This is a genomic window from Streptomyces sp. NPDC058464 (genome assembly GCF_042721035.1).
Taxonomy (GTDB): domain Bacteria; phylum Actinomycetota; class Actinomycetes; order Streptomycetales; family Streptomycetaceae; genus Streptomyces.
Genome location: NZ_JBHXMA010000028.1, coordinates 1 through 174,478 on the forward strand (window position 1 = coordinate 1; position 174,478 = coordinate 174,478).

The 174,478-nt window shown below is 71.2% G+C and carries 143 protein-coding genes and 5 pseudogenes; 72 read left to right on the top strand and 76 right to left on the bottom strand.

What is annotated here, in order from left to right:
* The 5 genes and pseudogenes from ACFWPQ_RS32210 to ACFWPQ_RS32230 all read left to right on the top strand — a co-directional run.
* Positions 1–119, top strand: a pseudogene (locus ACFWPQ_RS32210) (DNA-binding response regulator); the annotation flags it as partial.
* A 179-nt stretch (positions 120–298) separates the two neighbouring features.
* Complete coding sequence (locus tag ACFWPQ_RS32215) at positions 299–2,986, top strand: glucosidase (RefSeq protein ID WP_384042480.1); 2,688 nt, start codon at positions 299–301, stop codon at positions 2,984–2,986.
* Positions 2,983–4,434: an alpha-amylase gene (locus ACFWPQ_RS32220; protein WP_384042483.1), complete on the top strand. Its 1,452-nt coding sequence runs from the start codon at positions 2,983–2,985 to the stop codon at positions 4,432–4,434. The genes ACFWPQ_RS32215 and ACFWPQ_RS32220 overlap by 4 nt, the downstream gene beginning before the upstream one ends.
* Positions 4,435–4,636: 202 nt before the next feature.
* Positions 4,637–5,011, top strand: coding sequence for a hypothetical protein (locus ACFWPQ_RS32225; RefSeq protein ID WP_361304363.1), 375 nt, complete (start codon positions 4,637–4,639; stop codon positions 5,009–5,011).
* A 207-nt stretch (positions 5,012–5,218) separates the two neighbouring features.
* On the top strand, positions 5,219–5,602 hold the full coding sequence (locus ACFWPQ_RS32230) for a metalloregulator ArsR/SmtB family transcription factor (RefSeq protein ID WP_361304366.1): 384 nt from the start codon (positions 5,219–5,221) through the stop codon (positions 5,600–5,602).
* Here ACFWPQ_RS32230 and ACFWPQ_RS32235 read toward each other — a convergent pair.
* From ACFWPQ_RS32235 to ACFWPQ_RS32255, 5 genes are all read right to left on the bottom strand, one after another.
* Complete coding sequence (locus ACFWPQ_RS32235; protein ID WP_384042487.1) at positions 5,585–6,463, bottom strand: MarR family transcriptional regulator; 879 nt, start codon at positions 6,461–6,463, stop codon at positions 5,585–5,587. The genes ACFWPQ_RS32230 and ACFWPQ_RS32235 overlap by 18 nt on opposite strands.
* Before the next feature lie 118 nt (positions 6,464–6,581).
* Positions 6,582–7,367 (bottom strand): cupin, encoded by a 786-nt coding sequence (locus ACFWPQ_RS32240; protein WP_384042792.1) that lies wholly within the window; start codon positions 7,365–7,367, stop codon positions 6,582–6,584.
* On the bottom strand, positions 7,364–8,290 hold the full coding sequence (locus tag ACFWPQ_RS32245; RefSeq protein ID WP_384042491.1) for a PmoA family protein: 927 nt from the start codon (positions 8,288–8,290) through the stop codon (positions 7,364–7,366). Before ACFWPQ_RS32245 ends, ACFWPQ_RS32240 begins: the two co-directional genes overlap by 4 nt.
* Positions 8,287–9,414 (bottom strand): Gfo/Idh/MocA family protein, encoded by a 1,128-nt coding sequence (locus ACFWPQ_RS32250; RefSeq protein ID WP_384042494.1) that lies wholly within the window; start codon positions 9,412–9,414, stop codon positions 8,287–8,289. Before ACFWPQ_RS32250 ends, ACFWPQ_RS32245 begins: the two co-directional genes overlap by 4 nt.
* A gap of 223 nt (positions 9,415–9,637) precedes the next feature.
* The gene (locus ACFWPQ_RS32255) at positions 9,638–11,629 is read right to left on the bottom strand and encodes a hypothetical protein (protein WP_384042496.1); all 1,992 of its coding nucleotides are present in this window, start codon (positions 11,627–11,629) and stop codon (positions 9,638–9,640) included.
* A 285-nt stretch (positions 11,630–11,914) separates the two neighbouring features.
* Between ACFWPQ_RS32255 and ACFWPQ_RS32260 the strand changes: the two genes are divergently transcribed.
* Together ACFWPQ_RS32260 and ACFWPQ_RS32265 are read left to right on the top strand one after the other, a co-directional pair.
* The gene (locus ACFWPQ_RS32260) at positions 11,915–12,913 is read left to right on the top strand and encodes a LacI family DNA-binding transcriptional regulator (RefSeq protein ID WP_384042499.1); all 999 of its coding nucleotides are present in this window, start codon (positions 11,915–11,917) and stop codon (positions 12,911–12,913) included.
* 157 nt (positions 12,914–13,070) lie between these two features.
* On the top strand, positions 13,071–14,927 hold the full coding sequence (locus ACFWPQ_RS32265; protein WP_384042502.1) for a right-handed parallel beta-helix repeat-containing protein: 1,857 nt from the start codon (positions 13,071–13,073) through the stop codon (positions 14,925–14,927).
* On the opposite strand, the gene ACFWPQ_RS32270 is transcribed toward ACFWPQ_RS32265, so the two are convergent.
* The 3 genes and pseudogenes from ACFWPQ_RS32270 to ACFWPQ_RS32280 form a co-directional block, all read right to left on the bottom strand.
* Positions 14,917–17,463, bottom strand: coding sequence for a SpoIIE family protein phosphatase (locus tag ACFWPQ_RS32270; protein ID WP_384042795.1), 2,547 nt, complete (start codon positions 17,461–17,463; stop codon positions 14,917–14,919). The two genes, ACFWPQ_RS32265 and ACFWPQ_RS32270, sit on opposite strands and share 11 nt — an antisense overlap.
* A 267-nt stretch (positions 17,464–17,730) precedes the next feature.
* Positions 17,731–17,964, bottom strand: a pseudogene (locus ACFWPQ_RS32275) (nitroreductase family protein); the annotation flags it as partial.
* Between the two features lie 62 nt (positions 17,965–18,026).
* A complete protein-coding gene (locus ACFWPQ_RS32280; protein ID WP_384042505.1) occupies positions 18,027–18,386 on the bottom strand; it encodes an antibiotic biosynthesis monooxygenase family protein in 360 nt (119 codons plus the stop codon).
* A 125-nt stretch (positions 18,387–18,511) separates the two neighbouring features.
* On the opposite strand from ACFWPQ_RS32280, the gene ACFWPQ_RS32285 reads away from it, so the two are divergent.
* On the top strand, positions 18,512–19,243 hold the full coding sequence (locus ACFWPQ_RS32285) for an SDR family oxidoreductase (RefSeq protein WP_384042507.1): 732 nt from the start codon (positions 18,512–18,514) through the stop codon (positions 19,241–19,243).
* A 239-nt stretch (positions 19,244–19,482) separates the two neighbouring features.
* Here the strand turns inward: ACFWPQ_RS32285 and cynS are convergent.
* Together cynS and ACFWPQ_RS32295 are read right to left on the bottom strand one after the other, a co-directional pair.
* A pseudogene (cynS, locus tag ACFWPQ_RS32290) lies at positions 19,483–19,911 on the bottom strand (cyanase); the annotation flags it as partial.
* A gap of 125 nt (positions 19,912–20,036) precedes the next feature.
* Complete coding sequence (locus ACFWPQ_RS32295; protein ID WP_384042510.1) at positions 20,037–20,660, bottom strand: DJ-1/PfpI family protein; 624 nt, start codon at positions 20,658–20,660, stop codon at positions 20,037–20,039.
* 88 nt (positions 20,661–20,748) lie between these two features.
* Here ACFWPQ_RS32295 and ACFWPQ_RS32300 point away from each other — a divergent pair, with 88 nt between their 5' ends.
* Both ACFWPQ_RS32300 and ACFWPQ_RS32305 read left to right on the top strand, forming a co-directional pair.
* Positions 20,749–22,086: a PLP-dependent aminotransferase family protein gene (locus tag ACFWPQ_RS32300; protein WP_384042513.1), complete on the top strand. Its 1,338-nt coding sequence runs from the start codon at positions 20,749–20,751 to the stop codon at positions 22,084–22,086.
* Positions 22,087–22,186: 100 nt separating this feature from the next.
* The gene (locus ACFWPQ_RS32305) at positions 22,187–22,372 is read left to right on the top strand and encodes a hypothetical protein (protein ID WP_384042516.1); all 186 of its coding nucleotides are present in this window, start codon (positions 22,187–22,189) and stop codon (positions 22,370–22,372) included.
* Positions 22,373–22,425: 53 nt separating this feature from the next.
* On the opposite strand, the gene ACFWPQ_RS32310 is transcribed toward ACFWPQ_RS32305, so the two are convergent.
* Entirely contained in the window at positions 22,426–23,805 is a 1,380-nt protein-coding gene (locus ACFWPQ_RS32310) for a DEAD/DEAH box helicase (protein ID WP_384042798.1), read from the bottom strand.
* Positions 23,806–24,322: 517 nt separating this feature from the next.
* Here ACFWPQ_RS32310 and ACFWPQ_RS32315 point away from each other — a divergent pair.
* The 3 genes from ACFWPQ_RS32315 to ACFWPQ_RS32325 are packed head-to-tail and all read left to right on the top strand — an operon-like array spanning position 24,323 to position 26,513.
* On the top strand, positions 24,323–25,387 hold the full coding sequence (locus ACFWPQ_RS32315) for a Rieske 2Fe-2S domain-containing protein (RefSeq protein WP_384042519.1): 1,065 nt from the start codon (positions 24,323–24,325) through the stop codon (positions 25,385–25,387).
* Complete coding sequence (locus tag ACFWPQ_RS32320; protein WP_384042522.1) at positions 25,384–25,578, top strand: hypothetical protein; 195 nt, start codon at positions 25,384–25,386, stop codon at positions 25,576–25,578. The genes ACFWPQ_RS32315 and ACFWPQ_RS32320 overlap by 4 nt, the downstream gene beginning before the upstream one ends.
* The gene (locus ACFWPQ_RS32325) at positions 25,575–26,513 is read left to right on the top strand and encodes a PDR/VanB family oxidoreductase (RefSeq protein ID WP_384042525.1); all 939 of its coding nucleotides are present in this window, start codon (positions 25,575–25,577) and stop codon (positions 26,511–26,513) included. The genes ACFWPQ_RS32320 and ACFWPQ_RS32325 overlap by 4 nt, the downstream gene beginning before the upstream one ends.
* Here ACFWPQ_RS32325 and ACFWPQ_RS32330 read toward each other — a convergent pair.
* Positions 26,464–27,174, bottom strand: a complete 711-nt coding sequence (locus tag ACFWPQ_RS32330; protein WP_384042801.1) for a helix-turn-helix domain-containing protein — start codon at positions 27,172–27,174, stop codon at positions 26,464–26,466. The two genes, ACFWPQ_RS32325 and ACFWPQ_RS32330, sit on opposite strands and share 50 nt — an antisense overlap.
* Positions 27,175–27,386: 212 nt before the next feature.
* Between ACFWPQ_RS32330 and ACFWPQ_RS32335 the strand changes: the two genes are divergently transcribed.
* Genes ACFWPQ_RS32335 through ACFWPQ_RS32350 form a run of 4 tightly spaced genes read left to right on the top strand, consistent with a single transcriptional unit; the run spans position 27,387 to position 30,747 of the window.
* Entirely contained in the window at positions 27,387–28,352 is a 966-nt protein-coding gene (locus ACFWPQ_RS32335; RefSeq protein ID WP_384042528.1) for an ABC transporter substrate-binding protein, read from the top strand.
* Positions 28,353–28,357: 5 nt separating this feature from the next.
* On the top strand, positions 28,358–29,131 hold the full coding sequence (locus tag ACFWPQ_RS32340; protein WP_384042803.1) for an ABC transporter permease: 774 nt from the start codon (positions 28,358–28,360) through the stop codon (positions 29,129–29,131).
* Positions 29,128–29,904 carry an ABC transporter permease gene (locus ACFWPQ_RS32345; RefSeq protein WP_384042531.1) on the top strand — a complete coding sequence of 259 codons (777 nt, stop codon included), beginning with the start codon at positions 29,128–29,130 and terminating at the stop codon, positions 29,902–29,904. The genes ACFWPQ_RS32340 and ACFWPQ_RS32345 overlap by 4 nt, the downstream gene beginning before the upstream one ends.
* 24 nt (positions 29,905–29,928) lie before the next feature.
* Positions 29,929–30,747, top strand: a complete 819-nt coding sequence (locus ACFWPQ_RS32350) for an ABC transporter ATP-binding protein (protein ID WP_384042534.1) — start codon at positions 29,929–29,931, stop codon at positions 30,745–30,747.
* Here ACFWPQ_RS32350 and ACFWPQ_RS32355 read toward each other — a convergent pair.
* From ACFWPQ_RS32355 to ACFWPQ_RS32400, 10 genes are all read right to left on the bottom strand, one after another.
* Entirely contained in the window at positions 30,716–32,893 is a 2,178-nt protein-coding gene (locus ACFWPQ_RS32355) for a discoidin domain-containing protein (protein ID WP_384042537.1), read from the bottom strand. The genes ACFWPQ_RS32350 and ACFWPQ_RS32355 overlap by 32 nt on opposite strands.
* Before the next feature lie 53 nt (positions 32,894–32,946).
* Positions 32,947–34,572 carry a glycoside hydrolase family 13 protein gene (locus ACFWPQ_RS32360; protein WP_384042540.1) on the bottom strand — a complete coding sequence of 542 codons (1,626 nt, stop codon included), beginning with the start codon at positions 34,570–34,572 and terminating at the stop codon, positions 32,947–32,949.
* A gap of 31 nt (positions 34,573–34,603) precedes the next feature.
* Entirely contained in the window at positions 34,604–35,485 is an 882-nt protein-coding gene (locus tag ACFWPQ_RS32365; RefSeq protein ID WP_384042543.1) for a carbohydrate ABC transporter permease, read from the bottom strand.
* Entirely contained in the window at positions 35,482–36,438 is a 957-nt protein-coding gene (locus ACFWPQ_RS32370) for a carbohydrate ABC transporter permease (RefSeq protein ID WP_384042546.1), read from the bottom strand. Before ACFWPQ_RS32370 ends, ACFWPQ_RS32365 begins: the two co-directional genes overlap by 4 nt.
* Positions 36,439–36,443: 5 nt before the next feature.
* A complete protein-coding gene (locus ACFWPQ_RS32375; RefSeq protein ID WP_384042549.1) occupies positions 36,444–37,796 on the bottom strand; it encodes an ABC transporter substrate-binding protein in 1,353 nt (450 codons plus the stop codon).
* A 140-nt stretch (positions 37,797–37,936) separates the two neighbouring features.
* Positions 37,937–38,932, bottom strand: coding sequence for a LacI family DNA-binding transcriptional regulator (locus ACFWPQ_RS32380; RefSeq protein WP_384042553.1), 996 nt, complete (start codon positions 38,930–38,932; stop codon positions 37,937–37,939).
* A gap of 57 nt (positions 38,933–38,989) precedes the next feature.
* The gene (locus ACFWPQ_RS32385) at positions 38,990–39,805 is read right to left on the bottom strand and encodes an ABC transporter permease (RefSeq protein WP_384042556.1); all 816 of its coding nucleotides are present in this window, start codon (positions 39,803–39,805) and stop codon (positions 38,990–38,992) included.
* Between the two features lie 11 nt (positions 39,806–39,816).
* Positions 39,817–40,680 carry an ABC transporter permease gene (locus ACFWPQ_RS32390; RefSeq protein WP_361305128.1) on the bottom strand — a complete coding sequence of 288 codons (864 nt, stop codon included), beginning with the start codon at positions 40,678–40,680 and terminating at the stop codon, positions 39,817–39,819.
* A 3-nt stretch (positions 40,681–40,683) separates the two neighbouring features.
* Positions 40,684–41,886, bottom strand: coding sequence for an ABC transporter substrate-binding protein (locus ACFWPQ_RS32395; protein WP_384042560.1), 1,203 nt, complete (start codon positions 41,884–41,886; stop codon positions 40,684–40,686).
* A gap of 18 nt (positions 41,887–41,904) precedes the next feature.
* Complete coding sequence (locus tag ACFWPQ_RS32400) at positions 41,905–42,936, bottom strand: ABC transporter ATP-binding protein (protein WP_384042562.1); 1,032 nt, start codon at positions 42,934–42,936, stop codon at positions 41,905–41,907.
* A gap of 123 nt (positions 42,937–43,059) precedes the next feature.
* Here ACFWPQ_RS32400 and ACFWPQ_RS32405 point away from each other — a divergent pair, with 123 nt between their 5' ends.
* Positions 43,060–43,800: a FadR/GntR family transcriptional regulator gene (locus ACFWPQ_RS32405; RefSeq protein ID WP_384042565.1), complete on the top strand. Its 741-nt coding sequence runs from the start codon at positions 43,060–43,062 to the stop codon at positions 43,798–43,800.
* Positions 43,801–43,838: 38 nt separating this feature from the next.
* Entirely contained in the window at positions 43,839–44,618 is a 780-nt protein-coding gene (locus ACFWPQ_RS32410) for a hypothetical protein (RefSeq protein WP_384042568.1), read from the top strand.
* Between the two features lie 189 nt (positions 44,619–44,807).
* On the opposite strand, the gene ACFWPQ_RS32415 is transcribed toward ACFWPQ_RS32410, so the two are convergent.
* Entirely contained in the window at positions 44,808–45,476 is a 669-nt protein-coding gene (locus ACFWPQ_RS32415) for a hypothetical protein (protein ID WP_384042569.1), read from the bottom strand.
* Positions 45,477–45,739: 263 nt separating this feature from the next.
* Between ACFWPQ_RS32415 and ACFWPQ_RS32420 the strand changes: the two genes are divergently transcribed.
* Both ACFWPQ_RS32420 and ACFWPQ_RS32425 read left to right on the top strand, forming a co-directional pair.
* Complete coding sequence (locus ACFWPQ_RS32420) at positions 45,740–46,396, top strand: helix-turn-helix domain-containing protein (RefSeq protein ID WP_384042571.1); 657 nt, start codon at positions 45,740–45,742, stop codon at positions 46,394–46,396.
* 46 nt (positions 46,397–46,442) lie between these two features.
* Complete coding sequence (locus tag ACFWPQ_RS32425) at positions 46,443–47,018, top strand: M48 family metalloprotease (RefSeq protein ID WP_384042805.1); 576 nt, start codon at positions 46,443–46,445, stop codon at positions 47,016–47,018.
* Positions 47,019–47,057: 39 nt separating this feature from the next.
* Here ACFWPQ_RS32425 and ACFWPQ_RS32430 read toward each other — a convergent pair whose 3' ends face one another.
* The gene (locus ACFWPQ_RS32430) at positions 47,058–48,038 is read right to left on the bottom strand and encodes an alpha/beta fold hydrolase (RefSeq protein ID WP_384042808.1); all 981 of its coding nucleotides are present in this window, start codon (positions 48,036–48,038) and stop codon (positions 47,058–47,060) included.
* Positions 48,039–48,324: 286 nt separating this feature from the next.
* On the opposite strand from ACFWPQ_RS32430, the gene ACFWPQ_RS32435 reads away from it, so the two are divergent.
* Entirely contained in the window at positions 48,325–48,552 is a 228-nt protein-coding gene (locus ACFWPQ_RS32435) for a hypothetical protein (RefSeq protein WP_361305144.1), read from the top strand.
* 14 nt (positions 48,553–48,566) lie between these two features.
* Here ACFWPQ_RS32435 and ACFWPQ_RS32440 read toward each other — a convergent pair whose 3' ends face one another.
* Both ACFWPQ_RS32440 and ACFWPQ_RS32445 read right to left on the bottom strand, forming a co-directional pair.
* Positions 48,567–49,247: a 4'-phosphopantetheinyl transferase gene (locus ACFWPQ_RS32440; protein WP_384042574.1), complete on the bottom strand. Its 681-nt coding sequence runs from the start codon at positions 49,245–49,247 to the stop codon at positions 48,567–48,569.
* Positions 49,195–50,100 carry a metallophosphoesterase family protein gene (locus ACFWPQ_RS32445; protein ID WP_384042577.1) on the bottom strand — a complete coding sequence of 302 codons (906 nt, stop codon included), beginning with the start codon at positions 50,098–50,100 and terminating at the stop codon, positions 49,195–49,197. The genes ACFWPQ_RS32440 and ACFWPQ_RS32445 overlap by 53 nt, the downstream gene beginning before the upstream one ends.
* A gap of 346 nt (positions 50,101–50,446) precedes the next feature.
* Here ACFWPQ_RS32445 and ACFWPQ_RS32450 point away from each other — a divergent pair, with 346 nt between their 5' ends.
* Both ACFWPQ_RS32450 and ACFWPQ_RS32455 read left to right on the top strand, forming a co-directional pair.
* The gene (locus ACFWPQ_RS32450; protein WP_384042580.1) at positions 50,447–51,565 is read left to right on the top strand and encodes an ATP-grasp domain-containing protein; all 1,119 of its coding nucleotides are present in this window, start codon (positions 50,447–50,449) and stop codon (positions 51,563–51,565) included.
* 191 nt (positions 51,566–51,756) lie between these two features.
* Positions 51,757–53,436, top strand: a complete 1,680-nt coding sequence (locus ACFWPQ_RS32455) for a carbohydrate binding domain-containing protein (protein ID WP_361305152.1) — start codon at positions 51,757–51,759, stop codon at positions 53,434–53,436.
* Positions 53,437–53,476: 40 nt separating this feature from the next.
* Here ACFWPQ_RS32455 and ACFWPQ_RS32460 read toward each other — a convergent pair whose 3' ends face one another.
* The 5 genes from ACFWPQ_RS32460 to ACFWPQ_RS32480 form a co-directional block, all read right to left on the bottom strand.
* On the bottom strand, positions 53,477–54,355 hold the full coding sequence (locus ACFWPQ_RS32460; protein WP_384042583.1) for a sulfotransferase family protein: 879 nt from the start codon (positions 54,353–54,355) through the stop codon (positions 53,477–53,479).
* A 191-nt stretch (positions 54,356–54,546) separates the two neighbouring features.
* Complete coding sequence (locus ACFWPQ_RS32465) at positions 54,547–55,797, bottom strand: alpha-L-fucosidase (RefSeq protein ID WP_384042585.1); 1,251 nt, start codon at positions 55,795–55,797, stop codon at positions 54,547–54,549.
* Between the two features lie 4 nt (positions 55,798–55,801).
* Complete coding sequence (locus ACFWPQ_RS32470) at positions 55,802–58,846, bottom strand: alpha-mannosidase (RefSeq protein WP_384042588.1); 3,045 nt, start codon at positions 58,844–58,846, stop codon at positions 55,802–55,804.
* Between the two features lie 46 nt (positions 58,847–58,892).
* Positions 58,893–60,230, bottom strand: coding sequence for a 6-phospho-beta-glucosidase (locus tag ACFWPQ_RS32475; protein WP_361305160.1), 1,338 nt, complete (start codon positions 60,228–60,230; stop codon positions 58,893–58,895).
* Entirely contained in the window at positions 60,227–60,991 is a 765-nt protein-coding gene (locus ACFWPQ_RS32480; RefSeq protein WP_384042591.1) for a DeoR/GlpR family DNA-binding transcription regulator, read from the bottom strand. Before ACFWPQ_RS32480 ends, ACFWPQ_RS32475 begins: the two co-directional genes overlap by 4 nt.
* A 126-nt stretch (positions 60,992–61,117) precedes the next feature.
* Between ACFWPQ_RS32480 and ACFWPQ_RS32485 the strand changes: the two genes are divergently transcribed.
* The 11 genes from ACFWPQ_RS32485 (at position 61,118) to ACFWPQ_RS32535 (ending at position 75,854) form a co-directional block, all read left to right on the top strand.
* On the top strand, positions 61,118–62,137 hold the full coding sequence (locus ACFWPQ_RS32485; protein ID WP_384042594.1) for a carbohydrate kinase family protein: 1,020 nt from the start codon (positions 61,118–61,120) through the stop codon (positions 62,135–62,137).
* A gap of 156 nt (positions 62,138–62,293) precedes the next feature.
* Entirely contained in the window at positions 62,294–63,571 is a 1,278-nt protein-coding gene (locus ACFWPQ_RS32490; protein ID WP_384042597.1) for an ABC transporter substrate-binding protein, read from the top strand.
* Between the two features lie 228 nt (positions 63,572–63,799).
* Entirely contained in the window at positions 63,800–64,684 is an 885-nt protein-coding gene (locus tag ACFWPQ_RS32495) for a carbohydrate ABC transporter permease (protein ID WP_384042810.1), read from the top strand.
* Between the two features lie 104 nt (positions 64,685–64,788).
* The gene (locus ACFWPQ_RS32500) at positions 64,789–65,574 is read left to right on the top strand and encodes a carbohydrate ABC transporter permease (RefSeq protein WP_362594837.1); all 786 of its coding nucleotides are present in this window, start codon (positions 64,789–64,791) and stop codon (positions 65,572–65,574) included.
* Positions 65,575–65,663: 89 nt separating this feature from the next.
* A complete protein-coding gene (locus ACFWPQ_RS32505; protein WP_384042812.1) occupies positions 65,664–66,635 on the top strand; it encodes an alkaline phosphatase family protein in 972 nt (323 codons plus the stop codon).
* A gap of 11 nt (positions 66,636–66,646) precedes the next feature.
* Positions 66,647–69,604 (top strand): glycoside hydrolase family 2 TIM barrel-domain containing protein, encoded by a 2,958-nt coding sequence (locus tag ACFWPQ_RS32510; RefSeq protein WP_384042600.1) that lies wholly within the window; start codon positions 66,647–66,649, stop codon positions 69,602–69,604.
* A 91-nt stretch (positions 69,605–69,695) separates the two neighbouring features.
* Positions 69,696–71,531: a LamG-like jellyroll fold domain-containing protein gene (locus tag ACFWPQ_RS32515; RefSeq protein WP_384042602.1), complete on the top strand. Its 1,836-nt coding sequence runs from the start codon at positions 69,696–69,698 to the stop codon at positions 71,529–71,531.
* A gap of 23 nt (positions 71,532–71,554) precedes the next feature.
* Positions 71,555–73,225: a PHP domain-containing protein gene (locus ACFWPQ_RS32520; RefSeq protein WP_384042604.1), complete on the top strand. Its 1,671-nt coding sequence runs from the start codon at positions 71,555–71,557 to the stop codon at positions 73,223–73,225.
* A 1,155-nt stretch (positions 73,226–74,380) separates the two neighbouring features.
* Positions 74,381–74,506, top strand: coding sequence for a hypothetical protein (locus ACFWPQ_RS32525; RefSeq protein WP_384042607.1), 126 nt, complete (start codon positions 74,381–74,383; stop codon positions 74,504–74,506).
* A gap of 3 nt (positions 74,507–74,509) precedes the next feature.
* Positions 74,510–75,274, top strand: a complete 765-nt coding sequence (locus tag ACFWPQ_RS32530) for a Crp/Fnr family transcriptional regulator (protein WP_384042610.1) — start codon at positions 74,510–74,512, stop codon at positions 75,272–75,274.
* 94 nt (positions 75,275–75,368) lie between these two features.
* Positions 75,369–75,854 carry a hypothetical protein gene (locus ACFWPQ_RS32535; protein ID WP_384042612.1) on the top strand — a complete coding sequence of 162 codons (486 nt, stop codon included), beginning with the start codon at positions 75,369–75,371 and terminating at the stop codon, positions 75,852–75,854.
* Here ACFWPQ_RS32535 and ACFWPQ_RS32540 read toward each other — a convergent pair whose 3' ends face one another.
* Genes ACFWPQ_RS32540 through ACFWPQ_RS32555 form a run of 4 tightly spaced genes read right to left on the bottom strand, consistent with a single transcriptional unit; the run spans position 75,855 to position 79,636 of the window.
* The gene (locus ACFWPQ_RS32540; RefSeq protein ID WP_384042615.1) at positions 75,855–76,310 is read right to left on the bottom strand and encodes a MaoC family dehydratase; all 456 of its coding nucleotides are present in this window, start codon (positions 76,308–76,310) and stop codon (positions 75,855–75,857) included.
* Positions 76,307–77,833 (bottom strand): long-chain fatty acid--CoA ligase, encoded by a 1,527-nt coding sequence (locus tag ACFWPQ_RS32545; RefSeq protein WP_384042618.1) that lies wholly within the window; start codon positions 77,831–77,833, stop codon positions 76,307–76,309. The genes ACFWPQ_RS32540 and ACFWPQ_RS32545 overlap by 4 nt, the downstream gene beginning before the upstream one ends.
* Positions 77,834–77,843: 10 nt before the next feature.
* A complete protein-coding gene (locus ACFWPQ_RS32550; RefSeq protein WP_384042621.1) occupies positions 77,844–78,719 on the bottom strand; it encodes an amidohydrolase family protein in 876 nt (291 codons plus the stop codon).
* The gene (locus ACFWPQ_RS32555) at positions 78,719–79,636 is read right to left on the bottom strand and encodes an SDR family NAD(P)-dependent oxidoreductase (protein WP_384042624.1); all 918 of its coding nucleotides are present in this window, start codon (positions 79,634–79,636) and stop codon (positions 78,719–78,721) included. Before ACFWPQ_RS32555 ends, ACFWPQ_RS32550 begins: the two co-directional genes overlap by 1 nt.
* 230 nt (positions 79,637–79,866) lie before the next feature.
* Between ACFWPQ_RS32555 and ACFWPQ_RS32560 the strand changes: the two genes are divergently transcribed.
* From ACFWPQ_RS32560 to ACFWPQ_RS32570, 3 genes are read left to right on the top strand one after another with little or no spacing between them, the layout of a single operon-like run.
* Positions 79,867–80,286: a MarR family winged helix-turn-helix transcriptional regulator gene (locus tag ACFWPQ_RS32560; RefSeq protein ID WP_384042815.1), complete on the top strand. Its 420-nt coding sequence runs from the start codon at positions 79,867–79,869 to the stop codon at positions 80,284–80,286.
* Positions 80,283–81,056: an IclR family transcriptional regulator gene (locus ACFWPQ_RS32565; protein WP_384042626.1), complete on the top strand. Its 774-nt coding sequence runs from the start codon at positions 80,283–80,285 to the stop codon at positions 81,054–81,056. Before ACFWPQ_RS32560 ends, ACFWPQ_RS32565 begins: the two co-directional genes overlap by 4 nt.
* Before the next feature lie 9 nt (positions 81,057–81,065).
* Positions 81,066–82,406 (top strand): lanthionine synthetase LanC family protein, encoded by a 1,341-nt coding sequence (locus ACFWPQ_RS32570; RefSeq protein WP_384042629.1) that lies wholly within the window; start codon positions 81,066–81,068, stop codon positions 82,404–82,406.
* 33 nt (positions 82,407–82,439) lie between these two features.
* Here ACFWPQ_RS32570 and ACFWPQ_RS32575 read toward each other — a convergent pair whose 3' ends face one another.
* The 9 genes from ACFWPQ_RS32575 to ACFWPQ_RS32615 form a co-directional block, all read right to left on the bottom strand.
* Entirely contained in the window at positions 82,440–84,227 is a 1,788-nt protein-coding gene (locus tag ACFWPQ_RS32575) for a sulfatase-like hydrolase/transferase (protein ID WP_384042631.1), read from the bottom strand.
* A 176-nt stretch (positions 84,228–84,403) separates the two neighbouring features.
* On the bottom strand, positions 84,404–84,640 hold the full coding sequence (locus ACFWPQ_RS32580; RefSeq protein WP_384042632.1) for a DUF6253 family protein: 237 nt from the start codon (positions 84,638–84,640) through the stop codon (positions 84,404–84,406).
* Positions 84,637–85,446 carry a maleate cis-trans isomerase gene (locus tag ACFWPQ_RS32585; protein ID WP_384042634.1) on the bottom strand — a complete coding sequence of 270 codons (810 nt, stop codon included), beginning with the start codon at positions 85,444–85,446 and terminating at the stop codon, positions 84,637–84,639. Before ACFWPQ_RS32585 ends, ACFWPQ_RS32580 begins: the two co-directional genes overlap by 4 nt.
* 83 nt (positions 85,447–85,529) lie before the next feature.
* A complete protein-coding gene (locus ACFWPQ_RS32590; RefSeq protein WP_384042637.1) occupies positions 85,530–86,216 on the bottom strand; it encodes a transglutaminase family protein in 687 nt (228 codons plus the stop codon).
* A gap of 26 nt (positions 86,217–86,242) precedes the next feature.
* The gene (locus ACFWPQ_RS32595; RefSeq protein WP_384042817.1) at positions 86,243–87,379 is read right to left on the bottom strand and encodes an acyl-CoA dehydrogenase family protein; all 1,137 of its coding nucleotides are present in this window, start codon (positions 87,377–87,379) and stop codon (positions 86,243–86,245) included.
* A gap of 142 nt (positions 87,380–87,521) precedes the next feature.
* Entirely contained in the window at positions 87,522–87,896 is a 375-nt protein-coding gene (locus ACFWPQ_RS32600; RefSeq protein WP_351716749.1) for an ectoine synthase, read from the bottom strand.
* 115 nt (positions 87,897–88,011) lie between these two features.
* Positions 88,012–88,269: an acyl carrier protein gene (locus ACFWPQ_RS32605; protein WP_384042639.1), complete on the bottom strand. Its 258-nt coding sequence runs from the start codon at positions 88,267–88,269 to the stop codon at positions 88,012–88,014.
* Positions 88,266–89,744, bottom strand: coding sequence for an AMP-binding protein (locus ACFWPQ_RS32610; protein WP_384042641.1), 1,479 nt, complete (start codon positions 89,742–89,744; stop codon positions 88,266–88,268). The genes ACFWPQ_RS32605 and ACFWPQ_RS32610 overlap by 4 nt, the downstream gene beginning before the upstream one ends.
* A 464-nt stretch (positions 89,745–90,208) precedes the next feature.
* Positions 90,209–90,658 (bottom strand): MarR family winged helix-turn-helix transcriptional regulator, encoded by a 450-nt coding sequence (locus ACFWPQ_RS32615; protein ID WP_384042643.1) that lies wholly within the window; start codon positions 90,656–90,658, stop codon positions 90,209–90,211.
* Positions 90,659–90,886: 228 nt separating this feature from the next.
* On the opposite strand from ACFWPQ_RS32615, the gene ACFWPQ_RS32620 reads away from it, so the two are divergent.
* The 4 genes from ACFWPQ_RS32620 to ACFWPQ_RS32635 all read left to right on the top strand — a co-directional run bounded on the left by ACFWPQ_RS32620 (position 90,887) and on the right by ACFWPQ_RS32635 (position 93,078).
* Positions 90,887–91,390, top strand: a complete 504-nt coding sequence (locus tag ACFWPQ_RS32620) for a nucleoside deaminase (protein ID WP_384042646.1) — start codon at positions 90,887–90,889, stop codon at positions 91,388–91,390.
* Positions 91,387–92,043, top strand: a complete 657-nt coding sequence (locus ACFWPQ_RS32625; protein ID WP_384042649.1) for a DsbA family protein — start codon at positions 91,387–91,389, stop codon at positions 92,041–92,043. The genes ACFWPQ_RS32620 and ACFWPQ_RS32625 overlap by 4 nt, the downstream gene beginning before the upstream one ends.
* A 236-nt stretch (positions 92,044–92,279) precedes the next feature.
* Positions 92,280–92,600 carry a multidrug efflux SMR transporter gene (locus tag ACFWPQ_RS32630; protein WP_089103923.1) on the top strand — a complete coding sequence of 107 codons (321 nt, stop codon included), beginning with the start codon at positions 92,280–92,282 and terminating at the stop codon, positions 92,598–92,600.
* 46 nt (positions 92,601–92,646) lie between these two features.
* Positions 92,647–93,078, top strand: coding sequence for a DMT family transporter (locus tag ACFWPQ_RS32635; RefSeq protein ID WP_384042652.1), 432 nt, complete (start codon positions 92,647–92,649; stop codon positions 93,076–93,078).
* Between the two features lie 95 nt (positions 93,079–93,173).
* Here the strand turns inward: ACFWPQ_RS32635 and ACFWPQ_RS32640 are convergent, their stop codons facing one another.
* Positions 93,174–95,843 (bottom strand): FAD/NAD(P)-binding protein, encoded by a 2,670-nt coding sequence (locus ACFWPQ_RS32640; RefSeq protein ID WP_384042655.1) that lies wholly within the window; start codon positions 95,841–95,843, stop codon positions 93,174–93,176.
* A 319-nt stretch (positions 95,844–96,162) separates the two neighbouring features.
* Between ACFWPQ_RS32640 and ACFWPQ_RS32645 the strand changes: the two genes are divergently transcribed.
* From ACFWPQ_RS32645 to ACFWPQ_RS32660, 4 genes are all read left to right on the top strand, one after another.
* Complete coding sequence (locus tag ACFWPQ_RS32645) at positions 96,163–97,410, top strand: Ig-like domain-containing protein (RefSeq protein ID WP_384042658.1); 1,248 nt, start codon at positions 96,163–96,165, stop codon at positions 97,408–97,410.
* A gap of 136 nt (positions 97,411–97,546) precedes the next feature.
* On the top strand, positions 97,547–98,020 hold the full coding sequence (locus ACFWPQ_RS32650) for a diadenosine tetraphosphate hydrolase (RefSeq protein WP_384042661.1): 474 nt from the start codon (positions 97,547–97,549) through the stop codon (positions 98,018–98,020).
* 56 nt (positions 98,021–98,076) lie between these two features.
* Positions 98,077–99,489 (top strand): proline--tRNA ligase, encoded by a 1,413-nt coding sequence (gene proS / locus ACFWPQ_RS32655; RefSeq protein ID WP_384042663.1) that lies wholly within the window; start codon positions 98,077–98,079, stop codon positions 99,487–99,489.
* A 242-nt stretch (positions 99,490–99,731) separates the two neighbouring features.
* Entirely contained in the window at positions 99,732–101,141 is a 1,410-nt protein-coding gene (locus ACFWPQ_RS32660; RefSeq protein ID WP_361302062.1) for a glycoside hydrolase family 16 protein, read from the top strand.
* Positions 101,142–101,238: 97 nt separating this feature from the next.
* Here ACFWPQ_RS32660 and ACFWPQ_RS32665 read toward each other — a convergent pair whose 3' ends face one another.
* Entirely contained in the window at positions 101,239–102,135 is an 897-nt protein-coding gene (locus tag ACFWPQ_RS32665; RefSeq protein WP_361302065.1) for an AraC family transcriptional regulator, read from the bottom strand.
* Positions 102,136–102,280: 145 nt separating this feature from the next.
* On the opposite strand from ACFWPQ_RS32665, the gene tkt reads away from it, so the two are divergent.
* The 13 genes from tkt to ACFWPQ_RS32730 all read left to right on the top strand — a co-directional run bounded on the left by tkt (position 102,281) and on the right by ACFWPQ_RS32730 (position 120,854).
* Positions 102,281–104,395, top strand: a complete 2,115-nt coding sequence (gene tkt, locus ACFWPQ_RS32670) for a transketolase (protein ID WP_384042667.1) — start codon at positions 102,281–102,283, stop codon at positions 104,393–104,395.
* 32 nt (positions 104,396–104,427) lie between these two features.
* Complete coding sequence (gene tal / locus ACFWPQ_RS32675; RefSeq protein WP_384042669.1) at positions 104,428–105,570, top strand: transaldolase; 1,143 nt, start codon at positions 104,428–104,430, stop codon at positions 105,568–105,570.
* Positions 105,570–107,138, top strand: a complete 1,569-nt coding sequence (gene zwf / locus ACFWPQ_RS32680) for a glucose-6-phosphate dehydrogenase (protein ID WP_384042672.1) — start codon at positions 105,570–105,572, stop codon at positions 107,136–107,138. Before tal ends, zwf begins: the two co-directional genes overlap by 1 nt.
* Positions 107,135–108,070, top strand: coding sequence for a glucose-6-phosphate dehydrogenase assembly protein OpcA (gene opcA, locus ACFWPQ_RS32685; protein ID WP_361302077.1), 936 nt, complete (start codon positions 107,135–107,137; stop codon positions 108,068–108,070). Before zwf ends, opcA begins: the two co-directional genes overlap by 4 nt.
* Positions 108,063–109,745: a glucose-6-phosphate isomerase gene (gene pgi, locus ACFWPQ_RS32690; protein WP_384042675.1), complete on the top strand. Its 1,683-nt coding sequence runs from the start codon at positions 108,063–108,065 to the stop codon at positions 109,743–109,745. The genes opcA and pgi overlap by 8 nt, the downstream gene beginning before the upstream one ends.
* Before the next feature lies 1 nt (position 109,746).
* A complete protein-coding gene (gnd, locus tag ACFWPQ_RS32695) occupies positions 109,747–110,622 on the top strand; it encodes a phosphogluconate dehydrogenase (NAD(+)-dependent, decarboxylating) (RefSeq protein ID WP_384042678.1) in 876 nt (291 codons plus the stop codon).
* Between the two features lie 7 nt (positions 110,623–110,629).
* Positions 110,630–111,223, top strand: a complete 594-nt coding sequence (locus ACFWPQ_RS32700; protein ID WP_361302086.1) for a histidine phosphatase family protein — start codon at positions 110,630–110,632, stop codon at positions 111,221–111,223.
* Positions 111,224–111,430: 207 nt separating this feature from the next.
* A complete protein-coding gene (locus ACFWPQ_RS32705) occupies positions 111,431–112,678 on the top strand; it encodes an ROK family protein (RefSeq protein WP_384042682.1) in 1,248 nt (415 codons plus the stop codon).
* Between the two features lie 19 nt (positions 112,679–112,697).
* Complete coding sequence (locus ACFWPQ_RS32710; protein ID WP_384042685.1) at positions 112,698–114,548, top strand: glycoside hydrolase; 1,851 nt, start codon at positions 112,698–112,700, stop codon at positions 114,546–114,548.
* Positions 114,549–114,798: 250 nt separating this feature from the next.
* On the top strand, positions 114,799–116,064 hold the full coding sequence (locus tag ACFWPQ_RS32715; protein ID WP_384042687.1) for an ABC transporter substrate-binding protein: 1,266 nt from the start codon (positions 114,799–114,801) through the stop codon (positions 116,062–116,064).
* A gap of 20 nt (positions 116,065–116,084) precedes the next feature.
* Positions 116,085–117,053, top strand: coding sequence for a carbohydrate ABC transporter permease (locus tag ACFWPQ_RS32720; RefSeq protein WP_384042691.1), 969 nt, complete (start codon positions 116,085–116,087; stop codon positions 117,051–117,053).
* On the top strand, positions 117,050–117,916 hold the full coding sequence (locus ACFWPQ_RS32725; RefSeq protein ID WP_384042694.1) for a carbohydrate ABC transporter permease: 867 nt from the start codon (positions 117,050–117,052) through the stop codon (positions 117,914–117,916). Before ACFWPQ_RS32720 ends, ACFWPQ_RS32725 begins: the two co-directional genes overlap by 4 nt.
* Before the next feature lie 46 nt (positions 117,917–117,962).
* Positions 117,963–120,854: a glycoside hydrolase family 2 TIM barrel-domain containing protein gene (locus ACFWPQ_RS32730; RefSeq protein WP_384042697.1), complete on the top strand. Its 2,892-nt coding sequence runs from the start codon at positions 117,963–117,965 to the stop codon at positions 120,852–120,854.
* A 13-nt stretch (positions 120,855–120,867) separates the two neighbouring features.
* Here the strand turns inward: ACFWPQ_RS32730 and ACFWPQ_RS32735 are convergent, their stop codons facing one another.
* The 3 genes from ACFWPQ_RS32735 to ACFWPQ_RS32745 all read right to left on the bottom strand — a co-directional run bounded on the left by ACFWPQ_RS32735 (position 120,868) and on the right by ACFWPQ_RS32745 (position 125,684).
* Positions 120,868–122,739, bottom strand: a complete 1,872-nt coding sequence (locus tag ACFWPQ_RS32735) for an ArnT family glycosyltransferase (protein ID WP_384042699.1) — start codon at positions 122,737–122,739, stop codon at positions 120,868–120,870.
* A 177-nt stretch (positions 122,740–122,916) separates the two neighbouring features.
* Complete coding sequence (locus ACFWPQ_RS32740) at positions 122,917–124,698, bottom strand: TIM barrel protein (protein ID WP_384042701.1); 1,782 nt, start codon at positions 124,696–124,698, stop codon at positions 122,917–122,919.
* A gap of 104 nt (positions 124,699–124,802) precedes the next feature.
* Positions 124,803–125,684: a shikimate dehydrogenase gene (locus ACFWPQ_RS32745; RefSeq protein ID WP_384042704.1), complete on the bottom strand. Its 882-nt coding sequence runs from the start codon at positions 125,682–125,684 to the stop codon at positions 124,803–124,805.
* 157 nt (positions 125,685–125,841) lie between these two features.
* Between ACFWPQ_RS32745 and ACFWPQ_RS32750 the strand changes: the two genes are divergently transcribed.
* Positions 125,842–126,507, top strand: coding sequence for a TetR/AcrR family transcriptional regulator (locus ACFWPQ_RS32750; protein ID WP_384042706.1), 666 nt, complete (start codon positions 125,842–125,844; stop codon positions 126,505–126,507).
* A 287-nt stretch (positions 126,508–126,794) separates the two neighbouring features.
* Complete coding sequence (locus ACFWPQ_RS32755) at positions 126,795–128,090, top strand: MFS transporter (RefSeq protein ID WP_384042820.1); 1,296 nt, start codon at positions 126,795–126,797, stop codon at positions 128,088–128,090.
* Between the two features lie 65 nt (positions 128,091–128,155).
* Here ACFWPQ_RS32755 and ACFWPQ_RS32760 read toward each other — a convergent pair whose 3' ends face one another.
* Positions 128,156–128,461, bottom strand: a complete 306-nt coding sequence (locus ACFWPQ_RS32760) for a hypothetical protein (protein WP_361302119.1) — start codon at positions 128,459–128,461, stop codon at positions 128,156–128,158.
* Positions 128,462–128,726: 265 nt separating this feature from the next.
* Here ACFWPQ_RS32760 and ACFWPQ_RS32765 point away from each other — a divergent pair, with 265 nt between their 5' ends.
* Complete coding sequence (locus ACFWPQ_RS32765; RefSeq protein WP_384042708.1) at positions 128,727–129,728, top strand: acyl-CoA desaturase; 1,002 nt, start codon at positions 128,727–128,729, stop codon at positions 129,726–129,728.
* 9 nt (positions 129,729–129,737) lie between these two features.
* Here the strand turns inward: ACFWPQ_RS32765 and ACFWPQ_RS32770 are convergent, their stop codons facing one another.
* The 5 genes from ACFWPQ_RS32770 to wecB form a co-directional block, all read right to left on the bottom strand.
* On the bottom strand, positions 129,738–130,460 hold the full coding sequence (locus ACFWPQ_RS32770) for an alpha/beta hydrolase (protein WP_384042711.1): 723 nt from the start codon (positions 130,458–130,460) through the stop codon (positions 129,738–129,740).
* Between the two features lie 256 nt (positions 130,461–130,716).
* Positions 130,717–132,903, bottom strand: a complete 2,187-nt coding sequence (locus tag ACFWPQ_RS32775; RefSeq protein ID WP_384042714.1) for a glycosyltransferase — start codon at positions 132,901–132,903, stop codon at positions 130,717–130,719.
* Positions 132,900–134,714, bottom strand: coding sequence for a hypothetical protein (locus ACFWPQ_RS32780; protein WP_384042716.1), 1,815 nt, complete (start codon positions 134,712–134,714; stop codon positions 132,900–132,902). The genes ACFWPQ_RS32775 and ACFWPQ_RS32780 overlap by 4 nt, the downstream gene beginning before the upstream one ends.
* Positions 134,714–135,364: a class I SAM-dependent methyltransferase gene (locus tag ACFWPQ_RS32785; RefSeq protein WP_384042719.1), complete on the bottom strand. Its 651-nt coding sequence runs from the start codon at positions 135,362–135,364 to the stop codon at positions 134,714–134,716. Before ACFWPQ_RS32785 ends, ACFWPQ_RS32780 begins: the two co-directional genes overlap by 1 nt.
* Positions 135,361–136,470, bottom strand: coding sequence for a non-hydrolyzing UDP-N-acetylglucosamine 2-epimerase (wecB, locus tag ACFWPQ_RS32790; protein WP_384042722.1), 1,110 nt, complete (start codon positions 136,468–136,470; stop codon positions 135,361–135,363). Before wecB ends, ACFWPQ_RS32785 begins: the two co-directional genes overlap by 4 nt.
* 101 nt (positions 136,471–136,571) lie before the next feature.
* Here wecB and ACFWPQ_RS32795 point away from each other — a divergent pair, with 101 nt between their 5' ends.
* The 3 genes from ACFWPQ_RS32795 (at position 136,572) to ACFWPQ_RS32805 (ending at position 140,706) form a co-directional block, all read left to right on the top strand.
* Positions 136,572–137,993, top strand: coding sequence for a glycosyltransferase family 4 protein (locus ACFWPQ_RS32795; RefSeq protein ID WP_384042725.1), 1,422 nt, complete (start codon positions 136,572–136,574; stop codon positions 137,991–137,993).
* A gap of 89 nt (positions 137,994–138,082) precedes the next feature.
* Complete coding sequence (locus ACFWPQ_RS32800) at positions 138,083–139,405, top strand: nucleotide sugar dehydrogenase (RefSeq protein WP_384042728.1); 1,323 nt, start codon at positions 138,083–138,085, stop codon at positions 139,403–139,405.
* 86 nt (positions 139,406–139,491) lie between these two features.
* Positions 139,492–140,706: a glycosyltransferase gene (locus tag ACFWPQ_RS32805; protein WP_384042730.1), complete on the top strand. Its 1,215-nt coding sequence runs from the start codon at positions 139,492–139,494 to the stop codon at positions 140,704–140,706.
* Here ACFWPQ_RS32805 and ACFWPQ_RS32810 read toward each other — a convergent pair.
* The 3 genes from ACFWPQ_RS32810 to ACFWPQ_RS32820 form a co-directional block, all read right to left on the bottom strand.
* On the bottom strand, positions 140,603–140,944 hold the full coding sequence (locus tag ACFWPQ_RS32810) for a VOC family protein (RefSeq protein ID WP_384042733.1): 342 nt from the start codon (positions 140,942–140,944) through the stop codon (positions 140,603–140,605). The genes ACFWPQ_RS32805 and ACFWPQ_RS32810 overlap by 104 nt on opposite strands.
* Positions 140,945–140,989: 45 nt before the next feature.
* The gene (locus ACFWPQ_RS32815) at positions 140,990–141,400 is read right to left on the bottom strand and encodes a VOC family protein (protein ID WP_384042736.1); all 411 of its coding nucleotides are present in this window, start codon (positions 141,398–141,400) and stop codon (positions 140,990–140,992) included.
* A 117-nt stretch (positions 141,401–141,517) separates the two neighbouring features.
* Positions 141,518–141,943, bottom strand: a complete 426-nt coding sequence (locus ACFWPQ_RS32820; protein ID WP_384042738.1) for a PPOX class F420-dependent oxidoreductase — start codon at positions 141,941–141,943, stop codon at positions 141,518–141,520.
* Between the two features lie 409 nt (positions 141,944–142,352).
* On the opposite strand from ACFWPQ_RS32820, the gene ACFWPQ_RS32825 reads away from it, so the two are divergent.
* Positions 142,353–143,576 carry a serine hydrolase domain-containing protein gene (locus ACFWPQ_RS32825; protein WP_384042741.1) on the top strand — a complete coding sequence of 408 codons (1,224 nt, stop codon included), beginning with the start codon at positions 142,353–142,355 and terminating at the stop codon, positions 143,574–143,576.
* A 23-nt stretch (positions 143,577–143,599) separates the two neighbouring features.
* Here the strand turns inward: ACFWPQ_RS32825 and ACFWPQ_RS32830 are convergent, their stop codons facing one another.
* Positions 143,600–144,745 carry an NAD(P)/FAD-dependent oxidoreductase gene (locus ACFWPQ_RS32830; RefSeq protein WP_384042744.1) on the bottom strand — a complete coding sequence of 382 codons (1,146 nt, stop codon included), beginning with the start codon at positions 144,743–144,745 and terminating at the stop codon, positions 143,600–143,602.
* Between the two features lie 55 nt (positions 144,746–144,800).
* Complete coding sequence (gene ribA / locus ACFWPQ_RS32835; protein WP_361302153.1) at positions 144,801–145,460, bottom strand: GTP cyclohydrolase II; 660 nt, start codon at positions 145,458–145,460, stop codon at positions 144,801–144,803.
* Between the two features lie 38 nt (positions 145,461–145,498).
* Here ribA and ACFWPQ_RS32840 point away from each other — a divergent pair, with 38 nt between their 5' ends.
* Positions 145,499–146,257: a creatininase family protein gene (locus tag ACFWPQ_RS32840; protein ID WP_384042823.1), complete on the top strand. Its 759-nt coding sequence runs from the start codon at positions 145,499–145,501 to the stop codon at positions 146,255–146,257.
* A gap of 50 nt (positions 146,258–146,307) precedes the next feature.
* Here ACFWPQ_RS32840 and ACFWPQ_RS32845 read toward each other — a convergent pair.
* From ACFWPQ_RS32845 to ACFWPQ_RS32865, 5 genes and pseudogenes are all read right to left on the bottom strand, one after another.
* Positions 146,308–147,237, bottom strand: a pseudogene (locus ACFWPQ_RS32845) (YbhN family protein); the annotation flags it as partial.
* Positions 147,234–148,256, bottom strand: coding sequence for a trans-aconitate methyltransferase (locus ACFWPQ_RS32850; protein ID WP_384042747.1), 1,023 nt, complete (start codon positions 148,254–148,256; stop codon positions 147,234–147,236). The gene ACFWPQ_RS32850 and the pseudogene ACFWPQ_RS32845, both read right to left, overlap by 4 nt.
* Positions 148,253–149,446 carry a glycosyltransferase family 4 protein gene (locus ACFWPQ_RS32855; protein ID WP_384042826.1) on the bottom strand — a complete coding sequence of 398 codons (1,194 nt, stop codon included), beginning with the start codon at positions 149,444–149,446 and terminating at the stop codon, positions 148,253–148,255. Before ACFWPQ_RS32855 ends, ACFWPQ_RS32850 begins: the two co-directional genes overlap by 4 nt.
* A 5-nt stretch (positions 149,447–149,451) precedes the next feature.
* Positions 149,452–149,850 (bottom strand): 6-pyruvoyl tetrahydropterin synthase family protein, encoded by a 399-nt coding sequence (locus ACFWPQ_RS32860; RefSeq protein WP_383717815.1) that lies wholly within the window; start codon positions 149,848–149,850, stop codon positions 149,452–149,454.
* 160 nt (positions 149,851–150,010) lie between these two features.
* Positions 150,011–150,994: a dehydrogenase gene (locus tag ACFWPQ_RS32865; RefSeq protein ID WP_384042750.1), complete on the bottom strand. Its 984-nt coding sequence runs from the start codon at positions 150,992–150,994 to the stop codon at positions 150,011–150,013.
* Between the two features lie 121 nt (positions 150,995–151,115).
* On the opposite strand from ACFWPQ_RS32865, the gene ACFWPQ_RS32870 reads away from it, so the two are divergent.
* On the top strand, positions 151,116–151,940 hold the full coding sequence (locus ACFWPQ_RS32870; protein WP_384042752.1) for a CDP-alcohol phosphatidyltransferase family protein: 825 nt from the start codon (positions 151,116–151,118) through the stop codon (positions 151,938–151,940).
* A gap of 55 nt (positions 151,941–151,995) precedes the next feature.
* Here ACFWPQ_RS32870 and ACFWPQ_RS32875 read toward each other — a convergent pair whose 3' ends face one another.
* Both ACFWPQ_RS32875 and ACFWPQ_RS32880 read right to left on the bottom strand, forming a co-directional pair.
* Entirely contained in the window at positions 151,996–153,030 is a 1,035-nt protein-coding gene (locus ACFWPQ_RS32875; protein WP_384042829.1) for a cytochrome P450, read from the bottom strand.
* Positions 153,031–153,276: 246 nt separating this feature from the next.
* A pseudogene (locus tag ACFWPQ_RS32880) lies at positions 153,277–154,647 on the bottom strand (NAD(P)/FAD-dependent oxidoreductase); the annotation flags it as partial.
* A 250-nt stretch (positions 154,648–154,897) separates the two neighbouring features.
* Here ACFWPQ_RS32880 and ACFWPQ_RS32885 point away from each other — a divergent pair.
* Positions 154,898–155,455, top strand: coding sequence for a GNAT family N-acetyltransferase (locus tag ACFWPQ_RS32885; protein ID WP_384042755.1), 558 nt, complete (start codon positions 154,898–154,900; stop codon positions 155,453–155,455).
* A gap of 82 nt (positions 155,456–155,537) precedes the next feature.
* Here ACFWPQ_RS32885 and ACFWPQ_RS32890 read toward each other — a convergent pair whose 3' ends face one another.
* The 3 genes from ACFWPQ_RS32890 to ACFWPQ_RS32900 all read right to left on the bottom strand — a co-directional run bounded on the left by ACFWPQ_RS32890 (position 155,538) and on the right by ACFWPQ_RS32900 (position 158,701).
* On the bottom strand, positions 155,538–156,848 hold the full coding sequence (locus tag ACFWPQ_RS32890) for a cytochrome P450 (protein WP_384042758.1): 1,311 nt from the start codon (positions 156,846–156,848) through the stop codon (positions 155,538–155,540).
* Positions 156,849–157,264: 416 nt separating this feature from the next.
* Positions 157,265–157,999, bottom strand: coding sequence for a YcnI family protein (locus ACFWPQ_RS32895; RefSeq protein ID WP_384042761.1), 735 nt, complete (start codon positions 157,997–157,999; stop codon positions 157,265–157,267).
* Positions 158,000–158,050: 51 nt separating this feature from the next.
* On the bottom strand, positions 158,051–158,701 hold the full coding sequence (locus tag ACFWPQ_RS32900; RefSeq protein WP_384042763.1) for a hypothetical protein: 651 nt from the start codon (positions 158,699–158,701) through the stop codon (positions 158,051–158,053).
* 237 nt (positions 158,702–158,938) lie between these two features.
* On the opposite strand from ACFWPQ_RS32900, the gene ACFWPQ_RS32905 reads away from it, so the two are divergent.
* Positions 158,939–160,885 (top strand): DUF262 domain-containing protein, encoded by a 1,947-nt coding sequence (locus ACFWPQ_RS32905; RefSeq protein ID WP_384042766.1) that lies wholly within the window; start codon positions 158,939–158,941, stop codon positions 160,883–160,885.
* Between the two features lie 102 nt (positions 160,886–160,987).
* Here the strand turns inward: ACFWPQ_RS32905 and ACFWPQ_RS32910 are convergent, their stop codons facing one another.
* The 6 genes from ACFWPQ_RS32910 to ACFWPQ_RS32935 form a co-directional block, all read right to left on the bottom strand.
* A complete protein-coding gene (locus ACFWPQ_RS32910; protein WP_384042768.1) occupies positions 160,988–162,862 on the bottom strand; it encodes a discoidin domain-containing protein in 1,875 nt (624 codons plus the stop codon).
* Positions 162,863–163,017: 155 nt separating this feature from the next.
* A complete protein-coding gene (locus ACFWPQ_RS32915; RefSeq protein ID WP_384042771.1) occupies positions 163,018–164,376 on the bottom strand; it encodes a GH1 family beta-glucosidase in 1,359 nt (452 codons plus the stop codon).
* 38 nt (positions 164,377–164,414) lie between these two features.
* Positions 164,415–165,275 carry a carbohydrate ABC transporter permease gene (locus tag ACFWPQ_RS32920; protein ID WP_384042774.1) on the bottom strand — a complete coding sequence of 287 codons (861 nt, stop codon included), beginning with the start codon at positions 165,273–165,275 and terminating at the stop codon, positions 164,415–164,417.
* Positions 165,268–166,260 (bottom strand): carbohydrate ABC transporter permease, encoded by a 993-nt coding sequence (locus ACFWPQ_RS32925; protein WP_384042777.1) that lies wholly within the window; start codon positions 166,258–166,260, stop codon positions 165,268–165,270. The genes ACFWPQ_RS32920 and ACFWPQ_RS32925 overlap by 8 nt, the downstream gene beginning before the upstream one ends.
* A gap of 5 nt (positions 166,261–166,265) precedes the next feature.
* On the bottom strand, positions 166,266–167,582 hold the full coding sequence (locus ACFWPQ_RS32930) for an ABC transporter substrate-binding protein (protein WP_384042780.1): 1,317 nt from the start codon (positions 167,580–167,582) through the stop codon (positions 166,266–166,268).
* Positions 167,583–167,978: 396 nt separating this feature from the next.
* Positions 167,979–170,141, bottom strand: coding sequence for an elongation factor G (locus ACFWPQ_RS32935; protein WP_384042783.1), 2,163 nt, complete (start codon positions 170,139–170,141; stop codon positions 167,979–167,981).
* Positions 170,142–171,206: 1,065 nt separating this feature from the next.
* Here ACFWPQ_RS32935 and ACFWPQ_RS32940 point away from each other — a divergent pair.
* Both ACFWPQ_RS32940 and ACFWPQ_RS32945 read left to right on the top strand, forming a co-directional pair.
* Complete coding sequence (locus tag ACFWPQ_RS32940) at positions 171,207–172,385, top strand: MFS transporter (RefSeq protein ID WP_384042786.1); 1,179 nt, start codon at positions 171,207–171,209, stop codon at positions 172,383–172,385.
* 347 nt (positions 172,386–172,732) lie between these two features.
* Positions 172,733–174,439, top strand: a complete 1,707-nt coding sequence (locus ACFWPQ_RS32945) for a carbohydrate binding domain-containing protein (RefSeq protein ID WP_384042789.1) — start codon at positions 172,733–172,735, stop codon at positions 174,437–174,439.
* Positions 174,440–174,478 lie beyond the last annotated feature (39 nt).

Sequence of the window (174,478 nt, forward strand, 5' to 3'; positions counted from 1 at the left end):
CCGTCAAGAACCACATCTCCCGCCTCCTCGCCAAGCTGGGCGTCCAGCGCCGCGTCCAGGCCGCGGTCCTCGCCTCCCACCTGGAACAGCCGGAGACCGGGGGCCGACCGGCGAAGTAGGCCGCCGGGGACCGAGCCCAGGCCCAGGTCACCAGGACACCACGACACACGCGAACCCACTCCCGGCAGCCGAGCGAAGCGGCTCGCCGAGGGTTGGGACGGCGCGGACCGCCGCACAATGGTGGCGAGCGAGTCCGGGACGTCCGAGTCCGAGTGAAGGTGTCCAGGGAGGGCGTGCGATGACGGAGAACACGGGCGGGGCCGACGCCGAGCGGCTGCGGCTGGCGGAGGCCGACGCGGGGCGGGTGCCGTGGCGGCGGTGGGGGCCGTACCTCAGTGAGCGCCAGTGGGGCACGGTCCGCGAGGACTACAGCCCCACCGGCGACGCGTGGTCGTACTTCACGCACGACCAGGCCCGCTCCCGTGCCTACCGCTGGGGTGAGGACGGCATCGCGGGCGTCAGCGACGACAAGCAGCGGCTGTGCTTCGCGCTCGCGCTGTGGAACGGCCGCGACCCGATCCTCAAGGAGCGGATGTTCGGCCTCACCAACGCCGAGGGAAACCACGGAGAGGACGTCAAGGAGTACTACTTCTACCTCGACAGCACACCGACCCATTCGTACATGAGGTTCCTCTACAAGTACCCGCAGGCGGAGTTCCCCTACGACGAACTGGTGGCCGTCAACCGCGACCGGGGGCGCGGCGACTTCGAGTACGAGCTGCTGGACACCGGTGTCTTCGACGAGGACCGCTACTTCGACGTGTTCGTGGAGTACGCCAAGGCCGGTCCCGAGGACCTGCTCGTCGAGATCACCGCGCACAACCGCGGCCCCGACGAGGCCGCACTGCATCTGCTGCCGACGCTGTGGTTTAGGCACACCTGGTCGTGGGCGGGCGGCACCGCGGTGCCCGGCCTGCGGCGCACGGACGGCGCGATCCTCGCCGAGCATGACGAACTCGGCACCCACCGGCTGTACTTCGAGGGCGGGGCGGAGCCCCTCTTCACCGAGAACGACACCGACAACGAGCGCGTCTTCGGCAGCCCCAACGCCACCCCGTACGTCAAGGACGGCATCGGCCGGTACGTCGTCGACGGCGAGCAGGACGCCGTCAACCCCGGGCACACCGGCACCAAGGCGTCCGTCCACCAGGTGCTCACCGTGCCCGCCGGCGGCAGCGCGACCGTCCGGCTGCGTCTGACGCGCGATGAACCCGCCGACCCGTGGGGCGGGTTCGGGCAGGTGATGGACGCGCGCCGGGCCGAGGCCGACTCCTTCTTCGAGGGGGTCGTCCCGGACGGCCTCGGCGCGGACGAACGGCTGCTGGTGCGGCAGGCGCTGGCCGGGATGCTGTGGAGCAAGCAGTACTACTACCTCGACGTGGAGCGGTGGCTCGCCGAGCACGGCGTCGATCCGCTCGCCGCAGACCCTCGGGTCCGCAACAGCGCCTGGTACCACATGGTCAACGACGAGATCATGTCGATGCCGGACACCTGGGAGTACCCGTGGTTCGCGGCCTGGGACCTCGCCTTCCACACCATCGCGCTGTCCATGGTCGACATCGGCTTCGCCAAGTCGCAGCTGGAGCTGCTGCTCCGCCGCCTGTATCTCCATCCCAACGGCCAGATTCCGGCGTACGAATGGAACTTCGGCGACGTCAACCCGCCGGTGCACGCCTGGGCCGTCCTCTTCGTCTACGAACTGGAGAAGCACCGCACGGGGAGCGGTGACCGCGCCTTCCTGGAGAACGCCTTCCAGAAGCTGATGAAGAACCTCTCCTGGTGGCTGAACCGGAAGGACGTCGACGGCAACAACGTCTTCCAGGGCGGGTTCCTCGGCCTGGACAACATCGGGGTCTTCGACCGCAGCGCGCCGCTGCCCACCGGCGGCCACCTCGACCAGGCCGACGGCACCGCGTGGATGGCCCTGTACTGCCAGAACCTGCTGGAGATCGCGGTCGAGCTGGCGGTCGACAACCCCGTGTACATCGAGCAGGCCCAGACGCTGTTCGAGCACTTCGCGTGGATCGCGGTCGCCATGAACCGCATCGGCAAGGACAACGCGAGCCTGTGGGACGAGGAGGACGGCTTCTTCTACGACGTGCTGCGGCTGCCCGACGGCAGCGCGACCCCGCTGCGGGTGCGCTCCCTGGTCGGTCTGATCCCCCTCGTCGCGACCAGCGTGGTGGGCGCCTGGACCGACCAGCGGTTCCCCGAACTCGTCGAGGGCGCGCGGGAGTTCGTGCGTCGGCATCCGGCCGTCGAGGGGCTGGTCGCCTCCCACCCCTCGCTCGGGTCCGGCGCGGCGGGACGGCATCTGTTCGCGCTGTTCGACGAGGACCGGCTGCGCCGGATCCTGACCCGCATGCTCGACGAGGAGGAGTTCCTCGGCCCGCACGGCATCCGCTCCCTGTCCCGCCACCACGCCGCGCACCCCTACACGTTCGAGGTGCACGGGGAGACGTACGGCGTCGGCTATCTGCCCGCCGAGTCCGACTCGGGCATGTTCGGCGGCAACTCCAACTGGCGCGGCCCGGTGTGGTTCCCGGTCAACATCCTGCTCGTCCGCGCGCTGCTGAACCTGCACGCTTACCACGGTGACGGCTTCACCGTGGAGTACCCGACCGGTTCCGGCCGGCAGCTGAACCTGTACGAGGTGGCCCGGGAGATCTCCGGCCGGCTCACCTCGACCTTCCTGAGCGACGACGACGGCCACCGCCCGGTGCACGGCTCCCAGCCCAAGTTCGCCAAGGACCCGCACTGGAAGGACCTGATCCTGTTCTACGAGTACTTCCACGGCGACAACGGCGCCGGCCTCGGCGCCTCCCACCAGACCGGCTGGACCGGCCTTGCCGCGGTCACCGCCACCCTGTTCCATGTCGTCGGCGCGGGAGACTGGGGCGCCCTGCGGGAGGAGCCGCTGTCATGACGGTGATCTACGAGATCAACACCCTGGTGTGGCTCGGCGAGTTGGGCGGACGGTACGGGCGGCCGGTCACCCTCGGGGACGTCCCGGTCGAGGTCTGGGACGAGGTGGCCCGGCCGGGCGTGGACACCGTGTGGCTGATGGGTGTGTGGCAGCGCAGCCCGGCCGGGCTGCGGATCGCCCTGGACGACCAGGAGTTGCTCGCCTCCTTCCGCGCGGCGCTGCCCGATCTCACCGAGGCCGACATCGCCGGGTCCCCGTACTGCGTCCGGAACTACGTGGTCGACGACGCCCTCGGCGGTCCGGAGGGGCTGGCCGCGGCCCGGGCCCAACTCGCCGCGCGCGGAGTGCGGCTGATCCTGGACTACGTCCCCAACCACGTGGCCCCCGACCACCCCTGGCTCACCGAGCGGCCGGACTGCCTGGTCCGGGGCACGCCGGACGACCTGGCCCGGGCGCCGGAGTCGTTCCTGGAGGCGGGCGGGCAGGTGTACGCGCGCGGCCGCGACCCGTACTTCCCGCCCTGGCCGGACGTGGTCCAGCTGAACGCCTTCAGCGAGCGGCTCCGGGCGGCGACGGTCGAGACACTGGTGTCGATCGGCGACCAGGCCGACGGCGTGCGCTGCGACATGGCGATGCTGCCGATGAACGACGTGTTCGCCAAGACCTGGGGCGACCGGGCGGGGCAGGTCCCCGCCGAGGACTTCTGGCCGTACGTCATCCGCGCGGTGCGGGAGCGCCACCCGGGTCTCCTCTTCGTCGCGGAGGCGTACTGGGATCTCGAATGGGCGCTCCAGCAGCAGGGTTTCGACCACTGCTACGACAAGCGGCTCTACGACCGCCTGGTCCACGAGGACGCCGACTCCGTCCGCGCCCATGTGCAGGCCGGTCTCGGGTACCAGCGCGGGCTCGTCCGGTTCCTGGAGAACCACGACGAGCCCCGGGCCGCCGCCACCCTGCCGGGCGAAAAGGAGCGGGCGGCGGCCGTGGCCGTGGCCACCCTGCCCGGCGCGACCCTCTGGCACGAGGGCCAGTTCGAGGGCCGCAGGGTCCGCCCGCCCGTGTTCCTCGCGCGCCGGCCCGAGGAACCGGCCGACGCGTCCCTGCGCGACTTCTACGACCGTCTGGTGGCCGCCGTGGCCCCTGTCCGCGACGGCGACTGGCAGCTGCTGGACTGCACCGGCTGGCCGGACAACGACACCCACCGCAACCTGCTCGCCTGGTCCTGGAGCACGGCCCGGGAACGCTGCCTGGTCGTGATCAACTACTCCGGGCAGCCCGCCCAGGGGCGGGTTCCGCTGCCCTGGGACGGACTGCGCGGGCACTCCTGCCGGCTGACCGGGCTGCTCGACGGCGGCACCTACGACCGGGAGGGCGACGAACTGGCCGACCCGGGCCTGTTCGTGGCGCTGGACCCCTGGAGCCGGCACCTGCTCTCGCTCCCCCGGTAGTCGGGGCGGAGATTCAACTTCGCCCACTCCCGCACCAGTTTCCGTCGCTCGAACGAACGAATGACGCAGCTCTTCGACCATCATGCGTCAGACACGGAGACGCCGTCCCGGCGCCGCTCCCCTCGGCCTACGGTCCCTGCATCGGACGGGGACGCCGAGAGCCGGTCCCGTCGCAACCGACATCCGAAGGGGAGGCGCCGTCATGGCGAGCGTGGAAGTGTCGATGAAGGAAATGATGACCGCGGTCGAGGGGGCCCTGGGGGCCGCGGTGGTCGACTACACCAGTGGGATGGCGCTGGGGACGCTGGGCGGGGGCAAGGACCTCGATCTGACGATCGCCGCGGCCGGGAACACGGACGTCATCCGGGCCAAGGTGCGCACGATGGAGCAGCTGGGCCTCAAGGGCCGGATCGAGGACATCCTCATCACCCTCGAAAGGCAGTACCACCTCATCCGGCTGATCACCGGCCGCAGCGGGAACGGGCTGTTCCTCTACCTGGTTCTGGACAAGGAGCGCTCGAACCTCGCCATGGCCCGTCACCAGCTCAAGCGGGTCGAGGAACAGCTCGAGGTCTAGAGGCGATCCCGAGTCCGGGGCTCCGTGCGCCCACGATGTGAAAACTTCTTCAAGTCACCAAGTGACCACATCAGCATGATTCCAAGTCATGCCTGCACAGGGCTCCGGGCGGCAAGGATCGGCTGTACAGGGCCGGTGCGGCGGTGCCGCGAGGCGCCGCCGCACCCGACACCCCCTCCCGACCCGACCGGCAGAGAGCGAGCGGTCATGCAAGTCCCCCTCTACCAGGCCAAGGCGGACTTCTTCCGCATGCTCGGGCACCCCGTGCGGATCAGGGTCCTGGAACTGCTCCAGCACGGGCCGGTCCCGGTCCGGGACCTGCTCGCCGACATCGAGATCGAGCCGTCCAGCCTCTCGCAGCAGCTGGCGGTCCTGCGCCGGTCCGGCATCGTGGTGTCCATCCGGGAGGGTTCCACCGTCAGCTACGCACTGGCCGGGGGCGATGTCGCCGACCTCCTGCGCGCCGCCCGCCGTATCCTCACCGAGCTGCTCAGCGGGCAGAACGTGCTGCTCGCCGAGCTACGGCAGGCCGACGCGTCCGCCTCGCCCCTGTCCGCGGGCGACCCGGTGAGTTCAAGGCTGGTCAAGTGACGCGCGCAGGTCGAGTCCCATGGGGTTGTCCAGGGGAATGTCGCCCTCGCGCACCACGGCGTGGGTCAGCGGGCGCAGGAGCCGGGTGAGTTCCTCGGTCTCGCCGGTGGTCAGCGCGTCGTAGGCGGTGGCCGCCAGTCGGTCGGTCCGTTCCTCGATCCGGGCCTTGAGCCGGCGTCCACGCACGGACAGCCGGCCGTCCTCCAGGAGTCCTCGCTGTTCGAGGGCGTCGTACCTCGCCCTCCACTCCGCTTCGTCGAAGTCGCGGGCCGGCCCGTAGACCGCGCGCGGGATCCCGCTCGCGGTCGCGTGCAGGACATGCGACTCGCGGCCGCCGATCCCGGCGGCGACCAGAGCCGCGACGTGACCGTCGCCGCGGTGTTCCCGAAGCAGCGTCGCGGCCTGCCACAGCCGGGCAAGGGGCTCCTCGGGCACGGGCAGGGAGCGGTTGGCGGCGAAGAGCGCCCGGCCTTCGCGGGGAGCCGACCGGGCGGCCCGCGTGGCGAGCTCCGCCGCCCGGGCCACCTCCGCGCCGTCGGCCGCGGGGCCGAGTGCCCGGCGGAGCGCACGCACCGATCCTCGTACGCGTGCTTCGAGGGCCTCGTCCGGCGGGGCGAAGCTCCAGGCCGCCGGCAGGGCACGGCCCACCCGCTCGTGGGCGAAGTTGTAGAACAGCGCATGCACGACGTCGGCTCCGGCACTGCCCAGGGGAGCGGCCCGTCCGGCGAAGTAGCCCATCCAGAAACCGCGGTAGCCCGCCGCCCTGAACTCCTCCAGCGGCTCGGGGGCGAAGTAGACGACGGCGTGGATCGGCTCGACCAGCCCCCACAGGTCCCGGGCGGCGCCGGCGCGGGTCGGCATGGATGCTGATACTGACATGGCTCTCTTCTACGCCCCGATCGGGGCCCGTGTCCCGCATCGCGAACAGCGGGCCACGGAAGCGGAACCGCAGCCGACGTGCAGCCCCTGGATACCTCTGCTACTCGCCGCCGTAGGGAAGCGTCGTCCCCGGCAGGTTGTACTCGTCGCGGCGGCCGCACATCCCGAACCCCCCGAGCCGCGTGGGCGCGGTCTCGTGCGCGGTGGCCTCGCCGAGGTACCCCGGCTCGCCGGCCTGCAGCGCGTCCAGCTGGGCGCCAGTGCGCTCGGCGGTGGCCAGTGCGCCGGCCCGCCACAGCTCGCGCCAGCGGGGCACCTTCCCGCGCACCAGCCGGGCGGCGGCCCGCTGGAACTCGGCGTACGGGCCGTCGTCCCCGGCGACCAGCGCCTCGCGCAGCCCGAGGTAGCCCTCGACGGCGAGGTCCCGGCGCCGCCGGGCGGCCTCCTCCACCTCGGCTCCCGTACCGGGTGGCAACGTTGCCACGGCCGCGTACCGTTCGGGGTCGGCGAGCACCTCGGGCGGGAAGGTGAAGACGGCGTCCCCGGCTTCCGGCAGCCCGCTGTTCTGCATCAGCACGGTGATGCGCAGGTCGCCGCCCTGCACCATGCGGTGCACGGTGCCCGGGGTGAACCAGGCGACGGATCCGGGCTCCAGCGGGATGTCCCGGTAGCCGTCGGGGCTGAGGGTCTGCACGGCACCCCGGCCGCCGGTGACGACGTACGCCTCCGTGCACACCAGGTGGAGGTGCGGGCTGCCGCCGCAGACGCCGTCGGCGGCCTCCCAGTCGTAGGCGCTGAGGTGGGACAGGCCGACGGCGCCGGGGAGGGGGTGGGGCAGCGCGGGCTTGGGCGTGTTCACCGCTGCGGGCCCGTCAGGGGTGTTCACCACGGCAGGCCCTCCAGGTGGGCGGCGACGCGGTCGGCGTCCCAGGCGCCGTCGGCGAAGACGATCCGGTAGCGGTAGGCGAAGGACTCGCCGGGCGGCAGGTCGAACTCCTCGAAGAACGCCCAGGAGAACGCGGCCGTGGGGATCGGTTCCGCGCGCACGAACCAGTGCGACTCGTGGACCGGCGTCCGCCCGTCGAGGTTCTCGGGGACGTGCGCGAAGACGATCGTCGAGTGCGCGTCCACCTCGTCGTGCTCGGCGGTGTACGCGAGCCAGGGGCCCTGGGTGCCCATCAGCTTCTCGGCGCCGGTGACGGCGTCCGGGCCGAACGCGGTGCCGCCGGTGAAGTCCCGGGGCCCGCGCCACTGCAGTCCGGTGTATCCGGCCATCTCGCGGCCCTCGGTGGTGGGGGAACCGAAGGTCAGCGGCTCGTCGCGGACGTTGGTGAGATGGATCGACCAGTCGAGCGCCCAGGCGCCGGCCCGCCCGTCGACGGAGTGGACGGTGAGCCCGCGCACCTCCCGCGCCCACTCGGCGCCGCCGTTCGCCACCCAGGTCAGCCGCTCGGTGCAGGCGAACCGGTCGTCCGCGACGGCGAACTCGGTGAATCCGTCGTGCCGCATGGAGCCGACCCGCTCCGGCAGCACCTGGTAACCCCGGCCGTGGACGTAGGTGTTGCCGCCCCAGAAGTTCTGCCCGGACAGGTGGCTGGCCGTCATCTGGAGGCCCTTGTGCCAGCGGTGGTCGCTCGGCCGGTAGCCGGTGACGGTCCGCCCGGCCAGGGTGCGCACCGGGTGGGCGTACGGCTTGCGCGCCTCGTACGCCTCGGGGTCCGGACGGTAGACGTAACGGAGGATCTCGGTGCCGTCCGGTGCCGCGACCGCGATGTGCTCGCCGTGGACGTGGCTGACACGGATGCTCATGCGCGCTCCTCGGTGGGGGCCCAGTGGGGGTGGTCGCCGTGCATGGCTGCGTAGTAGGGGTCGCCGGGGCCGATCTCGCCCGCGTGCACGGGGCGGCCCGTGAAGGCCGACTTGTACAGCGCGGCGGCGAATTCGAGGGTGGCGCGGGCGTCCGGGCCGCTGCCCGGCGGCCGTACGCCCGCGTCCTGGGCGTCGAGCACCGCGCCGAGCTGGGCGGTGTGCGAGCTGGGCACGTCGGCCGAGGGGGTGCGCCAGGCGTCGGCGCGCGTGGCGGGGACGTGCGGGGCCGGGGTGTAGACCCAGTCCTCGTTGCGATGGCCGTACAGGTGGGTGAGCTCGACGGTGGCGTCCGTGCAGTCGACCCGGATGCGGCTCACCTCCTGCGGCGAGAGCACGCTGTTGACGACGGTGGCGAGCGCGCCGTTCGCAAAGCGGACCAGGGCGGTGGACACGTCCTCGCTCTCCGTGTCGTGGACCAGGCGGGCCGCCATGGCCCGGATCTCCGTCCACGGGCCGAGCAGGTGCAGCAGCAGGTCGTACTGGTGGATGCCATGGCCCATGGTGGGCCCGCCGCCCTCACTGGCCCAGGTGCCGCGCCACGGGACGGCGTAGTAGGCGGCGTCCCGGTGCCAGGTGGTCTGGCAGTGCGCCACCAGCGGGGCGCCCAGCTCGCCGCCGGTGATCAGCTCGCGGGCGTGCACGGCGCCGGAGCCGTAGCGGTGCTGGAAGACGACGGAGGCGTAGCCGCCGGAGGCCTCCTCGGCGGCGGCGATCTCGTCGTACTCGGCTAGGGACAGGCACAGCGGCTTCTCGCACAGCACCCAGGCACCGGCCTTGAGCGCGGCGACCGTCTGCTCACGGTGCAGGGAGGGGGGTGTGCCGACCAGGACGAGGTCGGGGCGTACGGCGTCCAGCATGGCGTCGACCGAGGTGTACCCGGCGACCTGGCTGCCGCTGGGTCCGGCGAGTTCGCGGAAGGCGTCGAGGCGGGCCTGGTCGACATCGACCGCGGCAACGAGTTCGGCACGGTCGGCATGAGCGCTGAGGGCGGGCAGATGGCTGCCGCCGACGATCGCGCCGGTGCCGATCACGGCGACGCGGCGGCGGGCGGGGTGGGGGGACATGCGGTCCTCCTGGGAGTGCCGGCGACCAAGACGAGGGGAAAGCGCTTGCCCTGCGGGCGACCCTAGGTCCGGAGGAATGTCAGGACAACCCCCCGCGCAGCGATGGCGCAGAGAAGCTCCCGAAAAGGCTCTGTGCCTGTTTGTCCGCGTCCGGGCATGCGTCGACGCCGGCCGTCCGGAGGGGACGGCCGGCGTGCCCGGCGGACCGGCAGGGGCGGTCGGGTCAGCCGGAGACCTGCACCACCACCGTCGCCCCGGCCTTCACGGTCGGCGTGGCGTAGGTGTACGTCACGCCGTTCACCTTCTTGGTGCGCACGTGCTGCGGGACGCCGTTGACCTTGATCTTCTTGTGGACGCCCGGGAAGCGGGCCTCCCAGTGGTAGGCCCCGCCGCGCGCGTTGTTGGTCAGCGTGGTCCTCGTCGAGCCGTCGTGCCGGACGGTGATCGTGTCCTTGCCGATGGGCACGTCCGCCGCCTGGAGCCAGTCCATGCCGGAGGGCAGCCGGGACTGGGTGGTCACCGTGCGGTCCGCGGCGTCCGGCGCGATGCCCATCAGCCCCTGGACGGTCTGGCTGACCAGGGTGAACGACACCTCCGGGTAGTCGCCGTTCGGGCCCTGACTGGAGTTGACGTGCTGGATGTCCCGCTCGCCGTAGATCTTCTTCATCCACGCCCAGGCGGTGTCGTTGCGGTTGTTGTTGAAGAACATGTCGGGCAGGTACGTCGTGGACTCGATGTTGGGCGAGCCCTGCGGTCCCAGTTCCTGTGCCTCGATGTAGTCGAGGTAGGCGTCGTTGCGCGGGCCGGGGTCGATGATCTGCTTCATCGGCATGAAGACGCTGTTCTCCTTGCCCCAGCCGGTGACCGGGGTGCCGGAGACGGTGTAGGCGCGGACCATGTCGGCGCCGCTTCCGGTGCCGCTCCAGGTGTCGTTGAAGTACTTCTTCAGATCGGCGGCCCGCCGGTCGTACGTCCTGGCCAGCTTGGTGTCGCCCTTGCCGCGGGCGAGCACGGCCATCGCCAGGTACGCCTGGTACTCGGTGGCGATGGTGTCCCCGGCCTCGGCAAGGTCGTCGCCGTCCTGCTCGTTGTAGCTGGCGGCGCCGGCGAAGATGCCCTGGCCGGTGCCCTCGGCGACCTTGACCTTGCCGTTGTCCTTGGCGGAGTTGTGCAGGTCGATGAACTGGTCGGTGGCGTGCCGGTAGAAGTCCCAGAGCACCGGGTCGTCGACGTATGTGCGGTCGCCGGTCCAGAGGTAGGCCTGGGCGGCCTTCTCGACGAGTTCGAAGACTGCCGGCACCTCGCGGACGAAGTTGTCGGGGCTCTTGTAGTCGATGCTCAGGTACGTCTTGGCGTCGAAGTTGAGGGACCACACGGGGAAGTACTTGTGCTCGGCGGTGGCCGATGCCGCGTAGGAGCGGAGCATCGTCTCGTTCTCGGTGTCGAGGCCGAGGAGGTGGGCGCCGGCGAGCTGGTGGGTCATGTCCCGGGAGTAGTAGGCGCTGCGGTTGGCGTATCCGGCCCAGTAGGTGGGCTCGTACGTCGCGGTCCCGGTGCCGCCGGTCTGGTACTCGTCGACGTTGACCGGGCCGGTGGTGCCGGGCAGCTGCACCCAGCTGTTGGCCTTCTTCCTGGCCCAGACGAACATCTCGGCGATCTCGGGGTCCGAGGAGGTGACCTCGGGGTCGGCGGACGCGGCCGGCGAGATCATCAGGTCGTCGGCGTTCACCCAGGCGCTGCCCGAGCCGAAGACGATCTCCAACCGGTCGCCGGTCTTCAGCCGGACGTTGCTGATGGTGTACCTGGCATAGCCGGCGTGCTGCGGCAGCTCGACCGTGCCGACGGTCTCGCCGTTGCGCCGGATCGTGTACGTGCCGCCGGTCCCGGCGCTGCCGATCCACGCGGAGAAGTCGTAACTGCCGTTGCGGGGCGCGACGATGGTCTGCTCGGCGCTCTTGCCCGCTCCGGCGTCGAGGTAGAGGAAGTGGCTGCCGCCGTGGCGGTTGCCGGTGCCGACGCCGGTACCCGGACCGAAGGTCCAGCCTGTCCCGCCGTTCTCGAAGCCCGGGTCCTGGATGGCGAGTTGGGGGGCGGTCGATCCGGCGCCGGACGCGGCGGCCGCGCCCTGTCCCGGCGCCGCCGTGGCCGACAGCGCGGGGGCCGTCGACATGAGGAGGGCAACAGCGGTGAGCAGCACGAGTCTTGAGGGCTTCATCGGAACTCCCGGTCTTCGGTGACGGCGGGTGGGGCGGCCGAGTGGCCGCAAGCTAGCAGGGGCCGATGAGGCGGTTCAATGGTCATGCGGAAGAAACATGCAAGACACGCAGTCCACATGCGATTCCGCATTGCAGGTCGGAATGAAAGTTTTCACTGATCTCTTGCAAGCGGGACGGCGCGCTTGCTAGCTTCCAGCCGCGTCACGCGTTCGTCGCGCATGACCGTCCGTGACGAGCGGGCACGTATCATCGACGGCCGGCGCACGGGTGACGGAGGGAACCGCATGAAGGTCGGCATCACCGAGGTCGCGGTCCGGGCACAGGTGAGCGAGGCCACGGTCAGCCGTGTCATCAACCGGCGCCAGGGCGTGTCGCGCAAGACCCGCGAGGCGGTCGAGCAGGCGATGGCCGAGCTGGGGTACGAGCGGCAGACGCAGGGCCACCTCGTCGCGGTCATCACGGAGTTGGTGTCCAACCCGTTCTTCGCCGACGTCTGCGAGCGGATCGAGACCACGCTCGCCCCGCACGGGCTGAAGACGATCCTGTGCCCGTGCTTCCCCGGCGGGGTGCAGGAGCTGGACTTCCTGACGTCCCTGGCCGACCGGGGTGTCGCCGCCGTCGTCTTCCTCTCCGCCAGCAACACGATCGAGGGCGCGGACCCACAGGCGTACGAACTGCTGCGCTCGCGCCGGATCCCGTTCGTCGGGGTCAACGGCCAGTTCGAGGGCGGGGACGAGGCGCCGGTCTTCTCCACCGACGACCTGCTGGCCGCCGAACTCGCCGTCGACCACCTGTACCGGCTCGGTCACCGCCGGATCGGCATGGCGTCGGGGCCGGTCGGCAACCGCCCGGCCGACCGCCGGGTCAGCGGCTTCGTCTCCTCGCTCGCCCGGCGCGGCGTCGAGGACCCGGAGCAGTGGGTGGTGCGGCAGTCGTACACCGTCGAGGGCGGCCAGTCCGCCGCGATCTCGCTGCTCGGCCGGGGCGCCACGGCCGTCGTCGCCGCCAGCGACTACATGGCGCTGGGCGCGATCCGGGGCGCGCGCCGCCAGGGGTACGACGTCCCGGGCGACGTGTCGGTCGTGGGCTACGACGGCGCCATGATCATGGACTTCGTCGACCCGCCGCTCACCACGGTCCGCCAGCCGGCCGACCGCCTGGCCTCCGAAGTGGCGCGCAGCATCATCGCCCTGGTCGGCAACCGCGACGTCCCCGTCGGTGAACTCCTCTTCGACCCCGAACTGGTGATCCGCGCGAGCACGGCGCCGCCGAAGCAGGAATAGGCGGATCGGGTCTCCCCTGATTCATCGGATCTGTAGGTACTGAACACGTCACTCATGTACCACGCACAGCAGAAATGCCCGGGTGGTCGGCCGACATGGGCATTGATTCGCACATTCATCGGATGTTTCGTGGCTCACGGATGCTCCCGGAGGGGCTATGTCGCGGTTCGTGTTTCTAGGAGTGGCACTCGCGTTGCTGGGAGGTGGTGGAGCCGGTCCGGTCGCCGCGGCGCCGAGACCGTCGGCGCCCGTCGTGGTCGACGTGGACGCCTACGGGGCGGATCCCACCGGCCGGACGGACTCGGCGCCCGCGGTCACCGCGGCGCTGCGGCATGCCAGGAGCCTGCACCGGCCGGTCAGGATCGTGTTCTCGAAGGGCACCTATCAGCTCTATCCCGAGCGGGCCGAGACACGTGAGCTCTACGTGTCCAACACCGTGGGCGCCGACCAGCGGTACCGGGACAAGAAGATCGGACTGCTCATCGAGGACATGCACGACGTCACCGTGGACGGCGGCGGGGCCGAGCTCGTCTACCACGGTCTCCAGACGGCGTTCGCGTCGATCCGGTCCACGAACGTGACCTTCACGAACTTCTCCTTCGACTACGCGGCCCCCGAGGTCGTCGACGCGACCGTGGCCGACGCCGGCGTCAAGGACGGACACGCCTACCGCGTCCTGTCGATCCCCGCCGGCAGCCCGTACCAGGTGAACGGCGCGCACATCGGCTGGCTCGGCGAGACCAGCCCGGCCACCGGGCAGCCGTACTGGTCGGGTACCGACGGACTGCAGTACACCCAGATACACGACCCGAAGGCGCAGCGGACCTGGCGCGGGGACAACCCGCTGTTCAACGACGTCGCCTCGGTCACCGACCTGGGCCACCGGCGGATCCGGATCGACTACACCACCTCGGCGCGGCCGGCGGACGCCGGGCTCGTCTACCAGATGCGCAACATCGAGCGGACGGAACCGGGCGCGTTCATCTGGCAGTCGAAGAACGTCACCCTGCGCAGGATGAACGCCTACTACCTCCAGTCCTTCGGTGTGGTCGGGCAGCTCAGCGAGAACATCACGATCGACCGGGTGAACTTCGCGCCCGATCCGGCGTCCGGCCGCTCCACGGCCTCCTTCGCGGACTTCGTGCAGATGTCCGGGGTGAAGGGGAAGGTCTCGATCACCAGGAGCGTCTTCGACGGCCCGCAGGACGACCCGATCAACATCCACGGCACCTACCTGGAGGTCGTCGGGAAGCCCGGACCGTCCACCGTCACCCTCGCCTACGAGCACCCGCAGACCGCCGGTTTCCCGCAGTTCGCCCCCGGGGACGAGGTCGAGTTCACCGACAAGCGCACGATGACCCCGCTGACGGACGCGCACGCGGTGGTCACCGCGGTCGACGGGCCGAGCGGCATGGCCCACGACAAGCCGCTGACCACGATGACCGTCACCTTCGACCGGCCGGTCCCCGCCGGGACCGAGATCAACGGCACGGTCGTGGAGAACGTCACGGCCACCCCGTCGGTCGTCATCTCGCACAACGTGTTCCGCAACGTCCCGACCCGCGGTGTGCTGGTCACCACCCGCAAGCCCGTCCTCATCGCCGACAACCGGTTCGACGGGATGTCCATGGCGAGCATCTACGTCTCCGCCGACGCCTACCAGTGGTACGAGTCCGGTCCCGTCAGCGACCTCACCATCCGCGGGAACACCTTCACCCGGCCCAGCGGCCCGGTCGTCTTCGTGGAGCCGACCAACCAGGTCGTCGACCCGGCGCACCCGGTGCACCACGGCATCAAGGTCGAGGACAACAGGTTCGACGTCGGTGACGTCACGGTCGTCGACGCCAAGAGCGTCGGCGGGTTCGCCTTCACCGGCAACACCGTGCGGCGGCTGGACAAGGCCGACGCACCGCCGTACACCTCGCCGCTGTTCGTCTTCCACGGCAGTACGGGCATCCGCATCGCCGACAACCACTACGACAAGGGGCTGAACACGTCCGTGGTCACGGACTGAGGCAGCCGGCTCCCCGGCGGCCGACGGCAGTTGCCTCCGTCGGCCGCCGTTCGTGCGCGGGAGGTGCCCCGAGGGTCCGCGCGGGTACCGGTGCGGGGGCCAGGTCCTCTTCGGCCCAGACCACCTTGCCGCCCGGTGCGGAGCGGCAGCCCCATCGTCGGGACAGCCGGGCGATCAGGAAGAGGCCACGACCGTTCTCGTCACTGGTGCGGGCGTTGCGCAGGCGCGGGGAACAAGTGCTCGTGTCGAACACTTCGCAGGTCAGGACCTGGTGCCGGATCAGGCGCAGGCCGATCGGGCCGCTGCCGTGGCGGACCGCGTTGGTGACCAGTTCGCTGACGATCAGTTTCGTGGGGTCCTCCAGCCCCTCCAGGCCCCATTCGGCCAGCTGGCGGGCTGCCATGTGCCGGGCGTGGCGGGCGGCGGTCTGGTCGCCGGGCAGCGTCCAGCAGACGGCCTGGGCGGGGCTGAGCGTGCGGGTCCGGACGAGGAGCAGCGTGGAGTCGTCGCAGGGTGCCCGCCCCTGCAGGGTCCCCAGCGCGCGGTCGCAGAGGTCTTCCAGGGACCGGCTGGGCTGTGCCAGGGCGGTGCCGAGCCGGTGCATGCCCTCCTCGATGTCGTCGTCGCGGGTCTCGATCAGGCCGTCCGTGTACAGCGCGAGGAGACTTCCCTCGGGCAGCTCCAGCTCCACGGCCTCGAAGGGGACCCCCAGCCCGACGCCCAGCGGGGTTCCGGTGGGCAGGTCGGGGAAGCTGACCCGGCCCTGCGGGTCGACGACCGCGGGCGGGGGGTGCCCGGCCCGTGCCATGGTGCACCGGCGGGTGACCGGGTCGTAGACCGCGTACAGGCAGGTGGCGCCGAGGGGCGCGGGGCACCGTTCCAGGGTGTCGGTGTCCGCCTCGGCCAGTCGCTGGACCGTGTCGTCGAGGTGGGTCAGCAACTCGTCGGGGGGCAGCTCCATGTCGGCGAGCGTGCGTACCGCGGTGCGGAGCCGGCCCATGGTCGCGGCGGCGTTGATGCCGTGTCCGACGACGTCGCCGACGACGAGCGCCACCCGTGCGCCGGACAGCGGGATCACGTCGAACCAGTCGCCCCCCACGCCGTGGTCCATGTCGGCGGGGAGATAACGCGAGGCGGTCTCGACCGCCGTGCCGCCCTTGAGGCGGTGCGGGAGCAGGTTGCGCTGGAGGGCGAGGGCCGTGGTGTGTTCGCGGGCGTACTGGCGCGCGTTGTCCAGCGACAGTGCGGCGCGGCCGACGAGTTCCTCGGCGAGGAGCACGTCGACCTCCTGGAACGGCCGCGAGTCCGTGGTGCGGACGAACACCGCCATGCCCAGCAGGACGCGCCGCGCCCGGATGGGTATCACCATGAGCGAGTGCATGCCGTTCTCGCGGATCTTCCGCGCGCGTGCCGGGTCGTGGTCGATCCAGGTGCCCGGAGCGGTGTCCAGGACCGGCTCCAGATGGGGCCTCCCGGTGCGCAGGACGTCGGTGAACGGTGCGGCGGGCGGCCAGGGGACCGCCTCGCCGCGGCCCCACGGGGACTCCGGGATCCCGTGCCGGATCGAGGCCAGACCGGCGCGCCGGAACACGGGAAGGCTGCCGTCCGACGGGCCGACCCGGACCGGGGACCCTTCGCCGTAGGTGACCGACTGCTCCAGGTCGACGGCGACGTAGTCGGCGAGCAGGGGTACGGCCAGGTCGGCCAGCTCCTGGCTGGTCCGCATCACGTCCAGGCTGCTGCCGAGCCGGGTGCTGCCCTCGCTGAGGATGGCCAGGCGATCACGCGCCCGCCGGCTCTCGGTGACGTCGACGTTGATGACGCACACCCCCAGCGCGCGGCCGTCGGCGCCCTGGAGACAGAAGATCGAAGCCGCGAACGTGTGCTCCTCGGGCGGGCTGGACGGCAGCCACGCCCGGTAGTCGTGGACCGTGGCGGGCCCGCTCCGGACGACCTCCCGCATCGCGGCCTCGAGTGTTTCGGCCTCGCGGCCGGGCAGCACATCGGTGAACCGGCGTCCGAGGCGCCGGTCGCGGGGGACGCCGTCGTGGCTCTCCATCGTGTCGTTCACCCAGGTGCACCGCAGGTGCGGGTCCCGCACGACGATGCCCATCGGCACGCGGGCGAGCAGGGACTCCCGGACCGATCCGTCCGTCGCCTCCCCCGAGGCCGTGCCGATGTCGGTGACGGACACGAGCCACCGGACCGTGTCGTCCTGCCCCCACAGCATCGAGACCCGCAGGCTGACGTGGAGCCCGTGACCGTCCCGGTGGCGTACCGTCGCCGTGCCCGACCAGCCGTGCTGGGCGCGGCACTGCTCGACGAACTCCGGTGTCGTCGGGGCTTCCTCGCAGGACAGCAGTACGACGGAGGCCGAGCGGCCCACGACGTCGGCGGCGGAGTGCCCGACCAGCCGCTCGGCGGCCCGGGTCCAGCCGACCACCGTCCCCTGCTGGTCGAGCATCGCGATCGCCGACTCCGCGGGCTCGCGGATGTTCGGATGGTCGCCGGGGGTCATTTCATCAGTGCTGATCATCGAACCGTTGTCCTCGGAGTAGCCGGCGGCGGGGCGGACCCGCACGACGGAAGCGAAATCAAGTAGCGATTTGCCCCTTTTCACCGCATTGACCGAACACTGCGGCGATCCGTGACAACGCGGACCCCCTGCGGGGGGCCGGTGCGGACATATGGTGCCGCCGCGTGCGCCATGCGGGAGGACGGCGCGACGCAGCCGCGCCTCGCCTCGCCTCGCCCAGCCCTCGAGGAAGGAGACCGTCTCGGCGAGCGGCCGGCCGGTCACGACGTAGGCATGCCACGGCTGGGGGTTCGAACCGGACGGCGCCCAGGCCGCGGCGGACAGCGCCCGCTCCGGCGCCTCCTCCGGGACCTGCCGGTCGCCGCATCCGCGCACCCCCGCCGGCTCACGACCGTTTCGTAGGCACCCAAGACCGTCCGCCTCCTTGTCCGCGCCTGCCGGTCGCGTCGACACATCGGCCGGCAGCGATCGGAAAATGCGACAGGGAGCCCGGCTCGCCATGAGGCGGCAGCCGCGTCAGGGCCGCGGCGTCGGCGGAACCGGGCCCATCGGCCCGTGGACGGTCACGCGTCGGCCTGTATGAACCCGTGGCTCCGCTCGACCTTCGCCACATGCAGCGTGTAACTCCGGTACCACTCGGCCCGCCCGCGCTGTTGCGCCGCGCGGTGCTCGGCATCGCGCCGCCACCGCGCGAGGGCGTCGGCGTCGCGGAAGTACCCGACGGTGATGGACAGTCCACCAGGAGTGTGCGCCTGGTCCATCCCCAGGAACCCGGGGACGTCCTTCACCAGGTCCTCCATACGTGCGGCGGTCTCGCTGTAGCCGCTCTGGTCCTGGGTGCGCACCGCAGTGAACACGGCCACGCAGTACGGGGGTTCATAGGCCTCGACGGGCACGACAGGCGCTTCGGCGCGATCACTCATGGCGTCACTGTAGGGCAGCACGCACCCGCCGATCCGGCGGAGCACCGGCCCGCCCGACCGCTTGCCGAGACTGGATCGGCATAAGGTATATATCGGACAGTAGGCCTCGAGGAAAGGTGCATGCCATGAAGTTCGCAGTCATCGGCGGAACCGGGCTGATCGGGTCACGGGTCGTGGCGGACCTCAACGCGGCCGGGCACGAGGCCGTGCCGTACTCGCTGTCCACGGGCGTGGACATCCTCACCGGTCAGGGACTGGAGGAGGCCGTCGCGGGCGCCGACGTCGTCGTCAACCTGACGAATTCCCCGACCTTCGACGACGCCTCGTTCGCCTTCTTCCAGACCTCGATGGACAACCTGCTCGGCATGAGCGAGAAGGCCGGGGTCGGGCACTTCGTCATCCTTTCGATCGTCGGCGTGGACCGCGTGCCCGATCTGGACTACTACCGGGCGAAGGTGCTTCAGGAAGACCTCCTCAAGGCCGGGCCGGTCCCCTACTCCATCGTCCGCGCCACGCAGTTCATGGAGTTCATGGACGGCACCCTGGCCATGACCACCGACGGCGACACCGTCCGCCTGCCGCGCACGCCGATCCAGCCGATCGCCGCCGCGGACGTCGCCGCCACCGTCGCCGATGTCGCCGCGGGCAAGCCCCTGAACGGCGTCCTCAACGTCGCGGGTCCCGACGTCTACCCGCTCGACGAACTCGGCCGAGTCACCCTGTCGGCCAAGGGCGACAGCCGTTCCGTCGTCACCGACGACACCGCGGGCCTGTTCGCCGCCGCCCAGGGGGATGTCCTCACCGCGCCGAAGGGCGCCCGGATCGCCCCCACGCACTACACCGACTGGCTCTCCTGAACCAGCGACCCGACGCCGGCCGGTGAGCGGCGGTTTCCGCGCCGTCGGCAAAGATCGGTGCGCTGCGTCATGTGGCCGGCCTGCCTGCCAAGTTCACATGCCCGAACCGCGCTCAGGCCATCACCGTCGTCGGACTCGGTCTCGAAGGTGGCGTCGAGCCAAGCCGCCGCTCCCGCCAGGCGATGTGGCGATGAGTATCCTGCTCCACCCGAACGGGGGCAGTCACTGGGCCAGTTGTAGGGCAGGAACTTCCCGTCGAAGGTGATGACGACATGCTCGGCCCCGTCGTGGGTCGCGCGCCCGATGTCCAGCTTGAAGTTGATCGCGCTCATGATCCCGTCGCCGAACTGCTCGTGGATCAGCTCTTTCAAGGCCGGGCCGTAGACCTGCAGCGCCTCGTAGAGGCGGTAGATCGTCGGATCGGTCGGTATCGCGGTGGGAAGTGCGCCGCGATACGGAACGGCGGCGAGCACCGGCACGGCTTCCGCCGGCAGGTCGAGCAGTTCGGCGACCTGCCGTGCGCTGTCCGGTGGAAGTGGGTGCTGCCCGAGCAATGCCGCGGTGGTCCACACCAGCGGCCGGCCGATGGCGTCAGCCAACTGCTGCCACGTGTAGCCCTTGGCCAGTCTGCTGGAAACGATGGCAGCCGTTGCCTCGTCGCGGGTCATGCCCGGTCGGTGGTCGCTCGGCGCCGGTTGCGCACCGCCGTGCGCCGTGTCTTTCCCCGCGTCGTTCATCGCTGTGAGACCTCTCTGTCCAAGGGTCCGGTGGATGCTCGGGCCGCGACCGGTGTTCAGACGAGCGCCGGTGCGGGAGCGGGCAGGTACGGGTTGATGTTGCGCCAGGCGCGCTCCATGTATTCCTCCTTCTCGCCGACCGGGGCGACGTAGTGCAGCGCGCCGTCAGCGGCCTCCTTGCCCGCGAGGCGGGCGATGATCCAGGCGGCGAGGTAGTGCGAGGCCAGGCAGCCGCCGGCGGTGGCGATGTTGTCCCTGGCGTAGAAGGGCTGGTTGAGTACCTCGACGTCGGCGGCGACGACCCAGGGCTTGGTGATCAGGTCGGTGCAGGCGGGGATGTCGTCGAGCAGGCCGAGCCTGGCCAGCACCAGCGCGCCGGAGCACTGTGCCGCGATGAGCTGGCGCGTGGGGTCCAGGCTGCGCAGGACGTCCATGATCGCCGGGTCTTCGACGACCTCGCGGGTGGCGATGCCACTGCCGACGATGACGGCGTCGGCGGCGCACGCCTCCTCAAGAGTGGACATCTGCTCGATGGTCACCCCGTTCATCGACGTCACCCTGGGGCTGGGGGTGGCGATGGTGACGCGCCAGTCGTCGGACTTGATGCGGTTGAGCACACCGAGTGCGATCAGGGAGTCGAGCTCGTTGTAGCCCTCGAAGGTGAGGATGGCGATGTGCACGGCGGCTGTCCTTCCGGGTGGGTGGGTCTTGACCGTAGGGACCGGCGAGCAGGACAGTCAAAGAATTGTCATGCGTACAATCCGGTGCATGGCAGCCTCGCGGTACAAGACGCTGGTCGACGCGCTCGCTTCCGACATCCGGGCCGGGCGGCTCGCCGCGGGTGTACGGCTGCCGACACACCGCGGGCTCGCCGCCCGTGAGGGCATCGCCGTGGTGACCGCGACCCGTGTGTACGCCGAGCTGGAGACGATGGGCCTGGTGAGTCGGGAGCAGGGCCGCGGCACGTTCGTGCGCGACCTCGCGGTTCCCGCCGGCCACGGCATCGATCAGCAGGTCGTCGCCACGGACGCGGTCGACCTCAACTTCAACTATCCGTCGCTGCCCGGCCAGGCCGACCTCCTCCGGCAGGCCCTGCGCGAGGTGGCCACCTCCGGTGACATCGACTCGCTGCTGCGCTACCAACCGCATCGAGGACGCCCCCAGGACAGAGCCTCGATCGCACGGCACCTCAGGCGTCGGGGAATCACCACCGACGCGGACCGGATCCTCATCGCCAACGGCGCGCAGCACGGCCTGGCCATCACCGTCATGGCCACGCTCAACGCCGGCGACGTCGTCGCGGTCGACGCACTCACCTACCCGGGTTTCAAGGTGCTCGCGCATGCCTTCCATCTCGACCTGGAGCCCATACCCGCAACCGCCGACGGACCGAATCTCGATGCCCTTGAGAAGCTGTGCGCGACCCGCCCTGTGCGCGCGATCTACACCATGCCCACCCTGCACAACCCGCTGGGCTGGGTCATGCCGGCGACCGACCGGACCCGCCTGATCGAGATCGCCCGACAGCACGGTCCGCTCATCATCGAGGACGCCTCCTACGCCTACCTGGCCGAGGACCCTCCACCACCGCTGGCCGCAACGGCGCCGGACATCACCGTCTACGTCTCGGGACTGTCCAAGAGCGTCGCCACCGGCCTCCGGGTCGGCTTCGTCGTCGCCCCGCCGTCCGCGGTGCCGTCACTCGAACGCGCGATCCGGGCGACCACCTGGAACACCCCGGCCCTCACCACCGCGATCGCCTGCCGCTGGCTCGACGACGGCACGGTGGACCACCTGGAAGCGCGGAAACGAGACGACGCCGAGGCCCGCCAAGCGCTCGCCCGGCAAGAGCTGGCAGGTCTGCCCCTCATCGGCCACCCCTCGTCCTACTTCACCTGGCTGCCGCTGCCCGACGACGCACGCGCCGATCGCCTGACGGCCACCCTCGCGCGCCGGCGCATCTCGGTCACCACGGCCGAGCCCTTCAGCACCTCGATCCACACACCGCAGGCGATCCGCCTCGCTCTGGGCTCGACCGACCTGGACAGTCTCCGGTCGACGCTGCGTACGGTGCGACAGGTCGCCGTTGAGGACGCCTACTCCTGAACGGCGCCGGAGGCCTGGTCAGCTCGCCGGGTCCAGGCTGCCGACGAACCTCGCCCGCATCTCCCCGAAGGCCGCGTCGTCCGTTCCGAGCGATCCGAGCGTGGACTCCACCGCCACGCGCATCATGAACGCCGACGGCGAGGTCGCCGCGGCGCTGTCGGTCGTGGTCAGCAGTGGGTCGGTGGATCTGCACACGCTGCGGCCCGCGGTCATCGCGGCGGGCCTCGCCGTGTCCCGCGGACTCGGCCGGCAGCCATCGGCCGGGGTGTGGCGGGGAGGCGGCTGACGCCGCAGCGGCGCGCCCGACCGCGCGCCGCCATGACCACCCTGAACCAGGGCTCAGCCGCCGCGCCGCACCCGGGCCGCCTGGCGGGCCTCCGCGAGCTTGCGGGCCTCGCTGCTCTTGCGGGACGGCCTGCCACCGGAGCCGTCCCTCGCGTCCTTGGTGCTGCCCAGGCCACGGAACGGGGCGTTGTGGTTCTTGGGGCGCGGTGCGGCCGGCCCGCCGTCGAGGGGTATTCCGGAGGGGGCCTTGGCGCCGGTGATCCGGCTCAGCTCCGCCTCACCGGACCGCACTTTGGTGACCTTGGGGGCGACGTCGGCGTCCGCCATGACCTGGCTCGTCTCGCGGCGCTGTCCCGGCAGGACGAGCGTCACCACGCTGCCGGAGCGGCCGGCCCGGGCCGTGCGGCCCGCGCGGTGCAAATAGTCCTTGGGGTCGGTGGCCGGGTCGACGTTGACCACGAGGTCGAGGTCGTCGATGTGCAGGCCGCGCGCGGCGACGTTCGTCGCGACCAGGGCAGTGACCTGCCCGTTCTTGAACTGGGCCAGGGTCCGGGTGCGCTGCGGCTGGGACTTCCCGCTGTGCAGGGCGGCGGCGGCCACGCCGCTGGCCCGCAGATGCCGGGTGAGCAGGTCGACGCCGTGCTTGGTGTCCAGGAACAGCAGGACGCGGCCGTCCCGGGCGGCGATCTCCGTGGTCACGGCGTACCGGTCCGGGCCGTGCACGACGAAGACGTGGTGCTCGATCGCCAGGACCGCGCTGGACGAGGGGTCCACGGAGTGGACGGCGGGGTCGCGCAGGTAGCGCTGCACCAGCTGGTCGACGTCGCGGTCGAGGGTGGCGGAGAACAGCATCCGCTGCCCGTCGGGACGCACCTGGTCCAGGATCTCGGTGACCTGCGGCAGGAACCCCATGTCACACATCTGGTCGGCCTCGTCCAGGACCGTGATGCGCACGTGTCCCAACCGGCATCCCTTGCGGTCGACGAGGTCGTGCAGTCGGCCGGGCGTGGCGACGACGATCTCGGCGCCGTCCCTCAGCGCGGCGGCCTGCCGTCCGATGGACACACCGCCCACCACGGTCGCGAGCCGCAGCCGCAGCGCCTCGGCGTACGGGGAGAGCGCCTCACCGACCTGCTGGGCCAGCTCCCTGGTGGGCACCAGAACGAGCGCCAGCGGCTCCTTGGGCTGCGCGCGCCGTCCGGCCGTCCGGGCGAGCATCCCCAGGCCGAAGGCGAGCGTCTTACCGGATCCTGTACGGCCCCGGCCCAGGACGTCCCGTCCCGCGAGCGCGTTCGGCAGCGCCGCCGCCTGGATGGGGAAGGGCACCGTCACACCGTGCTCGTCGAGCGCCCGCAGAATCTCGGCCGGCAGCCCCAGCTGCCCAAAGGACGCGGCCGCGTGGGGCGCAGCAGTGGCGCCCGACGCCTCGGACACGTGGTTCCGCTGCCGGGCATCGGCACGTGCTGATTCGCTCACAGAAAGCCTTCCTCCAAAGGAACCGTACCGAGGAAGGCGCGGCGGGGACGCGGCCACCGGCCAGGGACTCCGAACCGGATACCGACACAGCGACGCTGCAAAGATTTAACGCTAGCACAGGGCACGCCACCCCCAGCGCCCCATGGCCGCGCCGCTCGGCCGAGGAACGACAGCCCGACCTGTCTGTGCACATTGTCTCGACGCGCTGAACCACAAGGTCTCTGTCTGCGAAAGCCCCCGCCGCCCACCGAGATCCGGACCAGGGGCGGACCAACTTCGCCTCTCGTCCGACGAATTCACTCATTTCTGCAGACGAGGAGGCGGCCAGGCCGCTCATCGAGCACCGAGGCGTATCCAGACCGACCCTCTGAACAGGCCTTTCACGTCCAACCTTCCGTGAGACGGAAGCCTTATTGCGCCCCCGTGACGTCCTTCCGGACGATGTCGCCACCACCCAACGACGGGAGCCGCAGCCATGCCTCACATGACCGCCTTCGCCAGGAACCAGTGGTACGTCGCCGCCTACAGTCACGAGGTCGGGCGGGAGTTGCTCGGGCGGACGATTCTCGGGGAGCCCCTCGTGTTCTACCGGGCGGCGGAGGACGGTGCGCCCGTCGCCCTGAGCGACCGGTGTGTGCACCGCCGTTACCCGCTGTCGGAGAGCGGGCTCGACGGCGACCGGATCGTGTGCGGGTACCACGGGTTCACCTACGACCGGACCGGCGCGTGCGTGTACGTGCCGGGGCAGAAACGCATCCCGCGCACCGCCCGGGTCGCCTCCCACCCCGTGGTCGAGCAGGACTCGCTGGTGTGGGTGTGGGTCGGTGACCCGGCGCTCGCCGACCCGCAGGCCATACCGCGGGCGCGCCACCTCGACTCCCCCGGCTGGACGACCGTCCGCGGCATGGAGCCGATCGACGCCGACTACGGCCTCCTCGTCGACAACCTCCTCGACCTCTCCCACGAGACCTATCTGCACGGCGGCTACATCGGCACCCCCGAGGTCGCCGAGACCCCCATCACCACCGAGGTCGACGAGGGCGCTGGGATCGTGCGGGTCAGCCGGCACATGGACGACGCCGAGTGCCCGCCGTTCTACGCCCGTTCGACCGGGATCTCGGGGCGCATCACGCGTTGGCAGGACATCGAGTACCACGCGCCGTGCCTGTATCTGCTGCACAGCCGGATCGCCCCCGTGGGCGTGGTGCCGGAGGCCGACGGCAGTGACCCGGACGGCTTCCACACCGAGATCACCTACGCGATCACCCCGTCCGCGGACGGCAAGGTGTACGACTTCTGGATGGTCTCCCGGGACTGGGCGACCGAGGAAGCCGAGGTCACCGAGTTCCTGCGGAGCAACAACCACACGGTGGTCATGCAGGACGTGGACGCCCTCAACCTCCTGCAGCGGACGCTGGGTTCGGAGCGGGCCGGCTACCAGGAGCTGAGCATCAACATCGACACCGGCGGTCTCGCGGCCCGCCGGATCCTCGCCCGGCTGGTCGAGGAGGGCGACAAGCCCGTGGAGAAGGTCCTGTGAGCGCACCGACAGGTGAGATCTACCGCATCGACTGGCTGCCGGGCACCGACGTCCTGCACGGCACCTGTCACTGCGGCGCCGAGCACACCGCCCAGGACCCGGTCGAGATGTGGGAGTGGATGCTCGGCCACCCCGAAGGCCACCGGCCGCGGTCCCAGGTTCAGGAAGAGTCCCCGGAGCGCACCCCATGAGCCTTTACGAAGCCGAACTCGTCGTGACGGAACGCGTGTCGGCGGCCGAGGAAGTGGTCGCCCTGACTCTGCGGCATCCGCTGGGCGAGGAACTGCCGGGCTGGGAACCCGGAGCGCATGTCGACGTCGTGCTCGGGCCGGGGCTGGAGCGGCAGTTCTCGCTCTGCGGGGATCCTGAGGACCGCTCCGGCTGGCGCGTCGCGGTCCTCAGGGAACCCGACGGGCGCGGCGGATCCGCCTACGTCCACGAGCAGTTGGGCGTCGGCGACAAGGTGCGGGTGCGGGGGCCGCGCAACCACTTCCGGCTCGAGTCCGCACCCCGCTACCGGTTCGTCGCGGGCGGTATCGGCATCACCCCGATCCTGCCGATGCTCGCCGCCGCCGAGGCCGCGGGCGCCGACTGGACGCTGCTGTACGGCGGACGGACCCGGCGGTCCATGGCGTTCACCGGCGAGTTGGCGCGGTACGACGGGGAGCGGGTCACCGTCGCTCCGCAGGACGAGAGCGGGCTGCTGGACCTGGCGGCCGTACTCGACGACGTCCCGGACGGCACCCTCGTGTACTGCTGTGGTCCGGGGCCCTTGCTGGACGCGGTGGAGGAGCGCTGCCCGGCCGGCGTGCTGCGGGTCGAGCGGTTCCGGCCCAAGGAGCAACAGGCGGGCGAGGAGGGGGAGTTCGAGGTCGTCCTCGCGCAGAGCGGTCGTACCCTCACCGTCGTGCCCGGTGTCTCCGTGCTCGACACCGTCCGGGCCGCCGGGGTCGAGGTGCTCTACTCCTGCACCGAGGGCACCTGCGGGACGTGCGAGACGGACGTCATCGAGGGCGACCCAGACCACCGGGACTCGGTGCTCACCGAGGAGGAGCGGGCGGCCGGGGAGACGATGCTCATCTGCGTGTCGCGGTGCCGAGGGGCGCGTCTGGTGCTGGATCTGTGATCCGCAGGTCCGCCTCGATCCGCGCCACCGCCGCCAGCAGGTGCGGCAGCAGATCGCGGCGGGCCGCCCCGGCGGAGGTCCGGCCGGAGTGCATCGCGAGCACCGCCCCGGCCACCACCCGGCCGCTCCGGTCCCGTACCGGAGCGGCCATCGTGCTGACCCCGGCCTCGGGATCGCCTTCCAGCAGGACGCAGTCGGGTGGAGGCTCCCCGGCCAGCAACAGCCTCCCCGCCGCCGTCCCGTACGCCGGCAGGCGCGCTCCCACCGCGATCGTCGCCGCCATCACCCGCCGGGGCCGGGCGGCGGCGACCGGTACGACGGCGTCGCCGTCCAGCAGGTACAGCGCCGCCGACTCCCCGGCCAGCTCGGCGAGTTGTGCCAGATGCGGCTGCGCGAGGTGCGGCAGGTCCAGGCCCGAGAGGTAGGCGTAGCCGAGTTCCAGGACGCGCGGGGTGAGGCGGAAGCGGCGGCCGTCCGAATGGACGTAGCCCAGGTCGGCGAGGGTGAGCAGCAGGCGGCGGGCGGCGGCCCGGGTCAGGTCGCAGGCGCGGGCCACCTCGCTGAGCGTACGCGCCGGATGTTCCGCGTCGAAGGCCCGGATGACGGCCAGGCCACGCTCGAAGGACCTGACGAAATGCGGTGCGCGGGCATCCCTCGACACATCCCTCGACATCGTCGCCTCCCGGTCCGACTCATGGTCCGACACGGAGAACACGGTGAGAGCGCGGTTCGATAACTGTCAACAATTTTGTCAGCTAAACCCATTGACCGGGTTGCACGGCCGGTTCTACCTTCCCGCTGAGCACCAATCGAGCACCAGTGTGCGCACAGCGCACAGCCTGTCGGAACACCGTTGTCTGCACAGGAGGAGCCATGCGTCGTCTGCTTGCCGGTCTCGCGACCGGTACCTTCCTGCTCGCCACGGCGGCCTGCGGCTCCTCCGGGGGTTCGTCGTCCACCTCGCCCTCGTCGGGCGGCACCACCACCGTCAAGGTGGGGATCATCCCCATCGTCGACGTGGCCCCCCTCTATCTCGGCCAGAAGGAGGGCTTCTTCAGCAAGCGCGGCCTGAAACTGTCGATGACACTCGCCCAGGGCGGCGCGGCCATCGTGCCCGGTGTGACGAGCGGTCAGTTCCAGTTCGGCTTCAGCAACATGACCTCGCTGATGATCGCGCAGTCCAGCGGCGTGCCGGTGCAGGCGATCGCCAACGGCGTGGCCTCCACCGGCGTGGCGGGCAAGGACTTCGGCGGGCTCGTCGTGAAGAAGGGCAGCAGCATCACGTCGCCGAAGCAGCTGGAGGGCAAGAAGGTCGCCGTCAACACGCTGAAGAACATCAACGAGACCGCCGTACGCGAGTCCGTGCGCAAGGCCGGCGGCGACCCGGACAAGGTGCAGTTCGTCGAGCTCGCCTTCGACCAGATGCCAGCCGCCCTCGACAAGGGCCAGATCGACGCCGCGATGGCGGTCGAACCGGCCCTTGCGACCATGAAGCTCCAGGGCGCCACCGAGATCGCCTCGCCGCTCGTCGACGTGGCGGCGAACCTGACCGTCGCCATGTACTTCACCTCGACGTCGTACGCGCAGAAGAACCCCGGCGTCGTGACGAAGTTCCAGGCGGCCGTGGCCGAGTCGCTGTCCTACGCGGACGCGCACCCGGACGAGGTCCGGCAGATCGTCACCACCTACACCAAGACCCCGGCGGACGTCCTGGCCAAGGTGACCCTGCCCAAGTGGCCCGCCGAGGCGAACCGTTCCTCGATCGAGACGCTGGAGAAGCTCAGCGAGCAGGACGGCCTCTTCAAGACGGCACCCGACCTGGACAAGCTGCTGCCGTGAAAGAAGTGAAAGGGCTGAACACCGCACTCGGTGCGGCCGGGCTCGCGGCCTTCCTCGCCCTCGGCGAGGCGGTGCCGCGGCTCGGCCTGGTCAAGGCCGACTACTTCCCGCCGACCAGCAGGATCGCCCGCGCCCTCGGCACCGAACTCGGCGACAAGGCCTTCTGGTCGGCGCTCGGCGACACCCTGACCGGCTGGGCGGTGGGCCTGGCCGTCGCGGTCGGCGCCGGGATCGTGGCCGGCGTCGTCCTCTCGGTCGTCCCGCACCTGCGCGAGGCGACCGCCTCCACGATCGAGTTCCTCCGCCCGATCCCCTCGGTCGCCCTGATCCCGCTCGCGATCCTCCTCTACGGCACCGAACTCCGCTCGGTCCTCCTGCTCGTCGTCTACGCCTCCTTCTGGCAGGTGCTGATCCAGGTGATGTACGGCGTCCAGGACGTCGACCCGGTCGCCGAGGAGACGGCACGGTCGTACGGTCTCGGCACCTGGGCCCGGGTCCGCCATGTGCTGTGGCCGACCGCGCTGCCGTACGTGATGACCGGTGTCCGGCTGGCCGCCGCGGTCGCGCTGATCCTCACCATCACCGCCGAACTGGTCATCGGCGCACCGGGGTTGGGGCAGCAGATCGCGGTCGCCCAGGCCTCGCAGGCGGTCCCGGACATGTACGCCCTGATCGTGGTGACCGGGCTGCTGGGGCTGGTCATCAACGTGGGCGCCCGGTCGGTGGAGCGGCGGGCGCTGGCCTGGCACCAGTCGGTGCGCGGGGAGGTGGCGGTGTGAGAACAGTACTGCTGAGGGTGGGATACGTCCTCGCCCTGCCCGCCGTCCTGGTCGCGCTGTGGTGGCTGGCCTCCGACGGCAGCACGAACGTCTACTGGCCGCCGCTGCGCACGATCCTGCAGACCTTCCCGGACGTCTGGACCGGTCAGCGGCTCCACGACGACCTGCTGCGCAGTGTGCTGCGGCTGCTCGCCGGATACGCGTCGGCGGCCGTCCTGGGCGTGGCCCTGGGCACGGTCATCGGCTCGTACCGGCGGGTGCGCGCGGTGTGCGAGCCGGTCCTGGAGTTCCTGCGGGCGGTGCCGCCGCCGGTGCTCGTCCCGGTCATCATGCTGTTCGCGGGCATCGGCGACGGCATGAAGATCCTGGTGATCGTCAGCGGCTGTGTCTGGCCGATCCTGCTCAACACGGTCGAGGGTGTACGGGCGGTCGACCCGGTGATGGCGGAGACGGCCCGTTCCTACGGCATCACGGGCGCGGCCCGGCTGCGTACGCTGGTACTGCGTTCGGCGAGTCCGCAGATCTTCGCGGGCCTGCGGCAGGCGCTGTCGATCGGGATCATCCTGATGGTCATCAGCGAGATGTCCGCTGCCAGCAACGGGCTCGGCTTCACCATCGTGCAGTTCCAGCGCAGCTTCGCGATCCCCGACATGTGGACCGGGATCCTGCTGCTTGGCCTGCTCGGCTTCGCGCTGTCGGTGGTCTTCCAGGTGGTCGAGCGCCGGGTGCTCGGCTGGTACCACGGGCTGCGCGCGACAACCCGGCGGTCCTGAATGAACCTCGTGAAGGGGCGGTCCATGCTCGACGTACGCGGCCTGCAGAAGGTCTACGACGGATCCGGCCGCCGTGTCGAGGCGGTGCGGGACCTCACTTTCACCGTGGAGGCGGGCGAACTCGTCTGTCTGGTCGGCCCGTCGGGCTGCGGCAAGACCACGCTGCTGAAGTGCATGGGCGGCCTGCTCACCCCGACCGGCGGTGAGGTCCTCCTGGAGGGCCGGAGGGTGAGCGGTCCGCCGCCCGGGATGGCGTTCGTGTTCCAGGAGTACGGCCGCAGTCTCTTCCCCTGGATGCGGGTCGCCGAGAACGTCGAACTCCCGCTGAAACAGAAGCGGTTGCCGCGTGAGCGAAGGAAGGCGCTCGTCGCCGACGCGCTCGGCTCGGTCGGTCTCGGGGACGCCGCCGGTGCCTACCCGTGGCAGCTCTCCGGCGGTATGCAGCAGCGGGTGGCGATCGCGCGCGCCCTCGCCTACGAGCCCCAGGTGCTGCTGATGGACGAGCCGTTCGCCGCCGTCGACGCCCAGACCCGGGCCGATCTGGAGGACCTGGTCCGGGGGTTGTGGCGGGAGCGCGGGATCACGATCCTGTTCGTCACGCATGACATCGACGAGGCGGTCTACCTGGGCCAGCGGGTGATCGTGCTGTCCGCCTCCCCCACGGTCGTCCAGGAGCAGCTGAAGGTCGATCTGCCGGACGAGCGCGATCAGTTGCACACACGGGTCGCCCCGCGCTTCGCCGAACTGCGGACCCACGTCTACGAGCAGATCCAGGCGGCGAAGCGCGGGGTTCCCCGGGGGGAGGACCCGGTCACGAAGTCAGATACGCCTCCACTTCACTGAACTGGCCCGCCGGCCAGCCGTTGTTGGCGGTGACGGTCAGCCGCAGATAGCGCAGGTTGGTGGAGCCGGGCAGCGCCACGGTGACGGTGTTGCCGGTGGCCGGGTCGAAGCGGTAGCCCGTGGAGCCCACCACGGTCGAGTAGGTGGAGCCGTCGGTGCTGCCCAGCACGGTGATGGTCTGGGTCCGCGCGGCCCAGGCCGAGGACGGGGGCAGCTTCAGCACCAGGCGGCGGGCCGCGTAGGAGGCGCCGAGGTCGACGGTGAGCGACTGCGGGAAGGCGTTGTTGGCGGACTCCCAGTAGCTGTTGGCGTCGCCGTCGACGGCCCTGCCCGGGGTGTAGACGTCCTGCGAGCCGGTGGCGGTCGCCGGGCGGCCCTTGGCGAGGTTGCGGTTCGGGTCCGGGTCTGGGTTGCCCTGCCCCGGCGTCGGCCAGCTGGAGCAGTCGGCCCAAGTGCTGGACCAACCGGAGTTGCCGCCGCCGTCGGTGAGCGCGAAGGAGCCGGAGTTGGCCGGGTAGGGGCAGTTGTAGATGCCGGCCGCGCCGACACCGGTGGCGGTGACGTTACGGAAGGTGGCGGCGCCCTGTGCCTCGGCCTGGACCACGACCGTCCCGGTGTTCTGCACGGTCGCGCCGGTCACGTTGACGTTCCGGACCGCATACCCCTGCCCGCCGCCGGAGACGAACTCGAAGGCGCTGTACGGGCTGTTGGTGATCGTGGTGTTGGTGATGTTGACGGTCGCGTTGATGGCGCTGTCGTAGGAGTCGACACGCAGCGCACCCATCGGGTGGTTCCAGTTGGGGTTCATGGCGCCCGTGCGCACGAGCGTGTTGCCGTCGACCGTGATGGTGCCGGCCAGCGGGGAGAACGGGTCGAGGAACTTCTGGTTGGAGATGGCGATGCCGCTGCCGAGGGCGTTGGTGTCGGAGATCAGGTTGTTCTTCACCGAGAGGTCGGTGCCGCCGTAGATGGCGATGCCGTTGGCCAGGTTCGGCTGGGAGATGGTGTTGTTCGAGAATCCGGAGTTGGTGTCGGGCGAGTTCAGGGACCACATGGCGAGGGAGTCGTCGCCCTGGTTGCGCAGGAAGTTGTTGCGGACCTGGACGCCGTGGGCGTTCCCGTTGAGGTTGAGGCCGTCGGCGGTGGTGTCGAGGATGCGGTTGCTCTCGACGACCAGGTTGTCGTTGTTGCCGGTCAGCCAGAACCCGCACTTGAGGTGCTGGATCCACATGCCGGAGACCGAACTGTTCGGCCCGAGCGAGCCGTTGACGAAGTTGTCCGGGTTGGAGTCGACGCGCTCGGTGACCTCGCCGATCACCGCGAAGTTGTTGATGTGGACGTTCCCGGAGGAGCTGGACTGGTCGATGAACCGGGAGGTGTGCACGACCGAGTACCAGCTGCCGGCGCCGAGGAGGGTCACGTTCTGCACGCCGCTGAGCGAGGACGTGAGCTTGTAGTCGCCCGGCGGGATCCACACCGTCCCGCCCTGGGCGGCGGAGACGGCGTCGCGGAAGGCCTGGGTGGAGTCGCCGTTGCCGCTGGGGTCGGCGCCCTTGGAGACCACGGAGACCGATCCGGCGGGCTGTGAGGCGGCCCCGGCGACCTGCTCGAAGTCGGCCACGTCGACGGTGACTTGAGTACCGGTGGACTCGAAGGCGACCTTGTCGCCCGCCTGGATGTTCTGGCCGGGCAGCAGCCGGGCGTTGTCGAAGAAGTGGTGCTGCTTGGCGCCCGCGATCCAGCCGGTGTCGACGTAGGAGTACTTCGACGTGACGGCCAGGGTCTTCGCCAGCTTGACGCCGTTGACGTACACGTTCAGGGTGCCGGTCTGGCCGTCGGGGACGCTGTAGGAGAGGTTCACGGCGTTGGCCGCCTGGGGTGCGGTGAACTCGACCCGCTGCCCGGAGGTCAGACGCACGGCCTGGCGTCCGGAGGCCTCGGAGGCGAGGGTGCCCTGGGTGTAGTCCGGGCCGATCTTCGTACCGGTGGTGGTCGCCGACTCCGCCTCCACGGAGGTGAAGGGGAGGCTGGCGCCCGCGGCCGCGTGGGCGGCGGGCGCGACGGCGACGAGCATGCCCGCGGCCAGCGCTACGGCGGCCGCGACGGCTGGCATGCTCCTGACAGTTCTACCTGTGGTGCCCTGCATGTGCTGATCCCTTCGGTGTGGGGGGACGGGATAGCGCGAGCGGTACCGGCGGCTCAGTTCGTCAGCCAGGCCGCCGTGTCCTGCGGCAGCCGGCCGGCGTCGTCCAACGGGCCGCTGCTGAGCAGGAGTCGGGAGTGGGCGGGGAGTTCGGCGGGGGTGGCGGCGAGATTGACCACGCAGGTCACGCCCTCGGCGCGGGTGAAGGCGAGGACGCCGTCGGGGGCGGGCAGCCAGGTCAGCGGGCCGTCGCCGAAGTGCGGGCGCAGGGCGACGGCGCGCCGGTAGAGGGCCAGCATGGAGTCGGCGTCACCTTGTTGGCGGTCGACGGCGTACGCCTCCCAGCCGGTCGGCTGCGGCAGCCACGGCTCCTCGCGCGAGCCGAAGCCCGCGTACGGCGCCCCGGCCGCCCAGGGCAGCGGCACCCGGCAGCCGTCCCGGCCGGGGTCGGTGCCGCCGGACCGGAAGTACATCGGGTCCTGGATGCGGTCGACGGGGATCTCGGCCTCGGGCAGCCCCAGCTCCTCGCCCTGGTAGATGTACACGGCGCCGGGCAGGGCCAGGGACAGCAGCGCGGCCGCACGGGCCCGGCGGGTCCCCAGCTCCAGGTCCGTCGGGACGCCGAAGGCCTTGGCCGCGAAGTCGAAGCCGGTGTCCTCACGGCCGTACCGGGTGGCCGTGCGGGTCACGTCGTGGTTGCACAGCACCCAGGTGGCGGGGGCGCCGACCGGGGCGTGCTCGGCGAGGGTGGTGTCGATCGAGTTCCGCAGCCGGGCCGCGTCCCAGGGGCAGGACAGGAAGGAGAAGTTGAAGGCGGTGTGGAGTTCGTCGGGGCGCAGGTAGCGGGCGAAGCGTTCGGCGTCGGGCAGCCAGACCTCGCCGACGAAGACGCCGTCGTAGTGGTCGGCGACCGCGCGCCAGGAGCGGTAGATGTCGTGGAGTTCGTCGCGGTCGACGAAGGGGTGGGGGTGCGGGTGCGAGGCCAGGTCGGGCAGGTCCGGGTCCTTGGCGAGCAGGGCGGCCGAGTCGATGCGGACGCCCGCGACGCCCCGCTCGAACCAGAAGCGCAGGATGTCCTCGTGTTCCTGGTGGACGGCCGGGTGGGCCCAGTTGAGGTCGGGCTGTTCGGGGGTGAAGAGGTGGAGGTACCACTCGCCGTCGGGCAGCCGGGTCCACACCGGTTCGGTGGAGCCGACGAACTGCGACGGCCAGTCGTTGGGCGGGAGGTCGCCGTTCGGGCCCCGGCCGGGCCGGAAGTGGAACAGCCCGCGCTCCGGGCTGCCCGGCCCGGCGGCCAACGCGGCCTGGAACCAAGGGTGTTGGTCGGAGACATGGTTGGGGACGATGTCGACGATCGTCCGGATGCCCAGCTCCCGGGCCTCCGAGATGAGTTTCTCGGCCTCGGCGAGGGTGCCGAAGGCCGGGTCGATCGCCCGGTAGTCGGCGACGTCGTACCCGCCGTCCTTCATCGGTGACGGGTACCAGGGGCTGAACCACAGCGCGTCCACGCCGAGTTCGGCGAGGTACGGCAGCCTGGCGCGGACGCCCGCGAGGTCGCCGGTGCCGTCGCCGTCGTTGTCGGCGAAGCTGCGGACGTACACCTGGTAGATGACGGCCGAGCGCCACCAGTCGTGGTCCTCGTGGTCCTCGTGGTCCTTCGGGGCATGGCTGGGCTGTCCCACGGTGCGAACCTTTCTGTCGGAGGAAGGGCCGTCAGCCCTTGGTGCTGCCCGCGCTGATCCCGGCGATGATGTGCCGCTGGAAGACGAGGAACAGCGCGACCATCGGGATGCTGGCGATCACCATCGCGGCGATGAGCACGGTGAGCTGGATGTTCTGCGACAGCTGGACCAGGGCCACGCTGATGGGCTGCTTGTCGGTGTCGGAGAAGACCATCAGCGGCCACAGGAAGTCCTGCCAGACCGCGACCAGGGCGAAGATCGACACCACCCCGAGCACCGGGCGGGACATGGGCAGCACCACGGACCAGAGGATGCGCAGCTTTCCGGCGCCGTCGATCTCGGCGGCCTCCAGCACGTCGCGGGGCAGCTGGTCGAAGAACCGCTTCAGCAGATACAGGTTGAAGGCGTTGGCGACGGCCGGCAGCCAGATGCCGAGCGGGTCGTTCAGCAGGCTGGTGTGGATGAACGGCAGGTCGGCGGCGGTCAGGTACTTGGGTACGACCAGGGCCTGGGCCGGAACCATCAGGGTGGCCAGGATGCCGCCGAGGATCACGTTGCCGAACGCCGGTCTGAGTCTGGACAGGGCGTAGGCGGCGGCCGTGCAGAACACCAGCTGGAAGGCCCAGGCACCGGCCGCCTGCACCACCGTGTTCCACAGGTGCTCCGGGAGCTGCATCAGGTCCCAGGCGTCGGTGTAGCCGGACAGGTGCCAGTGCTCGGGGACGAGGGTGGGCGGGGTCCGGGCGACCTCGTCCGGTGACTTCATCGCCCCGGTCACCATCCAGTACACGGGGAAGAGGAAGGCGAGCGCGAAGAGCAGGACGACACCGGTGAAGACGGTCCAGTAGACCGCCCGCCCGCGCGGGCGGGCCAGCGTCGCCGGCGAGATCAGGGTGCGGGTGGCGCTGCTCATCCGTCCTCCCCGGAGCGGGTCAGCCGCAGGTACCCGGCCGAGAAGGTGCCGAGCAGCACCAGGAGCATCACGCTGAGCGCGCAGGCGCCGCCGAAGTCGTTGTAGAGGAAAGCGTACTTGTAGATCAGGTAGAGCACGGTGACCGTGGCGTTCTCCGGGCCGCCCCCCGTGATGACGAACGGTTCGGTGAACACCTGCATGGTGGCGATGATCTGAAGGAGCATCAGCATGAGGATGACGAACCGGGTCTGCGGGACCGTCACGTGCCGGATGCGCTGGAGGAGGTTGGCTCCGTCCAGTTCGGCGGCCTCGTAGAGCTCGCCGGGGATGGACTGGAGGGCGGCCAGGTAGATCAGGACCGTGCCGCCCATGTTGGCCCATGTCGCCACGATCACCAGGGAGATGAGCGCGGTGCCGGTGCCGTTGGTCCAGTTCGAGGTGGGCAGGTGCAGGAAGCGCAGGGTCTCGTTGGCGAGGCCGGCTCCCGGATCGTAGAACCACTTCCACAGCAGGGCGCTGACCACCGGCGGGATCATCACCGGCAGGTAGACCACGACCCGGAAGAACGCCTTCGCGTGCCGCAGTTCGTTGAGGACCAGGGCGAGGACGAACGGGATCGCGAAGCCGATCAGCAGGGCCAGCAGCGTGAAGGTGAGGGTGTTGCGCCAGGCCGCCGAGAACTCCGGGTCGTGCAGGACCCGGGTGAAGTTGGCGGTGCCGACCCACTCGGCGGAGGAGCCCGGCGTGTACTTCTGGAAGGAGATGACGACCGCGCGGATCGCCGGGTACCAGGAGAACAGGGCGAAGCAGATCAGTCCGCCGAGCAGGAAGCCGTAGGCGCGGACCTGGTCGGTGATCCGGCGCCGCCTCCGGTCCCCTGCCGGGGGCGGCGCCGGGGCCTGTCGGGCGCCGACCGCCGCGCGGGCGGGTCGGCGCTCGGCCGTCTTGGTCATCGTGGTCAGCCCCGGGCCAGGATGCCGTCGATCTTGTCGTTGGCGTCCTTGAGGAGCTGGTCGATGTCGGCGTCCTTCTTGGTGAGGACGGCGGAGACGGTGCCGTCGAGGACGGAGTAGATCTGCTGGGCGTCCGGCGGCTCGATCTTCATCTGCAGGGACTGGTTGCCGTCCAGGAACGCCTGGTAGTTCTCCACCGGCACGTTGGCGTTGGCCTTCTTGACCGCCTGGTCCTTGGCGTCGGCGGCGCCGGTGAACAGGCGCGGCTCGGGCAGGCCGACGGGCGCGTTGTTCTTCTTGGCGCGGGCGTAGTCCCCGAGGAAGCCGTCACCAGGGGTGAGGAACATGGAGTCGAGCCACTTGAGGCCGGCGCGGATCTGGGCGGGCGTGTCCTTCTTGTTGAACATGTAGCCGTCGCCGCCGATGAGCGTGCCCTGGCCGCCGGGCATCGGGCCGAGGGCCAGGTCGTTGTAGTTGCCGCCCTTCTCCTTGACCAGGATCGGGATGTTGTCCGGCGCCGAGAGGTACATGCCGAGCTTGCCCGAACCCATCATCTGCTGCACGTCGTTGATGATGAGGAGCTGCTTGCTGCCCATCGAGTTGTCGGTCCAGCGCATGTCGTGCAGGTTCTGCAGGACCGCGTGGCCCTGGGGGGTGTCGACGGTCGCCGACTTGCCGTCGGCCGACACCACGTCGCCGCCCTGCGAGTACATCTCCGCCGTGAAGTGCCAGCCGCCCTGGTTCTGGGCGCTGTAGTCGGCGTATCCGACGGTCCCGTTGCCGAGCGCGGCGATCTTCTTGGCGTCCGCGCGGACCTCTTCCCAGGTCGTCGGCGGCTGGTCGGGGTCGAGGCCGGCCTGCTGGAAGAGCTTGCGGTTGTAGATCAGGCCCATCGAGTAGCCGGTGCGCGGGATGCCGTAGACCTTGCCGTCGACGGTGTAGATGTCCCGCAGCTGCTTCTGGATGGTGTCGTAGCTCTTCAGCTCCTTGAGGTACGGCGTGAGGTCGGCCGCCTGGTTGATGTCCACGACGTGCTTGGCGTCGGTGAAGTACGTGTAGAACACGTCCTCCATCTGGCCGCCGGCCAGCTTGGCGTCGAAGGTCTTCGGGTCCTGGCAGGGGAACGCGTCGTGCGCGACGACGTCGATGTCCGGGTTCTTCTTCTCGAAGGCGGCGATGTCCTGGTCGAAGAACGACCGGTCGACCTTGGCGCTCTTCGGCGGCTCGCAGTTGACGGTGATGCGTGTCTTGCCGCTGCCCGCGTCGTCGTCGCCCGACCCGCAGGCCGAGGCGGAGAGCGCGAGCGAGGAACAGACGCCGAACGCGACGAGAGCACGGCGGAACCCGGTGCTGGACATCGGTGACCCCCCAGAACAGGAGCAGTTGGGCGCCGCACCGGGACCGGTGGGCGCCGCACACTCAAGCACCGGCAGCACCGCCGCGCAAGATGTCACGCAGAATCTGTAATTATTCGACAGGGGATTGGATCTGGTGCGCCTCAGGCTTTCGGCGCTTGCGCGGTCGACCCCCTGACAACCAGCTCCGGCTCGAACAGCAGCTCCTCCGCCGGCACGACCGCGCCGCCGATCTGTGCGTTCAGCAGCTCGACGGCGGCCCGGCCCATGGCCTCGATCGGCTGGCGGACGGTGGTGAGCGGGGGTTCGGTGCAGTTCATGAACGCCGAGTCGTCGTACCCGACGACCGAGACCCGGGCGGGGACCTCGAGCCCCTTGCGGCGGGCCGCGCGGACGGCGCCCAGAGCAAGGGGGTCGCTGGCGCAGATGATGCCGGTGACGCCCCGGTCGATGAGCCGGGACGCGGCCGCGTGACCGCCTTCGATGGAGAAGATCGCGCGGGCCACGAACTCGTCGGGCACATCCCCGATGGCCCGCGCGGCGGCCAGCTTCCGGGCCGAGGGGACGTGGTCGCCGGGGCCGAGGACCAGGCCGATGCGCTCGTGCCCCAGGGAGGCGAGATGCCGCCAGGCCTGCTCCACCGCCACCGCGTCGTCGCAGGACACGCCCGGGAAGCCGAGGTGCTCGATGGCCGCGTTGACCAGCACCACCGGGATGTTGCGGTCGGCGAGCAGCCGGTAGTGGTCGTGCGGCGCCTCGGCCTGGGCGTAGAGACCGCCGGCGAACACCACGCCGGACACCTGCTGTTGCAGCAGCAACTCCACGTAGTCCGCCTCGGAGACCCCGCCCTTGGTCTGCGTGCACAGCACCGGCGTGAGGCCGAGCTGGGCCAGGGCGCCGCCGATGACCTCGGCGAACGCCGGGAAGATGGGGTTCTGCAGCTCGGGCAGGACCAGACCGACGAGCCGGGCGCGTTCACCGCGCAGCTGGGTGGGGCGCTCGTAGCCCAGCACGTCGAGGGCCGAGAGCACCGCCTGCCGGGTCGCCTCGGAGACGCCCGGTTTGCCGTTGAGCACCCGGCTGACCGTGGCCTCGCTGACCCCGACCTTTTTGGCCACTTCCGCAAGTCGTCGTGTCATGCCCGCAAGACTAGCGCAAGATACGCAAGCTTTTTGCGTAACGTCACAAGGCCCGGATCACACCCGGCTGGCGGTCGCCGTGTCCGCCGACAGTCTTTGCGCAACGTAGATCGGGACGACGGACAGCAGGACGAGCACGGCCGCCACCACGTTCACCACCGGTGCCTGCTGCGGGCGGGTCATGTTGTCGAAGATCCACAGGGGCAGGGTCTGGACGCCCGGCCCGGCGGTGAAGGTGGTGACCACGATCTCGTCGAAGGAGAGCGCGAAGGCGAGCAGCCCGCCCGCGAGCAGCGCCGAGCGCACCAGCGGGAAGGTGACGTCGACGAACGCGCGGAAGGTGTCGGCGCCCAGGTCGGCCGCCGCCTCCTCGTAGCTGCCCGAGGTGCGGCGCAGCCGGGCGACGACGTTGTTGAAGACGATCACGACACAGAAGGTGGCGTGCCCGACGACCACGGTGAACAGGCCGAGCCCGACGCCGAGCGGCTCCAGGACCGTGCTGAACGCCGAGTTGAGGGCGATGCCGGTGACGATGCCGGGCAGCGCGATCGGCAGGACGACCACGAAGGAGAGCGCGTCGCGGCCGAAGAAGCGGTACCGGGCGACCGCGAACGCGACCAGGGTGCCGAGCACCAGGGCGATCGCGGTGGCGCCCAGTCCCGCCTTGACCGAGGTCCACAGCGCCTCGCGGGCACCGGAGCTGTGCCAGGCGGCCGACCACCAGCGCGTGGTCAGACCGGGCGGTGGCCAGCTCGCGCTGCGGTCGGGGTTGAGGGAGTTGACGAGGACCAGCAGCAACGGCACGTAGATCACGGCGAAGCCGAACCCGGCGGCGACGCGCAGCGCGATCCGCGCGGAACGGGAGAGTTGCACGGCGGGCTCCTCTACAGGCTGCTCAGTGCGCCCGTACGGCGCATCGCGAGCAGATACAGCACGATGACGACGACGGGGACGGTGGCGAGCGCGGCGGCCATGGGCAGGTTGAGTTCGATGTTGGCGTAGACGAGGTTGCCGATGAGCTGGGTCTTGCCGCCGACGATCTGCACGGTGATGTAGTCACCGAGGCTGAGCGAGAAGGTGAACACCGACCCGGCGGCGACCGACGGCAGCACCATCGGCAGGACGACGGACCGGAAGGTCCGCCCGGCCCGGGCGCCCAGGTCCGCCGACGCGTCGAGGAGGTTGTCGGGCAGCTGCTCCAGGGCGGTGTGGATCGGCAGGATCATGTACGGCAGCCACAGGTACGTCAGGGTGAGCACGGTGGCCGGCAGTCCGAAGCCCGGGCCGCTCAGGCCGAAGGGCTTGAGCAGCCAGTCGGCGAGCCCGCCCTCGGACAGGATCAGCCGCCACGCGTACACCTTGACCAGGTAACTCGCCCACAGCGGCGTGAGGATGGCGACCACGAGCAGCGGGCGCCGGCTCGGCCTGGCGATGCGGGCGGTGTAGAAGGCGACCGGGAAGGCGATCACCGCGCACAGGGCGGTCACCGCGAGGGCGACGCCGACGCTGCGCAGGATCACCTGCCGGTACACCGGCGTCGTGAACAGCTCGTGGAAGTTGTCCGTCGACCACACCTTCACCACCTCGGAGGTGAAGGAGTCCGTGGTCCAGAACGCGGAGACGAACAGCACGGCCAGCGAGCCGAGGTAGAGCACGGCCAGCCACAGCAGCGGGGCGGTCAGCAGCAGGGCGAGGCGGAGCCGGGGGCGCCGGTGCAGCGCCCCCGCGGTCCGGGTGAGCAGGGCCATGGGTCAGCCCTTGATCTCGGTCCAGGCCTGCACCCACTTCGCGTACGGCACGCACTTGACGTCGGTGCGGCCGTCCAGGCACTGCTCGATGGGCGTGTTCCAGAAGGCGATGTTCTTCCAGTAGGTCTCGTCGGCCGCGTGGTAGGTGGTGCAGAAGTTCTTGTCGCTGGTCAGGTCGCAGGCCTTGGCGTTGGCCGGGGCCTCGCCGAAGTACTCGGCGACCTCGGCGTTGACCTTCGGGGAGACGATCCAGTTCAGCCACTGGTAGGCGCAGTTGGGGTGTTCGGCCTTGGCGGAGACCATCCAGGTGTCGGACCAGCCCGTCGAACCCTCCTTCGGCACGAAGGCCTTCACCTTCGCGCCCTCGTCGGCGGCCAGGTTGGCGATGACCTGCCAGGTGGTGCCGATGACGGAGTCGCCGCTCTTGAAGGCGGAGATCTCCTTGAGGTAGTCGCTCCAGTACTCGCCGATGTCCGCGTTCTGCTTCTTCAGCAGGGCGACGGCCGCGTCGAACTGCTTCTGGTCCAGCGCGTAGGGGTCCTTGATCTTCAGCTCGGGCTTGGTGGCCTTGAGGTACAGGGCCGCGTCGGCGATGTAGATCGGTGAGTCGTACGCGGTGACATGGCCCTTGTACGTCGCCGCGTCGTCGAAGACGGCGGACCAGGAGGTGGGCGCGGGGCTGACCTTCTCGGTGTTGTACATCAGCAGGTTGGCGCCGCGGCCGTGCGGGATGCCGTACATCTGGCCCTTGACCGAGTTCCAGGCGCCGTTCTTCAGGCCGCTGAAGATGTCCTTGTAGTTCGGTACGAGCTCGGTGTTGACCGGGGCGGCGTCGCCGGAGGCGATCAGGCGCAGGGAGGCGTCGCCGGAGGCGGAGACGGCGTCGTACTGGCCGGTCTTCATCAGCTTGACCATCTCGTCGGAGCTGGCGGCGACCTTGGAGTTGACCTGGCAGCCGGTCTGCTTCTCGAAGTCGGTGACCCAGTCCACCTTGGGGTCGTCGGAGCCGTCCTCGACGTAGCCGGCCCAGGCGATCAGGTTGACCTCGCCCTCGGACTTGCCCAGCTTGGCGAGGGGTTCGAGGTCGGGCGGGTTGAGTCCGGACGAGGAGCCGGAGCCGGAGGATCCGCAGGCGGTGGCGGCCAGCAGCAGCGCGGCGCAGGCGGCCGCGGCGCGAAGACGGTTGAGGCGCACGACGTACTCCATGACGTGAGGGACGGCGGGTCAGTCGGGGACGTGGACGGTGTGCCGGCGCTGCCAGCGCAGCCGGACGCGGGTGCCGCGGTAGGCGGCGACGTCCTCGGCGGAGGTGTCGAGGTTCTGCTGGAGCGCGGTGAGCCGGCCGCCGCCGTCCAGGTCGACCAGGAAGCGGGTGGCGTCGCCGAGGTAGACCACTTCGGCGACGGTGCCCACGGCGGTGGCGTGCCCTTCCTCGTGCGGGGTGGTGGTCTCGTCGAGGACGCGGATCTTCTCGGGCCGGATGCTGTGGGTGCCACTCTCGCCGAGCACGCGCAGGGCGGCCTCGCCGGTGAGCAGGTTGGAGGTGCCGACGAAGGAGGCGACGAACGCGGTGGCGGGGCGTTCGTAGATCTCGGCGGGGGTGCCGACCTGTTCGATGCGGCCCTGGTGGAAGACGGCGACGCGGTCGCTCATCGTCAGGGCCTCCTCCTGGTCGTGGGTGACGAAGACGAAGGTGATGCCGACCTCGCGTTGCAGGGCCTTGAGCTCGATCTGCATCTGCTCGCGGAGCTTGAGGTCGAGGGCGCCGAGGGGCTCGTCGAGGAGCAGGACGCGGGGGCGGCCGACGAGGGCGCGGGCGAGGGCGACGCGCTGGCGCTGGCCGCCGGAGAGCTGGGAGGGGCGGCGGCCGCCGAAGCCTTCGAGGCGGACCTCGGCGAGGGCCTTGCGGGCCCGGACCAGGCGTTCGGCCTTGGGGACCCGGCGGACCTTGAGGGAGTAGGCCACGTTCTGCTCGACGGTCATGTGCGGGAACAGGGCGTAGTCCTGGAAGACGGTGTGCACGTCGCGTTCGAAGGGGGCGCGGCGGGTGACGTCCTGCCCGGCGAGTTCGATCGTGCCCGAGGTGGGGCTCTCGAAGCCGGCGACCATGCGCAGGACGGTGGTCTTGCCGGAGCCGGAGGGGCCGAGCATGGAGAAGAACTCGCCGTCCCGGATCTCCAGGTCGACCCCGGCCACGGCGGTGGTGTCGCCGAACGACTTCCGCAGATCCCGCAACCGGATCGCGCTGGCCTCCATGGGCGGGAACCTTTCTGCCGCTCTCTTGCGTTGCACCTGGTGACCGGAAAGATATGAAGTCATAGTTCAAAGCTCAAGACCCTTCTGAGGTAAAGCTTGGGTCAACGCATAGGGTGGTGGGCCGTGAGACAGCAGCAGACGGACGGCGGCGCCCGAAAGGCCGTCTTCGCCCCGGTGGACACCGGCGCGCGGGTGGACGCCGTGGTCCGCCGGATCGGTGACGCCATCGAGCTCGGCCTGCTCGCCGACGGGGAGCAGCTGCCCGGCGAGACCGAGCTGGCCGGACAGCTCGGGGTGTCCACGGTGACCCTGCGGGAGGCGCTGATGGCACTGCGCCAGCAGGGTCTGGTGGTCACCCGCCGGGGCCGGGGCGGCGGCAGCTTCGTGTCCTCCCCCGAGGTGCCCGACCTGGAGCGGCTCACGGAGCGGCTGCGCGGCTGGAGCCCCGAGGAGCTGCGCGACCTCGGCGACCACTGGGCGGCCCTGTCCGGCACCGCCGCCCACCTCGCCGCGCAGCGCACCGAGGACCACGACCTCGACCAGCTCCGGCGCACCACCGAGGAGTTGCGCGGGGCGCCGGACGCGGCGGCGCGCAGCCGGGTGTACGGCCGCTTCCACGTGGAGCTGGCCGCCGCCGCGCAGTCGGCCCGGCTCACCCGGGAACAGGTCGCGCTCCAGACGGAGATCGGGGCGCTGCTCTGCCTTGTGCTCGGTGACGACGAATATCGTGAAGAGGTGGCGGACCGTCACCGGTCCGTAATCTCGGCCGTGCAGGATGGGGCGCACACATCGGCCAGGGAGCTGGCCGAGCGGTGCGTACGGGACTCGACGGCACGGCTCATCGCCCTGCGGCTGGCCCTGTAGCCGCGCCGTACCCGCTCCCCCGTCCGCCGGAGGACACCATGAGCCGCAGCACCGTCCCCTCCGGCCCGGTGACGGCCACGCTCGACGCCGCCGAGGAGTACGTCGCCGCGCGGGTCGGTGACGCCCTGGAGGCGGTGTTCGACGCCGTGGCGGCGACCCGCGCGGACACGGCCGCGCTGCTGGCCCGGGTGGCCGCCGAGGGCCGCCGGGCGGTGACCGCGGACCTGGCCGCGCTCCGGCCCGGGCTCCATCTGCGGCTGGTCCGGCAGGAACTGGTCTCCGGTGTCGGGTTCGTGGCCGCGCCCGGGATGCTGGCCGACGTCCCGGCCTGGCTGGAGTGGTGGCAGAGCGACGCCTCCGGGGACGTGCGGCCGCTGCTCCTCGACCTCGACCCGCGCACCTCGGCCTACTCGGACTACACGCACTGGGACTGGTTCGCGCTGCCCCGGGACACCGGGCGGCGGGCGGTGGCCGGGCCGTACGTCGACTACCTCTGCTCGGACGAGTACAGCCTCACGCTGTCGGCGCCGGTGGAGGTGGGCGGCCGGTTCCTGGGCGTGGCCGCCGCCGACGTGTACCTGCGGCACTTCGAGGCGGCCGCGCTGCCGCTGCTGCGCCGGCTGCCGGGACCCGCACGACTGGTCAACGCCCGCGGCCGGGTGGCGGCGTCGTCGGACCCGGCACAGCTGGCCGGTTCACTGACCAAGGGGCCGGACTTCGCGGCGGTCCTGGAGAGCGGGCGGCCGGGCACGTTCGGCGGACTGCGGCTGGTGCCGTGCCTGGGCGTGCCGCTGGTCCTGGTCGTGGCAGGCGGCTGAGACGGGGCCGAGGCTGAGGCAGCGGTTGTGACGGGGCCGAGGCTGAGGCAGCGGTTGTGACGGGGCTGACGTACCGGCGAGGCAGCGCTCGATGCGGCACAGCGGCACGGGCAGGGGCGAGACGGCGGGCCGGACGTCACCGGCGTCCGGCCCGGCGCCGTCGGCGACCTGAACGCCGACGGTGCCGGGTCAGCCTTCGGGGGCCGGGACGACGGTCAGATGGGCGCCCAGGCCGCCGGGCCGCCGGGAGCGGCGCGGGGCGGCGGGGCGGGGTACGGCGCGCAGCACCAGGGTGTAACGCGCGTAGCCCATGTCCTGAAGGGTCTTCGGGGTTTCGCCTACGACCCGGCACTCGACGGCGCCCAGCAGCGGGTCCGGGTGCAGCAGCGGCCGGACGGCTCCGTCGAGCTGCGCGCCGTCCTCTCCGACCACGCGCAGCCAGTGCGGCAGGCCCTGCCGGAAGGCGGCCTCCATGATGGGGTCCTGGGCGATCTCCCGGCGGATCGTCTGGAGTTCGTGGTCGTGGCCGTACCGCTCCAGGGTGGTCTTGAACTGCGCCAGCATCGGCAGGCACCAGCCCGCCTCGTGGGCACCGAGGACCGTTCCGGCGTCCGGGTGGAACAGGACGAAGCGCAGGAAGTTGTCCCCGGGCATCGCGGTCGGATGCGGGGCGACCTCCCGGAAAAGTGTCTCGAACGCGTCGTTGGCGAGCACCACGTCCCAGCGGTGGTCCACCACCAGCGAGGGAAAGGGGACGGCGTCCAGCAGTAACGCGTAGTCCTGGAGATACGCCTGGGCCTCCAGGCCCTCGGGGACGGGCCGCGGCGCCGGCCGCCGCCCACCTGCCTGATATGCCATCGGGAGGTCACCCCTCTTGCCTATGCGGCCTTCTCGCGGCGATGTGATCCTGCTGCTCCACCCTGAGTCATGTCAACTATCGTGGCATTTCATGCCTGTTGACGTCCGAAATTGGCCACAGTTGTGGCGAGACCTGGATGTGAGTTCGAACCACCCGCTAATCTCCGGGGGGTTCATGCGGGGAGGTTCACGGCAGTGCCTGTGAGAAGTCCCTGATTCCCCTTATTTTCCTGATTTCCCTGAGAGACGTAGGAGTTCTGTCGGTGACGGATGGCTACGAGGATCCGGGCGCCACGGCGACCGCCCAGCTGCCGGCCGCCGTCGCCCGCGTCACCGCGCTCGCCGACCGGCTGGGCGTGCCGCACGCCGAGGTGTTCCACGTCGGACGGCTCTCCTTCGCAAGCGGTGTCCCCGAACCCGTGGTCCGGGCCCTGCTGACCGGCCGCCCAGCGGGCGAGCCCGATGTCCAGGCCCGCTTCCTGCAACGCCTCGACCTGCTGCGCCGCACCCGGCTCAAGGCGAACGGCCGCAAGCACACCCAGCAGGAGATCGCCGACGGCGCGGGCATGTCCCGGCAGCAGGCCGGCGCCCTGATCAACGGTGACCGGCGGCCGACCATGGAGCACTGCGACGCCCTCCAGCGCTTCTTCCGCGTGCACGCGGGCTTCCTCACCGCCGAGGACCCCGAGGCGCTCGCCGGTGCCCTGCAGCGCGTCGAGCAGGAGCTGCTGCAGAAGCTGGCCGACCGGGAGCGGGCCGCGGCGGAGGCGGCCGAGGACCCGCTGGAGCGGCTGCTGCAGGACCACGGGGTGCGCGGGATCGCCTGGCGGGCCGCCCAGCTGCCCACCGACCAGCACCGGGACAAGGTCGCGGAATGGCTGGACATGCTCCTGGAGAGCGTCAAGCGACCCGAGTCGTGAGCCGAGAGTCGTGAGCCGAGGGAGAAGAGTGGGCATCGGCAAGGACATGCGCCGGCTGAGCGGTGAGCTGGTCGGGGAGCTGACCCTGCCCGCGCCCGCCCCGCCGCAGGAGCTGTACCGGGCGCTCTGCGACGCGATGGGCCGCCGCCGCGGCCGCCGCGTCCAGTTCCGTACGGCGGTCTTCCCGCCCGGCACGGCCAGCGGACTCTGGCTCGACCTGGCCGACCGCGATCTGGTCGTCGTCGAGGAACGCACCGTGCCCGACCACCAGTTGGTGATCCTCGGCCACGAACTGTGGCACATGCACGCCGAGCACTGCGGCCATGACGTGGAGGGGGTCGGGGTGGCCGCACGGCTCCTCGGCGCTGCGGTCGGCGGCGGCGCGGGCACCGGCACCGGCACCGGCACCGAGGCCGACCAGGCCGCGCTTCAGGCCGCCGTCCAGCGGGTGGCCGCCCGTACCCGCTTCGACCGGGCCGAGGAACGGGACGCGGAGACCTTCGGGCTGCTGCTGGCCACCAAGTGCCGGACCTGGCTCGCCGGTTCGGCCCTGCGCGGGCCGGTGCGCCGGCACGACGTGGCGGGCCGCATCGAGGTGTCGCTCGGGTACCTGGGGAAGTAGGCGGCACGGCCTGGGGGCCGCCGTCGGCGCGGCACGGGCTCAGGTGGCGCTGCGCTCGCTCGCCTCGCGCAGGTCCTGCTGCGCGGATGGCCCGTGGCCGGTGCCGGGGCGGCCGTCGCGGAGCAGGGTGCGCCAGTGCTCACGGCTCCAGTCCGCCGGGGCGGTGGTGGCCGTGAACTCCTGGACCAGGGCGACGAACCGGGCCGGGTCGGCGTGGAACGGGAAGTGCCCGGCGCCCTCGAAGATCTCCAGCCGGGCGCCGGGCATCGCCTCGTGGGCGCGGTGGGCGTGCCGTACCGGGACCACGCTGTCGCGGTCGCCCCACAGGAGCATGGTCGGCATGCCCTCGGTGAGATAGCAGCGGTCCAGCATGGTGACGACCTGGCCGCGCCAGTCGACGACCGCGCGCAGGGTGCGTACGAAGGCGTTGCGGGAGGTCTCGTCGGGGAGCGCGTCGACCAGGGTGAGCAGTTCCGGGGCGTCCTGGCCGAGGCCGGTATCCAGGAGTTTCAGCAGGCGTACGGCCAGGCCCACTTGGAGCCGCATGCCGGGCAGCCGCAGCGCGGACAGCATCAGGTGGGCGCCGGGGAGCGAGACGAGCCGGAGCACCGGGTTGACCTCACGGCCCACCCCGCCCGCACTGACCAGGATGAGCCGTTCGGTGCGCTCGGGGAACTGGTAGGCGAACTGCATGGCGACTCCCCCGCCGAGCGAGTGCCCGACCAGGGTCGCGGACTCGATGCCCAGGGTGGTCAGCAGATCCCGCACCCCGTTGGCGTAGGCGGCGACCGAGTAGTCGGCCCGCGGTTTGTCCGACTCGCCGTGACCGAGCAGGTCGGGGGCGATCACGGTGTGGGTGCGGGCGAGGTCGGGGATGAGCCGGGCCCAGGTCGCCGAGGAGTCCCCGATGCCGTGGATGAGGACCAGGGCGGGCCCGTCCCCGGCGATGCGGTAGGCACGCCGGTAGCCGTGCACGACCCGGTGGCGCGCCACCAGTTCCCCGTCGCCCACCGGGCGCAGGTGCGCGGAGCGCTGCGGACGGCTGGGCACCGCTTCTGCCACGGCTCGGCCTCCCCCGCTGTCCCGGGCTCGCTGCGGCCCGGCCGGATTCCTCTCCTTCCAGGGTAGGAAGCCTTTTCCCCAGGGCGTTTCGGTGAGGTTTCGCCTCCGCTAAGCGAGCGAACCGAGGCCTGGCGCGGGGGCGTTGTCAGTGGCGACCGGCAAGCTGGGGGGTGTGCACCGCACACGCGGTGTGCCCGCGCCGTCCGGGCGCGTGACCTCGACGACCGACGGGGAGAGCCGACCGATGCACACCGCCGTACTGACCGACCGTGAGCGCGCCGCCGTCCAGGCCTATCTGAGGCTGCTGCACACCGTGCGCGCGGCCTTCGACGGGCCGCCCGACGCGCCTCGCCCCTTCATGGTGCCGCCGGCCGTGCTCGCCGAGGCCGAGGAGGCACTGGCCGGGGCCGGACTGGCCGGCAACGAGAAGGCGTTCTTCCGGCTGCTGCACGACTGGTGTCCACCCACCTGAGCCGGCGCGGTGCGTCAGGGGTGCGGCACGACCACGGACGAGGTCAGTATGCCGTGCCCCACGCTCCAGCGGCCCTCGAAGAGCTGCAGCCGCCGCCCGCCGACCTCCGGTCCGGGGACGAGGAGGCGGGCGCGCAGGATGCCGTGCGGCCGCTCACCGGGCTCCGGGACGAGCTCGATGTCGGCCTCCATGAAGTCCAGCCACTTTCCGGTGAGGGGGAACCACGCCTTGTAGACGGATTCCTTGGCGCTGAACAGCAGGCGGTCCCAGTGCACGCCGGGCCGCTCGGCCGCGAGCCGGGCGAGCCGCTGCCGCTCGGCCGGCAGCAGCACGGTCTCGGCGACGCCCTCGGGGAGCGCGGCGTGCGGTTCGGCGTCGATGCCGAGGGAGGCCAGGTCGGCGGCGCGGACCAGGGCGGCGGCGCAGTAGCCGTCGCAGTGGGTCATGCTGCCGGCCAGCCCGTCCGGCCAGCGTGGGGCGCCGCGCTCGCCGCTCACGACGGGCTGCGGCGGGACTCCGAGCTTCTCCATGGCGCTGCGGGCGCAGGCGCGCACGGCGGCGAACTCACGGCGGCGCTTGGGCACGGCCCGGGCGACCAGCGCCGCCTCCTCGGGGTAGAGCGGGGCCTCGCGGATCGCCTCGTCACCGAGCATCTCCACGGCCACCACCGAGTCCGGGAGCAGCTCCTCGATCACCGGTTCCGACCTCCATCGGCAGAATGCGGCGCAGCCGGCCCGGTTCCCCGGACCGCTTGCGCCACTCGCGGGGGTATCCCACGGAGACCTCTTCGAAGCGGACCCCGTCGTGCCAGGTGGTCCGGGGGATGTGCAGATGACCGTAGACCATGGTCGCGACGCGGAACCGGCGGTGCCAGTCGGCGGTGCGGGTGGTGCCGCACCACATGGCGAACTCCGGGTACCAGAGCACGTCGGTCGGGTGCCGGTCCAGCGGATAGTGCCCGGCCAGCACGGTCGGCAGGTCCTCGGGCAGTTCGGCGAGCCGGCGTTCGGTGGCCTCGACCCGGGCTTGGCACCAGTCCTCGCGGGTCGGGTAGGGGTCGGGGTGCAGCAGGTACTCGTCGTTGCAGACGATGCCGGTGCCGTGCGCGTAGGCGAGGCCCTCCTCCTTGGTGGCGCAGCCGGCCGGCAGGAAGGAGTAGTCGTACAGCAGGAACAGCGGTGCCACGACGACCGGGCCGCCGGGGCCCTCCCAGAGCGGGTACGGGTCCTCGGGGGTGACCACGCCCAGTTCCCGGCAGAGGCCGACGAGATGCTCGTAGCGGGCGACTCCGCGCAGGGTGACCGGGTCCTTGGGATGGGTCCACAGGTCGTGGTTGCCGGGCGCCCACAGCACCTTGGAGAAGCGGCCTGCAAGGGTCTCCAGCGTCCAGCGGATGTCGGCGACGGTCTCCGCGACGTCTCCGGCGACGATCAGCCAGTCCTCGTCCGATTCCGGACGCATCTTCTCGACGAGTTCGCGGTTCTCGGGGTACGAGATGTGCAGGTCGCTGATGGCCAGCAGCTGCCCGGCACCGGCCGTGGACTCCACCCCGTACCCCTTCCGATCATGTCGTCGGCCCCCACCACAACACACTTCGGGGGCCGCGAACAAGACCACCCGGCCGACGGCCCGTCAGCCGTCACCCGGCCGGTTCCGTGCCGGTTCCGGGCCGTCAAGGAAACCGGCGCGGACGGTGCAGGAAAACGCGCGTGGACAGTACGGGGAAATCCGTAACACTGGCGTTGCACGCGGGGCCCCTTGAAAGCCGTATGATCCCCCCTAACACCACCGCCACGAACTTCCCTTCGTCCAGGGCGGTTTGGTGACCCTCCAACCACCCTGCCCGGGCACGGGCCCGCTGACCCCTGCCCGAAAACCCCGAAAGGCGGCTTTAATGCGCTCTCGCGTACGCGTCTGGCTCAACCGCACGTACGCGGAGAACGTGTTCTTCATGGATCAGCTGCGGAGAAATCCCAGCGACCGGGCGGTCGACATCCATGCGACGCACGGTGACGCCGACTCCCCCGTGCTGGCCGCCGCCGACACCGCCGACCTGGAGCCGGAGGGTCTGTCCCCGGCCGGCTATGTCGAGTACGCCCTCGACCAGTGCCAGCGCCGTGGCATCGACGTCTTCGTGCCCCGGCTGCACCAGTCGACGATCGTGGCCCACCGGGCCGACTTCGAGGCGGTCGGCACGGCCCTGCTGGCGCCGACGCCGGAGGCGACCGCAGTCTTCGAGGACAAGGCGACCGCCTACGAGGCGGTGAGCTCGGTGGGCGTCCCGGTGCCGCCCTGGTCGCGGGTCCGCACGGCGGACGAACTGGTCGCGGCGGTCGAGGAGTTGGAGGCCGGCGGCCACAAGGCCTGCTTCAAGCCGGCCGCCGGTGCGGGCGGTGTGGGTTTCCGGGTGATCACGCGCGCCCCCTTCTCGCTCTTTCACCTCAACGGGTTCCCGGGGCCGTACGTCCAGCTCGACCTGGTCGTGGACGCGCTGCGCCGCGCCGACCAGCCGGTGGACTGGCTGGTGATGCCGCGGCTTGAGGAGCCGGAGGTGTCCGTCGACTGCCTCACGGGGCCCGACAACCGGATCCGGATGGCCGTGGGCCGCACCAAGAAGGGGCGCCGGCGCGGGTTCACCCTCGACGAGCAGTGGCTGAAGCCGGCGCGGATCATCGCCGAGGGCTTCGGGCTGCACTACCTGTCCAACATCCAGTTCCGCATGTACGGCGACCAGCCCGTGCTGCTCGATGTCAACACGCGTCCAGCTGGGGGATTGCACCAGCTGTCGCTCTGCGGGGTCAACGCGCCGTGGGCGGCCGTGCAGCTGGCACTGGGCGAGGACCCCGGGGTGATCGAGCCGCCGTTCCTGGGGCAGGACTATGCGGTGGTGTCGGGGCCGCGGCACGTGCTGAGCGGGCCGGTGGCCCGCGAGGAGGCCGACGTGGTGTTGGCGCCCGCGTTGCCCATGGAGGTGGAGCCGGTGGACGCTGCGGCTGCGGTGTTGCCGCTCTAGGTCGTCGGCCGGGTGCGGCGCCGTCGTGGTTGCTCGCGCACTTCCCCGCGCCCCTGGGTTTCTCATCTCACCGGTATGGACCAATTTCCGTTCGTCTTCTTGACAGGGAGATTGGTCCATACCAACTTGGTTGCGCACCCCCCTGCACGTTCGTGCACTCCCGAACACCCCCATTCCTTCAGGGAGATCGTGTGCGCAACTCGCTCAGACGTTCCAGACGTCGGATATTCGCTCTGCTCGGGTCCGCCGCTCTCGCGCTCGCCGGGGCCATCGCGCTGCCCGGTACCGCGCAGGCGGCCAACATCCTGTCCAACCCCGGCTTCGAGTCGGGGAGTCTCTCACCGTGGTCCTGCTCCGGGAACCTCGGCTCGGTCGTGTCCTCCCCCGTGCACGGCGGCTCCAAGGCGCTCGCGGGGGCCGTGAGTTCCAGTGACACCGCCCAGTGCACGCAGACCGTCGCCGTGCAGCCCAACACGACGTACTCGCTCAGCGGCTGGGTCCGCGGCTCGTACGTCTATCTCGGGGTGACCGGCGGCGCCTCCACCTGGACGACCTCGGCGTCCGCGTACAGCCAGCTGACCGTCTCCTTCACCACCGGGGCCTCGCAGACCAGCGCCCAGATCTACGTCCACGGGTGGTACGCCCAGGGGACGTACTACGCCGACGACATCAGCCTCGACGGGCCCGGCGGCAGCTCCGACACCCAGGCGCCCACCGCGCCGACGAACCTCACCTCCACCGGGAAGACCTCGTCGAGCGTGTCGCTGTCGTGGTCGGCCTCGACGGACAACGTCGGGGTGGCGGCGTACGACGTCTACCGCGGGTCGACCCTGGCGACGAGCGTCTCCGGGACCTCCGCCACGGTGAGCGGCCTTTCGGCCAGTACGGCGTACTCGTTCACGGTGAAGGCGCGGGACGCGGCCGGGAACGTGTCGGCCGCCTCCAACTCCGTGTCCGTGACGACGAGCGCGGGCAGCGGCGGCGGGACCGGCTTCAAGCAGGCCGCGCCCTACCTCTACGAGGGCTGGGGGGATCCGCCGAACCCGACCACGGTGATGAACGCGACCGGCATCAAGAACTTCACCATGGCCTTCGTGCTGGACTCGGGCGGCTGCACGCCGGCCTGGGACGGCAGCCGGGCGCTGACCGGTGGCGCCGACCAGACCGCGATCAACCAGATCCGGGCGGCCGGCGGTGACGTCACCCCGTCCTTCGGCGGCTGGCAGGGCAGCAAGCTCGGCGCCAACTGCTCCTCGGCGAGCGCGCTGGCCGCGGCGATCCAGAAGGTGATCGACGCCTACGGCCTCAAGTCCGTCGACATGGACATCGAGAACACGGACGAGTTCGAGAACGAGGCCGTGCAGGCGAAGATCCTGACCGCCCTGAAGACGGTCAAGGCCAACAACTCCGGCCTGAAGACGATCGTCACCTTCGGCACGTCCACCACCGGGCCGACGTACTACGGCAACCGGCTGATCGAACAGGCTCAGTCGATCGGCGCGGACATCGACGTCTTCACGATCATGCCGTTCGACTTCGGTGGCGGCTCGGACATGTACGGCAACACCGTCGCCGCGGCCGAGGGGCTGAAGACCAAGCTGAAGTCCACGTTCGGCTGGGACGACGCGACGGCCTATGCGCACATCGGGATCTCCGGCATGAACGGCCTGTCCGACCAGCAGGAGAACACCACTCCGGCGATCTGGACGCAGATCCGCGACTGGGGGAACTCGCACCACATCGCCCGGCTCGCGTTCTGGGCGGCGAACCGGGACCGCGGCTGCGCGGGCGGCGGAGTGGTGAGCAACTGCTCCGGGATCAGCCAGAGCGACTGGCAGTTCACCTCGATCACGGCCGGCTTCACCGGCTGAGCGAGCGCTGAGCGGACGGAGACCGTCGGCGTGGGGGTGCCTAGACCGGGTACCCCCACGCCTTCGCTATCTCGGCGAGCCGGGGCGGGAGTTCGGCGGTCGGGTCGGCCTGGCGGGCGGCCTGGATCTTCCCGGACTTGATCTCCTTGCTCCAGTCGCCGAGCTTCGGCCTGAACGTGCCGTGGTCCTGCTTGCCGTAGTCGAGCATGCCGCTCTCCCACGGGACGCCGAGGTACGCGCACAGGCCGCGGGTGACGCTCTCCGGGTCGGCGGTGAGGTCCTCGTAGGTGATGACGTGGGCGCCGGTGAGGCTCTGCCGGGCCTCTTCGAGCTTCTCCGCGTAGTTCAGCACCTCGGCGCGGATCGCCTCGTGGTTGGGTTCGGCGCGGCGGCTGGTCAGGGACTGGATGACGGCACCGGGGTGGCGCAGCAGCAGGACGAACCGGGCCTCGGGCCAACATCGGTGCAGCCGCGGCCAGATGAGCGTGTTCGGCGGGGTCTTGTCGACGATGACGTCCTTGCCGCTGCGGCTGAGCTCCAGGTGCAGCACCCGGTCCCACAGCACGTGCTCCAGCTCCTCGCGGTCGAGGGCGAGCTCCTTCATGGCGTCCGCGGTGAACTCCCGGGACATGCGGACGTGGACCGTGCGCAGATGCATCTCGTGCGGGGCGCGGATACGGCTGTGGCTGTTCAGCAGGACCCGCAGCAGCGTGGAGCCGGAGCGCACCGAGGAGAGCACGAAGGCCGGGGACTGCACCAGGCGCGGGGCGAGCGGGGCCGTGTAGCCGTCGTCGGAGGCCTGCTTCGGCCGCTCGGCCGGGCGCTGGGTGGGGATGGCGTCCAGGGTCTTGCGGGGCGGGCTCACCGCCTGCGCCATGAGCCGGCCCCGGCGCCTCAGCCCCTTGGCGATCGCAGACATTCGCGGGTCTCGCACGGTGATGCCTTTCTGTCGTCCCTGCCGTCCCGCATCCCAGGCGTGCCAGGCGAACTCAAGGTGTCCAGGAGGGAAACCAACAGGGTCACGGCGACCCGAAAAGCCGCCGTGACCTGCCTACTTACCCTTCTCTTAATTCTTCATATGAGAAATCCAGACTTATGGTTCGAATCTGGTCAGAACCGGCCGGATCCGCGGTACAGCTCCAGCTCGCCGTCCAGTTCGACGGCGAGGACGGTGGCGTACGGGTCGAGATCGGCCGCGGCCGGCGGGTCGATCCACAGCACGCCGACCGCGTCGTGCAGCCCGCCGATCACCCGGTGGCCGAGTTCGGTGCCGGTGCCGAGGACCGTGACCCGGTTCACCTCGGTCGCCAGGCCCCGGACGCCGATCTCGGCGCGCGGGGCGTCGAACAGCGTGAGGTAGAGGGTGCGCCGGTCGGCGGAGAGGGTGCTCGGGCCGTAGTGGTGCCCGGCCGGCAGGCCGCGCCCGGTCCCGTACACCGCCTCCGCGTGCCTGCGGATCCACTCCCCCAGCCCTTCGAGGCGCTCGACCTGCGGCTGCGGGACGGTGCCGTCCTCCATGGGACCGACGTCGAGCAGCAGGTTGCCGCCGCCCCCGATGGTCTCGGTGAAGTAGCGGATCAGCTGGGCGAGGGACTTGTGGTTGTGGTCGTGGTGCTGGTAGCCCCACGAGTCGTTGATCGTCAGGCACAGCTCCCAGGGGCCGTCCGGCGGCACGATGGGGGCGCCCTGCTCGGGAGTGGCGTAGTCGCCCTCGCTGAGCATGCGCGCGTTGAAGACGACGTGCGGGACGTACGACCGGACGAGCGCGGCGAGTTCGGGGATCCGCCACTGCTCCTCGCTGCGGTCCCACTCCCCGTCGAACCACATCAGGTCCGGCCGGAAGCGGGAGGCCAACTCCCTTATCTGGCCGTCCCGGTAGGCGAGGAAGCGTTCCCAGGCGGCCAGGTCCTCGTGCTCGGCCGCCACCTCCGAGTACCGGTTGTCCTCCAGCTCCGGCGGGCGGCCCGGCTTGCGCGTGGAGGCGTAGTCGGGGTGGTTCCAGTCGGAGTGCGAGTAGTAGAGGCCGACCTTGAGGCCGTTCTCGCGCAGGGCCTCGGCGTAGGGGCCGAGGTAGTCCCGGCCGAGGTTGAGGTCTCCGTACGCCGTGTCCCACAGGGCCACACCGTCGTGGTGACGGCTCGTCAGCACGGCGTACTTCGCCCCGGCTCGGGCGAACAGGTCCGCCCACGCCTTCGGGTCGTAGTGGGCGCCGGTGAAGCGGTCCAGCTGGGACATGTACTGCTCGTGCGGCACGATGTCGTCGTAGAAGGACCAGGATTCCTGGACCCCGTCCACGGCGTAGATGCCCCAGTGCACGAAGATCCCCAACTTGGCGTCGGTGAACCAGGGTTGCATGGCCATCCGGTCAGCTCCTGCGCAGGCGGAGGGTGAGGATCTGGAAGGGGCGCAGCGTGACGGGGACGCTGTCGCCGTCGGTGGCGGCGTCCTCCAGGGGGCGCTCCAGGAGGTCGGTCACCTGGGCGCCGGCCAGCGGGAAGCCGGTGCGCAGGACGCCCTCGGCGCGGCCGCCCCGGGACTCGTAGAGACGGACCACGACATCGCCGGAGGCGTCGTCGGCGAGCTTGACCGCCTCGACGGTCACGCCCGCGCCGTCCACGGAGACGACCGGCTGCGGCTCGCCCGCCGCGTCGGCCACCCGGAGCGGCAGGTTGAGGGCGTAGCCCGCCGCGACCGCGTCCTCGATGCTCGCGCCGGGGAGCAGGGAGTAGGTGATGCGGTGGCGGCCCTGGTCGGCGCCCGGGTCCGGGACGCGCGGGGCGCGGACCAGGGAGAGCCGGACCGTGGTGGTCGTACCGCCGTCCTCGCGGACCGTGCGGGAGACGTCGTGGCCGTACGTCGAGTCGTTGACGACGGCGACGCCGTAGCCGGGCTCGGCGAGGTGCACCCAGCGGTGGCCGGAGACCTCGAAGCGGGCCGCCTCCCAGGTGGTGTTGGTGTGCGTGGGCCGCTGGACGTGGCCGAACTGGATCTCGGCGGAGGAGTGCGCGGCGCGGATGTCCACCGGGAAGCCGGCCTTGAGGAACTTCTCGGCCTCGTGCCAGTCGATGTCCGTCTCGAAGTCGATCCGGGGGCTGCCGGCCCGGACGGTGACCGTCTGGGTGATCGTCGAGCCGTTGCCGAACGGGCGCGTGATCCGGATCGAGCCGAGCAGCGGGTCCGTGTCGACGACCGTGATCTCCGAGGGGTCGAGCAGGTCGGTGTAGCGGTTCTTGTAGTGCTTGTCGACGTCCCAGGCGTCCCAGTAGTTCGGGAGGTCGGTGTGCAGGCGGAGCAGGTTGCCCTGGCCGGCCAGGACCTCGCGGTTCGCCCGGTGGTCGTACACGGACGACAGGGTGCCGTCCTCGGCGATCTCCACCCGGACGAGTCCGTTGTCGATGACCCGGCCCTCGACCGTCACCGGCTGCGGGGCCTCGGCGGCGGCCGTCAGGGGCGCGCTGCCGCTCGCGGGGACCTCGACGTAGACGGGGGTGCCCGCAGAGTCCCGGACGACCTCGGCGCGGGCGTAGGGGCTGGTGTTGAAGACGCGGGCGGTGCCGCCGCCCAGCGCGGTGACCGCCTCGGCGGTCAGCGTCTCCAGTTCCTCTGCGACGCGGGCGTACTCGGCCTCGGCCTCGCGGTGCACCCAGGCGATCGAGGAGCCGGGCAGGATGTCGTGGAACTGGTGGAGCAGGACCGTCTTCCAGAGCCGGTCGAGCTTCTCGTGCGGGTAGGCGTAGCCGGGCGCGTGCAGCGCGGCCGTCGTCGCCCACAGCTCGGCCTCGCGCAGCTTGTGCTCGCTGCGCCGGTTGCCCTGCTTGGTGCGGGCCTGCGAGGTGTAGGTGGCGCGGTGCAGCTCCAGGTAGAGCTCGCCGACCCAGACCGGGGCGTCCTCGTACTCGGCGCGGGCCTTGGCGAAGAACGCGTCCGGGTGCTCGACCTCGACCTTCGCGGAGCCCTCCAGGTCCTTCAGGCGGCGGGCCCGCTCCATGATCTCGCGGGTGGGGCCGCCACCGCCGTCGCCCCAGCCGAAGGGTGCCAGCGAGCGGGTGGCGGCGCCCTTCTCGGCGTACTGGCGGACCGCGCGGGACATCTCCTCGCCGCTGAAGCGGGCGTTGTAGGTGTCGACCGGCGGGAAGTGCGTGAAGATGCGGGTGCCGTCGATGCCCTCCCACCAGAAGGTGTGGTGGGGGAACGTGTTGGTCTGGTTCCAGGAGATCTTCTGGGTGAGGAACCACTCGTTGCCGGCCAGCTTGGCGAGCTGCGGGTAGGCCGCGTTGTAGCCGAAGGAGTCGGGGAGCCAGACGCCCTTGGTCTCGATGCCGAAGTGCTCGATGAAGAACCGCTTGCCGTGCACGAGCTGGCGGGCGATCGCCTCGCCGCCGGGGAGGTTGCCGTCGGACTCGACCCACATGCCGCCGACCGGCGCCCACTGGCCCTTCTTCACGGACTCCTGGATGCGGGCCCAGACCTGCGGGTAGTTGTCGCGCACCCACTCGTACTGCTGCGCCTGCGAGCAGGCGAAGACGAACTCCTCGTACTCCTCGGCGAGGGAGGTGACGTTGGAGAAGGTCCGGGAGGTCTTGCGCTTGGTCTCGCGGATCGGCCAGAGCCAGGCCGAGTCGATGTGGGCGTGGCCGACGCCGGAGATGCGGTGGGCGCTGGCGTGCGCGGGCTTGGACAGCGCCGGCTTCAGGGCCTCGCGGACGGCGGCGGCCGAGCCGGAGATGTCGTCCAGGTCCAGCAGGTCCATCGCGTGGTCGAGGGCGTGCATGATCTCGTGGCGACGCGGGTCGTGCTCGCCGAGCTCCAGCATCAGCTCCTTCAGCACCTGGACGTCCAGATCGAGGTGCCAGACGTCCTCGTCGAGGACGGCGATGTCGGCGCGCTTGAAGGTGTAGAGCGGCTTGTCGCCGGCCGTCAGCACGTCGCCCAGGAGCGTGGGCTCGGCGAAGTCGTTGGCGAGGATGTCGGGGTTGGAGGCGGCCTCGACCAGGTAGTCGATCACCTCGCCGCCGGCCGCCGGGTTCGCGATCCGTACGTACTGGTTGAGCGGGTTGACCGCCTTCAGCGGGGTCCCGTCGGTGAGGTGGACCAGGGCCTCGGCCTGGTTGCCCGGCCAGTCGCCCGTGAACCCGAGGTCGATGACCGCCTCGACGCGGCGGCCCGCGAACTCGGCGGGCACCTGACCGCGCATCCGGAACCAGGTGGTGCCCCAGGGCGGGCCCCAGGGGGTGTCCATGGCGAACGGCTCGTACGCGGCGGCCGCGGCCTCCTCGAAGGACACCGGCTCCCCGGGGGCCTGCCAGGCGGACACCTCGAAGGGGACGGTGGCCGCGTAGACCGCGGGCTTGATGCGCTGGTTGTGGAGTCGCTCTACGCGCTCCTCGATCCGGCGGCGTTCGTCGTGCATGGGAAGTCTCCAGAAGAGGTTTGGAAAGCGCTTTCCGGGCGGCTGGTCACTTAAGATACGCGAGGCCCGGGTGGACCTCGGTGTATCCCTCCACCAGCCGTCGGGCCACGTTCACCGAGTCGACCAGCGGGTGCAGCGCGAACGCCTTCACGGCCGTCGTACGGGAGCCGGACTCGGCCGCGGCGAGCACCTCGCGCTCCACCGCCTTGACCGCGCAGACGAGGCCCGTGGCGTGGTCGGGCAGCGGGGCGACGGCGACCGGGTGGGCGCCGTTGGCGTCGACCAGGCAGGGCACCTCGATGACGGCCTCGCCGTCGAGCACCGAGAGGGTGGAGCGGTTGCGGACGTTGAGGATCAGGGTGGTGCGCTCGTCGCGGGCGATGGCCCGCATCAGGGCGAGGGCGACCTTCTCGTAGCCGCCGGACAGGTCGTCGGCGTCGCGCTCACCCGCGCCGGCCGTCTCCCGGTTCTCGGCCATGTAGGTGGCCTCGCGCTCGGCGCGGGTGCGGTCCCAGACGTCCAGGGCCTTCGCGCCCGGCTCGGCGACCGCCCCGTAGAAGTGCGCCTGCTGGTCGCGCAGGAACGCGCCGCGGGTCTTCTCGGCCTGCTGGTAGGCGCGGACGGCCTCGCGGTTGAAGTAGTAGTAGTGCAGGTACTCGTTGGGGATGGCGCCGAGGGACTGGAGCCAGTCGACGCCGAAGAGCTTGCCCTCCTCGAAGGAGCCGAGCAGGTCGGGGTCGGCGAGCAGGCGCGGGAGCTCGTCGCGGCCCGCGATGTGCAGGCCGCGCACCCAGCCGAGGTGGTTGAGGCCGACGTAGTCGATCCACGCTTCCTTCGGGTTCCCGCCGAGTACGCGGGCGATCCGGCGGCCGAGGCCGACCGGGGAGTCGCAGATGCCGATGACGCGGTCGCCGAGGTGCCGGGACATGGCCTCGGTGACCAGTCCGGCGGGGTTGGTGAAGTTGATGACCCAGGCGTCGGGGGCGAGCCGGGCCACCCGCCGGGCGATGTCGACGGCGACCGGCACGGTCCGCAGGCCGTAGGCGATGCCGCCGGCGCCGACCGTCTCCTGGCCGAGGACGCCCTCGGCGAGGGCCACCCGCTCGTCGTTCGCCCTGCCCTCCAGGCCGCCGACCCGGATCGCCGAGAAGACGAAGTCGGCGCCGGTGAGGGCCTCGTCCAGGTCGGTCGTGGCGGTCACGGCGGGGGCGCCCGGGACGCCGGCCGCCTGTTCCGCCAGGACCCGGGCGACCGCGGACAGCCGGCCGGCGTCGAGGTCGTACAGCACGACCTCGGTGACCCGCCCCTCGGCCCGGTCCGTCAGCAGTGCGCCGTACACGAGCGGCACGCGGAACCCGCCGCCGCCCAGAATCGTCAGTTTCACGCTTGAGCCTTTCCTGCCAGGACCACCTCGACACCGGCCTCCTCCAGGGCGGCTCGGGTCGCCGGATCCACCGGCGCGTTGGTCACCACCATGTCCAGGTCCCCGGGACCGCAGACCTTCGCCATGCCCGTGCCCGGGAACTTGGCGGTATCGGCGAGCAGCACGACCTTGTCGCTCGCCCCGATCATGGCGCGCTTGACCGGCACCTCCACGACCGTCGTGTCCATCACCTGCCCGCCCGGGCGCACCCCGCTGGTACCGAGGAACAGCCAGTCGGCGTGCAGCTGGCGCAGGTTGTCCTCGGTGAGGAAACCGACCAGTGAGCGGTACTCGCGGCGGAGCATGCCGCCGAGCAGCACCAGCTCGATGCCCTCGTCGTCGGCGAGCTCCTCGTAGACCACCAGGTTGCTGGTGATGACGGTGAGGCGGCGGCCGTGCAGCTGGCGGGCGAGCCGGAACGCGGTGGTGCCGATGTCGAGCAGCACCGACTGGCCGTCCTCGACCAGCGCCGCCGCCCGCGCGGCTATCGCGTCCTTCTCGGCCACACGCACCTCGGCCACCTCGGCGAAGGGCTGGTCGCCCTCCTCCACGACCGCGCCGCCGTGGACACGTGTGAGCAGCCCGTCCTCCTCCAGCTTGACCAGGTCGCGCCGGATCGTGGCCGGGCTCACGTTCAGTTGCTCGGAGAGGTCGGTCACAGAGGCGGGGCCACCGGCGCGCAGGGCCCGCAGGATGAGTTGGTGTCGTCGTTCTGCCAGCACGCGGCGAACACTACTCGTCATCTTCAATCAAATCCATGCTCAGTTCTGCTCGGGTATTGACCAATCTCTCGGAGCAGCGCACGATTCCCGCATCAAAATGACGAGTTTTGACGAGAGGCTGTGCGTGTGGACGACGACAGGCCCGATGTCCTGCTGACCGGGCTGCTCTTCTACGACCTCGTCCTCACGGGGCTGGGAAAGCCCCCGACACCGGGCGAGGAGATCTGGACGGCCGGCATGGGCTGCGGCCCCGGCGGCATCGCGAACCTCGCGGTGGCCGCGGCCCGCTTCGGTCTGCGCACCTCGCTGGCCACGGTCTTCGGGGACGACTTCTACGGCGAGTACTGCCGGGACGTCCTGTGCGACCAGGAGGACATCGACCTCTCGCTCTCCCGCACCGCGGACGGCTGGCCCACCCCCGTCACCGTCTCGCTCGCCACCGGCCAGGACCGGGCCCTCGTCACCCACGGCCAGGAACCCCCGTACTCGCAGGACGCGCTGATGGGCGACCCGCCCGAGGCCCGCACGGCACTCGTGCACATCGAGGCCGAGCCGCGCGAGTGGATCGCCAAGGCGGCGGCGAACGGCACCCATGTCTACGCCGACGTCGGCTGGGACCCCACCCAGGAGTGGTCCCGCGACCTCCTCGACCAGCTCGCTCTGTGCCACGCCTTCCTCCCGAACGAGACCGAGGCGATGGCCTACACCCGCACCGACACTGCGGTGGCGGCCCTCGGCACGCTCGCGGAGCTGGTGCCGGTGGCCGTCGTCACCCGTGGCGGGGACGGCGCGGTGGCCGTCGACCAGACCACCGGCGAGTACGCCGAGGTCCCCGCGCTCGACGTCGAGGTCCTGGACGCCACGGGCGCCGGGGACGTCTTCGGGGCGAGCTTCGTCACGGCCTCCCTCGGCGGCTGGCCGCTGGCCGAGCGGCTGCGGTTCGCCGTCCTCGCGGCCGGTCTGTCGGTCCAGCACCACGGCGGCGCCCTCGCGGCCCCCGGCTGGTACGGCGTCGACCGCTGGTGGCGCTCACTGACCGACCCCGAGCTGAAGAAGACGTACGGCTTCCTCGCCGACCGCCTGCCGGCGGACGTGGGCCCCCCGGTGCACCACGCCCCCGTGACCCCGCCCGCCCGGCCGCACTGACCCGCACCCGCACCCGCCTACAGCCCGACGCCTCACAGCCCCCACAGCCCAACGCCCCACAGCCCCACAGCCCCACAGCCCCACAGCCCCACAGCCCCCACGATCCACAGCACCAACGCCCCTCAGTACCACGAACAGGAACAACAGGAGTGACCCGTGGACCTTTCACGTAGAGGCTTCCTCCAGGCCGCCGCGCTCACCGCGGCCGCGTCCGGCCTGACCGTCGCATGCGGCGGCTCCGGATCGGGCGGCACCAAGAACGGCAAGAACCTCACCCTGTGGTACTGGGGCGGTGCGCTCAGCGACAAGGTGGTCGCGGAGGCGAAGACCCACTTCAGCAGCCAGGTCAAGCTGACCGCCTCGTCCATCGGCGGCGACTTCAAGCAGAAGCTCACCACCACCCTCGCCGCGGGCGGCTCCTCCGTGCCCGACATCACCGGCATCAAGGGCGAGGACATAGCCTCCTTCCTGCCCAACGCCTCCCGCTTCCTCGACCTGAACGACCTGGGCTTCAAGAAGCTCTCCTCGCAGTACCTGGGCTGGAAGACCAAGCTCGCCCAGACCAGCGACGGCAAGCAGATCGGGTTCCCGATCGACATCGGCCCCACCGCGCTCTTCTACCGCGAGGACCTGTTCGCGAAGGCCGGCGTGGCCACCGACCCCGACAAGGTCGCCGCCCTGGTCACGACCTGGGAGGACTACTTCACGCTCGGCACCGAGCTGCAGAAGAAGAACCCCGGCACCTTCCTGGTCAACAACATCAGCTCCGTCTTCAACATCGTGGTCGGCCAGGGCACCCAGCGGTTCATCGACAAGAACAACCACTTCATCGGTGACAAGGACCACATCCGCAGCGCGTGGACCACGGCCGTCCGCCCCTACACCCTGGGCATCGACGCCAAGATCAACGACAACAGCTGGAACGCCGCCGTCGGCAAGAACCTCCTCACCGAACTCGGCGCCGCCTGGCACGCGCTGGACATCGAGCAGGCCGCGCCCCAGACCAAGGGCAAGTGGCGGGTCTGCGCGAACCCGGTGGGACCGGCCAACCAGGGCGGCTCCTACCTGGCGCTGCCCAAGCAGTGCCGGAACCCCGAGGAAGCCTTCAAGATCATCAGCTGGATCCTCAGCCCCGCCAACGACGCCCGCGGCTTCACCGACGCCGCCATCTTCCCGGCCGCCCCGGCCGCCTACACCACGCCGGCCATGACGGGCCCCGACGCCTTCTTCGGCGGACAGAAGATCATCGAGGTCTTCGGCCCGGCCGCCAAGGCCGTCCCGAACAGCTACGAGGCGCCGGCCGACGCGGCCGTCATGGCCCCGTACATGACGGAGCTGACCAACATCGAGGCCAAGGGCAAGAAGCCCGACGACGCCTGGAACGACGCGGTCAGCCAGGCCAAGCAGATCGCGCGGCGCCAGGGGGTGAACTGAGGTGACGTCACCTCCGGTCACCGGTCCCGCCGCGGTGCCCGAGCACCGCGGCGGGGCGGGCCCCGCCCCGTTCCGCCCGCGGCGCCCCCACCCCCCGGGCCCCCCCCCCCGGGCCCCCCCGCGCGGGCGGCGGTGGGTCATGCCCCCGGGGGGGGGCGGGGCCCGGCCCGGTTCGGCCCGCGGCGCGCCACGCCCGCGGGCACCACCGCACGGCCCCGGCGGCGCGGGCTGCTGTCGTACTGGCGGCAGTACCTGGCGATCTCGCCCTTCTACCTGATCTTCGCCGGGTTCTCGTTCTTCCCGGTCTTCTACTCGCTGTACCTGGCCTTCCAGCGCTGGGACGGCCTCGGCGACATGCAGTTCGTGGGCCTGCAGCAGTTCAGGTTCCTGTGGTCGGACCCGGTCTTCTGGCTGTCGATCCGCAACACCCTGGTGATCTGGGTGCTGTCCACCGTGCCCACCCTGCTGGGCGCCCTGGTGCTGGCCACGCTGCTGCACTCGGTGCGCCGCTTCAAGGGCTTCTACCGGATCGCCCTCTACGTACCGAACGTGACCTCGATCGTCGCCGTGGCGATCTTCTTCGGCGCGGTGTTCAGCAACAACTTCGGCCTGGTCAACGCGATCCTGGGCACGGTCGGCATCTCGCCGGTGCCGTGGATGAGCAACCCGTGGCTGATCAAGGTGGTCATCTCGCTGCTGATGACCTGGATGTGGACCGGCTACAACATGATCATCTACCTGGCCGGTCTCCAGGCGATCCCCACCTCGATCTACGAGGCGGCGAAGATGGACGGCGCCGGCCCGGTCCGCACGTTCTTCCAGATCACCGTCCCGATCATGCGGCCGATCATCCTGTTCACCGTCATCATCTCGACGATCAACGGCCTGCAGAGCTTCAGCGAGCCCCAGGTGCTGTTCGCCAGCAACGCCGCCAACGCGAACCTCGGCGGCCCCGGACAGGCCGGTCTGACCACGCTGCTGTACTTCTACCAGTCGGCCTTCCTCAACAACGACTACGGCTACGGCGCGGCCATCGTGTGGGCCTTCTTCCTGCTGATCATCGTCCTCGTCGCCGTCAACTGGCGCATCACCCAACGAGGGAGGAAGCCGTGACCACAGCCGACCCGACCGCCGCTCCGACGGCCGACCCGACGCGGCCGGCCCCGCGCGCGAGGCGGCTGCGCCGCCCCAAGGGCCTGACCGCGCACATCATCCTCATGGCGGCCGTCCTGCTCTCGGTCTTCCCGTTCGTGTGGACGATCGTCATGGCGACCAACACCACCCAGGACATCTACAAGAGCCCGCCGAAGTTCACCTTCGGCTCGCACCTGCTGGAGAACATCCGGCACGTGCTGAACACCATCGACTTCTTCGGGTCGATGCTCAACACGGTCATCGTCGCGACCGTCACCACCGTCCTGGTGCTCTTCATCGACTCGCTGGCGGCCTTCACCTTCGCCAAGTTCGACTTCCCCGGCCGCAAGGTGCTCTTCGGCACCCTGCTGCTGTTCATGATGCTGCCGCTGCAGCTGGCGATCCTGCCGCAGTTCATCCTCATGTCGAACATCGGCTGGGTCGGCATGCTCAAGGCGCTGGTCCCGCCCGCGCTGGCCAACGCCTTCGGCATCTTCTGGCTGCGCCAGTACATCGAGAACGGTGTGCCCGACGAACTCCTCGACGCCGCGCGCATCGACGGCGCCGGGTTCTTCCGCCAGTACTGGAACATCGCGCTGCCGATGATCAGGCCGGCGCTGTCCTTCCTCGCCATCTACGCCTTCGTCGGGGCCTGGAACGACTACGTCTGGCCGCTCATCGTGCTGACCAACCCCGACCACGTGACCCTGCAGGTGGAACTCGCGCAGCTCAACGTCGGCCACACCACCGACTACAGCATGGTCATGGCCGGGGTGCTGATGGCGTCGCTCCCGCTGGTGCTGGTCTTCGCCGTCTTCGCCCGCGGCTTCATCGCGGGCGCCACCGAGGGCGCGGTGCAGGGCACCTGACCCGCGGCCCGGCCCACGCAGCACGCGCAGGACAGAGGAGGAATCCGGTGAGGGACAGCGGCCGGGACGGCAGGGTGCTCGTGGTGGGCATGGACGGGCTGCGCCACGACCGGCTGACCCTCCCCCAGCCTTCGGCCGGGGGGACCCCCATCTCGCTTCGCTCGGGTGCCCGCGCACCCGTCCTGCACGGCCTGCTGGCCGCGGGCGCCCACGGCACCAGCCTGCTGCCCTACGGCGAGGCGGACGGCCAGGCCGAGGACGGGCCGTCGACCAGCATGGCCTACACCGACTCCGGCCCCGGCTGGTCGAGCGTGCTGACCGGGGTGTGGCCGGACCGCCACGGGGTGACCGGCAACGACTTCCGCGGCGCCGACTACACCCGCCACCCCGACTTCCTCAGCCGCGCGGCCACCGCCCGCCCCGGCCTGCGCACCGCCGCCGCGGTCTCCTGGCCGGAGCTGGTGCACCGCGGCACCCTCGGCCCCGCCGTCGGCCGCCGGGTGCACCACGACGGCGAGACCGACGGCTACGCGACCGCGGACGACCTCGTCGCCCGCACCGCCGTCCGCTGGCTCACCGAGCACGACCCGGACCTGCTGTTCGTCTACTTCGGCGCGACCGACGAGGCCGGCCACGCCACCGGCCCGCTCTCCGCCGCCTACGACGACGCCCTGCTCGCCCAGGACGCCCACCTCGGCCGGCTGCTGGCGGCGATCGACGCCCGCGGCTCCGGCGAGCGGTGGACCGTACTGGTCACCACCGACCACGGTCACCTCGACAGCGGCGGTCACGGGGGCGACACGCGTGCCGAACGGGAGGTCTTCGTGATCCTCGCCGAGCCCGGCGCGACCGGCGGCATCCTGCTCGACGCGCCCCGCCTCGTCGACATCGCCCCCACCGTCCTGGACCGGCTCGGCATCCCCGTCGACCCCGCCTGGGGCTGGGAGGGACGCGTCCTGCCCGGGCCCGCCACGTCACCCGTATCACCCACGTCACCCATGCCGGCCACCCCACCCACGTCAGCCGCCCCACCCACGCCACCCACGTCGCCAGAAAAGTGAGCCACCCGCCGATGAACGGTCCGTCGATCCCCGGGCCCCGGCCCGCCGATCCCCTGATCGCCCTCCGCCCCTGGGAGGCACCCGAGGTGACCTCCTGGGGACGGCTCCCCATGAACGCCGTCGACCGGCGCACCGGAGCACTCCCCCTGGACGGCGACTGGCGCTTCCAGCTGCTGCCAGCCCCGGACGCGCCGGTCGGCGGCTCCTGGTCCACTGCGCACGTCCCCGGCGCCTGGACGGTGCAGGACACCGACGACCTGCCCCAGTACACGAACGTCACCATGCCGTTCCGTGAGTTCCCGCCGGACTCCCCCGCCGCCAACCCGACCGGCGTCTACGAGCGTGAGCTGGACGTCCCCGCCGAGTGGGCCGGGCGGCGGATCGTGCTCCAGGTGGGCGCCGCCGAGAGCGTGCTCCTCGTGCACGTCGACGGGCGGCCGGTGGGTGTCTCCAAGGACTCGCACCTGGCAGCCGAGTTCGACCTGACCGACGCCGTCCGCCCCGGCGGGCGGTCGGTGCTCAGGCTCACCGTCGTCAAGTGGTCGGACGCCTCGCACATCGAGGACCAGGACCACTGGTGGCACGGCGGGATCACCCGCCCGGTGCTGCTGTACGCGACCGACCCGTTCCGGCTCGCGGACGTGACCGTACGGGCCCGGCGGGACGGCGAGCTGCGCGTGGACTGCCAGGTGCGCAACGCGGCGGGCGACCGGGCGCTGCCCGGGGGCTGGTACGTCACCGGCGAGCTCGACGGCGAACCGCTCGCGCAGGACGCCGAGTTCGACCGGCTCAACACCGAGGACGACCGGGTCTCCGACTTCCTCGGCGAGGCCCGCATCCACGCCGTCGTGCCCGACGTGCGCACCTGGAACGCCGAGCAGCCCGAGCTGTACGGGCTCACCGTCCGGCTGCACCGCGCCGACGGCACGGTCGCCGACACGTCGTACCACCGCGTCGGCTTCCGGGACGTCGAGATCGTCGGCCGGGATCTCCTCGTCAACGGCGAGCGGGTGTTCGTCCGGGGCGTCAACCGGCACGACTTCCACCCGCTCACCGGGCGGACGGTGTCGTACGACGACATGCGCGCGGACCTCGTGGTGCTGAAGCGGTTCGGGTTCAACGCGATCCGCACCTCGCACTACCCGAACGACCCGGCCCTGTACGACCTCGCCGACGAACTGGGCTTCTACGTCGTGGACGAGGCGGACATCGAGTCCCACGACCACGCCCACGAGATCGCCGACGACCCGCGCTACCTGAACGCCTTCGTCGACCGGGTCTCGCGCATGGTGCTGCGCGACAAGAACCACCCCTGCGTCATCATCTGGTCGTTGGGCAACGAGTCCGACTACGGGGCGAACCACGACGCGGCGGCGGGCTGGGTGCGACGGCATGACCCGACCCGGCCGCTCCAGTACGAGGGGGCGGCCAAGCGCGGCTGGGCGGCCCCGGACGTGGCGTCCGACATCGCCTGCCCGATGTACGCGCCCCTGGAGGACTGTGTGGCGCACGCCCTGTCCGGGGAGCAGACCAAGCCGCTGATCCAGTGCGAGTACTCCCATGCGATGGGCAACAGCAACGGCACGCTCGCCGACCACTGGGCCGCCATCGAGTCCACTCCGGGGCTTCAGGGCGGGTTCATCTGGGAGTTCTGGGACCACGGAATTCTCCAGCGGGTGAGCGACGGAAGACCGGTCGGGCGCACGGGCGCCGGACTGTACGACAACGGTGTCACCGCGCCCGGCCACCGCTGGGCGTACGGCGGCGACTTCGGCGAGGCCCTGCACGACGGGGCGTTCGTCGCGGACGGGATCGTCTTCCCCGACCGCACGCCCAAGCCCGCCATGTACGAGCACCGGGAGATCGCAGCGCCGGTCCGCATCCGGTGCTTCAGGCACGAGGGCATCGTGCTCGCCAACCACCAGCACTTCCGGGGTTTCGACTGGCTGACCGGCACCTGGGAGCTGGCGCTGGCCGACGGCCGTACCCTGACCGGCCCGGCCGAGCTGCCCGAGCTGTGCCCCGGCGAGACGGCGGCCGTACCGCTGCCGTTCGAGGTGCCGGCGGACGGCGGGGAGGCGTGGCTGACGCTGCGGGTGACGGTCGCCGAGGAGCAGGCGTGGGCGCCGGCCGGTACGGAGATCTGCGCACCGCAGATCAGGCTCCGGGCGGCGGACCCGCTCGGGCAGCCGGTGCCGGCGGGGCCTGCCGTCGAGGTGGACGGCGAGGGGCTGCTGCTGCATCCGCTGCTGACGGCCGCGCCGGAGCTGTCGCTGTGGCGGGCGCCCACCGACAACGACGAGCTGGGCGGGATGGCGCTGCGCTGGCGCGCCTGGGGTCTGGACCGGCTGGTGCGCAAGGTGGTGTCCGTGCGCCGGGACGGCGACCGGGTCAGCGTGCTCGCCGAGTACGCCGGCACCGTCGGGGTCGTACGGCACCGGCAGGAGTTCACACCGGTCGAGGGCGGCGTCAGGGTCGACGAGTCGGCCGAACTCCCCGAAGAGTTCGACGACGTGGCCCGGGTCGGCTCGGTCTTCGAGACGGTGGCCGGGCTCGATCTGCTGGAGTGGTTCGGTCAGGGTCCCTGGGAGTCGTACCCGGACCGAGCCGCCGGAGCCCCGGTCGGCCACCACTCGCTGCCCGTGGACGAGTTGTTCACGCCCTACCTGCGGCCCCAGGAGAGCGGTGGCCGGCACGGCGTACGGCGGTTCACGCTGTCGGCGCCGGACGCCACCGGACTCGCGGTCGAGCTGGACGGGCCCCGCCAGGTCTCCGTCAGCCGCTACCGCGCCGAGGACCTCACCGCCGTCACACACCACGACGAACTCGTGCCGCGGACCGGCTGCGTGGTCCACATCGACGCCGCGCACCGGGGCCTCGGCACGGCGTCGTGCGGTCCCGACACCTTCCCCTCCTACCTCGTCGCACCGGGCATCCACCGCTGGAGCTGGACCCTGCGCGTCCTGTGAGATCCGCCCGCCGAGATCCGCCGTTCCGGATCCGTCCTCCGAGATCCCCCCACGCCCTTCGCCGTCACTTCCGCATACCCACGGAGCACACGTGTGTACTTCGCATGACCACCCTCAGGGCGAGGCCGCGCAGGCCGGAGCCGGACGACGCAACTTCCTCAGAGCCACCGCGCTCCTCGGCGCCGCCGCCACCGCCGGGGTCGCGCTGCCCACGGTCGCCGAGGCCTCCTCCTCCGGTTCCGGCCGGCGGCCCGACCCGGAGAGCCGGCGCTTCACCCTCGCGGTGATGCCCGACACCCAGTACCTCTTCGACGGGCCGAGCATCAACGCGGCGCCCATCGAGGCGTCGCTGCGCTACCTGCTGGAGCACGGCGGCGAGTCCGACGACAACATCGTCTTCCTGTCCCACCTCGGCGACCTCACCCAGAACGGGGCGACGGAGGAGTTCGCCGCGATCGGCAAGGCGTTCGAGATCCTCGACCGGCGCGGGGTCGGCTACAGCGTGCTGGCCGGCAACCACGACATCAGGTCGTCCACGGACGACCAGCGCGGTGCCACGCCGTACCTGGACACCTTCGGGCCGCAGCGCTTCACGGACAAGCCGACCTTCGGCGGGGCCTCCTCGGACGGCTACAACACCTACCACCTGTTCCGGGCGGGCGGGCGCGAGTGGCTCGTGCTGGCGCTGGACTGGCGGCTGTCGGCCAAGGGGTACGCCTGGGCGAAGGACGTCATCGCCGCGCACCCGAAGACGCCGGTCATCCTCACCACGCACGAACTGGTCGTGGACGACGACGAGTTGTCGTCGTACGGGCAGCAGCTGTGGGACCAGCTGATCAACGAGCACGACCAGATCTTCCTCACCCTGAACGGCCACTACTGGCCGGCCCGCCGCGCGACCCGCAAGAACGCGGCCGGCAACGACGTGCACCTGCACCTGACCAACTACCAGAACCGGTACTTCGGCGGTGCGGCGATGATCCGCCTCTACCACTTCGACCTGGACCGGAACGTCATCGACGTGGAGACGGTCTCGCCGTGGATCCTCGGCCGGGCCAAGAAGGGCCTGAACGAGCTGGAGCGGCAGGAGATGGAGCTGAGCGGCGACGGGGACCGCTTCTCCGTCGACATCGACTTCGCGGACCGCTTCGAGGGCTTCGACCCGGTGCCGGTCCGTCCGGCGCGGCCCGCTTCGCAGCTGCTGGTCCGGGGCACGGCCGCCTACTGGCGGTTCGACTCGGCGGTCTCCGGTACGGTCCGTGACCTGTCCGGCAACGGCAACGACCTCACCGTGGTCTCGGTGGGCGGCGGCACCCTCGGCTGGTCGGCGGACCACCACCCGGACCAGCCGGGCCACGGCAGCCTGGAGTTCACGGGTTACAAGTCGCCGCTGAAGGGCGCCTACCTGCGGACGGTCGACGGCGCCCCGCTCAACTCGGCGACCTTCAAGGACGGTTACACCATCGAGGCGTTCTACCGGCTGCCCGCCGACTGGAACGCCTCGCACAACGCCTGGTCCGGTCTGGTCAGCCGTACCGGCCGCAACGGCTCCGTCGGCACGGTCACGGACGACCCGGACGAGCCGCTCGCCACGCTCTCCATCTCCGACGGCCCGGGCCCGCAGTGGGCCGTCCACCCGCTCAACCAGCAGCAGCTGGCCACCAACTGGGGCGACGAGACCGACCCGGAGATCTGGTGGCACCTCGCCGTCGTCAACGACGGCAAGCACACCACGATGTACGTGCAGGGCTGCCCGGTGGCCCGCAATCCGCACGCCGCCGCGGTCGGCATCGCCTCGTCCGGGAAGCCCTGGCTGCTCGGCGGCTACGAGTACGCGGACAAGATCGACCAGATCCTGCACGGCCGCCTCGGCGACGTCCGAATCGTCTCCCGGGCACTGCCCGTCTCCTCCTTCATGACCCACTGACCCCCGTTACGAGGATCATCTTCATGACCGAGCAGCAGCTGCCCACCTGGGCCGATCCCTCCGTCTCCGCCGCCGACCTCGACCCCCAGGGCATGTCGAGACGTGGACTCCTGCGCCGCGCGGGCCTGTTCGGCGCCGCGTTCGCGCTCGGGTCGGCGGCGACCCCCGCGTTCGCCGCGTCCGACCGGGGCCTGGGCGGCGAGGACCCGCGCCTCGCCTACCTGGTCGGCGACCACCACGTGCACTCCGTGTACAGCCACGACGCCAAGTACACGTTCTCCCAGCAGGCCCAGGCCGCCGCGAAGTACGGCCTGGACTGGATGGTGTTCAACGAGCACTCCAACTTCGGGCACGCCTACTACGGCGCGAAGCTGGAGCACGCGGAGATCCTCAAGGCGCGTGCCGAGAACCCGCGCCAGCTGATCTTCCAGGGCCTGGAGTGGTACATCCCGGCCGCCGAGCACTGCACGGTGTTCGCCGCGCCCGGCCCGCACGAGACCGACCTGCTCACGCAGTTCGAGCTGGCCTACGACGGCAAGCTCCTGGGCTACACCGAGGGGTCGGCGGGTGCGGCCGACACCGCCCGCAACGAGGCGCACGCCGTCAAGGCCATCCAGTGGCTGGCCGAGCAGCGCCGTACCGGCTACGTCGACGACGTGCTGGTCCTCGCCAACCACCCGCTGCGGCTGGGCATCGACTCCCCGCACGAGATGCGCAACTGGCGGGACGCAGCCGTTGAGATCATGATCGGCATGGAGGGCGCACCCGGCGCCCAGGGTGCCGCGATCCCCGGCTGGCGCGGGGCCACCTCGATCCGCGGCGAGTACGAGAACAAGCCCTCCGCGCAGTCCTGGGCCGGCTACCCGGCGGACGCGTATCTGACGTACGGCGGCTTCGACTGGGCTACGGCGACGGTCGGCGGTCTCTGGGACGCGATGCTGTCCGAGGGTCGCCTGTTCACCATCACCACCAACTCCGACAACCACCGCACGGTCTTCGACACCTGGAAGAACGGCGACTGGCCGGCGGGGCAGAACTTCGACAACACCGGCAGGCTGCCCGACCCGGTGAACACCGACACCCCGCAGCCCGGCAGCGACTTCTGGCCCGGCGAGTTCAGCCGGACCCACGTCGGCGTCACCCGGTACGGCTACCGCGCGGTGATGGCGGGCCTGCGCGCGGGCCGGGTCTGGCTGGACCACGGGCACCTGCTCGACGGGCTGGACGTGCGGCTGACGCGGGACTGCGACCACGGCGCCGGTGTCACGCTGGGCGGCCGGCTGCGGGTCCGCAAGGGCGAGCGGCTCACCCTGAACGTGACGGTGACGACCGCGTCCCGGGTCAACGCCCAGGGAATCCTCCCCCAGTTGGCGCACGTCGACGTCATCCGGGGCGCGGTGCGCGGTGCGGTCGCCGACCGCGACACCTGGAAGGCGCCGGACACGAAGGTCGTGCAGTCGAAGGACGTGTCCGGCCGCAGGGGCACGTACACCCTGCGGATCCCGGTCACCGCGGGCGACGAGTCGTTCTACGTCCGGCTGCGCGGCAGTGACGGCAAGCGCACCGGAACGGGCTATCTGGGCGCGGCGATCGACCCGCACGGCCCGATCCCGCACGAGCCGGGGAACGGCGACCCGTGGGCGGACACGTGGTTCTATTCCAACCCCATCTTCGTGGACGTGGTGGGTTCCTGACGAATCGTCGCCCATTAATCACCTTGCGTAGCCGCCGGGGCCACGGCGGGTGTGCGTGAATCGTGTCCGGCCCGCTACCCAGAGTGGGAGTGCGGGTCGGACACGATTGCGTGCCGCGACCCCGGCATCACCTGTACCGATACGCATCGGGCGCCTTCGAGGTGCGGACGACTTTCTCTCGCCCGGATATTCGGCAGGCGGCCACGCGGGCCACCGAATAAAGGCGAGCAATTCCCTGGGCGCCCTATCCGGGGGCTGATGACTCGACGCCGTCGGGAAATTCCACAGGGTCCATTTCGGGTCACCTGCCCGGTCCGGGCCTTCACGGCGGTGCCCATAGATCTATGCAGCGGGCGACCACATACTGCATACATCGAACCCGAACGCGGACCCGTTCCGTGGCGAACGGACCCGGCACAGACCGGTCTCCAGCGATCCTCAAGCGGTCGTCACTCACCACTGATGCACTTACCCGCACGACGAACAACACAAGGCGCGGAACATATCAACCACAGAGCGACGGATCAGACTTTTCGCCCCGCGCCCTCGCGCGCCGCGTCCAGTCGGCCCGCCGGGGCCAAGTCGCCGGGGCAAACCCCTCCCGCGAGGGGCTCCGGGCCGAGGAGTTGCCACCCGGTGTGACCTTTTCCTAGCAGGTGGTGTTTACTGGGTACCGGTCTGAACCTCGACGGGTCCGGGCCCTTTCCGGAGGCTCCGGGGGTGGTTCCCCGGGGCCTCCTCATTTTATCCGGCGTTTACACCTGGGCCCACCTCCGCTCATCCGCGGGAAATATCCACGCCGAGCGACGCATGGACTTTCAATGATCCGACCCCCCGGAAAACCCGCGCCGATCACCACCTCCCGGGGTCGATGTGATACAGATCACAGCATCGTCGAGCCGGTTCGGGAACTCCCTCCCCCGAGTGATTTCCCGGCGGACGGCGCCCCGACAGGAAACTTCGCTCTCCGTCATCAGTGACTGGCGATTTCCCGGGGCAGGGGGGTAGTTTGTGAAAACGTCTTCGCCTCGCAGCCCGGACTAACCAACCGGATCCCCAACGCGAGAGAGAGGACCTGGACCCGTCGTCCGGGTGTGCCGCAGCCAGTGGCGCACCCGGGATCCCACTCGCACCGGCAAGAAGGACTTCAGACCGATGAACACCGCCATCGCCGATGGCTTCGGCACCTCCCCCACCCACCTGACGCAGCGTGACGACGGCCCCCCGGTTCCACGGCGCGGCCGCCCGACCGCCGGCGCGGCGCCCACGACCGGAGCCTGACCCGTGGTCCCGAAGGTCGACGCCTTCCGGACCGTTGACGTCCTCAACGGACGCCAGACCATGCCCGCCCGCAGCTTTCTCGACCAACTCCCGCCCGGATCTTGGCCGTTACTGGTCGGCGAATGGGGTGCGGAGAGCCGCGTCCTCGAGCGCGACGAGGAACTGCCCCTCGGACCGGCGGACGAGCAGGTGTACATCGTGCTGGGCGGCTGCGTCCGGCAGGAGCGTCACCCCTTCGGCACCGCCGAGGGCGCACCCAAGATCACCCGGTTCCGCGGAGTGGGCCAACTGCTCGGCGAGGCCAAGCTCATCGAACCGGCGGCATCGGTCAGGACGACCTGCCTCACCACCACCTGGGTCATGCCCTGCCCCGTCGCGGGAATGAACAGCCTGCTGCGCAGCCACCCACGCATCCAACTCGCCCTGCTGCGCAGCCTGGAGGACCGCAACCGCACCGACGAGATGATCTACGGCACCATGACCCGTCCGCCGCTGGAACGGGTCTGCGGGCTGCTCGCCCATCTCGCCGAGGTCGCCGGCACCGCGGGCTCCGACGACCCCGGACACCTCACCATCCTGGGCCCGAGCCAGAAGGACATCGCGGACGCCCTGCTGCTGGGCGTCTCGACCGTGGAGCACACGCTCCGTCAGCTGCGCACACCCGCCGGACAGGGCGGTCTCCTCCCGGACGGCGTGCTGCGCAGCGGCTACCGCAGGTTCGTGGTGACGGACCTTCCGTCGCTCCGCACCGTCGCCCGGCTCTCCTAGGCCCCCGCCCACCTGTTCTCCCCGTCCCCACCCGCGGACGTTCCCGGCCCCTGCCCGAGGGGTGTCCGCGCGTTCTCACGAACGGATCACGCCCATGCTCTTCAGCCCCACCGTGTCGGCCGCCGCCGGCGCGGTCGTGGCCGTCGTCGGCGTCCTCACCCTGCGTCACCAGCGGAAGAACTCGGCCTGGGTGAAGCGGATGCGCAGGTCCGACGACGACGCCCAGGACCTCGCGGACGCCGCGACCTACCTCAGGACGCTCGTCGAGATGCTCTGCGACCGGACGCACAAGCCGTGCCGCGCCGGAGACCTGGAGTCGCTGCGCGGCCTGCGCCACCTCCTCGACGACACCGCACAGGCCACGGAAGCCGTCCGCCCCGAACTCGAGGCCGTCGTGGGCTGCCTGGACCGCTACCTGGCCACGGGACTTCCACCGGGACCGGCCACCGGCCAGGTCCGCGGCACCGAGCTCACCGCACAGCTGGAGGCCGCGATGAGACAGGAGCACGCCCGCATCGAGCTGAAGAACGCCGCCGGCACCGCGCAGCGGCACATCCGTACGCTGCGCAGAGCGGCCTGATCAGGCGTAGAACCGCGACAGGCTCTGCAGCACGGCGGCGGGCTTGGTCCCGCCGTCGATCTCGATCGTCCCGTCGACGGCGATCTGCACGCCGCCCGCCACCTCCTCGACCTCCGTCAGGCGGCCGGCCAGGCGGATGCGGGAGCCGACCTTCACCGGAGACGGGAAACGCACCTTGTTCAGGCCGTAGTTGACCTTCGTGGAGACGCCCTGGACGTCCAGCAGCTCGGTGAACAGGGGGATGAACAGCGACAGGGTGAGGTAGCCGTGGGCGATCGGGGCGCCGAAGGGGCCCGCGGCCGCCCGCTCCGGGTCGACGTGGATCCACTGGTGGTCGCCGGTCGCGTCGGCGAAGGTGTCGATGCGGTCCTGGGTGACCTCGATCCAGTCGCTGGTGCCCAGGTCGCTGCCCGCGAGCTTCTTCAGTTCGTCGAGGCCGTTGACGGTGACGGTCATGTGGGGTTCCTTGGCTGGGAGTCGGGAGAGCCGTAGCGCTTGCGCACGCGGGCCTTGAGGAGCTTTCCGGAGGCGGTGCGCGGGAGTTCGTCCGCGAGCACCACGGACTTGGGGACCTTGTACTTGGCGAGCCGCCCGGCCAGCGAGGCGAGCACCTCGTCGGGGTCGAGGACGGCGCCCTCGCGGGGCACGACCACCGCGCGCGGCACCTCGCCCCACTTGTCGTCCGGTACGCCGATCACCGCGCACTCGACGATGCCGGGGTGGGCGAGGAGCACGTCCTCGATCTCGGCGGGGTAGATGTTCTCGCCCCCGGAGATGATCATGTCCTTGAGGCGGTCGACGACGAACACGTAGCCGTCCTCGTCGACCGTGGCCGCGTCCCCGCTGCGGAACCAGCCGTCCGCGAAGGAGGCCGCGGTCTCCTCCGGCAACCCCCAGTAGCCGGGCATGACATGGGGGCCGCGGACCATGATCTCGCCGGGCTCGCCGACGTCGACCTGGGTCAGGTCGGGCCGCACCACCCGTACGTCGGTGAAGAAGTGCGGCACGCCGGCCGAGCCGGCCTTGCTGATCGCGTGCTCGGAGTCGAGGAAGAGGGCGCCGGGTGCGGCCTCGGTCATGCCGTAGCCCTGCAGGAAGGTCAGCCCCCGTTCCTGGTAGAGAGCGATCAGCGGGGTCGGGACCGGGGAGCCGCCGCAGGTGAGGATGCGCAGGGAGGACAGGTCGGCGTCCGGCCAGCGGGGGTGGCGGGCCACCTGGTCGAACATGGTGGGGACCCCGAACATGAAGGTGATCCGGTGCTGTTCGATCAGGTCGAAGGTGGCCTCCGGGTCGAAGGCCTCCACCAGGACACAGGTGCCGCCCTTCAGGAGGACCGGGAGGGTGAGCATGTTGAGGCCCGCCGTGTGGAACAACGGGGCCGAGACCAGGGCCCGTTCGTCGGCGATCAGGTCGGTGTCGACCAGCACGTTGAGCGCGTTCCAGGTGAGGTTGCCGTGCGTGAGCATCGCGCCCTTGGGGCGCCCGGTCGTCCCCGAGGTGTACATGATGATGCAGGTGTCGTCGGGCACGACGGGTTCGTCGATCGGGTCGTCGGCGGCGGCCGCCAGCAACTCCTCGTACTCCGGGCCCACTTCGACGTACGTCCGGATGTCGGTGGTGCCGGGGAGACCGGCGACCAGGCCGGCGTGCGAGGGGCCGTAGAGGAGGGCCTTCGCGCCGGAGTCGGCGAGCTGGTAGGCGATCTCGGGCCCTACCAGGCGGGTGTTGAGCGGGACGAAGACCGCGCCGAGGGTGCCGGCCGCGAACAGGGTCTCCAGGTAGGCGGGGTGGTTCGGGCCGAGGTAGGCGATGCGGTCGCCGCGGCGGATGCCCCGGGCGCGCAGGGCGTGGGCCAGGCGGGTGGTGCGTGCGTGCAGTGCGCGGTAGTCGGTCGGCAGCCCGCCGAACACCAGTGCCGTGCGGTGCGGGGTCTTGCGGGCCCGGCGTGCGGGCCACGACCCCAGTCCCTCGTTGCGCATCTACGGCCCCTTACGACGTGGTCAGCCCGAGCAGGCGGGCGGCGTTCTCCTTGAGGATCTTCGGCCGGACCTCGTCCTTGATCGGCAGCTTCGCGAAGTCGGCGAGCCACCGGTCGGGGGTGAGGACGGGGAAGTCGGAGCCGAACAGCACCTTGTCCTTGAGCAGCGTGTTGGCGTACTGCACCAGCTGCGGCGGGAAGTACTTCGGCGACCAGCCGGACAGGTCGATGTGCACGCCCGGCTTGTGGGTGGCGACGGCGAGCGCCTCGTCCTGCCAGGGGAAGGACGGGTGCGCCAGGATGATCTTCAGGTGCGGGAAGTCGGCCGCCACGTCGTCCACGTGGAGCGGGTTGCTGTACTTCAGCCGGATCCCGCCGCCGCCCGGGACACCGGCCCCGATGCCGGTCTGGCCGGTGTGGAAGAGGGCGATGGTGCCGGTCTCCTCGATCACCTCGTACAGGCCGTACGCCACCGCGCGGTCGTTCGGGAAGAAGCCCTGGATGCTGGGGTGGAACTTGAAACCCTTCACCCCGTACTCCTCGACCAGGCGGCGGGCCTGCCGGACGCCGGCCTTCCCCCGGAAGGGGTCGACGGAGGCGAACGGGATCAGCACGTCGGCGTTGGCCGCGGCGGCCTCCGCCACCTCCTCGTTCGGTACCGGCGCGGTGCCGGTCGCGGACTCGGCGTCCACCGTGAAGATCACGGCGGCCATGTTCCGCTCCCGGTAGTGGGCGGCCGTCTCCTCGATCGTCGGCTTCCGCGCGCCCTCGACCTTGAAGTAGGCGGCGGAGGCGTCGTGCAGGTCGTCGTCGAGGGAGGAGTGTCCACGGGAGGAGACCTCGGCGTGCGTGTGGACGTCGATGGCGGTGAGAGCCTCGATGTCCATCACGCCTCCGGGAGCTTGGGCGCCGGGATGCCGACCGTCTGGAGTTCGGCGCCGACCGAGGTGGGGAAGGCGTCGGCCAGGGTGTCCGGGGTCCAGCCGCCGTCCGCGTAGGCCGCCCTGACCTCCTGGGGATGCGACCAGAGTGCCACCTTGTCGCCGCCGATGCCGATGGCCTGGCCGGTGATGCCCCGGGCGGCCTCGGAGGCCAGGAAGGGGACGACGGCCGCGCAGTCGTCGGGGGTGCCGAAGCCCTCGCCCCTGCGCAGGAAGCCCGGGAGCGGCTCGCCGTTCTTCATGGCCTCGACGTACGGGGCGAAGGCCGGGATGGTCTCGGTCATCGCGGTGGCGGCCACCGGGACGATCGCGTTGACGGTGATGCCCGCCCGGCCCAGCTCCATCGACCAGGTACGGGCCATGGCGGCGATGCCGGCCTTGGCGGCGCTGTAGTTGGTCTGGCCGAAGTTGCCGCGCTGGCCGGCCGGGGAGCCGACCAGGATCAGGGTGCCGCCCTCGCCCTGCTCGCGCATCCGGACGGCGGCGGCGCGGGCGCAGGTGAAGGTGCCCTTGAGGTGGGTGGCGATCACCGCGTCGAAGTCCTCGTCGGTCATCTTCCACAGCACCTTGTCGCGCAGGATGCCCGCGTTGGTGACCAGGATGTCGAGGCGGCCGAACTCCTGGACCGCCCGGTTCACGAGCCGGTCCGCGGCCTCGGCGGTGCCGACCGGGACCACCTCGGCCACGGCCGTGCCGCCGGCCTCGGCGATGGACTTCACGGCCTGCTCGGCGACGGTCTCGTCCACGTCGTTGACGACCACTGAGGCGCCGTGGGCGGCGAGGGCATGGGCGTAGGCGAGGCCCAGGCCCCGGCCGCTGCCGGTCACGACGGCGGCCTTGCCGGTGAGATCGATGGTGGGCACGGTCGGTCCCTTCACAGACGACGGTGGCGGCCCCGGGGGCCACCTGCGGCTTTCGAGATCGAAGCTAAGAGCAATAATTGTTGTCGTCAATAGTTGTTGCCGACCTACGGGTGCCTCATGCTGGAATCTGTCCGACCGCCCGCCCCGTCGCCGGGGCCCGTACCAGGGAGACCGCCATCACTCGCCGGCACACCGAGAACCCGACCTCGATCGACGCGGACGAGCCGTGGATGCGCGGGCTGCACGCGGACACGGGCTACCTGCTGTACCGCCTGGGCCTGCGCTCGGGGCAGCTCTTCAACACGTTCCTGCAGGAGTCGGGGCTGCGGCTGCGCCACTACGCGGTGCTGCGCTTCCTCGCCGGCTCCGAGGGCTCGCTCCAGCGGGAGCTGAGCGCCCGGCTCGGCTACGACCCGAGCGCGATCGTCGGCCTGGTCGACGACCTGGAGAAGCTGGGCTTCGCCGAGCGGCGCCCCTCCCCCGACGACCGCCGCAGCCGCATCGTCGTGCTGACCGAGGCCGGGCGGGAGTTCCTGCGGGACACCGACGAGGCCGGCCAGCGCGTGACGAACGACCTGCTGGGCCCGCTGGAGCCCGCCGAGCGGGCCGCGCTCCACGCCCTGCTGCTGCGCGTCGCCGACCGGCCATGACCGCCGCCGCCCGGTCCGCGACCGACCGGCTGCTCGCGGTACTGGCCGCCTTCGACCACGGGCATCCGGCGCTGAGCCTGTCCGGCATCAGCCGCCGGGCCGGGCTCTCCCTGACCACCGCCCACCGGCTGGTCGGGGCGCTCACCGCATGGGGCGCGCTGGAACGCGACGCGGACGGCTTCTACCACGTGGGCCTGCGGCTCTGGGAGCTGGCCGCGCTGGCGCCGCGCGGTCTGGCGCTGCGGCAGATCGCCCTGCCGTACCTGGAGGACCTGTACGAGGCCACCCACGAGAACGTGCAGCTGGCGGTGCGGGACGGGTCCGAGGTCGTCTACATCGAGTGGCTGTCGGGACGTTCGGCGGTGGGCGTGCACATCCGGGTGGGCGCCCGCTGGCCGCTGCACGCGACCGGGGTGGGGCTCGCCCTGCTCGCACACGAGCCGCCCGGCTTCCAACAGGACTACTGCGCGAGCCCGTTGGCATCCTTCACGCCGTACACCGTCACGGATCCGGACCGGCTGCGCCGCTCGCTGGCCGAAGTCCGGCGTACGGGTGCCGCGGTGAGCAGTCGTCAGGTCACCGACGACGCGCTGTCGGTGGCGGCTCCGGTGCGCGGGGCGACCGGACAGGTGGTCGCGGCGGTATCGGTGGTGGTGCCCGAGGCCGACGCCCAGGTACCGGTGCTGGTCCCGGCGGTGCGGCTGGCGGCCCGCGGGATCTCCCGGGCGCTGGGCTGGCAGCCGGACCAGGCGCCCGGCGAGGCCGGGTAACGTGTCCGGGTGACGACGAGTGACGTGTACAGAGAGCTGGGCGAGGCCGCCTGGGCATGGGTGCTGGGGCAGGTACGGGAGGACGAGGGCCCCTGGCTGCCGGAGTCGGTGCCGGAGGAGGACCCCGAGGCCCCCTCGCCCGACGAGGACCGGGACTCGCTGTACTCGGGCATCGCGGGCCTGGCCCCGGCCCTGGCGGAGATCGCGCGGTACCGGGCACTGAGCGCGCCGGAGCAGACCCTGGCGGCCGGGATCGTGAGCCGGCTGTCGGCGCAGGCACCCGTCGTGGCCGAACCCTCCCTCTACATCGGCCTGGCGGGCCATGCCACGGCGCTGCGCCTGCTCACCCCGGGCAGCGAGGCGGTCGTGCTGCGGCGACTGACCGAGCTCGCGACCCCCGAGGGCTGGCGGACCACCACCGGCTTCGTGCCGGATTCCGACGCGCCCCTCACCGACATCATCATGGGCGTCGCGGGCGTGGTCATGACGGCCGTCTGGGCGGGCGGCGAGTTCGCGGAGCCGATCGCGACGACCGGCGGCGAGGCCCTGCTGCGGATGGCGGACCGCACGGAGACGGGCCTGGACTGGGGGATCTCGCCGAGCACGGAATGGCGCTGCCCGAACTACTCGCACGGCGCCGCAGGGGTGGGCGCCGCACTGGCGGTGGCGGGCGCGGCACTGCACCGCGAGGACTTCGTCGCAGCCGCCGTGGACGCGGCCCGCCATGTGCTGGCCATGGGCTCGCTCGCGGACGGCGGTTTCGTCGTCCCGCACACCATCCCGCCCTCGAAGCGGGAGGTGGAGCCGGTGACGTACACCTGGTGCCACGGTCCGGCGGGAACCTCGCACCTGTTCGCGGCGCTCGCCCACGCGGGCGTCACCGAGGTGGCGGGGCACGACGTCGAGGAACTGCGGCAGCGCTGCCTGACCTCGATCCTCACCTCGGGGCTCCCGGAGCGGCTGCGTCCCGGTTTCTGGGACAACGACGGCCGCTGCTGCGGGACGGCGGGCGTCGGGGACGTCCTCCTCGACGCGGCGCAGGACCTCGCGGGGACGCCGCGGGCGGACACGCTGGTGGGCGCCGCGGTGCGGATGGGCGACGCGCTCGTGGAGCGGGCGGTCCGGGACGGGGCCGGCGCCCGCTGGCGGTTCGTCGAGTACCGCATCGAGTCCCCGCTGCTGCCGCCGGGCACCTCCTGGATGCAGGGCGCGGCGGGCATCGCGGCCTACCTGCTGCGCCTCGCCCGGTACCTCGACACCGGTCCGGACGCCTCGGTCGTGGACCGCCCGGACCAGTGGTGGGCGGTACCGGCGCGGGTACGGGGTGAGCGGCCGACGCTGGTCGGGTGAGCGCGCGGGTGCGGGGTGAGCGGCCGGCGCCGGTCAGGTGAGCGTCGCCGTCGCCGTGTAGGTGATCTCGTCGTCCCCGTGGTGGGCGGTGCCCCGGCAGGTGAGGGTCGTGGCGGTGGAGACCTGGGGGCGGGTGACCCGCCAGTGGACGGTGTGGCGTTCGCCGGGGTCGAGGCGGGGCGCGGTGGCCGCGTCCCGGGCGTGGACCAGCCAGCCGCTCGGGGTGTCGAGGGTGAGCCGGGCGGCGTTCCAGGGGCGCGCGGAACCGTTGGCGAGCGTGGCTGTGACCGTGAACTCCGTTCCCCGTCCGCCGACTTCGAGGGTCACGCCGAAGGGTCTGCGCGGGTAGACCGGCGCCCACGATGCGTGCATCAGCTTGACCAGCGCGTCCGCCCGGGCGGGCCGGGCGGCGGCGAGGTCGTGCTCCTCGCCGGGGTCCCGGGCGAGGTCGTACAGCTCCACGTCCCACTGGTCGTCCGGGACCCGGCGGTTCTGGCCGGGCGCGAAGCGGACGGCCTTGAGGTCGCCGCTGCGCAGCGCCTCGGCGAGCCGGTCGCCGCGGCCCTGGTCGGCGGCGTTCTGGCGGGCGGTGACGCCGTCGTGGTTGCGGTAGAAGTAGAGGCTGTCGTGGCGGGCGGCAGCGGCGGAACCGCGCAGCAGCGGGGCGATGGAGAGGCCGTCGACGTCGGCCGGGGCGGGGGCGCCCGCGAGGTCGGCGAGGGTGGGCAGCAGGTCGGTGAGCGGGGTGGGCCGGTCGGTGGTGCCGGCCTTGACGTGCCGCGGGGACCAGGCGATGAAGGGGACGCGGATGCCGCCCTCGTACAGGTTCCGCTTGTAGCCGCGCAGCGGGCCGTTGCCGTCGAAGAGGTCGGGGTCGGTGCCCGCCTCCTCGTGCGGGCCGTTGTCACTGGTGACGAGGACGACGGTGTTGTCGGCGAGACCGAGCGCGGTGAGCTTGTCGGTGACGTCGCCGACGAGGGTGTCGAAGGTGGTGACCTGGGCCGCGTGCCGCTTGTTGGGCCCGGTCCAGGGGCGGTCGGCGTACGCGCCGACGTGCGGGTCCTTGCTGGGGGCGTGCGGCACGGTCGGGGCCAGGTAGAGCAGGAACGGCTCGTCGCGGTGGGTGTTCAGGAAGCCGAGGGCGCGTTCGGAGATGAGGTCGGGGGCGTAGACCTGCTGGGCACCGCCCTGGTTGGCCGGGATCTCCTCGCGGGTGCCGTTGTGCCACAGGTACTCGGGGAAGTAGTCGTGGGCGTGGTGGTGGGTGAGGTAGCCGTAGAACTCCTCGAAGCCACGGGCGTTGGGGTGGCTCGGCTGGTCCGGGGCGTTGGGTCCGAAGCCCCACTTGCCGATCAGGCCGGTGCGGTAGCCGAGCGCCCTGAGCGCCTCCGCGAACGTGAAGTCCCGGTCGGTGAGGGCGCCCTGGCCGCCGGGGCCCCAGGGGTTGGTGCGCACGGTCGCGTGCCCGCCGTGCAGGCCGGTGAGCAGCGAGCAGCGCGAGGGCGCGCACACCGGGGCGGCCGCGTAGGCCTGGGTGAAGCGCAGGCCCTCGGCGGCGAGGGTGTCCAGGCGCGGGGTGTGCATCAGCTGCTGGCCGTAGGAGCCGAGTTCGCCGTAGCCGAGGTCGTCGGCGAGGATCACGACGAAGTTGAGCCGGTCGGACGGGTGCTGCGCGGCCGGGGCCGCCACGGCGGGTTTGACGGTGGGCCGGGGCTGCTCGGCGGCCGGCTGTGCCGCGTCCCCGTCCTCGCACCCGGCGACCGCCGCGAGCGCGACGGGCGCGGCGGCGGCCCCGGTGAGGAAACGGCGGCGGCTGGGCATACGGATCCCCCGGTGTGACGGCGGCACGTGGTCCTGGACCGATGGTGATCGCAGCCGTCCGTCCAGGACCATGCACACGCTGTGAACGCTCTGTTTCGACTCGTGAGAGGGAATCCGGGGGCCGGAGGTTCCCGCTCCACGACATCAGAATGATCACAGACGGGCGCGGGCCCCGGTCACATGGGTGCCGGTTCGGGCGCCCCCGTGCGGGGCACGGGCGTGTCGTCCTCCAGGGGGTGGGCGTAGCGGCGGAAGCCGGGGAGGTGTTCGGCCCGGCGCAGGGCGCCCCGGTGGAGGACCATGCCGTGCACGGAGGTGCCGTCGTCGCGCCAGCAGACGAGGGGGATCCGGCGGGCGTCCCCCTCGTCGGTGACGAACAGGGCGACGTGCCCGTCGGCCGCCAGCAGGCTCATGCCGGGCCGCCCGGCGGCTCGGCGGAGAACAGCCGCCCGTACCCGGTGATCCCGTGGGCCGCCCCGGCCGCTCCGGCCAGGTGCAGGGCGTGCCAGAACAGGACCTGGTTGGCGGTCAGGACCGCGAAGCCCAGTTCCGCCTCAAGTGCGTCGATGACGCCCACCGCGCGGATTCCGTTGCCGGCCACGAGGACGGCGTCGGGCCGGTGCCCGGCGACCGTGGTGCGGATCCACTCGGACAGCGCCCCGGGGGTGATCAGCTTCTGGTTGCTGGGCAGCCCGCACGGGCCGTGGTGGACGACCTCGAAGCCCTGTTCGGTGAAGTAGTCGGCGCCGAGCCCGGACAGCCGGTCGTCGAACCACGGCGGGTTGACGAGGGCGATCCGGCGGGCGCCGAGCGCGGTGAAGCCGGCCACGGCCGCCGTGGTGGTGCCGGTGAGCGGCAGCCCGCGGGTGACCCGGGCGAGCCGGGCGAACAGGTCCTTCTCGCCGGCCGCGCCGAGGACGTAGGCGGAGCTGGTGAAGCCCAGCGCGATCGCGTCGAGCGGGGCGGCGGCCAGCAGTTCCACCGCGTCGTCGATGTGCGGCGGCTCCACGAAGGCCCGCACCGGGTCGTGCGGGATCTTCGGGTCCATCTCGCCGCCGGCCCGCATCGCGCCGAAGTGGACGCGTGAGCCGTGCACGAACACGTCCTCGGGCGCGATCGCCTGGAACTCCGACTCCGGGCCGACGTCCGCGTGCGGTACGACCAGGCCGATGCGGGCCCGCGCCTCCCAGCCGTCCTGCTGGGCTCGGATGGTGCTCATCTCCGTGTCTCCTCGTGATCCGGGGCCGTCGAGGTCGTCGGGGGCGGCGGGGCCGTCGGGGCCGGTCGGGCCGTCGGGCCGCATCAGGCGGACGCCTCGGCGGCCAGCGAGCCGCCGCGGACCGTGCCGGTGCCGTCGGCGTTCAGGAAGCCGGGGTGCTTGCGGCGCATGTTCGCCATCACGAACTCGTAGGGAACGTCGTCGAAGCCGCCGTGGTCGGTCAGGAACTCCATGCTCTTACGGCCCTGGTCGTCGAAGGGGTGGTGCAGGCTGTCGGCGGTGCCGTCGAACTCCAGCGGCCTCATCCCGTACAGGCGGCACAGGATCTTGTTGAAGACCGGGGTGGCCTTGACCCACCTGCCATCCAGATGGACCGAGTTGAGGCCGTGGAAGAAGACGTCGCCGCCGATGTGGGCGCGCAGCCGGTCCGAGGCGAGGTGGTTGCGCACGTCGCCGTAGTGGACGCGGGCGGGGATGCCCACCGCCCGGCAGGCCGCCGCGTACAGCGCCGACTTGTGCAGGCAGAAGCCCTTGCGGGTGGCCGCGGTGTGACTGGCCCGCAGGCCCTCCTCGGACAGGTCGGCGCCGTACACCTCGTAGAAGACGTCGTCACGGACGGCGTGGTACAGCTCGACGGCCAGCCGGCGCTTGTCGGCGCCGCGGTCGGTGACCGCCTCGTCGACGAAGGACTGGACGGCCTCGCTCTCGTGGTCGAGGAAGTCGGTGGGCGCGGTGAGCCTGCGCAGGTCGTCCGGCGTGAGTGCGTTCATGGGTGACCCTTTCGTCGGCTTCCGGCTCACAGGCCCAGGAGGGAGGCGATGCGGTTGCGCTGGATCTCGCTGGTGCCGGAGTAGATGGTTCCGCCGACCGCGTTGCGGACGTCCCGCTCGATTCCGGTGGCGGTGAGATAGCCCTGGCCGCCGAAGATCTGGACGGCGTCGAGCGCGGTGCGCTTGTTGGCCTCGCTGACCACGGTCTTGGTGGCGGCGACGTCGATCGCGGCGTCCTGGCCGGACGCCACCTTGGCGCCGGTGTCGGTGAGCCACTTGCGGGCGGTCTCCACCGCGATCTTCATGTCCGCGATCTTGTGGGCGACGCCCTGGAAGGCGCCGATGGGTTCGCCGAACTGACGGCGGGACTTGGCGTACTTGAGGACGCGCTCCAGCCGGTGCTCCATCTCGCCGAGCGTGAGGGAGAAGGAGAAGAGGATCTCCCGTTTCATCACGTGGTCGAGGATCAGGAAGCCGGCGCCCTCCTGGCCGATGCGCCGGGTGGCGGGCACCCGCAGCCGCTCGAAGGTCACCTCGCTCAGCGGCGAGGTGCGCAGCCCCATCTTGCCGAGCGGCTCGCCGACCCTGAGGCCGGGGGTGTCCCGCTCGACGAGGAAGACGCTCAGGCCGAACGGGCCGGGCTTCCCGGTGCGCACGTACAGCAGGAAGAGGTCGGCGATCGGGGCGTTGGTGATGAACATCTTGCCGCCGTCGACGACGTAGTCGTCGCCGTCCCGGGTCGCGGTGGTGGAGATGTTCAGGGCGTCGGAGCCGTTTCCCGGCTCGGTGATGGCGTGCGCGGTGATCAGGTCGCCCGTGACGACCGGGGGCAGGAATCGGTCCTTGAGCTCCTCGGAGCCGAACGCCTGCAGCGGGACGCCGACGCTGACGATCTGTGTGGAGGCGGAGAAACCGAGGCCGGCGTCGCGGCAGGTGCGCCCGAGCCCTTCGAGGGCGCGCATCGTGTCGGTCAGGGTGCCGCCACGGCCGCCGTACCGCGTCTCGAACGGTACGGTGAGCAGCCCGGAGCGCTGGATGGTCTTCCACTTCTCCCAGGGGAACTCCGCCCGGGCGTCCCACTCCTCGACGTCGTGGTTGAGTTCGTCCGCCCAGGGGGCGGCGAGGGTGTACGGGTCCGGCCCGGTGCCCGTGCGGGTGTCCATGCGGGAGTCGGAGTCGGAGTCGGTGTCGGTGGTCCGCGGTGCGGACGGTGCGGGTGTCATACGTGTGCTGCCTTCCGGTACGTCGCTGGTCGGGGCCGGGGCCCGCGCCGCGGCCGGCGGGGCGGGCCCCGGATCGCGGAACTCAGTACTGGGAGAAGCCGTCCGGAGACAGCGTGTGCTTCTCGTCGCCGCGCAGGGCCGGGCTGAACACGGATATGAGTCTCAGGTCCTCGTAGTCGGAGGCCACGAGATAGTGCGCGTCGTTCTCGTCGAGGGCGTAGATGGTGCCCTCGGTGATCTTGTAGCGTTCGCCGGACGCGGTGACGACCTCGCCGGAGCCACCCGTGCAGTAGCAGGCCTCGAGGTGGCGGCGGTACTGCAGGGCGCTCGTGGTGCCCTTGCGGACCAGCGTCTCGCACACGGTGAAGCCCATGCCGTCGGCCTCGGTGAGCAGCCGGTGGCTGGTGCCGTTGCCCCACTCGACGGCGGCGAGCTCGCTGGTGCTGCGGACGATCATTCGTGTCTCCTGGTGTGTGAGGGGTTCGTCCGGAGGTTTTCCTGGAAGCGCTCCGGAGTTCGTGCCGGGTTCTCCGGTGCCGGGTTCTCCGCCGAAGTCCGGAAGCCGGCTCGGCTCAGGCGGCGGTCTTCGCCGCGGTCTCGACGAATGCCGAAATGGCGCCGATGCTGCGGAAGTTGTCCGGGGTCAGCGGGATGTCGTCGATCGGGATCGCATAGGTCCTGGAGAGGTGCGAGACGATCCGGACCACGCCGAGGCTGTCGACCACGCCGTTGTCGATGAGGTCGAACTCGGCGGTCAGGTCGGCCGTGTCCTCTCCGTCGAGGAACTCGGCGACCACATAGCCGCGAATCTCGTCCGCCAGGGAGGTCATGCGGGATTTCCCTTCTGTCGTGCTGCCTTGATGAGGTTGCGGTCGGGTTTTCCGGTGGACGTGCGCGGCAGCGGGGTGTCGCCCACGTGCACGGAGGACGGGATGGCGTGCCGGGGCAGGCGCTCGGCGCTGTGCGAGCGCAGCCTCAGCGAGGTGAGCGAGGTGCCGGGCCGCCGGGTCACCTGGGCGTGCAGCCGGTAGCCGGCCTCCGGGTCGGGGATCGCGACGACGGCGGCCTCGGCGACCTCGGGGTGGGCCGCCAGGACGTTCTCGACCTCCTGGACGTTGGTCCGCACCCCGCGGACCTTGACCTGGAAGTCGGTACGCCCCTGCAGCCGGTGCAGGCCGTCGGCGTCCCGGGTGACGAGGTCGCCGGTGCGGTAGAAGACCTCGCCACCGCCGTCCGGGGCGGGTACGAACACCCCTTCGTTGCGGGAGCGTTGGAGGTAGCCGGAGGTCTGGAACGGTGTGGTCACGAGGAGTTCGCCGGTGCCGGGGCCGTCGAGGACCCGTCCCTCGGCGTCCAGCAGCAGGGCCCGCACCCCGGGCAGCGGCCGGCCGATGGGGGTCTGGTCACCGGCGACCGCGGGATCGGCGTCGTAGAGGAAACTGTCGTTGGTCTCGGTGCACCCGAAGACGTTGTGGAAGCCGGCGCCGGGGAAGGCCGTGCCGAGCTGTCGCAGCAGTGCCTCCGGCAGCGCGTCCCCGGTGAAGACGACCGTGCGGACCGCGGGATGCACGGCACCGTCCTGGACGAGCAGCCGGTGCAGCATCGGCACGCCCTGGACGAAGGTGACCTGGTGCCGGGTGATCAGGTCCTGCAGGTGGCGGGCGTCCGCGCTGTGCTCCTGCTCGACGAGAACGGCCCGGGCGCCCAGCCGCAGCGCGGTCCACACGTCGAGCAGGGAGAGGTCGAAGTTCAGGGGCGCGTAACTGAGCAGGGTGTCCTGCGCGGTGAGGCGGAACCGGTCGGCCGCCCAGTCGGCGAACCGGTCGAAGCCGTCGCCCGGGACAGGCACGATCTTCGGGGTGCCGGTGGAGCCGGAGGTGGTGAGCAGCAGGGGCGCGGCGGCGGGGTCCACGGTGTCGAAGCCCCGGGCGGCCTCTTCGTCCGGCTCGACCGGAGCGGTGTCGAGCACACCCTGGGCGTCGACGGTCAGCGTCCGGGAGCACCGGGCCTGCGCGGCGAGCGTGGCACGGGCGGCGGGGCCCAGTTCGGGCGAGGGCGCCAGCACCGCGTGGCCGGCCCGGAAGGCGGCGAGGAACAGGGCGATCGTCTCGGGCGTCTTGTGCGCGGGCACACAGAGCGGCTGCCGCCGGTCGAGCCCGAGTCCGGCCAGGGCGCCGGCCAGCTCCTCGGCGAGGCCGGCCAGCCGGCGGTACGTCACCTGCCGCGCGCCCCGGATCAGGGCCACCTGATCGGGCCGGCGCCGGGCGTGCGCGGCGAGCGCGTCAAAAAGGCGTGGTGATGGCACAGTTTCCCCCACTTCGTGCAGCTGTCCGTCGAAAGCGACATGCCGAGGGGGGTGACGGCGCTCGAGTCGCGCCATAGAACCCGCGGAGCCCGGCAGCCATCAGCTCGGCCGGCTCCGCATCACTCCCCCGTGATCGATCCGCGACTAACCGTACATGCGATGCATGCAGAGTCAAGCATGTACATGTGCCTGCAATCAGTGATGCGCATCACCGGCCACCAGGCATATGAGGGCGTCAAGTTTGCTTGATGAACTATGTGTTTCGGGCCGCCGAAACGGCTTTCATCGAGGCGTCACCGTGTTGAAGGAAGGGTGCGCCGCATGGAGCCGGGCGTTCACCTGGACACACCCCCACCGCGTGCGGAAACGCCGAAAGCCGTCCCGGAGGACGGCTTTCGACAAGGGCTTTCTCTCCTCCGGCCGGAGCCGGCCGGGGCGACGGCGTCGCGGAGTCGCGGAGTCGCTCAGAGGGCGCTGCGCAGCGCCTGGACCGTACCGGCCAGCTCAGGGGCGGCACCGGCGGTGTTCAGGGCCGCGCTGAGGACCTCGGAATAGGTGCCGCGCGCGTCCGTGTAGCGCCGCCTGCCGTCGTCGGTGATGACCGCGTAGACACCGCGCTTGTCGTCGGGACACAGGTCACGGAAGGCGAAGCCGGCCGCGAAGAGCCGCCCCACCAGCCGCGTCACCGAGCTCTGCCCGAGCCCGACCTTGTCGGCGAGCTCCTGCATGCGCAGCTCGCCGTCCTTGGCCTGGACGAGACACTCCAGGGCCCGGAACTCGGAGAGGCCTATGCCGTGCCTGCGCTGCAGGGCCTGGGTGAGCTGGCGCTCCACGTGCGCGTGCAGGGCGAGGACCCTCCCCCACATGGCCTGGTCGGACGAGGCGGCCGACGCGTAGGTGATCGTGGTCGTCATGGGCAGCTCCCTCTCCGGCGGCGCGTTGACAACAAGATACATGTTCATGCAAGCTTTAGCTCTCCGCTCGATTCTTCCGGCGGATCTTGTACAGACAAATAACATGCACGTACAAACAACTATCGAGGGTCTCATGCCCAGCACCAACGCTTCCAAGGGCTTATTGCGCCCGTGGTCCTCCCTGTGCGTCCGCCGCCGTCCGACCACGGTCTGAGTCGAGGAGCGACGATGTCCCCTTCCGATTCCGAGATCTCCGAGATCCAGGAGAGCGAGCTGACCGAGTACGCCCGCGAGGCGGTGCGGATCAGCCGCGAGCACGTCGCCGAGGGCGGCATCCCGTTCTCCGGCGTGGTGGTCAACGACGGCCGGATCCTCGGCACCGGCTTCAACCGGGTCCACGAGGACTCCGACCCCACCGCGCACGCCGAGGTGGTCGCGCTGCGCGAGGCCGCCGCCGAGTACGGGCTGCACGCCACCGCCGGTGCCACGCTGATCGCCTCGGGCGAGCCCTGTGCCCTGTGCTACATGGCCTCGCTCTACTTCAGGGTCGGCCACATCGTCCATGTGGCCGACCGCGCGACGGCCGCCCGGTACGGCTTCGACTACTCGGGGTCGTACTCGATCTTCGCCGAGGACCCGACGGCCTGGCAGATCAAGGTCACCTCGCTGCCGATCCCCGAGGCGACGCAGCCGTTCGAAGACTTCCTCGCCCTTGGCCGGAGGCGGATGTGACCGGAACGGAGACCGGCAGGGTCGGCATCAAGGTCTGGTCGGACTACGTCTGCCCGTTCTGCATGCTGGCCGAGGGCCCGCTGCACGAGGCCACCCACGACCTGGACGTCGAGATCGAGTGGATGCCGTTCGAACTGCGGCCCCACCCGACCCCGACACTGCGGCCGGAGGACGAGTACCTGCCGGCGATCTGGGCGCGGTCGGTGTATCCGACGGCCCGCCGGATGAACGTCGACATCACTCTGCCCACCGTCTCCCCGCAGCCCTACACCCGGCTGGCGTTCGAGGGCTACCGCTACGCGGCCGAGCACGGCAAGGGCGCGGAATACACCCCGCGTGTGCTGCGGGCTTTCTTCCAGGAGAACCGGGACATCGGACGGCTGGACGTCCTCGGCGCCGTCGCCGCCGAACTGGGCCTGGACGAAACCGCTTTCACCGCGGCGCTCACGGCCGGGACCTACACCGAGGCCCACCAGGAGGCGCTGCGGACCGCCGCGGCGTACCGGGTCTCCGTCGTCCCCACGCTCGTCGTCGGCGAGCGCCACCGCATCGAGGGGGTCCCCTCCGCGGCCCAGATCCGCAAGGCCGTGCTCGACGCCCAGGCCGAGCAGGCCGTCGCCCGCGGTGCCGCCTGCGGCATCGACGGCTGCTGACACCTGCACACGCACCGCGGCGGGCGCACGGCGCCCGGCCGCGCTACCACCCCACGACCGGCGGACCGTCGCCCGGCCGTGCCCACCGCCGTGCCCGCGGTACGGCGGACCCCGGGGCGGGCCGGCCCCGCACCGCCGACCTCCATCGCACGAACCGAACGAACCCAACGAACCCAACGAACCCAACGAACCCAATGAACCCAATGAACCGAACGAACCGAACGGAAGGAACGCCCATGCAGTGGCTCTACCTCGCGATCGCGGACGTCTTCGAGATCCTCGTGGCCATCGCGGCCGGCAAGGCCGAGGGCTTCAAGAACCGCAAGTGGACCGTCGTGACCCTGCTCAGCGGTGCGATCGGGACCTACTTCCTCAGCAGGGCGCTGCTGACCTTCAACGTCGGTGTCGGCTACGCCATCTGGACGTCGGTCGCCGGCGTCGGCATCACCCTGCTCGGGGCGGCGCTCTTCGGCCAGCGGCTGGACTGGCGCAAGGCCCTCGGCATCGCCGTCATCATCACCGGCGTCGTCGGCCTGCAGCTCAGCGGTGCCGCCTGAGGATCCCCGCCGTCGCCCGCCCCATCTTCACGAGAGGACTCACCTCATGTCGAACACCGGCCGCTCCTCGGCCAACGCCTGGCTCATGCTTCTGCTCGCCGGAGGGTTCGAAGTCGGCTATGCGCTCTCCGTCGGCGGAAGCCACGGCTTCACCCGTCTGACGTGGTCGCTGGTCGCCGTCGTGTTCTTCCTTCTGACGCTCTGGGCACTGAGCGTCGCGCTGCGCGCCATCGACGTCGGCATCGGCTACGCCGTCTGGGCCGGCATCGGATCGGCCGGTGCGGCCCTGCTGAGCCCCGTCTTCTTCGACGAGGCCCTCACGCCGGTCCAGGCCCTGTGGCTGGGCGTCATCATCATCGGAGTGGTGTGGCTCAAGCTCGCCGACCGGCCGACGAGCACCCAGGAGCCCGTCGACGGCGCCCGGGACAGCCGACCGACCGCCGCCCGGCTCCAGGAGACCCAGGGCGCCGAACGCTGAGGGGCACGGGCCGGGCGCGGCGGTCCGGGTCAGGTCGGCCGGAAACCGTCACCGCCTCCCGCCGACCCGGACCGTCGGGCTCGGCCCCTGACCGCTCAGGAGGCCAGCCCCGCACGCAGCCGTAGGTCGCGCGGGGCGTGGGTGCGGTCGAGGCGGGCGTCGAGCAGTTGCCGTGCCGCCTCGCAACGGCCGTCCGAGACCAGGGCGTACAGCAGGGTCTCCTCCACCACCTCGCGCTGGGCCGCGCTGCCGCCCACCCGGCGCAGCACCGGCAGCAGCGCGTCGAGCCCCCGGGCCGCCTCCTGGAATCGCTCCTCGACGAGCGCGGCGAACGCCTCGCACAGCGGGGCGACCACCTCGCGCTGCACCTCGTCGGCGCCGGCGGCGTGATCGCGCAGCCGGCGCAGCGCGGCCAGGTCCCCGGCGGCGGTGAGGGCGACGGCCGCGTGCATCGCGGTGAACGCGGTCTGCGGCCGCTCCAGTACGTCGCGTTCCACCGCCTCCAGCACCCCCGCGACCGGGAAGTCCCCCTGCCAGCTGTCGCTCACCCGGGCCCGCCACAGCAGCGACCCCGAGTCGACCAGGGCCCGTACCCCGCTCACCACCCGGCCCGGTGCGAGCTGTGCGAACCACCGCCGGCGGACGGCGGCCGGGTCGTCGAGGGCGAGTTCGTGCAGGGCGATGTGCCAGGAGAAGTGCGCCCGGTGCACCGCGCCCCGGCCGCGCCCGGACACCCACCCGTCCAGCCAGTCCCGGCCCGCCTCGTGCGCGCCGGACTCGTAGTGGACGTGTGCCAGGGCGTGCACCGCGTGCCCGGAGGCCGGCTCGGCGGCCAGCGCCCGGTGGGCCAGTTCGCCCGCCTCGTGCAACCGCCCCTGCTCCTGGCGCAGGAAGGCCAGCAGCGAGGTGTGGAACCAGTGGCCGTCGTAAGCAGGTGAGGTCAGGTCGAGCAGCCTGAGGGCGTCGTCGTCCTGCAGGTCGCTCACCCCCGAGAAGGCGATGGTCGGCACGGCCGCCGCGAGCGCCAGCGCGTCTCCCCGGTGCTCCCGCAGATGCCGTACGAGCGCCTCGTCGCCGTCGTCGCCGGTCACCCGGCGCGTGACCACGTCCACGAAGGACCGCTCGCGTTCGTCGGCGCGTTCGCGGGCGCTGCGCTGGGCGTCGGCGAGGGCGCGCGGCACGTCGACGGCGGCGGCGCACTCGTGGCCCAGCAGGGCGAGGGCCGCGTGGCCGAGGGCGAAGCCGGGGTCGAGGGCGACCGCGCGGGCGAAGGCGTCCTCGGCGCCGGAGCGCACCTTGAGCACCGGGTCGCGGCCGCCGCGGTCGGCGGCGGCCGCCTCGGCGTGGGTGGACAGGGGCAGCCCGTGGCCGTCCACCGGCCGCCGCGAGCCCCGCCGGCGCTCCGGGAGCGGCAGCAGCCGCTGGGCCAACTCGGCGGCCTGGACCCGGATCTCGGGGATCGCCGTGGTCTCCCAGAGCTCGCCCCGGCGCGGGGCGCCCAGCGTGAACAGCGGCAGCCCGGCGCGTCCCCGTTCGTCGAGGAGCTGTCCGTCGCGGGTGGCGGCGCCCATGCCGAGCGGTCCCGGGACGGCCGTACCGGAGGCGAACAGGCCCTGCCACAGGGGGGAGTCGAGGCGGCGGCCGGGTCCGGTGCAGTCGACCACCCAGCCCACGTGCAGCGTCTGGCCGCCGGACAACTCGACCGCAAGGGGGCCCTGTTCGGTGTCCGTGGCGCGGACCACCGTCCCGGTGTGGACGTGCAGGCGCCGAGCGGTGCGGGCGCGGGAGACGTGTTCGGCGGTGGCGGGGGCCATGCGGTGGCGGTGGGTGTTCCACAGGGCGCCCTCGCGGGTCAGGAACTCCTCGCGCTCCTCGGGGGTGAGGCTGCGCCAGAGCCGGGCGGTGTGCGGGCGCAGGCTGTCCAGGCCGGGCCGCCAGTCGCCGTGGGTGCGCACGGAGCGGCTCAGGTGGCGGTAGACCGCGCGGCGCAGCCGGCCCAGCGAGGTGTCGTCGAGGCCGTCCGGGGCGGGCATGGCGCCGGCCGGGCCGAGGGCGTGCGGCTGGGGCAGCAGTCCGCTGCGGGAGAGGGTGTGCACGGTGCGGCCGGGCCGGTCGAGGGTGAGGGCGAGGTCGACGGCGGTCAGGCCGGTGCCGACCAGGAGGACGTCCTCGGGGCTGTCCCGTACGGGGTCCAGGGCGCCCGGCGCCCACGGGGTGGCGATGAACCGGGGTGAGGTGCGCAGGGCGGGCGGGGCCCAGCCGGCGCTCGCCCCGGCGGGGCCGGTGGCCAGGACCGCGCTGTCCACCGCCAGGGGTCCCCCGTCGGCGAGGTGGAGTTCCACCCGGCCGTCGGGGGTGCCGGTACAGCTCTCGGCGAGGCTGCGCAGCCGCCGTACGGCGACCGTGCCGTGGGCGCGGACGAGGGCCTGGCCGAGGGTGTCGGCGAGGTAGGCGCCGTAGCGGTAGCGGGTGGCGAAGTCGGCGCCGGTGACGGTGGGTTCGCCGTGCCGGCAGAGCCAGCGGACGAAGTGCCCGGGGTCGTCCGGGTAGGCGCTCATGTTGCCGGCGGGCACGTTGAGCCGGTGCCGGGGGTCGCGGGTGGCGTAGGCGGTGCCCCGGCCCGCCTCCGGGGCCGGGTCGATCAGGACGAGGTCGAGCGGAGTCCGGCGGCGGTGCGCCGTCTCGCAGAGCTGGACGGCGGTGAGGGTACCCGCCGCGCCTGCTCCCACGATGGCCACGTTGTGCCGCTTGCGGACGTCGGTCACGGAATACCTCCGGCGGGGTCGGCTTACTGCTTCTTCACTATTCCGATCGGATAGGTGGGGAAGCCAGGCCGGGAAGGTGATCTCACCTGAAACTCAGGCCGCCGGTCGGGCGTTCATACTCTGTTCACGATCGGGGGGACGGGACAACCCGGGTTCCGGCCGACTCGCCCCGGTCCGCAGGGGATTGACCGCGGCTGCGCAGCGCGACCTCTCCGCTCCTCATCGGAATCTCAGCGGGCAGACCCGTGATTCAAAGGAACCACCCATACAACGAGCGCAGGATGCCCTGACACAGGTGTACAAGTCAGGAAGGCGTGTCGTGGGCGTCCAGCACATATCGAACGGGTCCGGACGGCAGTCGGGGAAGTGGTCCCGGCGCGGGATCCTCGCCGCTCTGGGCGCGGTGCCCGCGGGGGCCGCGCTGGCCGGATGCAGTTCCTCCACGGACGCCGCGGCCACCACCGACGGCAAGGGCGCCACGGCCTCCGTGAAGTCCGCGACCAAGAAGGCGACGATCACGGTCAGTCCCGTCTCCGGCACCAAGAAGGCCGACTTCACCGCCCCCGTCGAGGTCACGGTGGCCGACGGCACGCTGGCCTCCGTGACCGTCGCGGGCAACGACGGGGCGACGCTGTCGGGCACCTTCAACGCCGCGAAGACGAAGTGGACGTCGGCGACGAACCCGTACTCCGGCACGAAGTACACGGTGACGGCGAAGGCGCAGGGCGCGACCGACGAGACGGTGGCCACCTTCACCACGAAGTCCCCCGGTGAGACGTTCATCGGCTACTTCACGCCCGAGGCGGACTCCACGTCCGGCGTCGGCATGCCGGTGTCGATCAACTTCACGCACGCGGTCAAGGACCGGGCGGCGGTCCAGAAGGCGATCACCGTGACCGCCGAGCCGGAGGTCGAGATCGTCGGGCACTGGTTCAGCGACACCCGCCTCGACTTCCGCCCGGAGACGTACTGGGCGAAGGGCACCAAGATCACGCTGAGCCTGAAGCTGAAGGACGTCGAGGGCTCGGACGGCATCTACGGCGTGCAGTCCAAGGACGTCACCTTCCACATCGGCCGCGAGCAGATCAGCACGGTCGACCTCTCCACCAAGGAGATGGTCGTGAAGCGGGACGGCGCCACCTACGCCTCCTACCCGGTCTCCGGCGGCAACTCCCAGCACACCACCTGGTCCGGGATCATGGTGATCAGTGAGCGGTTCAAGCAGACCCGGATGGAGTCCTCCACGGTCGGCCTCGGCGACGAGTACGACATCTCCGACGTCCCGCACGCCCAGCGCCTGACCACCTCCGGCACCTTCGTGCACGGCAACTACTGGGCGTCCACCTCGGTCTTCGGCCACGAGAACACCAGCCACGGCTGCGTCGGCCTGCACGACGCCAAGGGCGCGAGCGACTCCTCGGTGGCGGGCTACAAGTTCTACGAGAGCTCGATCCTCGGCGACGTGGTGATCGTCAAGAACTCCGGCGAGAAGACCGTCGAGGCCTCCAACGGCCTCAACGGCTGGAACCTGTCCTGGGCGGACTGGAAGGCGGGCAGCGCGGTCTAGGGGCCGTCTCCCGGTTCCGTCGATACGCCGCCCGAGACGACCGGCACACCCGCCGACCGTCACGAGGCCGACCGCCAGGAACCACCGGCCGGGAACGCGCTCAGCCGGTGAACAGCGGTCGGTAGAGTCGTCGATCATGACTGACGACTGGCGGAAGGACCGGATCGGCAGCGCGTTTCGAGGCGGGAATCCCACCGTGCTCCGGAAGCTGGAGGCCGGGTTCGCGGTGATCGGGGACGTCCAGTTCCTCCCGGGATACTCGGTCCTCCTCGTGGACGATCCTTCGGTGCAACGGCTGTCGGAGCTTCCGAAGAACAAGCGGCTGGCATTCCTGTCCGACATGGACAGGCTGGGCGAGGCCGTCGAACGCGCCTGTGAGCGGCTGGACCCGGCCTTTCTGCGCGTCAATCTGGAGATCCTCGGGAACACCGATCCGTTCCTGCACGCGCATGTGTGGCCACGGTTCCGCTGGGAGCCGGCCGAACTCGTGGGCAAGCCGGTGTGGCTGTATCCACGTGACCGGTGGAGCGACAGGCAGCATGCCCTCGGTCCGCAGCACGACGTGTTGCGGGGGGCCATCGGGGAGGAACTGGACCGGCTGCCGTCCTGACCTGTGGGAAGTAATCGGTTCGCGCCCCGGTGGAGCCGCGTTCTACGCTGCGCGCCATGGCAAAGGCACCCGTTCTCACCCGCCGGGCGGACGACTTCCCCCGCTGGTACCAGGACCTGGTCGGCAAGGCCGAGCTGGCCGACAACGGGCCGGTGCGCGGCACCATGGTCATCCGACCGTACGGCTACGGCCTGTGGGAACGGATGCAGCAGGACCTGGACGCCCGGATCAAGGCGGCCGGCGCCCAGAACGCGTACTTTCCGCTCTTCATCCCGCAGTCGTACCTGACCAGGGAGGCCGACCACGTCGAGGGCTTCGCGCCCGAGCTGGCCGTCGTCACCCACGGCGGCGGCAAGGAGCTGGAGGAGCCCGTCGTCGTCCGCCCCACCTCCGAGACGATCGTCAACGACTACTTCTCCAAGTGGGTGCAGAGCTACCGCGACCTGCCGCTGCTGATCAACCAGTGGGCGAACGTGGTCCGCTGGGAACTCCGGCCGCGCGTGTTCCTTCGTACGACGGAATTCCTGTGGCAGGAAGGCCACACGGCACACGCCACCTACGAGGACGCCCGGGACTACGCCGCGCGCATCCACCGGGAGGTGTACGCCGACTTCCTGGAGAACGTCCTCGCCATGGATGTCGTACCGGGTCGCAAGACGGTCAGGGAGCGGTTCGCCGGCGCGATCAACACGCTCACCCTGGAGGGCATGATGGGCGACGGCAAGGCCCTCCAGATGACCACCAGTCACGAACTGGGCCAGAACTTCGCCAAGGCGTTCGCGACGCGGTACCTGTCGAAGGACGGCCGTGAGGAGTACGTCTGGCAGACGTCCTGGGGCTCCACGACCCGAATGGTCGGCGCACTGGTGATGATGCACGGCGACGACGACGGCCTCCGCGTCCCGCCGCGGCTGGCCCCGGTCCAGGTGGTCGTCGTGGCCGTCAAGGACGACGACGCGGTCCTGGCCACGGTCCGTGAGATCGGGGACCGGCTGAGGACGGCCGGCATCCGCGTGCACGTCGACGACCGTGTCGACACCCCCTTCGGCCGCCGCGCGGTCGACTGGGAGCTCAAGGGGGTGCCCGTACGCGTCGAGGTCGGACCGCGCGACCTGCAGAACGGTACGGCCGTGCTGGTCCGCCGCCTGGCGGGAACCAAGGAGCCGACGCCGATCGGGGCACTTTCCCAGGTCCTGCCCAAGGTGCTGGAGGACGACCAGGCGCTGCTGCTGGCGCAGTCCCGTGAGCGTCGCAGGGACCGCACCGTCGAGGTGACCACGGTCAAGGAGGCGGCGGAGGCGGCGAGCACCGGCTGGGCGCGCATCGCCTGGGAGACGCTGGGCGTGGAGGGCGAGGCGAAACTCGCCGAACAGGGAGTGTCCGTGCGGTGCCTGGTCGCCGCGGACGGTTCCGTTCCCGAGAGCGACGACCAGCCGGGCAACGTCGCTGTCGTGGCCCGCGCCTACTGACCCCGCCCACTGCCGCTCGGTGCGCCGGTGAGCCGGTGAGCCGGTGCGGCACCGCAGGCGAGCGGCTTCACCGCCTGAACTCCGTTGAGAAACAAGGTGATTCTTTGTTTTAACTCTTGACGGCCGAAGGCACGGAGAGCACATTGGGCCCACTTTGAGAGCGCTCTCAACCAGTCTCAGCCACTCCCGGCGCTCTCCGAGGCACACCCGCGCACCCCCCTCCGTACCCGAGAGGCACCCCCATGAGTGAAACCTCCGGTATAGCCCCTGCGGATCACAGACGGCGACGCTCGTTCCGCCGCGCCCTCCTCGCCGCGCTCGCCACCATGGGCCTGGCGGTCGCGGCCGCCACCACCGCCACCCTCCCCGCCAACGCCTCCGCCCCCAGCGTGCCGTCCGGCTGGAGCCAGGTCTTCCTCGACGACTTCACCGGCACCGCCGGCACCGGCGTCAACACCTCCAACTGGCAGTACGACACCGGGACTTCGTACCCCGGAGGTGCCGCCAACTGGGGCACCGGCGAGGTCGAGACGATGACCTCCAGCACCACCAACGTCGCCCTGGACGGCAGCGGCAACCTGAAGATCACGCCGGTGCGGGACTCGGCCGGCAACTGGACGTCGGGCCGCATCGAGACCACCCGTACCGACTTCCAGCCCCCGGCCGGCGGCAAGCTGCGCGTCGAGGCCCGCATCCAGATGCCGAACGTCACCGGCACCGCCGCCTACGGCTACTGGCCCGCGTTCTGGATGCTGGGCGCGCCCTACCGGGGCAACTACCAGAACTGGCCGAGCGTCGGCGAGCTGGACATCATGGAGAACGTGCAGGGTCTGAACAAGGTCTGGGCGACGATGCACTGCGGCACCAACCCGGGCGGTCCCTGCAACGAGACGACAGGCCTGGGCAATTCGACCGCCTGCCCCAACACCACCTGCCAGTCCGGCTTCCACACCTACACGATGGAGTGGGACCGCTCGGTGAGCCCCGAGGCGATCCGCTTCTACGTCGACGGCGTCAACTACCAGACGGTGACGTCCAGTCAGGTCGACGCCACCACCTGGGCGAACGCCACCAACCACGGCTTCTTCGTCATCCTGAACGTGGCGATGGGCGGCGGTTTCCCGGACGCGTTCGGCGGTGGCCCGACCAGCGCCACCGAGTCCGGCCACCCGATGGTCGTGGACTACGTCCAGGTCCTGCAGGCCAGTGGGAGCGGTACCACCACCCCGCCGACCGGCAGCCGGGACGCCTACAGCGCCATCCAGGCGGAGTCGTACGACAGCCAGTCCGGCGTGACCGCCGAGACCACCACCGACACCGGCGGCGGCCAGGACATCGGGTACGTCGCCAACGGCGACTGGGCGCTCTACAAGGGCGTCAACTTCGGCTCCACGGCGGCCACCCAGTTCTACGCGAGGGTGGCGAGCGGCGCGGCCTCCGGGGTGAGCGGCACGGTCCAGGTCCGGCTCGACAGCGCCTCCAACTCCCCCATCGGCAGCTTCTCCGTCGCCAACACGGGTGGCTGGCAGACCTGGACGACGATCCCGGCCAACATCAGCTCGGTGACGGGCACCCACGACGTCTACCTGACCTTCAGCAGCGGCCAGTCGGCGGACTTCGTGAACGTGAACTGGTTCGACTTCGGTCACTGACACGGCGTCACCGACACTGCGTCACCGACACGGCAGCCGGGCGCACGGCGCCGGAGGGATCCCCTCCGGCGCCGTCGCGCTGCCCGGCCCGCCCAGGTCAGCGCAGCTCCGCCCGGAACGCCACCGGTGTCTGCCCGGTGTGCAGGTGGAAGAACTTGGAGAAGTTCGCCGCGTCCGGGAAGCCGATCGCCGCGCCGACGCGGCCGATCGGGAGGTCGGTGTGGGCCAGGAGGCGCTTGGCCTCCAGGACGACCCGTTTGTCGATGAAACCCTTGGGGGTCTCGCCGGTCGCCGCGCGGACCGCGCGGACCAGGGTGCGGCGGGAGTAGCCGAGGGCGTCGGCGTAGGCGCTGACGCTGTGGTTGGTGGCGAAGTCCTTCTCCACCGCGTCCCGGAAGAGGGTGAAGGTCGTGTCGGCCTGGCGGCGGGCCGCCTCCGCCGAGCTGGCCGCCAGGTGGGCGAGGCGGAGGAGGAACGCCGTGAGGGAGTGCCGCAGCACGGACGCGTGCAGGCTCGGGGGGAGGGTCTCCGTGTCCTCGTACTCGCGTTGCAGGTGGGCGAGGGACGCCCGGAGCGCGGCGAGGTGCGGTGCGTCGGGGCGGAGCAGGGGCGGCAGGTCGTAGCGGTAGAGGCCGGTGGCCTCGACGGTGGCCCGCGGCAGGAAGCCGGGCTGCATGGTCAGGACGCTGCCGCGGTACTCGCAGGTCCGCGAGAAGCGGTGCACCTGACCCGGGCGGATCCAGAGCAGGTCGCCGGCCCGGGCCTCGTACTCGGCGAAGTCGATCATGTGGCGGACCGGGCCCTCGGTGAAGAGCATGACCACGTGGAAGTCGATGCGGTGGACGCGCTCCAGCGGGGCGTCGGCGTGCCACAGGCGTTCCGTCCCCATCGTGCCGACCTGCATGCCGACGCCGCCGACGCTCAGATCCACCGGGAAGGGGAAGGTCCTGATCCCGTCACCGTCGGCTGCCCCGTTGGGCGTTCTGTCCGCCATGTCCTTCTCGCGCCGTCCCTGTCGAAGATCCGTGTCCCACTTTCACCACAGGCTGACACACTCCGACCTTCCCTCCCAAAAGTCAGACTTTTACTTTTGAACGCGTCAGGCCAGCCAGAACGCTTCGAACGAGGACTTCTTGAAGATGAGCACGGAGACGAGCACGGAGACGAGCACGCAGACATCGGACGGCTTCGACGACGGCTTCGAGTGGACCGACCTCGACCGGCGCGCCGTGGACACCGCGCGCCTCCTCGCGGCCGACGCCGTCCAGCAGGTCGGCAACGGGCACCCCGGCACCGCGATGAGCCTGGCCCCGGCCGCGTACACGATCTTCCAGAAGGCGATGCGCCACGACCCGGCCGACCCCGAGTGGACCGGCCGGGACCGCTTCGTCCTCTCCCCCGGGCACACCTCGCTCACCCTCTACACCCAGCTGTTCCTCGCCGGGTACGAGCTGGAGCTGGACGACCTCAAGTCCTTCCGGACGCACGGGTCGAAGACGCCGGGGCACCCGGAGTACGGCCACACGGCCGGCGTCGAGACCACCACCGGACCCCTCGGCCAGGGCGTCGCCAACGCCGTCGGCATGGCCATGGCCGCCCGCTACGAGCGCGGTCTCTTCGACCCCGAGGCCGCCGAGGGAACCTCTCCCTTCGACCACACGATCTGGGCGATCGTCTCCGACGGCGACCTGGAGGAGGGCGTCTCCGCCGAGGCCTCGTCCCTGGCCGGCCACCAGAAGCTCGGCAATCTCGTCTTCGTGTACGACGACAACCACATCTCCATCGAGGGCGACACCGCGACCGCGTTCTCCGAGGACGTCCTCAAGCGCTACGAGGCCTACGGCTGGCACACCCAGCGCATCGAGCCGACCGCCGAGGGTGACGTCGATGTTCACGCCCTGTACACAGCACTGAAGACGGCGCGGGCCGAGACCGAGCGGCCGTCCATCATCGCGATGCGCACGATCATCGCCTGGCCCGCCCCGAACGCGCGGAACACCGAGGCCTCCCACGGCTCCGCGCTCGGCGCCGACGAGGTCGCCGCCACCAAGCGCCTCCTCGGCTTCGACCCCGAGCAGAGCTTCCAGGTCGACGCCGACGTCCTGGCCCACACCCACCGGGCCCTCGACCGGGGCGCCGAGGCCCACGCCGCCTGGGACAAGCGGATCGCCGAGTGGCGCACCGGGAACGAGGAGCACGCTCGGCTCTTCGACCGGGTCGTGGCCGGCCAGCTCCCCGAGGGCTGGGAGGAGGCGCTGCCCGTCTTCGAGGAGGGCACGTCCGTCGCCACCCGTGCCGCCTCCGGCAAGGTCCTCCAGGCGCTCGGCCCGGTGCTGCCCGAGCTGTGGGGCGGCTCCGCCGACCTCGCGGGCTCGAACAACACCACCATCGACAAGACGTCCTCCTTCCTGCCGAAGGGCAACCCGCTGCCCGAGGCGAACCCGTACGGCCGTACCGTCCACTTCGGCATCCGCGAGTTCTCGATGGCCGCCGAGATGAACGGCATCGCACTGCACGGCAACACCCGGATCTACGGCGGCACCTTCCTGGTGTTCTCCGACTACATGCGCAACGCCGTCCGCATGTCGGCGCTCATGCAGCTCCCGGTGACGTACGTCTGGACGCACGACTCGATCGGGCTCGGCGAGGACGGTCCGACCCACCAGCCGGTCGAGCACCTCGCCTCGCTGCGCGCCATCCCGGGCCTGAACGTCGTCCGCCCGGCCGACGCCAACGAGACCGCGGCGGCCTGGGCCGAGATCCTGAAGAGGCACGCCACGCACCCCGCCCCGCACGGGCTCGCGCTGACCCGCCAGGGCGTGCCGACGTACGCGCCGAACCCGGACGCGGCCAAGGGCGGCTACGTGCTGCGCGAGTCGTCGACCGAGACCCCGGAGGTGGTCCTGATCGCCACCGGTTCCGAGGTGCACCTCGCCGTCGAGGCGCGCGACCTCCTCGAGGCCGAGGGGATCGGCACCCGGGTGGTGTCGATGCCGTCCGTGGAGTGGTTCGAGGAGCAGCCCCGCGAGTACCGCGAGAGCGTCCTGCCGCCGGCCGTGAAGGCGCGGGTCGCCGTCGAGGCCGGGATCGGCCTGACCTGGTACCGCTTCGTCGGCGACGCCGGCCGGATCGTCTCCCTGGAGCACTTCGGCGCCTCCGCCGACGCCAGGACCCTGTTCGCCGAGTTCGGCTTCACCGCCGAGAACGTGGCCGCCGCGGCCCGCGAGTCCCTCGCCGCCGCCCGCACCGCCTGATCCACCAGCCAGAAACAGTTCAGAAGAGGAAGATGATCAACGTGACCGAAGCAGCCGCCACCGCGGGAGCACTGAAGCGCCTCTCCGACGAGGGCGTCTCGATCTGGCTGGACGACCTGTCGCGCAAGCGGATCAGCACCGGCAACCTCGCCGAGCTGGTCGCCACGAAGAACGTCGTCGGCGTCACCACCAACCCCTCGATCTTCCAGGCCGCCATCGGCTCGGGAGAGGGGTACGAGGAGCAGCTCGCCGACCTGGCCGTGCGGGGCGTCACGGTCGACGAGGCCGTGCGGATGATGACCACGCGGGATGTGCGGGCCGCGGCCGATGTTCTGCATTCTGTATACGATGTGTCACATGGCACGGACGGCCGGGTGTCCATCGAGGTCGACCCCCGCCTCGCCCACGACACCGCCGCCACCGTCGCCGAGGCCAAGCAGCTCGCCTGGCTGGTCGACCGCCCCAACGTGATGATCAAGATCCCGGCGACCAAGGCCGGTCTCCCGGCGATCACCGCGGTCATCGCCGAGGGCATCAGCGTCAACGTCACGCTGATCTTCTCCCTGGAGCGCTACCGCGAGGTCATGGCCGCCTACCTGGCCGGCCTGGAGCAGGCCGCCGCCAAGGGCCTGGACCTCTCCACGATCCACTCCGTGGCCTCCTTCTTCGTCTCCCGCGTCGACAGCGAGATCGACAAGCGGCTGACCGTCATCGGCACGGACGAGGCCCTCGCGCTGAAGGGCAGGGCGGCGCTGGCGAACGCGCGGCTCGCCTACGAGGCGTACGAGGAGGTCTTCGCCGGCGACCGCTGGACCGCGCTGGCCTCCGCGAAGGCCAACAAGCAGCGCCCCCTGTGGGCCTCCACCGGCGTGAAGGACCCGGCGTACAAGGACACCCTCTACGTCGACGAGCTGGTGGCCCCCGGCACCGTCAACACCATGCCGGAGGCGACGCTCGACGCGACCGCCGACCACGGTGACATCCACGGCGACACGGTGACCGGCGGCTACGCCCAGGCCCGTGCGGACCTGGAGGCGGTGGAGCGGCTCGGCATCTCCTACGACGAGGTCGTGGGCAAGCTGGAGGACGAGGGCGTCGCCAAGTTCGAGGTGGCCTGGCAGGACCTGCTGGATGCCGTCGCGAAGTCCCTGGACAGCAAGGGAGTTGAGGCGTGATGAGCGAGACCGCCAAGGAGGTGCGGGTGCCGGTGGTGCCCGCCGCCGACTGGGACAACCCGTTGCGCGACGCGCGCGACCGGCGCCTGCCGCGGGTCGCCGGCCCGTCGGGCCTGGTCATCTTCGGGGTGACCGGTGACCTGTCCCGCAAGAAGCTGATGCCGGCCGTCTACGACCTGGCCAACCGCGGGCTGCTGCCGCCGGGCTTCTCGCTCGTCGGCTTCGCCCGCCGGGACTGGGCGGACCAGGACTTCGCGCAGGTCGTCCACGACGCGGTGCGCGAGCACTCCCGGACGCCGTTCCGCGAAGAGGTCTGGCAGCAGCTCGCCGAGGGCATGCGGTTCATCCCCGGTGACTTCGACGACGACACGGCGTTCAAGCAGCTGAAGTCGGCCGTGGACGAGCTGGACTCCTCCCGGGGCACCGGCGGCAACTTCGCCTTCTACCTCTCCGTGCCGCCGAAGTTCTTCCCGAAGGTCGTCCAGCAGCTGAAGAAGGTCGGCCTGGCGACCCCGCCCGAGGGCTCATGGCGGCGGGCGGTCATCGAGAAGCCGTTCGGCCACGACCTGGCGTCGGCGCAGGACCTGAACGCGGTCGTGCACGACGTGTTCGACCCGGACCAGGTGTTCCGGATCGACCACTACCTGGGCAAGGAGACCGTCCAGAACATCCTGGCGCTGCGCTTCGCCAACCAGATGTACGAGCCGATCTGGAACCGGTCGTACGTCGACCACGTGCAGATCACGATGGCCGAGGACATCGGCATCGGCGGCCGGGCGGGTTACTACGACGGCATCGGCTCGGCCCGGGACGTCATCCAGAACCACCTGCTCCAGCTGATGGCGCTGACCGCGATGGAGGAGCCGATCGCGTTCGACGCGGACGCGCTGCTCACCGAGAAGCTGAAGGTCCTGAAGTCCGTGCGGCTGCCGGAGGAGCTGGGCAAGCACACCGTGCGCGGGCAGTACGCCGAGGGCTGGCAGGGCGGCGAGAAGGTGATCGGCTACCTCCAGGAGGACGGTATCGACCCCAGGTCGAAGACCGACACCTACGCGGCCGTCAAGCTCGGCATCGACAACCGCCGTTGGGCGGGCGTCCCCTTCTACCTGCGCACCGGCAAGCGGCTGGGCCGCCGGGTCACCGAGATCGCGGTGGTCTTCAAGCGGGCCCCGCACTCCCCGTTCGACTCCACGGCCACCGAAGAACTCGGCGCCAACGCGATCGTCATCCGCGTCCAGCCCGACGAGGGCATGACCGTCCGGTTCGGTTCCAAGGTGCCGGGCACGTCGATGGAGATCCGGGACGTGACGATGGACTTCGCGTACGGCGAGTCGTTCACGGAGTCCAGCCCGGAGGCGTACGAGCGGCTCATCCTGGATGTGCTGCTCGGCGACGCCAATTTGTTCCCTCGTCACCAGGAAGTGGAAGAGTCCTGGAAGATCCTCGACCCGATCGAGACGTACTGGGCAAAGCATGGTAAGCCCGCACAGTACGAGTCGGGCAGCTGGGGACCGCAGGAAGCCGACGAGATGCTCGCACGAGACGGACGGAGCTGGCGCAGGCCATGAAGATCGACCTCACAGACACCACGGCAAGCAAGATCAACAAGGCGCTGGTGCAGGGTCGCCGCGCCATCGGAACCCCTGCCGTGGGCATGGTCCTGACGATGGTGATCGTCACGGACGAGGAGAACGCCTACGACTCGATCAAGGCCGCCGAGGAGGCCTCGCACGAGCACCCCTCGCGCACCCTGGTCGTCATCAAGCGGCACGCCCGCACCCTGCGCGACCGCACCACGTCCCGGCTGGACGCCGAGGTCCGGGTCGGGTCCGAGGCCGGCACCGGCGAGACGGTCGTGCTGCGCACGTACGGCGAGGTCTCCGACCACGCCGACTCGGTGGTGCTGCCGCTGCTGCTGCCGGACGCCCCGGTGGTCGTGTGGTGGCCGGTGGAGGCCCCGGACACCCCCTCCAAGGACCCGCTGGGCGCGCTCGCCCAGCGCCGGATCACCGACCTGTACGCGGTCGAGCGGCCGATGCAGGTGCTGGAGACCCGCGCCCGCAACTACGCGCCCGGTGACACCGACCTCGCCTGGACCCGGCTCACCCTGTGGCGGTCGATGCTGGCCGCCGCCCTCGACCAGGCCCGGGCCGACGTGACCTCGGCGGCCGTGGAGGCCGAGGCGGACAACCCCAGCGCCGAACTCCTCGCCCGCTGGCTGGAGGCGCGGCTGAAGGTCAAGGTGGACCGCGTGGTCTCCCCCGGCCCGGTCGTCACGAAGGTCCGGCTCGGCACCGCCACCGGCGAGATCGTCATCGACCGTCCCGAGGGCCCGCTGGCCAGCCTGACCCTGCCGGGCCAGCCGCCGCGCACCCTCGCCCTGAAGGTCCGCCCCACCTCCGAACTCATCGCCGAGGAACTGCGCCGCCTCGACGCCGACGAGATGTACGCCATCGCCCTCCAGGGCGAGGGCACCAAGGAGACCGTCTCCCATGCCTGACACCCCCGAGCTCACCCGGCGGCCCGAGTGGGCCGCCCTGGAGGACCACCGGGCCGAAGGACAGCCCGTCCTGCGTGAGCTGTTCGCGGCCGACCCGGCGCGCGCCGAGCGGTACGTCGTACGGGTCGGCGACCTGTACATCGACTACAGCAAGCACCTGATCACGGACGAGACCCTCGCCCTGCTCCAGGAACTGGCCACCGCCACCGACGTGTTCGGGCTGCGGGACGCGATGTTCCGCGGCGAGAAGATCAACATCACCGAGCGGCGGGCGGTCCTGCACACCGCCCTGCGCGCCCCGCGCGACGCGGTCGTCGAGGTGGACGGGGTCGATGTCGTCCCGGCCGTGCACGCCGTCCTCGACAAGATGAGCGCCTTCGCCGAGCGCGTCCGCTCCGGCGAGTGGACCGGCCACACCGGCAAGCGCATCAAGAACGTCGTCAACATCGGCATCGGCGGCTCGGACCTCGGTCCGGCGATGGCCTACGAGGCGCTGCGCGCCTTCACGGCACGGGAGTTGACGTTCCGTTTCGTGTCCAACGTGGACGGCGCCGACCTGCACGAGGCGACCCGCGACCTGGACCCGGCGGAGACGCTGTTCATCGTCGCGTCGAAGACGTTCACCACGATCGAGACGATCACCAACGCGACCTCGGCACGCACCTGGCTCCTCGACGGGCTGGGCGCTGGGGGCCCCTCCCATTCGAGCGAATTCGAGAATGGGGGAGAGAAGGCGGTGGCGAAGCACTTCGTGGCCCTGTCGACGAACGCCGGCAAGGTGACGGAGTTCGGCATCGACCCGGACAACATGTTCGAGTTCTGGGACTGGGTCGGCGGCCGCTACTCCTACGACTCGGCCATCGGCCTCTCCCTGATGATCGCCATCGGCCCGGACCGCTTCCGCGAGATGCTGGACGGCTTCCACCTGGTCGACGAGCACTTCCGCACCGCCCCCGCCGAGGCCAACGCGCCTCTGCTGCTGGGCCTGCTGGGCGTCTGGTACGGCAACTTCTTCGACGCCCAGTCGCACGCGGTGCTGCCGTACTCGCACTACCTCTCCAAGTTCACCGCCTACCTCCAGCAGCTGGACATGGAGTCCAACGGCAAGTCGGTGGACCGGGAAGGCCGGCCGGTGCAGTGGCAGACCGGGCCGGTGGTGTGGGGCACGCCGGGCACCAACGGCCAGCACGCGTACTACCAGTTGATCCACCAGGGCACCAAGCTGATCCCGGCGGACTTCATCGGCTTCGCCGAGCCCGTCGCCGAGCTGAGCGGTGAACTCAAGGCGCAGCACGACCTGCTGATGGCGAACTTCTTCGCCCAGACGCAGGCGCTGGCCTTCGGCAAGACGGCGGCGGAGGTCCGCGCGGAGGGCGTGGCCGAGGAGCAGGTGGCGCACCGCACCTTCCGCGGCAACCACCCCACCACCACGATCCTGGCCCGCGAGCTGACCCCGTCGGTCCTCGGCCAGCTCGTCGCCCTCTACGAGCACAAGGTCTTCGTGCAGGGCGCGATCTGGAACATCGACTCCTTCGACCAGTGGGGCGTGGAGCTCGGCAAGGTCCTCGCCAAGCGCATCGAGCCCGCCCTCACGGAGGGCGCCGACGTGCCCGGCCTCGACCCGTCCACCACCGCCCTCGTCTCGACGTACCGCACGCTCAAGGAAGTGAACTGACATGCAGCTCGGACTGATCGGTCTCGGCAAGATGGGCGGCAACATGCGCGAGCGGATCCACCGCGCCGGCCACACCGTCATCGGCTACGACCGCAACCCGGACGTCTCCGACGTCAAGTCCCTCGAAGAACTGGTCGAGAAGCTCGACGCCCCGCGCGTGGTGTGGGTGATGGTCCCGGCGGGCCACGCCACCCAGTCCGTCGTCGACGAGCTCAAGGACCTGCTGTCCGAGGGCGACACGGTGGTCGACGGCGGCAACTCCCGCTGGACGGACGACGAGAAGCACGCCGCCGAGCTCGGCATCAAGGGCATCGGCTTCGTCGACGCCGGTGTCTCCGGCGGCGTGTGGGGCCTGCAGAACGGCTACGCCCTGATGGTCGGCGGCGACAAGGCACACGTCGAGCGGCTCCACCCGATCTTCGAGGCGCTCAAGCCTGAAGGCCCGTACGGCTACGTCCACGCCGGCAAGGTCGGCGCCGGGCACTTCTCCAAGATGGTCCACAACGGCATCGAGTACGCCATGATGCAGGCGTACGCGGAGGGCTGGGAGCTCCTGGAGAAGGTCAAGTCCGTGGACAACGTCCGCGAGGTCTTCCGTTCCTGGCAGGAGGGCACCGTCATCCGCTCCTGGCTGCTCGACCTCGCGGTCAACGCCCTGGACGACGACGAGCACCTGGACAAGCTGAAGGGCTTCGCTCAGGACTCCGGCGAGGGCCGCTGGACCGTCGAGGCGGCCATCGACAACGCGGTGCCGCTGCCGGCGATCACGGCCTCCCTCTTCGCCCGGTTCGCGTCCCGCCAGGACGACTCCCCGCAGATGAAGATGATCGCGGCGCTGCGCAACCAGTTCGGCGGCCACGCCGTCGAGTCGAAGTAGGTGTGCCGTGGGGGACCTCCTCCTGGTCCGCCACGGTGAGACGGAGTGGAGCGTGTCGGGCCAGCACACCAGCTGGACCGACCTGCCCCTCACCCAGCACGGCGAGGAACAGGCCAAGTCCCTCGCCCCGCTTCTCGCCGGGCGGACCTACGCACGGGTGCTGTCCAGCCCGCTGGACCGCGCGATACGCACGGCCGAACTGGCCGGTCTGACCGGGGTCGTACCAGACCCCGACCTGCACGAATGGGACTACGGCGGCTACGAGGGCATCACCACGGCGGAGATCCACCGCTCCCGGCCCGACTGGTACCTGTGGACCGACGGCGTCCCGCCGGGCCCGGAGGGCCACCCCGGTGAGTCGCCGGAGCAGATCGGCGCGCGGGCGGACCGGGTGCTCAGGAAGGTCGAGGCGGCGCTCAACGGCGGCACGGGTGACGTGATCCTGGTGGCCCACGCCCACTTCCTGCGCGTGCTGACGGCGCGCCGCCTGGGACTGCCGCCCGCCGAGGGCCGGTTGTTCCAGCTGGCGACCGGCACGGTCAGCCGGCTGTCCACCGAGCACGGGTGGCCCGTGATCACCGAGTGGAACAAGCAGCCGTAAAAAATCCTCGTGACGGCCCGTCAGTGACAACTGACGGGCCGTTTCGACGTGTTGGCTCCCCATCGGGCACACCATCGAGCACACCCGAGTTTCTACGGCCCCTTTCCTAACCCCTTGTCGAAAGTTCGGCGAAGCCCATAGCCTGACGCCGCGCCGGTGCCGTCGTACGCCCCGGCACGGCCGTGACGGGATGGGAGGGGCAGCCGCGTGAAGCGCACATCGCGTGACATCCGCACCGCGAACCGCTACGAGGTGCTGCGCCAGATCATCGCCCAGTCCCCCACCTCCCGGCAGTCGCTGGCGGCCGCCACCGGGCTGAGCGTCGCCACGGTCGCCACCCTGGTCGGCGAGTTGACGGACCTCCGGATGATCACGGAGGTCGGCTTCGAGGACTCCGCGGGCGGGCGGCCCCGCGGGCTCGTCGCCGTCAACTCCGCGGGCGGTGCGCTGATCGGCGTCGACATGGCGGAGACGTACGTCCGGGTGGAGCTGTTCGACCTGGGGCTGAACGTGCTGGCCCGCGCGGTGGAGGACATGCGCCCCGGCGAGAGCCGGCCCGAGCAGGCCGTCGCCCATGTGGCCACCGCCGTCGGCTCGGTGGTGGCCCAGGCCGGCGTCGAGGGCGCGCGGGTGCTGGGCGTCGGGGTGAGCGTGCCGGGGCAGGTGGACCGGGCCACCGGCATCGCCGAGTACGCGCCCAACTGGGACTGGCACGACGTGCCGCTCCTCGACCTGCTCGCCGAGCACATCGCCTACCCCCTCCACCTGGACAACCCGCTGCGGGCGAGTGCGGTCGCGGAGCTGTGGTTCGGAGCCGCGCGCGGACGCGAGGACGCCGTGGTGGTGAACCTCGGGACCGGGGTGGGGGCCGGGCTGGTCCTCGGCGGCGGGCTGTACCGAGGGGTGAGCAACAGCGCCGGGGAGTGGGGCCACACGACGCTCGTGCTCGACGGCCGGCTGTGCCACTGCGGCAACCACGGCTGCGTCGAGACCTACGTCGGCGCCCCCGGCATCATGCTCAACCTGCGTGAACTCAGCCCCCGATCCACGTTGTTGCACCCCGAGGACCAGACGGCCACCATCGACGCCCTGGGCCGGGGGGTCGCCGCGGGCGACCCGGTGGCCGTCAAGGTGGTCCGCGACACCGCCCGTTACCTGGGCGCGGGCATCGCGGACCTGGTGAACCTGTACAACCCCGAGGTGGTCGTGCTCAGCAGCTGGGTCGCCCGGAAGCTGGGCACGCCGCTGCTCGGCGAGGTGCGCGAGGCCGTCCGGCGGCACGCGCTGCGGCGGCCGTTCGCCGCCACCGAGATCGTCCTCTCTCCCGTCCCCACCGACCCGGTGTGCCTGGGCGCGGCCACGTTCGCGCTGGAGGGCGCCCTGCAGTCGGTGGGGCAGCGGGCCCTGAGACGCACCACCACCCCCGCAAGGAGCCGTACCGCACCACCCGTATGACGACGGAAGGGATGCCGTTTTGACCCGCACCACGCACAGCAGGAGACCGGTCCTCGCCACGGCGGCGGCCGCACTGGCCGTGACCGGGGCCCTGATCAGCTCCCCGCCCGCGGACGCCGCCGACACCGCCTCCGCCACCACCGCGGAGGTCTCGCCGCACGCCGCCCAGACCATCGACGACATCGGCGCCTCGGGCGCCTGGTGGGTCAACGACCTGCAGAACTTCTCCCCCAAGGTCCAGGCCCGGGTGGCGAAGCTGCTCTTCTCCAAGAAGGGCCTGGCCCTCAGTTCGTACCGCTACAACATCGGCGGTGGCGGGGTCGCCGTCACCACCCCGGCCCGGGCCGCCGAGGACTTCCTCAACGCCGACGGCTCCTACGACTGGAGCAAGGACAAGGGCGGGCAGACCTTCCTGAAGTACGCCGCGAAGTACGGCGTCGAGGACCTGATCGGCTTCGTCAACAGCGCGCCCGCCCAGTGGACCACCAACGGCCAGAGCTGCGGCGGTCAGTTGAAGCCGGAGGACGAGACCGCCTACGCCAAGTACGTCGCCGACGTCACGGACCACTTCGCCCGCCAGGGCGTGAAACTGGACTACATCAGCCCCTTCAACGAGCCGGACAACGACTTCGGTTCGTGCGGCCAGGAGGGCATGCAGGTCACCGTCGACCAGCGCGACGACATCGTGCGGGCGCTCGGTGCCGAGCAGCAGGCCCGGCACCAGAAGACCTCGGTCATCGCGGACGAGTCCAGTCAGACGACCCAGTTCGTCTCCGAGCTCCCGCAGTGGATCTCACAGCCCGGCACCGCGCAGTACGTGTCCGCGCTGGCCCACCACACCTACAACAACCCCAGCGACGGCCAGCTCGGCAACGTCTACGAGACGTCGAGGACCGTCGGCCAGAAGTCCTGGGCCTCGGAGATCTGCTGCTTCGGCAAGGGCTCGACGGGCTGGAACCAGGAGTACGACCCGTCCATCGACAACGCCCTGCTGATGTCCCGGATCATCTACAAGGACTTCGCGAGCGCCCACGACTCGGCCTTCCAGTGGTGGGTGGCGCTGGCCAGCGGCTACGGCACCGACCCGTACGCGAAGAACGACGTCGGCTGGAACGACGGCCTGATCTACTACGACCCCGACTACGCGACGAACGGCAACCAGACGCTGTACTTCACCAAGCGGTACTACGCGCTCGGCCAGTACAGCAAGTTCGTCGAACCCGGCTCGGTCGCGCACAACGTGACCGGGGCGCCGGACGGGGTCGAGGTGTCGGCCTACGACAGCGGCGGCAAGTGGGTGGTCGTGGTGAACAACCAGAACACCACCGACACCCCGCTGAGCCTGCACTTCAACAGCGCGACACCGGTGCGGGCCAGGGAGGCGGTGCGGACCTCGGCCACCGAGGACTGGGCCGACGTCGCGAAACCGTCGGTGGGTTCGGGGACGGTGTCCGCCACCCTCGCCGCCCGCTCGATCACGACGTACGTCTTCGACCAGAAGGGACACGGCAGTTCGGCCGTGACCGGCGCGCTGGCGGGCAAGCAGTCCGGCAAGTGCCTGACGGCGGACGCCTCCGGGGCCGCGATCGCCACCTGCACGGGCGCGGCGGACCAGTCCTGGTCGTACGACGCGAAGGGCACCCTGAAGGGCCCGAACGGCTATCTGACGGCCTCCGGTTCCGGCCTGACGGCCGCCACCGACCCCACCGGTGACGCGAGCCAGCGCTGGCTGCTGAACGCCAACGGGCAGATCCTCAGCGAGGCGTCCGGCAAGTGCCTGGACGTCAGCGGGCAGGCCACCGCCGACGGCAGCAAGGTGATCCTCTACAGCTGCAACAGCGGCAGCAACGAGGTCTGGACCAGGCGGTAACCGCACCTCACCGCCCCCGACCGAGGGCCGCCGGCAACCCCTTGCGCCGACGGCCCTCAACTCACCCTGCTTTCCCCCATGTTCGTCATTCCGAACCGGGTGCAACGTTTCACGCAGACTTCGTCCAACCTCTTGCCGAAGTATTAGCCGAAGGTTAACGTCCCGCTCCGCAACGCAATTTCAGCCATCTGGTTCCGAGGTCCCACGGGCCGTAGAGGCACAGCCGCACTCGACAGACAAGGACGTCAGCATGTCGGCACTGAGCAACAACAACTGGTCCCGCCGGTCCCTCTTCCGGGCGGCGGCGGGCATGGCCGCCGCCGGCACGCTGGCGGCGTGCGGCAGCAACAACGGCAGAGGCGGGGGCAGCGGGTCGGGCACCCAGCTCACCCAGTACTTCCACGCCTACGGCGAGGCGGGGACGGAGCAGGCCCTCAAGCGCTACGCGGCGGCGTACAAGAAGGCCGACGTGAGCACCAACTGGATCACGGGCAACAACTTCGAGTCCGCGCTCTTCGCGGCCCTGCTCACCAAGAAGGCCCCCGACGTCTTCGAGTTCCACCCGCAGCTCCAGCTCGTCAAGAGCGGCCAGGTGGCGGACCTGAGCGACATCATCGACCCGGTCAAGGACGACTTCAACCCGAACGACATCAACTCCCACACGGTCGACGGGAAGATCTACGGGATCCGGATGATCGACGACCCGCAGTTCTTCTACTACCGCAAGTCGATGCTGGAGAAGGCCAAGGTCGACGTCCCGACCACCCTCGACGAGCTGATAGAGGCCGCCGCCAAGCTCACCACCAGCAAGGTCAAGGGCGTCTTCCTCGGCAACGACTTCAGCGCGATCCAGAACCCCATCATCTGGTCCGCCGGCGCCGACACCATCAACGACAAGAACGAGATCGCCTACCACACGGACGGCGTCGTCGGAGGCCTCAAGCAGCTTCGCCAGCTGTTCACCAGCGGCAACGTGCTCCTGGACGCCCCGACCGACTTCTGGGACCCGTCCTCGCTCAACCAGGGCCTGTGCGCCATCCAGTGGGGCGGCATGTGGTCCATGCCGGCCATGCAGAAGGCCCTCGGCGACGACCTCGGCATCTTCCCGTTCCCGAAGATCGGCAGCGCCGGCAAGCTGTCCGTCTACAACGGCGGCTGGTCGATCTTCGTCAACGCCAAGGGCAAGAACGTCGACGCGGCCAAGGAGTACGTCAAGTGGCTGTGGATCGACCAGAAGAAGTACCAGGAGGACTGGGCCACCTCGTACGGCTTCCACATCCCGCCGCGCACCTCGATCGCCGGCGGGGCCACCAAGCTCAAGTCCGGCCTGGCCGCCGAGGGCGTGAAGCTCTTCACCGACTACGGCCACTTCGACAACATCGCCTACGACCAGACCATGCAGACCGCGTTCGCCGACGTGATCGCCTCCTCCGTCCGTAAGAACGGCGACCCCGAGGCGGCGCTCGACACCTGCGACAAGAAGGTCAACGTCGAGCTCAAGAAGCTGTTCGGATAGGCCACCGGGAAGACCACGACATGTCGACCACCACCACACGCGGGGTCGCCCAGCCCGCCCCGGCCAAGGCCTCCCCGGCCCGGCCGCGGCGGGGCCTGCGGGGCAACCCGACCGTGAACTTCTGGCTCTTCACCGGGCCCTTCCTCATCGGCCTGGCGATCTTCGTCATCGTGCCGATCGGCTGGAGCATCTGGCTCAGCTTCTTCGACGCCCGCTACACCGTCACGCCGAGCCATTTCATCGGCTTCGACAACTACAAGCAGATCCTGACCAACAGCGGTTTCCCCGACTCGCTGCTGACGTTCACCGTGTTCGCCGCGTTCATCGTGCCGACCACCTGGGCGCTGTCGCTCGGACTGGCGCTGCTGGTGAACCAGCTGCGGTTCATGCGGGCCTTCTTCCGGTCGGTGTTCTTCCTGCCGACCGCCGTCTCGTACGTGGCCGCCGCCCTGATCTGGAAGATGTCCATCTTCAGCGGTGTCCGCTTCGGACTCGCGAACACGGTCATCGGCTGGTTCGGCGCCGACACCGTCGCATGGATGTCCAATCCCACTCCGCCCTGGTACTGGCTGGTCATCGTGACCCTGCGGCTGTGGATCCAGTCGGGCTTCTACATGATCCTGTTCCTGGCCGCACTGCAGAACATCCCGGCCGAGCTGTACGAGGCCGCCGCCATCGACGGCGCCAAGCGGGGCTGGCAGACCTTCCGGTACATCACGCTGCCGCAGCTGCGCGCCACCTCGACCGCGGTGATCCTGCTGCTGCTCATCGCCGCCTACCAGGCGTTCGACGAGTTCTTCAACATCGTCGGGCAGAAGGCGACCTGGGCGCAGACGCCGCTCATGGAGCTCTACAAGACGGCCCTCGGCACCAGCCAGGACTACGGCGCGGGCAGCGCCGGCGCGGTCATCCTGTCGCTGCTCATCTGCCTGGTCACCCTGGTCCAGGGCAAGTTCATGGGATTCGGAAGGGGGGACGAGTCCAAGTGACCACCACCGCACCTCGGGTCGGCAAACGACGCAGGAAGGACGGCGGCGTCCTCGGCAACACGGGGCTGTACGTCGCCGTCGGCATCGCCGCCCTGCTCTTCCTGATCCCCTTCTATCTGATCGTCCGCAACGCGCTCTCCACGGACCTGGAGATCACCGGCGAGAACTGGAAGCTGCTGCCCTCCTTCCAGTGGGGCAACATCTCCGAGCTGTTCGACGACCCCACGGTCGAGTTCGGCCGCTCCATGGTGAACTCGCTGGTCGTCGCCGTCCTGACCACGGTCGGCACGCTCCTGGTGTGCTCCCTGGCCGGCTACGGCCTGGCCCGCATCCCGTACCGGCACGCCAACAAGGTCTTCTACGCGGTCCTGGCCACCCTGATGGTCCCCACGGCCGTCACCTTCGTGCCCAGCTTCGTGCTGGTCTCGTCACTCGGCTGGGTGGACACCTACCGCGGTCTGATCATCCCGGGCCTCTTCAGTGGTTTCACCTGCTTCCTTTTCCGGCAGTACTTCCTCGGATTCCCGAAGGAGCTGGAGGAGGCGGCACGCGTGGACGGGCTCGGCTACTGGGGCGCGTACTGGCGGATCGTCGTACCCAACTCGCTGAACTTCTTCGCGGCGATCGCCACGATCACCTTCATCAGCGCCTGGAACTCCTTCCTGTGGCCGCTGGTCATCGGCCAGGACCCGAGCTCCTGGACCGTGCAGATCGCGCTCTCCTCCTTCATGACCAACCAGACCGTCAACTTCCACCTGATCTTCATGGCCACCGCCATCTCCATCCTGCCCCTGGTGTTCGTCTTCCTCTTCCTCCAGCGCTGGCTGGTCCAGGGGATCGCGCAGACCGGCATCAAGGGCTGACCCGCCTCCAACCACCTCGAACACACCTCGAAAGACCTGGAGACCGATGTCCTTCCGCTCCGCCACGGCTGTCGACTACGTCGAGGACGTCTCACCGGGCTCCGGGGCCCTGCCGCCCCGCGCCTGGTATCCCGCCTCGGACGCCACCTCCCTCTCCCTGAACGGCAGTTGGCGCTTCCGGCTGTCGCCCACGGCGGACGCCGAGGACGACTCGTTCGCCGAGCCGGGGTACGACGCCGGCGGCTGGGCGGAGGTCTCGGTCCCGGGGCACTGGGTGCTCCAGGGGCATGGCGCACCGATCTACACGAACCACCTCTACCCGTTCCCGGTCGACCCGCCCCGGGTCCCGACCGAGAACCCCACCGGCGACCACCTGCGCTTCTTCGACCTGCCCGAGGGCTGGGACCCGGCGGACGGCGGGACGGTGCTGCGCTTCGACGGCGTCGAGTCCTGCGCCCGGGTGTGGCTGAACGGCACGGACATCGGCGAGTTCAAGGGCTCCCGGCTGCCGCACGAGTTCGCCGTCGGCCAGCTGCTGAAGCCGGCCGGCAACGTGCTCGCCGTCCGCGTCCACCAGTGGTCGGCCGGCTCCTACCTGGAGGACCAGGACCAGTGGTGGCTGCCCGGCATCTTCCGGGACGTGACCCTGCTGCACCGCCCGGCCGGCAGCGTCCTCGACTTCTTCGTGCACGCCTCCTACGACCACGTCACCGGCGCGGGCACGCTGCGCGTCGACTCCGACGTGGACGGCAGGGTCACCGTGCCCGACCTGGACATCGACATCGCGACCGGGGAGTCGGCGACCGTCCCCGTCGAGGCGTGGACGGCCGAGACCCCGCGGCTGTACGACGGGGTGCTGGCCACCGAGGGCGAGCGGGTGCCGCTGCGCATCGGCTTCCGGACGGTGGAGCTCGCCGACGGGCTGATCAAGGTCAACGGGCGGCCCGTCCTCTTCAAGGGCGTCAACCGCCACGAGTGGCACCCCGAACGGGGCCGGGCGCTGGATCCGGAGACCATGCTGGCGGACGTGCTGCTGATGAAGCGGCACAACATCAACGCGGTCCGCACCTCCCACTACCCGCCGCACCCGGCCTTCCTCGACCTGTGCGACGAGTACGGCCTGTGGGTGATCGACGAGTGCGACCTGGAGACCCACGGCTTCACCGAGCAGGCCTGGCGGGACAACCCGGTCGACGACGACCGCTGGACCCCGGCGCTGCTCGACCGGGCCGCCCGGATGGTCGAGCGCGACAAGAACCACCCGTCGGTGGTGATCTGGTCCCTGGGCAACGAGGCCGGCACCGGGCGCGGCCTGACCGCGATGGCCGAGTGGATCCACGGGCGGGACGCGTCACGGCTCGTGCACTACGAGGGTGACCTCGACTGCCGTGACACGGACATGTACTCGCGGATGTACGCGGACCACGCCGAGGTCGAGCGGATCGGCCGGGGTCTGGACGGCGGCACCCACAAGCGCCGCGGGCTCCCCTTCATTCTCTGCGAGTACGGGCACGCGATGGGCAACGGCCCCGGTGGACTCGCCGACTACCAGCGGATCTTCGAGTCCTACGACCGGCTCCAGGGCGGCTTCATCTGGGAGTGGATCGACCACGGCATCGAGGACGACCGTTACGGCTACGCGTACGGCGGCGACTTCGGCGAGGAACTGCACGACGGGAACTTCGTCTGCGACGGGCTGGTCTTCCCGGACCGGCGGCCCTCCCCCGGGCTGGTGGAGTACAAGAAGGTGATCGAGCCCGTCCGCATCGACGGCGATGCCGCGGACGGGACCGTACGCGTCACCAACAAGCACGACTTCGCCGATCTGTCCGCGCTGGACTTCGAGTGGTCGTACCAGGTCGGCGGCGAGACCGTCGAGTCGGGCAGCCTGGCGGTGCCGGCCCTGGCGGCCGGTGAGTCGGCTGAGGTCAAGCTGCCGGAGCCGCCGGTCGCCACCGGCACCGGCGAGACGCAGTGGACGCTGCGGGCGCTGCTGGCGGCCGACACCGCCTGGGGGCCGCGGGGCCATGTGGTGGCCTGGGGTCAGTTCCCGGTGTCGGGGAGGCAGTTGCCGTCCTTCACCGCCTCCGCCGGACCGGTGGTGTCCGACGACGGGACGATCACCCTCGGCCCGGCCGTCTTCGACGCGCGCAGCGGCGCGCTGCGGAGCATCGGCTCGGTGCCGGTGACCGGGCTGCGACTGGACGTGTGGCGGGCCACGACCGACAACGACGACGGTGCCGCCTGGCAGAGCGACATCCGCTACGGCGCGCTGTGGCGGAAGTTCGGCCTGCACCGCATGCGGCACCGTCTGGACGCGGTGGAACAGGCCCACGACGCCCTGACCGTGCGCACCCGGGTGGCGCCCGCCGCCTGGGAGTTCGGTCTGGTGACGGTCTACCGCTGGACCACGGACGGCGGCCGCCTGCGGCTCACCGTGTCCGTGACCCCCGACGGCGACTGGACGGTGCCGCTGCCCCGGCTCGGCGTCCGCCTCGGACTGCCGGCGGCCGACCGTGTGCAGTGGTTCGGCGGCGGGCCGGGCGAGGCGTACCCGGACACCAACACGGCCTCGATGGTGGGCCGTTGGCAGTCGACGGTGGACGAGATGCAGACGCCGTACCTCCGTCCGCAGGAGAACGGCGCCCGGGCGGACGTCCGTTGGGCGGAGCTCGGCGGGCTGCGGATCGAGGGCGACCCGGAGTTCTGGTTCACGGCCCGCCGCTGGACCACCGAGCAGCTGGACGCGGCGACTCACCGCAGCGACCTCGTCCCGGGTACTGCGTCCAACAGCGGCTCCGCCGCGGGTGTGTGGGTCAACCTGGACCACGGCCAGCACGGCATCGGCTCGCAGTCCTGCGGCCCGGGCGTGCTGCCGCAGTACCAACTCCACGCCGGACCGGCCGAGTTCTCCTTCGTGTTCTCGGCCGTCGACTGACCCCTCGGCACGGTCACCCTCCGTGGCCGGGTCCGCAGCGGTACAGGGTGTAGCGGGAGACGTGCACCGGTGCGCAGTGGCCGATGGCCCAGCGGACCAGGGCCCGGCCCGGGGTCTTCGCGCCCCGGGCGCGGCGGGTGAGGTCGGCTGCAGAGAGCAGGACGTAGCGGAGCCGGCCGGTGTCGATCAGGTGGTGGAACGTGCCGGGCGCGGGGTACGGCACATGGGCGGTGAAGCCGCCGAGCGGGAGGATGGCGGCGTTGTCCGAGAGGATGTACGGCGCCGCCATCTGCCAGCGGGGCACGGCGGCCAGGTAGCGGGCGCCGTCGCGGTGGGCGGTCAGGTAGGCGAGGACGCGCTGCTGGGCCGGGGTCAGGGCGGAGGCGCCGTTGCGGGTGGCGATGCTGCCCGGGCCGATCCGGCCGAAGCCGCCGGGCTGGTTGTAGCGCAGGGAGGTCGCCGACACGGACCAGACGGCGGGGACGACCAGGACCGCCGCGAGGGCGACGGCCAGCGCGGCCCTGCGCGGACGTGCCCCGCCCACGGCGAAGAGGACCAGCGCCGGCAGGGCCAGGACCGCGGCGACACCGACCGACCAGGTGAAGAAGCGCGGGTAGTACAGGGTGAGGGCCGCGCACCAGCCGACGTTGACGGCGAGGACGGCGCACAGCACGGTCCGGCGCCGTACCCGGGTCACGGCCGTCGCGGCCAGGGCCGACAGGCCGACCGCCACCACACCCATGTAGTAGGTGTGTCCGGTCACGCTGCCGAAGCTGAAGACCAGGAAGAACGTCACCAGCCAGACGCCCCACAGCAGGTACCCGGCCAGGAAGGGATCGGTGCGCTGCGGGCGGCGGCGCCACAGCGTGACCAGCCCGGCGGCGAGGCCCAGCGCCGCCAGCGGGTACAGCCAGCCCGTCTGGCTGGCCAGCCCGGGGCTGAACATCTTCCAGACGCTGTCCCCCATTCCCGCCGAGGCCCTGCCGTGCGCCCGGTCGGCGACGATGCTCCCGGTGCCGGCCGCGTCGACGCCCAGCGACTGGAAGCGGGTCAGGAAGTTGTAGCCGACGACCAGGGCGACCGGCGAGTTGTCGGTCGTGCCGTCGAGGTAGGGACGGGCGGCGGCCGGGGTGAGGCCGGCGGCCAGCATCCAGGACAGGGAGACCGCCAGCATGACCGCCCCGGACACGGCGAGGTCCCGGATCCGGCGGCGCACCGTGGTCGGCGCGGCCACCAGGTAGGTCACGGCCAGCGCGGGCAGCACCGCCCAGGCCTCCAGCATCTTGCACTGGAAGGCCGCCCCGACCCATACGCCCGCCAGGACGAGGGTGCGCAGCCGGGCGCGGGCGGTGGCCCGCTGGGTCGCCTCGACGGCCAGCAGCAACAGCAGCACGAACGGCGCGTCCTCGGTGACCGAACGGCCGAGGCCCACGGTCACCGGGGTGAGCGTGAGGAAGGCGGCGGCCAGCAGCCCTGCCGGTACGCCGGCCCAGCGCCGTACGACCACGTGGAGCAGGACCACCGAGGCCACGCCCTCCAGGGCCTGCGGGACCACCAGGGACCAGGGGTGGAAGCCGAGGACCAGCGCCGACAGGGCCTGCGGCCACAGGAAGCCGGGGAGCTTGTCCAGGGTGATGGAGTTGCCCGGGTCGAAGGAGCCGTAGAGGAAGGCGACCGGGTTGTCGGTCATGCTGCGGACCGCGCTCGCGTAGAAGGCGTGGTACGCGCTGTGCCAGATGCCCCAGAAGAAGAGCAGCGCGGCGACGGTGGCGATGCCGGCGAGGATCGGGCGCTCGTAGCGCTGGGTACGGCTCCGCGCCCGGGTCGGCGGGGGTGGCGGCCCCTCGACACGGACGAGCGGTTCGGCGCTGACAGGGCTCGGCATCGCGGACGGCCTCCAGGACTCCCGGTGTCCAGGACTTCCAGAACGCCCTGGAGTGCTACGGCCTGTAGGACGACTGGATTCCGGCGAACGTCACGTCCGGGTTGTCAAGGAACATTCAGGATGTTCGTCAGTATCACCCATGAAAGCTGTAAGAATCCTGAACCCCGCCGGTGCGCCTCACCGCCCGGCATGCTGGGCCGCGAGGCGCACCGGTGCGTTCTGGGCGCCGTATCCGCGATACCCGGAATCCCGCTCGACCAGTTCGAAGAACACCCGTCCGACCGTCCGTGTGTAGCAGTGCCGGAAGACACCGCCCGCGTCACGGTCGTAGAGGATGCCGAGGTCGCGGTACGTCTCCAGCTCGCCGTCGGTGAACTCGTACCGGGCCGCGAGGTCGTCGTAATAGTTGGCGGGGATGGGCAGCAGGCCGCCGCCGGCGCTGCGGAAGGCGCGGGCGGCGGCCACCACGTCCGCGACGGCCAGGGCGATGTGCTGGGCGTGCAGGGTGTCGTCGGCCGGGGCCGCGCCGACCCCGAGGGCGATCCGGACGCTGCCGTCGGCGTTGGTGACGGCCCGGGACCGCAGCAGCCCGTAGGGGTCGGCGACGTCGACGGACTCCTGGGCGTGCAGGCCGAGGACGCTGCGGTGGAAGAGGGTCGCCTCGTCGTACTGGTGCCAGGGCTGGACGAGCGCCAGGTGGTCGATGCGCGCCGCAGCCGCCCCCGGTTCGTGCGGCACGTCGGCGAAGTCGGCGCGCCAGTCCGGAAGTTCCGGATCCCGGCCGGTGGCGCAGAAGAACAGCTCCGTGCCGTCGGGGGCGGCGACCGCGTCGAGCGGGGCGTCCTCTGGGGCGCGGCGGCGGGGCAGCACGGGGGCGAGCAGGGCCTCGGCGCGGCGGGCGGCACCCTGCGGGTCCGGTGACTCCAGGCCGATGGCGGCGAGTCCGGTGCCGTCACGGCGGGCGGCCGGACCGGTGTTCACCAGGATCCGGGCCTCGCCCTGCTCCCACAGGTCGACGGGCTTGCTCCGGTGACGCGCGGCCCGGGCGAAGCCGAGCGCGCCGAGCAGCGCGGAGACGGGTTCGGCGTCCGGCGTGACGAGTTCGGCGAAGGCGACCCCCGTCGGCACCACCGGCGCGGGCAACTCCCCAACCCCTACGGCCTCTTGCAGCACCAGCAGCGAACGCTGCGCGTCGACGGCGGTCGGCCCGGCCTCGGCCTGCCGGAAGACGTCGTTGAAGACCTCGAGGGAGAGCGGCCCGGCATACCCCGTGCGCAGCACGTGCCCCACGAGCCCGGCGACGTCGAACCCGCCCTGCCCCGGGAAGCACCGGTAGTGCCGGCTCCACTGGAGCACGTCCATGGCGAGCAGCGGTGCGTCGGCCAGCTGGAGGAAGAAGATCTTCTCACCGGGAATGTCCTCGATGCCCTTGGGATCGGATCCCCGGGAGAGGATGTGGAAACTGTCGAGGCAGGTCCCGAGCGCCGGATGCCCGGCCGCCTCGACGATCCCCCAGGCATGGTCGTAGGTACTCACATGCCGCCCCCAGGCGAGTGCCTCGTAGGCGACGCGGATGCCGAAGTCCTGTGCGAGCGCGGCCAGTCGGGAGAGCTGCTCGGCCGCGAGACCGTCGTCGTCGACCGCGAGCGGCGAGACGGAGGAACAGACGAGAACGGTGTCGGCCCCCAACTCCCGCATCAGCCCGAACTTGTGCCGGGCACGGCGGAGATTGCGCGCGAACTCGCCCTCCGGGACGGCTTCGATGTCCCGCATGGGTTGGTAGAGATCGACGGTGAGCCCGAGATCTGCGCACCGAGTCCGTATCTCACGGGGCGAGAGCGGACTGGCGAGCAGATCGTTCTCGAAGATCTCCACCCCGTCGAACCCGGCCCGGGAGGCGGCGGTGAGCTTTTCGGTCAGAGACCCACTGAGCGAAACGGTGGCAATGGAAGTACGCATGACCTTTTTCCTCACGTGCACAGCACTTACCTAGGGGCGCGGGGCTGTATCGATTTACGGCTGCCGCCGCGTGGGCGCGACAAGCCACAACGGACCGGCACCTGTCACACAGCATTTCGCTCCACGGCCCCGGCCAACTCCCCGATGTCGGCCAGCATCCGCCCGCTGTCCGGCTCCCTCCCCGTGAACAGCCGAAACGCGTCCGCGGCCTGGAACACAGCCATCCCGCCCCCGTCGAGCACAGCGCACCCCGCCGCCCGAGCGACCCGCAACAGCTCGGTCTCCAGCGGCCGGTACACCACCTCGGCCACCCACAACCCGGAATGCAGCAACTCCGCGGGCAACGGCAGCCCCGGATGCGCCGCCATCCCCGTCGGCGTCGCATGCACCAGCCCGTCGGCATCAGCCAGCAACCCCGCCAGCCGATCCGGCGTCGCGGCGACCGCGCGCCCCGCCCCGAAGTGCCGGTTCAGCGAGTCCGCGAGATCAGCCGCCCGGTCGGCCACCGCGTCCACGACAGTGACCCGCTCGGCGCCCAGCGTGAGCGTCGCGTGCGCGACCGCGGCCCCCGCGCCTCCGGCGCCGAGCTGCGCCACCCGCTCCAGCGAGGCATCCGGCAGGCCCCGCGCGAACGACGCCGCGAACCCGGTCACGTCCGTGTTGTGGCCGACGGCCCTCCCGTCGGCCTCGAAGACCACCGTGTTGACCGCACCGAGCGCCTCGGCCTGCGGGGAGAGGGCGTCCAGGTGCTCGATGACCAGCTGCTTGCAGGGGTGCGTGATGTTCAGCCCGTCGAAGCCGAGGTCACGCGCCGCCCGCACCAGCTCCCCCACGGCTTCCGGCGGAACGCCGACCACGTCGATGTCGATCAGCCGGTACAGGTACCGCAGTCCCTGCCGGTCGGCCTCGCGCTCGTGCAGGGCCGGGCTGAGCGACGGGCCGATGCCGGAACCGATTAGTCCGACGAGATACGAGTCCTTGGCCACGTGGCCCTCCTGAGCGGCAGCGCTAATGTACGAACTAGTACGTTAGCTATAACACCGGAGGCCACGGCATGGGAAGACCTCGTCGGCAACGGCGGCGGCACGGCCTTCTACAATCTCCGCACCGGCCTGCCCCTCGAAGGAACCCGATAGGAACCCGATGACCAGCGTCGACGAACCGGCACAGACCACCGGGCGGCTGCGTGACGCCGCCCGCACCCAGGCCGAGATCCTCGACGTGGCCACGCAGGAGTTCGCCCGGGCCGGCTACGACGGGGCCCGCGTCGACGAGATCGCGGCCCGCACCCGCACCACGAAGCGGATGATCTACTACTACTTCGGCGGCAAGGAGCAGCTGTTCACGGCGGTCCTGGAGCGCGCGTACGGCGTGATCCGCGAGGCCGAGCAGCAGCTGGACGTCGAGCACCTGGACCCGGTCGCGGCGATCCGCCGGCTCGCCGAGCTGACCTTCGACCACCACGAGCAGCACCCGGACTTCATCCGTCTGGTCAGCATCGAGAACATCCACGGCGCCGAGCACATCGCGGCCTCCGCGAAGCTCGGCAGGATCGGCTCGCCGGCGCTCGAGGTGATCCGCCGGATCCTGGCCGCCGGGCAGGAGTCCGGCCTGTTCACGGCCGATGTCGATGCCGTCGACCTGCACGCGCTGATCAGCTCGTTCTGCTTCTTCCGGGTGGCGAACCGGCACACCTTCGGCGCCCTCTTCGGCCGCGACCTGGTGGACCCGGCGCAGCGCGCGCACTACCGGGCCATGCTCGGCGACATGGTGATCGCCTATCTCACCGCGGAGCGCGCGGCGGACTGACCGCGCCGGGCGGCGAACACCCGACGCGGCAGAACGGGGTCGGCACGACCTCTTGACACCGGGGAAACGCGAGCGCAACATCCGTACCCATCGCGACTAACTACCCAGTGGGTTAATTAGCACCCGGCCCCCTGGTCCGCCGACCCCGTCATCCCTGGGATCCGGCCTTCTCCCCCGCCGCTCACTCCGCTTACGTTGGAGTTCCCCGAAGGAGCACCGCCGTGTCCGTCCCCGCCCAGTCCGCCGCCACCGCCGTACCACCCGGTGGCCAGCCGAAGAAGGCCGCCATGGCCGCCTGGATCGGCAGCGCCCTGGAGTACTACGACTTCTTCATCTACGGCAGCGCGGCCGCGCTGGTCTTCCCGAAGGTCTTCTTCGACGACTCGGACCCGGCCACCGCGACCCTGCTCTCGCTGGCCACGTTCGGCGTGGCGTACGCGGCCCGCCCGGTCGGCGCGCTGTTCCTCGGGCACTTCGGGGACCGGGTCGGCCGCAAGAAGATCATGGTCTTCACGCTGCTGCTGATGGGCCTGTCGACGTTCCTGATCGGCTGCCTGCCGACCCGCGCCCAGGTGGGCGGCCTCGCCCCGGTGCTGCTGGTGCTGTGCCGGGTGCTGCAGGGCATCTCGGCCGCCGGTGAGCAGGCCAGCGCCAGCTCGATGAGTCTGGAGCACGCGCCGCCGAACCGGCGCGGCTTCTTCACCAGTTTCACGCTCAGCGGCACCCAGGGCGGCCAGCTGATCGCCACCCTGGTCTTCATCGCGGTCTCCCAGCTGCCCGAGGACCAGCTGATGTCCTGGGGCTGGCGGGTGCCGTTCTGGCTGAGTGTCGCGGTGGCCGTGGCCGGCTGGTTCATCCGGCGCAAGCTCCAGGAGACCCCGGCCTTCGCCGAGCAGGCGGCGGGCGAGGGTGTCGTACGGCTGCCGCTGGTGACGCTGCTGCGGCACCACTGGGCGGACGTGCTGCGGGTGATCGGGGGCGCGCTGATCGCCTCGGTGAGCACGATCTTCACGGTGTGGGCGCTGGCGTACGCGACGAGCGACTCGGTCGGGATGTCCAAGACGTCGATGCTGTGGGTCGGCGCGCTGGCGAACCTGGTGGCGCTGGGCGCGATCCCGGCGTGGGCGACGCTGTCGGACCGGATCGGCCGGCGGCCGGTGTACCTGATCGGCGCGGTGGGCAGCGCGGTGGCGATGTTCGGCTACCTGTGGGCGATCTCCACCGGCTCCTACCCGCTGATCATGCTCCTCGGGATCGTCGCCTTCGGCGTCGTCTACAGCGCGGCGAACGGTGTCTGGCCGTCCTTCTACGGCGAGATGTTCTCGACCCGGGTGCGGCTGTCGGGCATGGCGATCGGTACCCAGATCGGGTTCGCGGTGGCCGGGTTCGCGGTGACCTTCGCGGCGCAGATCGCGGGTCCGGGCGGCGACGACTGGTCGTCGGTGGCCCTGTTCACGGCGGCGCTGTGCGTGCCGCCGGTGATCGCCGCGCTGTCCGCCCGCGAGACCCACACGGTGGCCACGGAGGACCTCGGGTCACGCTCTCCCCGCGAGGCGTCCCGGCCTGAGACCGTGACGGCCTGAACCGGTCGCGCAAGGAGGAACAGACATACGTCCGCCCGGGCCGGCGCCCGGGCGGACGGCGGCCGTCACCCTTCGGCCGCCTCCCGGATCAGCGGCTCGAACTCCCGCCGCACGTAGGCGTCGAACGGCTCCCGCAACGCCCCGTCGATCACGCGCCGCACCCGGTGTCCCGCGGCCAGCTCCTTGAACGCGGCGCGGGACTCGGGCCCCACGCCCCCGCCGATGATCAGCACCCCGAACTCCCCGGTCTCCAGCAGCTTCCGGGCCTCCTCGTCGGTGCTCACCCCCTCGGCGTCGAAGCCGTCCGTGCGCAGCGTGTCCAGCACGGCCGTCACCCTGGCGGGCGTCCTTCCGAGCACCAGCGTCCTCATGACCGTTCCCCTCCCCTGCATCGGCGTCAGCAGACTCGACTCTAGAACCTCAAGCGCACTTGAGATCAAGCGTTCCCGGGGCCCGGCCGAGGGAGATTTGGTCCCACGCCGTTCACACCCTGGACATGAGCGATGACCTGCGGGGATGCCGTTCGGTGCGATCGTGGGCCGTAGGCCGCCGAGCACTCTCTCCAGCGCAGGCGCATGCCTTCTCCCGGTCGGTCCGGCACCGGGTCCGACACCCTCGAGCAACGGCGGGGAACCGATGAGCCCGAGCACAGCTGACCGTCCTGAACAGGCCGTCGCCGAAGGCGACACCGACATCGCGGCCGGAGCCAAGCCGCTGCTCGACGCCCCGCAGACCGCCGCGGCGGGCATCGCGATGTGGATCTTCGTGGTCGGCCCGCTGATCGGCCTGGTGGTCGCGGTCCCGCTGGTGTGGGGACGGGGCCTGTCCGCGCTGGACGTCGCCATGGCCGTGGTGGCCTACCTGGTCTCCGGCTTCGGCCTCACGGTCGGCTATCACCGCCTCTTCACGCACCGCTCGTTCAAGGCCAGGCGGGGTCTGCGCATCGCCCTGGCCGTCGCGGGCTCGCTGGGGGTGGAGGGCTCGCCGGTGCAGTGGGTGGCGAACCACCGCCGCCACCACGCCTTCGCCGACCGCGAGGGCGACCCGCACTCGCCCTGGCGCTTCGGCACCGACACCCGCGCGCTGCTCAAGGGGCTGCTGCACGCGCACATCGGCTGGATGCTCAAGCGGGAACTGAGCAACCGGGCCCGGTTCGCGCCCGACATCGCCGCCGATCGCGACCTGCGCGTCGTCGGCCGTCTCTTCGGGCCGCTGACCGTCGTCTCGCTGCTGGCCCCCGCGCTGGTCGGCGGACTGGTCACGGGCACCTGGACCGGTGCGCTGACCGGGTTCTTCTGGGCGGGCGTGATGCGGATGGCGCTGCTGCACCATGTCACCTGGTCGGTGAACTCGGTCTGCCACGTCGCGGGCAGGCGCCCGTTCGCCAGCCGGGACAAGGCCACCAACTTCTGGCCGCTCGCGCTGCTGTCCTTCGGCGAGAGCTGGCACAACTCGCACCACGCCGACCCGACGGGCGCCCGGCACGGTGTGCTCCCCGGCCAGATCGACCCGTCGGCGCGTCTCATCCGGGTGTTCGAGAAGCTGGGCTGGGCCTACGACGTGCGCTGGCCGAGCGCGGACCGGCTCGGCGCCAGGCTGCTGCCCGAGCCGGCCGGCCGGCAGGAGTCAGCAGCCTGACGCCCGGCCTCACTTCAGGTGCCGGCCGAAGAACCGGTTCGCGTCCTCCCCCTCGAACCACGGGGTGCCGGTGTGCCCGCCCAGATTGGCGTGCAGCGTCTTCTCCTTGGTCCCGAAGGCGTCGAACAGGTCCAGGGCCCGCTGCCGGGGGTTCCCCTCGTCGTCCCACTGCAGCAGCATCAGCAGCGGAAGGGTGACCTGCCGGGCCTCCTCGCGCTGGGCGCGGGGCACGAACCCGCCGGCGAAGAAGCCGGCGGCGGCGATGCGCGGCTCGGCCACCGCGAGCCGGATGCCGAGGGCCATCCACCCCGAGTACCCGACCGGGCCGCCGACCTCGGGCAGCCCGAGGAGGGCGTCCAGGGTGGTCCGCCATTCCGGGGCCGCCTGTTCGACCAGCGGGCCGACGAGGGACTCGAAGATCTCGTCGACCGGTTCGCCGGCCTGCATCGCCCGGCGGAGGTCGGCGCGGGCCTGCTCGTCGGCGGCGGAACGGGGCCGGTCGCCACACCCGGCGGCGTCGATGGTGGCCACCGCGTAGCCGTTCGCCGCGGTGTGCCGGCCCCGGGCCACCAGCCGGGGCTGGCTCTTGGGCAGGCCGTTGTTGTGGGCCATGAGGATCAGCGGGGCGGGTGCGGCGGATCCGGGCGTCCACAGGGTGCCGGGGATCTCGCCGAGGGTGAACTCGCGCTCGATGACGCCGTCGTCGAGGTGCTGTTCGGAAGTGAAGTGCACGGTCGTGCCTTTCGGGAGGGCTCTCAGTGGCGCTCCCGGACGACCTGGCGTCCGACCGTGACCCCGGAGGGGAGCACCCATGTCGATACTGCGTTCACGGGTACCACCTCCTCGTTCTCTCGCACGGCCTCCGGAAAAGTAGCAGCGGTCGCCGTGGTCCGCCAACGGGTTTTCTTCCGGTCCGCCAACGGGTTTTTTCCGATCCGGACGGGCCCCGCACCTCCTTCGCCCGGGGCCTTCCACAGCGCGGGGTTCCTCAGGCGGACACCAGCAGCTCCGTCCAGTCCTTGGCCACCCGCTCCAGCGAGAACCCCTCCCGTACCTGTTCACGGGCGGCCGCCCCCGCGGACTGCCAGTCCTCCTGCTCGGCGAGTCCGGCGATCGCGTCGGCCATCGCCTGGGGGGTGTCGTGGATCCAGCGCCGGTCGTAGATCTCGTCCGCGCCCGGCCACGGCAGCAGCGCCGGTACGGCGCCCGAGGCCATGCCCTCGGCCGGGGCGAGGTGGAAGCTCTCGTCGTCGCTGGTGGACAGCACATGCCCGACGCGGCGCAGCCAGTTGGGCACGTCGGGGCCGAACTGGTCGAAGACGACAGCCCCTTCGAGCAGCGGCGAGGTCTGCATCCGGCGCAGGATCGCCTCGTAGTGCTCGCGCTCCTCGGGCTTGTTCCAGATCCACCAGTACTCCCACGGCGGCTTGGACTTGACCGAGAGGTGCCAGCGCCGGTCGCGGGCGCGCAGTGCTTCGAGGACGTCGAGGCCGAGGTCGAGGCGTTTACGGCTGGGCGCGATGCCGATCATGCCGAGCCGGTGGCGGGCGCCGGGCGCCTTGGGCCGGTCGAGCTGGTCGACGTCGACCCAGTTGCCGATCGTGGTGATCTTCGCGGCGGGCCAGCCGGTGCGGTCCCGGGTGGCGCGGGCGTAGTACGGGCTGACGCACACCACCCGGTCGACGTTGTCGATGTCGACCTGGCGCGGGTATCCGGCGTCGAGTTCGAAGCGGTGCAGGCGCACGATCAGCCGGCTGCCGCGCCGCTTGTGGCGGCTGTACCAGATCGCCGCCGGGCCGCACCACTCGACGACCACCACGTCGGCCCAGTCGGCGAGTTCACGGCTGGCGGTCGCGTCGTGCCGGGCGAGCGCGGGCCAGGCGTCGATCCGGACGTCGAGGCCGGGCAGCGCGCGCAGGTGGTCGAGGAGGCGGGTGAGGAACTTCAGGTCGTGGCCGGCCACGCCCACCCGCAGCGGGCGGACCCGGGTGGCGACGGCGGCGGGCGCGGCGGGGAAGGCGCGGTCGAGGTGGCCGCGCCAGCGGGCCGCCGCGGCCTCCATGGTGTACTCCCGGGCGGCCGCCGCGCACCGGTCGGCGGCGAGGTGCCGGGCGGCCGTGTCGCGTACGGCGAGACAGACGGCGTCCACCGCGTCCACGAGGGTGGCAGTGCCCGGTACGAACAGGGGGTAGTCGGCGCCGAGCAGGGCCTCGTGGGCGGGGGTGCGGTTGAGCACGACGGGCAGGCCGAGGGAGCCGAACTCCAGGACCTTGGTGGAGAGTTCGAGGCTGGCGTCGAGGGAGGCGGCGCGCCAGCCGAGGCCGAGGTCGCAGTCGGCGGCGAGGCGCATGGCCTCCTCGCGCGGCACGCCGCCGTGGTGGACGACCTCGGGGGTGGTGCGCAGCGCCTCGGCCATGGCGGTGTCGAAGCCGGGGTGGGCCGCATCCTTGTGGATCTTGTCGCCGACGGCGTGCAGTTCGGTCCGGATACCGCGTTCGGCGAGCATCGCGGGCAGCCGGGTCATGGGCAGGGTGTTCCAGCGGGGCGCGAACTTGCCGGTGTAGACGAGGCGTACGGGATCGTGCAGGCCGTTGCGCCCGGGCACCGGGAAGCCGGGTTCGGGCACCGCGGGCGGGCAGAGCACGGACCGGCCGCAGGCCTCCGGCACCCAGGCCTCCAGGAAGCAGCGCAACTCCTCTGTCTGGCAGAGGAGTTGCCGGGAGGCGGTGGCGATGCGGGCGAGGTCGGCGCGGGCCTCCTCGGTCATCTCGGCCGGGGACTGCGGGATGTCGGTGAGGTAGGCCCAGATCCGGCCCTCGAAGGCGCCGTCGCCGACGATCTGCTTCACCAGCCGCCGGCCGCGCAGCACCAGCAGGTCGCAGGGCTCCTCCGCGTCGAGCCGGGCGAGCAACTGCGAGGCCTGGAAGGGCGAGAGGGGGTGCGCGCCCTGGCCGGGGACGAGGTGTTCCTCGTACGGGCGGACCACGGTGACGCCGGGCAGGCCGGCCAGCGGGTCGGTCAGCCGGCCGGTCTCGACCGGGGCCTTGAGGACGAGGCGGGTGCGGCAGCCCGCGCGGGACAGCGCCTGGACCGTCGACTGGGCCCAGACGGCGGAGCCGTCGATGAGGTTGAGGTCCACGTCGCCGTAGACGAGCGCCCTCAGGGTGCGGGTCATGACGGTTCCTTTCCACGCACGGCGAACAGGCGGTGCCCGGCCCTCGACCAGCTGTCCGGCGGGGTGCCGGAGTCCAGGAGCGCGCGGCGTACGAGCAGCGGGTGCAGGGCGGGTACGAAGGCGTAGTCGTCGGCGGCGGGGGTGTGGCCCACCGCGTCGGCGCCCGAGAACTCCTGGGCGCAGAGCAGGTCGAGCAGCAGGGTGTCGGGGCGGTCCTCGGTGAGGTCCGTCCAGTCGGCGACCCAGGGTGCGGTGGGCGGTCCGGCGTGCACGGCGACCGAGGCCGCGGTGAGTTCGTCGAGGGCGAGGCCCGCCGGGTCGGCGACGACCACCTCGGCCGGCCGGTGCAGCTGGCCGAGCGCCTGGGCGACGAGGCGGGCCACGTCGGTGGCGTCCCGGGGCGCGGCGAGGACGGCGATCCGGCGTTCGGCGAGCGGGTCGGGGCCGCCGGTGAGGGCGGCGAGCCGGGCCAGCCGGAGCCGGGTGCTGTCCTGCAGGAAGACGTCCCGGAGCCGGTCCCGGCCGTCGGTGACCGGGTCGAGACGGCACAGCGCCGTCCCGGTGTCGCCGTCGAGGACGGTGTCCCAGGGCAGCAGGGACAGGCCCGGGGCGGACGACGCCGGGCCGTCCCGCCACAGCACGGCCGCGCGGCCCAGCCCCCGTGCCAGGTCGACCAGTTCGGCCAGCCGGCGGTCCAGGTCGGGGGCGAGTCCGGTGCCGGTGAGCGACCAGGGGCCGTCCTGGGCCGCGCATGCGCTCAGCTGGACCAGGAAGACGTCGGGGTCGGTGCGCTCGACCAGCAGCCGCCCGTCGTGCGGCAGCACCCGGGCGACCACGGCGTCCGCCGCGAAGTCCCGGGCGGTGCGGTCGGTGAGCACGCCGGTGAGCACCAGCCGGTCGCGGGGCGTCACGGACAGGGCCCGGTGGGAGAGGTGGAAGCGGTCGTCGGCCTGCGACTCCGGCGCGGGGGTGGCGGCGCGGGGACGGGAGCCGGCCGGGCCGCCCTTGGCCTTCCGCTGCCGCCACAGCCCGTACAGCTCCCCCGGCAGCTTGGCCGCGCGGCGCTTCGGGGACCGGGCCGCGGAGACCAGCGCCTTGCCGACCCGCAGCGAGGTGGAGCCCTCCAGCATGGCCACCCGCGACTCCAGTACACCGGTCCGTTCCCGGGCCCGGCGCAGCGCGGAGGTGAGCTGCTCCTTGTCCCGCACGGCGGCGGCGAGCCGTTCGGCGAGGCCGTCCTCGCGGGCGGTCTCCAGGGCGCGGGCGCTCTCCTCGGCCGCCCGCTCCAGGTCGATCAGGCGGGCCCGCTGGGAGCGGGAGACGAAGTCGGCGAGGACGTACTCGTCGGCGATCCGAAGGGCGGTGGCGAAGCCGTCGGCCGGCAGCGGGTGGCCGAACCAGTCGTGCGGCGGCAGGAGTTCCTCGGTGCACGCGAACACCGCGCCGGCGTGCAGGTGCGTGTAGCCGAGCGAGGCGGCGTGCAGTACCTGGCAGCGGTGTGCCACCAGGGCGTCGAGGAGGCGGTGGTAGGGCAGGTCGGTGCCGGGGTGGCCGAAGACGATCAGGCCGCGGCCGCCGGGCCGCATCCGTTCCAGTGCGGCCAGGCAGTCCGCCTCGTCGCCGTGCAGGGCGGGGTCGGGGCCGTAGCAGAGGAGCATCAGCTCGCCCTGCCCGACGGGCTGTTCGTGCCGGGTCAGGCCGACGCCCGGCGGGAGGTGCAGATAGGGGTCCAGACGCAGGCCGCCGCCGGTCGCGTCCACGACCGAGGTCACGTCGTCCAGGTGCGGGTGGAGCAGATCGGTCAGGCGCATCAGCGGGTCCTCGTGAAGACATGGAAGCCGACCCGGTTCTCGCGGAAGCCGTAGGGCCGGAAGTGGGTGTGGCTCAGTCCCAGCGGTTCGAGTTCCTCGCGGTAGGCGGCGATCGGCCGGTGCAGGATGTAGTCGCCGCGCGGGACGGGCTCGTCGATGTGCTCGTCGGTGACGATCAGGCGGCCGGTGATCCGGACGAGTGAGGCGAGGTTGCGCAGGCTCGCCGCCCACCGCGCGTCGTCCAGGACGTGGAAGAGGACGTCCACGCAGAGCACCACGTCGTAGAGCCAGGGGCTGCGCCACTCGTCGAGGGCGGCGACGGCGTAACGGGGGCCGCCGCCCTCGGCCCGCGCGTGGGTGACGGCCGCCTCGCTGGCGTCGAAGGCGTCCACGTGGTGGCCGCAGCGGGCGAGGGAGCGGGCGAAGTGCCCCTTGCCGCAGCCCGCGTCGAGGACGAAGAGCGGGGACGCGGGGCTGGACAGGTCGCCGATCAGGGTGAGGAGCTGGCCGAGCCGGATGGCGTAGAAGATCTCGTTGCCGGGGCGGTCCAGGCCGATGTGGCCGCCGGAGGCGAGGTCGTCGCGTTCGCGGTGCCGGGTGTCCCAGTAGGTGAGCGGGGCGGCGGTGTGGGTACGGGTGGCGTCAGTCATGGCGCTCCAGCCACTCGGTGGTCGTGGCACTCCAGCCACTCGGTGAGCACGCGGGCGATCCGGGGGCCGGCCTTGCCGTCCCACAGCGGTGGTCCCTCGGGGTCGGCCGCCGGCTGCCCGTCGAGGACCTTGCGCAGGGCGGGCACCAGTTCGCCGTGCCGGACCAGGCGGTTGGTGCCGTGGGTGACGGTGACCGGGCGTTCGGTCGTGGTGCGCAGCGTCAGACAGGGCACGCCGAGCACGGTGGTCTCCTCCTGGACGCCGCCCGAGTCGGTGATCACGGCGGCGGCCCCGCGGACCAGGCCCATGAACTCGACATAGCCGAGCGGGTCGAGGAGGTGGATGCCGGGCGCGTCGGCGAGGCCCGCCCTGCGCAGCGCCTCGCGGCCGCGCGGGTGCAGGGGGACGGCGAGGTCGAGGTGGCCGGCGGCCTCGGTGAGGGCGCGGGCGGCGGCCGCGGCGGCCTCGGGGTCGTCGACGTTGGCCGGCCGGTGCAGGGTGACCACGCCGTACCGCTCGGGCAGCGCGTGGGCGGCCCGGGCGGCGGCCGGGTCGAAATGCTCCAGATGGGTGAGCAGGGTGTCGATCATGGGGTTGCCGACGAAGTGCACCCGGCCCGGGTCGACGCCCTCGCGGGCGAGGTGCCCGACGGCTTCCGGGCTGGTCACGAAGAGCAGCTCGGCCAGCTGGTCGACCAGGCGCCGGTTGACCTCCTCCGGCATCGCCATGTCGAAGCTGCGCAGGCCCGCCTCGACATGGGCGACCGGGATGCCCAGCTTGGCGGCGACCAGGGCCGCGGCCAGGGTGGAGTTCACGTCGCCGTAGACGACGACCAGGGCCGGGGCGCGGGCGAGCAGCTCGCCCTCCAGCGCCACCAGCAGGTCGGCGGTCTGCCGGGCGTGGCTGCCGGAGCCGACGCCGAGGTCGGTGTCCGGGGCGGGCAGGCCCAGCTCCCGGAAGAAGATGTGCGACATCCGTTCGTCGTAGTGCTGACCCGTGTGCACCAGGACCTGGTCGTGCCCGCTCGCGCGCAGGGCGGCGACGACGGGCGCGGCCTTCACGAAGTTCGGCCTGGTCCCTACGACATGGAGTACGCGGCCGTTCATGTCGTACGTTCTCCGCTCTGTCGGCCTACCTTGGCGACATGGCCCGACGTCCGTCCCGGCACCTGCCGCGTGGTGTTCATCGCTTCCCCCGTGCAATCAGCTTGGCCGCATCCGTCGCCTGGGGCGAGTTGCGGCACGACCCCGCCCGGGCCGCGCTGCTCGGCGTACGGCTGCTTCCGGGGCGGGTGCGGAGCGGGCTGCAACCCGTCGAGAAGCGGCTCGCCGCCCGGGCCCGCGCGGCCGGGCCCACCGCCGGCCCGTCCCCGGCCCGGGTACCGGCGCCCGCCGGGCGGGCGGTGCGGCCCGAGCCCGGCCGGGTGCTCCATCTGGTCACCAACGGGCTGCCGTTCAAGCACGCCGGCTACACCGTGCGGACCCAGGCCCTCGCCGAGGCCCAGCGGGCCGCCGGGCTCGATCCGCACGTGGTGACCCGTATCGGGTTCCCGGTGGCGCAGGGCGTCCTGGACGCCCGTCCGTTGCAGATCGTGAACGGGGTGCCGCAGCACCGGCTGCTGCCGTACGGGCTGCCGTACGGCCAGGCGGCGGTCCTCGCCCGCAATGCCGAGCTGGCCGGGCGGCTGGTGGAGCGGCTGCGGCCGGCGGTGCTGCACGCGGCCACCGACCACGGGAACGGCCGGGTGGCGCTGGCCCTGCGGGAGACCTACCGGCTGCCGGTCGTGTACGAGGTGCGCGGGTTCCTGGAGGAGACCTGGCTGACCCAGGCGCCCGGCCGCACCGTGGACGACGCGTCGTACCGGGCCCGGCGCGCCCTGGAGACGTACTGCATGCGCGGGGCCGATCTGGTGCTGACGCTGGGCACGGCGATGAAGGCCGAGATCGTGGCCCGCGGGGTGCCCGAGGAGCGGGTCCTGATCGTGCCCAACGCGGTGGACGACGCCTTCCTCGCGCCGCCGCCGGACGGGGCGGAACTGCGCACCCGGCTCGGCATCGCGGCGGACGACTACGTGGTGGGCACCGTGAGCAGCCTTACTCCACACGAGGGAATCGGCACATTGCTCCATGCGGGTGCCGAACTGCGCCGCCGGGGTGTCCCGCTGCGGCTGCTGATCGTCGGGGACGGGCCGGAGCGCGGCAGGCTCCAGGCGCTGGCCGAACGGCTCGGGCTCGGGGCCGGCGTCGTCCTGTTCACCGGCCGCGTGCCGCACCACCAAGTGCGCTCCTACCACGCGGTTCTCGATGTCTTCGCGGTGCCGCGCACGGACGAACGGGTCTGCCATCTGGTCACCCCACTCAAGCCGGTCGAAGCGATGGCGAGCGGTATCCCCGTGGCGGCCAGTGATGTCACAGCCCTACGAGAACTGGTGAAAGACGAAGTGAACGGGCGGCTAATCCCGCCCGAATCTCCGCAAGCTTGGGCAGAAGCTCTCGAAGTATTGCTCTACAGTCGAAAACGGCGGCATGAATGGGGAGCATCCGCCCACGCGCTGGTGGCGCGTGAACGCACCTGGAAAAGGGTCGCTGCCACGACCCGAGAGGCCTATCGCACTCTTGGATGTGTCTGAGACCCCGCGCCCGGAACCGCTCACCGTCCGGGCTCTTCGGATCCATACGGCATCTGCCGTTGCTGCCGTCGAGGGCGGAGTGAATCCCTATGCAGGTCGAAAAGGCCGTACCGCTCGGGGAATCGAGCGCATCGCTCGGGGATGAGGAACAGCCCGACAGTTTCGAACTGGCCGTCATCGGGCTCGGCTACGTCGGACTCCCGCTCGCGCGGGAGGCGTCGCTGGTCGGCCTGCGCGTGGCCGGGCTCGACCTCGACCCACGGGTCGTGGAGGGCCTCAACGCCGGCCACTCCCATGTCGACGACGTCTCCGACGAGGACGTCGCCCGGATGCGGGCGGCCGGGTTCACCGCGTACACCGACGACAAGTGCCTGGCCCGCGCGCAGACCGTGGTGATCTGCGTGCCGACCCCGCTCAGCGAGGACGGCGGCCCCGATCTGGGCGCGGTGACCTCCGCCGCGCGGGCGGTGGCGGGCCGGCTGCGCCCCGGGCGGCTCGTCGTCCTGGAGTCGACCACCTATCCGGGCACCACCGAGGAGGTCGTCAAGCCGCTCCTGGAGGAGTCGGGGCTGCGGGCCGGCGAGGACTTCGCGCTGGCCTTCTCACCGGAGCGCATCGACCCCGGCAACTCCACCCACGGGCTGCGCGAGACACCGAAGGTGGTCGGCGGCTGCACCCCGGCGTGCGCGGCGAAGGCAGCCGCCTTCTACGGCAAGCTCGTCGACACGGTCGTCCAGGCCAAGGGCACCCGCGAGGCCGAGATGGCCAAGCTCCTCGAGAACACCTACCGGCACGTCAACATCGCCCTCGTCAACGAACTGGCCATTCTCTGCCGCGAGTTGCATGTCGACGTCTGGGACGCCATCCGCTGCGCCGGGACGAAGCCGTTCGGTTTCCAGGCCTTCCGGCCGGGCGCCGGGGTGGGCGGTCACTGCATCCCGATCGACCCCAACTACCTCTCCTACAAGGTGCGTTCGATCGGCTACGAGTTCCGGTTCGTGGAACTCGCCCGGGAGATCAACGCACATATGCCGGAGTACGTCGTCCGGCGCGCCCAGGACCTGCTCAACCACGAGGGCCGCGCGCTGCACGGCTCCCGGGTGCTGCTCCTCGGCGTCACCTACAAGCCGGACGTCGCCGACCAGCGCGAGGCGCCGGCGGTGCCGGTGGCCCGGCTGCTGCGGGAGCGGGAGGCGGAGATCGCCTTCCACGACCCGTTCGTGCAGGCCTGGTTCGTGGACGGGGAGGGCGTGCCCCGCGTCACCGACGTGATGGCCGCCGTGCGCTCGCACGACCTGACGATCCTGCTCCAGGACCACTCCGGGTACGACCTCCCGGCCCTCGGCGACGAGGCCCGTCTGCTCTTCGACACCCGGGGGCGGATCTTCCGGCCCGGCGTCGAGGTGCTGTAACCGGTCGCTGCCGGACCTCTGTGGCAACTCCCCTTCCGCGGACCGGAGTCGAAGGGCTCCGGGCCGCGGAGTCGAAAGGCGCTCAGATGCGGATACTCGTCGTCACCGTCGTCCACCACCCCGAGGACGCGCGCATCCTGCACCGGCAGATCGGCGCGCTGCGGGACCGCGGGCACCACGTGGTCTACGCGGCGCCGTTCTCGGCCCGCGAGGTACGGCCGCGCCCGGACCTGGAGGGCATCGACCTGCCCCGTGCGGTGGGCCGCAGCCGCCGCACGGCGGTGCGGGCGGCCCGGACCCTGCTGGCCCAACGCGGCCACGAGGCGGACCTCGTCCTGCTCCACGACCCGGAACTGCTGCTGACCCTCCCAGGCACCCTGCGCCGCTGGCGGCGGTCCGGCACCGGTCCGGTGGTCGTCTGGGACGTCCACGAGGACACCGCGGCCGCGCTCGCCATGAAACGCTGGGTGCCGGGGCCGCTGCGGCCACCGCTGCGGCTCGGCGTCCGCGCGGCCGAACGGCTGGCGGAACGTCATCTGCGGCTGCTGCTCGCCGAGGACGCCTACCAGGAGCGGTTCCGCCGCACCCACCCCGTGGTGCCGAACTTCACCACCGCCCCGACCGGGGCACCCGAACCGCCCGGCACCGAACGGGTCGTCTACGTCGGCCACCTGTCCCGGGCGCGCGGCGCGCTCGACCTGATAGAGACGGCCCGGCACCTGGGCCCCGGCCTGCGCGTGGAGGTGGCCGGCGCGGCCGACCCCGACGTCCGGGACGCGCTCACGGCCGCCGACCGGGACGGCGTCCTGCGCTGGCACGGCTTCCTGCCCAACGACCGTGCCCTCGCCCTGTTCCCGGGCGCCCTGGCCGGCCTCTCGCTCCTCCACGACCAGCCCAACTACCGCCATTCCCGGCCCACCAAGGTCGTCGAGTACATGGCCCACGGCGTTCCCGTCGTCACCACCCCCACCCCGCTGGCCGCGGACATGGTCGAGCAGCACGGCTGCGGGCTCGTCGTCCCCTACGAGGATCCGCGGGCGGCGGCGGAGGCGATACGCCGGCTGAGCACCGACGCGATCCTGCGCCACACCGCGGCCCAGCGCGGCCGCGAGGCTGCCCTCACCCACTTCAACTGGCCTGACAAGGCAGCGGAGTTCACCCAGTGGCTGGAGACGTGGGTGCGGGAGGAGACCGGGACTAGGCGCGCGGGTGACGCGGTTCGTACAAGGCGACCTCGCCTCCGCCCGGCAACCGGAAGCCCGTCACCCGGCCCCAGGCCGCGATCTGGACGGGTCGGCTGAACTCGACGCCTTTTCCGGCAAGTTCGGTGACCGTCTCGTCCAGGTCGTCGCACATCAGCATCAGTTCGTGCGACGGCTCGCCGTCGGCCGGATGGCAGGCGACCTCGGCCGGCGGCAGCCGGAAGACCAGCCAGCCGTGCCCGGCGTCGACGTGCGGCCAGCCCAGCACGTCCCGCAGGAAGGCGCGGTCCGCCTCGGCGTCGCGCGTGTAGATCACCACATGTGCCCCATTGATCACGCGCGGAGGCTAGTCCCGGGAAGGCCGGACGGCAAGGACCTCCCGTCACGCGTTGGACCAGCCCCGCTCGCAGAGCACCAGCCGGTACCCGTCCGGGTCCTCGACGGTGACCCCCCACCGGTTCCAGTACGGGTTCGGCGAGGGCACCAGCTTGCCGCCGTGCTCCTCCAGCCGGGCGACCAGGTCCTCCGGCACCGGCCCGTCGACGTAGACGACCAGCAGGTCCTCCTCGGTGGGCCGGGGCTGGACGGGCCCGGCGGGCTCGTGCACCAGCTCCAGATGCCAGCCGGCGTCCGGCCAGCCCATCATCAGCAGGTCGTGCTCGCCGGGTTCCGGCCCGCCCTCGTCCCGCCACACCACACCGAGCCCCAGCCCCCGCACCCAGAACCGCTCGGCCGCGGCCAGGTCCCGGGAGGGCCGGGCGATCCGGATGTGACTGCGACCGTTGACGGACATCGTGACCTCTTCCCGAGCTGCCGTTTCCTGATCGGCAGCCTAGGTTTCCGGACCACGCGCGACCATCGGCCGATCGCCCTCGGTCATGGGCCCTAGGGCCTGTCGTCCAGGTGGCCGTCAGGCGCGCGGCACGCCGTACGCCCGCTCCACCCGCAGCCGCAGCACCAGCCGGCGGTCGCGGACCATCGCGGCGCGGTAGTCGTCCCAGTCGGGGTGCTCGCCGCGGACGTCGCGGTAGAGGCGGACGAGCTCCTCGACGGTCGCGTCGTAGGGGTCCTCGGCGACCGGCGAGAGTTCGGCGGTGCCCTCGGCGACCGTGTAGGCCCAGCGGTCCGGGCTGGTGACGTGGTACGAGGCGCGGGGGTCGCGGCGCAGGTTGCGGGTCTTGGCGCGGCCGTCGGTGACCGAGACGCGCACGGTCCGCTCATCGGGGTAGTACGCGTGGTTGACATTGGACAGCTGGGGGCGTCCGTCGCTCCTGAGGGTGACCAGCACCCCGTCGTGGCCTTCGGCGAGCAGCTTCAGAAGAGCGTCCTGGGTCATGTCCGGTGCAACCCCGCCGCGTCCGTCGTGCATTCCCTCCTCCGCTTCCCCGCCCTCCTCCACCTCCTCCCGGCCATCGCACGCCGGGGCCTCACCGGCCCGGCCGTGCGCGGAGCGGAGCCGCCGGGCGGCGGTACGGCCGCGCCGGGCGCACAAGTCGCCGCGCCGACCGGGGTGTGCCCGGAGTCCGCGCGGGACATCGCGGGCACATACGAGCTGGGGAACCGTCGTGACCCGCCGCACCACTCCGGTCCTCGGGCACGACGACGGCGGAGCGTCCGCTTTCCGGTGTCTCTTCTATAGCGTCCGTCACACCACACGCGGATGAGCGGGACCGTTCCCCTCTTCCTGCGCGACGATGAGGTCCGAGGTCGCACCGCACCGCGGACGACACGACCGGAGGAGAGCGATGGCACAGCTGCGACAGGAAGTCGACCCCAGTGAGGTCGGGCTGGACGTGAAGGCGCTGGACCGCCTCGACCAGCACTTCGCCCACTTCGTCGACGAAGGGCGCCTGCCCGGTTACCTGGTGGCCGTGGCGCGCGGCGGCCGGGTCGCCCACCTCACCACGCAGGGCCACCGCGACCGCGCGGCCGGACTGCCGGTCGAGCCGGACACCATCTGGCGGATCTACTCCATGACCAAGCCGGTCACCGCGGTCGCCGTGCTGCTGCTGGTGGAGGACGGGCTGCTGTCCCTGGACGACCCCGTCGACCGCTTCCTGCCGGAGTTCGCCGCCCCGCGGGTCCATGTGTCCGGTGCGGGCGACGACATGGTGACCCGGCCGGCCGACGGCCCGATCCGGATCCGCCATCTGCTCACCCACACCGCCGGGTTGACCTTCGCCTTCTACCACACACACCCCGTGGACGCCCTCTACCGCGAGGCGGGCCTGGAGTTCTCGGTGCCGGCCGGCGCGGACCTCGCCGAGGCGATGGCGGTGTACGCCCGCATGCCGCTCCAGTTCGAGCCGGGCACCCAGTGGAACTACTCCGTCGGCTTCAACGTGCTCAGCCGCGTCGTCGAGGTGGTCTCCGGGCAGCGGCTCGACGAGTTCTTCGCCGACCGGATCTTCCGCCCGCTCGGCATGCCGGACGCAGGCCTGCACATCGTGCCCGAACAGGCCGACCGGCTCTCCGAGTTGTACGGCGAGACGGAGGGCGGCGCCATCGAGGCGATCCCCGGCCTGCCGTTGCGGGGCCGCCCCCGCTTCCTGTCCGGCAGCGGCGGCCTCGCGGCGACGGCGTACGACTACCACCGGTTCATGGAGATGCTGCGCCGGGGCGGCGAACTGGACGGCGTCCGGCTGCTGTCGCCCGCCTCTGTGGGGCTGCTCTCCAGCAACCACCTGCCCGGCGGGGCCGATCTGCGGGCCTACGGCGCCCCGGTCCACCGGGAACCCGGCAACGACGGGCTCGGCTTCGGCCTGGGCGTCTCCGTGGTGGTCGACCCGGACCGCACCCTCGCCCCCAGCAGCCCCGGCACCTACGGCTGGACCGGCGCGGCCACCACCGCGTTCTGGGTGGACCCGGCCAACGACCTGACCGTGCAGTTCCACACCCAGGTCCGGCCGAAGACCCTGAAGATCTTCCCGGAGCTGCGCCGGCTGGTCCACGAGTCGATCCTGGACTGAGCGTCTTCCGAACGCGCGCCCGGTCAGACCAGGTTGGCCTCCGGGCGTGGGGCGTCGGCCGCGAACCGGTCGGCGCCGAGCGGGCGGACGTCCAGGAAGGGCGCCCGGCCCAGGTACAGGTCGCGGATCACCTCTCCGACGGCCGGTGCCTGCAGGAAGCCGTGGCCGGAGAACCCGGTGGCGTACAGGAACCGGGAGACCGAACCCGCCTCGCCGATCAGGGCGTTGTGGTCCGGGGTGTTCTCGTACAGGCCCGCCCAGCCGCCGGTGCGGCGCAGGTCGAGCAGGGCCGGCGCCCGGCGCTCCATCGCCGCGTACAGGCGCGGGATCCAGCGGTCGTGGGTGTCGGTGGCGAAGCCCGGCCGTTCGTCGGGGTCGGACATGCCGAGCAGCAGGCCGGGGCCCTCGGCGTGGAAGTACAGGCTGGTGGTGAAGTCGATGGTCATGGGGAGCGTCGGCGGCAGCCCCGGGACCGGTTCCGTCACCGCGATCTGGCGGCGCAGCGGCTGCACCGGTAAGTCGACGCCGGCCATCGCGCCGACCGCCCGCGACCAGGCGCCGGCCGCGCAGATCACCGTGTCGGTGGCGATCCGGCCGAGGGTGGTATGCACGGCGGTGAGGTACGGGCCGTCCCGTTCGATGCCGGTGACCTCGGTGTGGCGCAGTACGCGGGCGCCGTGCGCGCGGGCCGCGGCCGCGTAGCCGTGCACGACGGACTCGGGGGTGCAGTGGCCGTCGTCCGGGGAGTACGCGGCGGCCAGCAGTCCGTCGGTGGTGATCAGCGGGGAGAGCCGGGCCGCCTCTTTCGGGGTGAGCATCCGGCTGGGCACGCCGAGGTGGTTCTGCAGCCGGACGCCCGCCTCGAAGGAGGTGACTTCCTCGGGGGTGGAGAGGAGGAAGAGGTAGCCGACCCGGTGCAGCCCGATGTCGTACCCGATCTCCTCGCCGAAGCGGGCGAAGGCCTCTAAGCTGCGCGCGCCCAGCTGGATGTTGAGCTCGTCCGAGAACTGGGCGCGCACCCCGCCCGCGGCCTTCGAGGTGGATCCGGCGGCGAGTTCGTCGCGTTCGACGAGGACGACGTCACGGACGCCGGCGCTCGCGAGATGGCAGGCGATGCTGGTACCCATCACCCCGCCGCCGATGATCACGACCTGGGCCCGAAGATTCACGCGTGTACCTCCTGTCGGTCTCCCCCGATCCTTCCCCCGGAGGCCGCCCGGTACCTCAGGACCAGTGCGCCACCGCGTCCAGGTGGGGCAGCACGTGGTCGAGGCGCTCGCGCTTCGTCCGCAGGTAGGTGATGTTGTTCTCGCACGGCTCGATCAGCAGCGGGACCGTTTCCGCAACCTCGATGCCGTGCCGTACCAGGGACTCGCGCTTGCGCGGGTTGTTGGACATCAGGCGTACCGAACGCACCCCGAGGTCGCTCAGGATGCCGGCGGCGACGCCGTAGTCGCGGGCGTCGACGGGCAGTCCGAGCGCGAGGTTGGCCTCGACCGTGTCCAGGCCCTCGGCCTGCAGGGCCATCGCGCGCAGCTTGCCGAGCAGGCCGATCCCGCGGCCCTCGTGGCCCCGCAGGTAGACGACGATGCCGCTGCCTTCGGCGACGACCGCGCGCAGTGCGGCGGCCAGCTGGTCACCGCACTCGCAGTGCTGGGAGCCGAACGCGTCCCCGGTCAGGCACTCGGAGTGCAGCCGGGTCAGCACCCGGTCGCTGTCGATGTCCCCGTAGACCAGGGCGACCTGCTCGTCCCCGCGGTCGTGGTCCAGGTAGCCGATCGCCTGGAATTTCCCGTACACGGTGGGCAGCGGTGCATTGACGACGCGTTCCACGCCCGAACGCCGTGGGGACTTCGTGCCGAGTACGCCGATGTTCTCTGTCATGATCTGATTCCTAAGAGGAGACGAAAGGCCGTGAAATGATGAGTGGTTCGGGCGCGCGTACGGCGGCATACGGCTTGTTGCCGACGGACACCACGGAAGAGGTACGGACCAGGGGGGCGGGCGTTTCAACACAGGTCGCGGTCCTTCCCGTGGGGAGCTTCGAACAGCACGGCCGCTACCTTCCGCTGGCGACGGACACCCTCGTCGCCTGTGCCGTCGCCCGGGAGATCGCCGCCGCGTACCCGGTGCACCTGCTGCCGCCGGTGACGGTCTCCTGCTCGCACGAGCATGCCGCCTGGCCGGGGACCGTCAGCATCTCCGCGGTGACGCTGCACGCGGTGGTGACCGACATCGCCGCCTCGCTGCGCCGCTCGGGCGTCGAGGCGCTGGTCGTGGTCAACGGCCACGGCGGCAACTACGTGCTGGGCAACGTCGTGCAGGAGGCGTCCGCGCGGGGCGAGCGGCTGGCGCTGTACCCGGCCGCGGAGGACTGGGAGACGGCGCTCGCGAAGGCCGGGGTGGAGACCTCGGCGCTCACCGACATGCATGCCGGGGAAATCGAGACCTCCATTCTGCTGCACGCTCATCCCGAATTGGTCCGCCCTGGTTATGAGTCCGCCGATTTCACCGCTGACGACCGTCGTCATCTCCTCACCCTGGGAATGTCCGCCTATACCGAGTCGGGCGTCATCGGCCGCCCTTCCCTCGGGTCGGCGGAAAAGGGGAAGGAACTCCTGTCGAGCCTCGCGGATTCCTTCGGCGCGGTTTTCGAACTGCTCACCGCCGGGCGGGAGTAACGCAGTCCGGCGTACCAGCGGACGACCAGGACCACCAGGCCCGGCAGGGCCGCCACGAAGCTGAGGACGCCGTAGACGACCGCGGTGGCGAAGCCGCTGTCCGCGCCGAGGCCGGCCGCGGCGAACGCCCAGGCGGTGACGCCCTCCCGGGGGCCCCAGCCGCCGACGTTCAGCGGCAGGCCCATGGCGACCAGGGCGAGGACGGCGATCGGGACGAGGACGGCCACGGAGGCGGCCGAGCCCGCGACCCGGGCGGCCACCACGAACATCCCGACGTGCCCGGCGAGGATGACCGCGGAGGACAGCGCGACGCCCGGCCCGTTCCGCCGCGACAGCAGCGCGCGGCGGGCCTCGCCGAGGGTGGCGCGCAGGGCACCGCCGCGCTTGCCGGGCGACTTGTTCATCCGGACGGCGAGCACGATCGCGCACGCGCCGGCCACCCCGGCCGCCGCCAGCGGGGCGAAGCTGCGCACGTCGGCGCGGACCGGCGAGGGCAGGATCAGCAGCGCGCCCGCGCCGAACACCGTCAACGCGATCTGTCCCGCGGTGCGTTCGAGGACGACGGCGCGGACACCGCGCCCGATGTCGCCCTCGCTCTGTCCGTGCTTGACCGCCCGGTGCACGTCGCCGAGCACCCCGCCGGGCAGGGCCGCGTTCAGGAACAGCGCCCGGTAGTAGTCGCCGACGGCGGGCCCGAGCGGGAGCCTGAGGCCGAGGCTGCGGGCGACCAACTGCCAGCGCCAGGCGCTCAGCACGGTGGTGACCGCGCCGACCGCCAGGCCGACGACCAGCGTCGGGGTGTCGATCCGGCGCAGTCCGTCGAGGAAGACTCCGGTGCCGAGCCGCCACAGCAGCACGGCGATGATGGCGGCGCCGCCGAGGGTGCCCAGGTGGGTGCGGAGGGCCCGGAGGTTGAGGCGCCGGGGCACGGCCGGCGGGGCGACGGGCGCGGACTGCCGGACCAGCGTGGGGGTGCTCATGAGGTGCCTCCGGTCGGCCGGGCGAGCGCGAGCAGGTCACTGTGGTGCACGACGACCCGCAGTTCGCCGGCCGCGTTGGCGGCTAGCCGCTCGGCCAGGTAGGCGTCGGCGCGCTCGGCCAGTTCGGGGCGCTGCTCGACGGCCGCGCCGACCCAGCCGCGCAGCCACTGCTCGGTGAGCGCCTTCTCGTTCGGGCCGAGCCGCCACGCGCTGGGGTGCACCTTCACGGTGGCGCCCCGGTCGGCGAACGCCTCGCAGGCGGCGGTGACCGCGTCCGGGCCGAGCATCCCGCCGCGCCGCTGGTGGGCGTTGAACGCCTCGGCGAGCTCCGCGTCCAGCGGGTGGGAGGGGGTCAGTTCGACCCGTCCGGCGACCGACAGGGTGAGCAGCGCGGGGCAGCCGGCCCCGGTGCAGGCCTCGGCGAGTATGTCGACCTCCTCCCGGGTGAGCACGTCGAGCAGCGCGGACGCGGTGACCAGGGAGGCGCCGATCAGCGCGTCGGGGGTGAGGCGGGCGACGTCACCGCGCCGGGTCTCCACGGTGACGCGGCTGCCGTCGGCGGCCGCGCGCGGCGAGGCGACGGCGGCGAAGTGCAGCAGGTAGGGGTCGCGGTCGTGCAGGATCCAGTGCTGGGCGCCGTCCAGGCGGGGGGCGAGCCAGCGGCCCATGGAGCCGGTGCCGCAGCCCAGGTCGTGCACGACCACGCCGCCCGCCTTGCCGGGCAGGTTGGCCAGCCGGATCCGCAGCGGGTCCAGCAGGTCGTGCGCCCGGGCGGCCGCGTCCGCGCTCTCCCGCAGCTCCAGCCACTCGGGGGCGTACCGCGGCGGCTCCTCGGGCCCGGTCTCCCGCAGCCGTACGGTGGCCCGCTCGCCCGGACGGACGACGGGACCGGCTCCGGCGATCACCTCGGAGGGCGCCTGTTCGCGTTCTCGTCCCACTCCCGCATCCGTAACATCCGTCGGCCCGGGCTGCGCGGGGATCGCGCCGACCGGAGTAGTGGTGGTGGTCTCGCTGGTCATGCCGCCCTCCGGGGTTCGTCAGGGAGTCGGAGCAGGACTCCGGCCAGGCTGCGGGCGGTGGTCGCCCAGCCGTCGAGCGCCGCCCGCCGGCCGCGCGCGGCGGCCTTGAGACGGCGGCGTACGTCCGCCTCGCCGAACCAGCCGCGCAGTTCGACGGCGAGGGCGGCGGGGTTCTCCGGCGGTACGAGGATGCCGGGCACCCCGCCGTCGGGGGCGCGGCCGACCGCCTCGGGCAGTCCGCCGACGTCGGTGGCGAGCACCGGGATGCCGCGGGCGAGGGCCTCGGTAACCGCCATGCCGTAGGTCTCGGCGTACGAGGTGAGGACCATCAGGTCGGCGGCCGCGTAGCTGGCGTCGAGGTCGGCGCCGGCGCGGGGACCCGCGAGGTGCAGCCGGTCGGTCAGCCCGTGCTGGGCGATGAGCGTCCGCAGGTGGGCGACGTACTCGGGGTCCTGGCCGAGGCCGCCGACGCAGGTGCAGGTCCACGGCAGGTCCCGGACCGCCGCGAGCGCCTCGACCAGCCGGTGCTGGCCCTTGCGCGGGGTGACGGCGGCGACGCACAGCAGGTGCGAGACGCCGTCGGTGCCGCCGGCCAGCGGGGCGATGTCGGCGCCGGGGGCGGCGACATGGACCCGGTCGGGGGCCAGGCCGTGGTGCGAGACCAGCCGTCGTACCGCCCAGTCGCTGGTCGCGATCACGGCGGGTACGGCCCGCAGCACGGCGCGCTCGCGGGCGTCCAGGTCGGCGGCCACGGCCGCGTCGAGGCCGGTCTCGTCGCCGAGCGGCAGGTGCACGAGGACGACGAGCCGCAGCCGCTCCGTCTCCGGTACGACGATCTCCGGGACCCCGCAGGCCACCAGGCCGTCGAGGAGGACGACCGCCCCGTCGGGCAGCTCCCGCAGGGTGCGGGCGAGGGCGTCGCGGGCGTCGGTGCCGGGGCGCGGCCAGGAGCCGTCCACCGTGTGCCGGGTGACCTGCCATCCGAAGCCGGGCAGGTCCAGGCAGATCCGCCGGTCGTAGGCGTTGCCGCCGCTCGGGTTGGCCGGGTCGTCGACGCCGCCCGGCATGACGAAGTGCACGTTGCGCAGGGACATGGGGAGGATCCCGATGCTCGCCGGGGCACTGGTCTCGGAGGCGGCCGCGCGCTGCGCGGGCACGTAGGTGAGGGCCGACGGGCGGCCGATGGCCATGTCGGTCACAGGGCACGCTCGTAACTCGCCCAGGCGACGTGCGACTCGTGGAGGGTGACGGTCAGTCCGGCGAGGCCCTTGGCGCCCTCGCCCAGCGCGCCCTTCTCGATGCGCTCGGCGAGCCGGTCGGCGATGACCTTCGCGAGGAACTCCGTGGAGGTGTTGATCCCGGCGAAGTCGGGCTCGCTGTCCAGGTTTCTGTAGTTCAGCTCGCTGACCACGGCGCCGAGTTCCTGGGTGGCAAGACCGATGTCGACGACGATGTTGTCGTCGTCCAGCTGTTCACGGCGGAAGGTGGCGTCCACGAGGAACGTGGCGCCGTGCAGTCGCTGCGCGGGCCCGAACACCTCGCCGCGGAAGCTGTGGGCGATCATGATGTGATCGCGGACGGTGATGCTGAACAACGGACGACCCTCCAGGTGCGGCGCGTCTGGTCCCCCGGCTGATCCCTGCCGGGGGATGCCCTTAATACGGCTCTTGGCTTCCCCGCGTTCAGTCCACTCTCACTCTTTTCTCAGGTCAGGACCTCTTGGCGGCCCGCACCGGCCGTTATTGGACGTTCCGTCAGCCGTTGTCGCCGTAGCGGACCCGGTGGCAGAGGGCGGGAATCTCCCCGGAGGCGAGTTTCGGGAGCAGCTCCGGCAGCTCCTCGAACGCGCTCTCCCCGGTGATGAGGGCGTCCAGCGCCGGGTCGGCCAGCAGGTCCAGGGCCAGGGCGAGCCGGTCGGCGTACGTGCGGCCGGCGCGGGCGGCCGGGGAGACGGTGCCGACCTGGCTGCTGCGCACGGTGAGCCGACGGGAGTGGAAGGCCTCGCCGAGCGGGAGGGCGATCCGCCGGTCGCCGTACCAGCTGAGGTCGAGGACCGTGCCCTCCGGTGCGAGGAGTTCCAGCGCGCGGGTGAGGCCCTGTTCGGTGGCGCTGGCGTGCACGACGAGGTCGCAGTCGCCGAGGGCGTCCTCGGGGGCCGCGAAGTCCACGCCGAGCGCCTCGGCCGTCTTGGCCCGGGCCGGGTCGGCGTCGACCAGCTGGAGCCGCAGTCCGGGGAAGCGGGCGAGCAGGGCGGTGACCGAGCAGCCGACCATGCCGCCGCCGATCACCGCGATCCGGTCGCCGACCAGCGGCGCCGCGTCCCAGAGGGCGTTCACGGCGGTCTCGACCGTGCCCGCGAGTACCGCACGTGCCGGGGGTACCCGCTCCGGTACCACCGTCACCGCGCTCACCGGAACGACGTAACGCGTCTGATGCGGATACAGACAGAAGACCGTACGCCCGATCAGCCCATCGGGGCCCTGCTCGACCACGCCGACGCTGAGGTAGCCGTACTTGACCGGGCCGGGGAACTCGCCCTCCTGGAACGGCGCCCGCATCACGGCGTGTTGGCTCTCCGGCACCCCGCCCCGGAACACCAGTGTCTCGGTGCCACGGCTGACTCCCGAGTACAGCGCGCGCACCAGGACCTCACCCTCGCCGGGCTCCGTGAGGGTGACGTCACGCAGCTCTCCGTGGCCCGGGGAGCGGAGCCAGAACGCGCGGGCCGAGGAGTTCATCGGCATCCTCCTGAACGATCGGGAAGTGGTTCACGTACGGAGTTGTGCACAGCGAGAAGTGCACAGGCCGCGCACAGTACGCGGCGTTGATCGACTCTGTCATTCGGCCGGAGGACGTGCGGTGGCCCTGAACAACACTTACGAAGCCAGGCTGGTCCAGCAGGAGACCGCTGTGGGAGCGGGCGTGCAGATCCTGTTGCTGGCCCTGCTCGGGACGGCGATCGGCATGGGGCCGGCCGGCTGGCTGACGGGTCTCGCGTTCGCGATAGCCACCTGGGCGGTCCTCTCCCGGGCCCTGCACCGCACCCGCCCCCGCTCCTTCGGCCCTGCCAACCGGGTGACCCTCGGCCGCGCGATCCTGGTCGGCGGCGTGACCGCCCTGGTCGCCGACTCCTTCGAGAGCTCCCCGCCGGTCACCCTCCTGGTCGGCCTGACGGCCGTGGCCCTCATCCTCGACGGGGTGGACGGCAAGGTGGCCCGCAAGACGGGTACGTCGACCGCGCTGGGCGCCCGCTTCGACATGGAGGTCGACGCGTTCCTGATCCTGGTGCTGAGCGTGTACGTCTCGACGCAGCTCGGGCCGTGGGTCCTCCTCATCGGCGGGATGCGCTACGCGTTCGTCGCGGCCGCGAAGGCGGCACCCTGGCTGAACGCCCCGCTGCCGCACTCCATGGCCCGCAAGACGGTCGCCGCGATGCAGGGCATCTGCCTGCTGCTGGCCGGCGCGGACCTGCTGCCCTACGCGGCCAACCTGGGCGTGGTGCTGCTGGCGCTCGGCTCCCTGGTGTGGTCGTTCGGGCGGGACGTGCTGTGGCTGTCGCGCAACGCGCGGACGGCGGTGCCGGCGCCGGTGCCGGTGCTGGAGGTGCCGGCGGAGGCCGCGTCCATGGAGTCTTCGGAGATTTCCGTCGAGGGCATCGAGTTCCTGGAACTGGCGATGCGCTGACCCGGGGCCGCCGGCCGCCCCCGTGGCACCGTCGCACCGGCACTGCCCTTGCTGCTTACCGCCCTCGGCTGCCGCGCCCGTCGTCACCCTGCTCGACCCACAGATGGACCGGCCCGCGGAGCACGGGGCTGCGCCGGTACGGCGGGGGGTCGGCGAGCAGCGCCGGGTGGTCGAGGCGGCGTACCAGCTCGCCCAGTGCGATCTGGGCCTCCCGCCGGGCCAGCGGGCCGCCGAAGCACAGGTGGATGCCGCTGCCGAAGCCCAGGTGCTGGTTGTCGCGCCGGTCGGGGTCGAAGCGGTCCGGGTCGTGGAAGCGCTCCGGGTCGCGGCTGCCCGAGGCCAGCATCAGCATGACCTGCGAGCCCCTGGGGATGACGGTGTCGGCGACGGTGATGTCGCTGTACGCGGCCCGCCAGGGAATGATGTGCACGGGCGGCTCGTAGCGCAGCAGTTCCTCGACCAGCGGCACGACCAGGTCCGGTTCGCCGCGCAGCCGTTCCAGGATCTGCGGGTGGCGCAGCAGCGTCAGCATGCCGTTGGTGACGAGGTTGGCGGTGGTCTCGTGACCGGCGATGAGGAGCAGCCTGGCGGTGGCGACGACATCGGCGTCGGTCATCCGCCCGTCCGGCCCGTCGTCGTTGGCCAGCCGTGCCAGCAGGCCGTCTCCCGGCCGGCCGTGACTCCGCTCCACCAGCCCGCCGAGGCGCTGGTACAGGTCCTCGCGGGCCTGCACTCCCTTGTCCAGTCTCTCCTTCGGGTCGGTCGCCGGGTCGTAGTCGATCGAGCTCATGATGTCGTGCACCCAGAGGTGGAACCTCGGCTCGTCCTCACGGGGCACGCCGAGCAGGTGGCAGGTCACGGTCACGGGGAACGGGACGGCGAAGTCGTCGACGACGTCGATCCGCTCCTTGCCCGCCACGTCGTCGAGCAGGTCGCCGACGGTGGCGGTCAGGAAGCCTTCGAGCCCGGTCACCAGCCCAGGGGTGTGCGGGGGGCCGAACTGGCGCGTCGCCATCCGCCGCAGGCGGTCGTGCTCGGGCGAGTCCATGTGGATGAACGACGACGGGGGCGCTCCGTCGTCCGAGGGCATCGGGGGCGACAGGTTGCGCACGTCAGAACTCAGGTGCGGGTCGTTCAGCACGTCCGTGATCTCGCGATACGTGCTGATGACGTAGCTGCCGTCCTCCTGCCGGGCCACCGGCGTCCTGCGCAACTCGGCATACAGCGGGTAGGGGTCGGCCCGGGCGGACTGGTCGAAGATCCGTTGCAGCGTGTCGGCCGTCCCGGTCGTGGCCGTCCGGCGCACCTCCCGCTCCCGCCGATGCCGGCGTACGGCGGTGACCCGGGGCTCACCGGGGGCATCGCCTGTGACGACCGCCGTGGCGCCCCGCGCGAGCAGGGCGGGGTCGGGGAGGTCGACGGGCACCGGTTTCCCGTCGGGCGGCCGGTCGGGCGTGGGGCAGGGCGGCGGGAAGGGCGCGGCCGTCTCGATCAACCGCCGGTAGTGGTCCAGCCGCTTGCCGTTGTCGAAGCTCACGGCGGCCGTGACACGGCCCCGGTAGCCATATGCGGTGACGAAACGGAGGTCGCCCAGCGATCCCTGGACGACGGCCGTCTCGTCGGCGAGGGTCGGCACGCCGACGGACTTGATGTTGACGCCGAACTGGATCGACCAGAACCGCGGGACGGAGACGTGGGAGCGGCGGTCCGCCGGGGCGCTGACCATGTTGTGGGCGGCGACCTCCGCCTGCTCCACGGCGTCGGCCCAGTGCTCCAGCGAGATGAGCCGGGATCCGTAATGGGGGTTCGGGCAGAGTGCCACGTCTCCCGCGGCGAAGACGTCGTCGGTGACGCGGCCGTCGACGTCGAGGGCGCGGCATCCCGTGTCACAGGTGACTCCCCACACGCCCGCCGCCAGTCCGGAGCCCCGCAGCCACTCGGTGTTGCGGATGCTTCCGAGTGCCACCACCGCCACGTCGGCGTCGATCGCGCTGCCGTCGTCGAAGTGGGCCCGGCGAAACCGTCCCCGCGCGTCGCCCTCCAGCGAGGTGACCTCGACCCCGCACCGCAGGTCGACCCCGTGCGCGCGCTGCATCTCCGCCGCCACCTCGCCGATCATCGCGCCGAGCGCCCCCACGAGCGGGTACGGCGCGAGTTCCGCGACGGTCACCGGGATGCCCCGCTCCCGGCAGACGGAGGCGATCTCGGAGCCGGTGAATCCGGCACCGATGACCAGCACCCGGGACGGCCCGGCGGCGAGGGCGCGTTGCAGGCCTTCGGCGTGCTCGCGGGTCCGTACGACGAACACGCCCTCCAGCTCCGCCTCGCTCGGCACGAACCAGGGCCGGGCCCGCACCCCGGTGGAGATCAGCACCCGGTCGAAGGGCACCTCGCGTCCGTCGGCGAGACGGACATGGTTCGTCGCGAGATCCAGCCCGTCGGCGGGCACGCCCAGCAGCCACTCCGCGTCGATGGCACGACGGCGCGGCAAAGTGGTGCTCCCCGCCGGCACCCACCCGGTCAGCACCTGCTTGGACAGGGGCGGACGGTCGTAGGGCTCGCACGGCTCGTCACCGATCATCGTCAGCGATCCGGTGAACCCCTCGTCGCGCAGAGCCTCCGCGGCCCGCAGCCCCGCCAGCGACGCCCCGACGACCACGATGCGGCCGTCGCGCCGGAACGCACGGAGGCTGTCGGTTCTGGTCACCCCGCCCTCCACAGGAAGCTGGGAGCTGAAGGCACTCGAGGCCGCGCCACTCCGGTGCGCGGCAAGGGGCTGCGGCGAACGGCGTCCGATCAGGGACTTGTCCCCGGCCGTTGGATTCTGGTCGCGTGAGCGGCGCTCATACCGTCAGAGGGTCAGCGTAAACAGCGGCACCGATGTCGGCGAGTCGACTGCGAGTCGACTGCGGTGCGCCTCTCGGCCTCGTGCGCACGGCAGCGTGATCAAATGGGGCATGGCATCGTCCTGGACCGGTGAACGGGTACGCCTGCGCGCTGTCGAGCCCGGCGACTGGACGGCGTTCATGCGTCTGGCCGACGACGACGGTCGGCGCGGGGGCAGGCTGGATCTGCCGCGGTCCGCCGAGAGCTACCGTGCCTGGGCGAAGGAGCAGGCCGTCGCCGAGTGCGACGACGACCGCTTCCGGCTGGCGGTCGAGGCGACGGCCACCGGAGAGCTGGTCGGCGCCGTCGGCTCACATCGCACCGGCCCCCGTTCAGGCTGGTTCGAGCTTGATGTCACGATCGGCGCCGACCACCGGCGCCAGGGCTACGCGTCGGAAGCCGTGGTACTGCTGCTGCGCTTCATGTTCGCGGAGCGGCGCTATCACAAGTGCCTGGCGGCGGTCTTCGCCGACAACGAGGCATCGCTGGCACTCTTCCGTCGGCTCGGCTTCACCGAGGAGGGGCGCTTGCGGAAACACGTCTTCTTCGCCGGCCGGCACCACGACCTCGTCCTGATGGGCATGCTCGCCGAGGAGTTCGACCAGCGGCACACGAAGAGCCGACCATGAGCCGGCCATGAGCCAGTCGTGAGCCGGCCGTGAGCCGGCCGTCCACGCGGGGCCGGAAGCGGGTCGGAGCGCCGGGTTGCCCTCAGCCGCGCGAGGTCGCCCGCAGCCGCAGGCCGGCAGTCGCGAGGCCCTCGAGGGTGGTGACGTGGTAGCTGGGTTCCGGTCCGGGCGGCTCGCTCAACCGGTGGCGGCGGGCGGTCTGTGCGGTCAGGAGCGTCAGCATCGCCATGGCCAGAGCGGTGCCCTCGCAGCCGTGCGGTCCGGTACCGAAGGAGAGGAAGGCCCCGGGTTTCGTCGGCGAGCCCGCATCGGAGAGCCAGCGCTCGGGCCGGAACCGGTCCGGCTCGGGATGTTCCCGCGCGTCGCGCTGGGCGGTGTAGGGGCAGACGAGAACGGTGGACCCGGCGTCGATGGTGTAGTCGGCCAGCTGGGTCTCTCGTGGGGCGCGCCGGGCCAGCAGCCAGCTGGGCGGGTACAGCCGGAGCACCTCGCTCACCAGAGCCTGGGTGTACGGCAGGCCGCCGAGGTGGGTGCTGGTCGTCGCGGCCGGGTCCGCGGGCAGCGCGGCGGCTTCGGCCGCGACGAGGCTCGCCGCCTCGGGGTACCGGGCCAGGTGGAGCAGGATCCACCCGGCTGCCCGGGAAGGGGTCTCGAAGGTGGCGACGGTGATTCCGGGGAGCGTGTCGAGGATGGCCTCCTCCGGCAGCAGGCCGTGGCGGGGGGAGGGCCGGAGCATCAGTCCCAGCACGTCGTCACCGAGCCGGCCCGATGAACGACGGCGGCGGACGACGGGCCGCAGGGCGTCGGTGAAGGCGATCTGCTGCCGGGTGCGGAACCGCCGTGCCGGAGTGGGGACCCAACGCGGCCATACCCAACGCGAGGGCTGTACGAGTACCTCCCGGGCCAGGAAGAGCTGCGCGGCATGGGGCAGCAGGGCGGGAGCGTCCTCGGAGAACAGATAGCTGACGCCGATCTCGGCCAGGGCGTGCCGGACCCGAGGCAGGATCTCGACGTCCCGGCCCGTGGGCCACTGGTCGGCGAAACGAGCGGTCCGGGACGCGACCTCACCGATCCGGGCCGCTACCGCCTGCGCACGCAGTCCACGCATGCGGGCCGCGTGAGCGTACGCACGCTCCTCGCGCTCCTCGGGTGTCGGTGCCCCGCCCGACCGCCTCAACGGCGGGAAGAGAGGCGAGGACTCCTTGGGGAAGTCCTGCGCGCGACGCAGGACCGCTTCGCACGGCCCGGCCGCGGCGGCCACATAGACCCCCGGCTCCAGCTGCCAGACGTCCCCGCACTCTTCGGCGCCACGGCGCGCCAACGCCAGCCGGTCGCGGCTCCAGGCCGCGAAGCTGCCTTCGGGCAACCGCGGCGGCTCGTTCCCTCGGCCCATGAGACCGTCCCTGACCTCTGGCGGGCGCCCATGGGGCGCCCGCCGGCGGTGCGATCACACCGAGTCGTCGCCGTACGCCGCCCAGTCGTGGGCCCCGTACGCACCGTAGTGGCGGGTGAAGGACAACTTGCGAAGCAGCTTGGCTATCACGATGCGCTCCTTTCACCTCTCCGAGCCCTACCGGTAATGGGTTCGGAGGGGAAGTTCCCGCTAGCACAAAATGGCACATAGGTAGCATATGACGCATTGCCATATGCGGAGCATCGGTCGCACGCATGGATCCGAGGCGCGGGCCGAGGCCCGCCCCACCGGACGAGATCCAGCGGGGCGGATCCGAGGCGGCCGCCTACGCACGTTGGCCTACGCACGTTGGCCTACGCACGTTGGCCTACACGCGTTGGCCTACACGCGTTGGCCTACGACCGTGCGCCCCGCGTCCGTACGACGGCGAACGCGGCCGCCGCCAGGCCCAGGGCGCCGACGATCAGGCCCGCGATGCCGAGGCCGCGGGCGGTCGAGTCGCTGGAGTCGGCGGCCGCGGTCGTCGTCTTGGCGCTGCTCTTCGCGGCCGACGCGGTCGAAGCGGTGTCCTCGTCGCCCGCCGCCGTCAGCTTGAGGACCGGCGCCGGGTTCTCCGGCTCGTCGTCGCCGCTCTGCGCCTCCTCGATCCACCGGACGACCTTGCCGTCGGAGTAGGTCTGGAGGGTCTTGAAGGTCAGCTGGTCGGTGTCCTCGGGCAGCTGCCCGAAGGCGACGTCGAAGTCCTGGTACTGGCCGGCGCCGATCTTGCCGCCGGTCCAGGTGACCTCGGAGACGGCCTCGGTGATGGTGCCGTCGTCGGTCTTCACGGGCGTCTTGAGCTTGGTGGTGGTCACCTTGGCGGTCCAGCCGTCCTGCGGGGTGACGAGGACGCCCAGGACCGGGTGGTCGGTGGGCAGGTAGACCTGGACCTTGGTGGTGGAGGCGGTGTCCTCCTCGTTGGGCACCCGGAAGGTCAGCACGCCGTCGGTGGCGCCCTTGGCATAGCTCTCGGGGTGGACGGTGACGTGCGCCGAGGCGACGCCGGCGGCGACGAGGACGGACGCGGCGGCGAGCGCGGTGACGGTGGCGGCGCGGCGCAGGGTGTGACGGGTCGCAGAGACAGCAGGCATGAGTGAGTCGATCTCCGTACGAGTGGTGTCTGTTAGAGAGTCTTACTGGTGTTAGACCGTGTACGGGATCGGGTTCGGGGGGCCGCGTCGGCTCACGGCGTGCCGCAGCGCGAGCAGCGGGCGGGGCCGTATCGGGGCGGCCTGGGCCAGGCGGGGGCCGGCGGCCCGGGCGGGCAGCGGGGCATCCCGCCACCAGGCGGCCAGACCGGGGACGAGCGCGGCGGTCCGCCTCAGCAGCGACCACAGCGCGGCCTCGCCGCGCCGCAGCCACCAGGAGGCGACGAGCGCGGCGACGACATGGGCGACGGTGGCGTGCGCGGTCAGGACGTGGACCTGCGGGTGCTGCTGCGCGGCACCGGCCACACCCGCCACACCCGCCATACCGGCCATGGCATGACCGTGCATGCGCATGGGGGCCATGTTCATGGTGGACGCCGGAGCCGGGCCGACCGCGCGGGCCGCGTCGAAGCCGAAGTGCAGGCCGGCCTGGGTGAGGAGCATGCCGACGCCGATCTCCGGCAGCCCACGCTCACGTCCCGCGAGGGCGCGGCCCAGGGCGAACACGGCGGCGAACCCGGCCGCGTCGGCCCACAGCGGCGGCATGTCGCCCATGGCGAGGCCGTGGCCGGCGGCAGCCAGGAGCACGCACACCGCGGCGAACACCGCGGCACGCAGGCTCCGTACCGCCGGTGACGCATTCATGGTGAGCGATCCTCCCACGGTCGGGGGATACGCGAGGCAGGGACGCCCCGTTCACTCACGGCTGGGGTTTTCCCGTGCGATGGCCGTGGCCTGCTGTGAGGGCTCCGGCGCAGGGACCGAACCGCGTCTTCGCCCGCCGTCCCATTCCGGTGCCCCCCACACAGACCGGCTGATAACGTGTGAAGATCGCATGGATCCTGGTGGGGGGACGCCGCCGGGCTGGAGAGCAGGAAGACAGTGCGTATTTCCCAGATTCTCGACAAGGTGGACTCCGGTGACATCGCTCTGCCGGAATTCCAGCGCGGATACGTGTGGACGCGTGATCAAGTACGCGAGTTCTTCCAGTCGTTGTATCGGGGTTATCCGATCGGCGGCTTTCTCACCTGGAGCACCAAGGCCGAGACCACGCAGACCAGAGGCGACGGCGCGGCCCGGGACGGCGCGATCCACCTCCTTCTGGACGGCCAGCAGCGCGTGACGACGCTCTACGGTGTGACCCACGGCCGTCCGCCCCGTTTCTTCGAGGGGAATCCGGCGACCCTGGCCGGTCTTCACTTCAACCTGGACACGGAGGCGTTCGAGTTCTACGCGCCGGCGAAGATGAAGGACAACCCGGTCTGGGTCGACGTCTCCTCCCTGCTGCAGCAAGGGCTGGCAGGCCATTTCCAGCAGGTCACCGAACTCACCCAGGGGGACGGCCGGCTGTACGGCCCCTACATCGAGCGGCTCAACCGGATCACCCAGATCAAGGAACGCGACATCCACATCGACGAGGTCACCGGTCAGGACAAGACCATCGACGTCGTCGTCGAGATCTTCAACAAGGTGAACTCGGGCGGCACCAAGCTCTCCAAGGGCGATCTGGCGCTGGCGGCGATCTGCGCCTCCTGGCCGGAAGCCCGGCCCACGATGAACGCGGCGCTGTCGACCTGGTCCGACGCGGGCTTCGACTTCAAGCTGGACTGGCTGCTGCGCAATGTCAACGCCGTGCTGACCGGCGAGGCACAGTTCTCGAAGCTTGCCGATGTCGATGTGCCCACGTTCCAGAAGGGCCTGACGGAGACCATCGACTCCGTCGCCCATCTGCTGAACGCCCTGGGTGGTCGGCTGGGCCTGGACCACGGCAAGGTACTCAGCGGCCGGGGCGCGTTCCCGGTGATGAGCCGGCTGCTGCACGACCACGGCGGCCGCTTCCCGGACGCGATGACGCGGGACCGGCTCTTCCACTGGTACGTGCACAGCTTTCTGTGGGGTCGGCACACGGGCGCCACGGAGACCGCCCTCAACCAGGACCTCCAGGCACTCGAGGACGGTGGCGTCGACCAGTTGACCGACCTTCTGCGCCGCAGCCGCGGCGGCCGGTTGGAGGTCAGGCCCGACGATTTCGTGGGCGCCGGGATGGGATCGCGCTTCTATCCGCTGCTCTACATGCTCACCCGAGTCCACAGGGCGCAGGACCTGGGCAGCGGGGTACCGCTACGGGACGGCATGCTGGGGCGGCTGAGTTCGCTCCAGGTGCACCACATCTTCCCCAAGGCGCGCCTGCGCGAGTACGGGTACAACCACGCCGAGATCAACGCGGTCGCGAACTTCTGCTTCCTCACCCAGGACACCAACCTGCGGGTCGGTGCCAGGAACCCGGCGGACTACCTGGCGGAGATCACGCAACGGGTGCCGGGCGCTCTGGAGTCGCAGTGGATCCCCGTGGATCCGAGGCTCTGGCGCGTCGAGAACTACCTGGACTTCCTCGCGGCCCGTCGCGAACTGCTGTCCTACGCGGCGAACGACTTCCTGGACACCCTGCACGACGGACCGTCGCCCGTCGATCTCATGGCGGCCACTCGAACCGGTCTGCCCCCCACCACCGTGGCCGTGGCCGGGTCGGCGGTGGACGACGTCCCCGGCCTCGCGTCGCTGCTGACCGAGGTGGAGAAGGCCGGGTTCGCCGCCCCGGAGCTGGACAGTGAGGTCATCGACCCGCGCACCGGCGCCGCGATCACGGTGGCGGCCGCCTACTGGCCGCAGGGGCTTCAGGAGGAGGTGGGCGCTCCCGTGGTCCTTGCTCTGGATCCGACGGCGAAGGAGCAAGGGGCGTTGGAGGCGAGCGACTACCGCGTCTTCCACAGCGCCGACGCTCTGCGGCAATACGTCACGAACATGCGCGCTCAGCACTTCGAGCAGTGATCCGGCCGGGGCGAGCGGCGGTGCCCCGTCACAGGACCCGACGGAAGATCGAGCCTCGGGCGGGTCTGCTCCCGCCCGAGGTCCCGGCGCACCTGCGTCGTGCTACTTCTTCTGCTCCACCCGCACCCAGTCCACCTCCGCCTGCACTCCCCCGGCCGCGATCTTGTCCACGCTGGACTGCGGGAGGCCCCAGTAGGGGGTGGTGACCTGGTTCCAGCCGGCCGGGTAGGCGCCGCCGAGGGCGAGGTTGAGGATGACGTACTGGTTGTGGTCGTAGACCCACTGGCCGCGGGTCGACTCCAGGACGTTGCGGGTCGTCTCCTGGACCAGGGTGTCGTCGACGTAGAAGCGCATCGCCGTCGGCGTCCACTCCACCGCGTAGGTGTGCCACTGGTCGATGGTGCCGCCGTTCGGGAAGGTCTGGCGGGCACCGATGTTGCCGTCGGCCGAGTAGCCCGGCCCGTGGAGGGAGGTGCTCGTCCAGGTCGGGTAGCCGATGTTCTCCATGATGTCGGTCTCGCCGGAGGCCGGCCAGGAGACCGACGGGTCGTCGACGTTGCTGCCGAGCAGCCAGAAGGCGGGCCAGAAGCCGTCGCCCACGGGGAGTTTCATGCGAGCGCTCACGCGGCCGTACGTGAAGTCGAAGTGGGTGTCGGTGTCGATGCGGCCCGAGGTGAAGTCGTAGGTGCCGCCGCCCGCCTGGGTGCAGCCCTTGCAGTACTTGGCCTTGAGGATCAGCTCGCCGTTCTGCGTCTGGATGTTGTCCGACGAGTCGACGTACGCCTGTGCCTCACCGTTGACCGAGCCCATCTCGGTGCCGGTGCGCACGACCCGCCACTTGGAGCGGTCGAGCGAGAAGCCGGTGAAGTCGTCGAAGAACGTCGTCTGGTAGGTGCCGGACTGGTCGCCGGGGAGGGCGGGGTAGGCCGCCGAGGCGCTGCCGCCGGTGCCCCAGACCTGGAACTCGTAGAGGGAGTATCCGAACTGCGCGGTGTAGGGCGCCGGGTTGTAGAAGCTGCGGCGCTCCTTGCCGAGCATGCGGACGTAACGGCCGGTCGCCGGGGAGGAGAGGGTGACCGTGTCGTGCAGACCGGAGGCGTCCGAGGGGGACACGACGTTCGCGCGGCGGGCGGCGATGTCGGCGGCCGACGGCTCGTACACCGTGCGCCAGTTGACGTTGTCGTCGGAGACCTGGAGGAGGTAGTCGACCGCGTACGCCGACTCCCAGTAGAGGTCCACGGAGGAGATCGTGGAGGTGGCGCCGAGGTCGACGGAGATCCAGCGGTCGGCGTTCCAGTCGCTCGACCAGCGGGTGTAGTCGCCCTTCAGGTCCGCCGGCCAGCCGCCGTCGGTCGCGAACGCCGGTGAATTGCCCGCGTGCTGGTAGTAGTTGGAGTACGCCGGGTGGTTCAGGGCCAGGTTGGTGACGGTCGAGGACGCGGGTGCGGGTTCACCGCCGTAGACCTTGAAGTTCCAGAGCGAGTAGCCGTAGGGAGTGGCACGCTGGATGCCGCGCATGCGGACGTAGCGGCCGGTGACCTCCTGCGGGTAGGTGTGGGCGGTGACCGAGCCGCCGGTGCCCGCGGTCTCGGTGTAGAAGGGCGTCCAGTCCGTGCCGTTCTTCGAGGCCTCCAGGACGTATCTCCTGCCGTACGCGGCCTCCCAGTCGAGTTGCACGCTGTCGATGCGGATCGTGGTGCCGAGGTCGATCCGGATCCAGGCGTCGTCGGCGAAGTTGCTGGACCAGCGGGTCGCGCCGTTGGCGTCGAAGGCCAGGCCGGGGGTGGTGCCGGCGTTCTCGTAGCCGGAGGCGGTGACGGCGGAGGGGTTGGCGGCGTAGGCGGTGTTCGCGCGGTCGGTGTCCCAGGTCACGGCGGTGGCGGCCGAGGATGTGGGGGCGGCGAGGATCGTGCCGGAGGTCAGCAGGGCGGCTGCCGCGAGGGCGGCCAGGACGGTACGGGGGATGCGGGTCGGCATGTGGGTCTCCTGAGCGTCGACAGTTCCTTCGGTTGTGTTGTGGGCATGACAGATCAAGCTCCGTGCCTGGTGCTCGTGCGGAGGGCGACGACGCATGACGGTCGTCTGTGCGGTGGGCGCGGAACTCCCCTGGTCCGCGCCCACCGCGGTGTGTGTCAGGCCGCCCGGCGGGCCTGTCCCCGGTGGTCGCGGATGATGTCCGCGTACCGGTGGCCGCTGCCCTTGATCGTGCGGACCTGGGTGCGGTAGTCGACGTGGACCAGACCGAAGCGCTTGTCGTAGCCGTACGCCCACTCGAAGTTGTCCAGCAGCGACCAGGCGAAGTAGCCGGCCAGCGGGGCGCCCTTGCGGGCCGCCGAGGCACAGGCCGCCAGGTGGGCGACCAGGTACTCCTGGCGCTCGGGGTCGTCGACGGTGCCGTCGGGGCGGACCACGTCCGGGTAGGCGGAGCCGTTCTCGGTGACGTAGATCTTGCGGGCGCCGTACTCCTCGGTGAGGCGCAGCAGCAGCGTCTCGATGCCGCTCGCGTCGATCTCCCAGTCCATGCCGGTGCGCGGGACGTCGGGGCGGTAGACCGAACGGGCGTAGGGCGCGGGGCCGTCGGGGTCGTTCTCCACGTACGCCGGGAAGTAGTAGTTGAGGCCCAGCCAGTCGAGCGGGGCGGCGATGGTCGCCAGGTCGCCGGGACGCTCGGGGAGTTCGACGCCGTACGTCTCGACCATGTCGGCCGGGAAGCCGCGGCCGTGCACCGGGTCCAGCCACCAGCGGTTGACGTGTCCGTCGTGGCGGCGGACGGCGGCCGCGTCCTCGGGACGTTCGGAGGCGGCGAAGACGGTGGAGAGGTTGTTGACGATGCCGACCTCGGCGCCGGGCGCGGCGGCGCGGATCGCCTGGGCGGCCAGGCCGTGGCCGAGGAGCAGGTGGTAGGAGGCGCGGACGGCCGCCGTGAGATCGGTCCAGCCGGGGGCCATCTTGCCCTCCAGGTGGCCGATCCAGGCCGAGCAGGAAGGCTCGTTGAGGGTGGTCCAGTGCTGGACCCGGTCGCCGAGGCGTTCGGCGACGACGGAGGCGTACGCGGCGAAGTGCTCGGCGGTCGCCCGCTCCGGCCAGCCGCCCCGGTCCTGGAGGGCCTGCGGCAGGTCCCAGTGGTAGAGGGTGACCGACGGGGTGATGCCGGCCGCCAGCAGGGCGTCGATCAACTCGTCGTAGAAGTCGAGGCCCTTGGCGTTGACCGGGCCGTCGCCGCCGGGCATCACGCGCGGCCAGGCGACCGACAGCCGGTAGGCGTTCGCACCCAGTCGGCGCATCAGGCCGATGTCCTCGCGCCAGCGGTGGTAGTGGTCGCACGCGACGTCGCCGTTGTCGTCGCCTGCGATCTTCCCCGGGGTGTGCGAGAAGGTGTCCCAGATGGAGGGTGCACGGCCGTCCTCGGCGACGGCTCCCTCGATCTGGTACGCCGCGGTTGCCGTGCCCCACAGGAAGTCGTGCGGGAGGGCGGCGAGGTCGATGGTCACGAAATTCCCTTCGGAACTGGCTTCGTTACGAAGCGTGTTCACTTGACGGCGCCGGCGGTCAGCCCGGCGACGAGGTAGCGCTGGAGGAGCAGGAAGCCGGCCACGACGGGGACGCTCACCACGAGCGAGGCGGCCATGATCTGGTTCCAGTACACGTCGTTGAGGGTGGAGTAGCCCTGGAGACCGACGGCCAGCGTGCGGGTGGTGTCGTTGGTCATGACCGACGCGAAGAGGACCTCGCCCCAGGCGGTCATGAAGGCGTAGACGGCGACCGCGACGATGCCGGGGATCGCGGCCGGTACGACGATCCGCAGCAGCGCGCCGAGCGGCCCGCAGCCGTCCACCAGCGCCGCCTCGTCCAGGTCCCGCGGCACCGAGTCGAAGTACCCGATCAGCATCCAGATCGAGAACGGCAGCGAGAAGGTCAGGTAGGTGAGGATCAGACCGCCGCGGGAGCCGAACAGGGCGATGCCGGTGGCGTTGCCGATGTTGACGTACAGGAGGAACAGTGGGAGCAGGAAGAGGATGCCCGGGAACATCTGCGTGGACAGCACGGTGACCGTGAAGACGCGCTTGCCGCGGAACTCGTAGCGGCTGACCGCGTAGGCGGCGAACACCGCGACGACGACCGAGCAGACGGTCGCCGCGACCGACACGATCAGCGAGTTCACGAAGTACTTGGCGAGCGGGACCGTCGACCAGATGTCGATGTACGGGCGGATCGTCAGCCCGCTCGGCAGCCAGCGGAACTTGCCGGTGACGTCCGCGAGGGGCTTGAGCGAGCTGGAGATCATCACGTACACGGGGATCAGCACGAACCCGGCGAGCAGCGTGAGGAAGATCCGGCGGGACCAGAGGAAGGACCGCGGCGGGGCCATCGGCGAGCTGGGGCTAGACATCGGCGGTCCTCCGTCCGCGCGAGGTGAACACCAGGTACACGCCTGTCACCACGAGCAGGAAGAGCAGCAGGAGCACGGACATGGCCGAGCCGGTGCCGAAGTTCCAGGTGACGAAGGAGGCCTGGTAGATGTGGACCGAGATGAGGTCGGCGGCCTCCGGGGCGGACTTGCCGAACAGGACGTACGGCGTGTTGAAGTCGTTGAACGTCCACAGGAACAGGACCAGGATCAGCACCTGGTTGACCGGGCGCAGCGACGGCAGGGTGATCCGGCGGATCTGCTGCCACATGCCGGCGCCGTCCAGGGCGGCCGCCTCGTACAGCTCCCGCGGGATGTTCTGGAGTCCGGCCATCACGATCAGGAAGGCGAACGGCCAGCCCTTCCACACCGACACGGTCAGCAGGGCGTAGAAGCTGTTGTCGCCGATCAGCCAGAAGGACGGCTTGTCGGTGAGGTGCAGCTGGTCGTGCAGGACGTGGTTCACCAGGCCGTTGTCGTGCTGGAACATGAACACCCAGGTGATGACGGCCGCGTAGACCGGCAGCGCGTACGGCACCAGGAACAGGGCGCGCAGCAGGCCCCGGCCGCGGAAGGTGTCCTGCATGAAGACCGCGGCCGCGGTGCCGATCAGCCAGCACAGGCCGACCGAGAGCAGGGTGAAACTGACGGTGACGAAGAAGGAGTGCAGCAGGGCTTTGCCGACCGGGGCGTCGAAGTCGACGGACATCTTGTAGTTGCCGAACCCGGACCAGGGTGCGGTGGTCCAGTCCCGGATGTAGAACTGGGTGAGCTCCTTGAAGCTCATCACGACGCCGATGACCATCGGGATGAGGTGGACGAGGAGTTCGAGCAGCAGGGCGGGCAGGAGCAGCAGGTACGGCAGTCCGATCCGGCGGATCCGCCCGGGGCGGCGGCCCGAGCCGCCCGCCGCCCCGGGGGAGTTCGCACGCACCGGCTCTTGTACGGCGGTGGTGGTGGTCGTCATGGTCCTCAGGCCGCCGGCATCTGCTGCTGGGCCTTCTCCAGCTCGGCCTTCACGGAGTCGGTGGTGACGGCCTTTCCGGCGGCCACGGCGGCGAAGAGGTTCTTCACGGCCGTGCCGACGGTCGTCTCGAACTGGGACTCCGAGGCCACCTGGGGCAGGGCCGCGGCGCTGGTGGCGAGGGTGTTCTTCAGGACGGAGTTGGCCGGGGTGTTGAAGGCCGCGTCCTCCTGGGCGGTCTTGACCGGCGGGATGGAGCTGTAGGCGGTGTTGAGGATCTTCTGCTCGTCGTCGCTGGTCATGAACTTCACGAACTTGGTGGCGCCGTCCAGGTTCTTGGTGTTCTTGAAGACCGCCAGGTTGATGCCGGCGACCATCGAGTTGACCTGGGTGCCGGTGCCGGGGGTGCCGGACTGCACGGGCACCGGGGCGATGCCGTAGTCGCTGTCGCTCATGCCCTGCGACTTGAGGTTGGCGGAGGCCGACTGCCACAGCAGCATGGCCTGCTTGCCCTTGGCGAAGTCGCTGACCGACTGGTTCTGCGCGTACTCGGCGTCGCCGGTCGGGATGACCTTGTCCTTGGCCATCAGGTCGACGTACTGCTTGACCGCGGCGACGATGTTGTCGTTGGTGAAGTCCGGCTTGCCGTCGGCGGTGAAGAAGTCGGCGCCGTGCTGCTTGGCGAAGACGAAGACGTGGTGGATGTTCTCCGAGACGTTGCCGCCCTCGGCGCCCAGCACCGACTTGCCCTTGGCCGATATCTTCTTGCCGTCCGCGATCAGCTCGTCCCAGGTGACCGGGGGCTGGGAGATGCCGGCGTCGGCGAAGATCTTCTTGTTGTAGTAGAGCGCGTACGCCATCGAGTACAGCGGTACGGCCGCCGGGTCCTTGCCCACGGCGCCCGTGGAGCCGAGCGCCGAGTCGACGAACCGGTCCTTGCCGCCGATCTTGTCGAAGTTCTTGGCGTCCCAGGGCAGCAGCGCTCCGGTCGCCTGCAGCGAGGCGCTCCAGGTGTTGCCGATGTTCAGCACGTCGGGGCCCTGGCCGGACGTGGTCGCGGTGAGGATCCGGTTGAGCAGGTCGGACCAGGGCACGACCTCCAGCTTGACCTTGATGCCGGTCTGCTTCTGGAACTTGTCGAGCTCCGGCTGGAGCGTCTTCTTGTCGATCTCGATGCTGGCACCCTGGTTGGAGGCCCAGTAGGTGAGCGTCTTCGGGGAGTCGTTGGACCCGCCCCCGGTGGACGAACCGCCACCGCAGGCCGTGGCCGCGAGGGCGAGAGACATGGTGACGGCGCCTACGGCCGCGGCTCGGATGCTGCGCATGGCTCCAGCTGTGCCTTTCCGGGAGTCGAGAACCCCGAGAGGGCTTCGCGAAGGCCGGCGCCCGCACGTGCGGACGCCTGGACCGACGTTCGGCTTCCGAAGCCCCTCATGGCTTAATTTAGGACGTGAGTTAATCCCCCGAACAGTAGCTCGTCAAGGGATCCGGCACGGGTATCCGTGCAGGCGGGCCGGGGAACAGCTGGTTCCGGGCCGATGGTACGGCCGCGCCCGGCGGTGTGACCTGGGCCGGAGCGGGGTGGCCTGCACGGAGAGGGGCCGGACGCCGTTCCACAACGGTTGTGTTTCGACGGCCGGTTGCGGACGGCGGGAGGTGGGGCGCGGTGCGGGGTACGACGGCGGGGGCTGGGGAGGTCTTCCCCGGCCCCCGCCCCCGTGTCACCGGGCGGGCGTCGCGCCCGGCGCCGCGACCGGCGCCGCGGCCGGGGCCGGCGCGTGGCCGGCCGGGCGGGTCGTGAAGGTGCCCCGGCCCTGGGTGCGGCCGCGCAGCCGCGTCGCGTAGCCGAACAGTTCGGCCAGCGGCACGGTGGCGGTGAGCACCGCCGCGCCGCCCCGGGCCGCGGAGCCGGTGACCCGGCCGCGCCGGGCGGCCAGGTCGCCGAGCACGCCGCCCACGGCGTCCTCGGGCACGGTGACCGTGACCTCGGCGACCGGCTCCAGGAGCGTCATCGCGCAGGCCCGCAGAGCCTCCCGGAGGCCGAGCCGGCCCGCCGTGCGGAACGCCGTGTCGGAGGAGTCCTTCACATGCGTCGAGCCGTCGGTCAGGGTGACCCGCAGCCCCGTGACCGGATGCCCGCCGAGCGGACCCTCTGCGAGGGCGTCCCGGCAGCCGGCCTCGACCGCCCGCACGTACTCCTGCGGCACCCGGCCGCCGACGACCGCCGACCGGAACTCGAAGCCGCCCTCGCGCCCTCGCTCGTGCCCGTGCCCGTCCCCGCGCCTGTCCCCGCCCTCGTGCCCGCCTTCGAGCCCGCTTTCCTGCCCCAGGGGTTCGACGTCCAGGACGACGTGCGCGAACTGCCCCGCCCCGCCGGTCTGGTGGACGTGCCGGTGGACGAAGCCGGTCACCCCGCGGGTCACGGTCTCCCTGAGGGCGACCCGCGGCCGGCCCACCGTGACCTCGGGGCCGCCGTCCCGCCGGATCTTCTCCACCGCGACCTCCAGGTGCAGTTCGCCCATTCCGGACAGCACGGTCTGCCCGGTCTCCGCGTCGGTCCGTACCGCCAGCGAGGGATCCTCCTCGGCCAGCCTGGCCAGCGCCTGCGCCAGCCGGTCGGTGTCGGTACGGCGGCGGGCCTCGACGGCGACCGAGACCACCGGTTCCTCGACGACCGGCGGCTCCAGGAGCAGCGGGGCGTCCGGAGCGCACAGCGTGGCGCCGGGGCGGGCCGACTTCGGCCCGACGACGGCGACGATGTCACCGGCGACCGCCCGGTCCAGTGGCTGGTGCCGGTCGGCCATGACGCGGAGGATGCGCGCCACGCGTTCGGTGCGGCGCGTCGCCGGGTCCCACACGGTGTCTCCCTTCTCGATCGTGCCCGAGTAGATCCGGACGTGGGTGAGGCGTCCGGTGGCGGTCGCGGTCACCTTGAAGGCCAGCGCGGCGAACGGGCCCTCGGGGTCGGCGGCCCGCTGCTGTTCGGCGCCCCGATGGGTACCGCGCACGGCGGGGACGTCGAGCGGCGAGGGCAGGTACGCCACGGCCGCGTCGAGGAGCGGTTCGATGCCCCGGTTGCGGTAGGCCGAGCCGCACAGGACGACGACGCCCTCGCCGGTCAGGGTGAGGTCGCGCAGGGCCCCGGCCAGGGTGGCGTCGGACAGCCGGCCGGGCGGCGCGCAGAACTCCTCCAGCGCGGCCGGGTGCAGCGCGGCCACCGACTCCTCCAGCGCACGCCGGCGCCGCTCCGCCGTCTCCCCCAGCTCCTGCGGGACGGGCCCCTCCAGCGCCGTACCGCCGTCGTCCGCCCAGACCAGCGCGCGCATGCGCACGAGGTCGACGACGCCGGTGAAGCCGTCCTCCGAGCCGATGGGCAGGTGGACGACGAGCGGGGCCGGGTGCAGACGGCCGCGGATCGACTCGACGGCCCTGTCGAGGTCGGCGCCCGCGCGGTCCAGCTTGTTGACGAAGGCGATCCTGGGGACGCCGTGCCGGTCGGCCTGCCGCCACACCGACTCGCTCTGCGGCTCGACGCCGGCGACCGCGTCGAAGACGGCGATCGCGCCGTCGAGGACGCGCAGGGAGCGTTCGACCTCGTCGGCGAAGTCGACGTGGCCGGGGGTGTCGATGAGGTTGACGCGGTGACCGTTCCAGGCACAGCTGACGGCCGCGGCGAAGATGGTGATGCCGCGGTCGCGTTCCTGGGGGTCGAAATCGGTGACGGTGGTGCCGTCGTGGACCTCGCCGCGTTTGTGGATGGTGCCGGCGGCGAAGAGGATGCGTTCGGTGACGGTGGTCTTTCCGGCGTCGACGTGGGCCAGGATGCCCAGGTTGCGAACGACGGCAAGAGGGTTGACGGAGTTCGGGTGGAGTTCGGCGCGCATGGCCCGATGCCTTTCGAATGACGGATTCCCGGAACGGCTCCGGGAAGGGGCGGCGCAATTTCCCGTGCGGCGAAGTTCACCGGTCACGACTGACGGCACGTCAATGCGTGGGCATATGCCGGTAGTTGATTGATCCGGTCGCGCGTCACGGAGTCCGGGGCCGGCCGCGCGGCGGGCACCGGAGGGACGGGGACACGAGGATCACCTCGTAGCGGGAACGGGGAGAGACGACAGCGGTGCGATCCCGCATGGCCCTCTCCCCTCATTCGTCCGAACTCGTCATGGCAAAGCACCCGGGCCGCGTTCTGCGGCTACGGTGCGTGATACCGGGTGAGTGTAAGCAGGCGCTGCGGGGCGCGGCACGCGGTTTTCGACCGGCCACTTCGTTCCGGCACTTCGGGCACACCCGGCACTCCCGGCACTTCGGCAGAGGTCTCGACGAGCGGGGCGGCCCGGGGGCCGGGCGGGGATTCCGGTTCGTTCCCTTTTCTCCACCGCTCGGGGAATGAGGCGGCTCGTTGTCCCGGCATTTTCCGGACATTCATCTGGCCGGCATCGATAACGCGATGCACCGGGAAGGCGCTTTCCGGGTCGACGGACCGGAGTGGACTTGTTCACCGGCAGAGACCGCCGCAACTCCAGCGATTGGCCGGAAAACATGCTTTACGGTTCCCACGGGGACATCGGGGCGCCGATCCACCGCACTGGGGCCGCCGAGTCCGGAAAGGACGTCCGGAACGCCCCGGATGCACGTCATCCCGGGTGGCACCGGGGGTGGACCTTCCGGCACCGGCGCAGCGGGAGTTGGTGTGGAACATGTGTGGACATTCGGTGAAGCGCTGTTCTTGGCTGAGAAATTGGGATCCCGCCTCGGGTTCCGGCGGGCGCGCAATGGCCGGGAAGCGGTCCGTCCCGGTGGCCGGTGAACGCTCTACCACAGTACGAGCAGGCCTAATCTGATGCGCGAGCAGGGTGAATGGGCCCGGTAAGCGGACGGATTGGAATCGATTGGACACGGAAAAGCCGCGGAGAGCGCCATTCGGCGCGCTGCGCCCGGGTGCCTCGATGCCGGTCGCCGCGCAGGTGCTCATCGCGGGAACGATCTTCTCCCGTCTCGGTGACACCCTTGCCTCCCTGGGCCTGGTGCTGCACGCGGCGGACCGGGACATCCGCTTCGGGGTGACCGAGGTGATGCTCGCCGAGCTCATCCCCACGGTGCTCGCGGCACCACTGATCGGCTCCGTGGTGGACCGGTTCAGTGCGCGCGCGGTCTGCCTGTGGGCGCTCCTCGCGCAGGCCCTGTCCCTGGGCGCGGCCACCGCGGTCGGCGGGTTCCATGCGCGGGTGGCCCTGGTCGCGCTGTCGGCCCTGGCCGGAGTGGCCTCGGTGGCCGCCGGGTTCAAGATGCTGCCCGCCGTGGCCGGTGAGGAGCACACGGGCCGGGCGAACAGCCTGCTGACGGCGGGGCTGTCCGTCGCGGGACTCGTCGGCCCGCCCCTCGCCGGATTCCTGAACTCCCAGTGGGGCACTCCCGCGCTCCTCGCGGTGGACGCCGTCTCCTTCCTCGTCCTCGCGGGCTGCACCGTGCTGGCGGTGCCGAACACCCTGGACGTGGCCATCGGCCGCCGCCCCGCCACCAGGCTCGCGGACGGCTACCGGGCGCTGCGGGACGCGCCGGTGGTGGGCACGCTGATGCCGGCGCTGGCGGCGGCGATGGTGGCCACCAGCATCGAGAACGTCGCGGGCGTCTACTACCTGCGGGACGTCGTCAACGGCGACGACACCGTGTTCGGTCTCTTCCTGGCGACCTGGGCCCTGGGGTCCGTCCCGGGCGCACTGCTCGCGGGCCGCGCGCGCTGGGCGGACCGGCACACCCTGCTGATCGTCGGCGGCGTGATGGGCATCGCGCTGGGCCTGCTCCTCACCGGTCTGATCCCGGTGGCCGCGGTCATCTTCCCGCTGTTCCTGATCGCGGGCTTCGGCAACGGCGTCTGCAACGTCGGCCTGCGCAACGCGGTGCACGCACGCGTGCCGGCGGAGGTGCACGGCAGCGCCTGGGCCTGCTTCCAGGCGCTGTCCCGGAGCTGCATCGGCATCGGCTATCTGCTGGGCACCCCCAACAGCGTGGTCTCCAGCCAGGGACAGGTGATCATCTCCGGGGTCATCCCGCTGGTGGCCATGGTGTGGGCGGCCCTGGTCACCGTCCGCCGGCGCGAGGCCACCGTGACCGAGCCCTCCGCGTGAGCGACCGACCGACTGGTCGGAAAGTAACGGGCCCCCTGACGCCCGGTCACACCCGGGTTCCCGCGAGACGGCCGACGAGTTCCGCGTTCGCCTCCTCGGGCCGCTCCAGGCGGCCGCAGCGGCCGCTGCGGCCGCAGCCGCGGATCAGGATCACACGGCGGCAACAGGACCCATGGATGGCCGGCAACGGCCGTCCATCCCCGTGGAGTTGGCCATTCCGCCCCATGTAAACACTTGGTCTAGTCCTCTTGACGGAGAGTCTGACCGGTTGTTTGGTATATACCAAAGCCTTCACGGCCCCCTCCCCTCTCCACCCCTCCCACGGGCCCCCGAAAGGGGTTTCTGTCATGCGCCTGGCAAGATTCGCGGCCTCCGCCGGTGCCCTCGCACTCGCGGTCACCGGCGTCACCGTCGCGCTGGCCCCCGCCGGCAGCGCCGCGGGGAGCAGCGTCTACTCCGTCGCTCCCTACGTCGACATGTCGAACGGTCAGGAAGGACTGCTCGACACGGCCATCACCGGACACGGGCTCAAGGCCTACACGGCGGCCTTCGTACTCGGCGAGGGCTGCACCCAGATCTGGGGCGACACGCTCCCCATCGGCAACGACTCCTACACCGACCCCGAGATCGCCAGGGCGAAGTCCGAGGGCGCCTCCGTCATCATCTCCTCCGGCGGGGCCAGCGGTGAGCCGCTCGCCTGGACGTGCTCCACCCAGAGCAGCATCGACGCCGGGTACCAGGCCATCATCAACGACTACGGCGTCACCCAGCTCGACTTCGACGTCGAGGGCGCCGCCATCGCGGACACCGCCGCCGCGGCCCGCCAGATGCAGGCGATGAAGGACCTCAAGGCGTCCAACCCGAACCTGAAGTTCTCCATGACCCTGCCGGTCCTGACCAGCGGGCTGACCGGCGACGGCGTCAACATCGTCAAGGCCGCCAAGACCGCGGGCATCAAGATCGACGTGCTCAACATCATGGCCATGGACTACTACGCGGGCACCGGCACCGAGATGGGCCAGGCAGCGGTCTCCGCGGCCAAGGCGACGCTGGCGCAGATGCAGTCCGTCGACTCCTCCTACACCTACGCCAACCTCGGCATCACCCCGATGATCGGCAAGAACGACGACGGGTCCACCTTCACGCTGGCGGACGCCCAGACGGTGGAGAGCTTCGCCGCGCAGAACAGTGTCGGGCGGCTGTCGTTCTGGTCGGCCAACCGGGACCAGCCGTGCAGCGGAAGCGCCAACTCGCTGTCCACGTGCAGTGAGATCAGCCAGAACCAGCTCGCGTTCACCGACGCGTTCGTGCCCTACGAGGGCAGCTCGGGCGGCGGCGGAGGCACCACCACCGACTTCTCCCTGTCCGTGTCGCCGGGTTCCGCCTCGGTCGCCCAGGGCGGCTCGGCGACCGCGACCGTCGCCACGGCCGTCACCTCCGGCAGCGCCGAGTCGGTCAGCCTCTCCGCCTCCGGGGCGCCCTCCGGTGTCAGCATCTCCTTCAGCCCCACATCCGTGACGTCCGGCGGCAGTTCGACGCTGACGGCGACGGTCGGCTCGTCCGTGGCCGCCGGCACCTACCCGATCACCGTCACCGGCTCCGCCGCCACCGGCAGCCACACCGCGACCTACTCGCTCACGGTCACCTCCTCCGGCAGCGGCGGGGGCGGCGGGGGCTCGCTCACCAACGCGGGCTTCGAGACCGGCAGTCTGAGCCCCTGGACCTGCACGGGCGGCAGCGCGGTGGTGTCCAGCCCGGTCCACAGCGGCAGCCACAGCCTGCAGGTCACGCCGAGTTCCAGCAGCACCGGCGAATGCGACCAGACGGTCACCCTGTCCGCCAACCACACCTACACCCTCACCGCCTGGGTGCAGGGCCCGTACGCCTACGTCGGGGTCAGCGGGGGCGCCACCGCGAGCACCTGGTCCAACAGCAGCAGCTGGAACCAGCTCACGGTCAGCTTCACCACCGGCAGCAGCGGAACGGTCACCGTCTACGCCCACGGCTGGTACGGCCAGTCCAACGTGAACGCGGACGACTTCACGCTGAGCTGAGCGCAGGCGACATCGACGAGGGGGCCGGTTCCCCGGGCG

Excerpts from the sequence above, each read along its gene's own strand:
- ACFWPQ_RS32215 (WP_384042480.1), top strand. The coding sequence starts at position 299 with ATGACGGAGAACACGGGCGGGGCCGACGCCGAGCGGCTGCGGCTGGCG.
- ACFWPQ_RS32220 (WP_384042483.1), top strand. The coding sequence starts at position 2,983 with ATGACGGTGATCTACGAGATCAACACCCTGGTGTGGCTCGGCGAGTTG.
- ACFWPQ_RS32225 (WP_361304363.1), top strand. The coding sequence starts at position 4,637 with ATGGCGAGCGTGGAAGTGTCGATGAAGGAAATGATGACCGCGGTCGAG.
- ACFWPQ_RS32230 (WP_361304366.1), top strand. The coding sequence starts at position 5,219 with ATGCAAGTCCCCCTCTACCAGGCCAAGGCGGACTTCTTCCGCATGCTC.
- ACFWPQ_RS32235 (WP_384042487.1), bottom strand. The coding sequence starts at position 6,463 with ATGCCGACCCGCGCCGGCGCCGCCCGGGACCTGTGGGGGCTGGTCGAG.
- ACFWPQ_RS32245 (WP_384042491.1), bottom strand. The coding sequence starts at position 8,290 with ATGAGCATCCGTGTCAGCCACGTCCACGGCGAGCACATCGCGGTCGCG.
- ACFWPQ_RS32250 (WP_384042494.1), bottom strand. The coding sequence starts at position 9,414 with ATGTCCCCCCACCCCGCCCGCCGCCGCGTCGCCGTGATCGGCACCGGC.
- ACFWPQ_RS32255 (WP_384042496.1), bottom strand. The coding sequence starts at position 11,629 with ATGAAGCCCTCAAGACTCGTGCTGCTCACCGCTGTTGCCCTCCTCATG.
- ACFWPQ_RS32260 (WP_384042499.1), top strand. The coding sequence starts at position 11,915 with ATGAAGGTCGGCATCACCGAGGTCGCGGTCCGGGCACAGGTGAGCGAG.
- ACFWPQ_RS32265 (WP_384042502.1), top strand. The coding sequence starts at position 13,071 with ATGTCGCGGTTCGTGTTTCTAGGAGTGGCACTCGCGTTGCTGGGAGGT.
- ACFWPQ_RS32270 (WP_384042795.1), bottom strand. The coding sequence starts at position 17,463 with ATGATCAGCACTGATGAAATGACCCCCGGCGACCATCCGAACATCCGC.
- ACFWPQ_RS32280 (WP_384042505.1), bottom strand. The coding sequence starts at position 18,386 with ATGAGTGATCGCGCCGAAGCGCCTGTCGTGCCCGTCGAGGCCTATGAA.
- ACFWPQ_RS32285 (WP_384042507.1), top strand. The coding sequence starts at position 18,512 with ATGAAGTTCGCAGTCATCGGCGGAACCGGGCTGATCGGGTCACGGGTC.
- ACFWPQ_RS32300 (WP_384042513.1), top strand. The coding sequence starts at position 20,749 with ATGGCAGCCTCGCGGTACAAGACGCTGGTCGACGCGCTCGCTTCCGAC.
- ACFWPQ_RS32315 (WP_384042519.1), top strand. The coding sequence starts at position 24,323 with ATGCCTCACATGACCGCCTTCGCCAGGAACCAGTGGTACGTCGCCGCC.
- ACFWPQ_RS32325 (WP_384042525.1), top strand. The coding sequence starts at position 25,575 with ATGAGCCTTTACGAAGCCGAACTCGTCGTGACGGAACGCGTGTCGGCG.
- ACFWPQ_RS32335 (WP_384042528.1), top strand. The coding sequence starts at position 27,387 with ATGCGTCGTCTGCTTGCCGGTCTCGCGACCGGTACCTTCCTGCTCGCC.
- ACFWPQ_RS32350 (WP_384042534.1), top strand. The coding sequence starts at position 29,929 with ATGCTCGACGTACGCGGCCTGCAGAAGGTCTACGACGGATCCGGCCGC.
- ACFWPQ_RS32355 (WP_384042537.1), bottom strand. The coding sequence starts at position 32,893 with ATGCAGGGCACCACAGGTAGAACTGTCAGGAGCATGCCAGCCGTCGCG.
- ACFWPQ_RS32365 (WP_384042543.1), bottom strand. The coding sequence starts at position 35,485 with ATGAGCAGCGCCACCCGCACCCTGATCTCGCCGGCGACGCTGGCCCGC.
- ACFWPQ_RS32370 (WP_384042546.1), bottom strand. The coding sequence starts at position 36,438 with ATGACCAAGACGGCCGAGCGCCGACCCGCCCGCGCGGCGGTCGGCGCC.
- ACFWPQ_RS32375 (WP_384042549.1), bottom strand. The coding sequence starts at position 37,796 with ATGTCCAGCACCGGGTTCCGCCGTGCTCTCGTCGCGTTCGGCGTCTGT.
- ACFWPQ_RS32380 (WP_384042553.1), bottom strand. The coding sequence starts at position 38,932 with ATGACACGACGACTTGCGGAAGTGGCCAAAAAGGTCGGGGTCAGCGAG.
- ACFWPQ_RS32390 (WP_361305128.1), bottom strand. The coding sequence starts at position 40,680 with ATGGCCCTGCTCACCCGGACCGCGGGGGCGCTGCACCGGCGCCCCCGG.
- ACFWPQ_RS32395 (WP_384042560.1), bottom strand. The coding sequence starts at position 41,886 with ATGGAGTACGTCGTGCGCCTCAACCGTCTTCGCGCCGCGGCCGCCTGC.
- ACFWPQ_RS32400 (WP_384042562.1), bottom strand. The coding sequence starts at position 42,936 with ATGGAGGCCAGCGCGATCCGGTTGCGGGATCTGCGGAAGTCGTTCGGC.
- ACFWPQ_RS32410 (WP_384042568.1), top strand. The coding sequence starts at position 43,839 with ATGAGCCGCAGCACCGTCCCCTCCGGCCCGGTGACGGCCACGCTCGAC.
- ACFWPQ_RS32415 (WP_384042569.1), bottom strand. The coding sequence starts at position 45,476 with ATGGCATATCAGGCAGGTGGGCGGCGGCCGGCGCCGCGGCCCGTCCCC.
- ACFWPQ_RS32425 (WP_384042805.1), top strand. The coding sequence starts at position 46,443 with ATGCGCCGGCTGAGCGGTGAGCTGGTCGGGGAGCTGACCCTGCCCGCG.
- ACFWPQ_RS32435 (WP_361305144.1), top strand. The coding sequence starts at position 48,325 with ATGCACACCGCCGTACTGACCGACCGTGAGCGCGCCGCCGTCCAGGCC.
- ACFWPQ_RS32450 (WP_384042580.1), top strand. The coding sequence starts at position 50,447 with ATGCGCTCTCGCGTACGCGTCTGGCTCAACCGCACGTACGCGGAGAAC.
- ACFWPQ_RS32460 (WP_384042583.1), bottom strand. The coding sequence starts at position 54,355 with ATGTCTGCGATCGCCAAGGGGCTGAGGCGCCGGGGCCGGCTCATGGCG.
- ACFWPQ_RS32465 (WP_384042585.1), bottom strand. The coding sequence starts at position 55,797 with ATGGCCATGCAACCCTGGTTCACCGACGCCAAGTTGGGGATCTTCGTG.
- ACFWPQ_RS32470 (WP_384042588.1), bottom strand. The coding sequence starts at position 58,846 with ATGCACGACGAACGCCGCCGGATCGAGGAGCGCGTAGAGCGACTCCAC.
- ACFWPQ_RS32500 (WP_362594837.1), top strand. The coding sequence starts at position 64,789 with ATGGCGGCCGTCCTGCTCTCGGTCTTCCCGTTCGTGTGGACGATCGTC.
- ACFWPQ_RS32505 (WP_384042812.1), top strand. The coding sequence starts at position 65,664 with ATGGACGGGCTGCGCCACGACCGGCTGACCCTCCCCCAGCCTTCGGCC.
- ACFWPQ_RS32510 (WP_384042600.1), top strand. The coding sequence starts at position 66,647 with ATGAACGGTCCGTCGATCCCCGGGCCCCGGCCCGCCGATCCCCTGATC.
- ACFWPQ_RS32520 (WP_384042604.1), top strand. The coding sequence starts at position 71,555 with ATGACCGAGCAGCAGCTGCCCACCTGGGCCGATCCCTCCGTCTCCGCC.
- ACFWPQ_RS32525 (WP_384042607.1), top strand. The coding sequence starts at position 74,381 with ATGAACACCGCCATCGCCGATGGCTTCGGCACCTCCCCCACCCACCTG.
- ACFWPQ_RS32535 (WP_384042612.1), top strand. The coding sequence starts at position 75,369 with ATGCTCTTCAGCCCCACCGTGTCGGCCGCCGCCGGCGCGGTCGTGGCC.
- ACFWPQ_RS32540 (WP_384042615.1), bottom strand. The coding sequence starts at position 76,310 with ATGACCGTCACCGTCAACGGCCTCGACGAACTGAAGAAGCTCGCGGGC.
- ACFWPQ_RS32545 (WP_384042618.1), bottom strand. The coding sequence starts at position 77,833 with ATGCGCAACGAGGGACTGGGGTCGTGGCCCGCACGCCGGGCCCGCAAG.
- ACFWPQ_RS32550 (WP_384042621.1), bottom strand. The coding sequence starts at position 78,719 with ATGGACATCGAGGCTCTCACCGCCATCGACGTCCACACGCACGCCGAG.
- ACFWPQ_RS32560 (WP_384042815.1), top strand. The coding sequence starts at position 79,867 with ATGCGCGGGCTGCACGCGGACACGGGCTACCTGCTGTACCGCCTGGGC.
- ACFWPQ_RS32565 (WP_384042626.1), top strand. The coding sequence starts at position 80,283 with ATGACCGCCGCCGCCCGGTCCGCGACCGACCGGCTGCTCGCGGTACTG.
- ACFWPQ_RS32575 (WP_384042631.1), bottom strand. The coding sequence starts at position 84,227 with ATGCCCAGCCGCCGCCGTTTCCTCACCGGGGCCGCCGCCGCGCCCGTC.
- ACFWPQ_RS32580 (WP_384042632.1), bottom strand. The coding sequence starts at position 84,640 with ATGAGCCTGCTGGCGGCCGACGGGCACGTCGCCCTGTTCGTCACCGAC.
- ACFWPQ_RS32585 (WP_384042634.1), bottom strand. The coding sequence starts at position 85,446 with ATGAGCACCATCCGAGCCCAGCAGGACGGCTGGGAGGCGCGGGCCCGC.
- ACFWPQ_RS32590 (WP_384042637.1), bottom strand. The coding sequence starts at position 86,216 with ATGAACGCACTCACGCCGGACGACCTGCGCAGGCTCACCGCGCCCACC.
- ACFWPQ_RS32595 (WP_384042817.1), bottom strand. The coding sequence starts at position 87,379 with ATGGACACCCGCACGGGCACCGGGCCGGACCCGTACACCCTCGCCGCC.
- ACFWPQ_RS32600 (WP_351716749.1), bottom strand. The coding sequence starts at position 87,896 with ATGATCGTCCGCAGCACCAGCGAGCTCGCCGCCGTCGAGTGGGGCAAC.
- ACFWPQ_RS32605 (WP_384042639.1), bottom strand. The coding sequence starts at position 88,269 with ATGACCTCCCTGGCGGACGAGATTCGCGGCTATGTGGTCGCCGAGTTC.
- ACFWPQ_RS32615 (WP_384042643.1), bottom strand. The coding sequence starts at position 90,658 with ATGACGACCACGATCACCTACGCGTCGGCCGCCTCGTCCGACCAGGCC.
- ACFWPQ_RS32620 (WP_384042646.1), top strand. The coding sequence starts at position 90,887 with ATGTCCCCTTCCGATTCCGAGATCTCCGAGATCCAGGAGAGCGAGCTG.
- ACFWPQ_RS32630 (WP_089103923.1), top strand. The coding sequence starts at position 92,280 with ATGCAGTGGCTCTACCTCGCGATCGCGGACGTCTTCGAGATCCTCGTG.
- ACFWPQ_RS32635 (WP_384042652.1), top strand. The coding sequence starts at position 92,647 with ATGTCGAACACCGGCCGCTCCTCGGCCAACGCCTGGCTCATGCTTCTG.
- ACFWPQ_RS32650 (WP_384042661.1), top strand. The coding sequence starts at position 97,547 with ATGACTGACGACTGGCGGAAGGACCGGATCGGCAGCGCGTTTCGAGGC.
- proS (WP_384042663.1), top strand. The coding sequence starts at position 98,077 with ATGGCAAAGGCACCCGTTCTCACCCGCCGGGCGGACGACTTCCCCCGC.
- ACFWPQ_RS32660 (WP_361302062.1), top strand. The coding sequence starts at position 99,732 with ATGAGTGAAACCTCCGGTATAGCCCCTGCGGATCACAGACGGCGACGC.
- ACFWPQ_RS32665 (WP_361302065.1), bottom strand. The coding sequence starts at position 102,135 with ATGGCGGACAGAACGCCCAACGGGGCAGCCGACGGTGACGGGATCAGG.
- tkt (WP_384042667.1), top strand. The coding sequence starts at position 102,281 with ATGAGCACGGAGACGAGCACGGAGACGAGCACGCAGACATCGGACGGC.
- tal (WP_384042669.1), top strand. The coding sequence starts at position 104,428 with ATGATCAACGTGACCGAAGCAGCCGCCACCGCGGGAGCACTGAAGCGC.
- zwf (WP_384042672.1), top strand. The coding sequence starts at position 105,570 with ATGAGCGAGACCGCCAAGGAGGTGCGGGTGCCGGTGGTGCCCGCCGCC.
- opcA (WP_361302077.1), top strand. The coding sequence starts at position 107,135 with ATGAAGATCGACCTCACAGACACCACGGCAAGCAAGATCAACAAGGCG.
- pgi (WP_384042675.1), top strand. The coding sequence starts at position 108,063 with ATGCCTGACACCCCCGAGCTCACCCGGCGGCCCGAGTGGGCCGCCCTG.
- gnd (WP_384042678.1), top strand. The coding sequence starts at position 109,747 with ATGCAGCTCGGACTGATCGGTCTCGGCAAGATGGGCGGCAACATGCGC.
- ACFWPQ_RS32715 (WP_384042687.1), top strand. The coding sequence starts at position 114,799 with ATGTCGGCACTGAGCAACAACAACTGGTCCCGCCGGTCCCTCTTCCGG.
- ACFWPQ_RS32720 (WP_384042691.1), top strand. The coding sequence starts at position 116,085 with ATGTCGACCACCACCACACGCGGGGTCGCCCAGCCCGCCCCGGCCAAG.
- ACFWPQ_RS32730 (WP_384042697.1), top strand. The coding sequence starts at position 117,963 with ATGTCCTTCCGCTCCGCCACGGCTGTCGACTACGTCGAGGACGTCTCA.
- ACFWPQ_RS32735 (WP_384042699.1), bottom strand. The coding sequence starts at position 122,739 with ATGCCGAGCCCTGTCAGCGCCGAACCGCTCGTCCGTGTCGAGGGGCCG.
- ACFWPQ_RS32740 (WP_384042701.1), bottom strand. The coding sequence starts at position 124,698 with ATGCGTACTTCCATTGCCACCGTTTCGCTCAGTGGGTCTCTGACCGAA.
- ACFWPQ_RS32750 (WP_384042706.1), top strand. The coding sequence starts at position 125,842 with ATGACCAGCGTCGACGAACCGGCACAGACCACCGGGCGGCTGCGTGAC.
- ACFWPQ_RS32755 (WP_384042820.1), top strand. The coding sequence starts at position 126,795 with ATGGCCGCCTGGATCGGCAGCGCCCTGGAGTACTACGACTTCTTCATC.
- ACFWPQ_RS32760 (WP_361302119.1), bottom strand. The coding sequence starts at position 128,461 with ATGAGGACGCTGGTGCTCGGAAGGACGCCCGCCAGGGTGACGGCCGTG.
- ACFWPQ_RS32765 (WP_384042708.1), top strand. The coding sequence starts at position 128,727 with ATGAGCCCGAGCACAGCTGACCGTCCTGAACAGGCCGTCGCCGAAGGC.
- ACFWPQ_RS32775 (WP_384042714.1), bottom strand. The coding sequence starts at position 132,903 with ATGACCCGCACCCTGAGGGCGCTCGTCTACGGCGACGTGGACCTCAAC.
- ACFWPQ_RS32780 (WP_384042716.1), bottom strand. The coding sequence starts at position 134,714 with ATGCGCCTGACCGATCTGCTCCACCCGCACCTGGACGACGTGACCTCG.
- ACFWPQ_RS32785 (WP_384042719.1), bottom strand. The coding sequence starts at position 135,364 with ATGACTGACGCCACCCGTACCCACACCGCCGCCCCGCTCACCTACTGG.
- wecB (WP_384042722.1), bottom strand. The coding sequence starts at position 136,470 with ATGAACGGCCGCGTACTCCATGTCGTAGGGACCAGGCCGAACTTCGTG.
- ACFWPQ_RS32800 (WP_384042728.1), top strand. The coding sequence starts at position 138,083 with ATGCAGGTCGAAAAGGCCGTACCGCTCGGGGAATCGAGCGCATCGCTC.
- ACFWPQ_RS32805 (WP_384042730.1), top strand. The coding sequence starts at position 139,492 with ATGCGGATACTCGTCGTCACCGTCGTCCACCACCCCGAGGACGCGCGC.
- ACFWPQ_RS32815 (WP_384042736.1), bottom strand. The coding sequence starts at position 141,400 with ATGTCCGTCAACGGTCGCAGTCACATCCGGATCGCCCGGCCCTCCCGG.
- ACFWPQ_RS32820 (WP_384042738.1), bottom strand. The coding sequence starts at position 141,943 with ATGACCCAGGACGCTCTTCTGAAGCTGCTCGCCGAAGGCCACGACGGG.
- ACFWPQ_RS32825 (WP_384042741.1), top strand. The coding sequence starts at position 142,353 with ATGGCACAGCTGCGACAGGAAGTCGACCCCAGTGAGGTCGGGCTGGAC.
- ribA (WP_361302153.1), bottom strand. The coding sequence starts at position 145,460 with ATGACAGAGAACATCGGCGTACTCGGCACGAAGTCCCCACGGCGTTCG.
- ACFWPQ_RS32840 (WP_384042823.1), top strand. The coding sequence starts at position 145,499 with ATGAGTGGTTCGGGCGCGCGTACGGCGGCATACGGCTTGTTGCCGACG.
- ACFWPQ_RS32850 (WP_384042747.1), bottom strand. The coding sequence starts at position 148,256 with ATGACCAGCGAGACCACCACCACTACTCCGGTCGGCGCGATCCCCGCG.
- ACFWPQ_RS32855 (WP_384042826.1), bottom strand. The coding sequence starts at position 149,446 with ATGGCCATCGGCCGCCCGTCGGCCCTCACCTACGTGCCCGCGCAGCGC.
- ACFWPQ_RS32865 (WP_384042750.1), bottom strand. The coding sequence starts at position 150,994 with ATGAACTCCTCGGCCCGCGCGTTCTGGCTCCGCTCCCCGGGCCACGGA.
- ACFWPQ_RS32875 (WP_384042829.1), bottom strand. The coding sequence starts at position 153,030 with ATGCCCTCGGACGACGGAGCGCCCCCGTCGTCGTTCATCCACATGGAC.
- ACFWPQ_RS32885 (WP_384042755.1), top strand. The coding sequence starts at position 154,898 with ATGGCATCGTCCTGGACCGGTGAACGGGTACGCCTGCGCGCTGTCGAG.
- ACFWPQ_RS32890 (WP_384042758.1), bottom strand. The coding sequence starts at position 156,848 with ATGGGCCGAGGGAACGAGCCGCCGCGGTTGCCCGAAGGCAGCTTCGCG.
- ACFWPQ_RS32895 (WP_384042761.1), bottom strand. The coding sequence starts at position 157,999 with ATGCCTGCTGTCTCTGCGACCCGTCACACCCTGCGCCGCGCCGCCACC.
- ACFWPQ_RS32900 (WP_384042763.1), bottom strand. The coding sequence starts at position 158,701 with ATGAATGCGTCACCGGCGGTACGGAGCCTGCGTGCCGCGGTGTTCGCC.
- ACFWPQ_RS32910 (WP_384042768.1), bottom strand. The coding sequence starts at position 162,862 with ATGCCGACCCGCATCCCCCGTACCGTCCTGGCCGCCCTCGCGGCAGCC.
- ACFWPQ_RS32920 (WP_384042774.1), bottom strand. The coding sequence starts at position 165,275 with ATGTCTAGCCCCAGCTCGCCGATGGCCCCGCCGCGGTCCTTCCTCTGG.
- ACFWPQ_RS32925 (WP_384042777.1), bottom strand. The coding sequence starts at position 166,260 with ATGACGACCACCACCACCGCCGTACAAGAGCCGGTGCGTGCGAACTCC.
- ACFWPQ_RS32930 (WP_384042780.1), bottom strand. The coding sequence starts at position 167,582 with ATGCGCAGCATCCGAGCCGCGGCCGTAGGCGCCGTCACCATGTCTCTC.
- ACFWPQ_RS32935 (WP_384042783.1), bottom strand. The coding sequence starts at position 170,141 with ATGCGCGCCGAACTCCACCCGAACTCCGTCAACCCTCTTGCCGTCGTT.
- ACFWPQ_RS32940 (WP_384042786.1), top strand. The coding sequence starts at position 171,207 with ATGCCGGTCGCCGCGCAGGTGCTCATCGCGGGAACGATCTTCTCCCGT.
- ACFWPQ_RS32945 (WP_384042789.1), top strand. The coding sequence starts at position 172,733 with ATGCGCCTGGCAAGATTCGCGGCCTCCGCCGGTGCCCTCGCACTCGCG.